The sequence below is a fragment of the Sphingomonas sp. UNC305MFCol5.2 genome (assembly GCF_000712135.1).
GTDB lineage: Bacteria > Pseudomonadota > Alphaproteobacteria > Sphingomonadales > Sphingomonadaceae > Sphingomonas.
On the sequence record NZ_JOOE01000004.1, the window covers coordinates 282169 to 506635 of the forward strand.

212 protein-coding genes, 3 tRNA genes, 2 pseudogenes and 1 riboswitch (2 of these 218 running past the window's edge) are annotated in these 224467 nt (G+C 66.6%); of the genes and pseudogenes, 127 read left to right on the forward strand and 90 right to left on the reverse strand.

Features of this window, described 5'->3' with window-relative positions; all coding sequences use genetic code 11:
* Positions 1-904 carry the 5' portion of a cystathionine beta-lyase gene (gene metC, locus BR78_RS0117445; RefSeq protein ID WP_029937225.1) on the reverse strand. Its footprint begins 281 nt before the window's first position, so only the first 904 of its 1185 coding nucleotides appear in the window; the start codon lies at positions 902-904; its stop codon lies off the left edge, out of view.
* Positions 901-1734 (reverse strand): sulfurtransferase, encoded by an 834-nt coding sequence (locus tag BR78_RS0117450; RefSeq protein WP_025587194.1) that lies wholly within the window; start codon positions 1732-1734, stop codon positions 901-903. The genes metC and BR78_RS0117450 overlap by 4 nt, the downstream gene beginning before the upstream one ends.
* A 44-nt stretch (positions 1735-1778) precedes the next feature.
* Between BR78_RS0117450 and queF the strand changes: the two genes are divergently transcribed.
* The 3 genes from queF to BR78_RS0117465 all read left to right on the forward strand — a co-directional run bounded on the left by queF (position 1779) and on the right by BR78_RS0117465 (position 5969).
* Entirely contained in the window at positions 1779-2234 is a 456-nt protein-coding gene (queF, locus tag BR78_RS0117455; protein WP_029937226.1) for a preQ(1) synthase, read from the forward strand.
* Between the two features lie 138 nt (positions 2235-2372).
* Positions 2373-4646, forward strand: coding sequence for a glycosyltransferase family 4 protein (locus BR78_RS0117460; RefSeq protein WP_029937227.1), 2274 nt, complete (start codon positions 2373-2375; stop codon positions 4644-4646).
* A gap of 36 nt (positions 4647-4682) precedes the next feature.
* On the forward strand, positions 4683-5969 hold the full coding sequence (locus tag BR78_RS0117465; RefSeq protein WP_029937228.1) for a glycoside hydrolase family 130 protein: 1287 nt from the start codon (positions 4683-4685) through the stop codon (positions 5967-5969).
* A 41-nt stretch (positions 5970-6010) separates the two neighbouring features.
* Here the strand turns inward: BR78_RS0117465 and BR78_RS0117470 are convergent, their stop codons facing one another.
* The 5 genes from BR78_RS0117470 to hflK form a co-directional block, all read right to left on the reverse strand.
* Positions 6011-8038 carry an OPT family oligopeptide transporter gene (locus BR78_RS0117470; RefSeq protein ID WP_051683399.1) on the reverse strand — a complete coding sequence of 676 codons (2028 nt, stop codon included), beginning with the start codon at positions 8036-8038 and terminating at the stop codon, positions 6011-6013.
* A 44-nt stretch (positions 8039-8082) separates the two neighbouring features.
* On the reverse strand, positions 8083-9699 hold the full coding sequence (locus BR78_RS0117475; protein WP_029937230.1) for a helicase HerA-like domain-containing protein: 1617 nt from the start codon (positions 9697-9699) through the stop codon (positions 8083-8085).
* A 70-nt stretch (positions 9700-9769) separates the two neighbouring features.
* Positions 9770-11275 carry a Do family serine endopeptidase gene (locus BR78_RS0117480; RefSeq protein ID WP_029937231.1) on the reverse strand — a complete coding sequence of 502 codons (1506 nt, stop codon included), beginning with the start codon at positions 11273-11275 and terminating at the stop codon, positions 9770-9772.
* 94 nt (positions 11276-11369) lie between these two features.
* The gene (gene hflC, locus BR78_RS0117485; protein WP_029937232.1) at positions 11370-12227 is read right to left on the reverse strand and encodes a protease modulator HflC; all 858 of its coding nucleotides are present in this window, start codon (positions 12225-12227) and stop codon (positions 11370-11372) included.
* The gene (hflK, locus tag BR78_RS0117490) at positions 12224-13339 is read right to left on the reverse strand and encodes a protease modulator HflK (RefSeq protein ID WP_029937233.1); all 1116 of its coding nucleotides are present in this window, start codon (positions 13337-13339) and stop codon (positions 12224-12226) included. Before hflK ends, hflC begins: the two co-directional genes overlap by 4 nt.
* 71 nt (positions 13340-13410) lie before the next feature.
* Here hflK and BR78_RS0117495 point away from each other — a divergent pair, with 71 nt between their 5' ends.
* Together BR78_RS0117495 and BR78_RS0117500 are read left to right on the forward strand one after the other, a co-directional pair.
* Entirely contained in the window at positions 13411-14376 is a 966-nt protein-coding gene (locus BR78_RS0117495) for an Mrp/NBP35 family ATP-binding protein (protein ID WP_029937234.1), read from the forward strand.
* Between the two features lie 2 nt (positions 14377-14378).
* On the forward strand, positions 14379-14807 hold the full coding sequence (locus BR78_RS0117500) for a CoA-binding protein (RefSeq protein WP_029937235.1): 429 nt from the start codon (positions 14379-14381) through the stop codon (positions 14805-14807).
* Here the strand turns inward: BR78_RS0117500 and BR78_RS0117505 are convergent.
* From BR78_RS0117505 to BR78_RS0117520, 4 genes are all read right to left on the reverse strand, one after another.
* Positions 14794-15903, reverse strand: a complete 1110-nt coding sequence (locus tag BR78_RS0117505) for a class V aminotransferase (RefSeq protein WP_029937236.1) — start codon at positions 15901-15903, stop codon at positions 14794-14796. The genes BR78_RS0117500 and BR78_RS0117505 overlap by 14 nt on opposite strands.
* Positions 15900-16664 carry a tryptophan 2,3-dioxygenase gene (locus BR78_RS0117510; protein ID WP_029937237.1) on the reverse strand — a complete coding sequence of 255 codons (765 nt, stop codon included), beginning with the start codon at positions 16662-16664 and terminating at the stop codon, positions 15900-15902. Before BR78_RS0117510 ends, BR78_RS0117505 begins: the two co-directional genes overlap by 4 nt.
* Positions 16665-17277: 613 nt before the next feature.
* Entirely contained in the window at positions 17278-18105 is an 828-nt protein-coding gene (dapD, locus tag BR78_RS0117515; protein WP_029937238.1) for a 2,3,4,5-tetrahydropyridine-2,6-dicarboxylate N-succinyltransferase, read from the reverse strand.
* A 1-nt stretch (position 18106) separates the two neighbouring features.
* On the reverse strand, positions 18107-18769 hold the full coding sequence (locus tag BR78_RS0117520; protein ID WP_029937239.1) for a pyrimidine 5'-nucleotidase: 663 nt from the start codon (positions 18767-18769) through the stop codon (positions 18107-18109).
* A 124-nt stretch (positions 18770-18893) separates the two neighbouring features.
* Here BR78_RS0117520 and BR78_RS0117525 point away from each other — a divergent pair, with 124 nt between their 5' ends.
* Both BR78_RS0117525 and BR78_RS0117530 read left to right on the forward strand, forming a co-directional pair.
* Positions 18894-21260, forward strand: a complete 2367-nt coding sequence (locus BR78_RS0117525; RefSeq protein ID WP_231478304.1) for a S8 family peptidase — start codon at positions 18894-18896, stop codon at positions 21258-21260.
* A gap of 70 nt (positions 21261-21330) precedes the next feature.
* Positions 21331-22320: an LLM class flavin-dependent oxidoreductase gene (locus tag BR78_RS0117530; protein ID WP_029937241.1), complete on the forward strand. Its 990-nt coding sequence runs from the start codon at positions 21331-21333 to the stop codon at positions 22318-22320.
* Position 22321: 1 nt separating this feature from the next.
* On the opposite strand, the gene BR78_RS0117535 is transcribed toward BR78_RS0117530, so the two are convergent.
* The 3 genes from BR78_RS0117535 to BR78_RS0117545 all read right to left on the reverse strand — a co-directional run bounded on the left by BR78_RS0117535 (position 22322) and on the right by BR78_RS0117545 (position 24826).
* Positions 22322-23671 carry a sensor histidine kinase gene (locus tag BR78_RS0117535; RefSeq protein ID WP_029937242.1) on the reverse strand — a complete coding sequence of 450 codons (1350 nt, stop codon included), beginning with the start codon at positions 23669-23671 and terminating at the stop codon, positions 22322-22324.
* A 106-nt stretch (positions 23672-23777) separates the two neighbouring features.
* Entirely contained in the window at positions 23778-24446 is a 669-nt protein-coding gene (locus BR78_RS0117540) for a response regulator transcription factor (RefSeq protein WP_029937243.1), read from the reverse strand.
* A gap of 35 nt (positions 24447-24481) precedes the next feature.
* Entirely contained in the window at positions 24482-24826 is a 345-nt protein-coding gene (locus tag BR78_RS0117545) for a hypothetical protein (RefSeq protein ID WP_029937244.1), read from the reverse strand.
* Between the two features lie 74 nt (positions 24827-24900).
* Here BR78_RS0117545 and BR78_RS0117550 point away from each other — a divergent pair, with 74 nt between their 5' ends.
* A complete protein-coding gene (locus BR78_RS0117550; protein WP_029937245.1) occupies positions 24901-26679 on the forward strand; it encodes an ABC-F family ATP-binding cassette domain-containing protein in 1779 nt (592 codons plus the stop codon).
* A gap of 69 nt (positions 26680-26748) precedes the next feature.
* Here the strand turns inward: BR78_RS0117550 and BR78_RS0117555 are convergent, their stop codons facing one another.
* The 3 genes from BR78_RS0117555 to mutS form a co-directional block, all read right to left on the reverse strand.
* Entirely contained in the window at positions 26749-27759 is a 1011-nt protein-coding gene (locus BR78_RS0117555) for a sensor histidine kinase (RefSeq protein ID WP_051683400.1), read from the reverse strand.
* 80 nt (positions 27760-27839) lie between these two features.
* Positions 27840-28649 (reverse strand): DUF815 domain-containing protein, encoded by an 810-nt coding sequence (locus BR78_RS0117560; RefSeq protein WP_029937247.1) that lies wholly within the window; start codon positions 28647-28649, stop codon positions 27840-27842.
* A 60-nt stretch (positions 28650-28709) separates the two neighbouring features.
* Positions 28710-31292: a DNA mismatch repair protein MutS gene (gene mutS / locus BR78_RS0117565; RefSeq protein ID WP_029937248.1), complete on the reverse strand. Its 2583-nt coding sequence runs from the start codon at positions 31290-31292 to the stop codon at positions 28710-28712.
* 209 nt (positions 31293-31501) lie between these two features.
* Between mutS and BR78_RS0117570 the strand changes: the two genes are divergently transcribed.
* The gene (locus BR78_RS0117570; RefSeq protein WP_029937249.1) at positions 31502-33760 is read left to right on the forward strand and encodes an NADP-dependent malic enzyme; all 2259 of its coding nucleotides are present in this window, start codon (positions 31502-31504) and stop codon (positions 33758-33760) included.
* Positions 33761-33764: 4 nt separating this feature from the next.
* Here the strand turns inward: BR78_RS0117570 and BR78_RS0117575 are convergent, their stop codons facing one another.
* Together BR78_RS0117575 and BR78_RS0117580 are read right to left on the reverse strand one after the other, a co-directional pair.
* On the reverse strand, positions 33765-34553 hold the full coding sequence (locus BR78_RS0117575) for an SDR family oxidoreductase (RefSeq protein WP_029937250.1): 789 nt from the start codon (positions 34551-34553) through the stop codon (positions 33765-33767).
* Positions 34554-34690: 137 nt separating this feature from the next.
* Positions 34691-35836, reverse strand: a complete 1146-nt coding sequence (locus BR78_RS0117580) for an acyl-CoA dehydrogenase family protein (RefSeq protein ID WP_029937251.1) — start codon at positions 35834-35836, stop codon at positions 34691-34693.
* Positions 35837-35983: 147 nt separating this feature from the next.
* Here BR78_RS0117580 and BR78_RS0117585 point away from each other — a divergent pair, with 147 nt between their 5' ends.
* Positions 35984-37471 (forward strand): MFS transporter, encoded by a 1488-nt coding sequence (locus tag BR78_RS0117585; RefSeq protein WP_231478305.1) that lies wholly within the window; start codon positions 35984-35986, stop codon positions 37469-37471.
* A 104-nt stretch (positions 37472-37575) separates the two neighbouring features.
* On the opposite strand, the gene BR78_RS22025 is transcribed toward BR78_RS0117585, so the two are convergent.
* Positions 37576-37731 (reverse strand): hypothetical protein, encoded by a 156-nt coding sequence (locus tag BR78_RS22025; protein ID WP_197021398.1) that lies wholly within the window; start codon positions 37729-37731, stop codon positions 37576-37578.
* A gap of 14 nt (positions 37732-37745) precedes the next feature.
* Positions 37746-39029 carry an isocitrate lyase gene (aceA, locus tag BR78_RS0117595; RefSeq protein WP_029937253.1) on the reverse strand — a complete coding sequence of 428 codons (1284 nt, stop codon included), beginning with the start codon at positions 39027-39029 and terminating at the stop codon, positions 37746-37748.
* Between the two features lie 187 nt (positions 39030-39216).
* On the opposite strand from aceA, the gene BR78_RS0117600 reads away from it, so the two are divergent.
* The 6 genes from BR78_RS0117600 to BR78_RS0117625 all read left to right on the forward strand — a co-directional run bounded on the left by BR78_RS0117600 (position 39217) and on the right by BR78_RS0117625 (position 45819).
* Positions 39217-40593 carry a helix-turn-helix domain-containing protein gene (locus BR78_RS0117600; protein ID WP_029937254.1) on the forward strand — a complete coding sequence of 459 codons (1377 nt, stop codon included), beginning with the start codon at positions 39217-39219 and terminating at the stop codon, positions 40591-40593.
* A 164-nt stretch (positions 40594-40757) separates the two neighbouring features.
* Complete coding sequence (locus BR78_RS0117605; protein ID WP_029937255.1) at positions 40758-41165, forward strand: DUF2147 domain-containing protein; 408 nt, start codon at positions 40758-40760, stop codon at positions 41163-41165.
* Positions 41166-41202: 37 nt separating this feature from the next.
* Positions 41203-42513, forward strand: coding sequence for an OmpP1/FadL family transporter (locus BR78_RS0117610; protein ID WP_443027684.1), 1311 nt, complete (start codon positions 41203-41205; stop codon positions 42511-42513).
* 79 nt (positions 42514-42592) lie between these two features.
* Positions 42593-43054 carry a (2Fe-2S)-binding protein gene (locus BR78_RS0117615; protein ID WP_029937257.1) on the forward strand — a complete coding sequence of 154 codons (462 nt, stop codon included), beginning with the start codon at positions 42593-42595 and terminating at the stop codon, positions 43052-43054.
* A gap of 3 nt (positions 43055-43057) precedes the next feature.
* On the forward strand, positions 43058-45202 hold the full coding sequence (locus BR78_RS0117620; protein ID WP_029937258.1) for a xanthine dehydrogenase family protein molybdopterin-binding subunit: 2145 nt from the start codon (positions 43058-43060) through the stop codon (positions 45200-45202).
* Positions 45199-45819: a hypothetical protein gene (locus BR78_RS0117625; RefSeq protein ID WP_029937259.1), complete on the forward strand. Its 621-nt coding sequence runs from the start codon at positions 45199-45201 to the stop codon at positions 45817-45819. The genes BR78_RS0117620 and BR78_RS0117625 overlap by 4 nt, the downstream gene beginning before the upstream one ends.
* Positions 45820-45869: 50 nt before the next feature.
* Here the strand turns inward: BR78_RS0117625 and BR78_RS0117630 are convergent, their stop codons facing one another.
* Complete coding sequence (locus BR78_RS0117630; RefSeq protein ID WP_029937260.1) at positions 45870-46307, reverse strand: DMT family transporter; 438 nt, start codon at positions 46305-46307, stop codon at positions 45870-45872.
* Positions 46308-46503: 196 nt separating this feature from the next.
* The gene (locus tag BR78_RS21060; protein WP_197021399.1) at positions 46504-47007 is read right to left on the reverse strand and encodes a rhodanese-like domain-containing protein; all 504 of its coding nucleotides are present in this window, start codon (positions 47005-47007) and stop codon (positions 46504-46506) included.
* Between the two features lie 140 nt (positions 47008-47147).
* On the opposite strand from BR78_RS21060, the gene BR78_RS0117640 reads away from it, so the two are divergent.
* From BR78_RS0117640 to BR78_RS0117655, 4 genes are all read left to right on the forward strand, one after another.
* Positions 47148-48575 (forward strand): amino acid permease, encoded by a 1428-nt coding sequence (locus tag BR78_RS0117640; RefSeq protein WP_029937262.1) that lies wholly within the window; start codon positions 47148-47150, stop codon positions 48573-48575.
* Positions 48572-49438: an S-methyl-5'-thioadenosine phosphorylase gene (locus tag BR78_RS0117645; RefSeq protein ID WP_029937263.1), complete on the forward strand. Its 867-nt coding sequence runs from the start codon at positions 48572-48574 to the stop codon at positions 49436-49438. Before BR78_RS0117640 ends, BR78_RS0117645 begins: the two co-directional genes overlap by 4 nt.
* Before the next feature lie 160 nt (positions 49439-49598).
* A complete protein-coding gene (locus BR78_RS0117650) occupies positions 49599-49976 on the forward strand; it encodes a DUF6916 family protein (RefSeq protein WP_156022361.1) in 378 nt (125 codons plus the stop codon).
* Positions 49977-50031: 55 nt separating this feature from the next.
* Entirely contained in the window at positions 50032-50523 is a 492-nt protein-coding gene (locus BR78_RS0117655) for an FKBP-type peptidyl-prolyl cis-trans isomerase (RefSeq protein ID WP_331280255.1), read from the forward strand.
* Between the two features lie 236 nt (positions 50524-50759).
* Here BR78_RS0117655 and acnA read toward each other — a convergent pair whose 3' ends face one another.
* Both acnA and BR78_RS22220 read right to left on the reverse strand, forming a co-directional pair.
* The gene (acnA, locus tag BR78_RS0117660; protein WP_029937266.1) at positions 50760-53429 is read right to left on the reverse strand and encodes an aconitate hydratase AcnA; all 2670 of its coding nucleotides are present in this window, start codon (positions 53427-53429) and stop codon (positions 50760-50762) included.
* A 149-nt stretch (positions 53430-53578) separates the two neighbouring features.
* Positions 53579-53731, reverse strand: a complete 153-nt coding sequence (locus tag BR78_RS22220; RefSeq protein ID WP_231478306.1) for a hypothetical protein — start codon at positions 53729-53731, stop codon at positions 53579-53581.
* 209 nt (positions 53732-53940) lie between these two features.
* Between BR78_RS22220 and BR78_RS21065 the strand changes: the two genes are divergently transcribed.
* The gene (locus tag BR78_RS21065; RefSeq protein WP_051683402.1) at positions 53941-54789 is read left to right on the forward strand and encodes a hypothetical protein; all 849 of its coding nucleotides are present in this window, start codon (positions 53941-53943) and stop codon (positions 54787-54789) included.
* Positions 54790-54813: 24 nt separating this feature from the next.
* Here the strand turns inward: BR78_RS21065 and BR78_RS0117675 are convergent, their stop codons facing one another.
* Positions 54814-55650 (reverse strand): hypothetical protein, encoded by an 837-nt coding sequence (locus BR78_RS0117675; protein ID WP_029937268.1) that lies wholly within the window; start codon positions 55648-55650, stop codon positions 54814-54816.
* A gap of 244 nt (positions 55651-55894) precedes the next feature.
* Here BR78_RS0117675 and BR78_RS0117680 point away from each other — a divergent pair, with 244 nt between their 5' ends.
* From BR78_RS0117680 to BR78_RS0117695, 4 genes are all read left to right on the forward strand, one after another.
* Positions 55895-57043 (forward strand): lipase family protein, encoded by a 1149-nt coding sequence (locus BR78_RS0117680; protein ID WP_029937269.1) that lies wholly within the window; start codon positions 55895-55897, stop codon positions 57041-57043.
* A 42-nt stretch (positions 57044-57085) separates the two neighbouring features.
* A complete protein-coding gene (locus BR78_RS0117685) occupies positions 57086-58135 on the forward strand; it encodes a hypothetical protein (protein WP_029937270.1) in 1050 nt (349 codons plus the stop codon).
* Positions 58136-58198: 63 nt separating this feature from the next.
* Positions 58199-58741: a superoxide dismutase family protein gene (locus tag BR78_RS0117690; RefSeq protein ID WP_029937271.1), complete on the forward strand. Its 543-nt coding sequence runs from the start codon at positions 58199-58201 to the stop codon at positions 58739-58741.
* A 96-nt stretch (positions 58742-58837) separates the two neighbouring features.
* Positions 58838-60028 carry a serine hydrolase domain-containing protein gene (locus tag BR78_RS0117695; RefSeq protein WP_051683403.1) on the forward strand — a complete coding sequence of 397 codons (1191 nt, stop codon included), beginning with the start codon at positions 58838-58840 and terminating at the stop codon, positions 60026-60028.
* Between the two features lie 153 nt (positions 60029-60181).
* On the opposite strand, the gene BR78_RS0117700 is transcribed toward BR78_RS0117695, so the two are convergent.
* Entirely contained in the window at positions 60182-61696 is a 1515-nt protein-coding gene (locus BR78_RS0117700; RefSeq protein ID WP_049811734.1) for an alpha/beta hydrolase, read from the reverse strand.
* A gap of 71 nt (positions 61697-61767) precedes the next feature.
* Here BR78_RS0117700 and BR78_RS0117705 point away from each other — a divergent pair, with 71 nt between their 5' ends.
* Positions 61768-62298 carry a MarR family winged helix-turn-helix transcriptional regulator gene (locus tag BR78_RS0117705; RefSeq protein WP_197021400.1) on the forward strand — a complete coding sequence of 177 codons (531 nt, stop codon included), beginning with the start codon at positions 61768-61770 and terminating at the stop codon, positions 62296-62298.
* Positions 62299-62444: 146 nt separating this feature from the next.
* Here the strand turns inward: BR78_RS0117705 and BR78_RS0117710 are convergent, their stop codons facing one another.
* Complete coding sequence (locus BR78_RS0117710; RefSeq protein ID WP_051683404.1) at positions 62445-63992, reverse strand: N-acyl-D-amino-acid deacylase family protein; 1548 nt, start codon at positions 63990-63992, stop codon at positions 62445-62447.
* Positions 63993-64102: 110 nt separating this feature from the next.
* Here BR78_RS0117710 and BR78_RS0117715 point away from each other — a divergent pair, with 110 nt between their 5' ends.
* The gene (locus BR78_RS0117715; protein WP_037567022.1) at positions 64103-66154 is read left to right on the forward strand and encodes a glycoside hydrolase family 43 protein; all 2052 of its coding nucleotides are present in this window, start codon (positions 64103-64105) and stop codon (positions 66152-66154) included.
* Position 66155: 1 nt separating this feature from the next.
* Here BR78_RS0117715 and BR78_RS0117720 read toward each other — a convergent pair whose 3' ends face one another.
* A complete protein-coding gene (locus BR78_RS0117720; protein WP_025561114.1) occupies positions 66156-66518 on the reverse strand; it encodes a hypothetical protein in 363 nt (120 codons plus the stop codon).
* 70 nt (positions 66519-66588) lie between these two features.
* Complete coding sequence (locus BR78_RS0117725) at positions 66589-68148, reverse strand: spinster family MFS transporter (RefSeq protein ID WP_025561113.1); 1560 nt, start codon at positions 68146-68148, stop codon at positions 66589-66591.
* A gap of 72 nt (positions 68149-68220) precedes the next feature.
* Between BR78_RS0117725 and BR78_RS0117730 the strand changes: the two genes are divergently transcribed.
* The 4 genes from BR78_RS0117730 (at position 68221) to BR78_RS0117745 (ending at position 74569) form a co-directional block, all read left to right on the forward strand.
* The gene (locus BR78_RS0117730; RefSeq protein ID WP_025561112.1) at positions 68221-68685 is read left to right on the forward strand and encodes a low molecular weight protein-tyrosine-phosphatase; all 465 of its coding nucleotides are present in this window, start codon (positions 68221-68223) and stop codon (positions 68683-68685) included.
* Between the two features lie 212 nt (positions 68686-68897).
* Positions 68898-71399, forward strand: a complete 2502-nt coding sequence (locus BR78_RS0117735) for a TonB-dependent receptor domain-containing protein (RefSeq protein ID WP_029728536.1) — start codon at positions 68898-68900, stop codon at positions 71397-71399.
* A gap of 201 nt (positions 71400-71600) precedes the next feature.
* Complete coding sequence (locus tag BR78_RS0117740; RefSeq protein ID WP_443027685.1) at positions 71601-73433, forward strand: methyl-accepting chemotaxis protein; 1833 nt, start codon at positions 71601-71603, stop codon at positions 73431-73433.
* Positions 73434-73534: 101 nt separating this feature from the next.
* Positions 73535-74569, forward strand: coding sequence for a DUF2332 domain-containing protein (locus BR78_RS0117745; protein ID WP_029728538.1), 1035 nt, complete (start codon positions 73535-73537; stop codon positions 74567-74569).
* 25 nt (positions 74570-74594) lie between these two features.
* On the opposite strand, the gene thpR is transcribed toward BR78_RS0117745, so the two are convergent.
* The gene (gene thpR, locus BR78_RS0117750) at positions 74595-75131 is read right to left on the reverse strand and encodes an RNA 2',3'-cyclic phosphodiesterase (protein WP_029937274.1); all 537 of its coding nucleotides are present in this window, start codon (positions 75129-75131) and stop codon (positions 74595-74597) included.
* 113 nt (positions 75132-75244) lie between these two features.
* Here thpR and BR78_RS0117755 point away from each other — a divergent pair, with 113 nt between their 5' ends.
* From BR78_RS0117755 to BR78_RS0117765, 3 genes are all read left to right on the forward strand, one after another.
* Positions 75245-76009, forward strand: a complete 765-nt coding sequence (locus tag BR78_RS0117755; protein ID WP_029724361.1) for a Bax inhibitor-1/YccA family protein — start codon at positions 75245-75247, stop codon at positions 76007-76009.
* A 137-nt stretch (positions 76010-76146) separates the two neighbouring features.
* Entirely contained in the window at positions 76147-76500 is a 354-nt protein-coding gene (locus BR78_RS0117760; RefSeq protein WP_037567025.1) for a hypothetical protein, read from the forward strand.
* Positions 76501-76508: 8 nt separating this feature from the next.
* Positions 76509-77459, forward strand: coding sequence for a cation diffusion facilitator family transporter (locus BR78_RS0117765; RefSeq protein WP_029724359.1), 951 nt, complete (start codon positions 76509-76511; stop codon positions 77457-77459).
* 4 nt (positions 77460-77463) lie between these two features.
* Here BR78_RS0117765 and BR78_RS20635 read toward each other — a convergent pair whose 3' ends face one another.
* From BR78_RS20635 to BR78_RS0117795, 6 genes are all read right to left on the reverse strand, one after another.
* The gene (locus BR78_RS20635) at positions 77464-77703 is read right to left on the reverse strand and encodes a hypothetical protein (protein WP_037567027.1); all 240 of its coding nucleotides are present in this window, start codon (positions 77701-77703) and stop codon (positions 77464-77466) included.
* Between the two features lie 41 nt (positions 77704-77744).
* On the reverse strand, positions 77745-79055 hold the full coding sequence (locus tag BR78_RS0117775) for an amidohydrolase (RefSeq protein WP_025560414.1): 1311 nt from the start codon (positions 79053-79055) through the stop codon (positions 77745-77747).
* A gap of 111 nt (positions 79056-79166) precedes the next feature.
* Complete coding sequence (locus BR78_RS0117780) at positions 79167-79580, reverse strand: endonuclease domain-containing protein (RefSeq protein WP_025560413.1); 414 nt, start codon at positions 79578-79580, stop codon at positions 79167-79169.
* 70 nt (positions 79581-79650) lie between these two features.
* Positions 79651-80277 carry a DUF4893 domain-containing protein gene (locus BR78_RS0117785; protein WP_025560412.1) on the reverse strand — a complete coding sequence of 209 codons (627 nt, stop codon included), beginning with the start codon at positions 80275-80277 and terminating at the stop codon, positions 79651-79653.
* 30 nt (positions 80278-80307) lie between these two features.
* A complete protein-coding gene (locus BR78_RS0117790) occupies positions 80308-81093 on the reverse strand; it encodes a 3-hydroxybutyrate dehydrogenase (RefSeq protein ID WP_025560411.1) in 786 nt (261 codons plus the stop codon).
* Between the two features lie 14 nt (positions 81094-81107).
* Entirely contained in the window at positions 81108-82247 is a 1140-nt protein-coding gene (locus BR78_RS0117795) for a patatin-like phospholipase family protein (protein ID WP_025560410.1), read from the reverse strand.
* A 194-nt stretch (positions 82248-82441) separates the two neighbouring features.
* Between BR78_RS0117795 and ypfJ the strand changes: the two genes are divergently transcribed.
* From ypfJ to BR78_RS0117835, 8 genes are all read left to right on the forward strand, one after another.
* Positions 82442-83326, forward strand: a complete 885-nt coding sequence (gene ypfJ, locus BR78_RS0117800) for a KPN_02809 family neutral zinc metallopeptidase (RefSeq protein WP_025560409.1) — start codon at positions 82442-82444, stop codon at positions 83324-83326.
* Between the two features lie 31 nt (positions 83327-83357).
* Positions 83358-84104 (forward strand): alpha/beta hydrolase, encoded by a 747-nt coding sequence (locus tag BR78_RS0117805; RefSeq protein ID WP_025560408.1) that lies wholly within the window; start codon positions 83358-83360, stop codon positions 84102-84104.
* Positions 84086-84835, forward strand: coding sequence for a tetratricopeptide repeat protein (locus BR78_RS0117810; RefSeq protein ID WP_025560407.1), 750 nt, complete (start codon positions 84086-84088; stop codon positions 84833-84835). Before BR78_RS0117805 ends, BR78_RS0117810 begins: the two co-directional genes overlap by 19 nt.
* 209 nt (positions 84836-85044) lie before the next feature.
* A complete protein-coding gene (locus tag BR78_RS0117815; protein ID WP_025560406.1) occupies positions 85045-85497 on the forward strand; it encodes a VOC family protein in 453 nt (150 codons plus the stop codon).
* A complete protein-coding gene (locus BR78_RS0117820; protein ID WP_025560405.1) occupies positions 85494-86540 on the forward strand; it encodes an NAD(P)H-dependent flavin oxidoreductase in 1047 nt (348 codons plus the stop codon). The genes BR78_RS0117815 and BR78_RS0117820 overlap by 4 nt, the downstream gene beginning before the upstream one ends.
* 44 nt (positions 86541-86584) lie before the next feature.
* Positions 86585-87313 (forward strand): hydroxyacylglutathione hydrolase, encoded by a 729-nt coding sequence (gloB, locus tag BR78_RS0117825; RefSeq protein ID WP_025560404.1) that lies wholly within the window; start codon positions 86585-86587, stop codon positions 87311-87313.
* Between the two features lie 38 nt (positions 87314-87351).
* A complete protein-coding gene (locus tag BR78_RS0117830; RefSeq protein WP_025560403.1) occupies positions 87352-87756 on the forward strand; it encodes a hypothetical protein in 405 nt (134 codons plus the stop codon).
* Positions 87756-88154: a DUF6491 family protein gene (locus tag BR78_RS0117835; RefSeq protein ID WP_025560402.1), complete on the forward strand. Its 399-nt coding sequence runs from the start codon at positions 87756-87758 to the stop codon at positions 88152-88154. Before BR78_RS0117830 ends, BR78_RS0117835 begins: the two co-directional genes overlap by 1 nt.
* A gap of 11 nt (positions 88155-88165) precedes the next feature.
* On the opposite strand, the gene hslU is transcribed toward BR78_RS0117835, so the two are convergent.
* A complete protein-coding gene (gene hslU, locus BR78_RS0117840) occupies positions 88166-89461 on the reverse strand; it encodes an ATP-dependent protease ATPase subunit HslU (protein ID WP_025560401.1) in 1296 nt (431 codons plus the stop codon).
* A gap of 222 nt (positions 89462-89683) precedes the next feature.
* Positions 89684-89765, forward strand: a riboswitch (ZMP/ZTP riboswitch).
* A 19-nt stretch (positions 89766-89784) separates the two neighbouring features.
* Between hslU and BR78_RS0117845 the strand changes: the two genes are divergently transcribed.
* Complete coding sequence (locus BR78_RS0117845) at positions 89785-90417, forward strand: LysE family translocator (protein ID WP_025560400.1); 633 nt, start codon at positions 89785-89787, stop codon at positions 90415-90417.
* On the opposite strand, the gene hslV is transcribed toward BR78_RS0117845, so the two are convergent.
* A complete protein-coding gene (gene hslV, locus BR78_RS0117850) occupies positions 90414-90968 on the reverse strand; it encodes an ATP-dependent protease subunit HslV (protein WP_025560398.1) in 555 nt (184 codons plus the stop codon). The two genes, BR78_RS0117845 and hslV, sit on opposite strands and share 4 nt — an antisense overlap.
* Positions 90969-91069: 101 nt before the next feature.
* Between hslV and BR78_RS0117855 the strand changes: the two genes are divergently transcribed.
* Positions 91070-91909, forward strand: coding sequence for an endonuclease/exonuclease/phosphatase family protein (locus BR78_RS0117855; RefSeq protein ID WP_025560397.1), 840 nt, complete (start codon positions 91070-91072; stop codon positions 91907-91909).
* Between the two features lie 74 nt (positions 91910-91983).
* A complete protein-coding gene (locus tag BR78_RS0117860; RefSeq protein ID WP_025560395.1) occupies positions 91984-93210 on the forward strand; it encodes a threonine synthase in 1227 nt (408 codons plus the stop codon).
* A gap of 139 nt (positions 93211-93349) precedes the next feature.
* Here BR78_RS0117860 and BR78_RS0117865 read toward each other — a convergent pair whose 3' ends face one another.
* The 5 genes from BR78_RS0117865 to yajC are packed head-to-tail and all read right to left on the reverse strand — an operon-like array spanning position 93350 to position 97299.
* Positions 93350-94000, reverse strand: a complete 651-nt coding sequence (locus BR78_RS0117865; protein WP_025560394.1) for an alpha/beta hydrolase — start codon at positions 93998-94000, stop codon at positions 93350-93352.
* A gap of 7 nt (positions 94001-94007) precedes the next feature.
* The gene (locus BR78_RS0117870) at positions 94008-94379 is read right to left on the reverse strand and encodes an Mth938-like domain-containing protein (RefSeq protein ID WP_025560392.1); all 372 of its coding nucleotides are present in this window, start codon (positions 94377-94379) and stop codon (positions 94008-94010) included.
* Positions 94380-95348: a protein translocase subunit SecF gene (gene secF / locus BR78_RS0117875; RefSeq protein ID WP_025560391.1), complete on the reverse strand. Its 969-nt coding sequence runs from the start codon at positions 95346-95348 to the stop codon at positions 94380-94382.
* A gap of 14 nt (positions 95349-95362) precedes the next feature.
* Positions 95363-96958, reverse strand: a complete 1596-nt coding sequence (secD, locus tag BR78_RS0117880) for a protein translocase subunit SecD (RefSeq protein WP_025560389.1) — start codon at positions 96956-96958, stop codon at positions 95363-95365.
* Positions 96958-97299 carry a preprotein translocase subunit YajC gene (yajC, locus tag BR78_RS0117885; RefSeq protein ID WP_025560388.1) on the reverse strand — a complete coding sequence of 114 codons (342 nt, stop codon included), beginning with the start codon at positions 97297-97299 and terminating at the stop codon, positions 96958-96960. The genes secD and yajC overlap by 1 nt, the downstream gene beginning before the upstream one ends.
* 142 nt (positions 97300-97441) lie before the next feature.
* Here yajC and BR78_RS0117890 point away from each other — a divergent pair.
* Positions 97442-97518 (forward strand) — tRNA-Pro (locus tag BR78_RS0117890).
* A gap of 116 nt (positions 97519-97634) precedes the next feature.
* Here the strand turns inward: BR78_RS0117890 and BR78_RS21070 are convergent.
* From BR78_RS21070 to BR78_RS0117915, 5 genes are all read right to left on the reverse strand, one after another.
* On the reverse strand, positions 97635-98270 hold the full coding sequence (locus BR78_RS21070) for a TMEM175 family protein (protein ID WP_025560387.1): 636 nt from the start codon (positions 98268-98270) through the stop codon (positions 97635-97637).
* Positions 98271-98313: 43 nt separating this feature from the next.
* Positions 98314-98874: a hypothetical protein gene (locus BR78_RS0117900; RefSeq protein ID WP_025560386.1), complete on the reverse strand. Its 561-nt coding sequence runs from the start codon at positions 98872-98874 to the stop codon at positions 98314-98316.
* Between the two features lie 88 nt (positions 98875-98962).
* The gene (locus BR78_RS0117905) at positions 98963-99154 is read right to left on the reverse strand and encodes a hypothetical protein (protein WP_025560385.1); all 192 of its coding nucleotides are present in this window, start codon (positions 99152-99154) and stop codon (positions 98963-98965) included.
* Between the two features lie 69 nt (positions 99155-99223).
* A complete protein-coding gene (locus BR78_RS0117910; RefSeq protein WP_025560384.1) occupies positions 99224-100414 on the reverse strand; it encodes a glycosyltransferase in 1191 nt (396 codons plus the stop codon).
* 53 nt (positions 100415-100467) lie between these two features.
* Positions 100468-100821 carry a glycine zipper 2TM domain-containing protein gene (locus BR78_RS0117915; RefSeq protein WP_025560383.1) on the reverse strand — a complete coding sequence of 118 codons (354 nt, stop codon included), beginning with the start codon at positions 100819-100821 and terminating at the stop codon, positions 100468-100470.
* A 116-nt stretch (positions 100822-100937) separates the two neighbouring features.
* Between BR78_RS0117915 and BR78_RS0117920 the strand changes: the two genes are divergently transcribed.
* The 4 genes from BR78_RS0117920 to BR78_RS0117930 all read left to right on the forward strand — a co-directional run bounded on the left by BR78_RS0117920 (position 100938) and on the right by BR78_RS0117930 (position 103540).
* Positions 100938-101360 carry a cupin domain-containing protein gene (locus BR78_RS0117920; protein ID WP_025560382.1) on the forward strand — a complete coding sequence of 141 codons (423 nt, stop codon included), beginning with the start codon at positions 100938-100940 and terminating at the stop codon, positions 101358-101360.
* A 236-nt stretch (positions 101361-101596) separates the two neighbouring features.
* Complete coding sequence (locus BR78_RS22225) at positions 101597-101938, forward strand: hypothetical protein (RefSeq protein ID WP_231478307.1); 342 nt, start codon at positions 101597-101599, stop codon at positions 101936-101938.
* Positions 101939-102169: 231 nt separating this feature from the next.
* Complete coding sequence (locus tag BR78_RS0117925) at positions 102170-102586, forward strand: low affinity iron permease family protein (protein ID WP_025560381.1); 417 nt, start codon at positions 102170-102172, stop codon at positions 102584-102586.
* Between the two features lie 87 nt (positions 102587-102673).
* Positions 102674-103540, forward strand: a complete 867-nt coding sequence (locus tag BR78_RS0117930) for a phytanoyl-CoA dioxygenase family protein (protein WP_197021401.1) — start codon at positions 102674-102676, stop codon at positions 103538-103540.
* A 591-nt stretch (positions 103541-104131) separates the two neighbouring features.
* On the opposite strand, the gene BR78_RS0117935 is transcribed toward BR78_RS0117930, so the two are convergent.
* From BR78_RS0117935 to BR78_RS0117950, 3 genes are all read right to left on the reverse strand, one after another.
* Positions 104132-104857 (reverse strand): hypothetical protein, encoded by a 726-nt coding sequence (locus BR78_RS0117935; protein WP_049811520.1) that lies wholly within the window; start codon positions 104855-104857, stop codon positions 104132-104134.
* Between the two features lie 635 nt (positions 104858-105492).
* Entirely contained in the window at positions 105493-106281 is a 789-nt protein-coding gene (locus tag BR78_RS0117945; protein ID WP_025560376.1) for a S8 family peptidase, read from the reverse strand.
* Between the two features lie 111 nt (positions 106282-106392).
* Entirely contained in the window at positions 106393-107550 is a 1158-nt protein-coding gene (locus tag BR78_RS0117950) for a serine hydrolase domain-containing protein (protein ID WP_025560362.1), read from the reverse strand.
* A gap of 56 nt (positions 107551-107606) precedes the next feature.
* Between BR78_RS0117950 and BR78_RS0117955 the strand changes: the two genes are divergently transcribed.
* From BR78_RS0117955 to BR78_RS22030, 7 genes are all read left to right on the forward strand, one after another.
* Entirely contained in the window at positions 107607-108491 is an 885-nt protein-coding gene (locus BR78_RS0117955; RefSeq protein ID WP_025560364.1) for a LysR family transcriptional regulator, read from the forward strand.
* Between the two features lie 322 nt (positions 108492-108813).
* Positions 108814-109848, forward strand: a complete 1035-nt coding sequence (dgcN, locus tag BR78_RS0117960) for an N-acetyltransferase DgcN (RefSeq protein ID WP_025560365.1) — start codon at positions 108814-108816, stop codon at positions 109846-109848.
* Positions 109806-110795, forward strand: coding sequence for an N-acetyl-D-Glu racemase DgcA (gene dgcA, locus BR78_RS0117965; protein WP_025560366.1), 990 nt, complete (start codon positions 109806-109808; stop codon positions 110793-110795). The genes dgcN and dgcA overlap by 43 nt, the downstream gene beginning before the upstream one ends.
* Positions 110792-112348 (forward strand): N-acyl-D-amino-acid deacylase family protein, encoded by a 1557-nt coding sequence (locus BR78_RS0117970; protein WP_025560367.1) that lies wholly within the window; start codon positions 110792-110794, stop codon positions 112346-112348. Before dgcA ends, BR78_RS0117970 begins: the two co-directional genes overlap by 4 nt.
* A 157-nt stretch (positions 112349-112505) precedes the next feature.
* Positions 112506-113750, forward strand: a complete 1245-nt coding sequence (locus BR78_RS0117975; RefSeq protein ID WP_331280256.1) for a dicarboxylate/amino acid:cation symporter — start codon at positions 112506-112508, stop codon at positions 113748-113750.
* Positions 113751-113855: 105 nt separating this feature from the next.
* A complete protein-coding gene (gene dacB / locus BR78_RS0117980; RefSeq protein ID WP_025560369.1) occupies positions 113856-115289 on the forward strand; it encodes a D-alanyl-D-alanine carboxypeptidase/D-alanyl-D-alanine endopeptidase in 1434 nt (477 codons plus the stop codon).
* A 9-nt stretch (positions 115290-115298) separates the two neighbouring features.
* Positions 115299-115625, forward strand: a complete 327-nt coding sequence (locus BR78_RS22030; RefSeq protein ID WP_029725216.1) for a ribosomal protein L7/L12 — start codon at positions 115299-115301, stop codon at positions 115623-115625.
* A 154-nt stretch (positions 115626-115779) separates the two neighbouring features.
* Here BR78_RS22030 and BR78_RS0117990 read toward each other — a convergent pair whose 3' ends face one another.
* Positions 115780-116790 carry a serine hydrolase domain-containing protein gene (locus tag BR78_RS0117990; RefSeq protein ID WP_025560370.1) on the reverse strand — a complete coding sequence of 337 codons (1011 nt, stop codon included), beginning with the start codon at positions 116788-116790 and terminating at the stop codon, positions 115780-115782.
* The gene (locus tag BR78_RS0117995; RefSeq protein WP_025560371.1) at positions 116787-118349 is read right to left on the reverse strand and encodes a hypothetical protein; all 1563 of its coding nucleotides are present in this window, start codon (positions 118347-118349) and stop codon (positions 116787-116789) included. Before BR78_RS0117995 ends, BR78_RS0117990 begins: the two co-directional genes overlap by 4 nt.
* A gap of 248 nt (positions 118350-118597) precedes the next feature.
* On the opposite strand from BR78_RS0117995, the gene BR78_RS0118000 reads away from it, so the two are divergent.
* The 6 genes from BR78_RS0118000 to BR78_RS0118025 all read left to right on the forward strand — a co-directional run bounded on the left by BR78_RS0118000 (position 118598) and on the right by BR78_RS0118025 (position 131023).
* Positions 118598-121666, forward strand: coding sequence for a TonB-dependent receptor domain-containing protein (locus tag BR78_RS0118000; protein WP_025560372.1), 3069 nt, complete (start codon positions 118598-118600; stop codon positions 121664-121666).
* Positions 121667-121979: 313 nt separating this feature from the next.
* Positions 121980-123605, forward strand: a complete 1626-nt coding sequence (locus BR78_RS0118005; RefSeq protein WP_025560373.1) for a hypothetical protein — start codon at positions 121980-121982, stop codon at positions 123603-123605.
* Complete coding sequence (locus BR78_RS0118010; RefSeq protein ID WP_156022371.1) at positions 123587-125197, forward strand: Dyp-type peroxidase; 1611 nt, start codon at positions 123587-123589, stop codon at positions 125195-125197. The genes BR78_RS0118005 and BR78_RS0118010 overlap by 19 nt, the downstream gene beginning before the upstream one ends.
* Complete coding sequence (locus tag BR78_RS0118015) at positions 125194-126432, forward strand: cytochrome P450 (RefSeq protein WP_051683406.1); 1239 nt, start codon at positions 125194-125196, stop codon at positions 126430-126432. Before BR78_RS0118010 ends, BR78_RS0118015 begins: the two co-directional genes overlap by 4 nt.
* A 449-nt stretch (positions 126433-126881) precedes the next feature.
* Positions 126882-130034: a TonB-dependent receptor gene (locus tag BR78_RS0118020; RefSeq protein WP_037567030.1), complete on the forward strand. Its 3153-nt coding sequence runs from the start codon at positions 126882-126884 to the stop codon at positions 130032-130034.
* Between the two features lie 95 nt (positions 130035-130129).
* Positions 130130-131023, forward strand: coding sequence for an ROK family protein (locus BR78_RS0118025; protein WP_029724047.1), 894 nt, complete (start codon positions 130130-130132; stop codon positions 131021-131023).
* A gap of 165 nt (positions 131024-131188) precedes the next feature.
* Here BR78_RS0118025 and BR78_RS0118030 read toward each other — a convergent pair whose 3' ends face one another.
* Positions 131189-131812, reverse strand: a complete 624-nt coding sequence (locus BR78_RS0118030) for a DNA-3-methyladenine glycosylase family protein (protein ID WP_029937277.1) — start codon at positions 131810-131812, stop codon at positions 131189-131191.
* 63 nt (positions 131813-131875) lie between these two features.
* Between BR78_RS0118030 and BR78_RS0118035 the strand changes: the two genes are divergently transcribed.
* On the forward strand, positions 131876-132193 hold the full coding sequence (locus BR78_RS0118035; RefSeq protein ID WP_025561212.1) for a 2Fe-2S iron-sulfur cluster-binding protein: 318 nt from the start codon (positions 131876-131878) through the stop codon (positions 132191-132193).
* 10 nt (positions 132194-132203) lie between these two features.
* Here the strand turns inward: BR78_RS0118035 and BR78_RS0118040 are convergent, their stop codons facing one another.
* Genes BR78_RS0118040 through BR78_RS0118050 form a run of 3 tightly spaced genes read right to left on the reverse strand, consistent with a single transcriptional unit; the run spans position 132204 to position 135276 of the window.
* Positions 132204-132902 (reverse strand): hypothetical protein, encoded by a 699-nt coding sequence (locus BR78_RS0118040; RefSeq protein ID WP_025561214.1) that lies wholly within the window; start codon positions 132900-132902, stop codon positions 132204-132206.
* 14 nt (positions 132903-132916) lie between these two features.
* Positions 132917-133663 (reverse strand): 23S rRNA (guanosine(2251)-2'-O)-methyltransferase RlmB, encoded by a 747-nt coding sequence (rlmB, locus tag BR78_RS0118045; RefSeq protein ID WP_025561215.1) that lies wholly within the window; start codon positions 133661-133663, stop codon positions 132917-132919.
* Complete coding sequence (locus BR78_RS0118050; RefSeq protein ID WP_025561216.1) at positions 133663-135276, reverse strand: M20/M25/M40 family metallo-hydrolase; 1614 nt, start codon at positions 135274-135276, stop codon at positions 133663-133665. The genes rlmB and BR78_RS0118050 overlap by 1 nt, the downstream gene beginning before the upstream one ends.
* Positions 135277-135398: 122 nt before the next feature.
* Here BR78_RS0118050 and BR78_RS0118055 point away from each other — a divergent pair.
* The 4 genes from BR78_RS0118055 (at position 135399) to BR78_RS0118070 (ending at position 140664) form a co-directional block, all read left to right on the forward strand.
* Positions 135399-135485: transfer RNA gene (locus tag BR78_RS0118055), tRNA-Tyr, on the forward strand.
* A gap of 399 nt (positions 135486-135884) precedes the next feature.
* On the forward strand, positions 135885-137063 hold the full coding sequence (locus tag BR78_RS0118060) for an alpha/beta hydrolase-fold protein (protein WP_025560744.1): 1179 nt from the start codon (positions 135885-135887) through the stop codon (positions 137061-137063).
* Positions 137064-137421: 358 nt separating this feature from the next.
* Entirely contained in the window at positions 137422-137940 is a 519-nt protein-coding gene (locus tag BR78_RS0118065) for a DUF6250 domain-containing protein (RefSeq protein WP_197021402.1), read from the forward strand.
* Between the two features lie 9 nt (positions 137941-137949).
* Entirely contained in the window at positions 137950-140664 is a 2715-nt protein-coding gene (locus tag BR78_RS0118070) for an exo-rhamnogalacturonan lyase family protein (RefSeq protein WP_025560747.1), read from the forward strand.
* 203 nt (positions 140665-140867) lie between these two features.
* On the opposite strand, the gene rdgB is transcribed toward BR78_RS0118070, so the two are convergent.
* Positions 140868-141497, reverse strand: a complete 630-nt coding sequence (gene rdgB / locus BR78_RS0118075; protein ID WP_025560749.1) for an RdgB/HAM1 family non-canonical purine NTP pyrophosphatase — start codon at positions 141495-141497, stop codon at positions 140868-140870.
* The gene (rph, locus tag BR78_RS0118080; protein ID WP_025560750.1) at positions 141494-142207 is read right to left on the reverse strand and encodes a ribonuclease PH; all 714 of its coding nucleotides are present in this window, start codon (positions 142205-142207) and stop codon (positions 141494-141496) included. Before rph ends, rdgB begins: the two co-directional genes overlap by 4 nt.
* An 89-nt stretch (positions 142208-142296) precedes the next feature.
* Here rph and BR78_RS0118085 point away from each other — a divergent pair, with 89 nt between their 5' ends.
* The 9 genes from BR78_RS0118085 (at position 142297) to BR78_RS21430 (ending at position 150360) form a co-directional block, all read left to right on the forward strand.
* Positions 142297-142800 (forward strand): DUF6438 domain-containing protein, encoded by a 504-nt coding sequence (locus tag BR78_RS0118085; RefSeq protein ID WP_025560751.1) that lies wholly within the window; start codon positions 142297-142299, stop codon positions 142798-142800.
* 177 nt (positions 142801-142977) lie between these two features.
* Positions 142978-144021: a heat-inducible transcriptional repressor HrcA gene (hrcA, locus tag BR78_RS0118090; RefSeq protein WP_025560752.1), complete on the forward strand. Its 1044-nt coding sequence runs from the start codon at positions 142978-142980 to the stop codon at positions 144019-144021.
* A 13-nt stretch (positions 144022-144034) separates the two neighbouring features.
* Positions 144035-144601 (forward strand): nucleotide exchange factor GrpE, encoded by a 567-nt coding sequence (gene grpE, locus BR78_RS0118095; RefSeq protein ID WP_269320217.1) that lies wholly within the window; start codon positions 144035-144037, stop codon positions 144599-144601.
* Positions 144602-144830: 229 nt separating this feature from the next.
* On the forward strand, positions 144831-145277 hold the full coding sequence (locus BR78_RS0118100) for a DUF1003 domain-containing protein (protein WP_025560754.1): 447 nt from the start codon (positions 144831-144833) through the stop codon (positions 145275-145277).
* Positions 145278-145358: 81 nt separating this feature from the next.
* A complete protein-coding gene (locus BR78_RS0118105; RefSeq protein ID WP_025560755.1) occupies positions 145359-145757 on the forward strand; it encodes a hypothetical protein in 399 nt (132 codons plus the stop codon).
* Between the two features lie 40 nt (positions 145758-145797).
* On the forward strand, positions 145798-146607 hold the full coding sequence (locus BR78_RS0118110) for a ferredoxin--NADP reductase (protein ID WP_443027688.1): 810 nt from the start codon (positions 145798-145800) through the stop codon (positions 146605-146607).
* A 198-nt stretch (positions 146608-146805) separates the two neighbouring features.
* A complete protein-coding gene (locus tag BR78_RS0118115) occupies positions 146806-149553 on the forward strand; it encodes a [protein-PII] uridylyltransferase (RefSeq protein ID WP_025560757.1) in 2748 nt (915 codons plus the stop codon).
* Positions 149554-149568: 15 nt separating this feature from the next.
* Positions 149569-149952 carry a VOC family protein gene (locus tag BR78_RS0118120; protein ID WP_025560758.1) on the forward strand — a complete coding sequence of 128 codons (384 nt, stop codon included), beginning with the start codon at positions 149569-149571 and terminating at the stop codon, positions 149950-149952.
* 93 nt (positions 149953-150045) lie between these two features.
* Entirely contained in the window at positions 150046-150360 is a 315-nt protein-coding gene (locus tag BR78_RS21430) for a YdeI/OmpD-associated family protein (protein WP_081855861.1), read from the forward strand.
* Between the two features lie 397 nt (positions 150361-150757).
* Here the strand turns inward: BR78_RS21430 and BR78_RS0118125 are convergent, their stop codons facing one another.
* Both BR78_RS0118125 and BR78_RS22035 read right to left on the reverse strand, forming a co-directional pair.
* Entirely contained in the window at positions 150758-152083 is a 1326-nt protein-coding gene (locus tag BR78_RS0118125) for a Gfo/Idh/MocA family protein (protein ID WP_025560759.1), read from the reverse strand.
* A 155-nt stretch (positions 152084-152238) separates the two neighbouring features.
* Entirely contained in the window at positions 152239-152904 is a 666-nt protein-coding gene (locus BR78_RS22035) for a hypothetical protein (protein WP_025560760.1), read from the reverse strand.
* Positions 152905-153055: 151 nt separating this feature from the next.
* Between BR78_RS22035 and BR78_RS0118135 the strand changes: the two genes are divergently transcribed.
* Positions 153056-153919, forward strand: coding sequence for a helix-turn-helix transcriptional regulator (locus tag BR78_RS0118135; RefSeq protein ID WP_029937278.1), 864 nt, complete (start codon positions 153056-153058; stop codon positions 153917-153919).
* A 19-nt stretch (positions 153920-153938) separates the two neighbouring features.
* Here the strand turns inward: BR78_RS0118135 and BR78_RS0118140 are convergent, their stop codons facing one another.
* The 3 genes from BR78_RS0118140 to BR78_RS0118150 all read right to left on the reverse strand — a co-directional run bounded on the left by BR78_RS0118140 (position 153939) and on the right by BR78_RS0118150 (position 155855).
* A complete protein-coding gene (locus BR78_RS0118140) occupies positions 153939-154802 on the reverse strand; it encodes a glycoside hydrolase family 16 protein (RefSeq protein WP_025560764.1) in 864 nt (287 codons plus the stop codon).
* Positions 154799-155302 carry a translation initiation factor IF-3 gene (infC, locus tag BR78_RS0118145; protein WP_029724033.1) on the reverse strand — a complete coding sequence of 168 codons (504 nt, stop codon included), beginning with the start codon at positions 155300-155302 and terminating at the stop codon, positions 154799-154801. Before infC ends, BR78_RS0118140 begins: the two co-directional genes overlap by 4 nt.
* An 85-nt stretch (positions 155303-155387) precedes the next feature.
* The gene (locus BR78_RS0118150; RefSeq protein WP_231478309.1) at positions 155388-155855 is read right to left on the reverse strand and encodes an acetyltransferase; all 468 of its coding nucleotides are present in this window, start codon (positions 155853-155855) and stop codon (positions 155388-155390) included.
* 158 nt (positions 155856-156013) lie between these two features.
* Here BR78_RS0118150 and BR78_RS0118155 point away from each other — a divergent pair, with 158 nt between their 5' ends.
* Positions 156014-156832 carry a TorF family putative porin gene (locus tag BR78_RS0118155; RefSeq protein ID WP_025560767.1) on the forward strand — a complete coding sequence of 273 codons (819 nt, stop codon included), beginning with the start codon at positions 156014-156016 and terminating at the stop codon, positions 156830-156832.
* A 154-nt stretch (positions 156833-156986) separates the two neighbouring features.
* Here the strand turns inward: BR78_RS0118155 and thrS are convergent, their stop codons facing one another.
* Complete coding sequence (gene thrS / locus BR78_RS0118160; protein ID WP_029725410.1) at positions 156987-158978, reverse strand: threonine--tRNA ligase; 1992 nt, start codon at positions 158976-158978, stop codon at positions 156987-156989.
* Positions 158979-159139: 161 nt separating this feature from the next.
* Here thrS and BR78_RS0118165 point away from each other — a divergent pair.
* Positions 159140-160165, forward strand: a pseudogene (locus BR78_RS0118165) (glycoside hydrolase family 43 protein); the annotation flags it as partial.
* 221 nt (positions 160166-160386) lie between these two features.
* Here BR78_RS0118165 and BR78_RS0118170 read toward each other — a convergent pair.
* A complete protein-coding gene (locus BR78_RS0118170; protein WP_029724030.1) occupies positions 160387-161208 on the reverse strand; it encodes an LD-carboxypeptidase in 822 nt (273 codons plus the stop codon).
* Here BR78_RS0118170 and BR78_RS22040 point away from each other — a divergent pair.
* Entirely contained in the window at positions 161138-161302 is a 165-nt protein-coding gene (locus tag BR78_RS22040; protein WP_197021413.1) for a hypothetical protein, read from the forward strand. The two genes, BR78_RS0118170 and BR78_RS22040, sit on opposite strands and share 71 nt — an antisense overlap.
* A gap of 79 nt (positions 161303-161381) precedes the next feature.
* Positions 161382-162788: a UDP-N-acetylmuramate--L-alanine ligase gene (locus BR78_RS0118175; protein ID WP_029937279.1), complete on the forward strand. Its 1407-nt coding sequence runs from the start codon at positions 161382-161384 to the stop codon at positions 162786-162788.
* Here BR78_RS0118175 and BR78_RS0118180 read toward each other — a convergent pair.
* Positions 162774-163115: a hypothetical protein gene (locus BR78_RS0118180; protein ID WP_049811616.1), complete on the reverse strand. Its 342-nt coding sequence runs from the start codon at positions 163113-163115 to the stop codon at positions 162774-162776. The two genes, BR78_RS0118175 and BR78_RS0118180, sit on opposite strands and share 15 nt — an antisense overlap.
* 166 nt (positions 163116-163281) lie before the next feature.
* On the opposite strand from BR78_RS0118180, the gene BR78_RS0118185 reads away from it, so the two are divergent.
* The 3 genes from BR78_RS0118185 to BR78_RS0118195 are packed head-to-tail and all read left to right on the forward strand — an operon-like array spanning position 163282 to position 164809.
* A complete protein-coding gene (locus BR78_RS0118185) occupies positions 163282-163704 on the forward strand; it encodes a hypothetical protein (protein ID WP_029937281.1) in 423 nt (140 codons plus the stop codon).
* On the forward strand, positions 163701-163907 hold the full coding sequence (locus BR78_RS0118190; protein ID WP_029724026.1) for a helix-turn-helix transcriptional regulator: 207 nt from the start codon (positions 163701-163703) through the stop codon (positions 163905-163907). The genes BR78_RS0118185 and BR78_RS0118190 overlap by 4 nt, the downstream gene beginning before the upstream one ends.
* Complete coding sequence (locus BR78_RS0118195; protein WP_029937282.1) at positions 163904-164809, forward strand: alpha/beta fold hydrolase; 906 nt, start codon at positions 163904-163906, stop codon at positions 164807-164809. The genes BR78_RS0118190 and BR78_RS0118195 overlap by 4 nt, the downstream gene beginning before the upstream one ends.
* A gap of 69 nt (positions 164810-164878) precedes the next feature.
* Here BR78_RS0118195 and BR78_RS0118200 read toward each other — a convergent pair whose 3' ends face one another.
* Positions 164879-165796: a DUF2171 domain-containing protein gene (locus BR78_RS0118200; protein ID WP_037567031.1), complete on the reverse strand. Its 918-nt coding sequence runs from the start codon at positions 165794-165796 to the stop codon at positions 164879-164881.
* 230 nt (positions 165797-166026) lie between these two features.
* Here BR78_RS0118200 and BR78_RS0118205 point away from each other — a divergent pair.
* A tRNA-Ala gene (locus BR78_RS0118205) sits at positions 166027-166102 on the forward strand.
* Positions 166103-166125: 23 nt separating this feature from the next.
* On the opposite strand, the gene hutU is transcribed toward BR78_RS0118205, so the two are convergent.
* From hutU to hutI, 4 genes are read right to left on the reverse strand one after another with little or no spacing between them, the layout of a single operon-like run.
* Positions 166126-167796: a urocanate hydratase gene (gene hutU, locus BR78_RS0118210; RefSeq protein ID WP_029937283.1), complete on the reverse strand. Its 1671-nt coding sequence runs from the start codon at positions 167794-167796 to the stop codon at positions 166126-166128.
* Positions 167793-168614, reverse strand: coding sequence for an N-formylglutamate deformylase (hutG, locus tag BR78_RS0118215; RefSeq protein ID WP_029937284.1), 822 nt, complete (start codon positions 168612-168614; stop codon positions 167793-167795). The genes hutU and hutG overlap by 4 nt, the downstream gene beginning before the upstream one ends.
* The gene (gene hutH / locus BR78_RS0118220; protein WP_029937285.1) at positions 168607-170145 is read right to left on the reverse strand and encodes a histidine ammonia-lyase; all 1539 of its coding nucleotides are present in this window, start codon (positions 170143-170145) and stop codon (positions 168607-168609) included. Before hutH ends, hutG begins: the two co-directional genes overlap by 8 nt.
* The gene (gene hutI, locus BR78_RS0118225) at positions 170142-171350 is read right to left on the reverse strand and encodes an imidazolonepropionase (RefSeq protein ID WP_029724020.1); all 1209 of its coding nucleotides are present in this window, start codon (positions 171348-171350) and stop codon (positions 170142-170144) included. The genes hutH and hutI overlap by 4 nt, the downstream gene beginning before the upstream one ends.
* A 52-nt stretch (positions 171351-171402) precedes the next feature.
* Between hutI and BR78_RS0118230 the strand changes: the two genes are divergently transcribed.
* From BR78_RS0118230 to BR78_RS0118255, 6 genes are all read left to right on the forward strand, one after another.
* On the forward strand, positions 171403-172809 hold the full coding sequence (locus BR78_RS0118230) for a formimidoylglutamate deiminase (protein WP_231478310.1): 1407 nt from the start codon (positions 171403-171405) through the stop codon (positions 172807-172809).
* On the forward strand, positions 172806-173537 hold the full coding sequence (hutC, locus tag BR78_RS0118235; protein WP_029724018.1) for a histidine utilization repressor: 732 nt from the start codon (positions 172806-172808) through the stop codon (positions 173535-173537). The genes BR78_RS0118230 and hutC overlap by 4 nt, the downstream gene beginning before the upstream one ends.
* A gap of 271 nt (positions 173538-173808) precedes the next feature.
* Positions 173809-177501 carry a TonB-dependent receptor gene (locus tag BR78_RS0118240; protein ID WP_029937287.1) on the forward strand — a complete coding sequence of 1231 codons (3693 nt, stop codon included), beginning with the start codon at positions 173809-173811 and terminating at the stop codon, positions 177499-177501.
* A 58-nt stretch (positions 177502-177559) separates the two neighbouring features.
* Positions 177560-178339 carry a hypothetical protein gene (locus tag BR78_RS0118245; protein ID WP_029937288.1) on the forward strand — a complete coding sequence of 260 codons (780 nt, stop codon included), beginning with the start codon at positions 177560-177562 and terminating at the stop codon, positions 178337-178339.
* Positions 178339-179274: an aldo/keto reductase gene (locus BR78_RS0118250; protein WP_029937289.1), complete on the forward strand. Its 936-nt coding sequence runs from the start codon at positions 178339-178341 to the stop codon at positions 179272-179274. The genes BR78_RS0118245 and BR78_RS0118250 overlap by 1 nt, the downstream gene beginning before the upstream one ends.
* A 13-nt stretch (positions 179275-179287) precedes the next feature.
* Positions 179288-180838, forward strand: coding sequence for a cation:proton antiporter (locus tag BR78_RS0118255; protein WP_231478313.1), 1551 nt, complete (start codon positions 179288-179290; stop codon positions 180836-180838).
* A gap of 65 nt (positions 180839-180903) precedes the next feature.
* Here BR78_RS0118255 and BR78_RS0118260 read toward each other — a convergent pair whose 3' ends face one another.
* From BR78_RS0118260 to BR78_RS0118270, 3 genes are read right to left on the reverse strand one after another with little or no spacing between them, the layout of a single operon-like run.
* On the reverse strand, positions 180904-181359 hold the full coding sequence (locus BR78_RS0118260; RefSeq protein ID WP_029937291.1) for a GNAT family N-acetyltransferase: 456 nt from the start codon (positions 181357-181359) through the stop codon (positions 180904-180906).
* Entirely contained in the window at positions 181359-182477 is a 1119-nt protein-coding gene (locus BR78_RS0118265; RefSeq protein WP_029937292.1) for a M14 family metallopeptidase, read from the reverse strand. Before BR78_RS0118265 ends, BR78_RS0118260 begins: the two co-directional genes overlap by 1 nt.
* A complete protein-coding gene (locus BR78_RS0118270) occupies positions 182474-183091 on the reverse strand; it encodes a DUF4136 domain-containing protein (protein WP_029724011.1) in 618 nt (205 codons plus the stop codon). Before BR78_RS0118270 ends, BR78_RS0118265 begins: the two co-directional genes overlap by 4 nt.
* 155 nt (positions 183092-183246) lie before the next feature.
* On the opposite strand from BR78_RS0118270, the gene ykgO reads away from it, so the two are divergent.
* Both ykgO and BR78_RS0118280 read left to right on the forward strand, forming a co-directional pair.
* Entirely contained in the window at positions 183247-183372 is a 126-nt protein-coding gene (gene ykgO / locus BR78_RS0118275; protein WP_029724010.1) for a type B 50S ribosomal protein L36, read from the forward strand.
* 5 nt (positions 183373-183377) lie between these two features.
* Positions 183378-183995 (forward strand): HAD family hydrolase, encoded by a 618-nt coding sequence (locus BR78_RS0118280; RefSeq protein ID WP_029937293.1) that lies wholly within the window; start codon positions 183378-183380, stop codon positions 183993-183995.
* A 132-nt stretch (positions 183996-184127) separates the two neighbouring features.
* Here BR78_RS0118280 and pyk read toward each other — a convergent pair whose 3' ends face one another.
* Positions 184128-185597 (reverse strand): pyruvate kinase, encoded by a 1470-nt coding sequence (gene pyk, locus BR78_RS0118285; protein ID WP_029937294.1) that lies wholly within the window; start codon positions 185595-185597, stop codon positions 184128-184130.
* 66 nt (positions 185598-185663) lie between these two features.
* On the opposite strand from pyk, the gene BR78_RS0118290 reads away from it, so the two are divergent.
* The 20 genes from BR78_RS0118290 to BR78_RS22230 all read left to right on the forward strand — a co-directional run bounded on the left by BR78_RS0118290 (position 185664) and on the right by BR78_RS22230 (position 197881).
* Positions 185664-186032: a DUF1244 domain-containing protein gene (locus tag BR78_RS0118290; protein WP_029724007.1), complete on the forward strand. Its 369-nt coding sequence runs from the start codon at positions 185664-185666 to the stop codon at positions 186030-186032.
* A 124-nt stretch (positions 186033-186156) separates the two neighbouring features.
* Positions 186157-186396 (forward strand): DUF2312 domain-containing protein, encoded by a 240-nt coding sequence (locus BR78_RS0118295; protein WP_029724006.1) that lies wholly within the window; start codon positions 186157-186159, stop codon positions 186394-186396.
* A gap of 47 nt (positions 186397-186443) precedes the next feature.
* Entirely contained in the window at positions 186444-186764 is a 321-nt protein-coding gene (locus tag BR78_RS0118300; protein WP_029724005.1) for a heavy metal-binding domain-containing protein, read from the forward strand.
* Between the two features lie 58 nt (positions 186765-186822).
* Entirely contained in the window at positions 186823-187566 is a 744-nt protein-coding gene (locus BR78_RS0118305) for a YebC/PmpR family DNA-binding transcriptional regulator (protein ID WP_029937295.1), read from the forward strand.
* A gap of 256 nt (positions 187567-187822) precedes the next feature.
* Complete coding sequence (ruvC, locus tag BR78_RS0118310; RefSeq protein ID WP_029724659.1) at positions 187823-188308, forward strand: crossover junction endodeoxyribonuclease RuvC; 486 nt, start codon at positions 187823-187825, stop codon at positions 188306-188308.
* A gap of 163 nt (positions 188309-188471) precedes the next feature.
* Entirely contained in the window at positions 188472-189065 is a 594-nt protein-coding gene (gene ruvA, locus BR78_RS0118315) for a Holliday junction branch migration protein RuvA (protein ID WP_029724660.1), read from the forward strand.
* The gene (locus tag BR78_RS0118320) at positions 189062-189460 is read left to right on the forward strand and encodes a GFA family protein (protein WP_029937296.1); all 399 of its coding nucleotides are present in this window, start codon (positions 189062-189064) and stop codon (positions 189458-189460) included. The genes ruvA and BR78_RS0118320 overlap by 4 nt, the downstream gene beginning before the upstream one ends.
* A gap of 61 nt (positions 189461-189521) precedes the next feature.
* On the forward strand, positions 189522-190079 hold the full coding sequence (locus BR78_RS0118325) for a DUF4337 domain-containing protein (RefSeq protein WP_029937297.1): 558 nt from the start codon (positions 189522-189524) through the stop codon (positions 190077-190079).
* Positions 190076-191098, forward strand: a complete 1023-nt coding sequence (ruvB, locus tag BR78_RS0118330) for a Holliday junction branch migration DNA helicase RuvB (protein WP_029937298.1) — start codon at positions 190076-190078, stop codon at positions 191096-191098. The genes BR78_RS0118325 and ruvB overlap by 4 nt, the downstream gene beginning before the upstream one ends.
* A gap of 45 nt (positions 191099-191143) precedes the next feature.
* Positions 191144-191590, forward strand: a complete 447-nt coding sequence (locus tag BR78_RS0118335) for a YbgC/FadM family acyl-CoA thioesterase (protein WP_029937299.1) — start codon at positions 191144-191146, stop codon at positions 191588-191590.
* 7 nt (positions 191591-191597) lie between these two features.
* Positions 191598-192287, forward strand: a complete 690-nt coding sequence (tolQ, locus tag BR78_RS0118340) for a protein TolQ (protein ID WP_029937300.1) — start codon at positions 191598-191600, stop codon at positions 192285-192287.
* Positions 192288-192290: 3 nt separating this feature from the next.
* Entirely contained in the window at positions 192291-192728 is a 438-nt protein-coding gene (gene tolR, locus BR78_RS0118345) for a protein TolR (RefSeq protein WP_029937301.1), read from the forward strand.
* A gap of 4 nt (positions 192729-192732) precedes the next feature.
* Positions 192733-193533, forward strand: coding sequence for a hypothetical protein (locus tag BR78_RS0118350; RefSeq protein ID WP_051683407.1), 801 nt, complete (start codon positions 192733-192735; stop codon positions 193531-193533).
* A 2-nt stretch (positions 193534-193535) separates the two neighbouring features.
* The gene (gene tolB, locus BR78_RS0118355) at positions 193536-194906 is read left to right on the forward strand and encodes a Tol-Pal system beta propeller repeat protein TolB (RefSeq protein WP_029937303.1); all 1371 of its coding nucleotides are present in this window, start codon (positions 193536-193538) and stop codon (positions 194904-194906) included.
* A 66-nt stretch (positions 194907-194972) separates the two neighbouring features.
* Complete coding sequence (gene pal / locus BR78_RS0118360; RefSeq protein WP_029724669.1) at positions 194973-195482, forward strand: peptidoglycan-associated lipoprotein Pal; 510 nt, start codon at positions 194973-194975, stop codon at positions 195480-195482.
* 130 nt (positions 195483-195612) lie between these two features.
* Complete coding sequence (locus BR78_RS0118365; RefSeq protein WP_029937304.1) at positions 195613-196518, forward strand: SPFH domain-containing protein; 906 nt, start codon at positions 195613-195615, stop codon at positions 196516-196518.
* A 10-nt stretch (positions 196519-196528) separates the two neighbouring features.
* Entirely contained in the window at positions 196529-196735 is a 207-nt protein-coding gene (locus BR78_RS0118370) for a hypothetical protein (RefSeq protein WP_029937305.1), read from the forward strand.
* A 1-nt stretch (position 196736) separates the two neighbouring features.
* The gene (locus BR78_RS0118375; RefSeq protein WP_029937306.1) at positions 196737-197003 is read left to right on the forward strand and encodes a hypothetical protein; all 267 of its coding nucleotides are present in this window, start codon (positions 196737-196739) and stop codon (positions 197001-197003) included.
* 88 nt (positions 197004-197091) lie between these two features.
* A complete protein-coding gene (locus BR78_RS20645) occupies positions 197092-197364 on the forward strand; it encodes a hypothetical protein (protein ID WP_037567036.1) in 273 nt (90 codons plus the stop codon).
* A gap of 139 nt (positions 197365-197503) precedes the next feature.
* Positions 197504-197881, forward strand: a complete 378-nt coding sequence (locus tag BR78_RS22230; RefSeq protein ID WP_029937308.1) for a hypothetical protein — start codon at positions 197504-197506, stop codon at positions 197879-197881.
* 252 nt (positions 197882-198133) lie between these two features.
* Here the strand turns inward: BR78_RS22230 and BR78_RS0118395 are convergent, their stop codons facing one another.
* Genes BR78_RS0118395 through BR78_RS0118405 form a run of 3 tightly spaced genes read right to left on the reverse strand, consistent with a single transcriptional unit; the run spans position 198134 to position 201153 of the window.
* Positions 198134-198979, reverse strand: coding sequence for a S1/P1 nuclease (locus BR78_RS0118395; protein WP_029937309.1), 846 nt, complete (start codon positions 198977-198979; stop codon positions 198134-198136).
* Complete coding sequence (locus BR78_RS0118400; protein ID WP_051683425.1) at positions 198976-199935, reverse strand: isoaspartyl peptidase/L-asparaginase family protein; 960 nt, start codon at positions 199933-199935, stop codon at positions 198976-198978. The genes BR78_RS0118395 and BR78_RS0118400 overlap by 4 nt, the downstream gene beginning before the upstream one ends.
* 36 nt (positions 199936-199971) lie before the next feature.
* Positions 199972-201153 (reverse strand): acyltransferase family protein, encoded by a 1182-nt coding sequence (locus BR78_RS0118405; RefSeq protein ID WP_029937311.1) that lies wholly within the window; start codon positions 201151-201153, stop codon positions 199972-199974.
* An 88-nt stretch (positions 201154-201241) separates the two neighbouring features.
* Between BR78_RS0118405 and BR78_RS22235 the strand changes: the two genes are divergently transcribed.
* A complete protein-coding gene (locus tag BR78_RS22235; RefSeq protein WP_029937312.1) occupies positions 201242-202075 on the forward strand; it encodes a LytTR family DNA-binding domain-containing protein in 834 nt (277 codons plus the stop codon).
* 60 nt (positions 202076-202135) lie between these two features.
* Here the strand turns inward: BR78_RS22235 and BR78_RS0118415 are convergent.
* A pseudogene (locus BR78_RS0118415) lies at positions 202136-203176 on the reverse strand (acyltransferase family protein); the annotation flags it as partial.
* A gap of 143 nt (positions 203177-203319) precedes the next feature.
* Between BR78_RS0118415 and ispG the strand changes: the two are divergent.
* From ispG to BR78_RS0118440, 5 genes are all read left to right on the forward strand, one after another.
* A complete protein-coding gene (gene ispG, locus BR78_RS0118420; RefSeq protein WP_029937314.1) occupies positions 203320-204444 on the forward strand; it encodes a flavodoxin-dependent (E)-4-hydroxy-3-methylbut-2-enyl-diphosphate synthase in 1125 nt (374 codons plus the stop codon).
* A gap of 45 nt (positions 204445-204489) precedes the next feature.
* Entirely contained in the window at positions 204490-204969 is a 480-nt protein-coding gene (locus BR78_RS0118425; protein ID WP_051683409.1) for a retropepsin-like aspartic protease family protein, read from the forward strand.
* A gap of 42 nt (positions 204970-205011) precedes the next feature.
* Positions 205012-205911: a DMT family transporter gene (locus tag BR78_RS0118430; RefSeq protein ID WP_029937316.1), complete on the forward strand. Its 900-nt coding sequence runs from the start codon at positions 205012-205014 to the stop codon at positions 205909-205911.
* On the forward strand, positions 205908-206384 hold the full coding sequence (locus BR78_RS0118435) for a GNAT family N-acetyltransferase (RefSeq protein WP_029937317.1): 477 nt from the start codon (positions 205908-205910) through the stop codon (positions 206382-206384). The genes BR78_RS0118430 and BR78_RS0118435 overlap by 4 nt, the downstream gene beginning before the upstream one ends.
* Before the next feature lie 71 nt (positions 206385-206455).
* Complete coding sequence (locus BR78_RS0118440; protein WP_029937318.1) at positions 206456-206812, forward strand: TfoX/Sxy family protein; 357 nt, start codon at positions 206456-206458, stop codon at positions 206810-206812.
* 458 nt (positions 206813-207270) lie between these two features.
* Here the strand turns inward: BR78_RS0118440 and BR78_RS20650 are convergent, their stop codons facing one another.
* The 3 genes from BR78_RS20650 to BR78_RS0118455 form a co-directional block, all read right to left on the reverse strand.
* Positions 207271-207789 (reverse strand): DUF1345 domain-containing protein, encoded by a 519-nt coding sequence (locus BR78_RS20650; protein WP_037567167.1) that lies wholly within the window; start codon positions 207787-207789, stop codon positions 207271-207273.
* A gap of 187 nt (positions 207790-207976) precedes the next feature.
* Entirely contained in the window at positions 207977-208561 is a 585-nt protein-coding gene (gene ppa / locus BR78_RS0118450; RefSeq protein ID WP_051683410.1) for an inorganic diphosphatase, read from the reverse strand.
* Positions 208562-208595: 34 nt separating this feature from the next.
* A complete protein-coding gene (locus tag BR78_RS0118455; RefSeq protein ID WP_029937321.1) occupies positions 208596-210485 on the reverse strand; it encodes a M61 family metallopeptidase in 1890 nt (629 codons plus the stop codon).
* A gap of 124 nt (positions 210486-210609) precedes the next feature.
* Between BR78_RS0118455 and BR78_RS0118460 the strand changes: the two genes are divergently transcribed.
* Positions 210610-211899, forward strand: coding sequence for a methyltransferase family protein (locus BR78_RS0118460; protein ID WP_029937322.1), 1290 nt, complete (start codon positions 210610-210612; stop codon positions 211897-211899).
* 103 nt (positions 211900-212002) lie between these two features.
* Complete coding sequence (locus BR78_RS0118465; protein WP_029937323.1) at positions 212003-212953, forward strand: CsgG/HfaB family protein; 951 nt, start codon at positions 212003-212005, stop codon at positions 212951-212953.
* 52 nt (positions 212954-213005) lie between these two features.
* Here the strand turns inward: BR78_RS0118465 and BR78_RS0118470 are convergent, their stop codons facing one another.
* Both BR78_RS0118470 and BR78_RS0118475 read right to left on the reverse strand, forming a co-directional pair.
* Positions 213006-214379 (reverse strand): glutamate--cysteine ligase, encoded by a 1374-nt coding sequence (locus BR78_RS0118470; RefSeq protein WP_029937324.1) that lies wholly within the window; start codon positions 214377-214379, stop codon positions 213006-213008.
* Between the two features lie 58 nt (positions 214380-214437).
* Positions 214438-215178: a 16S rRNA (uracil(1498)-N(3))-methyltransferase gene (locus BR78_RS0118475; RefSeq protein ID WP_029937325.1), complete on the reverse strand. Its 741-nt coding sequence runs from the start codon at positions 215176-215178 to the stop codon at positions 214438-214440.
* Positions 215179-215564: 386 nt separating this feature from the next.
* Between BR78_RS0118475 and ubiA the strand changes: the two genes are divergently transcribed.
* The 3 genes from ubiA to BR78_RS0118490 are packed head-to-tail and all read left to right on the forward strand — an operon-like array spanning position 215565 to position 218648.
* Positions 215565-216479, forward strand: a complete 915-nt coding sequence (gene ubiA, locus BR78_RS0118480; RefSeq protein ID WP_029724170.1) for a 4-hydroxybenzoate octaprenyltransferase — start codon at positions 215565-215567, stop codon at positions 216477-216479.
* A gap of 44 nt (positions 216480-216523) precedes the next feature.
* Entirely contained in the window at positions 216524-217870 is a 1347-nt protein-coding gene (locus BR78_RS0118485; protein WP_029937326.1) for a TldD/PmbA family protein, read from the forward strand.
* Positions 217863-218648: a 3'(2'),5'-bisphosphate nucleotidase CysQ gene (locus BR78_RS0118490; RefSeq protein WP_029937327.1), complete on the forward strand. Its 786-nt coding sequence runs from the start codon at positions 217863-217865 to the stop codon at positions 218646-218648. Before BR78_RS0118485 ends, BR78_RS0118490 begins: the two co-directional genes overlap by 8 nt.
* Positions 218649-218654: 6 nt before the next feature.
* Here BR78_RS0118490 and BR78_RS0118495 read toward each other — a convergent pair whose 3' ends face one another.
* Entirely contained in the window at positions 218655-219428 is a 774-nt protein-coding gene (locus tag BR78_RS0118495) for a class I SAM-dependent methyltransferase (RefSeq protein ID WP_231478315.1), read from the reverse strand.
* A gap of 96 nt (positions 219429-219524) precedes the next feature.
* On the opposite strand from BR78_RS0118495, the gene BR78_RS0118500 reads away from it, so the two are divergent.
* Positions 219525-219956 carry an Rrf2 family transcriptional regulator gene (locus tag BR78_RS0118500; protein ID WP_029937329.1) on the forward strand — a complete coding sequence of 144 codons (432 nt, stop codon included), beginning with the start codon at positions 219525-219527 and terminating at the stop codon, positions 219954-219956.
* A 153-nt stretch (positions 219957-220109) separates the two neighbouring features.
* On the opposite strand, the gene BR78_RS0118505 is transcribed toward BR78_RS0118500, so the two are convergent.
* The 3 genes from BR78_RS0118505 to BR78_RS0118515 all read right to left on the reverse strand — a co-directional run bounded on the left by BR78_RS0118505 (position 220110) and on the right by BR78_RS0118515 (position 222731).
* Positions 220110-220829: a hypothetical protein gene (locus BR78_RS0118505; RefSeq protein ID WP_029937330.1), complete on the reverse strand. Its 720-nt coding sequence runs from the start codon at positions 220827-220829 to the stop codon at positions 220110-220112.
* Positions 220830-220833: 4 nt separating this feature from the next.
* Positions 220834-222039: a toxic anion resistance protein gene (locus tag BR78_RS0118510; RefSeq protein WP_029937331.1), complete on the reverse strand. Its 1206-nt coding sequence runs from the start codon at positions 222037-222039 to the stop codon at positions 220834-220836.
* Between the two features lie 122 nt (positions 222040-222161).
* On the reverse strand, positions 222162-222731 hold the full coding sequence (locus BR78_RS0118515) for an NADPH-dependent FMN reductase (protein WP_029937332.1): 570 nt from the start codon (positions 222729-222731) through the stop codon (positions 222162-222164).
* A gap of 96 nt (positions 222732-222827) precedes the next feature.
* Between BR78_RS0118515 and typA the strand changes: the two genes are divergently transcribed.
* Positions 222828-224467, forward strand: partial view of a translational GTPase TypA gene (typA, locus tag BR78_RS0118520; RefSeq protein WP_029724162.1) — the 5' portion only. The gene runs 184 nt beyond the window's last position; 1640 of the gene's 1824 nt are visible here — the first part of the coding sequence; its start codon is at positions 222828-222830; its stop codon lies beyond the right edge, outside the window.

Sequence of the window (224467 nt, forward strand, 5' to 3'; positions counted from 1 at the left end):
CGCGGACGAACGCTTCGTGCCCCGGGCATCCGGGCAGCGCCGGGTGGAGAACGCGTGCGACTTCGGGCCGGGTCTCGAGCCACTTGGCGATCTTCAGTGCCGAGCGGCCGTGCTGGTCGAGCCGCACCGCCATCGTCCTGAGACCGCGCGCGCCGAGCCAGGCGTCGTCGGGGCTCGCGGTCTGGCCGAGCTGGTAGGTCACGGCGCGGAGCCGCTCATATTGGCCCTCGGCGGCGGTCACCGATCCGAGCATCACGTCCGAATGGCCGACGACGTACTTGGTGCAGGCGAGGATCGAATAATCCACGCCCAGCGGGATTGCGGGCAGCAGCAGCGGCGTCGCCCAGGTATTGTCGAGCAGGGTGGCGATACCGCGTTCCTTCGCGACGCCCACGATCGCGGGAATGTCCTGCACCTCGAAGGTCAGGCTGCCAGGGCTCTCCATGAAGATCGCCTTGGTGCGATCGGTGCAGAGATCGGCGATGCCCGCGCCGATCAGCGGATCGTAGAAGGTGGTGGTGATGCCGAAACGCTCGAGCAGTCCGTTCGCGAGATTGCGCGTCGGATCATAGGCGCTGTCCACCAGCAGCAATTCGTCGCCGGGCGAGAGCACTGCGAGCAAGGCCGCGGCCACTGCCGCCACGCCGGAAGGGTAGAGTAAAGTCGCCTCGGCGCCGGGCTCGAGTTCGGTCAGCGCCTCGGCGAGCGACCATTGGGTCGGCGTCCCGCGCCGGCCGTAAAAGAGTTTGTGGTGGGTGTCGGCGGCGCCACGCGCGCGGAGATCGGCGACCGAATCGTAGAGGATCGTCGAGGCGCGCCACAACGGCGGATTGACGATGCCCTGCGTCCATTCGGGCCGCCGGCCGGCCTGGACCACTTTGGTCGCATCCTTCTCGCCGCTCATGCCGGCCCCAGCGCTTTTGCGGTCGTGGGCGATGCGCCCCATTCGGACCAGCTGCCGTCATAGACCGGTACATCGCGGCCCAGCAGGTGCGCGGCGAAGGCGATCACCGACGCGGTGATCCCCGATCCGCACGTCGCCACCAGCGGCTTGCCAATATCGAGGCCCGCCTCCTCGAAGAGGTCGCGGAGCTTCGCGGGCGATTTCCAGGTGCCGTCCGCCTCGAAAAAGCGGCCCTGTGGGATGTTCTTCGACCCGGGGATATGGCCGGGGGCGCATTCCTTGCGCGGATCGGGCTCGTCGCCGGTGAAGCGTGCCGCCGAGCGCGCATCGACGATCTGCTCGTCGGTCGCCTGCATTTCGACGAGGCTGCGCACCTGCGTCCGCGGCGCGCCGGCCTCGAACCGGCTGCGAATGGGGCTCGGGGCATCTTGTTCGAGCGGCCGGCCTTCCGCCTTCCACTTCGCGATGCCGCCGTCGAGCAACGAGGCCTCGACTCCGAACCGGCCGAGTACCCACCAGGCGCGGCACGAAGTATGGTGCGGGCTGTTGTCGTAGAGCACCACCCGGCTCTCCGCGGTGATGCCCAGTGCCGCCATCCGCGCCTCGAACAGATCGCGCGGCGGCAGCATCGACGGCAATGGGTCGTCCACGTCCACCAACGTGTCGAGGTCGAGCAGCAGCGCGCCGGGAATGTGCGCGGCGGCATATTCGGCTTCGGGGTCCTGCTTCGCCGATCCCGGCAGCGTCGAGGTGTAGGTGGCGTCGAGGATCACGAGGCCTTCAGAGCCCAGTGCGCCTGCCAGCCACTCTGTCGTTACGAGTGCGTCCATCGCTGTGGTCCTAGAAGGATGCAAAGCGCTCCGCAAACGCCTACATGCCCGCGATGGACGCTAAACATCTCGGCAAGACCTCCGCGCTCCCCGCCTCGCCCGAAGCGGCCGAGCTCGATTATGTCCCCAATCCGCGCCCCGGCAGCCGGTATATGATCCGCTTCGCCGCGCCCGAATTCACGTCGCTCTGCCCGATCACCGGCCAGCCCGATTTCGCGCACCTCGTGATCGACTATGTGCCCGGCGCGACGATCGTCGAATCCAAGTCGCTCAAGCTGTTCCTGGGATCCTTCCGCAATCACGGCGCCTTCCACGAGGATTGCACCGTCGGCATCGGCGAACGGCTGTTCGCCGAGATGAAGCCCGAATGGCTGCGGATCGGCGGCTATTGGTATCCGCGCGGCGGCATCCCGATCGACGTCTTCTGGCAGTCGGGAGAGGCTCCCGCCGGTGTCTGGATTCCGCCGCAGGACGTACCCGGATATCGCGGCCGAGGCTGAACCTCAGATTTACGACACGATTCGTCGGATTCATTGATGTTGCAATGCAACAAGAATGAAACCATATTGCTTTGCAAGAGTTGGGAGGCGGGAACGGGCTTTGGACAGCCCGATTGTTGCAGTAGCGAAGGAAAGGGAATGGCGCCGTTCATGCTCGCACCGGGTATCGACCATCTAGCGCTCATCGGTAATTTCCTGCCGCGCAAATGCGGCATCGCGACCTATACGACGGACACTTTCAACGCGCTCAAGCAGCGCTATCCCGATCTTCAGGTCGACGTCTATGCGATGGACGATCATCCCGGCCGTTACGATTATCCCGATGCGGTTACGCGCGCGATCCCGCAGCATGATCGCGCCGCCTATCTCGATGCCGCCCGCGCGATCGAGGCGAGCGGCGCGCAGGCGCTGTGGATCCAGCACGAATACGGCATCTATGGCGGCCCGGCGGGCGACTTCCTGATCGCGCTGACCGACCGGCTCTCGATCCCCGTCATCACCACGCTCCACACCGTGCTCGAACGGCCCAGCGCCGACGAGCGCCGGGTGATGGAGGCCCTGCTCCGCCGCTCGTCGCGGATCATCGTCATGGCGGAGAAGGGGCGCGATATTCTCAAGCGCGTCCACGGTGCCGACGACAAGAGCATCGTGATGATCCCGCACGGCGTGCCCGATCGCGCCTTTGCCGATCCGGACAGCATGAAGGCCCGGTTCGGCTGGGAAGGCCGCGAGGTGGTGCTGACCTTCGGCCTGCTCGCGCCCAACAAGGGTATCGAAACGATGATCGCGGCGCTGCCGCAGGTCGTCTCCAATCACCCGCGCGCGCTGTACGTGGTGCTCGGCGCGACGCATCCCAATCTCGTCGCGCACGAAGGCGAGGCATATCGCGATCGGCTCAAGGCGCTAGCCGAGGAAAAAGGCGTCGCCGCGCATGTCCAGTTCATCGATGCTTTCGTCGAACATGACGAGCTGATCGACTATCTCCAGGCAGCCGATCTCTACGTCACGCCGTACAACAATCCGGCGCAGATCACTTCGGGTACGCTTTCCTACGCCATCGGCGTAGGCAAGCCGGTGATCTCGACGCCGTATGTTCACGCCACCGAGATCCTTGCCGACAATCATGGCGTGCTCGTCAATTTCGGCGACAGCGCCGGCTTCGCGCGCGAGATCGACCGGTTGCTGACCGACGAGGGAGAACGGCTGGCGCTGGCGCAGCGCGCTTATGCCCGGGGCCGCACGATGATCTGGCCGCGTCTCGCCGAGAATGCGATGATCGAGTTGGCTGCGATCGTCGCCGCCCAGCCGCACCGCTTCGCCAAGTCGACCGCCGAGCTCGCCACGCTCCAGCCCAATCTCGCCGCGGTCGAGCGGATGAGTGATTCGACCGGCATACTGCAGCATTCGATCTATTCGGTGCCCGATCGCCGCCACGGCTATTGCATCGACGACAATGCCCGCGCGCTGATCCTGATGTCGAAGATCGACGGGATCGACGAGGCCGTGCGTGACAATTGGACGAGCGTTTATGCGTCGTTCGTCCAATATGCCTGGAACCCCGATCAGCGCCGCTTCCGCAACTTCATGAATTTCGATCGCACCTGGTGCGAGGACGTGGGGTCGGAGGATTCGAACGGTCGCGCGATCTGGGCGCTCGGCGTCACCGCGCGGGACGCGCGGGCGCAGAAGCATCGCGACTGGGCCTCGGTGCTGTTCGACACCACCGCATCGATCGCGCTCGAGCTCGAAGCGCCACGCAGCCATGCCTTCGCGATGCTGGGCGCCGCCGCGATGATCGAGGCGCATCCGGGCCACGCGCTCTCGCGGACGATCCTCACGCGGTACGGCGAGGAGCTGATCACGCTGCTGGACGAGGCGCGGCGCCCCGAATGGCAGTGGTTCGAGATCGTTCTCGCTTACGACAATGCCCGGCTTCCCGAGGCGCTGCTGCGCGCGGGCGAAGTGCTGCACCGTCCGGACTTCATCGCGGTCGGGCTCGAAACGCTCGCATGGATCGTAGGACGCCAGACCTCGCCGGAGGGACGTTTCCGTGCGGTGGGGACCGAAAGCTTCGGGCGCTCCTATTCGGACCCCTTGCCTTTCGATCAGCAGCCGCTGGAGGCGCAGGCCACTATCGATGCCTGCGTCGCGGCGCATCAGGTGACCGGCGACAGAAGCTGGCACGAGGAGGCGATGCGGGCCTATCGCTGGTATCTCGGCGCGAACGACCTTGAATTGCCGCTTGCGACTGCCGCGGACGGCGGTTGCTTCGACGGGCTGATGCCAACCGGTTTGAACCGGAATCAGGGCGCCGAGTCGATTCTGGCGCTCCAATTGGCGAATTGCGCCATTTCCGCCCTTTCAAAGCCCTCCGAAAACGTGGCAAGCACCCCGCGCACCGCTGTCGCGTAACCCTGCGCGCCGGCTTTCGGACGGTACGGGGGGTTGATGCAGGAATTGTTCAATCACACGCTGCGGCTGCGGGCAGATCCGTCGCGCGTTGTGGTTCGCCCCTTTCACATCGCCTGGGCACAAAACGGCTCGGGCCCGAGCCGCTCCGAGCGCATCGTCCAGAAAGTGCTGGCGATGTCGCCGGGTGAGGCCAGCGCGCAGCTCGAGATCGTGCTCAAGGATTTCGAGGCACGCCACTGGCAAACGCGCCGCGTGTTCATGACCCGCTATGACGAGATCGAGGAGATGCTCAAGCTCGACGGCGGCGACATCGGCGACGAGAAGCGCCAGCTGCTCGGCGCCTATTTCTGCCACGAATACAGCTATGCCGCCGCCGCGCTGATGAACCCCAGCGCGGTGCCGCATTACGATCAGTCGGGCATGCCCAAGGGTTCGCTCCGCATCCTCATGTCGCTGCGCGCGGTGGGCGAGGGGCACATTTCGTCGGTATCGTTCCGCGAAGGCATCATCACCGACAAGAACGAACTGACTCTCGCCCCCGAACCCCCCTTCGCCACCGCCGCCGATGCGCGCGAAGAGGAAGAGGCAAAAATACCCGAGGGGCCGGTGACGGTGTATCGCCACCGCGATTCGACTCTGTCGGGCACCGTCATCTTCCCGATCACCAAGGCGCAGTCCAACGGACTCGAGGATCTGCGCATCTGCCACTTCACGCATGACGACGGCAGCGAGGAATGGATCGGCACCTACACCGCCTATAACGGCTCGGTGATCCAGTCGGAGCTGATGCGCACGCGCGACTGGCGCGCGATCGATCTCGTGCCGATGAGCGGCGGCGCCTCGCGCAACAAGGGCATGGCGCTGTTCCCGCGCAAGATCGATGGCAAGTACATGATGCTCGGCCGGCAGGACGGCGAGAACATCTTCCTCCACACCTCGGACGACATCACCCATTGGGAAGGCGGCGAGCTGCTGATCAAGCCGCAATATCCGTGGGAGCTCGTCCAGATGGGCAATTGCGGCCCGCCGATCGAAGTGGACGAGGGCTGGCTGGTGCTCACCCACGGCGTCGGCGCGATGCGCAAATATTCGATCGGCGCGGCGTTGCTCGACAAGAACGATCCGTCGAAAGTGCTTGCGCGCTCGAAGGAGCCGCTGCTGGCGGCGGCGGATCAGGACCGCGAGGGCTATGTCCCCAACGTCGTCTACACCTGCGGCGCGATCCGGCACGGCAGCAAGCTGTTCATCCCTTATGGGGTGGCCGACAGCTCGGTGGCGTTCGCGTTCGTGCCGATCAAGTCGCTGCTGGAGCAGATGGACTGACTTTCTGAATCCTCCCCCGCCGAAGCGAGGGAGGATTCAAGTCACCGGTAGGTCGCGATGTCGGCTTCGCCCTCGGGCATGTTGCTCGGCGGCACGCTGGCCACCATTCGCCGCGTGATCGCATAGGCGATTGCGATCAGCCCGAAGAACAAGAGCGGCGCCAGCCACAATGCCACCCTCTCGAAGCTCTCGCCCATCAGCGCGAGAGGCGCGTCGTTGGGCGGGATCGGCGAAGTGCGATTCGCCCAGGCCAGGATGCCCGCGAACGCGACGCCGAACAGGCTCTCGCCGACGATCAGCCCCGTCGCCGCCAGCACGCCCATCCGCTCTGCGAAGTCCGGATTGGCACTGCGCTTGGCCCAGCGGTCGTAGAAATTGCCGATCAGCGCGCCGACCGGGATCAGCAAGGTGAGCGCCATCGGCAGATAGATGCCCATACCCACGGCGAGCGGCGGCAGGCGCATCTTGCCGGCGCGGCCGAGCGTCTCGTCTATGAGGATCACGCCAACGCCGATCGCCGCGCCGATCCCGATCAGTCCCCAGTCGATATCGCCGCCCAGCACGCCCTTGGCGATCGACGAAATCAATGCGGCTTGCGGCGCGGAGAGCGCGTTGGGGCCGGCACCGGGCATGCCGACGAAGCCGAGGGTGCTTTTGAGCAGATCGAGCACCAGCGGAATCGCGAGGCTGCCGAACACCACGCCCATCACCAGCGCGACCTGCTGCTTCCACGGCGTCGCGCCGACCAGCTGGCCGGTCTTGAGATCCTGGAGATTGTCGTTCGAGATCGTCGCGATCGAAAAGACGATCGCCGTGGTGAACAGCGCATAGGCGATCAGTGCGTTGGTCCGCGTCGGATCGGCTTCGTGCCCGAAGATCAGCACGAGCAGCAGCGACGCGCCGAGCACCGCGAGGATGCCGACGCCGGAGACCGGCGAGTTCGACGCACCGATCAGGCCCGCCATATAGCCGCAGATCGCTGCGATCAGCACGCCGACGATCAGCACATAGACCAGCGAGCCGCCGATCACCGCGACCGGATAATCGTGCACCGGTCCGCCGGTGGAAAAGTCCCAGAGCAGCCAGGCGATCGGCGCGAGGATCAGCAGCGAGACCAGCGCAACTACGCCGATCGGCAAGTCGCGCTCGGTCAAATCGAGCGTCTCGCCCGCAGTGCGCGCGCGTGATGCCGCCAGCGCCGAACGGAGCCCCGCGATGATCGGACCGATGATCTTGAGCAGCGACCAGATCGCCGCCACGCCGATCGTGCCGGCGCCGATGAAGCGCACCTGGCCGCGGAACGTGCCGCCGACCAGCGCGTCGATGCCGGCGGAGAAGTCACCGCCCGATGCGAAATACGGCACGAGCACGGTCCACGAGATCAACATCCCGAAGAACATCGCCGCGCCCACCGAAATGCCGACGAGATGCCCCACGCCGATCAGCAGCATCGACCAGCTCGTCGAGAAACCGGAAGCGGTGCCGCCGATCGCGAAATTCTTGCCGGCTTCCTCGGCGACCAGCTTCATCTTGGCGAGCAATGCGAAGCCACCCGAAAAGAGCGAGCCGAGCATCAGCACGCGCAGTCCCCTGGCGTTCTCGACATCGCCGGCGCGGCTGTTCGACCCGACCTTGAGCACTTCGGCTGCGGCGACGCCCTCGGGATAGGGAAGGTCCGATCCCGTCACCAGCGCGCGCCTGAGCGGCACCGAGAACATCACGCCGAGCACCCCGCCGGTGATGCACACCGCCACCGTGGTCCAATAGGGGAAGCCCGACCACCAGCCGACCATGATCAACCCCGGCAGCACGAAGACGATGGCGGCAAGGGTGCCCGCCGCGCTCGCGATGGTCTGGACGATGTTGTTCTCGAGGATCGTGGCGCCGCGGAAGAAGCGCAGGATCGCCATCGAGACCACCGCGGCGGGGATCGAGGTCGCGAAGGTCAGCCCGACCTTGAGGCCCGCATAGACGTTCGCCGCAGTGAACAGCAGCGTGATCGCGCCCCCCAGCAAAACGCCGCGAAGCGTGAGTTCTAGCGGCGCACGGGCCGCGGCGTCGGTCGCCAAGTCCTTATCTCCCCAAGGTATCGGGAGATACTATGCCGCGCTTGTCAGCCTCTGAACAGCCCGCCCAGAACCCCGCGGATCAGTTGCGCGCCGAGCCCGCCGCCGGACGAGCGCCGCTTGCTGCCGCCGAAGATCTCGCGGCCGATCTCGTTCGCGACCTGGCGGCCGAGCGAGGACGAAGCCGAGCGTGCGGCGGAAGTCGCCATCTTGGCCCAGGGCGATGTCGCGGTCGCCTGCGCGCGTTCGGTGGCGAGGCGAGTGCGCTCAGCCTCCTTGGCCAGCCGCGCGTCCTCCTTCGCCTGCGCGGCGGCGGCCTTGTCGGCCTCACTCTCGGCCTGCGCCTCGGCGGCGGCGGCGACGGCCTCATTGGCCTTTGCCGCAAGGATCTCCTCGGCGGATTCGCGATCGATCAGCGTGTCGTATTTATCGCCCACCGCGTCGGTGGTGATCAGCACCGCGCGCTCGGCCGGCACCAGCGGCCCTACGCGAGTCCCCGGCGCGCGGATCAAGGTGCGCTGCACCGGGGAGGGCGAACCATCCTCCTGCAGCACCGAGACCAGCGCCTCGCCGACCTTAAGCTCGGTGATCACCGTCGCGACATCGACATCGGGATTGGCGCGGAAGGTTTCCGCAGCGGATTTCACTGCCTTGGCGTCCTTGGGCGTGAACGCCCGCAATGCATGCTGCACCCGGTTGCCGAGCTGTCCCGCCACGTCCTCGGGAATGTCGATCGGGTTCTGCGTGACGAAATAGACGCCGACGCCCTTCGATCGGATCAGCCGCACGACCTGCTCGATCTTGTCGAGCAGCGCCTTGGGCGCATCGTCGAACAGCAGATGCGCCTCGTCGAAGAAGAAGACGAGCTTGGGCTTGTCGGGATCGCCGACTTCGGGAAGTGTTTCGAACAGCTCGGACAGCATCCACAGCAGGAAGCTGCCATAGAGCCGCGGGCTCGCCATCAATTTGTCCGCGGCGAGGATGTTGACCACGCCCCTTCCACGATCGTCGGTGCGGATGAACTCGCCGATGTCGAGCGCCGGCTCGCCGAAGAAATGTTCGGCGCCCTGCGTCCGCAGCTGGAGCAACTGGCGCTGGATCGTGCCGACGCTCGCCTTGGTGATGTTGCCGAACTTGGTCGAGAGCTCGCCCGCCCGCTCGGCGCAATGCGCGAGCATCGATTGCAGATCGTCAAGGTCGAGCAGCAGCAGCCCTTCCTCGTCGGCGACGTGGAAGGCGACGTTGAGCACGCCTTCCTGCGTCTCGTTGAGATCGAGCAGCCGCGCGAGCAGCAGCGGCCCCATCTCGGAGATCGTCGCGCGGATCGGATGGCCCTGCTCGCCGAACAGGTCCCAGAGCTGCACCGGCAGTTCGCCATAGCGCCATTCGGCGTCGCCGATCTCCTGCGCGCGCTTGGCGAAGATCTCGTGCATCTTGGAGGTCGGCGATCCGGCCATGCCCAGCCCGGAAAGATCGCCCTTCACGTCGGAGACGAACACCGGGACGCCGGCATTCGAGAAACCCTCGGCCAGACCCTGCAGCGTCACGGTCTTGCCGGTGCCGGTCGCGCCGGCGATCAGCCCGTGGCGATTGGCGCGGCGGAGTATCAGCTCCTGGCGGGCCTCGCCGGCCGCGCCTATGAAAATGCCCGTCTCTCCCGCCATGCCGAACTCCTTTTCAGAAGACCGGTTCTAGGGGAGAAACGGGCAATAGTCAGCCATTGAAGGCGTTCGATCAGCCGGGAATCTGCACCGACACATAGCGGCCGAGCCCGCGGCGCTGGACGAACAGCAGAACCTGCTTGGCGCCGCCGCTCTTGGCCTGGCCGACGATGCGCGCGACGTCCGCCGCGGTGGTGACCGGCGTGCGGTTGACCGTGGTGATCAGGTCGCCGCGGGCAAGGCCCTTGCCGGCGGCGTCGCTGCTCGCATCGACACCGAGCACCACCACGCCCCGCGCATTGGCATCGGCACCGATCGAGCGCGCGATCTGCGGAGTCAGCGGCGTGAGCGCGATGCCGAGCGACGCGGCGCCCATCGTCTCGCCGTCCTGCGGCCCGCTGTTATTGTCCTCGGGATCGAACTGCTGCTGCGCAAGCTCCTCCTCGGGCGGACGGGTCCCGACGGTGACGGTCACCGTCTGGCGCTTGCCGTCGCGGATCAAGTCGACCGGAATACGCGAACCGGGGGCGACATTGGCGACGATGAAGCTCAGCGTCTGGTCGGGCGTGACGTCCTGGTTGTTGACGCGGACGATCACGTCGCCCTGGCGGATGCCTGCCTTCTCGGCGGCCTGGCCGGGCTCGACTCGCGCGACGATGGTACCGCCATTCTTGGGCACGCCGAACGATTCGGCGAGATCGGCGGTCAGTTCCTGCATCTGCACGCCCAGATAGCCGCGCTTGATCGCGCCGCCACCCATCAGCGTGTCGACGATCGGCTTGGCCTGTTCGGCGGGGATCGCGAAGCCGATGCCGACATTGCCGCCGGTCGGCGAGAGGATCTGCGAGTTGATGCCGATCACGTTGCCCTGCAGATCGAACATCGGGCCGCCTGAATTGCCCCGGTTGATCGAGGCGTCGGTCTGGAGGAAGCGGTCATAGGCGCCGCCCTGGCCGGTGACGCGGTGCGTCGCCGAGATGATGCCCGCGGTCACCGATCCGCCGAGGCCGAACGGATTGCCGATCGCCACCACCCAGTCGCCGACGCGCGCCTGGCGCGAATCGCCGAAGCGGACGAAGGGCAGGTTGGTGCCTTCGATCTTGAGCACCGCGAGGTCCGACTGGACGTCGCGGCCGATCAATTTGGCCTTGAACTCGCGGCGATCGGGGAAGGTGACCGTGATCGATTCGACCACGGCGCCGCGCTGGCCGGCGGAGATGACGTGGTTGTTGGTGACGACATAGCCGTCGGCCGAGATGACGAAGCCCGAACCGAGCGATTCGGCCTGGCGCGTCACCGGCTGGCCGCCCTGGCCGGGGACCAGCCCTTCGAAGGGCGTGCCGGCGAACGGATTGGTGTTCACCTGCACGCGCTGCGTGGTCGAGATGTTGACCACCGCGGGCTGGAGCTTGGCGACCATGTCGGCGAAGCTCATCGGCGCGCCGGCGCGCGGCACGCTCGCCTGGATCGCGCCCGGCTCGTTCTGCGCGGTCTGCGCGCCGGCGGTGGTGTTCAGCGTCATGACGGCGGCGGCGCCGCTCAGGGCAAGGGCAGTGGTGAGAGCGTAGGCGTAACGCACGGATACGAATCCCTTCAAAGGATGAGCATGTATTCGGGCGCGTTTGTCGCGCCCGAATGCTGAACGCTGATTGAATATGAACGAAGCTGCAGGATCATCGTTGCCCCATGAACTCGCGCAGATAGCTGTTCTGCGGAGACAGCACGATCGACGTATCCCCCTTGCCTTCGCCCTGCGCGAGGAAGGTCGTCCGATAGGACTGCATCGCGCGGTAGAAGTCGTAGAAGGCCGGGTCCTTGTTGAACGCCTGGGCATAGACCTGCGCGGCCTGCGCCTGGGCGGTGGCGCGGATGATCTGCGCTTCCTTCAGGCCCTGCGCCTTGATCGTCGCCGCTTCCTGCCGCCGGGCCGTCGCCATCCGGTTGAGCGCGCTGTCGAGCGGCGATCCGCTCGGCAGCTCGGTCTGCTTGATCCGGACGTCGACGATCTCGACGCCGTACTGGCTGGCCAGCCGTTGCAGCGCGTTCTGGATATTGTCCATCACTTCGCCCCGCTCGGGGCTGAGCAAGGTGGACGAGGGCCGCTTGCCGAGCTCGTTGCGCAGCGAAGAGCCGAACAGCGGCTGCAGCTGATCGCGCACGCGTTCCTCGGAGCCCACGGTCACGACCATCCTGAGCGGATCGACCACGCGGAACCGGGCATAGGCATCGACCTCGAGCCGCAACTGGTCGGTGGAGAGCACCGGCTGGTTGGGCAAGTCGATGTCGAGCACGCGCTTGTCGACCCACACGACGCGGTCGATGAACGGGATGCGGAAGATCGGCCCCGCCTGGGTGCGGCCGAACTGCTCGCCCGGCCGATAGGCGTTGACCGTGCGGAGCGGCTGTTCGAGCCGCAGGATCACGACCTGCTTGCTTTCGGGGACGATCGCGATCGTGCTCATCAGCACCACGAGCACGAGGATCACGGCGATGGCGATGCCGATCGGACTGCGGAACCAGCTGGCGGTCATCGGGCGGCTCCCGCCTGGGCCTGGGGCCGGACGGTAGCGTCGGCAGCGGGCGTGCCGCCTCCGCCGCGCACGGCCGGCAGCGGCAAATAAGGCGTCACGCCGGGCGCCTCGACGATCGTCTTGTTGGTGCGCGAAAGCACCTGTTCCATCGTCTCGTAATACATGCGGCGTCGGGTCACCTCGGGTGCGAGCTTGTATTGCTCATAGATCTTGTCGAACTCCGCCGCTTCGCCCTGCGCGGCGGCGAGCACCTGCTGGGCATAGGCGTTGGCGTTGTTCTTGTTGGCCTGCGCTTCCTGCTGCGCGGCGGTGACTTGCTTGAAGTCCTCGTCGACGGCCTGCGGTGCGGCCGCCTTCTGGATCGCGACGCCCTGGATGCGGATGCCCGAACGATATTGATCGAGGATCTGCTGCATCGCCGCCTGGACCTGCCCCTCGATCCGCGCACGGCCCTGGCCGATGGCTTCGTTGAGCGTCGTCGTGGCGACGATCTGGCGCATCGCGCTCTCGGCAGTCGCGCGCACGGTATCCTCGGGCTTGGCGATCTGGAACTTGTAGTCGACTGCGCTGCTGATGTCCCAGCGCACCGAATAAGCGAGATCGACGATGTTCTGGTCGCCGGTCAGCATCAGATTCTCGCCGCTGGCGGGGAAATTCTCGGTGCGGATGTTCGCGACGTCGACGACGTCGACGAGCTGGAGCGGCGCGGGCAGCGTCAGCCGGACACCGGGGGTCAGCGTGGTCGAATAGGAACCGAGCGTCGTCACGACGCCGCGTTCGCGCGGACCGATCGGATGAATGCTCGTGTAGAGTATCCAGATCAGCAGCAGGCCGCCGATCACCAGCATCCACAGCCGGCTGCCGGTCGGAAGCCCGGGAACGCCGCCGCCGCCGCCACGGGCGCGCTTGAGCAGCTCGTCGAGGCTTGATGCACCGGGGCGCGGGCGCTTGCCGTCCGGCGGGAACGACCAGGGGTTGCGGGGTCCACCGCCGCCGCCGCCATTTCCATTGCCGGAGCCGCCGCCGCTTCCGCCGCCACTGCCCCACGGACTCTTGGGGGCTTCGTTCTTGAAGATGCCGGCCAGTCCGCGCCAGCCCGATAGGTTCATCATGCCTGTCTTTATAAGGTCACGAGCGCGGATTTACAGTGGCAGCCGCCGATTGTGCGCCTATCTGGCCCGTTATGACCGATACAGAGAGCTTGAAGGCGGCGCTCGCGCCGATCGCGGCGGGCCGCGCGACGGTGCGCGTCGAGGGGGGCAAAGCGAGCATCGTGCTCGACGTGACGGGGCTCGGGCCCGAGGCGCGAGACGAGATGGAGGCCGATGTGCGGCGGACTGCAGAGGCTGCGCCGGGCGTCGCGGAAGTTCGCGTGCTGCTCACCAGCGAGCGGCGCACGCGCCGGTTGATCGCGGTGGCGAGCGGCAAGGGCGGGGTGGGCAAGTCCACAATCGCCGCGAACCTCGCGATCGCGCTGGCGAGGCGCGGACGGCGGGTCGGACTGGTCGATGCCGATATCTATGGACCGTCGCAGACTCGGCTGCTCGCCGTCGAGGGCATCCGCCCGCAGGCGCGCGAAAAGACCCTGATCCCGGTCCAGACCAAATTCGGCGTGCCGTTGCTGTCGATGGGCGGGCTGGTGCCGGAGGGGCAGGCGATCGCATGGCGCGGATCGATGGCGGGCGGCGCGCTCGGCCAGATGGTCGATGCCGATTGGGGCGACGCCGAAGTGCTGATCATGGACCTCCCGCCCGGCACCGGCGATCTCCAGCTGACGATGGTCCAGAAGCACAAGCCGGCGGGGGCGATCATCGTCTCGACGCCGCAGGATCTCGCATTGATCGACGCGACCCGCGCGATCGACCTGTTCAACAAGGTCAACGTGCCGATCGTCGGCGTGATCGAGAACATGTCCGGTTATGCCTGCCCGCATTGCGGCGAGGTCTCGGACCCGTTCGGCAGCGGCGGGGCGGAGGCCGCGGCGGGCAGGATGGGACTGCCCTTCCTCGGTCGCGTGCCGCTCGAATTGGCGATCCGCACCGCCTCGGACGCCGGCGATCCGCCGGCTGCGGGGAACGGCCCGCAGGCGGAGACGTTCGCCGCATTGGCGGCAAGGCTGGACGACTGGCTCACCGCAAACGGAGGCTGACCATGCCGCTCACGCGCGACGAAGATATCCGGGAACTGCTCGAGGAGACGCGGACGATCGCGATGATCGGCGCGTCGGACCGGCCCGACCGGCCGAGCTACGGCGTGATGGCCTATCTCCAGAGCCGGGGCTACCGGGTGATCCCGGTCAACCCGCAGATCACCGGCGAGCACATCCACGGCGAGTTCGTGTTCCGCGATCTCACGCAGATCGGCGAGCCCATCGACATGGTCGACATCTTCCGCCGGTCCATCGCGGCGGGCGAGGCAGTCGACGACGCGATCTCCTTCGGCGCGAAATCGGTCTGGCTCCAGATCGGCGTGATCAACGAGGAAGCGGCCGCCCGGGCGGAGGCGGCAGGCCTCAAGGTGGTGATGGACCGTTGTCCCAAGATCGAGATCCCGCGGCTGGGCGTGCCTAGAGTCGGCTGAGCGCCCCGATCAGCTCCTCCAGATCGCGCGCATCCTGGTACATTCCGAACCCGATCCGCAGCACGTCGCCGCGCACGTCGACGATGACGTCCTCCGCTTCCAGCGCCGCCTTCCACTGCGCCGCTTCGGGCGAGCGCAGCGCCAGAAACCGCGCCGGAGACCCCGGATTGAGCAGCTCCGCCTTCAGCGGCAGTTCCGCCAACAGACGCTCTTTCAGCGCCTCCGCATGCGCCGCGATGACGCTGGTGCCCAGCCCCTCCTGCCGCAGCATGTCGCGCACCGCGACGAACCGGTAGATACCCGAGGGATCGAAGGTGGCACCCAGAAAGCGCCGCGCATCAGGTGCATAGCCGATGCACCCCGGCGGCAGCGACAGATCGTCGAACTCGGCATACCAGCCGGTGATCTCGGGACGCGGGCCATAGCCCGGGGGCGCGTGGAGAAAGGCGCAGCCCTCGCCCGCCATCGCATATTTGTAGCCGCCGGCGAGGTAGAACACCCGATCCGCCACCGCCGAGAGATCGGTCTCCAGCGCCATGAAACCGTGATAGCCGTCGATCACCACCCATGGCCCTTCCGGTCGCGCGAGCGCCGCCAGTTCGGCGATCCCGTCGAAGACATGCCCGGTGCCGAATTGGACGTGGCTGACGAAGATCAGATCGTGCCCGCCGCCACGCGCGGTTTCGACGATGCGCTCCAGCGGCAAGCGCTCGACCACTGCGCTGCCTGCCTCTTCCCACCGGGCGCTCTGCCGCCGGAAGCTGTGGAATTCGCCGCCGCTGGTCAGGATGCGGAGCGGCCGCCGCGGCAGCGCCGAGACGATGCGGAGCAGCAACTCGTGCGTATTGGGCGCGAAGACGACGGTCGAAGGATCCGGCAGCCCCAGCTCCGCCGCGACATGGCCCTGAGCGGCGGGCCAGATCTCGCCCATCACCCGCTCCCATTTGCGGTCGGCGAGGCGCACGCCGTCCTCCCATGCGGCGAGCTGGCCGACATAGGAGGCGTCGGGCCACAGGTGATGCGAGTGCGCAGCGAAGTGCAGCCGTTCGGGCGCCGCGGCGATCGCCCGCTGGAACAGGCGTTTGTACGATTTCACAGGTCGGTGCGGAGCGACCACAGCTCCGGAAAGGCGCGCTTGGCCAAGGTCGATTCGAGATAGGGCACGCCCGCAGTGCCGCCGGTGCCCCGCTTCATCCCGATGACGCGGCTGACGGTGAGGACATGCTTGTGCCGCCATGTGGCGAGCGCATCGTCGATATCGACCAGTTTCTCGGCGAGCTGGTAGAGATCCCAATGCGTCGTCGGATCGCGATAGACGATGGTCCAGGCCTCGCGGACCGCATCGTTGGGCTCGTATTTGTCGGGCCAGTTGCGTGTCAGGGCTTCGGCGGGAACGTCGAAGCCTGCCCGTGAGAGCGCTGCATTGGCATCGTCCCACAGGCTCGGCGCGGCCGCATATTCGGTGGTCAGCGGCCCCGGCACGCCTCCGCCGCGTACCCCGAGCAAGGTCTCGACCGCGCGGAACTGGTCCGACTGGAAGCCCGAGCTCGGGCCGAGCACTTCACGGAAATGCGTGTAATCGGACGGCGTCATCGTCGCTAGCACGTCCCAGCTGAGCGTCATCACCGCCTGGATCCGGCTCACCCGGGCAAGCCCCTTATACGCCTCGATCAGCCGCCCCGCGCGCACCAGTGCCTTGGCCGGCAACAACTCGGCAATCATCTGCTTGAGCCACAACTCCTTGGTCTGGTGGATGATGATGAACAGCAGTTCGTCATGCCGGTCCGACAGCGGATGCTGGGCGGTGAGGAGCTGATCGAGCGCGAGATAGCGCCCATAGGTCATGCTTTCGGTCATGCCGACGCTCTACGCCATCTCGCCGCCCGGATGAAAGCCGTAACGCCTGAGACTATCTATGCCGCCCCGTCATCCCGGCGAAAGCCGGGATCTCAGGCGATGGCGCGGGACTGGAGCCGCACGAGATCCCGGTTTCCGCCGGCATGACGATCTACGGTCGGTCTTGGGTTCGGTCATCCACTACTCCGTCACCCCGGCCGAAGTGCCGGGGTCCACTGTGCCACGTCGGCTGGCCTCGAGCCGCTTGCGCTTCCCTTGCCTCCCGGTGGACCCCGGCACTTCGGCCGGGGTGACGGTATTGGGTCTAGGACGGATCGACATTCAAATCCTCCCCCGCCAGGGGGAGGTGTCGCCGAAGGCGACGGAGGGGGAGGTAAGCAGCGCACTCTCCCATTGAGCGCAGTGCTTCCGCCCCCTCCCCCCCCCCCCCCCCCCCCCCCCCCCCCCCCCCCCGGGGGGGGGGGGGGGGGGGGGGGGGGGGGGGGGGGGGAGGTAAGCAGCGCACTCTCCCATTGAGCGCAGTGCTTCCGCCCCCTCCGTCACGCTGCGCGTGCCACCTCCCCCTTCCGGGGGAGGATCTCGAAGGCCTCGCTCGCCTGAATGTCGATCCGTCCTAGTCCCTCAACAGCTCATTGATGCCCGTCTTCGAGCGCGTCTGGGCATCCACGGTCTTGACGATCACCGCGCAATAGAGCCCCGGCTTGCCGTCGCCGCCGCCAGTGCTGCCCGGCACTACCACCGAATAAGGCGGCACGTGCCCGCGATGCACTTCGCCGGTCGCGCGATCGATGATCTTGGTCGAGGCGCCGAGATAGACGCCCATCGACAGCACCGCGCCTTCGCCGACGCGGACGCCCTCGGCCACTTCGGCGCGCGCGCCGATGAATGCGCCGTCGCCGATGATCACCGGATCGGCCTGGAGCGGCTCGAGCACTCCGCCGATGCCGACGCCGCCCGACAGGTGGACGTTCTTGCCGATCTGCGCGCAGCTGCCCACCGTCGCCCAGCCATCGACCATCGTGCCCTCGCCGACATAGGCGCCGATATTGACGAAGCTGGGCATCAGCACCGCGCCCTTGCCGATGAAGGCGCCGTAGCGGACGATGCTGCCCGGTACCGCGCGGAAGCCCGCTTCGCGGAAGCTGTGGTCGCCCCATTCGGCGAACTTGGACGGCACCTTGTCGAACCAGCTGGCATTGCCCGGGCCCGGCATCACGACATTGTCGTTCAGCCGGAAGGAGAGCAGCACCGCCTTTTTGAGCCACTGGTTGACTTGCCAGCCGTCGCCCACCGGCTCCGCCACCCGCGCTTCGCCGCGGTCGAGCAGGCGCAACGCCTCGGCGACTGCGGTGCGCACCCGGCCCTGGCTGTGGGGGCTGAAGCTCGCGCGCTCTTCCCAGGCGGCATCGATGGTGGCGGCGAGATTGGTCCGGTCGGTCACGTCAATCCTCCAATATTTCGTGCAGCCATTGGCCGAGGTCGGCCACGGTATAGTCGATGAAGCTGCGGTCTTCGCCGGGTCCCTGCTCGGATCCGTTGTCGACCCAGACCGTGGTCATGCCGATCGCCCTGGCGGGCTTCAGGTTGCGCGCCATGTCGTCGACGAACAGCGACTCCGCGGGGTCGAGCCCATAGGCGTCGCACAGTCCCTGATAGGCGGTGGGATCGGGCTTCGGGCGATATTGGGTGGCATGAACGTCGTGGATCGCTTCGAAGGTCTCGCTTAGCCCCAGCCGGTCGAGCACCTTGCCTGCATAAGGCGCGTCGCCGTTGGTAAAGACCAGCTTACGCCCCGGCAACCGCGCCAGCGCCTCGATCAGCGCCTCGTTCCGCTCCAGCACGTCCATGTCGACGTCGTGCACATCGGCCAGATAATGGTGCGGATCGACGCCGTGCTCCGCCATCAGCCCCGAAAGCGTGGTGCCGTGCGCGTGGAAATAGCCCTTTTGGATGCGGTGCGCCTCTTCGGGCGTGCAATTGAGCAGCGTCCGCACATATTCGCCGATCCGCGCGTCTATCATGGTGAAGAGGTTCGCACTCACCGGGTAGAGCGTGTTGTCCAGATCGAAGATCCAGTTGCGGATATGGGAGAGCGCGGAAAGCATCGGAACGGGGCTCTACGGAGTGGACGCGAGCACCGCAAGGCAGCAGGGTAGATTGGCATTAAGCTACGGTAAAGGCTGCAAAACATATCTGCGCTACCGTGCATATCCAACAGGGATCACCAGGATGCGGGCAGTATTTCATGCGCGATTGATGCGAAGCGCGGCGATGAGCGGCTTCCTCGCGCTTGCCGCCTGCGGCGGCGGCGGCGGCGGAGTCAACCCGATGCCGGCACCGGTGCCCGCGCCGACACCCGCACCGGTGCCGACACCCACGCCCGTACCCACTCCGACGCCGACGCCGACGCCGAGCGTGAACTACGACACGGCCGAATATCGCGCGACGATCGGTGCGGTCTCGATGAATGCGCTCACTGCCTACAGCCATGGCGGCACCGGCGCGGGCATCCGCGTCGGCGTGATCGACAGCGGCATCGACTTGCAGAGCGCCGAGTTCGGTGATTGCTCGGGCGGGATCGGCACGGGTTCATGCCGTATCGCGGGGGCGTCGATCGCCACCGCCGGCAACAGCACGATCGACGACGAAGGCGGGCATGGCACTGCGGTGGCCTTCACCATCGCCGGGCGCCGCAACGATGCCGGCACCCACGGCGTCGCGTTCGACGCGCAGCTCATCGTCGCGCGCGCCGACACCCCGGGCAGTTGCGCGACCGAGAACGCCACCGATCCCGACAGCGGCTGCAGCTTCGGCGACAATGCGATCGCGGCGGGACTCGATGCCGCGCGCACCGGCGGCGCGCGCGTGGTCAACATCTCGCTCGGGGGCGATTCTCCCAACGCGCGGCTGCTCCAGGCGATCAACGACGCCACGGCGGCGGGGATCGTCATCGTGATCTCGGCGGGCAATGACGGCGACAAGCCCGAAGGGGTGAACCCCGATCCGTTCGCCGGTGGCGCCGCGGCCAGCGCAGGGGCGCGCGGCCTCGTGATCATCGCCGGCTCGGTCAACACCACCGACCAGATCTCGACCTTCAGCAACCGCGCGGGCAGCGGCGCCAACGCCTTTCTTGCCGCGGTCGGCGAGCGCGTACGCGCGCCGGACCAGACCAACACGGCGATGCTCTGGTCGGGTACCTCCTTCTCGGCACCGCAGATCGCGGGCGCGGTCGCCTTGCTTGCGCAGGCATTTCCGAACCTCACCGGCGCCCAGATCGTCCAGCTCCTGTACGCGACCGCGCGCGACGTCGGCGCGGCGGGTGTCGACCCGGTCTATGGCCGCGGCGTGCTCGATCTCACGCGCGCCTTCCAGCCGGTCGGCACCATGTCGCTCGCCGGTTCGAGCGGGGTGGTATCCTCCGGCGTCAACGGCGCGCTCTCCGCGCCGATGGGCGATGCGCCGCAGGGCGCGCTCGGCGCGGTGGTGCTCGATTCGTTCGACCGCGCCTTCGCGACCGAGCTCGCGCGCTCGATCGTCCGCCAGGGTCCGGCGCGTCGGCTTCCCGCGCTGATGGCGACGCGTCAGCGCAGCTTCTCGGCGGGGGTGCGCGATCTCAGCGTCGCGGTGTCGCTGGTGCCGACGCGCGACACGGTCCGGATCGAACCACTCGGCATCGGCACCCGCGATGCCGGCGTGGCGCGGATGCTCGCCGCCACGGTCAGCGGCAAGCTGGGCAGCAGGGCGCAGTTCGCGATCGGCGCGTCGGAGAGTGGAAACACGCTCACCGCGCGGCTCGCCGGACGTGACGAACCCGCTTTCCTCGTCGCGCGCGATCCGCTGCACAGCGCCGGCTTCGACGTCGACGTGCGCGGTTCGGTCGCGGTGCGTCAGTCGCTTGGACGGTGGGGCGTCAGCCTCGCGCAGGAGCAGGGTCAGGTGCTCAGCCGGCGCGACACCCAGTTCGCGGCGCTGCGCTGGGATCCGCAGCGCTCGGGTTATTGGCGGACGACCCTGGGACTCGATCGCAGCTTCGGCAATCTGCGCGCGGGGCTGTCGCTGACCCGGCTCAGCGAGCGTGACACGGTGCTCGGCGCACGGTTCAGCGGCGGGCTCGGCGCGGCGCGTGCCGACAGCAATTTCGTCGATCTCGGGCTGCGTTACGACATGGGCGCGGGCTGGTCGCTCGGCGGCTCGATGCGGCAGGGCTGGACCAGCGCGAAGCTGCGCGATGGCGTCGAGGGGAGCGGCCTGATTCGCACCAATGCCTTCGCTGCGGACATCGGCAAGACCGGACTCTTCACCCGCGCCGACAGCCTGGGCTTCCGCATCGCTCAGCCGCTCCGGGTCGCGCGCGGGGGGATCGGTATCGCGCTCCCTGCCGACTGGGATTATTCGACCATGGCGGTGCGTGCCTGGGATCGGGGCTTCATCAATCTCGCACCGCAGGGCCGCGAGGTGGATTACGAGCTGCGCTACAGCTGGCCGCTGCTCGGCGGCGATCTCAGCAGCAACCTGTTCCTGCGGCGCAACCCGGGCAATTATGCCTCGTTCGCCAGCGACAAGGGCGGCGCGGTGCGGCTGACCTTGGGGTTCTGAGGACCTTCTTCACCGGCTGATAGCAAAGCTTCGGGTGGCGCGAACGGCGGGCGCCACCCATCTCCCGGCGATGACCGCATATTCGCTGCTCGATCTCGTTCCCATCGTCCAGGGCGGGAGCGCCGCCCAGGCGCTGGCCAATGCCGCCGATCTCGCGCGCCATGCCGAAAGCCTCGGCTTCACGCGCTATTGGGTCGCCGAGCACCACGGCATGGAGGGTATCGCCAGTGCCGCCACTGCGGTGGTCATCGCCCATGTCGGTGCGGCGACCGCGACGATCCGGGTGGGGGCAGGCGGGATCATGCTCCCCAACCATTCGCCGCTGCAGGTCGCGGAGGCGTTCGGCACGCTGGACGCGCTGTTCCCCGGCCGCGTCGACCTCGGGCTCGGCCGTGCGCCGGGGTCGGACCAGCGCGTCGCGGCGGCGATCCGGCGCGGGCTGGGTGGCGACGGCAACGAATTTCCGCAGGACGTGCTCGAGTTGCAGAGCTATTTCGCCGATGACGGCCGGACCGGGGTGCGCGCCACGCCCGGCGCCGGAGCGGACGTCAGGCTGTGGATCCTCGGCTCGAGCCTGTTCGGCGCGCAGCTCGCGGCGGCGCTGGGGCTGCCTTACGCCTTCGCCTCGCATTTCGCGCCGGGCCTGCTCGACGAGGCGATCGAGCTGTATCGCCGCAATTTCCAGCCTTCGGCGGTGCTCGACGCGCCGCATCTGATGCTCGGCTTCAACGTCTTCGCTGCGGAAGAGGACGAAGAAGCTGAATATCTAGCCACCTCCCAACAACAAGCCTTCGTCGCGATCCGTACCATCGGGCGCGGTATCCAGCTTCCCCCGCCGGTCCATGGTTATCGGGAGAGCCTCGGGCCGCACGGCAATGCGATGCTCGATCAGGTACTCTCGGCCAGCGCAATCGGCGGGCCTGCCAAGGTTCGCGACCAGCTCGCCGCCTTCATTGCCCGCACCGGCGCCGACGAGCTGATGTTCACCAGTGCGATGTTCGATCACATTGCGCGCAAGAAAAGCCTGACGATCGCCGCCGAGGCGATGCGCGCGCTCTAGATCAGCTCGCCGCCGGCAGTCGCAGGCGCACCAGCAGCCCGCCAAGATCGTCGCTCTCCTCAAGGCTGACGGTGCCGTCGTAGATCTCGGCGACGTCGCGAACGATGGCGAGGCCGAGCCCGGTGCCGGGCTTGCCGCTGTCGAGCCGGACGCCGCGGTTGAAGATGCGGATGCGGTCGGCCTCGGGAATACCATGGCCATCGTCCTCGACGATGATCTCGACGAAACCCGCCTGCACGCCCGCGGTGATGAACACGCTGCCGCCGCCATATTTGGCGGCGTTCTCCACCAAATTGCCGAGGATCTCGTCGAGGTCCTGTCGTTCGATATGCGCGATCAGGCCCTTCTGGCCGTCCACGTCGATGCGGACATTGGGATAGAGCCGGGCCACCGCCCGCTCGACCGCCTCGATCGATGGCCAGACTTGCGCGCGGCTGTGTGCGCTGCCGCGGCGGCCGACGGCGCGGGCGCGGGCGAGATGGTGATCGATCTGGCGGCGCATTGTCCGCGCCTCGCGAATTACGGTGGGGGCCAGGTCTTCCTGTCCCGCTGCGGCGGCGTTCATGATCACGCTGAGGGGGGTTTTGAGGGCGTGGGCGAGATTGCCGGCATGTCGCCGGGCCTCCTCCGCCTGACGGTCGTTGTGCTCGACCAAAGCATTCAATTCCTCGACCATCGGCGCGATTTCGGCGGGCATGCGATCCTCGATCCGCTTCGACTTGCCCGCGCGCAATCGTGCGATCTCCTTGCGCACCTTCCGCAGCGGCAGCAGGCCGTACCAGGTCTGCAGCCCGACCATCACGATCAGCCCGAGCCCTAGCAACACGAAGCTGCGCACCAAGGTCCGCCGCAAGGTCGCGATCTGCGCGTCGAGCCCGTCGCGGCTCTGCGCCACCTGGAACTTCCAGCGGACCGGCGATCCGGGGAGTTTCAGGTCGCGTTCGGCGATCCGCAGCAGCTGGTTGCTGGGATCGTTGGGATCGCGATCGGCGCGCGGGGTTTTGTCGACGAACTCGTCGCTGTCGTAGATATGAAGTTCGCGGTCGTCGTGGTGCTGATCGACACGCAGCCTGCGGTCCCACAGCGAGCGCGAGGGGAAAGGTTCGAATCCCTTGCCACTGATCTGCCAATAAGCGCCCGAACCGGGTTCTAGGAAGCGCTGGTCCGCCAATTCGCGATTCAGGATGACTTGCCCAAGCGAGTCGAGCTCGGCTGAGACGATCATGGAGGTCAGCAGATAATCAAGCTGCTCGTCGAAATTGCGAGTGAGCGCAGTGGTCAGCACGCCATTGAGGGCGTAGCCGCCGCCGACCAGCAGCACGAAGATCCACGCGCTGGCGATCAGGATCATCCGCCGGCTCACCGAGCCGCGGGCGCGCGCATATTGGCGTGGCTGGGGTTCGGGCGCCGCCTCGACGCTCACAGGGGACGGGGCATTGTCCCCTTCGAGTTCCATCTCAGGCGTCCGCGGGTTCCTCGAGGCTGTAGCCCAGCCCCCGGATGGTGGTGATCACGTCGGCGCCCAATTTCTTGCGGATCCGCGTCACGAACACTTCGATCGTGTTCGAATCGCGATCGAAATCCTGATCGTAGATATGCTCGATCAGCTCGGTGCGGCTGACCACCTTGCCCTTGTGATGAAGCAAATAGCTGAGCAGCTTGTATTCCTGCGCGGTGAGCTTGACCGGCTCGCCCGCCTTGGTGACCTTGCCCGAGCGCGTGTCGAGGCGGATGTCACCGGCGATCAGTTCGGCGGAGGCATTGCCCGAGGCACGGCGGATCAGCGCGCGGAGGCGGGCGATCAGTTCCTCCGTCTGGAAGGGCTTGGCGACATAATCGTCGGCGCCGGCATCGAGCCCGGCCACCTTGTCCGACCAGCTGTCGCGCGCGGTGAGCACCAGTACCGGCGTGGTCTTGCCTTCCTTGCGCCAGCGGTCGAGCACGGTCAGCCCGTCGATCTCGGGCAGGCCGAGGTCGAGGATGACGGCGTCATATTGTTCGGTCGAGCCGAGGAAATGCCCCTCCTCGCCATCGGTGGCGAGATCGACCGCATAGCCTGCGCCCTCCAGCGCATTGCGGAGCTGCTGTCCGAGATTGGGTTCGTCCTCGACGATCAAAAGTCGCATGCTCTAATCCCTGTGCTCGCGCCCGTAGCCGGCGCTCAATTGCCCGTGCGTCGAATGATGTTGCCCGTCCGCCCGTCGGCATCCACCCAGATCACCGATCCATTGCGCAGGAACTTGAGCGTGTAAATGTCCGTCGAGGGATCGTAATCGAATCCGAGATATTGCGCCCCGGGCATGCGGGGGATCACTCGCCGTTCGATCTCGCGGACCGGGAGGTTCTGGCCCCGCTGGCGGCGCTGGTTGGCGGCTTCCTGATTGCTGTCTTGTCCGACCAGGAGGACGCGCGCGTCGGCGCTCCCGACGAGCGAGAGGCCTGCCAGGCATGCGCATAAAACCGGTTTCGCCAGCATCTTCATCCGCATGACATAGGGTTCGGCCATTGAATAGCCCCTGAACGTCGGTGTCAGCCGGCTGTAACTTGCAGCGGACGTTCGGGCCCCCTAGGTGGCGCGCCATGGCTGCACCTGTACTTGCATATGAGGGCCTCGGACTGGTCCAGGGTTCCGGCTGGTTGTTCCGCGGGCTCGACCTCTATATCGGCGAGCGCGACCGGCTAGCGCTGATCGGGCGCAACGGCGCGGGCAAATCGACTCTGCTTCGCCTGATCGCCGGCCGGATCGATTCCGACGAGGGCCGCCGCACGATCGTGCCGGGTACGCATGTCGTCCTGCTGGAACAGGATCCGCAGGTGACCAGCTTCGACACTTTGCTCGATTTCGTCCTCGCCGGCGACGATGCGCCGGAGCGCTACGAGGCGGAGGCGATTGCGGACCAGCTCGGCATCGATCTCGGCCGCGACGCCACGACTGCCTCGGGCGGCGAGCGCCGCCGCGCCGCGATCGCGCGTGCATTGGCGCAGAACCCCGACGTGCTGCTGATGGACGAGCCGACCAACCATCTCGACATCGCGGCGATCGACTGGCTCGAATCATGGTTAAGCCGCTACAACGGCGCATTCATCGCGATCAGCCACGATCGCACCTTTCTCACCCGACTGACCAAGCAGACCCTGTGGCTTGACCGCGGGGCGATCCGCCGCGCCGAGATCGGTTTCGGCGGCTTCGAGGCATGGACCGAACAGGTCTATGCCGAGGAGGAGCGCAACGCGCAGAAGCTCGATGCGAAGCTCAAGATCGAGGAGCATTGGCTGCTGCGCGGCGTCACCGGGCGCCGGCGGCGCAACCAGGGCCGGCTGACCAAGCTAAAGGAAATGCGTGCCGAGCGTGCCGCCATGATGGGGCCGCAGGGCGCCGCGAAGCTCGCGATCGGATCGGACGATGCACAGACCAAGGTGGTGATCGACGCCAAGCACATCACCAAGCGCTTCGGCGACCGTACGATCATCAAGGACCTGACGCTGCGCGTAACCAAGGGCGACCGGATCGGCGTGGTCGGGCGGAACGGCGCCGGCAAGACGACTTTGCTCAAGCTGCTCACCGGCGAACTCGCGCCCGACGAAGGCAGCGTGCGGCTCGCCAAGACGCTCGACGAGGTCATCATCGATCAGCAGCGCAGCCTGATGGATCCCGCCAAGACGGTGCGCGACGTGCTCACCCAGGGCGGCGAATGGATCGACGTGCTGGGGGTCAAGAAGCACATCCACGGCTATTTGAAGGAGTTCCTGTTCGAGCCCAACCTCGCCGACGCGAAGATCGGCACGCTTTCGGGCGGCGAACGCTCGCGATTGCTGCTCGCACGCGAATTCGCGCGGCCGTCGAACCTGCTGGTGCTCGACGAGCCGACCAACGATCTCGATCTCGAGACGCTCGACCTGCTTCAGGAAGTCATCGCCGACTATGAAGGCACCGTGCTGATCGTCAGCCACGATCGCGACTTCCTCGATCGCACGGTGACAGTGACGCTCGGGCTCGACGGCAGCGGCAAGGTCGACGTCGTGGCCGGCGGCTATGCCGATTGGGAGGCGCGCCGGACGGTGCGGGCCGAGCCCAGAAAGATCGCGCCGAAACCGGTCGCGACAGAAGCGCCCCGGCCGAAGGCGACCAAGCTCAGCTACAAGGACCAGCGCGACTATGATCTGCTGCCCAGGCGGATCGAGGAAATCGAGGCGCAGATCGCGAAGGACGAGGCGGCGCTGGCCGATCCCGATCTCTACGCTCGCGATCCGGGCAAGTTCGCCAGCCTGAGCGACGGGATCGGCAAGTTGCGCGACGAGAAGGACGCGGCGGAAATGCGCTGGCTCGAACTGGCCGAACAGGTCGAGGCTTTGGGGTAATATCCACCCGCCGTTCGCCCTACCCCGGCACAAGGCCGGGGTGACGTGGCATTCCAGACGCTCGCTCGATTACCCCTCCAGATCCACCGCAACTACGGTCCCCTCCGTGCCGCTCTCGGTTCGGATCGTTCCTCGCGCCTGCCGGGCAAAGCCTTCGATCAGCCGCTGCCCGAGACCGACCGGACGCTGGTTCGGTGCCCCGGCAGGCATGCCGGTGCCGTTGTCGGCTACGATCAGGCGCCAGCCTCCGGGCCGTCTCTCGAACCGTACATGGATCGCGCCGCGCTCGCGATCTCCGAATGCGTGCTTGGCGGCGTTGGTGACGAGTTCATTGACGATCAGGCCGATCGACACGGCCCGATCGCGGGACAGCGCCGCGTGATCCGCCGCGCACGCCAGCGTGATCGCACCGCGCCGGAACAGTGCCTCTTCCAGCGCGGCGCAGAGTTCGTGGATATAGGTCGCCATGTCGACCTCGCCCGGAGCCGCGGCGCCGCGATATAGATGGCGATGCGCACGCGCGATGCTTTCGACGCGCGCCAGCGCGCTGGCCAGCGCTTCCGCGGTCTCGCCGTTGCCGGCGCGGCGGCGCTGCATTTCGAGCAACGATGCGACGAGCGTGAAGTTGTTCTTCACCCGGTGGTCGAATTCCTCGAGGAACAGATCGCGCTCGGCAATCTGGCGGTCGCGCTCGGCCGTGGCGCGGCGTACCGCCAGGCGGAAAGTTTCGGCGACGGCGAGCATGATCACATAAGCGATCACGATGACGAGCAGCCGCGGTCCGTCCGCCGGACCCTTGGGGTAGAAGGAATACAGCGGCGGCAGCAGGAAGTACCAGGTGTGGAGCAATGTCAGGAGGGCGGCGAGCGCGCCCGACTGCCAACGCGCGAAGAGCGCCGCGACCAATACCGCGGGGTAGCCCAGCGCGAATGGACCGGCGCCGGGTGCGAAGATGTCGACGAGTGCGCGTGCGGCTATTCCGGCCGCCGCGCAGAGAAACGCGAACAGCGTTTGCGTCACCCAGGCCGGCGCATACGGCGCCAGCCTTTCGGGCAGGTCGAGTTCTCCTATTCGCCCCATCTCCGGGAAGGGAACAGGCGCGTTCGTCCTGCTGCTGTCAAGCCTCGTCTTGGTTATAGTTGATGTGGATCAACTTTATTTTACAAAGACTTGGCCGAGCGCCCGGCGAGATCGACGACATACTGCCATGCGACTCGTCCCGAGCGGCTGCCGCGTCGGGTCGCCCAGTTGATCGCCTCGGCGGGATCGAAGCTCAGGCCATGCGCCTCGGCATAACCGCGCACGATGTCGACATAGGTATCCTGGTCGATCGCGTGGAAGCCGAGGCTCAGCCCGAAGCGGTCGGCGAGCGCGAGACTGTCGTCTACCGAATCGCGCGGATTGATCGCGCTGGCCTGCTCGGCGATGTCGCGCGGGATCAGATGGCGGCGGTTCGACGTGACGATCAGCCGCGTATTGGCCGGCCGTGCCTCGGCGCCGCCTTCGAGCAGCGAGCGCAGCGCGCGCGCGTCGCCTGCGGCATCGAAGCCGAGATCGTCGAGAAAGATGACGAATGGCCGGGCCGAGGCGGCGAGCAATGCGAACAGTTCGGGCAAGGCATCGAGATGCTGGGTGACCGCCTCGACCAGCGCGAGGTTTCCGCCCTTCGCCTGCACCGCCGCGACCGCGCTCTTGACCAGCGCCGACTTGCCGGTGCCGCGTGCGCCCCAGAGCAGGACGTCCTGCGCGGCGCTGCCTGCCGCCAGCCGCGCGAGATTGGCGAGCAGCGCATCGCGCTGCGGCTCCATTCCGCGGAGCATTTCGAGTGGCAATGGCGCGAAAGCCCGCGCCGCCGCGAGGCTATGCCCACGCCATACATAAGCGGGATGGGCGAGCGGGTCGGCAGGCGGGGCGAGTGGCGGTGCAAGGCGTTCGAGCGCCTCGGCGATGCGGGTCATCGGGTCGGTCATCGCGGGCGGCTATAGAGCAAATTCGAGTCAAGGTGAGCCGCTAACGCGCACCACGGAGGCCTACGCGCCGTCCCCAGCGAGCCCCTTCAACCGATACAGCGTCTCCAATGCCTCGCGCGGACTAAGCGCGTCGATGTCGATCGCCTCCAGCTCCGCCCGCAGTGCGTCGACTTTCTCCTCCTCGGCCTCCGCCGCCGCGGCGAACAATGGCAGATCGTCGAGCCCCGCGGCGATCCCGCCGGTCTTCGCGCGTCCTGCCTCGAGCTTGTCGAGCACAGCTTTGGCGCGCCGGATCGTCAGTGGCGGCAATCCCGCGAGCCGGGCCACCGCAAGGCCGTAGCTCCGGTCCGCCGGCCCTTCCGCGACTTCGTGGAGCAGGACGAGCTCGCCCTTCCATTCGCGCGCGCGGACATTGTGGAGCGTCAGCGCGTCGCAGCGCTCCGCCAGCCGGGTCAGCTCGTGATAGTGCGTCGCGAACAGGCAGCGGCAGCGGTTATCCTCGTGGATAGCCTCGACCACCGCCCAGGCGATGGCGAGCCCGTCATAGGTCGAAGTGCCGCGCCCGACCTCGTCGAGGATGACGAAGCTGCGCGGCGTCGCCTGCGCGAGGATCGCCGCGGTCTCGACCATCTCGACCATGAAGGTCGATCGGCCGCGCGCGAGATTGTCCGATGCGCCGACGCGGCTGAACAGTCGGTCGACGAGGCCGAGCGTGGCGCGGGTGGCGGGGACATAGCTGCCCGCCTGCGCAAGCACCGCGATCAGCGCGTTCTGGCGCAGGAAGGTCGATTTACCGCCCATGTTTGGCCCGGTGACCAGCCACAGCCGCGAATCTTCCGAAAGCGTGCAGTCATTGGCGACGAAACGCCCCCCGGCGCGCGCGACCGCTTCCTCGACCACCGGATGGCGCCCGCCCTCGATCTCGAAACAGGCGTGATCGACCAAAGCCGGCCGCGTCCAGCCGGCTTCGGCGGCGCGCTCGGCGAGCGCCGCGGCGACGTCGATCCGGGCGAGCGCGTCGGCGGTCGCGGCAACCGCCTCGCTGCGTTCGAGCGCACGGCCGGTCAGTTCTTCGAGATGCGCCGCTTCGGCGGTCAATGCATGCGCGCCCGCCTGCGTCACCTTGATCGCGACGTCGTGCAGATCGGGCGCATTGAAGCGCACCACTCCGGCCAGCGTCTGGCGATGGGTGAAGCCGCTGTCGGGCCTCATCAGGGGGTCGGCGGCGCGCGCGGGTACTTCGATATGATAGCCGAGCACGCCATTGTGACGCACTTTGAGCGCCGTGATGCCCGTGCGCGCGCGATACTCCGCCTCCAGCGCGGCGATCGCGCGCCGCCCGCCCGCGCCGGCATCGCGCAGATCGTCGAGCGCGGCGTCGTACCCCTCGGCGATATACCCGCCGTTCGACGCGTCGATCGGCGGTTCGGGGACGAGCGCACGGGCGAGCAGGTCGATCAGCGCGCCGTGCCCGCGCAGCTGCGGCGCCAGCTCGGCGAGCAGAGGAGGCGGCGTGCCGATCGCGTCGAGCCGCTCACCCAGCCGCCACGCGCCGTCGAGGCCGTCGCGAAGCTGGCCCAGATCGCGCGGCGATCCGCGTCCCGCCGCCAGCCGGCCGAGCGCGCGCCCGATATCGGGCAACGCGCGCAGGCTCGCGCGCACCATGTCGCGGAGCCCGCTGTCGTCGTGGAAGCGCTGCACGAGATCGAGCCGCGCATCGACGGCCCCGCGATCCATCAGCGGTGCGGCGATGTCCTGCCCGAGGAGGCGCGCGCCCGCGCCGGTGACGGTGCGGTCGACTGCGTCGAGCAAGCTGCCTTTGCGCGTGCCCGACTGGCTGATGCACAGTTCGAGGCTTTCGCGGGTTGCGGCATCGATCGCCATGGCCGCGTCGGTGCGGCTGAGGCGCGGCGGCCGCAGGAACGGCAGCGATCCCTTCGCGGTATGCTCCAGATAGGCGACCAGCCCTCCCGCCGCTGCGAGCCCTGCGCGGGAGAAATTGCCGAAGCCATCCAGCGTGGCGACACCGAAGAGCCGCTTCAGCCGCGCTTCTCCGTTCGCGCTGTCGAAATCGGCCCTGGGTCGCGTGGCGGTGCCGAGCTCGGCGAAGTGCGTGCCATCGCACACGATCGTCTCGGCCGGGCTCAGGCGCGCGATCTCAGCCGCGATGCGATCCATATCGGTCTCGACCACTTCGAGGCGCCCGGTCGAGATGTCGGCGCAAGCGATCGCCACTCCCGTCGCGGCCTCGCCGATCGCCACGCACCAATTGGCAGTGCGGCTGTCGAGCAATGCCTCCTCGGTCAGCGTCCCCGCAGTGACCACGCGAACGATCGCGCGGTTGACCAGTGCCTTCGACCCCATGCGCTTGCGCGCCTGCTCGGGCGTCTCGGTCTGCTCGGCGATGGCGACGCGGTGCCCCGCCTTGATCAGCCGGGCGAGATAGCCGTCCATCGCATGCGCCGGCACCCCGCACATCGGGATGCGCTCGCCATCATGCTCGCCGCGCGCGGTGAGCGCGATGTCGAGGCAGGCGCTGGCGATTTTCGCGTCGTCGAAGAAGAGTTCGAAGAAGTCGCCCATGCGATAGAAGAGCAGGCAATCCTCGGCCTCGGCCTTGAGGGCGAGATACTGCGCCATCATCGGAGTGGGAGCGGCGGAGGACATGCGGCTTCCGGGTTAGCCGAACCCGCCCGCCGATCAACACCGTGGACCGGATTTTCTGGGGACGAATCGCGGACGCCATCGGGCATGGCTGGTGGTAGCGCTATCATTTTTCCGTGCGCATCGTGTTTCGGACGTGTTGCGGCTCCGGAACGTCGCTCCTAAAGGGTCGATGTCAGGAGAGATGCATGGCTGAGGAATCGAACGTCCAGTTTTCGGAGCGCGAGGCGCTGTTGTACCACTCCGAAGGCCGGCCGGGTAAAATCGAGATCATCGCCTCGAAGCCGATGGCCACCCAGCGTGATCTGGCGCTTGCTTATTCGCCCGGCGTCGCGGTGCCCGTCCGCGCGATCGCCGAGGATCCCTCGCTCGCCTATGACTATACCGCCAAGGGCAATCTGGTCGCGGTGATCTCCAACGGCACGGCGATCCTCGGTCTCGGCAATCTCGGTGCGCTCGCCTCGAAGCCGGTGATGGAAGGCAAGGCGGTGCTGTTCAAGCGCTTCGCCGACGTCGATTCGATCGACCTCGAGCTCAAGACCGAAGACGTGGATCGCTTCATCGACGCGGTGGAGCTGATGGAGCCGAGCTTCGGCGGGATCAACCTGGAGGACATCAAGTCCCCCGAATGCTTCGTGATCGAGCAGACCCTGCGCGAACGCATGAACATCCCGGTCTTCCATGACGACCAGCACGGCACTGCGATCATCGCCGCGGCGGGGCTGATCAACGCGCTTCACCTGACCGGGCGCGACATCAAGACCGCGCGGGTGGTGATGCTCGGCGCCGGCGCCGCGGCGATCGCCTGTGCGGAGCTGATCAAGGCGATGGGGCTGCCGCACGACAATCTGCTGATGCTCGACCTGACCGGAGTGATCTATCAGGGCCGGCAGGAGCATATGAACCAGTGGAAGTCGGCGCATGCCGTCGCCACGGAGAAGCGCACCCTCGCCGACGCGCTCGACGGCGCCGATGTGTTCGTGGGCCTCGCCTCGGCCAATTCGCTGTCGCCCGAATTGCTCAAGACGATGGCGCCCAATCCCATCGTCTTCGCGATGGCAAATCCCGATCCCGAGATCAGCCCGCCAGTCGCCAAGGCGGCGCGCCCCGATGCGATCATCGCCACCGGCCGTTCGGACTATCCGAACCAGGTCAACAACGTGCTCGGCTTCCCGTTCATCTTTCGCGGTGCGCTCGACGTCCGTGCGACGACGATCAACGACGCGATGAAGATCGCCGCGGCGCGCGCGCTCGCCGAGCTCGCCCGCCAGCAGGTGCCCGAGGAAGTCGCCGCCGCCTATGGCACGCAGCACAGCTTCGGTCCCGATTATATCATCCCGGCGCCGTTCGATCCCCGGCTGATGGAGATCGTCCCCGCGGCGGTCGCGCAGGCGGCGATGGATTCGGGGGTGGCGACCAAACCGATCGTCGACATGGCGGCCTATCGCCAGTCGCTGCGCGCCCGCCTCAATCCGACGACTTCGGTGCTCAGCCTCGCTTATGAAGGCGCGCGCGGCAATCCGAAGCGCGTGATCTTCGCCGAGGGCGAGGAGGAAGTGGTGCTGCGCGCGGCGATCGCCTTCAAGGAAGGCGGATACGGCACACCGGTGCTGGTCGGGCGCGAATCGGTCCATGAGCGGCTGCAGAAACTCGGTGCGAATCCCGAGGATTTCGAGCTGCACAACAGCGTCAACTCGCCGCTGGTGCCGCGGATGGTCGAGTTCCTCTATAACCGGCTCCAGCGCCGCGGCTATCTGCGCCGCGACATCGAACGCATCGTCAACCGCGATCGCAACATCTTCGGCGCGCTGCTGCTCCAGCTGGGCGAGGCCGATGCGATGATCACCGGCGTTACCCGCACCTATGCCGAGACGATGCGCCAGGTGAAGCGGGTGATCGATTATGAGGAAGGCCGCACTGCCTTCGGCATCCATGTGCTGGTCGGCCAATCGCACACGGTGTTCATCGCCGACACCACGGTCAACGAGCGGCCGACCGCCGAGGAACTCGCGGCGATCGCCGAGGGCACCGCACAGGTCGCGCGGCGCATGGGCCACGAGCCGCGTGTCGCGTTCCTCAGCTATTCCAACTTCGGCAATCCCGAAGGCCGCTGGCTCGACAATGTCCGCGGCGCGATCAAGCTGCTCGACCAGCGCTCGGTCGAATTCGAATATGAAGGCGAGATGTCGCCCGATGTCGCGCTCAACCCGCGCCAGATGGCGAAATACCCGTTCGCGCGGCTCTCAGGCCCCGCAAACGTGCTGATCATGCCTGGGCTTCAATCGGCCAACATCTCGGCCAAATTGCTCCGTGAGCTAGGCGGCGATTCGACGATCGGCCCGATGCTGATCGGCATGGAGAAGCCGGTCCAGATCGCACCGATGACCGCGACGGCAAGCGAGCTGGTGACGTTGGCGGTGCTCGCTGCGGGGGGGATCGCCCGCTGAGACGTTAGCCGTCGATGCTGCCGCCAAGCGAGGCGTTGACCAGCCCGCCATCGACGGTGATCGTGTCGCCGATCACATAATCGCCCGCGCGGCTGGCGAGGTAGATCGCGGTGCCGGCCATGTCCTCGTCGCTGCCGATACGCTTCGCGGGAATCGCCTTCGAGACCGCGTCGCCGTGATCGCGGGCAGCCTTGTTCATGTCGCTGGCGAAGGCGCCGGGAGCGATCGACGTGACGTTGATGTGATCGCGCACCAGCCGCGCGGCCATGCGTTTGGTCAGGTAGATCAACGCCGATTTCGAGGCGTGGTAGCTGTACGTCTCCCACGGATTGAGCCGCTGACCGTCGATCGACGTGATGTTGATCACCTTGGCGGGACGCTCGGCCGAGCCGCCGGCCTTGAGCAGGGCGTGCAGCGCCTGGGTCAGGAAGAAGGGAGATTTGACGTTGAGGTCCATGACCTTGTCCCAGCCCTTTTCGGGGAAGGTCTCGAACGGCTCGCCCCAGGCCGCGCCGGCATTGTTGACGAGGATGTCGAGGCGGGCTTCGCGTGCGGCGAGGTCCTCGGCAAGCGCGCGGCAGCCTTCGACGGTGGAGATGTCGTGCGGCAGGGCGATGCAGTTTTCGCCGAGCGCCGCCGCGGTTTCCTCGCACGCTTCTGCCTTGCGCGACGAGACATAGACCTTGGCGCCCTGGGCGACGAAGCCGCTGACGATCATCCGACCGATGCCGCGCGATCCGCCGGTGACGAGCGCGATGCGGCCGTCGAGGCGGAAAAGGCTGTTGGTGTCCATCTTCTCTCTCCTGTTTCTCCCTCTCCCGCTTGCGGGAGAGGGCCGGGATGATGGTTAAGCGGGGTGCCCTCGAAATGGCATTGCATCGAACCCTCCCCTAACCCCTCCCGCAAGCGGGAGGGGGATTGTTCTGCCTCTCATCCGCCGCGTTTCAATGTCTCTCTCGCGATGATCAGCTGCTGGATCTGGCTGGTGCCTTCGTAGATCCGGAACAGCCGCACGTCGCGGTAGAGCCGTTCGATGCCGTAATCAGCGATATAGCCCGCGCCGCCGAAAATCTGCACCGCGCGATCGGCGACGCGGCCGACCATCTCCGATGCGAAATACTTGGTCGCGGCGGCTTCCATCGTAGTGTTCTCGCCGGCGTCTTTACGCGCCGCGGTCTCGAGCATCAGCGCGCGCGCGGCCATCGCCTCGGTCTTCGAATCGGCGATCAGCGCCTGGATGAGCTGGTGCTCAGCGATAGGCTTGCCGAACTGCTTGCGCTCGCTGGCATAAGCGACGCAATCGGCGATCAGCCGTTCGGCCACGCCGACGCATACCGCCGAGATGTGCAGCCGGCCGCGATCGAGCACTTGCATCGCAAGCCTAAAGCCCTGGCCTTCTTCGCCGAGTCGGTTGGCGGCGGGAACAGGCGTGTCGTCGAGCACCACGTCGGCGACGCGCGCACCCTTCTGGCCCATCTTCTTCTCGGGCTCGCCGATCGACACGCCGGGCAAATCGCGGGGGACGAGGAAGGCCGAGACGCCGCGGCCCCCAGGCTCGTCGCTGGTGCGCGCCATCACGGTGAAAAGCTGCGCCTTGTCGGCATTGGTGATGAAGCGCTTGGTGCCGGAGAGGCGATAGATGTCGCCGTCCCGGACCGCGCGGGTCTTCACGGCACCCGAATCCGATCCGACATCGGGCTCGGTCAGCGCGAAGCTAGTGATCACTTCGCCGCTGGCGATCCGCGGCAACCACTCGGCCTTCTGTTGCGGCGTGCCCGCCATCACCAGCCCCTGGCTGCCGATCCCGACATTGGTGCCGAAGGTCGAGCGGAACGCCGGCGTGGTGCGGCCGAGCTCGATTGCGACCTTGCATTCCTCGAGCATCGTCAGCCCGAGCCCGCCATATTCCTCGGCGATCGACAGGCCGAACAGGCCCAGCCCCTTCATTTCCCCGATCACTGCGTCCGGAATGGCGTCGGCGGCCTCGACCTCGCCTTCGAGCGGGCGCAGCCTCTCGCTCACGAAGCGGCGGATCGTATCGATCAGGGCATCGAAGATCTCGGGATCGAGCGCCATCGGGGAAACCGTTCCTGTTGTTCTAAGCGGGATGCTATAGCCTACCTTCACAGTCCGACAAGCCATACCCGATATTCCAATACCCGTGATTGACGCGGCCCTCGCACCACTTATGCTGCAGCGGAATCGTGCGTGAGAGGATCGGCCATGGCCGCCAACGAAGCGAACCAAGCCTCTCCCGCCATTCCGCCGGTCCGCCGGGTGCGTCAGGGCACCATGCTGGCTTATGGCTTCGGCGCAGTGGCCTATGGGGTGAAGGATTTCTGTTTCTCCACCTTCCTCTTGCTCTTCTACAATCAGGTGCTCGGACTGCCTTCGGCGCAGGTCGGCTTCGCGATCATGTGCGCATTGCTGCTCGACGCGTTCATCGATCCGGCAATCGGGTTCCTCTCGGATCGCACACGCGGACGCTGGGGGCGGCGGCATCCGTGGATGTATGCTTCGGCCGCGCCGATCGCGCTCGGCTGGCTGCTGCTGTGGAACCCGCCGGCCTGGTCGCATCAGGCGATGCTGGTCTGGGTGTTCGCCAGCGCCGTGCTCGTGCGTACCGCGGTCTCGGCTTACGAGGTGCCGTCGCAGGCGCTGAGCCCCGAGCTTTCCGCCGATTATGACGAGCGGACGCGGATCATGGCGTATCGCTATCTGTTCGGCTGGGCGGGCGGCATGGCGATGCTGGTGGCATCCTACAGCTATTTCCTCGCGCCCGAGCCGGGACAGGAGACCGGTTTGCTCAACCGGCAGGGCTATGTCGGCTTCGCGCTCGCCGGGGCAGTGGCGATGTTCGTCGCGATCCTCGTTTCGGCGTTGGGCACGCACCGCGAGATCAAGAGGCTGCCGCGCCCCGAGATCGAGCGCCAGTCGCTCGGCGCCAATTTCCGCGAGCTGCGCGAGAGCGTGCGCAACCGTGCCTTCCTGATCCTGATGGCCGCGGGGATCTGCTATTATTCGGCGCAGGGGATCAGCTATGCGCTGTCCAACTATCTCTACGCGCACGTCTGGGGCTTTCGCGGCGCCGACTTCCAATGGCTGGGGCTGATCCTGCTGATCGGCGTGGTGGGCGCGTTCCTGATCGCGCCGCGTGTCGCGAAGCGCACCGGCAAGCCGGTGGCGGGGATGGGATTCATGATCGCGGCGGCGGTGCTTCTCACTTTGCCGTATTGGCTGCGGCTGGCGGGATTGTTTCCCGAGCCGGGCAACCCCGTGCTGGTGCCGCTGCTGCTTGCGATCTTCACGATCAACGCGACCTGCTCGGTCTCGTCGACCATCCTCGGCGCATCGATGATGGCCGACGTCGTCGAGCATTCGGAGGTCGAGACCGGGCGGCGCTCCGAAGGGGTGTTCTTTGCCGGCGCGTTCTTCGTCCAGAAATGCACGAGCGGATTGGGCATCTTCGTCGCGGGCTCGATCCTTGCCATCGCCGGCTTTCCCGAGGCGGCGAAGCCGGGGAGCGTACCGGTGGAGACGGTGGACCGGCTGACGATCCTGTTCGCCGCGCTCTATCTGTCGCTCGGCTTCGCGGCGGCGTTCTTCTACCGGCGTTTCCCGTTCGGCAAGGACGAGCATCTCGAGCGGGTCGAGCGGCTGGCCGCCAGCGGTGTTCCGGCGAAGGCCGGAGCGTTGGAGAGAGAAGGCTGACGGCTGCCAACGCTCCAGCCTTCGCCGGAACACCGGATACGGGAAATGCCCGCCGGAGGGGAATCCTCCGGCGGACATCCTTTCCTCCCCAGGAAAGTCTCGCCTCAGGCGACGCGGCCGAGGCGGTGATAGAGATTGGCGTATTTGGTCGATTCGGGCTGGTCCTTGATCTTGCGCAGATGCGTGCCGACCGCCTCGCGGAGCAGGCGGAAATCCTCGGTCGAGAAGACGGCGCGGCTGCGCTGGGGTTCGTTGGTCATGGTAGTGGCTCCTTTCAGGCAGCTTGCTTGTTGAACTGGGCGGCTTCGGTGCTTTCGGCGAGTGCGGTGGTCGAGCTCTCGCCGCCGGCCACCGCCTGGGCGACCGCGTCGAAATAGCCGGTGCCGACTTCGCGCTGGTGGCGCGTCGCGGTGTAGCCGTTGGCTTCTGCGGCGAATTCGGCCTGCTGGAGCTCCGAATAGGCGGCCATGCCGCGATCCCGGTAACCGCGGGCCAGCTCGAACATGCCGTAATTGAGCTGGTGAAAGCCTGCGAGCGTGACGAACTGGAACTTGTAGCCCATCGCGCCCAATTCGCGCTGGAAGCGGGCGATGTCGTCCTTGTCGAGATTCTTCTCCCAGTTGAAGCTCGGCGAGCAATTATAGGCCAGCATCTTGTTCGGGTGCTCGCGCCCGATCGCCTCGGCGAAGCGACGGGCGTCGTCGAGATTGGGCTTCGATGTCTCCCACCACAAAAGGTCGGCGTGGCTGGCGAAGGCGAGGCCCCGCTTGATGCAGTGATCCACGCCGGTGCCCTCCTTCAACCGGAAGAACCCTTCGGCGGTGCGCTCGCCGGTGAGGAATTCGTGGTCGCGCTCGTCGACGTCCGACGTGATCAGCTTTGCGCTCTCGGCATCGGTACGGGCGCAGATCACCGTCGGGACCCCGCAGACGTCGGCGGCGAGGCGCGCGCTGTCCAGATTGCGGATATGTGCCTGGGTGGGGATCAGCACCTTGCCGCCGAGGTGCCCGCATTTCTTTTCCGATGCGAGCTGATCTTCATAATGCACCCCGGCGGCGCCTGCGGCGATGTACGCCTTCATGATCTCGAAGCAGTTGAGCGGGCCGCCGAAGCCGGCTTCGGCATCGGCGACGATCGGCGCGAACCAGTCGCGCGTGGCGCCGCCTTCCATGTGCTCGATCTGGTCGGCGCGCTGGAGCGTGGCGTTGATCTTCCGCGCCAGCTCGGGCCCGGCATTGGCCGGGTAGAGCGACTGATCGGGATACATCTGGCCGGCGGTGTTGGCGTCGGCCGCGACCTGCCAGCCCGACAGATAGATCGCCTTCAATCCGGCGCGGACCATCTGCATCGCCTGGTTGCCCGAGAGGGCGCCGAGGGCGTGGATATACTCCTCCGACTTGAGCAGCTCCCACAGCTTGAGCGCGCCGCGGCGGGCGATGGTGTGCTCGACCGGCAGTGAGCCGCGCAGCCGCGCCACGTCCTCGGCCGAATACGGACGGACGATGCCGTCGAAGCGGCCATTGGGCGCGGGGACCAGATCGTCGAAGCTCGTCGGCATTGTCGATTCCTTGACAGTTTGTGCCCGGAATATCGGCGCCGTTGATGAAGTTGACTATTCCCTTATAAAGGAAATTGGCGTCTGATTGTGGCCCACCGCTTGTTTGTTGATTGTCGTCATGTAAATTATTTACAAATTCTCGCCGAGTCGGCGAAGGAGAACATAGCAGGAACAAAGGCATTTGGGAATGGCGGATCGCAAGCTCTTCGCGGGACATTCGATCCGCCGGCTGCGGCGCCAGCTGGGGCTGACCCAGGCGGCGATGGCCGAGGCGCTCGATGTCTCGCCGAGCTATCTCAACCTCGTCGAGCGCAACCAGCGTCCGGTTTCCGCGACGGTGTTAATGCGGCTGGCGCAGACCTATGATTTCGATCCGCGCACGCTCGCCGCGAGCGAACCTGGTGGCGGCGCCGAGGCGATCCGGCGGCGGCTCGCCGATCCCTTGTTCGCCGATCTCGAGATCGACCGGCACCAGCTGGAGGAATGGCTGGCGGGCGCGCCCGGCGGCGCCGAGGCGTTCGCGCGCGCTTATGACCGGATCGGCGGCGGCGCGGCGGGCACTCCCGAGCCCGACGATGCCGGCCGGCAGGTCCGCCGCGAGATCGAGCGCTGGCGCAACCATTTCGCCGATCTGGATGCCAGGGCCGAGGTGCTGGCGGACGAGCTGCGTATCGCCGCGGGCGACCTGTACGGCGCGATGGCCGAGCGGCTGCGGTTCAAGCATCAGCTCGCGGTGCGGATCCTGCCCGCCGACGTGATGCCCGATCGGATGAAGCGGCTCGACATGCACGCACGGCAGATCCAGCTCTCCGAAATGCTCGACGCTCCCGCACGCAGCTTCGCGCTCGCCGAACGGCTGGCGACCGAGGCGCGGCCCGAGATCGATGCGCTGGTCAAGGGCGCGGCGCTCGATCGCGCCGCCGAGCGGCTCTACCGGCGTCACCTCGGCGGCTATTTCGCCGCGGCGGTGATGATGCCGTACGCCCGGTTCCTGCGCGCATGCGAATCGAGCGGCTATGATCCGGAACTGCTCCAGCGGCGCTTCGGGGCGAGCTTCAGCCAGGTCGCGCACCGGCTGACCACGCTCCAGCGCGTCGGCGCGCGTGGGCTCCCGTTCTTCCTGCTGCGAGTCGATCGCGCGGGGCAGGTTTCGAAACGCTATGCCGGGGCGAGCGGGTCACCGCTGGTCGAGGGGCCCGGAATCTGTCCTTTGTGGAATATTTTTGACGCCTTCGCGCGCGACGAGATCCTGAGCCAATTGGTCGAGCTCGAGGACGGCAGCCGCTGGTTCACGCTGGCGCGCGCCGTCCAGCCGCAGGGTGCGCGCGTGGCGAGCGTGCCCGCTCGCTTCGCGATCGGCATCGGATTGGCGGCTTCGGACGCGCGGACGCTTGCCGTAGCGTCCGGGCGCGACCTCGCCGGGCGCGCTGTGCCGATCGGGCTCGGCTGCCGGGCATGCACGCGCCCCGATTGTCCGCAGCGATCGGCGCCTCCTGCCGGCCGCGCGATGCTGGCGAACGAGCGCGAGAGCGGGGTGACGCCGTTCGGTTTCGCGAGCGATTGAAACCGGGCCGTGCAACTTTCCGGACATAAAAGGACATAATTGGGTCGGTTTGCTTTGGAACTAGCGCCCGCGGGCATGGTTTGCGTGCCCGGGTACGGGCTTGTCCCGATGCCGTCCCGACCTCCGCCGAATATCCGGTATGGGGGCGTGTCGAGAGGATGCGTATGTTGCTTACCCTGATCGGACTGTCCCTCGCGGCCAGTCCACAATCCGCCGATGCGGCGATGGGCCGCTGGAAGACCGAGACGCGCGGCGGAATCGTCGAGATCCAGCGCTGCGGCGCTTCGATCTGCGGGCGGATTCTCACGTCCGATCTGCTGCGGACCAATCCGAACCTGAAGGACGCCAAGAATGCCGACGCCGCGCTACGCAATCGGCCGCTGCGCGGGCTGCAGATCCTGAGCGGTTTCACCCAGAGCGGCGGCAGCTGGACCGGCGGCAAGATCTACAATGCCGAGGACGGCAAGACCTATGGCTCGGACGTGACGCCGTCCGGCGCCGACCAGCTCAAGGTCCGCGGCTGTGTGTTCAAGCCGTTCTGCAAGACCCAGACCTGGACCCGCGTGCGCTGAGGCGCCGCCCTTCTGCTTTTTCTGTCCGCGTACAAGGATGCGTATCATGTCGACTCTCAAGCTTTCGCTCGCCGCCGCAACCGCGCTGGCAGGCTCGGTGGGTTTCGCCGCTTCGGCCAATGCCCAGGCCTTTTACCTCCAGGAACAGGCGGCACGCGCCGCGGGCCGCGCCTTTTCGGGCGAGGCGGCCGACACCGGCGCGGCTTCCTTGTGGTGGAACCCGGCGTCGATCGCGGGGATGACCGAAGGCGAGGCGACGATCAGCGGCTCGCTGATCCTGCCGCGCGGCGAGGTCGCCGATACCGGCACGCTGATCCGCCGCCCGGGCGGCACCTTCGCGCCGGTCGGGGGAGACGGAGTGACACGCAATCCGATCAGCAACGGCGTGCTGCCGTCGGGCGCGATCGCGATCCCGCTCGGCGATCGCGTCGCGGTGGGTCTCGCAGTCACCTCGCCCTACAGCTTCACCACCGATTATCCCGAGACGAGCTGGGCGCGGTACAGCGCGCTCAAGACCGAGCTGCGCACGGTCGACATCCAGCCCTCGGTCGCAGTGGCGGTGACCGACTGGCTGCGCGTCGGCGCGGCGCTCAACGTCGAATATACCGATGCGAGCCTCGGCAACGCGCTTCCCAATATCCTCGCGGCCTTGCCCGACGGGCGGCAGGAACTGAAGGGCAATGGCTGGGACCTGGGCTGGAGCGCCGGCTTCCAGATGCATAATGATTTCGCCACGATCGGCGTCAGCTACAAGTCGGCGATCGAGCACAAGCTCAAGGGCGATCTCGAGATCAGCGGGCTGGTCGGCCCGCTCGCGGCTTCGAACATGTCGCTCTCGGACGTCGAGGCGCGCTTCTATACTCCGGCACAGGTCATCGTCGGGGCGCGCTTCCGGCTGAGCGATCGCTTCACGCTCAACGGCCAGGTGGTCCATTATGGCTGGGGCAAGTTCGATGCGATCCGCCTCGGTTCGCCGCTCAACACCGCGATCCCCGAAAATTACCGCGACAGCTGGAGCCTCGCGACCGGCTTCGATTATGCAGCCTCGCAAAAGCTGACGCTTCGGGCCGGGGTCCAGCACGCCCAGACCCCGACTCGCGACGGCGAGCGCGACGCGCGCGTGCCCGATTCGGATCGCTGGAACTATGCGGTCGGCGGATCCTATCAGCTGACCCCGAGCTTCGCGCTCGACGCCGGCGCCAATTATGTCGACTTCAAGGATGCGACGATCGACCGGGTGACCGCGGCCTATCCGGGAACCGCGGCGCAGACGCCGATCCTGACCTCCGGCGAGCTGCGGAACGCACATGCCTTCGTGCTGTCGCTGGGCGGCCGGCTGAAGTTCTGAGCGGGCGGTAATTTTCCGCTTCGCGAGCAGCGGAACGTGTGTCTATGATCCACTCCGGGGCGGCGCCGACGGAGGGATCATGGCCACCGATTTCACGCTCAACGGCAAGCCGGCAAGCTTCGACGGCGATCCGGAGACGCCCTTGCTCTACGTCCTGCGCGACCATCTCGGGCTGACCGGCACCAAATATGGCTGCGGGATCGCCCAGTGCGGCGCGTGCACCGTGCATCTCGACGGCAAGAACCGGCGTTCGTGCGTGACGCCGGTTTCGATGGTCGCGAACCGGCAGGTCACCACGATCGAAGGGGTGGCGGGCAAGGAGGCCAAGGCGGTGCAGAGCGCCTGGGTCGCCATCGACGTGCCGCAATGCGGCTTCTGCCAGTCCGGACAGGTGATGTCGGCGATCGGCCTGCTCAAACTCAAGAAGAAACCGAGCGACGCCGATATCGACGCGGCGATGGCGGGCAATATCTGCCGCTGCGCCACTTATGTCCGGATCCGGCAGGCAATCCATGACGCCGCCAGAGCGATGGAGGCCTGAGCGATGAACGCCGTCACCCCCACTCGCCGCGGCTTCCTCCGGTCGACCGGGCTCGTGCTCGGCATGGCATTGCCGATCGGCAAGGCGGCCAAGGCCGCGCCCGGCCAGTCGGGGCTGCCTTTCGCGCCCAATGCCTTCGTACGCGTGGGAACCGACAATCTCGTCACCGTGATCATCAAGCATGTCGAGTTCGGGCAGGGGCCCGCGACCGGGCTCGCCACGTTGGTGGCCGACGAGATGGATGCCGATTGGAGCCAGGTCCGCGTCGAGATGTCCGCGGCCAACGACCCGCTCTACAAGAATCTGATGTTCGGGACGATGGGCACCGGGGGTTCGACTGCGATTGCCAATAGCTGGATGCAGATGCGCAATGCCGGAGCCTCGGCGCGGGCGATGCTGGTCGCGGCGGCGGCGAAGCGCTGGGGCGTGCCGGCCGCGTCGGTGAAGGTATCGAAGGGCGTGGTGTCGAGCGGCGCGCGCAAGGCGAGCTTCGGCGAGCTGGCGGCGGACGCGGCTTCACTCAAACCGCCCGAAAAGCCCGTGCTCAAGACGCCCGACCAGTTCACGCTGATCGGCAAGGACACGCCCAAGGTCGACAGCGTCGCCAAGACCAACGGCACTGCGATGTTCACGATGGACATCCAGCGGCCGGGGATGGTGCACAGCGCGATCGCGCATCCGCCCGCGTTCGGCGGTACGGTCAAGGCCGTGATTGACACTGCGGCGCTGGCGGTCCCCGGGGTGCTCGCCGTCAAGACCATCCCGCAAGGCGTCGTGGTCTATGCCAGGGACAGCTACGCCGCGCGCAAGGGCGCCGCGGCGCTCGACGTGACCTGGGATCTCTCCAAAGCCGAGAAGCGCACGAGCGACGAGCTCTATGCGCAATATGCCGAGGCGAGCGAGAGCCCTGGCAAGCAGGTCGAGAAGACCGGCGACACCGCCGCGGCGCTCAAGGGCGCGGCGAAGAAGCTCGAGGCGGTCTATCAATTCCCCTATCTCGCCCATGCGCCGATGGAACCATTGGACGCAGTGATCGAGATGAACGGTGACAGACTCGACGTGTGGATGGGCAGCCAGTTCCAGGTCGGCGAACTCACTGCGATCGCCGCGACGCTGGGCGTGCCGTTCGAAAAAGCGTCGCTCCACCAGCAGTTCGCCGGCGGCAGTTTCGGGCGGCGAGTCACCCCGGCGATGGAGTTCGCGGTCGAGGCGGCGCTGGCGTTCAAGGCGTGGGGCAAGGGCCCGATCAAGCATGTCTGGACCCGCGAGAACGACATACGCGGCGGGCGCTATCGCCCGCTCGCGGTGCACACGATCCGCGGCGGGCTCGATCCTTCGGGCAACGTCGTCGCCTGGGATCAGGTCGTCGCCGCGCAGAGCTTCATGAAGGGCACGCCGATGGAAAGCCCGGAGCTCAAGTCCACGGGCGTGGACGATGCGCTGACCGAAGGGATCGCCGAGAGCTACAAATTCGCCAACCATTATGTCGGCCAGCACATCATGGAGGCTGGTGTGCCGACGCTTTGGTGGCGATCGGTGGGGAACACGCACACCGCCTATGCAGTCGAGACCTTCATCGACGAACTGCTCGTGATGGGCGGCAAGGATCCGGTCGCGGGGCGGCTCGCATTGATGCAGGACCCACGGACCAGGGCGGTGCTCGCCAGAGCAGCGGAGATCGCCGGCTGGGGCAAGAGGCCGCCTGCGGGTCGGGCGCGGGGCGTGGCGGCATGGAAGAGCTTCGGCACCTATGTCGCGCAAGTCGCGGAAGTATCGAAGGGCCCGGACGGGCTTCCCAAAGTCCACAAGGTCTGGTGCGGGGTGGATTGCGGGATCGCAGTCAATCCGAACGTGATCCGCGCGCAGATGGAGAGCGGCATCGGCTACGGCCTTGGCCACGCGCTCTATTCGGAAGTCGAGCTGGGCGAGGGCGGAATCGTCCGGCAAAGCAATTTCGACAGCTATCGCTCGTTGCGGATCGCCGAGATGCCTGAGGTCGAGGTCGCGATCCTCGCCTCGGACAAGGACCCGACCGGAGTCGGCGAGCCGGGGCTGCCGCCGATCGCGCCCGCGGTCGCCAATGCGTGGCGCAGGCTCACCGGGAAATCCGTGCGCCGGCTCCCGTTCGTGGTGGGAGGCAGGGCATGAAGCTGGGTGCATATGCACTGGGCGCCGCGGCGCTGACCCTGGCCCTCGCCATCGCCGGCCAGGCGCGCGAGCAGAAGGTGGAGGGGTTGAAACCGGTCAGCGCCTTCGCCGGCATCACCGATCCGAATGCGCGCTCGCTCGCGATCTTCGCCGAGATGGGCAAGGTCATCCAGCATCCGCGCTGCGTGAACTGCCATCCGCGCACCGATCGTCCGCTGCAGGGCGACGCGCAGCAGCCGCACAACCCGCCGGTATCGCGCGGGCCGGCCGATCGCGGCATGGCGGGGCTCGAATGCAGCACCTGCCACGGGCCGCGCAACGTCGCCTTCGCCAACGGCACCGGCAGCATCCCCGGGCATCCCGAATGGCATGTCGCGCCGATCGAGATGGCGTGGGAGGGCAAGACGCTCGGCCAGATCTGTCAGCAGATCAAGGATCGCAAGCGCAACGGCGGTAAGAGCCTCGAGCAGCTGATCGAGCACAATGCGCACGATACCCTGGTCGGCTGGGGCTGGAATCCGGGACCCGGCCGCACGCCGGTGCCGGGCACGCAGGCGCAGTTCGGGGAATTGACCCGGGCGTGGGTGGCGAGCGGGGCGAGGTGTCCGGCGGGTTAAGTGGGCAGGACCTGCTGGCGGCTTCGACCCGATTGAGCAGGACCGTTTGGTCAGCGGCGAACCAGCAGCACGCCGATCAGGATACAGACCACACCTGCCAGGCGCGCGAGCGTTATCGGCGAGCGATCCAGGCCGAGCAGCCCGAAATGGTCGAGGATCACTGCGGCGATCAGCTGTGCGCCGATCGTCAGGGTCAGCGTGAGCGCCAGCCCAAGCCTGGGTGCGGCAAAAGCGACTGCGGCGACGAAGAAGGCGCCATAGAGTCCGCCGACCCAAGCCCAGGGCGGGGCCTGACGCACCGAGGCGAGCGGCGTGCGATCGATCAGCAGCCAGGTAGCGACGACCGCCGCAGTGCCGCCGAGGAACGAAGTGGAGGCTGCCAGCCAGAGCGAGCCGGTGCTGCGTGCGAGCATCGCATTGCTCGGGGTCTGCACGGCGACGCACAGTCCGGCAATGAGGGCGAGAATGATCGGGAAGATGTTCTGCATCGGATCCACGAAGGTTGCGCTCGGAGGGGAGCGGGGTGGCGTTGTCGGGCGCCCTATACGGCCCGTCGCCGTGCGCCGAAAGCGGATCGGGACCGATGCCTCGCAAATGGTCGATCGCGTAACAGCGCAGGGCGCCCTGTGGACTTGCTGCGAGCGGAGCGATGATGCTCGCGGTCGCAAGCCGCCCTGGCAGCGATCAGATTTCCAGGTTCGCGGGCGCGCCGGTCGTCCATCCAACCCGGGGATCGTTGAAGTCGACCACGTCGCGCAGCTCCCAGACGTTCGGATAGCCATAGCCGATAAGGTTGATGAAGGTCTGGATATTGAGCGCGAGTGCGGCGTTCTTGAGCATCACCGGCGCGCGGTGGTTTGAGAAATTGTTGTTGCAGTAGATCAGGATCGGCCGGTCGCGGTCGGGGCCGATCGCTTCGGCCAGCGCCTCGGCAGTGAAGTCGGTGAGCGGAAGGTTGATCGCGCCGGCGATGTGCCCCGCGGCGAACTTGTCCGCCGAACGGGCGTCGAGGATCAACGCGTCCTTCGTGGCCGCCTTTGCCTTGAACGCCGCGAAGCCGAGCAGTCGCTTCGCACGCGAAGCGCGGACATCCCGGGTGAGCGTGGCGAAGCCGGCATAGTCGATCTGCGGATTGGGCGCGGGATCGTCGGGAACGGCGAAGAGCAGGGCGAGGGCGGGGAGCAACATCGAAGCCTCCATCGATCGATGGTGTAACGATCTCCGAGCGCGGCTGCATGAACCCTGAACCGGAATCGTCACCGGGGTGACGGGTGGTTGTGTGGCTTGGACGAAGCGCTATCACCGGCGGCAACAAAGGGGATGACGACATGGCCAGCCTGTTCCGACTGAAACAGATCGTCGCGGAGGAGGATCGCCCGCAGGCGCACCGCCTCCAGCGCACGCTCTCCTGGCCGCATCTCGTCGCATTGGGCGTCGGTGCGATCGTCGGCACGGGCATCCTCACGCTGATCGGCGTGGGGGCCGACCGCGCGGGGCCGGCGGTGATCCTGTCCTTCGTCGTGGCGGGGGCGATCTGCGCCTGCGCGGCGCTGGCCTATGCCGAGATGGCGACGATGATCCCCGCCTCGGGCAGCGCCTACACCTATAGCTATGCCGTGCTCGGCGAAGTCGTCGCCTGGGTGGTCGGGTGGAGCCTGCTCGCCGAATATACTTTGGTGGTGGCGACCGTGGCGGTGGGCTGGTCGGGCTATTCGGTCGGATTTCTCGATGGGCTCGGCATACACTTGCCTGCGGCGCTGACGCATGGCCCGGTGATGTCGGGCTGGCAGATCGTCGAATGGGGCGTCAACGTGCCGGCATTGTTCATCGTCGCGGTGGTGGCCGGGCTGCTGATCGTCGGCACGCGCGAGAGCGCGACGCTCAACGCGATCCTGGTGGTGGTCAAGCTGATCGCGCTGGCCGTGTTCGTCGCGGTGGCGCTGCCTTATTTCAACGGCGCCAATCTCGAGCCTTTCGCGCCGTTCGGCTTCGCCAAGCACATGAGCCCGGACGGCGTCGAGCGCGGGGTGATGGCGGCGGCGGCGATCATCTTCTTTGCGTTCTACGGCTTCGACGCGATCTCGACCGCGGCGGAAGAGGCCAAGAACCCCAGCCGCGATCTCGCGATCGGCATCGTGGGATCGATGGTGGCGTGCGTCGCGATCTACATGATCGTCGCGATCACCGCAGTGGGTGCACTCAGCTATACCCGCTTCGCCGACAGCCCCGAGCCGCTGGCGCTCATCCTGCGCGAGATCGGCCAGCCGAAAACCGCGACCTTCCTCGCCGCCAGCGCCGTGATCGCGTTGCCGACAGTGATCCTCGCCTTCCTTTACGGCCAGAGCCGGATCTTCTTCGTGATGGCGCGCGACCGCATGCTGCCCGAGAGCCTCGCGACCGTGTCGCGGCGCGGAACGCCGGTGCGGATCACGATCTTCACGGCGTGCGTGGTGACTTTCTTCGCGGCGTTCTTCCCGATCGACCAGATCGCGGCGCTCGCCAATGCCGGCACGCTGACTGCATTCGCGGCGGTGGGCATCTGCATGCTGGTGATGCGCCGCCGCGCGCCGGGCGCGGTGCGGCCGTTCCGCACCCCGGCGGCGTGGCTCGTCGGGCTCGGCGCGGCGTTCGGCTGTCTCTATCTTTTCATCAGCCTGCCGCATCAGACGCAAATATTGTTCGGGGTGTGGAATCTGATCGGGCTGCTGCTCTATTTCGCCTGGGCGCGCCGCAACGTGGACAAGGGAGCGGTATGAGCGGCTGGACGATCGGGATCATCGGCGGGTCCGGGCTTTACGACGTCGAGGGGATCGAAGGCGGCGAATGGGTCGAGACGGCGAGTCCGTGGGGCCAGCCTTCGGACGCGTGCTTCGTCGGCCGGGTCGGTCACGTGCGCGTGGTGTTCCTGCCGCGGCACGGGCGGGGGCACCGGATCAGCCCGTCCGAGCTCAACGCGCGCGCGAATATCGACGTGCTCAAGCGGCTGGGCGTGACCGACATACTCGCAGTCTCCTCGGTCGGCGGCCTCGTCGAGGACCGGCCGCCGGGCAGCTTCACCATTGCCGACCAGTTCATCGATCGCACCAAAGGCAGACCGTCGAGCTTCTTCGGAACCGGGCTGGTGGCGCATGTCTCGATGGCCGACCCGGTGTGTCCGCGGCTGTCGGCGCTGGCAGCCGATGCGGCGCGGGCGGCTGGCGCGGAGACGCATATCGGCGGCACCTATCTGGCGATGGAGGGCCCGCAATTCTCGACCCGCGCCGAGAGCCACCTCTATCGCAATTGGGGCTGCCATATCATCGGCATGACCGGGATGCCCGAGGCGAAACTCGCCCGCGAGGCCGAGCTGCCTTACGCGCTGGTGGGGATGGTCACCGATTATGATTGCTGGCGCGAGGACGAGGAGGCAGTCGATGTCGCGCAGGTGATCGCGCAGCTCGCGGCCAATGCCGCCAAGGCGCGCAGGCTGGTCATGCACCTGCTCCGCAACCTGCCCGAGAAGCGGCCGGCATCGCCGATCGATACGTGTCTGGACGCGGCGCTGATCACTGCGCCATCGGCGCGTGATCCCGCATTGCTGGCGAAGCTCGATGCCGTGGCGGGCCGGGTGCTGCGCTAAACACTGTCCGGGATCGGGAACCTCCATATCGGATATGTTTCTGGCGCGTTGCAGTTCCCTGGAGTACGCTTCGCGTAACCGGGGGGTGAAAATCATGGAAACCACGAGTCGTAGTTCTCGGCGCGCGTTCGTTTTGGGCGGCACCGCCGCTGCAGCATGCATGGGGCCATTGGCCGCCGCGCAGCTTACGCGCACGTCGCTGGCGACATCCGGGGGCACGACGGCGCCGACGGTGACCCGCAGCGAAGTCGCCGAATGGGAAAGCCTGGTGGGCGCGAGCTTCCTGATCGGCGGCGAGGCGGGCAAGGCCGTGGCGAAGCTCGCTGCGATCGCGCGGCCGGCGTTCGATCCCGCGCGGCCGGCGGAGCTTGCGCGCCTGCAACCGTTCACTGCCTGGTTCGAAATGGATGTGCGCCTCGCGCCCACGGGACAGCGGACCTATGCCGTCACGCATCCGACGAAGGGCGTGATCAACCTGTTCCTGGGCCGCGGCGCCGACAGGCGCGGCAAGGGAATCCTGCTCGCGCTGTTCAACTAGCCCTTCGCCACGCTATGGCGCTGTCTCGTAACGTCTCGGGACAGGAGAGATTGGCTTGAAGAACGCGAAACTCGTCGGCGTGGGGCTGGCGGTGGTGCTGCTCGGCACCGCGGCGGTGGCGATGCAGGCCGGCGGCGAAGATCATTCGCAGGACGCCGCCTGGCATAACAAGCAGATGCTGGCGCTCGCGCAATTGAAGGCGAGCGACGGGTGGCAGTCGCTTCAGGGCGGACTGCGCTGGCGGCGGATCAAGGGCAACGGATCGGGCAAGCACCCGACCGTGCGCGACACGGTCAGGATCCATTATGCCGGCACGCTGGTCGACGGGACCGAGTTCGACAGCTCCTACACGCGCGGCGAGCCGGCGACCTTCCCGCTCGGTGCGCTGATCCCGGCGTGGCAGCTGGCGGTGCCGATGATGGGTGTGGGCGACACGATCGAGATCGTCTCGCCCTCGGACCTGGCATATGGGCCGGTGAGCAAGGGCCCGATCCCGGGCGGCGCGACCTTGCTGTTCAAGATCGAGTTGCTGGGCATCCAGGAATAAGCCGCCTCTTCTTTCTTCCTTTACCGTTCCGCCCCGCAGGTTCGCTGCGAGGAAGAAAATTTCCGCGCGGCGTGTCACCGCTGTTCAAACCGGAAACGATGTTTCTGGTTTGTTCCACGCGAAATCCTACATTGCAAGCCTGAAATTTTCCGCGCTTAGCGCTCGATGCGTGGACACAGCGAAAAGGCCGCGGTGGGATGCCACCGCGGCCTTATTTGTTTTCCCGAAAGTGGGTCTCAGGCGGCGAGGTTGCGCAGCACGTATTGGAGGATGCCGCCGTTGAGGAAATATTCCAGCTCGTTGACCGTATCGATGCGGCAGCGGGTCTGGAAGGTCTCGGTCGTGCCGTCCTTGCGAGTGAGCGTGACTTCGACGTCCTGACGCGGACGCAGGCTGGCGACGCCGGTGATGGTGAAGGTCTCCGAACCGTCGAGCTTGAGCGTCTCGCGCGTCACGCCCTCGGCGAACTGGAGCGGGACCACGCCCATGCCGACGAGGTTCGAGCGGTGGATGCGCTCGAAGCTCTCGGTGATCACCGCGCGGACGCCGAGAAGATTCGTGCCCTTCGCCGCCCAGTCGCGCGACGAGCCGGTGCCGTATTCCTTGCCGGCGACGATCACCAGAGGCGTGCCGTCGGCTTTGTGGCGCATCGCTGCGTCGTAGATCGGCATGACCTGGTCGTGATACTTGGTCATGCCGCCTTCGATGCCGGGGACCATCTCGTTCTTGATGCGGATGTTGGCGAAGGTGCCGCGGACCATGACTTCGTCGTTGCCGCGGCGGGCGCCGTAGCTGTTGAAGTCCTTCCGGCTGACCTGATGTTCCTGCAGGAAGGTGCCCGCGGGGCTGTCCGCCTTGATCGATCCGGCCGGCGAAATGTGATCGGTGGTGATCGAATCGCCGAGGATTGCCAAGGGCTTGGCATCAATGATGTCCTGCACCGGGGCCGGGGTCATCGACATGCCTTCGAAGTATGGCGGGTTGTGGATGTAGGTGCTGGCGGCGGGCCAGCGATAGGTGTCCGAACCCTCGATGACGATGCCCTGCCAGTGCTTGTCGCCGAGATAGACGTTCGAATATCGGGTACGGAACATGTCGTCGTCGATGTTGGCGGCGATCAGGCCGGCGACTTCCTCGTTCGAGGGCCAGATGTCCTTGAGGAACACCGGACCGTCGGTCCCCTCGCCGATCGGGGTCTCGTACATGTCCTCCGTCACGGTGCCCTTGAGCGCATAAGCGACGACGAGCGGCGGCGAGGCGAGGAAGTTGGCGCGGACGTCGGGCGACACGCGGCCCTCGAAATTGCGATTGCCCGACAGGACCGAGGCGGCGACGATGTCGTTGCCGTTGATCGCGGCGCTGATCGGCTCTGCGAGCGGGCCCGAATTGCCGATGCAGGTGGTGCAGCCATAGCCGACGAGATTGAACCCGATCGCGTCGAGGTCCTCGCTGAGGCCGGCCTTGTTGAGATAGTCCGTCACGACCTGCGAGCCCGGGGCAAGCGAGGTCTTGACCCACGGCTTGCGCGTCAGGCCGAGCGCACGCGCCTTGCGCGCGACGAGGCCGGCGGCGATCAGCACCGAGGGGTTCGAGGTGTTGGTGCACGAGGTGATGGCGGCAATCACCACGTCACCGTCGCCGATGTCGTGCTCGGCGCCCTCGACCGCGGTGCGCTCGGGACGATCCTTGTGATAGACCTTCTGGAGGTCGGCGTTGAACACTTCGTCGACGGCGTCGAGGCTGACCCGGTCCTGCGGGCGCTTGGGGCCGGCGAGCGACGGGCGGACGCTGTCCATGTCGAGCTCGAGCGTGTCGGTGAACACCGGCTCGGGGCTGTCGACGTCGTGCCACATGCCCTGCGCCTTGGCGTACGCCTCGACCAAAGCGATCGTCTCGTCCGGACGGCCGGTGAGGCGCATATAATCCATGGTCTTCTCGTCGATCGGGAAGAAGCCGCAGGTCGCGCCATATTCGGGCGCCATGTTGGCGATCGTCGCGCGGTCGGCGAGCGTCATCGAGTGGAGGCCCGGGCCGTAGAATTCGACGAAGCGGCCGACCACGCCTTTCGCACGAAGCATCTGCGTGACGGTGAGCACCAGATCGGTGGCGGTGATGCCTTCCTGCAGCGCGCCGGTCAGCTTGAAGCCGACGACTTCGGGGATGAGCATCGATACCGGCTGGCCGAGCATCGCCGCCTCCGCCTCGATCCCGCCGACGCCCCAGCCGAGCACGCCGAGGCCGTTGACCATCGTGGTGTGGCTGTCGGTGCCGACGAGCGTGTCGGGATAGGCGATCGTCGAGCCGTCGGGCGCCTGCGACGACCAGACCGAGCGGGCGATATATTCGAGATTGACCTGGTGGCAGATGCCGGTGCCCGGGGGGACGACCGAGAAATTGTCGAGCGCCTTAGAGCCCCATTTCAGGAATTCGTAGCGCTCGAGGTTGCGTTCATATTCGAGCTCGACATTCTGGCCGAACGACTGCGGCGTGCCGAACTCGTCGACCATCACCGAGTGATCGATGACGAGGTGGACGGGGACCTGCGGATTGATCTTGGCCGCGTCGCCGCCGAGCTTGGTGATCGCGTCGCGCATCGCCGCCAGATCGACGACGCAGGGCACGCCGGTGAAATCCTGCATCAGCACGCGGGCGGGGCGATACTGGATCTCGCGGTTCGAGCGGGCATCCTTCTGCCAGTCGACGATCGCCTGGGCATCGTCCTTCGTGACGGTCTTGCCGTCCTCGAAGCGCAGCATGTTCTCGAGCAGCACCTTCATGCTGAACGGCAGGCGGCTGATGTCGCCGAGCTTCTTCGCGGCCTTGGGCAGCGAATAGAAGCTGTAGGTGGCGGTGCCGACGGTGAGCGTGTCGCGAGTGCCGAGCGTATCGTTGCCGATGGCGGTCATGGGGCGCGGGATCCTTTCTACTGTCCGGCCCGGGCGCTCGGGGGACGCGATCCCGAGGGGACCACGCGGGCGCGCCGGAGGGTGCTGCGAATGCGAGATTCGGGGCGGGCCTTAGCAAGGGGGGGAGGGGAGGGGAAGGGGCGGGGGTGCTAAGCGACTTGCTCGTTGGCAGTATCTTCTACGGGAGGCGCCGGGGGTACACTTTCCGCGATCCCGATGACATCGAACTGGCCGAGCTGATGATAGCCGTGATGGATCACCAGATTTCCGAAGAGGAGTATCTGGCGGTGATCGATGCGCATGTGATTGCGCGATAGCGCTCTCCGCTTTCGGAGCGCGCGGTCCGGCATGTTCGCCGCCCCACTCTCCCAGCCTCGCAGTTAAAACGGGAATACAGCTTGGCCCGCCTTTCCCCGCGCGAAGGCGGAAGAATCGATAGTACCTATTTGGTTCTTTCAATGTAGGATTTCATATGATAACGGGTTCGTCGTCACAATTCCGGAGCCTGTCGATGGACGCTTCACCGTCGCCTTCGTGGGTGCGCCAGCCTGCCGCCCGGCCGTTTGCGCGGTGGAGCGCCGATACCGAGCAGGCGTTCCTGCTCGCGCTGCGTCTCACCGGGCGGGTGCGCGAGGCGGCGGGGGCGATCGGGCGGTCCTTGTCCACCGCGTATCGGCGGCGGCGGCGCGATGCCGGGTTCGCGGCGCGCTGGGACGCCGTGATCGCCGAACAGCAGGCGGCGTGGATCGCCGAGCAGGGCAAGGCCGTGCGGGCGCTGGCCGAGGCGCCGCTGGGCGACTTGCGACAGCGGCGAGGCGGCTGGAACGAGGCGCGGCGGAAGCTGTTCCTGCGGGCGCTCTCCGAGACCGGATCGGTGGCCGACGCGTGCGCGCGGGCGCGGATCTCGTCGACCTCGGCCTATCGGCTGCGCGAGAATTGCGCGCGGTTCGCGAGCGATTGGAAGGCGGCGCTCGATACCCAGGCAGTGACGATCGAGCAGGTGGCGTATGAGCGCGCGGTGATCGGCTGGGAGGAGCCTATCGTGCAGGGCGGGCAAGTGATCGGGCAGCGCTGGCGCTATTCGGAATCGCTGCTGCGGACCCTGGTGCTGCGCGAGCAGCGCGCGGCCGGGGCGGCTGCGCCGACCGTGGCGGCAGGCGTGGCTGCGGAACGCCCGGCCGGGCGGGGGCGAGGGACAACGTACCAAAAGCCGGTGGCGACGCGCGAGGAGACCAACGCCGCGCTCGCCAAGGCGATCGCCGGGGCGGAGCGGCGGATGGCGCGCGAGGCTGCGGCGGCGCAGGAGGCGGAGTGGGAGCGCTGGCGGGCCAGCTGGGGCAAGTCGCCGCGCGGCGGCTGATCCGGAGTCCCGAGCGCGCGCCCCTCAGCGGCAGGTCTTCACGATCATCTCCACGTCGCGCCGGCCCTCCGCCGAGGGGGTTTCGACATAGCCGGTATAGTCCTTGACCTCGAGATAGCGGCCCTCGCCGCCCGGATAGCGATTGACCTTGATGCCGGTGAAGCCGTCGCCGGTGACTTTCAGCCGGGCATAAGGCGCGCCGGGCAGGAAGGAGGCCGCCTCGGCCGGGCCGTAGATGTTGATCCGGTCGCCGCGGGCCGCGCTGCCGCTGCCGGTGCGGACCCGGTACCAGTGCACCGGATTGTCGCGGCTCATCAGTGCCTGCGCATCGTCGGCGACATAGCCGAGGCGCTTCGCGGCATCGATGGCGCATCGCGTGGCGGCGCCATATTTGGCGGCGAGCGTCTTCAGCATCGCATCGCCCTCATGGTTGAACGCCTTGCCGGCGCCCCTGGCGAGCGCCTCGACCAGGAGGGCATAGTCCGTATCGGACAGCGACGCCTCGGCTTCGAGTGCTTTGGCGAGGTCTTTCTGTGCCTCCGCGACGCCGAGCGTGGCGGATTCGACGAACCAGTGCCGCGCCCGGGCCGAGGCGCCGGGCACGTCCTTCGCGCCCTCGTAGAAATGGCCGAGCTTGTGCATCGCATCGGGGTTCTTGGTCAGCGTGACGATCGCGTCGAACTTGGCGAGCATCGTGGCCTGATCGCCTTTCGCCTGCGCGGCCATGGCCTCTTCGCCGAGCGCCTTCACTTTGGCCTCGAGCGCCGGATCGGGCTGGCCGGCGGCCTGCGGGGTGCCGGGCGGCGGCGCGAGCAAAGTGGCGGCGAGGGCGAGCAGCGGAAGCGCGAATTGTGGCATCATGTGCGTGGCTTAGTCATGGTTCCTGGCATCGGCAATCCGGGGTTTCCCGGCAGGCGGCGGCGGTTTGGTCCGGGATGAGACACGCTCCATTGGCAGAGGTTGCTGGACGTCTTCATGTAATTAAATAATAATATACCTTAAATAATTGATGATATTGCAGTTAGGCAAGATATCATCTGGACTCATTGCAGATATTCAATAGAATTCCGTGCATCTCTTCGTTCCCAACCGAAGGAGTATGGCGATGTCTGTTTGCACGACCATTCAGCAGCAAGTATATTGTCTGGCCATCGAAATTTGCGCGGCGGCGACCCAGACGGGTGATGCGGCGACGCTGACCACCTATCTGCAGACTCAGTTGCAGGCACTGCTCGACAATTCCGATTTCAACAATGGCGACGACTGGCAGATCGTGTGGGGGCCGGCGGTGTGGCAGGCGCCGTTCAGCGACTTTTCCGATCAGGCCGCGGCGGTCTGCTACAATAGCAGCCAGAATGTCTATGTCGTGCCGATCTCGGCGACCAATCCGCACTCGCCGTACAATGTGTTCTTCGAGGATCTTGCCGCGGTGCCGGTCTACAAGGTGCCGGTGGCGGGGACCGATGCGGGGAACGTCACCGTCGGCAATTTTGCCGGGCTGCAGGCGCTGCTGAGCCTCGAGGCGGGCGGCACATCGCTGCAGGATTTCCTGAGCAGCACGGCGAACGGGTCCGACGACCTGGTGTTCTGCGGGCACAGCCTGGGCGGCGGGCTGACGCCTTTGCTCGCCTATACGCTGTATCCGAACGGCACGTCGGGCAGCGGCTGGGGGAACGTCTATACCTTCCCGACCGCGGGGCCGACCACGGCCGACGCGACGTTCGCGAATGTGTTCAATATCGCCTATCCGGTCACCGTCACCGGCACCGGCTACCAGATGTGGAACGCCAACCAGTATAATACGCGCGACCTGGTGCCCAATGCCTGGGCGGGCGCGAGCACCGGGCCGGGGCTGGCGCAGATCACCACGGGCATCTTCTCGTGGACGTCGGCGATGTATTATACCGGCGTCGAGATGAGCGGGGAGGTAGCCGCGCTGCGCACGATGGCGGAGACCTTCGCGGGCGGATCGGGCAACCCCTATGTCGCCACCAACAACAACGCGCTGTTCACCGGTGCGCGCGAATATGGCCAGATCACCGACAGCGCGACGCTGGCGAAGGAGATCCTGTTCCAGCACACCGTGGCCTATAACGAGGAATTCGGCGTGACCGCATTGTTCGACCCCGCCGAAGTGCAGACCTGGATCCAGCCGCCTCTGCTACCGCTGGTGCAGGGCGTGAGCGGAGTCGGCGCGGCGGTGGCGGCGGCCACGGCGGCCGCGGAGACGGTGCCCGAGACTGGCGTGGCGTGACGTGACGGCATAGCATCCCCCTGCGACGGCAGGGGGATGGGAATGGGTTTGCAGATCATCGCGGCCGCACTCGCGGCGCTGTTCGCGGAACCGGCACCCGGCCAGCTCGCGCCGGTGCAGGCCGCGCCCCTTTCCGCGCCTGCGCCGCCGGTATGCCGGCGGGTAAACGAAGAAGCGTTCCTGCGGATCGAGCCGGAGGCGGCGGCGCGGCTGGCGGAGATCGGACTGGACCGGGCGGCGATCTTCGCGCGGATGGCCGAGACGTCGATCCCCGAGACGATGGGCTGCTGGGCGATGCCGGTGGGCAATTTCGACAGCCAGTTGGTCTCGGTGGGGATGAGCCAGTGGAATTACGGCACGGGCAGCCTGCAGCCGGTGCTCAAGGCGTGGAAGAAGCGGCTGGGCGGCAAGTTCGGGCGGACGCGCAAGATGCTCGCGCCGGTCTATGGCAAATTGCTGTTCTCGCGAGGGTGCCTCAAGGTGCCGGTGAAGGACAAATGCCGGCAGGGGATCCTCGCGGCGCACGGGGCGGACGGGAAGCTCAATCCGGTGATCCTCGCAGAACTGACGGCGATCTTCGAGAGCGACGCGATGCTGCAGGTGCAGACCGACGCCTATGTCGCGCTGCTGATGGACGTGCGGGCGGACCTGCTGCGGGTGTTCGCGGGGCGGCCGATCACGATGCGGAAAATACGCTGGGCGATCGACACCAAGGTGCAGCAGGGGTTCTTTCCGGCGGACGAGGATCTGGCGCGGCTGCGGGCGAAGCTGGCGTCGATGCCCGAGGCCGAGCGCTGGGACCGGCTGCGCGCGATCTTCGCCTGGTACGAGGCGCTCAGCCGCACGATCGACCAGGACGGCGTGGCGCGCGACTATGCGTGGAACGTCGCGCAGTGGCGCTGCATGATCGACAAGGGAATGATCGACCCCGAGCAGTACGAGATGCTCCATCTGACTTTCCTGAGGAGCCGCACCGCAGTGGGGAACAGCGGGCGCTGGCAGGCACTGACCTTTTCGCGGCGGGGCAAGATCGTGCTCGGCATCGGCAGCGTGAGCGGTAAGCGCGACGGAGATTGCCTGGGCATCGGATGAGGGGATTGGAACCTGCGCGATGCGGGTCCATTAGGTCGGGACAATGACCGGCAGGAGTGAGTCATGAAGCGCGGTGCGATGGTGGCGGTTGCGGCAATGGTGGCGCTGGGCGGGTGTGCGACGCCAGCGGAGAATGCGCGCTACATGGCAGGACATTACCGCGCGCAGGCCGACATCAAGAATGCCGCGGGCGAGTCGATCGGCACGGCGATCGCCGAGGAAGTCGATGGTTCGATCCGAGTGATGGTCGAGGCGGGCAAGCTGCCGCCGGGGCCGCATGGCACCCACATCCACACCGTCGGCAAATGCGAGGGTCCCAGCTTCGCGAGCGCGGGCGGGCACTGGAATCCCACCGCACACCAGCACGGCAAGGAGAACCCCGCGGGTCCCCATTCGGGCGACATGCCCAACCTCGAAATCGGCGAGAGCGGCGGCGAAAGCGGCCGCGACCGGACGATTTTCACGCTGCCCGGCGGCACCTATCAGCAACTGCTCGACGAGGACGGCGCGGCGATCGTGATCCACGCCGACCCCGACGACTACAAGACCGACCCCTCGGGCAATTCGGGCGGGCGGATCGCCTGCGGGGTGTTCCAGGCGATGTGAGGCGATGGGCGGCCGTCGCCCCCGGTATTCCGGTTGCGCAGCCGCCAGCCAGCCCGCACAATCGGCGACTGCTTCACCAGATGAGGACGGTCGCCCATGTTCCGACGGCTTGCTGCCTGTCTGTTGCTCGCCGCATCGCTGGCCGCCGGCCCGGCAAGAGCGGACGACCGCGCGTTCGACAAGGCAGTGGCCGAATTCCGGGCACTGCACCGGGCCGAAATGCGCAAGGCGGGGATCGTCGGGAGCAGCTTCTACGTGGTGCGGGGCGGGCGCACGATCCTTGCCGACCATCTCGGCGAGCAGGACGCCGACGCGCATGTACCGGTCGACGCGCAGACGATCTATCACTGGGCGTCGATCACCAAGACGATGACGGGGATCGCGATCTTGCAGCTGCGCGACCGCGGACTGCTGACGCTCGACGATCCGATCCTGCGCTACGCGCCCGAGCTGGCGGCGGTGCATAATCCGTTTGGCGATACCGGGGCGATCACGCTGCGCCAGCTGATGAGCCACAGCGCGGGCTTCGGCGGCGGCACCTGGCGCTGGCGCGACCGCGACTGGCAACCGTTCGAGCCGCCGGGCTGGGCGCAACTGGCGGCGATGATGCCCTATACCGAAGTCAAGTTCGCGCCCGGCAGCCGGTTCAGCTATTCCAATCCGGGGATCGTCTATCTCGGGCAAGTGATCGAGCGGCTCTCGGGCGAGGATTTCGAAGTCTATATCGACAAGAACATCCTGCGCCCGCTCGGCATGCATGCGAGTTACTTCGACCGCACGCCGCCCTTCCTGCTGCCGCACCGGTCGCACAGCTATTATGTCCGCGACGGCAAGCGGACCGCCGCGCCGTTCGATGTCGATACCGGCGTGACGGTGTCGAATGGCGGGCTCAATGCGCCGATGCCGGACATGGCGAAATATGTCGCGTTCCTGTTGGGGGATCCGAAGCGGGCGGACTATGATCTGGTGCTCAGGCGCGCATCGCTCGAGGAGATGTGGCGGCCGCAGATCGCGGCAGGGGAGGACTTCACCCAGGGGCGGATGGCGCCGACGACATGGAGCGGATTGTCGTTCTTCGTCGACCAGAGCGAGGGCGTGCGCCTCATCGGCCATAATGGCGACCAGAACGGCTTCCGCGCCTATCTGAGCCTGTGCCCCGATCAGGGGATCGGCAGCCTGCTCGCGTTCAACACCGAGACGCGCGGCGTGGAGAACGACGCTTCGAACCGGACGACGGCGGAGTCGCGGATCGCGCTGGCGACCGATGGGCTGTGCAAGGCGGGGTGAGCGAGGGGCATGCCGCGATAGTCGAAGCGCCTGGTTGCGACTCGTTGTGGACACGGGGGCTCGACCCAGCCGATGGCCTGATGTGCCCGGGCTTGTCGGCTTCAATGCAAGGGACGCTTTGAGCGTCTCCCTTCTTCGAACAAAGATGCTGGATCAGCGCGTCAGCTGAACCGGCGGGGCGAAACCAGGCACGTCGAACTTGGGCGCTGCCAGCGAGACCTCGGTGGGCAGCCCGCGCGTCTCCCCCGTTCTCAGGAAATCATAGATCGCCTGCTTGGCGGCCGGATCCTGGCGCAGCTGGTAGAAGGTGCCGCCATGCCCCGTGCGGTGCACGAGGATCGCGTGGCCATTGGGAAAATAAGGCAGCAGGCCGAGCGTGTTCTCGATCGGCGTCGAGGTGTCCCAGTCGCCATGGACGAAGACGACCGGGATCGGGGTGACGCGCGGCAGCCGCACCTCGTCGCCTATATCGGGAGTGGGCCAATCGGCTGCCGAGGCAAGGTTCGATGCGAAATTCCAGCTGCCCAGCAGGTCCACCGCCGGATCGGTACGCATCAGATGCTCGCGCTCGGTGGTGACGCCCAGGCTGGTATCGATGAGCAGTCCGAGCAGCGTGGCCGGACCGCCGGCGCGGTCGGCGATCGTCTGGCGCGCCCAGTCGTCATAATGACCATAATAGAGGGAGAGGATGAAGGCCGGCCAATGCTCCGCCTCGTCGGTATGGGCGAGAAGTGCAAGCTGAAGGTCCTCCGCTCCCAGCACGACGGTCCGCGTCTTGCCGGTGTCGTCCGCGACAGTGACGCTGACCGGCCCGGCGGCGAACCGCTGGTGGAGCGCGTGCACGGCCGCCATCATCCCGCCTTTGGGTAGCCAGGGTGCCAGGCCGGGATCGCGGTCGGCATCGAAAGCGATGCGCTGAAGCGCGGCGAAGATATGCGACGGCATGTCGTACGCGTTGTTCAGCGGCTCGACCGAGGAGAGCACGGCCCGCGCGACGATCTCGGGATGGAAGCGCATCACGGCGAGCGACCATTGCGAGCCGAAGCTGCCGGCGAACAAACTGATCTTGTCATAGCCGAGCGCGCGGCGAACATCGTCGACATCGGCCGCGTATGCGTCGATCGTATAGCCGGACAGGTCCTTGTCGGGATTACGCGCCACCGCCCGCCGTGCCAGCGCCCGCATCGCGAGCGTGTCGGCGCGCACCGAGCCCGGCTTGTCGAGCGGCAACGCATCCGCCGTCTCGACGAGCATCTCGCCGCGCCGCGTATAACCGCGCTGCTCGACCACGACGAGATCGCCGACCGCGCCGAAGCCCAGCCAGTGGCTCAGACGGCGCTGGGCGGTGTCGTCCTTGTCGGTGAAAGCGCCGAGCACGCTGAGGGCGGGGCCGCCCGGCAGCCAGAAGACCGGCGGCGCGCCGGTGGGGCGAGGCGCCTTGATCCGCGCGAAGCCGATGCCGATCCGGCGGCTGTCCGGCCTGGCGCGGTTCTCGGGCACGTAGAGCGTGCCGATCTCATAGGGGACGGTCTCGCCGGTCGGGAGCTTGATGCTGCCCTGCTCGATCACGACCCGGTCGGACGCCCTTTGTTGGGCAGATGCCGGGAGGGGCAGCGTCTGAACGGCCAACGCCAGAAACGCGCAGGCCAGCGTCCGAATCGATCGCATGAGAACTCCCCGGGAGAATGGGTTGCGGCCAATTGCTCCCTGATATATAAGTTCATGTCAAGATACTTTATATGAAGATTCCTGTCATGCCCGAACAGCAGCTGCCGGCTCATCCCGAGGACATCGTCGACCAGCTTCTCCATGATTGGGCACGTGAGCGGCCGGACCTGGACGTGTCCGCGATGGCGGTGGTCGGGCGCCTCCTGCATATCGGCGGCCTGCTGCAGGCGCGCGCCGGCGAGCGGCTCCAGGCGCACGGGATCGGCTATACCGAGCTCGACGTGCTCGCCACCTTGCGCCGATCGGGTGTGCCCTATCGACTGACCCCGACCGTGCTTCGCAAATCCGTGCTGCTCACCTCCGGCGCGATGACGGCGTGTCTCAACCGGCTGGAGCAGCGCGGATTGATCTCACGCAGCCCGGACGCCAGCGACCGGCGATCGCTGACGGCGACGCTGACTCCCGAGGGACTGGCGTTGATCGACGCGGCAATCGCCTCCCATTTCGCCCAAGCCCAACAAGCTGTTACCGGCCTCGATCACGCCGAACGCGCCGAACTGGCGCGCCTGCTGCGAAAGTTTCGGCTTCAGCTCGAAGCCTGATCCGCCCGAATCGCTTCCGACAGCAGCTTTCGGGCGGGAGCCGCTTGTCAGCCATAGTCCGCGAGCGGGTCGATGCCTGAACGAGCGGCAGAATTCGGGATCGCAGCGATTAGCGCCGGATCTCGGCAAATGGGCGGATCCTTAGCCTAACGCGCCCGCAACAGGCGCCCCGATGTGGCGATGCGCCGGCCGCCTTCGAACGCGGGCTGGCCGTTGACCATCACCAGATCGAATCCCTCGGCCATCGCGAAGGGGTTCACATAGGTCGAGCGCGCCTTCACCTTTGCGGGGTCGAACAATATGCAATCGGCCATGGCGCCCTCGCGGAGCACGCCGCGATCGGCGAGGCGGAGGATGGTGGCGGGGAAGCCGGTGGTCTTGCGGACGGCTTCCTCGATCGGGAGCCTTTTGTCGCGGACGACATATTGCTCGATCCATTTGGCATAGGTGCCGGTGGCGCGGGGATGGCGCATGCCGGGGCCGCCATCGGTCGAGATCGCGACATGGGGATCGACGATCAGCGTGTCCTGCAGCGCTTCGTCCATCGTGAAATGCGCGCCCGAGCCGGCCGTAGGGCCGAGCTTGATCAGGAAATCGGGGAAGGAAAGGCCGGCCTCGGCGGCGGCTCGTGCGAGGGTCTTGCCGGCATAAGGCGCGGTACCGAGCAGCAATGCCTCGGGGCCGCCGCGGCGGATCATGCGCTTCTCGAGATAGTCGCGCAGCTCCTGCCGGCGTGCCGCGACGATTCCGGCATAATCGGTGGGCGGGAGCGCCCATTCGGGGAAGAGGATCGCGATGCCGGTATATCCGGCGGTATAGGGATATTCGTCGGCGGTGAGCCGGATGCCCTGCGCGCGCTTGGCGGCGAGGAAATCGAGCAGGGCGCGGGCGCGGGCTTCGCCTTTGCCGAACACCACTTTGAGGTGCGAGATGTGCGGGCGGGCGGGGAGCGACGAGGCGATCAGCTCGTCGATCGAGGCCTCGATCGCCTCGTCATTCTCCGAGCGCATATGGCTCATCACCACGCCGTCGTGGCGCGCGACGACGCGACCGAGATTGGCCAGCTCGGGCGTCTGCGAATAGATGCCGGGGACATATTCGAGGCCGTAGGAGAGGCCGAACGCGCCGGCGCGGAGCTCGGCCTCGAGCTGGGCCGCCATGCGCGCGAGCGCGGCCTGGTCGGGGCGGCGGACCGCGTCGGGTATCCTCACTGCGCGGCGGAGCGTGCCGTGGCTGGCGAGCGCGGCGACGTTGACGTCGATGCGGGCGCGATCGACTGCCGTCATCCAGTTGCGCAGGTCGAGATCCTTGCCGATGCGCGGGCCGCTGCCGTCCTGGCCGAGGACGATCGTGGTGACGCCCATCGCGAGGAAGCTCTCGAACGACTCTTCGAGCGGGTCGCCATGGCTGTGCGTGTCGATGAAGCCGGGCGCGAGGACGCGGCCCTCGCCGGCGACGATGCGGGTGGCAGTGACGCGCGCGGCGGTGGCGGGCGCAGTGATCCGCGCGATCCGATCGCCGGTGACGAGCACGTCGGCGAGGCGCGGGGCGGCGCCGGTGCCGTCGACGAGCAAGACTTCGCGGAACAAAGTCGAGGCCGGCGCGCGGGCTGCGGCACGGCCGGGCAGGGTCGCGAGGCCGCCGGCCGCCGCGGCTCCGCCGATCAGCTGCCGGCGCGTAAGGCGCTGGGACATCAGGCTCTCCCCCTCGATTTCGGCGGGCCGGGCCCGCCAATAGTCTGATAATTCGATTGACAGTTTCGCGGCACCCTCAATAGCGCTGTCGACCCATGCAGGAGGGGAATATGGCTCGGGTTTCGCGACTCTGGATGGCAATGGCGTTGTGCGTTGCGGGCTTGCCCGCGGCGGCGCAGACGCCCGGCAGGACCTGGACCGCCGACAATGGCGACGGGACTTTCACCAATCCCCTGTTCTACGACGAATTCTCCGACCCCGACATGATCCGGGTGGGCGACGACTATTATCTGACCGGCACGACGATGCACACGATGCCGGGGCTGCCGATCCTCCATTCGCGCGATCTCGTGAACTGGAAGCTGCTCGGCTACGCGTTCGACCGGATGGATCTGGGGCCGGACATGCGGCTCGAGGGCGGCAAGGAAATGTACGGGCAGGGGATCTGGGCGCCGAGCTTCCGCTATCACGACGGCACTTTCTATATCTTCTCGAACGTCAACGGCCACACCACGCAGGTCTTCCGCGCGACCAATCCGGCGGGGCCGTGGACGCGCACGCCGATGAAGCGATCGCTCCACGATCTGGGCGTTTTGTTCGACGACGACGGCAAGGTCTATGTCGTCTGGGGCTATCGCGAAGTGCGGATGGCGCAGCTCAACGCAGCGCTCGACGACCTGGTGCCGGGCAGTGAGCGCGTGATCATCAACGCCGATCAGGGGATGGGCGAGGGCGCGCATCTCTACAAGATCCAGGGGCGCTATTTCATCACCAGCGCATGGTATTCGGGGCGGATGCGGATGCCGATGGCGCGCGCCGACAAGCCCTATGGGCCCTATGAAGTGAACCATGCGGTGAGCCTCGACGAAGGCTGGGGGAGCGAGGTTGGCTATCGCCACCGTGGTGCGCCCAAGCCCCCGTTCGACATCTCGCCGCCGACCACGACAGTGGGGCGCAACGTGCTGCACCAGGGCGGGCTGGTCCAGACGGCGCAAGGCGCGTGGTGGGGCTTCTCGATGACCGATTTCAATTCGCTCGGGCGGCTGACCGGACTGTCGCCGGTGACCTGGCAGGACGGCTGGCCCTATTTCGGCCTGCCGGGCAATCTCGGGCGCACGCCGCGGACATGGATGAAGCCGGCGACGGGCGTGACGCAGAAGCCGTTCGCGCCTTATGTGCGCGACGATGCGTTTTCGGGACCGGCGCTCGGGCGGGTGTGGCAATGGAACCATGTGCCCGACGATGCGCGCTGGTCGCTCGGCGAGCGGCGCGGCTATCTGCGGCTGCATACGCTGCCCGCCGTGGATTTCATGGCGGCGCGCAATTCGCTGACCCAGCGGGCGATCGGGCCGCGCTCGGTGCCGACGGCGGTGCTCGAAACCGGCGGATTGCGCGACGGCGATGTCGCGGGGCTGGCGCTGCTCGGGCTGCCGTACCGGACGCTCGGCGTGAAGCGTGAAAGCGGCGGGCTGGCGATCGAGTTCCATGACCAACTGGGCGACAAGAGGGTGCGCGTGCCGTTTACCGGCAAGCGGATCTGGCTGCGCGCGGATGCCGATTATCTGACCGAGCGGGCGCGGTTCGCATACAGCCTCGACGGACGGAAGTTCACGCCGATCGGCGAGCCGTTCGCGATGGCGTTCCAGCTCAAGACCTTCCAGGGCATTCGCTATGCGCTGTTCGCGTTCAACGCGGCGGGACGCGCGGGGGGCTATGCCGATTTCGACAGCTTCACGGTCGCCGAGGCCGATGCGAAGGGGCTGATGCATCCGATACCGCTGGGCAGGACCGTGACGCTGACGCTGCAGGGCACGAAGCTGGCGGTGGCGGAGCATGAGACTTCGATTGTGGCGCAGGACGGCGGCGCGGCGGCGCGGTTCCGGGTTGTCGACAGGGGAGCAGGGCGCGTGGCACTGGCGCTCGGCGGCGGGCACCTTTCGATCAACGCGACCGGTGACGCCTGGGTCAAGCCCGGCGAAGCGGGCGTCGGCGAGACCTTCCAGTGGATGGAGACGATCTATGGCGAGCCGATGCTGATGTCGCTGGCGACCAACCGCTATCTGACGGTGGATCCGGCGAGCGGGCAAGTTTCGGCGACCAGCCCGGGCGCGCGCTCCGACCGGACGGACCATGCGCGGTTCGTGGTGGCGGAGGCCCGCTAGATCAGCAGGGGCCGTGCCAGAACACGCCCGGATAGGGCTCGGAATAGCATCCATCGAGCATGCTGAGCGCGTCCCTGCGTTCGACGATTTCATACCCCCATCCGCCGTCGAAGAACGGCAGGATGATGATGAGGACCTTATTCCGGCGGAGCATTACGATTTTGGGCTCGAGGCTTGCGATGGCAGGCGGCAAGGCGCTTTTTGGGACCTCTACCCAGCCGTCGGCCGAATAGATCGGATAGGTCGCGATCAAGTGCCGGGATTCGGCCTTGATCGCGCGCAGCGTGGTGACCTGGTAGGTCGGGCCGAGGCAGCTGTTGACCAGCAGGAATAGGGTGAGGACGGCGAATGTGCCGAAGCGCATCCTTCTTGCGCGACGTGCGGACGGGGCGCGCGTGGCGGGCACATCCGCTCCCGAGGCGCTGGCGGTCATATCAAAGCGGCTCGCCTGCGGCCCTTGCCCTCGTCTCGCGCGATGCCTCCGCCGCGGGTACCAGCCGCAGCGCGGCGATCGCGGCGCCGACCGCCAGCGGCAAGGTGGCGAGCAGGGAGAGGATGCCGGTCGACAGGCTGCCGGTGAGATCGGCGACGCGGCCGGCTAGATAGGGCCCCATCGCGAGGCCGATCAGCGTGGTGCCGATGAAGAAGGCGGCAGTGGCGGTGCCGCGCATGCGGGGCAGGACGAGGTCCTGCGTCGCGGCGGCGGCGGCGCCCAATGCGCAGCTCGCGAAGATCTGGGTGAGCGGCAGCATCGCGTAGAACAGGGCCTTGTCCGGCGTCGTGAAGGCGATGATCAGGCTCGGCACCGGGGCGAGGCTGCCGAACAGGATCACCATGATCCGTCCCGACGCCCAGCGCCGGCGCAGGCGATCGGCGGCGATCCCGCCCAGAGTGACGCCGAGAAAGCCGCCGAGGATCGCGGGGCCGCCGATCCATAGACCCGCCTCGCGGCTGGTGATGCCGAAGACCTGCACGGCATAGCTGGGGGCAAGCCCGGCGACGGCGTAGGCGAGGAAGGCATTGAGGCCGTAAGCGAGCACAACCGCGAGGAAGGCGGGGGTGCCGATGATCAGCCTGAACGTCGGCAGATCGCGGTGGCGGAGCGCGGCGGACCAGCTGTAGACGGCGTAGACGCCGATCCCGACCGCGAGCCATTGCGGCATCGGCTCGCCGAGCCGGACCAGCGCGTAGATCGCGGCGGCGACAAGCGCGAGCATGACGAGATTGCGCAACAATGCACGGGCACCGTTGCGCGCGGCGCCGAGCAAGGTGAGCGGCGGGATGATCGTCAGCAGGTCTTCGAGGAAGCTCTTGAACGGCGTGGGATGCGGCGGGGCCATCAGTCCCTCGGACTGGCCACGCATCGGTTCGCGGAGCGTCAGCACCCAGAGCGCGAGGACGAGCCCGGGCAGGCCGACCGCCATGAACGCCGCCTGCCAGCCGACCAGCCCGAAGGGCGGGTCGACGGGGTATGCCGCGTTCCACCAGTCGACGATCGCGCCGCCGAGGAACAGCGAGAAGCCGCCGCCGAAATAGATGCCGGCCGAATAGATTGCGAGCGCAGTGGCGCGCTGGCGTTTCGGGAACCAGTCCGAGATCAGCGAATAGGCCGAGGGGCTGGCGGTCGCCTCGCCGACGCCGACGCCGATGCGCGCCGCCGCCAGTTGGAGCCCGTTGCGCGAGAGGCCCGAGAGCGCAGTCATCGTCGACCATAAGGCCAGGCCGATCGTCATCAGCCGGACGCGGTGCCAGCTGTCGGCGAGGCGGCCCAGCGGGATGCCGAACAGCGCGTAGAACACCCCGAACGCAGTGCCGTAGAGAAATCCGATATCGGCATGGCTGAGCCCGAGATCGCGGCGGATGTGCGGGGCGAGGATCGTCAGGATCTGACGATCGATGAAGTTGAGCGCATAGACGAGAAACAGGACGACCAGGACATACCAGGCATAGGGCCCCGCCTTGCGATCGGCCGCGGGCGCGCTCGAACTGGCCATCCCTTCTCTCCCCTTCTATATCTTTCGCGCAGGCTAGCGAGCATACCGCGTTTACGAAAGAGGGGAATTCCGTTGCGTCCGCCGTCTCTGCTGTTCGTGTGCCTGGGCAATATCTGCCGCTCGCCGCTGGCCGAGGCGGCGTTTCGCGAGGCGGCGGCGCGCGAAGGGCTGGACGCGGTGGCGGATTCGGCGGGGACCGGCGAATGGCATGTCGGCCGTCCGCCCGATCCGCGCAGCCAGGCGGTGGCGCTGCGCAACGGAGTCGACATATCGGGCCAGCGCGCGCGGCGGGTGCGGGGCGCGGACTTTACCGGCTTCGATCACATTCTCGCGCTCGACCCGCAGAATCTGCGCGACCTGCATGCGATGGCACCGGCGTGGAGCACCGCGCGGATCGCGCTGCTGATGGATCATGTCCCCGGCTGCGCGGGGCAGGCGGTGCGCGATCCCTATCATGGCGACGCGGCGGATTTCGACGCAGTGTGGGAGCAAGTGACACGCGCGGCGGACGCGCTGGTGGCGACGCTGCGGAGATAAGGGCGCGGCGTTCCTTTACCCCGCCGCGCGCGGCCGGACGTGGTTAACACAGACTTCCGCGCGCCTCCGATAAACTGCGGACAAGAGCACCGCTTTCCAAGGGAAATCCCGGGGATTTTCGTCGGTTTAGTCGGTGAATTTTTGCATGTCCGCGCCGGCTACCCCTGGGCTCATCCTATAACGGATCAGCATAATCCTTTGGGGAGCATAGAATGAAACGGGGTATTCTCTTCCTGGCTGCCGTTGCGCCGCTCGCGCTTGCAACGCCGGTCTTCGCCAGGCCGGCCGCGCCTTCGGATACACCGAGGACCGAAGCCGATGCGCCTGCGCAGGAGACCAAGAAGGAAGCCGAGAAGGAAGTCTTCTCGACCGGCGTCGCCAAGGGGCGCGACCGCCTCGACAGCGCCACTTCGACCAGCGCGCTGCGCGCCAGCGAGATCGACAAGATCGGCGCGCGCTCGATCTCCGAGATCCTGCGCGACATCCCCGGCATCCGTTCCGAGGCCGCCAGCGGCGAAGGCAATGCCAACATCACGATCCGCGGCCTGCCCATCGCATCGACCGGCGCCAAGTTCCTGCAGCTGCAGGAAGACGGCCTGCCGATCCTCGAGTTCGGCGACATCGCCTTCACGACCGCCGACGCCTTCCTGCGCGCCGACCTGAACCTCGCCGCGGTCGAAGCGATCCGCGGCGGTTCGGCCTCGACCTTCGCGTCGAACTCGCCGGGCGGCATCGTCAACTTCATCTCGAAGACCGGCGACACCGACGGCGGCGCCGTGCAGCTTTCGACCGGGCTCGATTACGGCATGCGCCGCATCGACTTCGATTATGGCGCGCACATCAGCCCGACGCTGCGCTTCCATGTCGGCGGCTTCTACCGCGACGGCGAAGGCCCGCGCGAGACCGGCTTCAACTCGACTCGCGGCGGCCAGATCAAGCTGAACATCACCAAGGAGTTCGAGGGCGGCTATATCCGCTTCTACGGCAAGTATATGGACGACATTACGCCGGCCTATGACATCACTGCGCTCGGCGTGAGCGGCACCAACGAGAACCCGGTCTACAAGAACATCGCCAATTACGATGCGCGTCACGACTCGCTGTTCTCGCGCAACTATCAGAGCCAGCTGACGCTCGACGGCAACAACCAGATCGTCAACGACGACGTGACGGCGGGCCAGCACCCGATCGTCAAGTCGGTCGGCGTCGAGAGCAAGTTCGAAGTCGCCGGCTTCGACATCACCGAGCGTTTCCGCTACGCCGACATGTCCAACCATACCATGGGCATCTATTACGCGCAGTTCATGCCCGCGGCGGTGATGACGGCGGCGTTCGGTGCGCCGGGCGGCACGCTGCGTTATGCCAGCGGTCCGAATGCCGGCGCGACGATCACCAATCCGACCACGCTCAACGGCAACGGCCTGGCCGCGCTGATGATGCTCGCGGATACCGATCTCAACAGCCTCAACAACGTCACCAACGACATCCGCGCCAGCCGCGTGTGGAACGTCGGCGGCAACGACCTGACGACCACCGTCGGCCTGTACAGCTCGCACCAGACGATCGATTCCGACTGGAACTGGGCGACCGTGCTCAGCGGCGTCGCGGGCAATGGCGACGCGCAGCTGCTCGACGTCGCCACCGCGACGGGCGTCAAGATCACGCAGGACGGCACGCTGCGTTATGGCGGGCCGACCGTCGGCACCTTCCGCCGCGGCTACCGGCTCGGCTACACCACCAACGCGCCCTTCGCCTCGGTCAATCTGCGCCTCGGCGGAGTCTCGATCGGCGGCAGCCTGCGCTATGACTTCGGCAAGGCGAGCGGCACGGTGATCGGCTCCGAGCTCGGCGGCGGTCGCGTCGGTGTCGCTGCCAGGGACATGAACGGCGACGGCGTGATCTCGGTCCCCGAGATGCAGGTCGCGATCTCGCCGCTCGCCCGTCCGGCCCCGGTCGATTACACCTATGGCTATCTGAGCTACTCGGTCAGCGCGCTCTGGCGCATCGCCGAGCCGGTCGCAGTGTTCGCGCGCTACAGCCGTGGCGGCCGCGCCAGCGCCGACCGCATCCAGTTCAGCCCGTTCGTCAGCGCGACCGACGGCAGCCTGCTCGACAAGGATGCGGGCGTCGACGTGGTGCATCAGGCCGAAGCGGGCCTCAAGTACCGCAACGAGAACCTGACGCTCAACGTGACCGGCTTCTGGGCCAAGGCCGAGGACACCAACCTCGACTCGACCACCGGCCTGCCGCTGCTGCGCGACTATAAGGCGATCGGCGCCGAGTTCGAAGGCGGCTACAAGATGGGCATCTTCAGCCTGACCGCCGGTGCGACCTACACCGACGCGGAGATCAGCAAGGACGCGATCAACCCCGCGTTCGCGGGCAATGTGCCGCAGCACCAGGCCAAGCTGATCTACCAGGTCACGCCGCAGATCACGACCGACCGGTTCAGCGTCGGCGCGGTGATTGTCGGCACCACCGGCAGCTGGGCCACCGCGGCGAACACGCTCAAGGTGCCGGGCCACACCACGACCAACGCGTTCGTGCAGTTCCGCCCGATCGACCGCGTGACGCTGGCAGTCAACGCCGCCAACCTGTTCGACGTGCTCGCGATCACTGCGATCGACGATCCGGTGATCCCGGCAGTCGGCGTGGCACGTGCGCACGTCCTCAACGGCCGCACCATCTCGGCTTCGGTCCGCTTCGACTTCTGATCGAGGCAAATCGTCCGGGCCGCCGCCGCGCGGCCCGGACGGGATCGCCCGGGGCCACGTGGCGAACGGGCCGGCCATCTCGAGTTCGCTGCGCTTCTCATTCTGAGACGCACGAAAACGGGCGCATTCGGTCCGCTCCGCCGGGAGCGGCCTATAATGCAGATGAAACGAAAGAGCAGAGTAGCGAACATGCTGAAGTCGATGAAAATCCCGAGGAAGCTGGGTCTGTCGTTCCTGACGGTCTGCGCGACTGCGGCGATCGTGATGCTGGTGTTCTACACCAACATCTCGTCGATCCGCAGCACGACCGACGCGAACAATCTCAGCCAGTCGATCCACGCCAAGGCGCAGGCGCTGGAAACCGCCTTGCTGCGGCAGAACAGCCAGATGCGCGGCTTCCTCGTCACCGGGGACGAGAGCTACCTCAAATCCTATAACGAGGGGCGCGACGATTACGACAAGGCCTCGGCCGAGCTCGAGGAGATACTGACCGACGATAAGCAGCAGGCGGCGCTGCTCAAGTCGCGCGAGGAAACGCTCGCGTGGCGCAAGGATTGGGGCGACCGGCTGATCGCCAAGGTCAAGTCGGGCCAGCGCGACGCGGCCGAGGCCGAAGTGCGCGCCGCCGGCAAGGCCGTGCTGACCAGCAACGCCGTGTTGCCGTTGCGCGAGATCAAGGACGCGCAGACCAAGCTGATCGAGGAGAATGGCGCGAGCCAGGAGACCGCGATCAAGAGCGCGCTGTTCGTGCTGGTGATCGGTGCGCTCGCACTGATGGGTATCGCCATCACGCTCGCGGTGATGCTGACCCGGCTGATCGCGCGTCCGGTGAGCGGACTCACCCGGACGATGGCCGATCTTGCCGCCGGCAAGAACGATATCGCCGTGCCCGACACCGATCGCGGCGACGAGCTGGGCGACATGGCCCGCGCGGTTTTGGTGTTCCGTGACGCCGCGGTGGCCAAGCAGGCCGCCGAAGCCGCCAATGCCCGCGCCGAGGCCGAGCAGAAAATGGTGGTCGAGACCGTGTCGGCGCAACTCTCCGAGCTCGCCAACGGCAATCTGACGGCCGAGATCAGCCGCGACTTCCCGGGCGACTATGCGACGGTGAAGACCAACTTCAACGCCGCGGTGGGCGAGCTGCGCGGGCTGATCGGCACGGTGATGCAGAGCGCGGCGACGATCCGCGACGGCTCGAACGAGATCGCCCAGGCGTCCGAGGATCTGGCGCGCCGCACTGAAGCCAATGCCGCGAGCCTCGAGGAAACCTCTGCGGCAGTGACTCAGATGGACGGCCGCCTGAAGCAGACCGCCCAGGCCGCCGGCCGCACGGTCGAGCGCGCCGACGGGACGATCGTGACGGTCTCCAACGGCCGCGCGACCGCCGACGAAGCGATGCAGGCGATGAGCCGCGTCGCGGATTCGGCCAAGGGCATCGACTCGGTCATCGAGGGTCTCGACAAGATCGCCTTCCAGACGCGGGTTCTCGCGATGAACGCGGCGGTCGAAGCCGGCCGTGCGGGCGAAGCGGGCCGCGGCTTCGCGGTCGTCGCCGATCTCGTCTCGGCGCTCGCGATGCGGGCCGAGGAAGAGGCCGGGCGTGCCCGCGACCAGCTGACCGCCACCCAGACCGACATCGTCGCGGCGGTGGAGATGGTCCAGAAGGTCGATACGGCGCTCGCCGACATCTCGGGCGACGTGGGCGAGGTCCACAAATTGCTCGGCGAGATGGCGACCGACAACCAGGCCCAGTCGACTGCGATCAGCGAGATCTCGATCGCGATCGGGACGATGGACCAGTCGACCCAGCAGAACGCCGCGATGGTCGAGCAGACCTCGGCGGCGGCGCGCAACCTGTCGGGCGAAGTCGCCGCGCTCAGCGAGCAGGCGTCGCGGTTCAACGTCGGGTCGCAGAAGAGCGGGGCACGCAAGGCAGCGTCGATCCATTTCGACGGCCCGGTCAAGCCGCTGCCCGCTGCCGCCGTCTCCGCGCTGACCCGCGCGAACGGCCATGACGACTGGCAATCGTTCTGAGGAATCCGGCGGTCGTGCTTCCCGTGCGAGCTGCGACCGCCAACCCTCCGTCAAGATCTGAACATCCGTCGGGCCGGTGGCCCGGCGCGCCCCGGAGGAATATGACCGACCATCTTGCGACCCGGGGAGAATTCTCGCGTCAGGCGGACATTGCGCGCACTCTCGGTTCCCCCTTCGTCGCGGCGGTGCTCGAAGCCGGCGAGCGTCATCTCGGCCAGGCGCCGCGCACCGCGGCACTGATCCGGTCCTGGCCCGGCGATCCTTCCGCGGCGGCGCTGGCAATGCGCTTCAACGCCGCGATCCACGCACTGGCCCGCCGGGGCCGTCCGCAACGGCTCGAATCGCTCTACCGGCGCCAGCATGACGATTTCGACGGCGCGATCGCCGCGGCGATGGCGTCCGAAGACGCCTTCATTGCGCAGTGGATGCAGCAGCCGCCCCAGACCAACGAAGTCAATCGCGCCGCCGCGATCCTCTCGGCGCTGATGGTGGCGGGCGAGCGCTTCGGCCTGCCCTTCGAATTGCTCGAACTGGGATCGAGCGCGGGACTCAATCTCAATCTCGCGCGCTATGCTTATGATCTGGGCGGACTGGCGGCGGGTGCGCCGGACTCGCCGGTGCGGATCGCGCCGACCTGGCGCGGGAGCCGGCCGCCCAAGACGGTGCCCGAGGTGATCGTGGCGCAGGGAGTGGATCTCCATCCGCTCGATGCCGCCGACGAAGCGACGCGCGACCGGCTGCTTTCCTTCGTCTTCGCCGATCAGCCGCTGCGCGCCGAACGATTGCGTCACGCGCTCGATCTTGCGCAGCACCACAAGCCACGGGTCACCCGCGCCGATGCGGTGTCGTGGCTCGCCGAGCAGCTCGCCGAACCGCAGGTGGCGGGGCGCTGCCGCGCGGTGTTCCATTCGATGGTACTGCAATATCTCGACGCCGCCGACCGCAAGGTGGCGATCGACCTGATCGCCGCTGCCGGCTCGCGCGCCACGCCGGAGCGCCCGCTGGCGTGGATCAGCTTCGAATGGACGCCGAACCGCAGCGAGGTCCAGCTATGGCTGACCTGCTGGCCGAGCGGCGAGGCGCGGCTGCTGGCGACCTGCCATCCTTATGGGGCGTGGATCGACTGGCGAGGGTGAGCGGCTGCGCCGCTGGCGAATTGATCTACCCCCGCAGCTGGTAACGTTCCACCGCTTCGTAGATCGCGCCTTCGCGGCCGAGCGTGCTTTCGAACAGCAGGAAGTGATCGAGCGTGAACGGCGCACTGGCGAGGCCGGCATGGCTTTCGAGGAAGCGATCGGTCTGTCCGGCGCTGGCGTTCATCCGCGCCAGCGTGACATGGGGCAGATAGGCGCGGCCCTCGGGGGCGAGGCCGCAGCGGACCAGCGCCTGGTCGACCTTCTTGTGGAGCCCGGCGAGCGCATCGTGCGGGCGGACGCCGGCCCAGAGCGCATTGGGCCGGCCGCGGCTGTCGAACTGGCCGACTCCGGCGAGCGCGACCTCGAGCGGGGGATAGTGGATGCTCGAGAGCGCGATCGCGATATCCTCGGCGAGCGGGCGCTCGATTTCGCCGATGAAGCGCAGCGTCAGATGGAGCTGGGAATCGTCCTGCCAGCGCGCGCCGGTGACGCCTCCCATCAAGGCGAGCAGCTGCTCGCGGATCGCGCGGGGCGGACGGAGGCCGACGAACAGGCGGTGCATGGCCGGCTTTAACCACGGATCGGGGCTGAGCCCCAGCCGGTTTCGCTTGAAAAGGATCGGCCGAGGAACGATATTCGGCGGACGCCGGCAAATGCCGGCAAGAGGAGTTTACAATGGCAAACTGGTCGGATCCCCGCACGAGCGCAGCGGCCTACGCACCCGGTGCAGCGCGCGCAGACTATGATGCGGGCCTCAGATCCTACATGCTGTCGGTCTACAATTACATGCTTTCGGGCGTGCTGCTGACCGGCATCGTCGCGCTGGCGTTCGGCAAGATCGAATCGCTGCAGCGGCTGCTGTTCGTCGTGCAGGAAACTTCGCGCGGGTTCTCCATCGGGCCGTCGCTGCTCGGCTGGCTCGTGATGCTCTCGCCGCTGGCGATCGTCTTCGCGATGAGCTTCGGGCAACAGCGCATGTCGGAAGGCACGCTCAAGGCGCTGTTCTTCGCTTATGCCGGCCTGCTCGGCGCGTCGCTCTCGACGATCTTCATCACCTATACCGACGCCTCGATCGCGCAGGTGTTCTTCGGCACGGCCGCCGGCTTCGCCGGACTGAGCCTCTACGGCTACACGACGAAGAAGGACCTGTCGGGTCTCGGCACCTTCCTGATCATGGGCCTGATCGGGCTGATCGTGGCATCGATCGTCAATATCTTCATCGGCTCGAGCACGATGAATTTGGTGATCAGCGTGATCGGCGTGCTGATCTTCGCGGGCCTGACCGCCTATGACACGCAGAAGATCAAGAGCATCTACGCGCATGTCGCCGGCACGGACATGATGGGCAAGGTCGTGATCATGGGGGCGCTGAACCTCTATCTCGACTTCATCAACATGTTCCTGTTCCTGCTCCGCCTGTTCGGCAGCTCGCGCAACTGAGCTCCCGATAGCGTCAAGCCAAAGCGCGGCCCGGCGGTACTCCCGCCGGGCCGTTTTTATGTGCGGCTTGTTTTCCGCACGGGAACGCGACTCGGGCGACGGTTGTTACAGCCGGGCAACGCTCAGGAGAGTGAATCATGGACGCGAACCCGATCGACCCGGCGATGGACAAGATGTCGGTGGCGCCGGGACCCGATAGCGAGGATCCCGCAGAGCGCCCCGCTCCCGTGGCGTCGGCCGATGCCGGCACCGACGAATCGATTGCCCAGCGGCTGGAGCGCAACCCCGAAAGCAAAGAGGCGCGGCTCGACCGGGCGCTCGACGAATCGATGGACGCGTCGGACCCGCCCGCATCGACTCAGCCGGTGCACAGCCATTCGCTGCCCGAAAGTTCGGGCTATGACGAAAAGGCCGAGGAGAAGCTCGCCGCGGGCCCCGCGGGAACGAAGGGCATCATCGGCAAGGTGCTGCACAAGCTCGGCCTCGACTGAGGTCTGATATGGGAGCGTCCCCGGCGTCGGGCTGGCGCGCCAATATCGTTCTCTATGCCGCACTGGCGGCCAATCTGGGGATCGCCGTCGCCAAGTTCGTGGCGGCGACGATCACCGGTTCGTCGTCGATGCTCACCGAGGGCGTCCACAGCGTAGTCGACAGCGGCAATCAGGGGCTTTTGCTCTACGGACAGCGCCGCGCGAGGCGGCCGCCCGATGCCGAGCACCCGTTCGGCTATGGTCGCGAGCTCTATTTCTGGGCGTTCGTCGTCGCGATCCTGATCTTTGGCCTCGGCGCCGGCGTTTCGGTCTATGAGGGCTGGAAGCACATCCAGCACCCCGAGCATCTGCGCGATCCTCTGGTCAATTATATCGTATTGGGCGTGGCGATGCTGCTCGAGGGGACGAGCTGGGGAATCGCGCTCAAGGAATTCGCCGCCAGCAAAGGCGAGATGGGTTGGTGGGAGGCGGTGCGCGAATCCAAGGATCCGGCGGGATTCATCGTATTGTTCGAGGATTCGGCGGCGCTCGCCGGGTTGCTGGTGGCGGGGGTCGGCATCTGGGCGAGCCATGCGTGGGGCGACCCGCGGATCGACGGCGCGGCATCGATCGCGATCGGCTGCATCCTCGCGGCCGTGGCGATTTTGCTCGCGCGCGAGGCCAAGGGGCTGCTGATCGGCGAGCGCGCCAATCCCGAGGTGATCGAATGCGTCCGCGCAATCCTGAGCAGCAAGCCCGAGATCGTGCGAGTCAATCACGTCCGCACGATCCACACCGCCCCCGATCGCATCTTCGTCGCGGTCAGCGCCGATTTCGAGGACCATATCACGATGGGCGCGGGCGAGACGCTGATCGAGGCGATCGAGCATGAATTGAAGGCGGCGCTGCCGATGCTGTCTTCGATCTACATCCGGCCCGAAAAAGCGGAGGATGCACCCGAGGCGGTAGCGGTGGGATGAGCGATCAGCCCTGGCGCAGCGTGGGCCGGTGGAGGGAGTGTTCCTCGATGCTCGCGCGCAGGGCTTCGGCAGCGTCCGCCTCGTCGATGGCGCGCAGCAGATCTTCGAACTTGCCGTCATCCGAAACCGGGAAGCAACGCTTGAAGCCGCTTCCCAGCCGTTCGAGGTCGCGATCCGTAAGCAGCCCGACCGCGACGATATGCTCCTGCGCCAATACCCACACTCCGGCGAACTCGTGCGGCATTAACGAGGATTAAGCCGGTTTGTGCCAACGGCCTGTCGATTTTAGCGCTTCAATATGTCGAGCGCGGCCGCGGTCATCGCTTCGGTGGCGGTGCCGATCACGGCTTCGGCCTCGGGCGCCCAGAAAGGGCTGTGGAGCGAGGGGAGCGCGTCCCTGCCGGCCTGCGCCGCATCCCACTTCGCTTTCGGAACCCCGCCGACCCAGAAGATCATGCTCTGGATCGACTTGTCGGCGAGGTAGAAGCGGCCGAAATCCTCGCCGCCCATCACTGCGGGCGTCTCGACCACGCGGTCCTTCCCGAAGCGGCCGGTCCACAGCGTCTGGAGGCGGCCGGTGAGCGGCTCGGTGTTGAAGGTGGAAGGGGTACCTTCGTTGCGGACGGTGACCACCGGCATGCGGTCCTCGGGGATGCCGGCGGCGACCGCCTCGCCCTTGGCGATGCGGGCGATGCCGTCGAGCAGTCTCTTGCGCACCTCGGGCGTGTAGCTGCGCACGGTGAGCAGCATCGTCACTTCCTTGCCGATGATGTTGTGCGTCGAGCCGCCGTGGATAGCGCCGACAGTGACGACGGCACTATCCTGCGGATCGATCTCGCGGCTGACGAGCGTCTGGAGCGTAGTGACGATACGCGCGGCGAGGACGATCGGATCGCGCGTGGTCTGGGGATAAGCGCCGTGGCCGCCGACCCCCGAAACCTTGATGTCGACCGAATCTACATTGGCGAGCGCATAGCCCGAGCGCACGCCGATCGTGCCGGCGGGAAGCGAGGCGGCATCGTGGAAGGCGAGCGCGAATTGCGGCTTGGGGAAGCGCGTGAACAGCCCGTCCTCGAGCATCATCCGCGCGCCCATGCCGCGCTCCTCGGCGGGCTGGGCGATCATCACGAGTGTGCCCTTCCACTGCGATTTCATCGCGGCGAGATTGCGCAGCGTGCCGATCCACGAGGCCATATGGGTGTCGTGACCGCAGGCGTGCATCACGCCGGTCTCGATGCCCTCGTCATTGGTGGTGCGGACCTTCGAGGCGAAGGGGAGGCCGGTGTCCTCGGTGACGGGGAGGCCGTCCATGTCGGCGCGGATGAGGAGGATCGGGCCGGGGCCGTTCTTGAGGATCGCGACGACACCGGTGCCGCCGACCTTCTCGGTGACTTCATAGCCGGCCTTGCGCGCCTCGGCCGCGAGCTTGGCGGCGGTCTGGACCTCGTGGAGGCTGAGCTCGGGATTGGCGTGGAAATCGCGGTAGAATTCCATCAGCTGGGGAAGCGCGCGCTGGGTGGCGTCGCGGACGGGATCTGCAGCGAGGGCGGGTGTGGCGAGGGACATGGCGAGGGCTGCCGTGAGGAAGATGCGCATGTGGGGAGGCTAGCAGGGGCGGGGGCGTTGTCGAGGGGGTGGTATTTGCGGCAATGTTGCCTGCTCGCTGGACCTCGCCGCTCACCCTGGCCCCCTTTCAGGGAGAGGAGTTTAGAAGCGTGAGCGCGGCCGCCTGGCGCGCCCCTCCCTGAAAGGGAGGGGTTGGGGGTGGGTGCCGCCGAGGCACTCGGCGGCGGCTTGGAGGAGAAGTTGGGCCGCAGCGTCAGGGTCGGTCAGCACTTCGCTATTCCACAGACGCATAACCACCCAACCGCGTTCGCTGAGGAAGGTGGAGCGGCGATCATCAGCGACTTCAGTGTCGAGGTGTTGACTACCGTCGAATTCGACCGCCAGCTTTGCCTTGCGACACGCGAGGTCGATGATGAAGGGCGGTTCGATCAGTTGGCGGGTAAAGGCGGGGCGATACTGCGAGACGCGATGCCAGACTGCTCGTTCGGCCGGCGTGGGATTGTTGCGCAGCTCGCGTGCTCGAGCGGTCAAATAGGCTGGCACGCGATTTCGCATGCGGCTAGCCTAGCTCGGCTCGCTGGCGCTCGCCACCCACCCCCGGCCCCTCCCTTTCAGGGAGGGGAGTCTACGTCGCCGGGACCAGTTCCATCACGTCGACGATCGATTCGAAGCGTGGGCGCGGGAACACCACGCGCCAGCGTTTGGCGCCGATGCGCTCGACATAGCCGATCATGTCGCGATTGGCGTCCAGGCCGTAGCGCAAAGGTGCGGTCTCGTCGCCGAGGACAAGCGTGCCGAGGAAGATCTGGCGCGTAGGGTCGTCCGGGAAGATCAGCCCGGTGGGACGCTGCGAGCCGGTGAGCTTGTGGAGGCTGCGGACTTCGCCTTCGTCGGCGATGCGGCAATCGAAGGCGGGGTAGGTGGTGAAGTCGCGCACCGCGGTGCCCTTGGCGCCGAGCTTGAAAGTCCGGCAGCGATAGGCGCCCTGCGGGATCGCCGGATCGGGAAGCGCACGATCGGGATCGAACAGTAGGGGATCGGCGGCGATGGCCTTGGGATCGGCCTTGCGCGCGAGCGGCAGCGCTTCGTCCCACGCCTTGCGCCAGTCGCGCATGCGATCGCGATCGTCGCTGGTCGCGACGCTCTGCCAGCGCACATTGGTGGCCAGCGACGAGGATGTGGCCTCGCGATAGACGCTGCAGCCCGCAAGGCCCGGCACCAGGGCAATCGCGACGGGCAGCTTCCACTTCATCCTACGTCCCCTTTGCGACTCTGCGACCGCTTACGCCGCGGTCCAGCCGCCATCCATCGAATAGTTGGCGCCGGTGATTTGCGCGGCTTCGTCGCGGCAGAGAAAGAGCGCGAGCGCGGCAACTTGTTCCGGCTGGACGAACTGCTTGGTCGGCTGGGCGTCGAGCAGGACGTCGTTGATCACCTGCTCGCGGGTGAGGTTGCGCGTCCTCATCGTATCGGGGATCTGGTTCTCGACCAAGGGCGTCCAGACATAGCCGGGCGAGATGCAATTGACGGTGATGCCATGGGTGGCGACTTCGAGCGCGGCGGTCTTGGTGAGGCCGGCGATGCCGTGCTTGGCAGTGACATAGGCCGATTTGTTGGGGCTGGCGACGAGGCTGTGCGCCGAGGCGGTGGTGATGATCCGGCCCCATTTGCGCGCCTTCATGGCCGGTATAGCGGCGCGCATCAGGTGGAAGGTCGAGCTGAGATTGATCGCGATGATCGCGTCCCATTTCTCGATCGGGAATTCGTCGATCGGGGCGACGTGCTGGATGCCGGCATTGGAGATCAGGATGTCGACGCTGCCGAGCTCCTTCTCGGCGTGGGCGACCATCGCGGCGATCTGGTCGGGCTTGGTCATGTCCGCGGGATCGTAGAGTGCCTTCGCGCCGGCGGTGGCTTCGAGCGCGGCGCGTTCGGTCTCGATCGCGGCGGCATCGCCGAAGCCGTTGATCACCACCGATGCTCCCTCGGCGGCGAGTGCCTTGGCATAAGCGAGGCCGATCCCCGACGTGGAGCCGGTGACGATCGCGGACTTGCCCTTGAGGAACATGGAATACTCCTGAACTAGCGGTGCGTGAGGTCGAAGGCGGCGGTCTTGCCGTCGAGGATGTTCTCGGCGACTAGCCGGGCGCTGGCCATGGTCTCGGCGACTGCGGCGCGGCCGGCCTGCCAATGCTCGTGCATCGAGCGGGCGGAGAATTCGAAGTCGCGCGATCCGCCCTCCCAGGCATTGGCGCGGTAGATCAGCTGGACGAGGCTCAGCGGCTTCTCGTCGGCGAGGTGGCGGAGCGCGGCGACATCGGGGTCGTCGGCGAGATCGGGCGGGAGCTTGGCGAGGACGCGGCGGATCGCCTCGCGATCCTTCCGCAGGCGCAGGCGCTCGTCGGAAACCTGCCGGGTGCGGCTGGAGAAGCGGATCTCCTTTTCGCGGGCGAGCACGTCGGTGATCGTACGCGGGAGATCGGCGGCGGCGGGAAAGAGATCGACCTGGAAGACGAGGGTGTCCTCGCACTGGCGATCGAGGATGTGCGTGAGCGGGGTATTCGAGACGAGGCCGCCGTCCCAATAGTACCGCCCGTCGATCTCGACCGGGGGCAGGCCGGGCGGGAGCGCGCCCGACGCCATGATGTGGCGCGCGTCGAGGCGCTCGTCGGCAGTGTCGAAATAGCGGAAATTGCCGCTGGCGATGTCGACCGCGCCGACCGAGAGGCGGACGGGCCCCTTGTTGAGCAGGTCCCAATCGATATGCGCGTCGAGCGTCTCGCGCAGCGGCGTGCTGTCGTAGAAACTGAGTGCGCCGGGCGTGCCGGGCGTGGCGAAGGCCGGCGGGACGGCGCGCGGCCGGAAGAAGCCGGGGACGCCGCCCATCAGCACCGTCGCCGCCGCCCATTCGTGGGAGAATTCGCGTGCGGTGTCGCTCAGCGGAATCGAGAAATCGGGGAGTGCGGCGGTGACGCCTTCCCAGAACGCCTTGATCGCGGCGAGGCGCAGTTCGGGGGGATTGCCGGCGAAGAGTGCGGCATTGACTGCGCCGATCGAGATGCCCGCGACCCAATCGACTTCGATGCGCGCTTCCTCCAGCGCCTCGATCACGCCGGCCTGGAAGCTGCCGAGCGCACCGCCGCCCTGGAGCACCAAAGCGACGCACTCCGGAAGCGGCAGTCCTGCGACGCGGCGGCGCGGGCGGGGATCGGCGTCGGCCATGTGCGGCATGTGGCGTATCTATGGGAGGTCCGCAATCCTCCCCTCGATCGTCATCCCGGCGAAAGCCGGGATCTCAGGAGGCAAGCGCGAAGCCCGCGGCATGCGATCCCGGCTTTCGCCGGGATGACGGAAACGGGTGCAACGCTTGACGGGTTGAGGCATTGTTGCGGGGAGCGAACGACGAAAGGGTTTCCATGCGGCTCGACGATCTCGACCCGACCGACAATGCGCGCGATTTCGGATCGGGCGGCGGCGGGGGTGGCGGCGGCTTCGGATTGCTGGGGCTGCTTCCCTTGCTGCTCGGGCGCGGCATGGGCTGCGGCGGAATCGCGCTGATCGGCATCGTCGCGTTGATCTTCTTCGGCATGGGCGGCGGCGGTCTGCTGAGCGGCGGCGGTGGCGGCACTCGGACGCAGCAAGGCCAGACGCAGGGCGCGCCCAAGGCATGCGATACCGCGGATGAATTGTTCGCGTGCCGAGTGATGACCAGCACCGAACAGGTCTGGGGCCAGGTCTTTGCCGAGCATGGCCAGCGCTACCAGCCGGCGACGATCAACTTCTTCCAGAATTCCGTGCAATCGGCATGCGGGCAGGCATCCTCGGCGGTCGGGCCATTCTATTGCCCCGGCGATCAGGGCGTGTTCCTCGACACCGGCTTCTTCGACGAGCTCGACAAACGCTTCGGCGCCAAGGGCGATTTCGCCCGCGCTTATGTCGTCGGGCACGAAGTGGGGCACCATATCCAGAATCTCGAAGGCACCTCGGCCAAGGTCAGCCAGGCGCAGGGCCGTGTCTCGCGGACCGAGGGCAACAAATTGTCGGTGCTGCTCGAGCTGCAGGCGGATTGCTATGCGGGCGTCTGGGCCAAGCGGAGCGGCCGGCTGGAGCCGGGCGACATCGAGGAAGGCATGACCGCGGCGAGCGCGATCGGCGACGACACGCTGCAGCGCCAGGGGCAGGGCGAAGTAGTGCCGGACAGCTTCACCCACGGCACCTCGGCGCAGCGCATGGAATGGCTGAAGCGGGGACTGGATAGCGGCGATCCCGCGCGGTGCGATACCTTCGCGGCGGCAGGGTGACGGCAGCCGACGGGGCCGCTAGGTCACCCTGATGACCAACGTTCCTGACGTTCCTGAACGCTCCAGACTCGCCTGGCGGCACACTCCCGGGCGCGGCCCCACATTGGTGTTCCTGTGCGGCTATGCCTCGGACATGAACGGGACCAAGGTGCTGGCGCTGGAGGAATGGGCCCGGCGCAGCGGCCGCGCATTCCTACGCTTCGATTATGCCGGATGCGGCGAGAGCGAAGGCGCGTTCGAGGATCAGACGCTGGCCTCATGGCGCGATGACGCGCTGCGGGTTATCGACGCGGTGGTCGAGGGACCCGTGGTGCTGGCCGGATCGTCGATGGGCGGCTGGGTGATGCTGCTGGTCGCGAAGGCGCGGCCCGAAATGGTCAAGGCCATGGTCGGGATTGCGGCGGCGCCCGACTTCACCGATTGGGGCTATAGCGAGGCGGAGAAGGCCGCGATCCTGCGCGATGGGCGGATCGAGCAGCCCAACGACTATGGCGACACGCCGACAGTGACGACGCGCGGCTTCTGGGCTTCGGGCGAGGCCAATAAGGTGATGACCGGGCCGATCGGCTTCGACGGGCCGGTGCGGCTGCTGCAGGGGCAGCGCGACAAGGAAGTGCCGTGGGAGCGCGCGCTGACGCTCGCCGAACTGTTCCGTTCAGACGCGGTGCAGACTGTGCTGGTCAAGGACGGCGACCACCGGCTCTCGCGCGAACAGGATCTCGCGCTGATCATCCGGGCTGTCGAGGACGTGCTGCTTTTATGTTCTTCTTCCTCCTGAGCCTGCAGGCCGCGACCGCCGCGGCACCGCCTCCCGGGCAGGAGCCGCCGCGTTATGCCGAGTGCATGGATCTCGCGACCGGCGATCCCTCGCAGGGCGCGACGGCGGCGGCGAAGTGGAAGGTCGAAGGCGGCGGGATGCTGGCGCGGCAATGCCTCGGCGTGGCTTATGCCAACCAGAAACGCTGGCCCTCGGCAGCGGCGGCATTCGAGGAAGCCGCGCGCGAGGCCGAAAGCGCGCACGACGTGCGTTCGGCCAATTACTGGGCGCAGTCGGGCAACGCATGGCTGGCGGCAGGCGAGCCGGTCAAGGCGCGTGCGGCGCTCGATGCGGCGCTGGCGAGCGGGAACCTGACCGGGCTGGCACTGGGCGAGGCGCGGCTCGACCGGGCGCGGGTGCTGGTCGCGGCGGGCGATATGGAAGGCGCGCGCAGCGATCTCGATCGGGCGCTGGCCGACGCGAAGGCCGATCCGCTGGCGTGGCTGCTCTCGGCGACGCTGGCGCGGCGGCAGGGCGATCTGGCGCGCGCGAAGACCGACATCGCCGAGGCGCTGCGGCGCGCGGCGGATGATCCGCAGGTCCAGCTCGAGGCGGGCAACATCGCCGCGACCGACGGCGACGAGGCAGGCGCGCGGGCGGCGTGGGGGCAGGTGCTCACGCTCGCGCCGGGCAGCGCCATCGCCGAAGCGGCGCGCAAGGCGCTGGCGCAGTTCGGGGCCACCGAGAAGTAATCTCAAAATCCTCCCTCGCGAAGCGGGGGAGGTGGCACGCGCAGCGTGACGGAGGGGGCCTAGCCCCAGATGCGTCGCTCGCGGAGATGCCCCCTCCGTCGCCTCCGTCGCCTTCGGCGCCACCTCCCCCGCTTCGCGAGGGAGGATTTGGGTTGGCGATGCCGCAGCGGCTGCCTATCTCGCCGGAAACGCCATTCGGGAGCCCCCCAATGCACTATCTCCACACCATGATCCGCATCACCGATCCGGAGGCGACATTGCGGTTCTTCGAACTGCTGGGGCTCGAGGAAGTGCGGCGGATCGAGAGCGAGAAGGGGCGCTTCACGTTGATCTTCCTCGCCGCGCCCGGGGATTCGAACGGCCCGGGCAAGCGGGCCAATGCCGAAGTGGAACTGACGTACAACTGGCCCGACGAAGGCGGCGCGGCCGAGGAATATGGCGGCGGGCGCAATTTCGGGCACCTCGCCTATCGCGTCGACAATATCTACGAGACGTGCCGGCGGCTGATGGACGGCGGCGTGACGATCAACCGCCCGCCACGCGACGGACACATGGCGTTCGTGCGCACGCCGGACAATATCTCGATCGAACTGCTCCAGGCGGACGAGCCTCTCGCGCCGGCCGAGCCCTGGGCGTCGATGCCGAATATCGGTAGCTGGTGACGCCCGTTTCCGCCCGTTTCCTCGAACTGACCGGCGCCGCGATCCCGATCGTGCAGGCGCCGATGGCGGGAGCGGGCGGCGTCGCGCTGGCGGCGGCGGCGATGCGGGGCGGGGCGTTGGGATCGCTGCCCTGTGCGATGCTCTCGGCCGAACAGGTGCACGCGCAGGTCGCCGAAGTGCGCGCGGCGGCGAAGGGGCCGCTCAACCTCAATTTCTTCTGCCACGAACTCGACGATGCGCTCGACGACGGTGCATGGCGGAGCGCGCTCGCCCCCTTTTATGCGCATGAGGGCGTAGCGCCGCCCGATGGCGCGGGAGCGTTGCGGCGACCGTTCGACGCGGTGCTCTGCGAAATGGTCGAGGCGGTGCGGCCCGAGATCGTCAGCTTTCATTTCGGGCTTCCGGCACCGACGCTGCTCGCGCGGGTAAAGGCGGTCGCGAAGGTGTTCGGCAATGCCACGACGGTCGACGAAGCGCGTTTTCTCGAGCGACAGGGTTGCGACGCCGTGATCGCCCAGGGAGGCGAAGCAGGAGGGCATGCCGGATGGTTCCTCGAAGGGCATCGGCCGATCGGCACGCTGGCGCTGGTGCGGCGAATCGTCCGTGCGGTCGACGTGCCGGTGATCGCCGCGGGCGGGATCGTCGACGGGGCCGGGATCGCCGCGGTGCTGGCGCTGGGTGCGAGTGCCGCGCAGCTGGGCACTGCCTATCTCGCCACGCCGGAGAGTCTCATCTCTCCGATGCACCGGGCCTTGCTGGGGGTCGAGGCAGAGACTGTGTTCACCAATCTGTTCACCGGCCGCGAGGCGCGGGGTTTCCGCAACCGGCTGATCGACGCGCTCGGGCCGGTCTCGCCGCTGGCGCCGGCCTTTCCGTATGCGGCGGCGGCGCTCGCACCGCTGCGCGCGGCGGCGGAAGCCGAGGGACGGGCGGACTATTCGCCGTTATGGGCGGGGCAGAGCGCCGCGCTTGCCCGGGCAATGCCGGCGGAGGATCTGACCCGGCTGCTCGCCGAAGAGGCGCTTGCAGCGCTCGACCGATAGTCAAAGGCTGGCGCGGAGACCGGCGCGCGCTTACCTTGCGCGGCATGCTCGACATCGTCCGGATTCCCGCGCTCAGCGACAATTACATCTGGCTCGTCCATGATCCCGCCAGCGGCGAGACGATGGTGGTCGATCCGGCGCAGGCCGAGCCCGTGCTCGCCGAGGCGGAGGCGCGCGGGTGGAAGATCGACGCGATCTGGAACACGCACTGGCATCCGGACCACACCGGCGGCAATGCCGCGATCAAGGCGGCGACCGGCTGCACCGTGATCGCGCCGGCGGCCGAGGCGGCGAGGATCCCCACTGCGGACCGACTGGTGAGCGAAGGCGACGAGGTGCGGCTGGGCGATCATGTCGCGCGGGTGATGGAAGTGCCGGCGCATACTGCGGGGCACATCGCCTATCATTTCGCGGATGATGACGTGGTGTTCGTGGGCGACACCTTGTTCGCGATGGGGTGCGGCCGGCTGTTCGAGGGGACGGCGGCGCAGATGTTCGCCAACATGCAGCGTCTGGGCGCATTGCCGGGCGAGACCCGGGTCTATTGCGCGCACGAATATACCCAGTCGAACGGCCGGTACGCGCTGATCGCCGAGCCGGACAATGCGGCGATCCGGGACCGGATGGACGCAGTCGATCGCGCCCGGGCGGCGGGCGAGGCGACGGTGCCGACAACGATCGCGCTCGAGGCGGCGACCAACCCGTTCCTTCGCGCGGGCAGCGTCGAAGTTCTCGCCGAGCGGCGCGCGGCCAAGGATGCTTTTCGCGGCTGAAGGGTTTATGCTGCCGGGCGGGCGTTGAGGAGTGTTCGATGATCCGCGTTGCCGTTCCCGCTCTCCTGCTTCTCGCCGGCTGCACCACCACCGCCGGGACCGAACAGTCGGACGCGCGCGATCGGGCGCGATTGGACAAGGCGTTGGCGGGCCTGATTCCGGGCGAACAGGTACGGTGCCTGCGCCGCGATCAGTATAACGAGATCCGTACTTTCGAGGGTACGATCCTCTATGTCGCGGGGCGCAACCGCATCTGGCGCAACGACGTGGTCGGCAGCTGCCCGGGGTTGCGCCGCGGCGACATCGTCATCTCGCGGAGCTTCGGCAGCCAAGTTTGCGACGGCGACATCATCCAGACACGCGCACCGACCGGCGGGTTCCTGTCGGGAAGCTGTTCGCTGGGCAAGTTCACGCCCTTTACGCGCCAGACGGGAGAAAAGTGATGCGGTTGGCAATCATGCTGGGAGCGCTGGCGCTGGCGGGATGCACTGCCAATGCCGAGATGCAGGCGTCGCAACAGGCCGAGGCGCAGCGCGACCTCGCCGAGGCGCTGAAGGGGCGCGTGGCGGGGAAGCCCCAGGACTGCATCTCCTCGCCGCAACAGACCAATGGGCCGCAGATCATCGATGCGCGGACGATCCTCTATCGCGACGGCAAGCGGGTGTGGCGCAACGACCTCGCCTCGGACTGCCCGTCGCTCGACCAGGATTCGATCATGGTCGTCGAGCTGCATGGCTCGCAGATCTGCAGGAACGACCTGTTCCGGCCGGTGGACCGCGGGAGCCGGATCCCGGGCCCCTATTGCCGGTTCGGGCAGTTCACGCCGTATGTGAAGCAATAGGGTAATCCCCCCTACAGTACGTAGCGGCTGAGATCGGTGTTGCGCGCCACCGCCGCCAACTGCTTGTCGACATAGGCCGCGTCGATCGCGAGCGTGCTGCCGGCGCGGTCCTCGGCGTCGAAGCTGATTTCCTCAAGCAGTTTCTCCATCACCGTCTGCAGCCGGCGCGCGCCGATATTCTCGATCTCGCCGTTAACCTCTGCAGCGATTTTCGCGACCGCGCGGATGCCGTCTTCGGTGAAATCGATCTGGACGCCCTCGGTGCCGAGCAGTGCCGCATATTGCTGGACGAGGCTCGCCTTGGTGTCCGACAGGATCGCGACGAAATCCTCCTCGGTCAGTGCCTTCAGCTCGACGCGGATCGGCAGGCGGCCCTGGAGTTCGGGAAGCAGGTCGCTCGGCTTGGCGACGTGGAACGCGCCCGATGCGATGAAGAGGATGTGATCGGTCTTCATCGGGCCGTACTTCGTCGCAACCGTGGTGCCCTCGATCAGCGGCAGGAGGTCGCGCTGCACGCCTTCGCGGCTGACCGACCCGCCGCGCACGTCCGACACGGCGATCTTGTCGATCTCGTCGAGGAAGACGATGCCGTTGGCCTCGGCATCGGCGAGCGCCTGGCGGCTGACTTCGTCCTGGTCGAGACGTTTGTCGGCCTCTTCCTCGACGAGCTTGTCCCATGCCGCGCGGACATTGAGCTTGCGCCGCTTGAGCGGGGAGCCGCCCGACAGGCCCTTCATCATCTCGCCGAGATTGATCATCTGCGCGCCGGCGCCGGGGATGTCGAACGGCATGGCGGCGGCCTGCTCGACTTCGATCTCGATCTCGGTGTTGTCGAGAATGCCGTCGTGGAAGCGCTGCTTGAACGCCTCGCGTGTGGCGGTCGACGAATCCCTGCCGGTGAGCGCGTCGAGCAGGCGGCCCATCGCCGCCTCCTCGGCCTTGTCCTTGACCGCGGCGCGGCGGCGCTCCTTCTCGAGGCGGATTGCTTCCTCGACGAGATCGCGGGCGATCTGCTCGACGTCGCGGCCGACATAGCCGACTTCGGTGAATTTGGTCGCCTCGACCTTCACGAACGGCGCGTCGGCGAGCTTGGCGAGGCGCCGGCTGATCTCGGTCTTGCCGCAGCCGGTGGGCCCGATCATCAGGATGTTCTTGGGCGTGACTTCGTCGCGGAGATCGGCGCTGAGCTGCTGGCGGCGCCAGCGGTTGCGGAGCGCGACGGCGACGGCCTTCTTGGCATCCTGCTGGCCGATGATGTGCGCGTCGAGGGCGGCGACGATCGCCTTGGGCGTGAGATTATCGTTCATGTGGGGATTTGGTTTTCCGTGGTTCGTTGCGCCTTAGATGTGGGGGCGGGGCCGCGGCTTCAAGCGGTGCAGCGGAACCCGGCGAAGAACGCGGCGTGGCTGGCGAGGATGCGATCGATATCGGCCGGTTGCGGCTCGGGGAGGGGCTTATAGTCAGCCGACCTTGGTTGCGCGTTGCACTGCAGCGTCTTTACGCGGCCTGCGGATCGTCCTAGCCAGCTTCCGGGCGCGCGTGACTGACGCTGAAGATGGAGATCCATCGGGGAGCCGCGCCGTCGCAGCGCCGCGCGTCTGGGCATCTCACCGAAACAGGGAGAATGCCGATGCCCGATCCGCAAAGTCTGCTCGCCTTCGCATTCGTGGCGCTGGGAATGGTCCTGACCCCGGGGCCTAACATGGTCTATCTGATCTCGCGTTCGATCTGCCAGGGGCGCACCGCCGGGCTGATCTCATTGGGCGGCGTTGCGCTGGGCTTCGTCTTCTACATGCTGTGCGCGGCATTCGGGATCACCGCGCTCGTGCTGGCGGTGCCCTATGCCTATGATGCGATCCGCATCGTCGGCGCGGCCTATCTGCTGTGGCTGGCGTGGCAGGCGTTGCGGCCCGGCGGGCGATCGGCCTTCGAGGTCCGCGCATTGCCCGCGGACCCTCCGGGCCGGCTCTTCGCGATGGGGTTCGTCACCAATCTGCTCAATCCGAAGATCGCGGTGATGTATCTGTCGCTGTTGCCGCAGTTCATCGACCCGGCGCGCGGCAGCGTGCTGGGGCAATCGCTCGTGCTGGGCGCGACCCAGATCCTGATCAGCCTGTGCGTCAACGCCGCGATCGCGGTGTCGGCGGCGTCGATCGCGCGTTTCCTCACCCGACGGCCCGGTTGGGCGACCGTCCAGCGCTGGCTGATGGGAACGGTGCTCGCCGGGCTCGCAGTGCGGATGGCGACAGAGGCGCGGCGCTAGGTCGCGCTGTCGAGCGTCTCCACGGTCAGCCGGTCGTTGGTGTAGACGCAGAGCTCGCCCGCGATCTTCATTGCAGCCCGTGCGATCTTCTCGGGGTCGGTTTCGTAGTCGACCAGCGCACGCGCCGCGGCGAGGGCGAAGTTGCCGCCCGATCCGATCGCGGCAACACCGCCCTCCGGCTCGAGCACGTCGCCATTGCCGGTGACCACGAGAGTCACGTCCTTGTCGGCGACGATCAGCATCGCTTCGAGGTTGCGGAGATATTTGTCGGTGCGCCAATCCTTGGCGAGCTCGACCGCGGCGCGGAGAAGCTGGCCCTGGTGGCGTTCGAGCTTGCTCTCCAGCCGTTCGAACAAAGTGAAGGCGTCGGCAGTGGCGCCGGCGAAGCCTGCGATGACCTTGCCGTCGCCCAGCGGGCGGACCTTTTTCGCGTTGGGCTTCATCACCGTGTTGCCGGCCGAGACCTGCCCGTCGCCCGCGATGACCACCTTGCCCGATTTGCGCACGGAGAGGATTGTGGTGCCGTGCCACGCATTGCTGTTTTCGCTCATAGGCGCGGGATATGGGGAGATCGCGTGCTCCCGCAAAGGGGCAACGTTCCCGAAACAAAGCTGTGGCCTAAGCGGCGTCCAGCGAAATGGGAGTTTCAGGCATGCGGATGTTGTGGCGAGTGATGCTGGCGGTGCTGCTGGTCGCCGGCGGGCCGGCGATGGCGCAGGCGCCGCTCGAGGTGATGAGCTTCAACATCCGCTACGCCAACGAGAATGACGGCGCCAATGCGTGGAGCAAGCGCCGCGAAGTGACGGCGGCGATGCTGAAAAAGGCCGCGCCCGACCTGTTCGGGACGCAGGAACTGCTCAAGGTGCAGGGCGATTTCCTCGCCGCGCGGCTGAAGAATTATGCGTGGTTCGGAGTCGGCCGCCGCGGCGGCGAGGAAGACGAGCATATGGGGATCTTCTATCGGACCGATCGGCTCAGGCTGATCAAATCGGGCGATTTCTGGCTGTCCGAGACCCCCGAAGTGCCGGGCAGCTCGGCATGGGGGGCGGACCTGCCGCGGCTGGCGACCTGGGGGCTGTTCGAGACGATTGACGGAAAGCGCCGCTTCTATGCCTTCAACACGCATCTCCCGCATCGCGATCAGGACGAAGGCGCGCGCACCAACGGCGCGGCTCTGGTTCTCAAGCGGATCGAGGCGATGGCGGGCGATCTTCCCGTGGTGCTGACCGGCGACTTCAACACCACGCCGGGGAGCGAAGCGCACAAGCTGCTCGCGACGCGGCTGACCGATGCCCGCGACAGCGCGCCGCGGAAAATAGGGCCGGAGGAGACCTTCCACAATTTCACCGGCAAGGCCGACAAGAGGATCGACTGGATCTTCACGCGCGGCTTCACGGCGAAGCGGGTGACGACGATCACCGACCATCAGGGGGTGGTGCAGACGTCGGACCATTTCCCGGTGATGGCCGAGCTGGGGTGGCCGCGGCGCTAGGTTTTCGGGTTGGGGGGTGTTGTTTCCCGGCATTTGGTTTCTACGCGGCCGAATGACGCTTTAAGGAACGGCCTATGCACCACGACGACAATCTCACTGCCGACCGGTCGACCTTCGTCAGCCATCTCGAATGTTCGATGACCGGCGAGCGCTATGCGGCGGATCAGCTGCACGGGCTTTCGCGGGCGGGGCGGCCGTTGCTGGTGCGCTATGATCTGGAGCGCGTGAAGGATGCGCTGACTCCGGAGATTCTGGCGGATCGGCCGGCGGACCTGTGGAAATATCGCGAGCTGCTGCCCGTGCGGCATAGCGCGAACATCGTCAGCCTGGGCGAGTCCGCGACGCCGATCATGCCCCTACTCAGGGAGCCGGGCAACGTCTGGGTCAAGGACGAGGGCCGGCTGCCGACCGGATCGTTCAAGGCGCGCGGCCTCGTGATGGCGATCGCGATGGCGAAGGAATTGGGCGTCACGACGATCGCGATGCCGACCAACGGCAATGCCGGCGCGGCGGCGGCGGCTTATGCCGCGCGGGCGGGGATCGAGGCGGTCATCTTCTGTCCCGACGACACGCCCGAGATCAACGTCCGCGAGATCGCGGCGCAGGGCGCACGGGTATACCGGGTCAACGGACTGATCGACGATTGCGGCAAACTGGTCGGGGCGGGGAAGGAAAAGCGCGGCTGGTTCGACTTGTCGACGCTCAAGGAGCCGTATCGGATCGAAGGCAAGAAGACGATGGGGCTCGAGCTCGCCGAGCAGTTCGGCTGGGCGCTTCCCGACGCGATCTTCTACCCAACCGGCGGCGGCACCGGGCTGATCGGGATGTGGAAGGCATTCGACGAGATGGAGGCTTTGGGCTGGATCGGCAGCAAGCGGCCGCGAATGTACGCGGTGCAGGCCGAGGGGTGCGCGCCGATCGTCCGCGCATTCGAGGCGGGCGAGCGGCATGCGGTGCGCTGGGAGGACGCGCATACCGTGGCGGCGGGGATCCGGGTGCCGCAGGCGGTGGGCGATTTCCTGATCCTCGACGCGGTGCGGGCGAGCGGGGGCAAGGCGCTGGCGGTGAGTGATGCGGCACTGGTCCAGGCTGTCGAGGATGCGGGGAAGAAGGACGGGTTGCTGCTCTGCCCCGAGGGCGGGGCGACGCTGGCCGCGTATCGCGATGCGCTGGCGGCCGGGCTGGTCGATGCCGAGGAGAAGGTCGTGCTGTTCAATTGCGCGACGGGGCTGAAATATCCGCTGGCGGACCGGTCGGCGTTTCTGGACCGGCATGCGCCGGTGGATTGGGACGCGCTTTAAATAATCCTCCCCCGCCAGGGGGAGGTGGCACGCGCAGCATGACGGAGGGGGAGGAAGCACGAAGGCAGGTAAGTGCGTCGCTTACCTCCCCCTCCGTCGCTTTCAGTGACACCTCCCCCTGGCGGGGGAGGATTGCCCGTCAGGCCAGAACCCGCTTCACGAACTTGCCGCCGAGCGCGATGCCGTCGGGATCCACCCCGTGGCCCAGCCCAGGCGAGACATGGCTTTCGAGGGGGAAGCCGAGGCGCTCCAGCTCGGCGTGGGCGTGGTGGTAGGCACTGAGCGGGACGATGGTGTCGGCGTCGCCGTGGATCAGCAGGATCGGCGGCTTGCTGCGCACCTCGGCGGGGTCGAGCGAAGGGCCGGCGATCATTCCCGAATAGCCGATTATGCCGGCGAGCTGGCGCTCGCGGCGGACGCCGACATGGAGCGCCATCATCGTGCCCTGGCTGAAGCCGACAAGGACCAGCTTGCTTTCATCCAGGCCGTGTTCGGCGAGCAGGGCGTCGAGATATGCGTCGAGCACCGGCGCGGCATGGCGGGCGCCGGCAGCAAGCGCGGAACGGCCGAGATCGTGCAATGCCCACCATTGATAGCCGCCGGGCGCGCCGGGGCAGCGCTCGGGAGCATTGGGGGCGACGAACAGGGCGTCGGGGAGCAGCTGGCGCCAGATCGGCGCGAGCGAGATCAGATCGGCGCCGTTCGAGCCGTAACCGTGGAGGAGCACGACGAGCTGCTTCGGCGCGCCGCCGGACAAAGGCGCGAGGCTGGGGCCGTGGAGTTGCTGCATGTCTTCTTCAGCCGAGCGGATAGAGCGCGCCGGCGACCCAGCGCAATTCGGCGCGGAGCACGCCCCAGGCGCGTGCGGCGGCGCGGCTGTCCATCGCTTCGACGCCGATGCCGCGCGCGCCGAGCGCCTTGACGAGCGCGAGCGGCGGACGAACGAGCGTGTCGCCGGTGCCGAGCAGCAGGAATTCGGGCTGCGGATCGAGGGACAGCAGGGGTGCGAGATCGGCCTCGCCCAGTTCGGCGATCGGCGGCGGCGACCAGCCGTCGGCGCGCTGGGGCGTGATCAGCAGCCCCTCGTACACGCCTTCGTCGACCTTGAAGCCGCGCCCCGAAAAGCCGGAGATCACCGGCCCCTCGGCGCTGCGGCGTTCCATCTTCATTTACGGCAGGTCGCGCGGCGCGACGCGCTCGCCGTCGGGGGCGCTGCTTTTTCGCTCTTCGCGGAAGCCGGGCTTGAGGCCGAGCGTGATCAGCAGCGACGACGAGACGTAGATCGACGAATAGGTGCCGACGACGATGCCGAGCATCATCGCCGCGGTGAAGCCGCGCAGCACATGCCCGCCGAAGAGGAGCAAGGCGGCGAGCGCGAGCATGATCGTGACCGAAGTCATCACGGTGCGGGGAAGCGTCTCGTTGACCGACAAGTCGATCAGGTCGCGCATCTCCATCTTGCGGAACTTGCGCATGTTCTCGCGGATGCGATCGTCGATCACCATCTTGTCGTTGATCGAATAGCCGATGATCGTGAGCACCGCGGCGACGATGTTGAGATCGAAGACGAGCTGGGTGAGCGCGAAGAAGCCCAAGGTCATCAGCACGTCGTGGATGATCGCGACCGCGGTCGACACGCCGAACTGCCATTCGTAGCGGAACCACGAGAAGATCGCGATGCCGATGATGGCGAGGATCACCGCGAGCACGCCGTTCTGGATCAGCTCGCCCGAGACTTTGCCCGAGACGGTGGAATAGTTGCTGAAGGTCGCGCCGGGGAATTTCGCCGCGAGCGCCGCCTTGACCTTCTCGACCATCCGGTTGGTCGCGTCCGCGTCGTTCGTTTCGGGAACCGGCAGGCGGATCGTAATCGTATTGGCGCCGCCAAGCTGCTGGAGCGCGGCCTCGCCCAGGCCAAGCCTGTTGACCGTCGAGCGCACTTCGTCGAGCGGCGGGGCCGAGACGAATTTCTCCTCGATCGACACGCCGCCGGCAAAGTCGACGCCCATGTTGAGCCCGCGCGTGACCACCAAAGCGATCGCGGCGATGGTGAGCAGGGCCGTGATCGCGAAGGCGATGTGGCGGATGCGGACGAACCCGATATTGGTGTTGTCCGGAACGATCTTGAGGAGCCGCATGGTTCGGGCGTCCCTTAAATGTGGATTTCGGTCGGCCGGTTACGGCGCAACCAGATCGTGACGAGCATGCGGGTGAACACCACTGCAGTGAACACCGAGGTGGCGATGCCGATCAGCAGCACTACCGCGAAGCCGCGCACCGGGCCCGAGCCGAGGATCAGCATGATGAAGCCCGCGATCGCGTGCGTCACATTGGCCTCGAAGATCGTCCGGCTCGCTTCCTTATAGCCGAGCTCGACCGACTGGATGATGCTGCGGCCGCGGCGATGCTCCTCGCGGATGCGTTCGTTGATCAGCACGTTGGCGTCGACCGCGGTGCCGATGGTCAGCACGAAGCCGGCGATGCCCGGCAGCGTCAGCGTCGCGTTGAGCATGCCCATCACCGCGAGGATGACCAGCACGTTGATGATCACAGCGATCGTCGAATAGATGCCGAAGCGACCATAGGTCAGGATCATGAAGGCGATGACCGCCACGACCGCGATGATCGACGCGGTGATGCCCGCCTTGATCGAGTCGGCGCCGAGCTCGGGGCTGACGGTCGATTCCTGTACGACCGTGAGCGGCACCTTGAGCTTGCCCGAACGCAATGCGATCGCGAGCTGGTTGGCGCTGTCGACGGTGAAGCCGCCGTTGATCACTGCGCTGCCGCCGAGGATGGGTTCGTTGATGCGCGGCGCCGAGATCACCGTGCCGTCGACGATGATCGCGAAGGGCTTGCCCGAATTCTCCTTCGTCACGTTGGCGAAGCGCCGCGAGCCCGCGCCGTCGAGCTGGAGCGTCACGCCCGGCGCGCCGGTCTGCGGATCGTAGCTCTGGGAGGCGTTGACCAGCATGTCGCCGGTGATCATCACTTGGCGCTGGACCGCGATTCCCCCGCCGCCTTCGGCATAGGGCATGATCACCGAGCCCGCGGGCGCGATGCCCTTGGCGAGATCGGCAGGATTGGCATTGGTGTCGACGAGGCGGAATTCGAGCTTGGCGGTCTTGCCGAGCAGATTCTTGAGCGCGGTCGGATCGTTGAGGCCGGGGACCTGGACGACGATGCGGTTGCCGCCTTCGCGCACCACGGTCGGCTCGACGGTGCCGAGCGCGTTGATCCGGCGCTCGACCACTTCGCGCGCGTCGTTCATCGCCTCCTCGACGGCCTGGTTCAGCCCCGCCTGGGTGGGAGTGAGCACGAACCGCGTCGAATCAACGACGGCGATGTCCCAGTCGCGCTGGCCGGTAGTGCCGACTCCGCTGCCGGTGATCGCCAGCAGCCGCTCGCGCGCCGCATCGACCTTGGCCGGATCACGGACCATGAAGCTCAATTTGCCGCCCTGGACCGAGATGTCGCCGATCTCGACGCGCGGATCGCGCCGCATCTCGCTGCGGACCTGCTCCTGCTTCTGCTCGATTCGCGCCTGCGCGACATCGTCGGTCTTGCCTTCGAGCAGCAGATAGGAACCGCCGGCGAGATCGAGGCCGAGATTGATCGAGGGCTGCGGGATCCACGAGGGCCACGTCTCGCGCACGCTCTTGGGGATGAAGCTCGGAACCGCGAGCGCCACCAGCAGCGCGAGGCCGATGGAGATCGTCAGGACCTTCCAGCGCGGAAAATCGAGCATCAGTCGTTCGCGGGCTTGCCGCCGCCCAGCGGGCGGACTTCGGCGAGCGTCGACTTGATCGCGCGGACCTTGACGTTGGTGCCGAGCTCGATCTCGACTTCGGTCTCGTCGACCTTGGTGACCTTGCCGATCAAGCCGCCGGCTGTGACGACGGTGTCGCCCTTCTTCACGCCCTGAACAGCGTTCTGAAGATCCTTCATCCGCTTTTGCTGGGGACGGATCATCAGGAAGTAGAAGACCACGAAGATGAGGACGAGCGGCAGCAGCGAAACGATCGCGCCTGCGGTGCTTCCGCTTTGTGCGGCGCCTGCGGCCTGTGCATATGCTGGGGTGGCGAACATGGGTTTCCGGTTGCCTGGATTTGCGGGGCGCGGAACGGCCCCGTTCAAGCGGCGCGCGCTATCATGCGTTACGGGGACGCGCAACTATTGTCGGCGCCGCTTGCATCCTGCGACGGACCGGAATAGAGGGCGCACCCTTGGTCGGGGCGTAGCGCAGCCTGGTAGCGCATCACACTGGGGGTGTGGGGGTCGCAGGTTCGAATCCTGTCGCCCCGACCAGAATTTCCGAGCCTGTCGTGATCGGGAAATGTTCGGTTCCGATCTCCGGCCCGGTGTCCGGGGCATGATTCGGCTCCTGCCGTTGGGCAGAAAACGGTCGGAGCGCCGCACCGGTTTCAGAGATGCGGTTTCCAGCGCTGCAGCAGCAGGCGCCACAGGAAGATCGTGGCGAGCGCGGGCTGGCCGAACCACGGCACGATCAGGCTGACGATAAGGCTGGTGGCGGCGCCGAGCAGGACCGAATAGCCGCGCTGGCGCAGCGCGAGGCATTGTTCGGGAGGCACATGCTCGCCGACCACGGGAGGCGAGGTGACGATGCGCTGGAGCCGGATATTGGCGAGCGCGGCCAGCATCATCCAGCCGCAATAGAAGGCCACCGGCACGCGGTGCCCGTAATATTGGGACGACAACGCCGTGAAGAACGGCATCGCCGCGATCGTGCACAGCATCACGAGATTGGGGAAGATGATCCGCGAATCCCAGTGACGCGCGCAATCGAAGGCGCGGTGATGCCCCGCCCAGAACGATCCGATCACGAAGAAGGTGATCAGGAAACTGACGAAATGCGGACTGAGCTGGGCCAGCGCGACGAGGAAGTCGCGATCGGTGCCGCGCCCGTGCACTTCGGGCACATGGATCTCGATGATCAGCAGCGTGATCGCGATGGCGAACACCGCATCCGAAAAGAAGATCAACCGTTCGAGCGCATGGCCGGGGCCCTGCAGCTCCGGCTCCTTGCTGGTCCTGCGCATGACTCCCCCTTCGAACCTGGTCCCGGCGCCTTCTGCCTGCCGATTATTCGCCGGTCTTGGGGGGCGTGGGCTTCTTCGGCGCAGGACGGCGCGCCGCGCGCGGCTTGGCGGCACTGCTCTCGCTGGCCTTGCGGCGCGCGGGTGGCTTGGGCGTCGCCGCCGGCGCTGGCGCGGGTGCGGCGGCCTTGCGGGCGCGCGGGGCCGGAGCGGCCGACGCGGCGGGCTTGCGCGCACGACGCGTGACCGGCTTGGCAGCGGTTTTGGCTGCGGCCGGCTGGGCGGCCGGTGCCTTGCGAGTGCGCTTGGCGACGGGTTTGGCGACCGCGGCCGCGACATCGGACGCGGCCTGCGCCACTTCGGCGGCCGTGTCCTTCGCCGTGTCGGCTGCCTTCGCGGCACCTTTCTGCACTGCAGGCTCGTTCTTGAGCTTGGCGGCGATCGCCACCAACCCGGCGGCGAGGATATCGGCGACGATCGGATGCTTGGCGAGCTCGGTGAGCTTGCCGCGCACCGCCTTGGGGAGCTTCACCCCCGCGATGCTCTTGGGGAGGAACGAGCCCTTGCCGGCCGCACCCTTGTCGTCCTTTTTCTTCTTGTCCGCCATCGCTGTCCTCCGCGTTTCGTGACGACAGTGTCACGGATCACCGCCGGGTGAGTCAACGCAGGATCGCGATCGAGTGTCCGTGGCCCGATCAGTGCGTGGTGGCTTCAGGCTCTTCGTACTCGAAAACGATGTCGAAACCTTCACCTTCGTCGGACTCGGTCGTATCGCCGGTGCGTTCGGTCATGGTCTGGCCGCGCCGATCGGCCACGCGCCTGCCGGTTGCGGCGTCGGCATCTCGGCCGATGATCGAGGTCTCGGGATTGCGGTCGCGGTCAGCCATCTTGTTTCTCCAGCCCAACCCGTTCGGGTCAACGGTGCGCGAACCGAGTCGTTCCGCCTCCGCCACGGATCAGGCCACGAGGGCGGTGGACCGATGCTTCGCGACGACGCGCTGGAGAAAGGCATGGAGCCGCGCGCTGTTGGCGGCCCAGGTGAAGGGCTCGACCGTTGCGCGGACTTCCGCCGGATCGGGCGGGTTGGCGATCAGCGCGGCCAAAGCGGCGGCAAAAGCCTCGGGCGTGCGCGTGACGATCCGACCGCCAGTGTCGCTGCCCACGACCTGGCGCGCGCCGCCGACATCGGGAATCACTACCGGCGTGCCGCTCGCCAGCGCTTCGAGCCAGGCATTGGCGAGGCCCTCGCGTTCCGAAGCGAGCGCCATGGCATCGGCGGCGGTGAGCAGGGTCGGAAGATCGGCATGCGGGACCGAGCCGAGCAGGCGGACGCGATCACCGAGCCCGAGCCGGGCGATCTGCGCGGCGAGCTGGCTCTTGTGGGGGCCCTCGCCCGCGATCCAGAGCTGGACGCCGGGCATGGTCGCGATCGCGTCGATTACGATCTGGTGGCCCTTGAGCGGGATCAGTGCACCGACCGAGAGGACCAGCGGGCCGGTGACGCCGAGCGCGGCCTTGGCCTCGGCGCGACTGCCGAGCGCGAAGCGGCCGAAATCGACGCCGGTGACGATGCATTCGGTGCGATCGCCAGGCAAGCCGAGCGCGGTCATGTCGTCGCGCATCGCCTCGGAAACCGAGAGCAATCCGTCGGCGGCATGCGCGGCGGCGCGGATCTGGGGGCCGATCACCGGCGAGCGGCCCCAGCCATGGATGTCCGACCCGCGGGCCTTGATCGTCACCGGCACGCCGAAGCGGCGGCCGAGTTCGACCGCGGCGACGCCGTCGGGGAAGAAGAATTCGGCGTCGATCACATCGAAGGCGAAGTCGCGGCGGATCTCGCGGAGCAAAGGGGTCACGGCGTCGGCGAGCGCGTGCGCGTGGAAACGGCCGCCCGTGCCGGGAATGTTGCGGAACCGGGGACGACGAACCGCGAGGCCCTTCCAATCTTCGCGTGCGGGAAGCGTGGCGAGGTTACGGTAGCGGGGCAACCGGTCCAGCGGTGCGGGGGGAAGGCCGAGCGGAGCGACGACGCGCAGCTCGACATCGGGGCGTTCGGCGAGTGCGAGCGTCTGGCGCTCGACGAAGATGCCGAAATTGGGACGCGTCGCGTCGGGGAACAGAGTGGAGAGGACGAGCACGCGGAGCATATCGGCGCCTATACAGCGCCAAGGTTAATGCTCCGCGTGCGATCCTTCAGGATTTAGCGGCAGCGACGGCTGCTGCTGCTCCGCTCGATCTCGCGGCCGGCGAGCGCGCCGGCGGCGGCGCCGAGGATGGTGCCGGTGGAGCGATCACCGCGGCTATCGATCGAACGGCCGACCAGTGCACCGGCAACACCGCCGACGACGAGGCCCGTGGTGCCGTTGGGCTTGCGGCAATAACGGCGGCCGTCGCGGCCACGCCATTCGCGATAGGCATAGCGACGGCGCTGGGTATCGGCGCTGTAGCCGGCCTTATAGTCGTAAACCTTGGCCTCGGCCTTGGGGGCCGGCAGGGCCATGGCGGTGGGGATCGCCACCGCAACCGCGCTGAGCGCGACAATGAACTTTCGCATGATTCACTCCCATTATGATTCTAGTTGCAGAAACCGTTAGCGAAACGTCCCGCAGTAGCCTGCGGTTTCATGAACCTAAAACTACGTCCCGCTCATCTGACGTTGGGATTTCAAACATGAACGCACCACGAACGATCATCGAGACGCTCGGCCTTTCGCCGCATCCGGAAGGCGGCTGGTACCGCGAGACGTGGCGTGCCGAGGCGGCGGAAGGCGGGCGATCGGGCGCCACTGCGATCCATTTCCTGCTCGAGCACGGCCAGCGATCGCACTGGCACCGAGTCGATGCCGCCGAGCTCTGGCTGTGGCACGCCGGGTCGCCGCTCGAACTGCTGGTCGAGCAGGAAGACGGCGCAGTCGCGACGATCGCGCTTGGCGGCGACGTGACCCGGGGCTATGCGCCCCAATGGCTGGTGCCGGCGAATCGCTGGCAATCGACCGAAGCGCGCTCCGGCTGGGCGCTGGTGAGCTGCGTGGTCGTCCCCGGCTTCGAATTCCATGGCTTCGAGCTCGCCGCACCCGGATGGGCGCCGGATTAGCGCCCGGATCCTTCTGTCCCCGTTATTCACGTTATCCACAGGCATGGGGCACCATTTCATGCTTTGCGCGACTCGGGATCGATGACAGCATCAGTCTTGTAAGGAAGGCGGTTCGGCAGAGGGAAACCAAAGCGGAACCAACGACTTACACGGACCGAACGAGTGCAGGTGCCTTCGGGAAACCACCTCGAACGGGACGGGGAGACGAGAGCGACGGTAGTTGCGAGAACAAGGCGATGCGCAAGCGTCGCGGCGGTTTCGAGAGACGCCGGAGCAGGCTGGACCGGATGCGGAAGCAAGCGCGCAAGCGCTGGCCGAGGCGAAGGATCAGCTGGTGGACGAGGCCGAAGCCGATAGGCCCGCGCAAGCGGCAGATCGACGGAAGGATCGACCCGAAGAGCGAAGCCCAAGGCATTGGCCACCGCGCAAGCGAGAAGCCGAAGCCGATGGATCACTCGGGAAATCGTATCCAGCAAGGCTCCATGGTTTCGCCTTCGGGTGAAATCATGAAGCGGGCCACCGAAGGCCGGAAAGGAAGCTCGTTTCCTCGGAAACAGGCAATCAGCCGGCCCCGGTGACCGACGCGAAGCTCGCATGCCCTTGCCGGCGCGAGTGGAGCATGCCGCCGAAACCAGGCAATTCGTCCTTCGGGATGGAAGGCTGAAGTCCGGTGACATGGGGACTGGCAGCAATGCCGGTCCCCTTTTGCGTTTCCGGGCACGTGCCGCCCCGTTTCGTGCATCGCCTCGCGCGCTGATGACCCACCGCCTTTCTCCCGCTAAGATACGCGAAAATCGAGAGGAACCTGGATGGGTGGCGTTTTCGAGCGGTTCGCGCAGGCAGTCGCGGGATGGGCGGGGCGGCCGAGCGCGTTCACATTGGCCTTCCTGATCGTCGTCGGCTGGGGATTGAGCGGGCCCGTGTTCGCCTGGTCCGACACGTGGCAGCTGGTGATCAACACCGGCACGACGATCGTCACCTTCCTGATGGTGTTCCTGATCCAGAACGCGCAGAATCGCGACGGCGCGGCGATCCAGGCCAAGCTCGACGAGCTGATCCGCGCGCTCGATACCGGCCGCAACGAATTCATCGGGATCGAGCATCTCGGCGAGAAGGAGCTGATCGCGATCCGCGACAAGCTCGAGCGCGAATGCGGGCGCGAGATGCCCGAGCGGCACGAAGGCGTCGCCCGTCTGCTCCGGCGTCGTGGCAGGCGCATGCCATAGCCGCAGGGCATTAGCGAGTGCGTGCACGCTTATTGCCGAGATGCGCGGGAACGGGCCAGATTGCAGGGTCCGGACGTGGAGGAAAATGTGGGTTTCGAACAGCCTGGGCTGCGTAGCGGCGTCGAGGACGACGACTATGTGACGAAGTTCCGGCGCGACGGCTATGCCGTGCTGCGCGGCTTCTTCGACCGCCAGGAAATCGCCGAGATCGGCGCCGCGATCGACCAGATCCACGCCGAGGGCGTCGCGCACGGACGCAGCTTCCGTCACGGCAACCTCTTCTACAACGTCACGCCGGGCGGGGATGGCGCGCCGCTGGTGCGGATGGTGCAATGGCCGTCTTATCACCAGCCGGTGCTCGATCGTGTCCGGCGCGACCCGCGCTTCGCGGCGATGCTCGCGCCGCTGATCGGCGGCGACGTCAAGCAGATCATCAACCAGCTCCACTGGAAGGCGCCGGGCGGGATGGGCGATTTCGCGTGGCATCAGGATTCGCGCTTCCGCAAGCCTGACGAATGCTATCGCAATCTCGGCACTTCCTATGTCCAGACCGGTCTCGCGATCGATCCGCACAATCCGCAATCGGGCGGGATGCGCTTCATCCCGCGCAGCCATCTCAAGGGCGATCTCGACCTCGATACCTCGACCGAAGTGCTCGGCAACGCGATGGCCGACGACGTGCTGGAGGGCGTGGGCCTCTCGTCCGCCGACGTGATCGACCTCGACCTCGCGCCAGGCGATCTCGCTTTGTGGAACCCCTATCTGGTGCACGGATCGGGCACCAACCGCTCGGATCATCAGCGCCGGCTCTACATCAACGGCTATGTCCGGGCCGCGGATTGCGACCGCGGCGAATGGGCGTTCCGCGGCGGAGAGCCGGTGCCGTTCGGCCCCGCACCGGCGTTGGTCCATTACGAGGAACTGCGCGAGCGCGGCGATCCGCATTACGTTTGAGCGCGGGCGCTGATCCGCCGGCGCAAGGGCGATTACCAACCGGAAGGTTGGCCCCCGTGATGCCCAACCTTCCGGTTGGCACCGCAAAGTGCGGATTGCGCGGATTTCGGGTATTGCTGACGATATGCCGGTTGACGAAGTTGACTAGTCCTCCGCGCGCGCGCGGCAAGCGATGAACCGGAGGGCGGAGGTATCGCGCGGGAATCCTGCTGGTCGCTCATGTGCGAACGGGAGCAGAACAAATCCTACATTGCCAGCGCATAAAGGCAGCGGTGGAGTGACTAGGGATGCGGAGGCGCAAGCCCAGAGGTGGCGGCAGCTTCCAAGGCACGGACAAACTCCATGCCGTGTCTGACTTCGGGTGGGAAGCGGACCGTCCGGTCCGCGGCGGCGCCCGTTGTTTTCGGACGCTCAATCAGTCGGAGCCATTCTCGTGGCGCAGTGCCGGCGAATGATCTGCGGTGGGCGATATTGACGGCCCAATTCAGTTGACGCTCAGGAAAGGAACCGCGCCGCGCCACGATGCGGTACGCCCGGCTGTAGCATCGCCCATGCGGCGAAGCCATGACGGCTGCCTGCCGGACGACGTCCTCAGCGCGTCAGCAGAAAGCCGACCAGCAGCATGAACGCAGCGCCCTCCAGCAATCCCAACGCAACCTGCACGAAGGCCCGGAGAAGGCCGAAGACCCGGCGCATGGCGAACCATCGCGTTTCCACCGCGAAGAAATAGATGATGCTCGCCACGATCAGCGCCCGACCGGCGAGGTGCACCGGCGCGACGGCAACCAACGCGAGACTGGTTCCAAGGCCGAGCCCGAGCGCGAATACCGCCGCGGGATAGCATTGCTCGTAGAAGGGCTGCCGCAGCGAGACCCGGTCCAGCTTCATGCCGCAACCCCGCACCAGACGGGCGGCGAGGAACAAGGGAAAGGCAGCGAACACGACGACCCGGAGCACCAGTGCACTGAAATTGTCGCTGACCAACGAGGCCAATCCGTGTTGGTTCGCGACGATGGCGTCGGTCTGGCCCAGCGCCGTCGACACGGCGTGCGCCAGCAAGAGCGCCAATGCGAGGAAAAGCGGCGGACTGAGCAATGCAGCATATTGCTGATCGTCGGGGAGCAACGTCTGCGCCTCGATTTCTTCCATAGTGCGGAAGGGATGGATGGCAGAACGCCAAAGGGTGATCGGAAAGAACAGGAGCCAGCTCATCACTTCGTAAAGAAGCTCGTCGAGCGAATTGAGCCACTTCATGAAGTCCATGCCGGCATCATGGATCGCCCCGCCGGGCGCCGCAACGCGCAATTCGGCAGCCATTGTGCGCTAGCTGTCGCCCCAAGACGATTGGCGACCGCCAGCTATCGAGGGTCTCGCGCCAAGAAAACAGATCGGCGACTAGCCGCCCAACTTCGGTCGTGAATCAGAGCAGCGGTGATGGCCGCTTCTAGGGAGGGGCAAATCTATCTCCAATGACCCGCATCGGGGCGTTAGCGGACCGGCGGCTTTCGGTGTCCTCTTTTTCGGCGGGTAACGTCCGGACCGAGTGGAAAGCGAACAGGCGAAACGGTAGCTTAATGTGTGGACTTCTCGGCTATCCTGATTCTGCCTTTCAGCGCGATTGTCGCCTTCGCAATCCTGTTGGGGGCTGCAATGCTCGATCGGCCAGCGCCCCGCCTGATATGGCCATGCGTATTCTCCACGGTCGTTGCGGCTCTTTTATTCCTTCGTTTTCCCGACGTTTCGGCGCTGGGCATCTGGCTATTCGCCTTGTTTGGACTGGCATTCTCTGCGGCCATCGGAACCGTCATAGGGGGACTAACGGCACGAACCATCGTCAGGGTCATCGCCGCGCCAAGACGGTGATAGACAGGTTGAACGCCGGGTAATCAGGTAGCCATGAATGGCCGCAATTCGGGGCGTTGTGGCCGACCGACAGTCGTCAGCCGCATGCGTTACTTCCCCGCCATCGTCCGCGATGCGAGGAAGTGCGCGGTTTCGAGCGGCACTGCGAACGACGTGCCCGTGCCGGTGACCGCGCGGCCGTCGATGGCGGCGGTGGGGACCTTCACGCCGAGCTGCCAGGCATAGTTATAGCCCTGGGGCGTCGTGTCGGGGCGGTTGGTGCCGCTCCATGGCTTGCCGTCGGAATCGATCGCGCCGACCAGGACGGCGTTGGGATAGGCGGCGCGCGCCGGGCCGAGATTGCCGGGATGGTCGTAGCCGTTATTGCCGGCGGCGAGGACGACGCGGATGCCCTTGGCGGCGGCATCGGCGATCGCGGCGGTGATCGACGGATCCTTGTCGAGCGCGAGCGAGATGTTGATCGCGTCGACGCCGAGTTCGGTGGCGCGGCGGATCGCCCGGGCGACGGGCGCCGCCGAGGGCTGACACGGCGGATTGGCGCCCGCCGGGCAGCCGGCGGGATCGTCGATGCGCAGCGAGATGATGTCGACCTGGCCGTGCGCGGCGCGCGCGAGGATCGTCGCGACCATCGTGCCGTGATCGTAGCGCGGCTGGAATTCGGGGCGGCCGGGATTCGAGGCCATGTCATATTCGGCAGAGACGAGCCCGACGAGTTCGGACGTTTTCGCGACGCCGCTGTCGATGATCGCCACGCGCGGGCGCGGGATCAATGTGGCAACCGGCGGCGCGGCGACCGGCGCCACGGTGACGGGTGCCGGCGCGACGACGGGCGCAACTGTTTCGAGCAATGCGACGAACGACAGGAAAAGTGTGTTCACGTACCCCGACCCCCCGGTCAAAGCGATTCACTTCGTTCTCGCTATCCTACCGAGCTTTGCGGCGGGATTGCGGTGATGTGCGGGGTTTGCGGTTAATAATTCGTATACCAATCAGCGGGGTGGGGCGGCGAGGGACTCCTCGATCGGCGTGAAGGCCGAGCGGATGCCGGTTGTGTCGGGCACGTCGGTGGCGAAGAAGGCGATGCCGGTGCCCGCGGCGCGGTCGAGCCAGAGGCCAGAACGCAAGCCATAGGCCTCGCCGCCATGGCCGAGGCGTGGGCGGCTGTCGCCGAACAGATTGTCGCTGCAGCCGGATCGGGTGGTTGGGAGGAACGTCATTGCGAGGCCGTAGCTGCAATAAAAACCGTTGCTCGTGTCGCCGTTGCTGCCGGCGAAGGTCCATAAAGGCGTTTCGAGCAAAGCCACCGATCGGGGCGTGAGCAGGCGGACGCCGTCGACCTTGCCGTTGCCGAGCAGAAGGCGGCCGATCCTGGCCAGTCCGCGCGCGGAGATGCGCAGGCCGCCCTGGGGCGAGAAGATCGCGCCATTGGCTCCGGCGCGCCATCTGGCGAGATCGCAGCTGCCGTCGGTCGCGGGAGTCACCGCACAGGCGGGCGCGGCGCCCTTATGGTCGTCCTTGGTGGGTTGCCTCGACCGGTAGATCGTCACCGCGCGGGCGGCGGTCGCGGGCGCGCAGCTTGCCCAATTGTAACAGGCGTCGAGTTTGAGGGGGCCGAGCACCAGCCGGTCCATCAGCTTGTCGAAGCGCTCGCCGGTGGCGCGCTCCATCACCGCGGCGATCACCGGGAAATTGAAGTTGGTGTAGCGGAAGAAAGTGCCCGGCGCGTGTTCGGAATCCCATGCCTTGGGGTCGGCGAGTATTCCGGCCATGTCGGCGTCGAGCGGGAGGACGTAATCGACATTGTCGGTGAGGCTCGATCGATGCGAGAGCAAAAGGCGGAGCGTGATCGGCGTGTCGGGGAAGGCGGGGTTGCGCAGCTTCCAGCCGAGCGTCTTCGAGACATCGGCGTCGAGGTTCAGCCTGCCTTGCTCGACCAGCCGCAGCACGCCGATCGCGACGACCAGCTTCGAGACCGAGGCGACGCGGACGGGATCGTCGGGGGTGATCGGCCGCTTTGCCGCGAGATCGGCAAAGCCCGACACCGACACCGCAGTCTCGCGCTTGCGATCGAAGGCGATGCGGACGCTGGCAACGGGTTCGGGAGCGGTCTGCGGCAGTGCCGCGAGGAGCAGGGCCGGGAGCAACATGCGGCCACGATGACGGGCGCTTTCCCTTTTCGCAAATCGCGATACTCTTCGGACCCATGAACTTACGGCATATCGAGATCTTCCACGCCGTCTATGTGAACGGCTCGGTCAGCGGCGCGGCGCGCGCGCTCAACGTGTCGCAACCCTCGGTGTCGAAGATGCTGCGGCATGCGGAATCCTTGCTCGGCTTCCAGCTCTTCCAGCGGACCAACGGCCGGCTGGTGCCGACCGAGGATGCGCATACCCTTTTCACTGAAGTCTCGGAGATCCAGGACCGCGTTTATGCGCTGCGCGAGGCGGGCAAGAATCTGCGGCGCGGGGCGGGGGGCATGCTTCGGGTTTCGGCACTGCCGAGCCTGGCGCTGCAGGCGCTGCCCACGGCGGTGGCACTGTTCCTGAAGACGCACGAGAACGTCAAGTTCGACCTGCAGACTGTGCACCACGACGATCTGCTGCGGAAATTGTTCGAACGCGAGACCGACATCGCCATCGCCTATGAAGTGCCTCCCGCGGCGCCGATCGACCACAAGCCGCTGGGCGAAGGCGAATTGGTGGTGTTCTATCGCGAGCAGGACATGCCCGATGCGCCGCCGCGCTGCGACATGACCTGCCTCAAAGGGCATCGCTTCATCAGCCTCGCGACCAGCGGCCCGATGGGACAGCTCTTCACGCAGGAGGTCCAGCGGCAGGGCATCGTCCTCGACGAGGTGATCCTAGCGCGGACCTTCTATATCGCCGCGGCACTCGTGCAGCAGGGCGTGGGGATGACCGTGGTCGACAGTTTCACGGCGCAGGCCTCGCTCGCGCCGGGGCTGGCGATGCGGCCGCTGAAACCGCCGATCACCTTCGGCGTTCATGCGATGTACCTGCACAATCGGCCGCTCACTGCGCTCGCGACCGATTTCCTCAAGACGCTGCGGAGCGTGATCGACGTCGCGTAAGGTACGATGATCGCATGTCCGTTCGTCCTGAGTAGCCGTCGAGTAGGAGCGAAGCTCCGGATCGAGACTGCGCATCGAAGGACAGGTTGTGCAGGTCCAACTATGCCTCGATAATGCGCGGGTGAACCGTGCCCCGCACGGTTCAGGATCGCGCGGGGCGCGATCCGACCCGCACATCTCGATACGCCCCTGCGCGGCTACTCGGCCTCTACTCGGCACGAACGGGTGAGAGGCGACATAAAGGGCCATAACGACGGGCTATGCCGGGCGCCGCAGACGTTATGCGCAGACTTTTGGGCACGCGCGATACGGAAGGGCCGTGATGATCCCTGCTCCCTATTTGCTCTATCTCGGCCACAGCACCGATGCCGTCGGCATCAAGACCTCGCGCGGGCTGGCGGCCTTCCGCCCACAGGATTGCGTTGGGGAGTTTCGGTATGATGATTGCCCGCTGACTCTCCATATCCCTCGCATGACGATCGCCGAGGGTGCGGCGGCGGGCGCGAAGACGCTGGTTCTGGGCATCGCAAACTCCGGCGGGACGCTGGGGCGCGACCTTGTCGACGATGCCGCGGCGGCGCTCGAGGCGGGGATGAACGTCGCCTCGGGGCTTCACCAGCGGCTGCGCGACGAGCCGCGGCTGGCGGCGCTGGCGAAGGCGAAGGGGCTCCAGCTGTTCGACGTGCGCGATCCGCCCGCGAACCTCAAGGTCGGCAACGGATATGCGCGCGCCGGGCGCCGGCTGCTGACGGTGGGCACCGATTGCTCGGTCGGCAAGATGTACACCACGCTGGCGCTGACCCAGGGCATGCAGGCGCGCGGGCTCAAGGCCGATTTCCGCGCGACCGGCCAGACCGGAATCCTGATCGCCGGCGGCGGCGTGCCGATCGATGCCGTGGTCGCCGACTTCATCTCAGGCGGGATCGAGCAGCTCGCTCCGGCGCGCGACGATGACGGCTGGGACCTGATCGAAGGCCAGGGTTCGCTGTTCCACCCGAGCTTCGCCGGAGTCTCGACCGGCCTGCTCCACGGCGCGCAGGCCGAAGCGCTGGTGATGTGCCACGATCCCAATCGGCTCCACATGCGGGGCATTCCCGGCCGCGCGCTGCCCGAGCTGGGCGAGTGCATCGAGATGAACCTGACGGTCGCACGGCTGACCAGCCCCGACGTCCGGATGGTGGGCATCTGCCTCAACACTTCGGCGATGGACGTGGCGGAAGCCCGGGCGCTATGTGCGCGGCTCGAAGACAAATACGGCCTGCCCTGCACCGATCCGATCGCGTTCGGTGTCGATGCGATCCTGGATCAACTGCTATGTCCCGTACCCTCCGCGCGCAGCACGACAGCTTCCCGCTGAGCCACCCGTTCCGGATCTCCCGCGGCGTCAAGACGCAGGCGGAGGTGATTACGGTGGAGCTGGAGCAGGGAGGCGTGGTCGGGCGCGGCGAAGGCGTGCCTTATGCGCGCTACGGCGAGAGCATCGAGAGCGCGCTCGCCGCGATCGACGATGTGCGCGGCGCCATCGAAGGCGGCGCCGACCGAGTGCAATTGCTGGACCTGCTTGGCCCCGGCGCGGCGCGCAACGCCGTGGATTGCGCCTTGTGGGACCTCGAGGCGCGGCTGGGCGGACGCAGCGTCGCCGCAAAGATCGGCGCGCCTGAACCGGGCAGGCTGGTCAGCGCACTGACGATCGGCATCGACACGCCGATGGCGATGGCGGTCGCGGCGAGCAAGATCGCCGATGCGCCGCTGATCAAGGTCAAGGTCGACGCGACGATCCCCGACGCGCAGATCCGCGCGGTGCGCAACGCCGCGCCGAACGCCAAGCTGATCGTCGATCCAAACGAGAGCTGGGACCAGCAACTGGTGCGGGCGATGCAGATCCTATTGGTGGTGCTGAAGGTCGATTTGCTCGAGCAGCCGGTACCCGCGGGTGCAGACGAATGGCTGGAGGCGTTCACTCCGGACGTGCCGATCTGCGCCGATGAATCGGTCCATGTCGCCGCCGATCTCGACGTGGTCGCGCGGCGCTATCAGGTGGTCAACGTCAAGCTCGACAAAACGGGCGGGCTGACCGAGGCGCTGGCGCTGGCCGAGGCGGCGCGGGCGCGCGGGCTGGGGCTGATGACCGGCTGCATGATCAGCTCGTCGCTGTCGATCGCACCGGCGCTGCACGTGGCGCGGATGTCGGATTTCGTCGACCTTGACGGTCCGATCTGGCTCATGGAGGATCGTGCCGGCGGCGTGCGCGACGAGGCCGGCTGGCTCTGGCCGCCGCAGCGAGGATTTTGGGGAACAGCATGAAGGTCGCGCTGCTGATCGGAATCGCGGCTCTGTCCCTGGGGGCGGCATCGCCGGCTCCGCGCAAGGTCGACCTGCTGATCCGCGGCGGCACGATCTATACGGGTTCGGCCGAACCTTTCGTCGGCGACGTGGCGATCACGGGCGACAGGATCGTGTCGGTGAGCCGCCACGCCGACGTCGTCGCCGCGCGCACGATCGACGCCAAGGGCATGATCGTCGCGCCGGGCTTCATCGATCCGCATACGCATATGGGCGGGGATCTGACGTCGGACGACGCGGCGAAGCGGCTGGTGCCCGCCTTCCTGCTGCAGGGCGTGACCACGGCATTCATCGGTAATGACGGCGGTGGCAGCCCGGATGTCGGCAAAGTGCTGGGCAGCGCCGCGGGCAAGCCGGTGGGGATCAACTACGCTGCCTATGTCGGCTTCGGCGCGGTGCGCGAACAGGTCGTGGGCGAAGCCGATCGGGCGCCGACCGACGCCGAGCTGGCGCAGATGAAAAAGCTGGTGGCGAACGCGATGTGCGAGGGTGCGCTGGGGTTTTCGACCGGGCTGTTCTATGCGCCGCAGAGCTTCGCCAAGACCGAAGAAGTGGTGGCGCTCGCGCGCGAGGCGGGGAAGCGCGGCGGCGTCTATGACAGCCATATCCGCGACGAATCCTCCTACACCGTCGGGCTCGTCGCGGCGATCGACGAGGCGATCGCGATCGGCAAGCAGGGCGGGCTTCCTTCGCATATCGCGCATATCAAGGCGCTCGGCGTCGACGTGCAGGGCCAGGCACCGGCGATCATCGCCAGGATCGAGGCGGCGCGTCGCGCGGGGCAGAAAGTGACCGCGGACCAATATCCCTGGTCGGCGAGCGGCACGAGCCTGGTCGCGTCGCTGATGCCGCTCTGGGCGCAGGACGGTGGACGTCCGGCCTTGCTCAAGCGCTTCGACGATCCCGCGCTGGCGGAGAAACTGCGCAGCGGGACCGTCGAGAATCTGCGGAAGCGCGGCGGGGCGGACAAATTGCTGATCGTCGAGGGCAAATACGCCAATCGCACGCTGGCCGATGTCGCGAAGGAGCTGGGGCAGGACCCGGTACGCGCGGCGATCACGGTGATCCGCATCGGCGATCCGGGTGTGGTCTCGTTCAACCAGAGCGAGGCCGACATCACCAGGTTCATGCAGCAGCCCTGGGTGATGACCAGCTCGGACGCATCGGGCGGGCATCCGCGGGTCTATGGCAGCTTCGCGCGGAAATATGCGAAATACACGAAGGCGGAGCACGCGATCACGCTGCGCCAGTTCGTCGAGCGGAGTTCGGCGCTGACTGCCGATACCTTCGGACTGGCGGGACGCGGACATCTGCGCGCCGGGGCGTTCGCCGATCTGGTGGTGTTCGATCCCGAGACCTATGCCGCGCGGGCCACGTACGAGCAGCCCAAGCTGACCGCGCAGGGCGTGCGGACGGTGGTGGTGAACGGCGTGGTCGCGGTCGACAACGGCGCGCTGACGGGCAAGGCCGCGGGACGCGCGCTGGCGCATCGGCCGACGGGGACGTGCAGGTGATGGACCCGGCGTGCCGATCTCTTCAGCCGTCACCCCCGCGAAAGCGGGGGCCCATCTCCTGCCGGCGCGGCAGGCACCACAGCCGTCGTACTGCCTGGAGGGAACACGAGATGGGCCCCCGCTTTCGCGGGGGTGACGGTAAAGAGCGTGGATTTCCATGCTGAGGCGCTGGTTCGGCATCGCGCTGTGGAAGCGCGTGCTCGGGGCGCTGGCGCTCGGGCTCGTCTTCGCGTTGGTCTGGCCGCAGGGCACGCCGTACGTCCAGTTCATGGGCGATCTGTTCGTCCGTGCGATCCGGATGCTCGTGGCGCCGATCGTGCTGGTGACGATCGCGGCGGGAATCACTGCGCTGGCCGATCCCAAGCGGCTCGGCGGGCTTGGCGGACGGACGGTCGGCTTGTTCGCGCTGACCACGGCGATCGCCGTCTCGGTGGGGATGCTGGTCGCCACTCTGGTGCAGCCGGGGGTTGGCGCGGCGCTGGGCAATGCGGCGCCGCACGCGCTGGGCGAGCCGGTGACGCCGTACCAGCAGCTCATCGGGATCGTGCCGCTCAACATCTTCGAGGCGCTCGCCAAGGGCGACATGCTTGCGTTGATCTTCGTCGCGATCCTGGTGGGCGTGGGCACCGTGGTGGCGGGCGAGCCGGGCAAGCCCTTCGCTTCGCTTCTGCAATCGACGTCGGCGGTGCTGCTCAAGGTCGTCGGGATCGTCATGGAGGCGACTCCCTTCGGCGTGTTCGCGCTGATCGCGAACGCAGTGGCGGCGAACGGCGCGGCGGTGTTCGTCAATGTCGGCTGGCTGGCGCTGGCGGTGGTGCTGGGCAGCCTGATCCAGATAGTCGTGGTGCACAGCCTGATCCTCAGGCTGCTCGCCAGGCTGCCGCTGCTGCCCTTCTTCCGCGGGATCATCGATGCGCTCGTCGTCGCCTTCTCGACCGCGTCGAGCTCGGCCACCTTGCCGGTGGCGATGCGGGTGGCGGAGAAGAATCTGGGCGTGGCGCGGCCGGTCTTCTCGACGGTGCTGCCGCTGGGCGCGAGCATCGGCAAGGACGGCACGGCGATGTATGTCGGACTGCTCTCGATGTTCGCATTGCAGGCCTTCGGCACCCCGCTGACGCCGCAGGTCTATGGCATGGTGCTGCTGACCGGCGCGCTTGCCGCGTTCGGGACGGCGCCGGTGCCGTCGGCGTCGCTGTTCATGCTCGCGGCGGTGCTTTCGGCGGTGGGCGTACCGCCCGAACAGACCGCCCTGGTGGTCGGTTTCGTGCTGCCGTTCGACCGGCTGCTCGACATGACCCGCACGGTGCCGAGCGCGAGCGCGAACCTCGTGGTGGCGACGACCGTGGCGCGCTGGGAAGGCGAACTGGACGAGGAAGTCTATCGGGCGAGGGACGACGCCTGAATCCCCCTCTCGCTCAGTGTGGGAGGTGGATGCGATGCCCGGCGGTTATGCCCTGCTTCGCGCTGGACGGTTGCCCGGGCGCGGTTTCGTATTAGGCTTTCGCACATGAAACGATCGCTGCTGCTTCCGCTCCTCCTCGTCGCCACGCCCGCGCTCGCGCAGCAGAGCCTGCAGCAGCGCGTCGAGGCGAAGCTCGGCGAGGCGCCGACCGGCACGCGCTTCGGGCTGGTGGTGACGGACGCGGACGGCAAGGAGATCGTCGCGGTCAATCCCGACGGGCGGTTCATGCCGGCGTCGAACACCAAGATGTTCACCACCGCCGCGGCCTATGCCTCGCTGGTCGGGCTCGACCGGCCCGACACGGCGGGCGGCGCGGCGGTGCGCATCGAGGGACAGGACGTCATCCTCGAAGGGCATGGCGATGCGCGGCTCTCCAGCGCGGCGGACTGCAAGGTGGATTGCCTCGCGACGCTGGCCGACGCGGTAGCGGCGAAGACCAGGCAGGTGCGCAACGTCGTCGGCGACGACACGGCGTTCCCCGACCAGCGCTGGAGTCCGGGGATGAGCTGGAACAACATTCCCAGCCGCTACGGCACGGGCATTTCGGCGCTTACGCTCGACGACAACGAACTGGTGATCGAGGTGACGCCGGGTGCGATCGGTGCGCCGCCCAGGGTGACGGCGCCGATCGATTATTATGCCATTGAGAATCGCGCAGTGACGGTGGCCGGGTCGGAGAACCGGCTCGGTTACGATCGCGCGCCCAACGGCACGCCGCTGCGGATCACCGGTACGATCGGCGCGGACGCCACGCCCGAGACGCAGCGCGTCGGGATCGACGATCCGGCGCATTACGCCGCGTGGCGCTTCGAAACCCTGCTCAAGGCGCGCGACGTCGAAGTAACCGGGAGCAATGCGGCGCGACATCGTCCGCTGATGCCGAGCGACGATCCAGCGGTGCGCGGCAATGCTCCGCCAGCGCGTCCGCCGGCACAGGCGCCGCTGGCGAAGCTGGTTCCGCCGCCGCTGGCCGAGGATATCGTGTTCATCAACAAGGTCAGCCAGAACCTCCACGCCGAACTGCTGCTGCGGCGGGTGGGCCTGAAGCGCGGCGGCGGATCGATCGCCGACGGGATGGTCGAGGTTCGCGCGATGCTCGATACGGCGGGGGTGCCGCGCACCGCCTGGGACCTGTCCGACGGTTCGGGCATGTCGACCTACAACCGCGCAGCGCCGCGCGGGACGGTGCAGATGCTCCGCTGGATTTCAGCCCAGCCCTGGGGCGCGGCGTGGCGCGCGACGCTGCCGATCGGCGGCGTCGACGGGACGCTGTCGCGGCGGTTCAAGGGGACGCTGCTGGAGGGCAAGGTCTTCGCCAAGACGGGGACGATCAACGCGACCAATGCGCTGTCGGGCTATCTGATCGCGAAGAGCGGGAAGATGCTGACCTTCGCGTCCTTCGCCAACGACGTGCCCGCCGACGCGAGCGCGACGAAGTTCATCGACGCGGCGCTGGTACTAGTGGCGGAGGCAAACTAGGCTGGGCCGATGTTCGTCCCGCTTCCCATCCTGATCGCCCTCGGCCTCCTGATCCTTGCGCTGATCGCCATGGCCGCGCGCGGGGGGCGAAGGCGCGATCCGCTGATGGGGGGTGTGCCGCCCGTCCATCGCGGCACGAGGCCGGTGCCGACCGCAGCGCTTCCGTCGGCGGGACTTCCGGCCGGCACATTGTCGCCCGAAGTCGAGCAGCAGGTTCGCGCAGAGTTGGCCGCCGGCCGCAAGATCCAGGCGATCAAGATCGCGCGCGACGCGACGCTTCTCGGGCTGAAGGAAACGAAGGATCTTGTCGAGGCGATGGAGCGGCGGGCCCCTTAAAGATTGATCTGGCTGCGTTGAAGCATTTGTGTTCCCCGACGAAGGCGGGGGCCCAGTTTCGACAAATTGGAGAAGGCATCCCGCCCTCGACGGTGACTCGCGACTGGGCCCCGGCCTTCGCCGGGGAACAGATTCAAACGCGCCGAAGCCGTCTCTAGCCTTCTTGCCCGTCCCATGCCGCGATGACGGCGTCGCCCGTCTCGGGCCGCAGCTGGAAAATGCCGCTGTCGAAATGCCGGGTGGGGTGGACGCGGTTGGTGAGCAGGGTCCAGGCGAGACCGCGATCGAAATCGACCCACAGGCCGGTGCCGGTGAAGCCGGTATGGCCGATCGTCTCGTCCGAGCATGCCTGGCCTCCCGACCAGCCGGCGAACTTGCGTTCCCAACCGCAGGTGCGGTGCCCATATTGGGGCGTGCGGATCGCTTCGAGCATAGCGGGGCTCGCGCCGCTTCCGTCCAGAAGCCCGCGGGCGAAGTCGAGCACGCCGGCGACCGTGCCGAACAGCCCGGCATGGCCGGTCTGGCCGCCCATCGCGAAGCAGTTTTCGTCATGGACTTCGCCTGCCAGCACGCGGCCGCGCCAGGCGCAATGCTCGGTGGCGACGGCGGGACCGGGGGGCGGGCCGAAGCTAACGCCCTGGCCCAGCTCCCACGCGCCGAGCGGCCGGCCGGTGATCCGCTCGATCGCGATGCCGAGCAGGATGAAGTTTATGTCCGAATAGACCGGCGGGCCGTGGCGCCACTCGCGCTGCAGGACGAAGGCGCGGAGGCGCGCGGGATCGTCGCCATAGGTGTAGATCGGCTCGACCGCGGGAAAGAAGCTGCGGTGGGCGAGGCAGTCGCGGAAGGTGAGTCTGCGTTCGGGGGCGTTGGCGACGTCGTATTGGCGGAGATCGGGGATCGCGGTGGTCAGGGGGGCGTCGAGATCGAGCCGTCCTTCGTCGGCGAGGCGCAGGATCATCGTCGTGGTGGCGATCACCTTCGAGACCGAGGCGAGGTCGAACCAGTGATCCTCGGTCAGGTCCTCGGGCTCGGGCACCAGCGCGGCCTTGCCCGCATGGCGGACCCAGCGACGGCCATCGGCCGCGACCACACCCAGCGTTGCACCGGGGATGCGCCTGTCGGCGATCGCGGCGGCGGCGGGAGCGAAGGCGGTGTCGATCATGTCGTGACGGGCTCGCGATCGTCGGGGCGCGGCCTGGCATTGGCGAGCAGCGGCAGGAACAGCAAGGCGGCCAGGCTGATCACGCCAGAGGCGAGGAAGAACATGTCGAAGCCGTTGAAGCCGGCCTTGTCGAGCCACGTCACCGCAGTGCCGCCGGCGCCCGACAGCAGTCGCGCGAGCAGGAAGGCGAAGCCTGACAGGAAGGCATATTGCGCGCCCGGAAAACGCGGGTTCACCAGCATCGAGAGATAGACGACGAACACCGCGCCCGCCATGCCGTTGCCGAACTGGTCGGCGGCGGTGGCGATATAGAGGGTGTTCTGGTCCAGCGGCTGGTGCGCGAGCCAGACGAAGCCGAAATTACCGAGCGCCGCGAAGACCGCGCCGATGCTGAGCGTCACGCCCCAGCGCCAGCGGGTGACCATCCAGCCGCCCAGCCCGACGCCGACGATGCTCGATCCGAGCGCGACCAGCCCGTCGGCCCAGCCGATCTGGGTCTTGGAGTAGCCGAGGTCGAGGATCATCGGCTTGGACAGGTTGAGCGCGAGCACGTCACCCATCCGATAGACCGAGACGAAGGCGAGGATGGCGATCGCCATATAGCCATAGCGCCAGAAGAAATCGGCATAGGGCCCGACCGCGGTGGAGGCGCGGATCGGGGAATCGGGTGCGGCATCGCGAATCCAGGGGAGCGCGACGGCGAGGAGCACGAAGGGCAGCATTGCGATGCCGAGCACCCAGGGGAGCACGTTGGTGTCGGCGCTGATGCCGATGCCGGAAGCCGCGCCGAGGATCACCCAGCCGACCGCCGCGGTGGCGACCGCGAGGGCAAGCAGGATCGCGGCCGATGCGGCCAGCCCGGTGGCGAGCGAGACCGCGCGTCCGCCGCCGCATCCGGGTGCGCGCGGCAGCAAGGCGAGGATCGGCAGCGGCACGGCGGCGCCCGCCGCGATCAGCAGATAGGAAGCGGTCCAGCCCGGCTCGATCCCGAAGCTGCGCAGCGAGGCCGAGATGCTGCCCGCGGCATCGGCGAAGAGCAGGGCGCCGCTTCCCGCCGCGACCATCGCGGTGCGATAACCCCAAAGATTCGAGGCCGCTACCGGACCCTGCTCCTCGGGAGTCGGCGCCAGTTCGATGCGCCAGGCGTCGGCAGCGACTTCGAGCGTGGTCGTCCAGAAAGCGAGCAGCACCGCGAACAATGCGGTGCGCGGCAGGCTGGCATCGTCCGAGAACACCGCCATCGCCACCATCGAGGTGAAGACGCCGAGTTGCGACAACATGATCCAGCCGCGCCTCTTGCCGAAGAAGCGCGCGAAGCCGGGGACGTCGTATCTGTCGAGCAGCGGTGCCCAGAGGAATTTGAAGGTGGGGAGAAGCTGCACCCAGGCGAAGAAGCCGATGACCGCGAGCACCACGCCGTGATCGGCGAGCCGCACGCTGAGCACGGTCGAGAACATGTAGAAGGGCAACCCGGCCGAGAAGCCGAGCAGCACGTAGAGCGCCATGCGCGGGAAGCCGCGGGGAATGCCGTGCGCGTCGGCCGCGACCGCCTCAGCCAAGCGGCGCGACCGATCGATGTTGCAGCTGATGTTGCGTCATCTTGCGTCCCCGGAAACAGCTCGAGACCAAGCTCGCCCGCAGCTCTGCGGCAGTCAATGGCGATGGTGTTGCGTGCGCACCACGATCCCGGCGCAACATGCCTTGCGGCTATGGTTGTGCGAACAGAAACTATGGCGCGGCGCAACATTCTTGTTACTTAATGTCTCGGTTCCGCCGTGGGCAGGCGGAACAATGGGGGCAAAATCAAATGGCTGGCATCACGTCGTTCAAGATTTTTCTTGTTTCGGGAACGGCGTTCGCCGCGCTTGCGGGGGCGGTACCGGCCTTCGCGCAGACGACCACCAAGCAGTCGACTCCCGAGGCGGCGACGCCCACCGGCGCGGCGCTGCCGGTTTCGGATGCCGACCAGACCGCCGAGCAGGAACCGGGCGGCCGCAACAACGAGATCCTCGTCACCGGTTCGCGTATCCGGCAGGATCCGAACAATTCGGCGCTGCCGCTGCAGATCATCACGACGCAGGAAATCCAGCGCAACGGCATCAGCAGCCCCGAGCAGCTGATCATGTTCCTGAGCACCAACGGCACCGGCGCGGACAACCTCGCCTCGAATGCCGACGTGACCAGCGGCGCCCAGCGCGGCACCAACGGGCTTTCGGCGGCGAATTTGCGCGGGCAGGGCAGCGCCGCGACGCTGGTATTGCTCAACGGACGCCGCGTCGCCGCGCACGGCCTCACCGGCGGCGCGGTCGACGTCAACCAGATCCCGTTCGCGGCGATCGAGCGCGTCGAAGTGCTCAAGGACGGCGCCTCGGCGATCTACGGCACCGACGCGGTGGGCGGCGTGATCAACTTCATCACCCGCAAGGATTATCAGGGGCTCGGCTTCAACGCCTTCACCGATGTGACCGAAGCGGGCGGCGGCAACATCTATCGGCTCTCGGGCATCGCCGGCTATGGCGATCTCGACGAAGACGGCTTCAACGTGATGGGCGCGGTGGCCTATAGCTGGAACCGGGCGCTGCGCGGCGAGGACCGCCCCTTCGTCAACGGCTACCAGCCCGAGCGCGGGCTCTCGATCGACACGCGCGGCACGCCGATTGCGACGGCGTTCAACATCGGCGCCAACACCCGGCCGAACAGCATCACCGCCGGCGGCACACTGCTCACCGGGCTGAACCTGGTCGCGCCCAACGGCGCGAACGCGGCCGCGGGCGGCATCAACATCCTCGACCTTCCCGGCGGGGCCGGTTGCGGGTCGATGGACGGCGGTCTGCCCTATGACGAGGCGCTGTGGAACGCACCCACGGCTTATTATGCCTGCGCCTGGGACACCGGCCGCGCCGCGGTGCTCCAGCAGCCGATCAACACGCTGACCTATTATGGTCGCGGCGTGGTGAATTTGGGCGAAGGGCATCAGATGTCGTTCGAGATCACGGGCTCGGACGCGACTTCGGCCAAGCGCTTCTCGAATGCGCAGCTCACGGCGAACACGACCAATCTCGCGATCGCCTATCCGCTCAACAGCCTGACCGCGGCGACCTATAACAGCGTGTTCAACGCGATCCGCGCGGCCTTCCCGGCGCAGGCGGCGGCACTCGACGGCCGCTACGGCCGGCCGATCGCGTATCGCTGGCGGTGCATCGCCTGCGGCACGCGCGAATATGTGACCAACACCAAGACCATCCGCGCCGCGTTCGGCGTCGAGGGGCCGATGTTCGGGGTCGGCGACTGGGATTATCGCGCGGGCGCGTCCTACGCGAAGAGCGAGTCCTCGTCGGTGCTCGGCACCGGCTATTATTATCGCGGCACCTTCAGCAATGGCGATTTCGATCCCAATGCCCCGGCCGTAGCCGGCGCCGCGCCGATCAACGGCCAGGTCGCCCGCGGCCTGGTGGGCTTGATGAACAGCGGCCTGATCAATCCGTTCAGTACGGCCCAGACTCCCGAGGGCCTGGCCGCGCTGGAATCGGTCTCGGCTTATGGCGCGACCTTGTATGGCGGCCAGTATGAAGTGAAGCAGTTCGACGTTTCGGTGTCGGGCTCGCTGTTCCCGATCTGGGGCGGCGACATCCAGATGGCGGCGGGCCTCGACGTGCGCAAAGAGACCTATTCGTTCAACGGTTCGGAAGCCGCTGCGGCGACGGCGCCGGTGATCTTCCTCGCGGCGTTCGACAACATCAATGCGCTGACCCCGAAGAACCGCACCGTGAAGGCGGCCTATGCCGAAGTGCTGGTGCCGTTGTTCCCCGGCTTCGAAGTCACCGGCGCGGTGCGCATCGACGAATATACCGGGTTCGGATCGACGACCAATCCGAAGGTCTCGGTCAAGTTCCGCCCGATCGACCAGATCATGTTCCGCGGCTCGTACAATACCGGCTTCCGCGTGCCGTCGTTCAACCAGATCTTCAACGGCATCACCGAGGCGACCTATGCGGGCAGCGACCTCGCCGATCCGGTCCTGTGCCCGGGTGGCGTGCCCACCAGCACGGTCGGCAGCGGCCAGCCTTGCGCCCAGATCCGCCCGGAAATCTATACCGGCGGCAATCGCGAACTGGGGCCCGAGACAGCGAAGCAGCTCAGTGCCGGTGTGGTCATCCAGCCGGCACCGCTGTTCAGCGCCTCGCTCGACTGGTGGATGATCAACGTCGACAACACGATCCAGACGCTCACGCTGCGCCAGTTGATCGACAATGCTTCGCTGTTTCCGGAGCGCTTTCTTCGTGATCCCACGACCAATGTGGTCCTCGGCATCGACCAGCGCTGGATCAACGCCGGTTCGCGGCGCACGCAGGGCCTGGAAGTGTCGCTGCGCGCGGGGCATGAGTTCGGCGGGGGCAGCCGCGTCTCGGCGGGGCTGGACGGCACGCTGCTGCTCAAGAAGCGCGAGAAGCTGACGCCGACCGCGCAATATGGCCCGAGCCTGATCGGGGTGTTCAGCTTCGCCGGCGATCTGGGCGTGCGCTGGAAGCACAATGCGTTCGTCAGCTATTCGAACGACGATGTCAGCCTCTCGCTGAGCCAGATCTTCCGCAAGGGCTACAAGAACGGCGCGCTGCCGGGCATCGCGGCGGGGACGGTCACGCGGCCCGGATACAATGCGTTCGTGAAGGACTATATCGTCTACAATCTGTCGATGAGCTACACAGGGCTTTCGCCGAACTTCAAGCTGACGGCGGGCGTGCGAAATCTGTTCGACACCGATCCGCCTTTCGCGATCACCTATGACGGCAACACCGGCGCCGGCGGCTCGTGGGAACCGCGCGTCGCCGATCCGCGCGGGCGCAGCTTCACGATGGGCGTCGAAGTCAAGTTCTGAACCGGCTTGGGGGGAGGCGAGGGGTCGCGGCGAGATTTCCGCCGCGGCCCCTTTCCACGCGCGGGCGGCGAGGATGTTTCTTGATACGACCTTCGGATGGACGCGCGTGGTGGTTACTGGCCCGCTAGCCTCGATTGTTTTGAGTCTTAAAGGCTAAGTATTTGATTTCATGAAGATCGTGTCTTGGGCGATCTTTGCGTGTAGATGGCCGCAAGTCGGTTCTGTCCTATCTTTGTGTGTTTCGCTGTGGGACATTCCTGCGCGACTCGCGGATTTGCCAGGGGCGGTAGCCGCGCGTTTTGGGGGGACGTGCATGCGGCAAACCACTTTGTCCGTGGCGCTCGAGGTAAAGCCCGAGAGCTATGATCATCTGTCGTCGCTGCTCGACAAATTGCGTGCGAAACGCAGTACGAACCCGTCCGGGGGCGAGGGTCCGTTCGCCGATTTCCTGACGCGGGTGCCCGCGCTGCACTTCATGTCGCTCAGCGTGTTTCCCGGCTTCGATTACGATCCACTGTTCGTGATCGAGGCCAATTTCGACGGACCGGCAGGATCGTTCTGGGCGCAGCTCGAATCGGCGATCGGCCCGGACCTGCGCGCGATGCTGCGCTGCTGCAAATGCCCGCTCGACAATGACGGGCCGCTGTTCACGTCGATCACCGCGCCTGACTCGCGCGCGCCGATCGCGCCTTATCTCGAGCGCCGCTCGCTGACGCCGACCGTATTCCATCACGGCAATCGCGGGATGACGCGCGATCGCATCCTCGCCGAGCACAAATTGTTCGAGGCGACGCGCGTCGAGCTGCGCTCCGCCAATGTCGACGGGCCCAACCCCTATCGCGTGCTCCGGCCGGCGCAGATCCATGCGAAGCTGCGCAGCACGTTGCTCCCCGATTTCGGCTGGCTCGACCAACCCGCGCCGGCGCGCATCCCGCTCGCCGAGAATATCGGTGATTGGGTGCGGCTGATCGTCTTCATCGTCGCGGCAGTGTTCGTGCTGTCGGTGCCCGGACTGTTCATCAGCCTGGCGATGCCATGGGATCGCTATCTGATCCTGCTGGCGGTGGTGTTCGTCGGCATCGCGCTGATGCTCAGGCGGATCGGCGTCGCGCTGCCCGGCACCGAGGTCGCGAGCCGGTTCAGCTTCCTCAAATTCTTCTTCAGCCAGCTGATCCCGCTCGCCTTGTTCGTGCTGGGCTATCTGGTGGTCGCGGTGGCGATCGGCACGCCGGTGTCGATGCTGCTCACCGCACGAAACTTCGATGCGGCTTGGCATGGGATGATCACCTGGTTGCTCTGGGGACTGGCGAGCGCGCCGGTGACGGTGGCGATCATCGTGCTGTGGCTGCGCGTGCTCGAGCGGCGCGACGCTTCGCAGGACGCGCCGCCGGTCGATCCCAAGATGCTGCGCGAAATGGCGCGGCGCGAGGACTGGATTCCGCAGAACCACATGGGATCGCTGGTGCTGATCAAGCCCGGCGCCCTGCGCATGATCCTGATCCGCGCGGGGCATCGCGGGCTGGGGCTCGTGCTGCGGATCCAGGCGCGGAGCGGCTATCTCGGCTCGATGCGCACGATCCATTTCGCGCATTGGGCGATGGTCAACAACAAGTCGCGCCTCATGTTCTTCTCGAACTTCGACCAGACCTGGGAGAGCTATCTCGATGATTTCATCGAGAAGGCGCATGCCGGGCTCACGCTGGCATGGTGCTGCGGCGTGGGCTTCCCGCCGACCCGGTTCCTCGTGAAGGACGGCGCGAGCCATGGCCGCCAGTTCAAGGAATGGGCGCGCCATTCGATGACGGTCAGCCGCTTCTGGTACTCGGCCTATAAGGATCTCACCGCCGAGCAGATCGAGCGGAATTTCCGCATCGCGATGGGCTTACGCAAGACAGCACTCTCGGACAAGGACGCCGCTTTGTGGATCAACGACCTGTGAGCGCCGCGCCGCAAAAGGGCCCGCCGAGCTGGCGGCTCGCGCCGCCGCACGACAAATTGGCCCAGGGCATGGTGGTGAGCGGTTTCGCGTCGCTGCCCACCGGCCGCGCATTGTTCCTGAAATTCGACTGGAAGGGCGTTGCGAAGAAGAAGGCGGGCGGCGCCTGGCTGCAGGCGCTGCACGCGGTGGCGCCGATCAGCGATGCCGATGGGCGCGAGGAGCGCTCGGCCGGGCTGGGCCTCACCTGGGAAGGGATGCGCAAGATGGGGCTGTCCCCCAATGCGCTCGCCTCGTTCGACCGGCCGTTCAAGGAAGGCATGTTCCAGGAAGACCGGCTGCGCCGTCTCGGCGACAGGCGCGAGGACAAGTGGCTCGAGACGGTGATCCCCGGCGGGCCGAAATGGAGCGGCAACACCCCGCTCGACGACGCCGCGGTCGATGACGAGGCGCGCGCGTTCGACGACGAGGAAAAGGTGACCGAAGCGCGCATCGCCACGCCGATCACGGTGCATGCGCTGCTGCTGCTTTACGACCAGGACGAGGAAAACGCGGAGGCCTGGTGCAAGACGGTGGGCGATGCGCTGGAGCCGTTCGGCGTGAAGATCGTCCACGGCCTGCCGCTCGACCTTCGCCCCGACGAACGCGGGATCGCGCGCGAGCATTTCGGCTTTGCCGACGGCGTGTCGCAGCCCGCACCGTTCGAGCCGGGGACGGTGATCGTGAAGGGTGGGGCTGACTATCCCAAGGACCCGTGGAACGGCGTGCCGCTCGGCGAAGTGCTGATGGGGCATGAGAACGGGCATCATGAGATCGCGCTCGGGCCGGTCGTGGTCGATTCGGAGGAGGGCCGCGCCGCCGGGCTGCCGCCGCATCCGCGCGGCGAGGGCTTCCTCGATCTCGGGCTCGACGGCAGCTATATGGTGGTGCGCGAGCTCAAGCAGGACGTAACCAAATTCTGGGAGTCGATGCACGCCGGGGCGGAACGGATCAACCGGCGCGATCCCGAGCATTCGGCGCATATCGACGCCGAATGGATCGCCAGCCGCGTGATCGGCCGCGATCTCAACGGCAATCTGCTGTGCCCGGCCGGCGTGCTTCCGGTCGACAAGTACAACCAGCCGGACAATGATTTCCTGTTCTACGATCGCGATCGGCTCGGCCATGGCTGCCCGCTGGGGAGCCATGTCCGCCGCGGCAATCCGCGCGACGGGCTCGCGCCCAAGCCGAGCGACAAGCAGACCCTGCTCGACGCGTCGAACAACCACCGCATCCTGCGGCGTGGACGCAAATACGGGCCCGATATCGCCGATCCGCTCAAGGACGACGGCGCCAATCGGGGCCTGCTGTTCATCTGCCTCAACACCGACATCACCCGCCAGTTCGAATTCGTCCAGCAGACCTGGATGCTCAACCAGAACTTCGCCTTCCTCTACGACGAGGTCGATCCCCTGCTCGGGCCCAAGGGGATGCTGACCATTCCCGAGGAGCCGCTGCGGCGGATCATCGAGGTCGACACGTTCGTGAAGATGGCGGGCGGCGAATATTTCTTCCTGCCGAGCATTCCGGCGCTTCGCTACCTGGCTTCGCTATGAGCGCGCTCACTTCCCGCGACGTGCTCCGCCCTGCCCCGAAGGGGCTCAAGGGATGGATGCAGAGCAAGGCATTGGCGCTGGCGCCGATCTTTTTCGGGCTGCTCCGGCGGTTCAAGCCGGTGATCAAGCTGGGCAAGAACAATTATCTCACTTCGCGCTACGACGATGTCCGCGAAGTGTTCGCCACCGATCCGGCGTTCGGCGTGATCTACAAGCCGCATCTCGACGTGATCATGGGCGACCAGCCCTTCTTCCTCGGCATGGCGGATACCGTCCAATATCGCCACGACACCGATGCGATGCGCAAAGTGGTGCGGCCCGACGATCTGCCGAAGCTGGCGGCGCAGACCGAGGCGCTGGCCGCGCAGATCGTCGCGAAGGCGAGCGGCAAGATCGATGTGGTCGATACGCTGGTGCGGCGCGTGACCTTCACGATGCTGGGCGATTATCTGGGCGTGCCCGATCCGTCGGGCGGCGACCTGCGTGTCTGGGGGACGCGCCTGTTCGAGTTCCAGTTCGTCGATCAGGGCAACGATCCGGCCCTCCGCAAGGAAGTCGACGAGATCGCCCCGGCGCTGCGCATGCACATCCAGAACGAGATCGCACGCCGCCGCATCGATCCAGGCAAGGACGACGTGCTGTCGCGCTGCCTCGCGCTGCAGGCCAAGGGCGACGCCGCCTATACCGACGATTTCATCCGCACTTCGCTGATGGGGTTCATCGTCGGGGGGCCACCGCAGCCGCCGATGGTGGTGCCGCAGGCGATGGAACAATTGCTCCGCCGGCCCAAAGTCCTCGCCGAGGCGCAGGCCGCGGCGAGGGCCGACGATGACGATCGCCTCGCGCGCTATGTGCTCGAGGCGATGCGGTTCGATCCGCTTGCGCCGGGCCTGCCGCGCGTGGCGCTGACGGACTGGACGCTCGGCAAGGGCACGTCGCACGCGACGACGATCCCGGCTGGCGCACAGGTGCTCGCCGCCTTCGCCTCGGCGATGATGGATTCGCGCCGGGTCGCCAATCCCAAGCTGTTCAATCCCGATCGGCCGGCGAGCGACTATATGCATTTCGGTTTCGGGCTGCACGAATGCTTCGGGCGGCACATCAACCGCGCGACACTGCACCTGATGCTCAAGCCGCTGCTCAAGCAGCCCAATCTGCGACGCGCGCCGGGACGCGAGGGCAAATTGAGCAAGAACGGCCCGTTCGCCGCGCGTCTGGTCGTCACCTACGGGTAGGTTGAGGACTCATATCAATCTTCGTCACCCCGGCCCCTTCGACTGCCTGCAAGGCAGGCGCTCAGGACAGGCTTGAGCCGGGGTCCCGCTGCATTCAGGTACGGGCGGAATGGGCAGAAGAAGCGGGATCCCGGCTCAAGGCCGGGATGACTGAAATTTATCAATAGCTTGTTTAGGTTCTCACTAGCGCCGGCGCGAGTCTCGCGCCGCCGTGTTCGGACATGATTCGGAAATGTTAGCGGCGCGCGCGTCCGATGGACGGCGCGCGGCTGCCATTGCGCGCCTCGCGGTTGCCGCGGAAGCGGTAAATCATTGTCGGATAACCAAAAACATCCGCGCGCAAATGTATGAGTTGACAGTCCTCAAGACGAGGCATAGCCCTATGTGACCGCTAACATCGGCTTCATCGATGTGGCGAACGCGGCCCGGCAGAGGCCTTTGGAGGGGATATGGACGCTCGAATTGCACGTGGTTCCTCTGTGCGCGGTACCGCCGCGCTCGCCGCGATCCTGCTTGCCGGAACCGCCTGGCCCGCGCTGGCGCAGACCGCGCCCGCCGATCCGCAGACCCCGCCCGCGACCGTTGAAGAGGGGCCGGCGAACCCCGAGGACGAGATCGTCGTCAGCGGCTATCGCGCCAGCCTCGAGAGCTCGACCCGGGCGAAGAAGGAATCGACCGGCTTCACCGACACGATCTTCGCCGAGGACATCGGCAAATTCCCCGACACCAACATCGCCGAGAGCTTCAACCGCATCCCCGGCGTGACGATCAGCCGCGAAGTGACCGGTGAGGGCCTGAGCATCGCGATCCGCGGGCTCGGCACCAACTTCACCAAAGTGCTCCTCAACGGTGCGCCGGTGGCGGTGGCGTCGACCGGGCGGACCGATTCGCAGAACACCAATCGCGAAGTCGATCTCGATCTGTTTCCGACGGAATTGTTCACGTCGCTGACGGTCGACAAGAGCGGCAAGGCGAGCATGATCGAGGGCGGCGCCGCGGGCACCGTCAACATGCGCAGCGCCCGTCCGTTCGACAATCCGGGCACCCACGTCACTTATGGCGGGCAGCTCACCAAGAACACCAACAGCGACAAATGGGGCTATCGCGGATCGCTGCTCGCCAGCACGACGATGGGCGATTTCGGCATATTGCTCGGCGTCGCGGGGGTGCACAATGAAGTGCGCACCACCGGCTTCGAGACGATCGGCTGGACCAATCCCAATCTCTCCGCGGCGCAGTGCGGCGCGGCCACCGGCTGCAACCCCACCGGCGGCGGCAACTGGACGATCCCCGCGACGGTGCCCGCCAATGCCGGCAACGGGCTGACGACCGGGACGACGATCGACCAGGCATTCCTGCTCGCGCGCAATCCCGGCGCGACGATCTCGCAGATCGACAACGGCATCATTCCGCGGCTCGGCCGGCCGATGTTCGAGGAAGGCACCAAGGAGCGGATCAACGCGATCGCCAGCCTCGAATATAAGGGCGAGAATTTCCACGCTTATGTCGACGGCATGTACGGCTGGAAGGACAACCAGCTCGAGCGTGTCGACATGAACTGGGTCGGGCGCAACGGAGCGATGATCCCCCTCAACACCACTTATGACCGCACCGATTGCACGGCGGGCTGCGTGGTGACCGGCGGAACTTATGCCAATGCGCAGTTCTTCCTCGAGTATCGCCCGTTCCTGGAGACGGTGAAGTTCTGGGGCGTGAATCCCGGCTTCGACTTCGCCATCACCGACAGGCTGAAGCTCGACGTGCAGGGCAATTACACCAAGAGCGAATTCCACCGCGAATCGCCGAGCGTCGTTGCGATCACCCCCGCGAGTTCGGGCGTGACGGTGACCTACGACAACAGCGGCGGCGACATACCCACGATCAGCACCAATATCGACTTGAACAATCCGGCCAGTTTCGGCTGGCCCGGCGGCCGCGTGAACATCCAGGACGAGCGACGCAAGACCGAGACCAAGGGCATCCGCGGCAATCTCACCTGGGGCGATGCGCGGCTGAACCTCAAGGTCGGCGCAGCCTATGACGACGTCTCGCGTTCGATCCGCGGCTTCGACAACAGCCAGGCCTGGCAGAACGCGGTCTGCGGCAATCGCCCGAGCGTGTTTCTGCCCAGCCCCAACACCCAGCCGCCGTGCAACGGACTGGTTCAGCCGGGCGCGGCGCCCACTGGCTACCCGACCTATCCGGCCTTCGGCACCGGCTTCACGGCTGGGCAGACGGGCCCGGTGACCTATGCCGGCTCGCTGATATCGAACGCCCAGCTGCCCGGCTTCCTGCGGCCCACGTCGAGCGGCTTCGTGACGGTCGACTGGGATCGCTTCAAGGCCGCGTCCAACTATGACGCCTTCCACGACAGCGCGCCCGAATCCGGCGGCTCGAACACCGGCGCCAGCGGCGGCTATGTCCGCGAGAAGACGCTCGGTTTCTATGCCGAGATCAACGGCGACAGTCCGCTGGCCGGAGGCAACATCCAATATAATGCCGGCCTGCGCTATGTGCGGACCAAGCAGCAGATCGGCGGGCGCGTGACGGTGCCCGATCCGCGCAACGGCACCGATCCCGACGGCGCCGGTCCGCTGCCGAACACCTGCCCGGGAACCGGCAATCCGCGCGACGGCTCATGCTATCCGAACGTGGTCAACTTCATCTACACCGACTCGGATTACGACAATTGGCTGCCCTCGGCGAGCGCGGCCTTCCACATTACCGAGAATGCCGTGGTGCGTGCGGCCGCGTCGCGGACGATGACTCGGCCGAACCCCAATACGATGCTGCCCGGCCTCAATTTCTCGTCGCCCTCGGCCGACGCCGCGACGATCGGCAATCCGTCGCTCGATCCCTATCTCTCGACCAATCTGGACCTAGGCTTCGAATATTATACCGGCAAGGAAGGCTATGTCGGCTTCACGGCGTTCCGCAAGGCGCTGACCGGCTTCACCGTCAACAGTACGACCACCGTGCCGTTCGCGTCGCTGGCGCCGTTCGGGATCACCTATGACACGCTGTCGCCGACGCAGCAGGCGGCGATCAATTCCCGCGGCGGCCCGGGCAGCGCGACGATCAGCCAGCAGCAGCAAGTTAACGCGTCGGGCACGCTCAAGGTCAACGGGCTCGAAGTCACCTGGGTGCAGCCGCTCGATTTCCTGCTCGGGCGCTATCTCGGGCTCAACGGCTTCGGCTTCAACGCGAACCTGACGCTGATCGACCAGACCGGTTCGGGCGCGGCGCCCGCAGTGGCGGTCGGCGTGGCGCCGGTGACGTACAACATCACCGGCTATTATGAACGAGGCGGGTTGAGCGTGCGGCTGTCGACCACCTTCCAGCGCGGCTCGGTCTCGTCGGACGTGAACCAGAACGGCATCGGGCTCGCGCGGCTCTATTCGGACGATTACCAGCAGTTCGATATGACCGCGAGCGTCGACTTCGCCGAGCTGTTCGACCTGAAATGGGCGCCGCAGCTCACGCTCGACGTGATCAACCTCACCAAGGAGAAGCAGCGCAGCTACTTCCAGTTCGAGAACTCGGCCTTCACGCTCTACGAGCCCGGCCGCCAGGTGATGATCGGGCTCCGCGGCCGGTTCTAGGGGCGCGGTCGCTTCTGTCCGCAAACTGGCCGCCTTCGGGCGGCCTTTTTGCTGCTCGCTTTCCCCCGGGTTTCGACTGAGCTACCGGAAGGACCATGACTTCAACCGCACCGCTAATCGCCGGAATAGAACTCGGCGGCACCAAATGCATCGCGTTGCTCGGCACCGGCCCGGGCGACGTGCGGACGCAGAAACTGATCCCGACGACCGACCCGGCAACGACGCTGGCGGCGATCGAGGCCGTGCTCGACGGCTGGGAATTCGACGCGATCGGAATCGCCAGCTTCGGGCCGCTGCAACTTGACACCGGTGCCGTCGACTATGGCGCAGTCACCGCAACCACTAAGCCCGGCTGGACCGGGACCGATCTCGTCCGGCGGCTCGAGCGGCGCTATGCAAGGCCGATCGGCTTCCAGACCGACGTCAACGGCGCCGCGCTGGCCGAAGGGCGTTGGGGCGCGGCGCAGGGGCTGGCGACGCATGCCTATCTCACCATCGGCACCGGCGTCGGCGTCGGGCTGGTCGCCGGCGGCCGACCGGTGCAGGGCGTGGCGCATGGCGAGGCCGGGCACATGCGCGTGCCGCGCGCGGCCGGCGACACCTATCCCGGCTGGTGCCGCTTTCACGGCGATTGCGTCGAGGGATTGATCTCGGGCCCCGCGCTCGCCGAGCGCTTCGGTTGCCCGGGCAAGGAATTGCCGCATGACGGGCCCGAATGGGATTTGTTCGTCCACGATCTGGGCGGACTGCTCCACAACCTCGTCACCGTAGCCGCGCCCGAGCGGATCGCGATCGGCGGGGGCGTGATCGTGGCGCGCGAGCACCTGTTCCCGCGGCTGCGTGCGCGGCTGGCGGAGAGCCTTGGCGGCTATGGCTCGCTAGCGGGTTATGCCGGGGAACTGGATGCGCGGCTCGGCCCGCCGGGGCTTGGCGCGATGGCGGGGCCGCTGGGGGCGCTGGCGGTGGGGCTGGGCGCGATCGGCGTTTGAAGCGGCTCGGCTTGTCCGTTTACAATCCTCCCTCCGCCAGGGGGAGGTGTCAGGCGCAGCCTGACGGGGGAGGAAGCACAGCGGCCAGTTGATCGCTTACCTCCCCCTCCGTCGCCTTCGGCGCCACGTCCCCCTGGCGGAGGATTAGAAAGTGGCTGCTTCACATCAGATCACATCCATGTCGATCTTGTAATGGTGCCACGCGAAGATCGCCGCCGCGCCGCGGTGCGGGCTCCACGGCGCCGACCATTCGCGCAACAACTTCTCCGACGGGCGCTCGGGATGGCCGAGGATGCGGCCGATCTCGATCTGCACCGCAAGGTCGCCCGCGGGCCAGATGTCGGGACGGCCTTCGGCGAAGAGCAGATAGATTTCGGCGGACCAGCGGCCGATGCCCTTGATCCGGGTGAGCGCGGCGATCGCTTCCTCGTCGTCGGCGGGCAGATTGGCGAGGTCGAGCCGGCCGCTCGTCACTTCTTCGGCGAGGCTGCGGGCATAGCTCACTTTCTGGCGCGAAAGCCCGGCGGCGCGCAGAATCTCGTCCGAAGCGCGCGCCACCGTATTCGGATCGGTGAGGTCGCCGAGCCCCGCCGCGAGCTTGTTCCAGATCGATTGCGCCGCGGCGACGCTGACCTGCTGGCCGACGATCGTGCGGAGCAGCGTCTCGTAGCCGCGATCGCGCAGGCGCGGGGCCGGATAGCCGGCACGCGCCAGTGCCGTGGCGAAGGCGGGCTCGACCTTGGCCAGCGCATCGATCGAGTTTCGGATCTGGGTTTCGCTCAGGCCCATGGCCGGCATCCTTGAAACGAGGGGACGAAGGCGGCATGGGAACGGCCGGCCAAGGAGAATTGCATGCCCAAGCTTATCGTCGTGACCAGGGATGGGGAAGAACGCGAAGTCATGGGCGAAGCGGGTCTCAGCGTGATGGAAGTGATCCGCGACAATGGCTTCGACGAATTGCTGGCGATCTGTGGCGGCTGCTGCAGTTGCGCGACTTGCCATGTCCATGTCGATCCGGAATTTGCGGCCAAACTGCCGGTGATGAGCGAGGACGAGAATGATCTGCTCGACAGCTCCTCGGACCGCGACGAACGCTCGCGGTTGTCGTGCCAGCTCCAATTCACCCCCGCGCTGGACGGTCTCCGGGTGACGATCGCCGCCGAGGACTGAGCGCCCTGCGCTAGAGGCCGGCCACTTTCAGCATCGCCATCGGTGCGTCGCTACTCGTCGGTGTGACTTTCCATGTCACGCTCTTGCTCGCGCCGCTGGCCTTTGCGCCGTCCTCATTGTTCTGGCTGACGATCTCGGCATCGGTGACCAGCGTGAAGACGCCGTCGAGCCTGGCATTGGTGTCCTCGCCCATGCCGCTCATGCCGCCGTCTTTGTTCTCCGGCTTGGCGAAGCCGGCCGCCTTGACGCGGACCATGTCCTTGCCGCGCAGCTCGATCGCGACGAAGGGGAAGATCATCCCGGCATCCTGATTATAGGGGAAGACGAAATTGTGCGTCAGCTTCCCCGTAATCTCGTAATCGACATAGAACACGCCGTCGCCGCGATATTCGACGGTGCGATAGCCCGCTTCCTTGGCGACCTTCACGGCGATGTCGCGATATTCGGCTTCCTTCTTCGCTTTCTCGGCCGCTTTCTTGGCGGGATCGGGTGCGGGGGGCCCATCGGTGGTATTGTCGGCCAGGCCCGAGGTCGCCTCGCTCATCGCGCCGGTGATGTCGAGCGCGACGACTTCGCCCTTATAGGCATAGGTGAAGCTGCGATCGGCATGGATCGTCAGCGTCGACTGGAACTTGCCCGGCAGAAACAGGCACGCCGCGAGCGCGAGCGGCACGAGCAATGCGGCGGCGAGCGCCTTCCAGTGCTTCATCCTTATTCCCCCGTTCAGCCGCGTGCGGCGATGGCGTAGAGCGCTACCGCGGCGGCATTCGACACGTTCAGGCTTTCCACCTTAGGCGAGATCGGCAGCCGGGCAAGCTGATCGCAATGCGCCTCGGTATTCTGGCGCATGCCCTCGCCCTCGGCGCCGAGCACGAGGGCGATGCGCGCGTCGCCCATCACTTCGGCGAGCGTGCCCTTGGCATGGCCGGTGAGCCCGATCCGCCAGAAGCCCGCTTCGGCGATCTCTTCGAGCGCACGCGCGAGATTGACGACGCGGACCCAGGGCACGGTTTCGAGCGTGCCCGAAGCCGAGCGTGCCAGTGAACCCGATTCGGGCGGCGCGTGCCGGTCCTGCGTGACGATGCCGAGAGCGTCGAACGCCGCCGCCGAGCGCAGCACCGCGCCGACATTATGCGGGTCGGTGACCTGATCGAGCACCACCAGCGGCCGCCGATCGTCGGCGCCCTGCTGGAGCAGATCGCCGAGCCAGATCTCCTCGAGCGGATCGACTTCGGCGACGAGCCCCTGGTGCGGCGCGTCGCCCGGCACCAGCCGCGCGAGATCGGCGACATCGGCATAGGTGATCGGGATCACCGGCGGCAGATCGAGCGCCGCCAGCGCCTCGCGCGTGCCCCAGATCTTCCGGACGTTGCGCTCGGGATTGGCGAGCGCCGCCAGCACCGCATGCCGCCCATAGAAGCGCGGACGCGATGCCGGTGCCTGGCTCGGGCGATGACCTCTGCGGGCCATCAGTCGAGATCGTTCGGATTGGGCCAGGCGAACGGATCGGTCACGCTGGGCTCGGTGGGGAAGGGCATGCGCGGCAACGGTTTGTCGGCATTGGCGGCGTTGAGCAGGAAGCTCGCGAGGATCACTGCGCCCTGGCGCATATCGGCGGCCTTGATATGATCGAAGGTGTCGATGCTGGTATGGTGCAGCCGGCTGCCATAATCGAGCGGATCCTGGATGAACTGGAACGCCGGGATGCCGACCGCCGAGAAGAAGACATGGTCGGTGCCGCCGGTCTTGCGGATCGCGACGGTATTGGCGCCCATCGAACTGAACGGCGCGAACCAGTCGCGGAAAATCGGCACCACCGCGGCGTTGTTCTCGGCATAGATGCCGCGCAGCTTGCCTGAGCCGTTGTCGATGTTGAAATAGGCGGCAAGCTTGCCGTAATCGGCCTGGCGCGTGATCGGCCAGCGATTGGCCCAGCCATAGAAGCGCGCGAGCCCGGTCTCGGGCGTGCCAGGCTTGCGGGCGCGCGTCGCGATATGCTTCTCGACATAGTCCATCGAGCCGAGCAGGCCCTGCTCCTCGCCTGCCCAGAGCACGAAGCGGATCGTCCGCTTCGGCTTGACGCCCATCGCCTGGAGGATGCGCGCGGCTTCCATCACCATCGCGACGCCCGCGCCGTTATCGACGGCGCCGTCGCCCGCGGCCCAGCTGTCGAGATGCCCGCCGGCCATCACATAGGCGCCCGAGGGATCGCTGCCGGGGATGTCGGCGATGATGTTGTACGCCTTCGTGTCGGTGTCGACGAAATGGACGACATTCTCGAGCTCGACCACTGGGGCCGGGCCCTGCTTCGCAAGGCGGGCGAGGCGGCGATAATCCTCGGCGGCGATTTCGACGCCGGGAACCTGCTGGGTCTCGCCGGTCCCGAACAGATAGCCGGCGCCGTGCACCAATTTGCCGTCGCGCGGCGACATCGTCGCATAGGCGACCGCGCCCTCGGCCTTGAGGAACGCATCGAGCTTGGCCGAATATTCGAGCCGCTTCATCCGGCGGTCGCTTGCTTCCGGATCGTATTTGGGCTGCTCATAGACGTCGAGCTTCGCCAGATCGTCGCCGGTCAGCCGCCTGAACGCGGGATCGGTCGGCTCGGAGCCGTCATCGGGCAGCGTCACGAGCACGATCTTGCCCGCCAGCTTGCCGCGGTAGCGCTCGAAATGGCGCTCCTCGCTCATCGGCGCGACGATCACCGGGGCGCTGATCCGGCCCGCCGTAGCGGGGGTCCAGGCGATCGGGATCGCGGTCAGCGTGATCGGGCGCGGGCTGACCATGCGCGCGCTCGAACGTTCGATCCACCAGCCGCGGCCGAAATCGAAGCCTTCCTTGTGGACGTTCTTCAGGCCCCAGTCGCGGAACTTCGACGCGGTCCAGTCCTCGGCGGCGCGCATGCCCGGTGAATTGGTGAGGCGCGGGCCGATATGATCGGTCAGATGCTGCACGGTGAGCATCACTTCGGAGCGGTTGAAGCCTTCATCGAGGATGCGGCCGACCTCGGACCGGTCGACCGACTGCGCGGCGAGCGGGGAGGCGACGAGGGCGATGGCGGCGAGAGCGGCGGCTGTGCGCATGGGACTCCTGCGGGAATGGAGGGATGCGCGCGACGCTATGCGCCGCCGGGCATGTGCGCAAGGCGTTGACAGGTCGGGGTCGCTTCGGCATTGGACCGCCCTCGCTTCGCTGGCGGCACCATGGACAGGTGGCCGAGTGGTTAAAGGCAGCAGACTGTAAATCTGCCCGGGTTTCCCGTACGCTGGTTCGAATCCAGCCCTGTCCACCATCCCATGAAATGACGATTTCCGCCGATCCCCAACCATCCGGTTGAGCCAGGGACGGTTTCGGCGGGATCCAACCATTTGGTTGGATCCGGGAATGGCGGATTTGCGTGGTTTTCGGGCATTTCCGGCGGTTTGCCGGTTGACGAAGTTTACTGATGCATACGCGCGCGCGGGGGAGGGTACGCCGGGCCGGGCCGGGCCCGGCGGGGCGGGCTTTCTGCGGGGCGCTCATGCGCGAACGTACGCAGAACAAATCCTACATTGCCAGTGGCGTCGGGTGGGCGCGGTTCGAGTTCCCAAACGCATATCCCGGGCGACCTTCGTAGATCAGCCGGGCCGTAGCCGGCCCTTGCCTCCGACGCGTTCATCCCTAGGCTCCGCGACCCGAGAGGGAGGCAAGTGTGAAATCATTCCATTTTCTCTGGGCGGCCCTGTTTTCGCTCTTCGGCGGCACCGGCGCCCTGGCACAGGACGGCCAGCCAGCATCCTATGTCGTGGCCGACATATTCGTGATCCATTCGAAGATCCTCGGCGAGGACCGCAAGCTCGCCATCTACAACCCGGACAATGTCGGCGGAAACGTGCTTCCCGCCTATCCCGTCCTCTATCTGCTCGAAGAGAACGACATGCCGATGGTCGCGGGCATGGTGAAATACCTCTCCTCGTACAACGAACAGCTTCCGGCGATGTTGGTGGTAGGAATCGACGGCGCCGGCGAGCGCATCCGCGACCTGACGCCGACGCATTCGCTGTACGACAATCTGGGCAAGCTCGATTCGGATCCGCAATCCTGGCTGCGGCCGAGCGGGGGCGGGGACAAGTTCCTCCGCTTCGTCCGCGAGGAGGTCATGCCCTTCGTCGAGCGGAAATACCGGACCGCGCCGTTCAGGATCCTTGCAGGGCATTCGGTCGGCGGGCTGACGGCGATCCACGCGCTCGCGACGCAGCCGGACCTGTTCGACGCCTATCTGGCGGTCAGCCCATCTCTATGGTGGGACAAGGGAGCCTATCTCGACCAGGCGATCAAAAGGCTGCCGGCGTCGCCCTCTGCCAGGGAATTCCTGTTCGTCGCGGACTCGCCCGAAGCGGGGCCGTTTCCGATCTACATGAAGCGCTTCCTCGACGTGCTGGAGGTGCGCAAGGCCCGCGGATTTCCCTGGACGCACGCTTATTATCCGAACGAGACGCATGGCAGCATCGCCGCGAAAGCTTATTATGACGGGCTGCGGTTCCTCTATCCCCAATGGAATGTCGAGGACCCGAACCGGACCGCGCAATCGATCCGGAGCCATTATCGCAGGATGTCGGAGCGGCTGGGCTATGATGTGCAGCCGCCGTTCGGCATGGTCAGCGGCTGGGGTGAGGACCTGCTGCGCAGGGAGAAATTCGACGACGCGATCGAAGTCTATCGCATCAACGCCGGCAATTTCCCGACCAGCGCGGCCGCGCACGGCCAACTCGGCGACGCCTATCTCCGCAAGGGCGACCGGGCGAGCGCCGTGGCGAGCTATGGAAGAGCAGTCGCGCTGGCTCCCGAGGACAAGGAGCTGAAAGCCAAACTCGACTCGGCGAGGAAGTGAGTCGCGCCGTGGGGCACCTCGACACTGGTACCTTTTGCATCGGCACTAACTCCCATTATGTGGGTCAAAATGCCACATGTCGTAATTTACTTCCAATCTTCCCGGACGCAGCTATCCTGTAGCCGGGCAAGCCGAAGAAAGGCGCTCGCGGCGGAATCGCCAATGGGAGGAGGAAGGGCAAATGCCGCAGCCTTGGCGGAGAGCCATCCGGGCCCGCGGCGTCGTGGCTGCCGGGTGCCTGCTCCTTTCCGGTTGCGCGACGGGCGCCCTGGATTCCCGGCCGCCTGGTCCAATTGCGTCCGACTGGCGAGTCGAGGCCGAGCGGCCGGCGCGCGTCCGCTTCGGCGAGGTTATCGACGTGGATACGCCAGCGGGTTTGTCGCTCTGGCTCAAGCGGGAACTCGTCGGCCCGGTGGCGATCGAATTCGATGCCCTGGCGGTGTCCGAGGGCGGGGCGAATGACGCGGTCAGCGACCTCAATGCCTTCTGGATGGCGACGGATCCCGCCGTGCGGGATGGTTCGGTGTTCGCGAAGAAGCGGTCCGGCGCGTTCGCGGGCTATGACGACCTCGAGACCTATTATGTGGGGATCGGCGGCAACCGGAACACGACGACGCGTTTTCGCCGCTATGTCGCGCAGCCGGGCAATCGGCCTCTGCTGCCGGGGCACGATCTGAAAGGCGCGGAGAATCTCCTCGTTCCCAATCGCTGGACGCATGTGCGGCTGATCGCCGACGGCCGCGCGATCGCCGTCGAGCGCGACGGGCGGCGGATCTTCGAACTCGACGACGCCGAGCCTTATCGGCGCGGCTGGTTCGCGCTGCGCACCACCAAAAGCCATTTGCGCATCCGCAATCTGCGCATCGGAAAACCATAGGAGAGAGACATGCGCCTGACGCGGCGGACGATGATGCAGGGCACGATATTGTCCGCGGCAGTCGCGGGCGCGGCTCCGGCGATGGCGCAGGCGCGGCGGGGTAAGGCGGTCGAGGCGCCGATCCGCTGGATCGACGGCGCCGCGCCCGAACGCCATGCTGGCCAGACTTTCGGCGTCGCCTGGGCGCGCGGGGCACTGGCCAAGGGGCAGGCGCTCACGGTGCGCGGCGCGGACGGCGACGTGCCGTCGCAGAGCTGGCCGACCGCCTATTGGCCCGACGGCTCGATCAAATGGACCGCGCATGCCGTGCCCGCCGGGACGGCCCCCGACAAGCTGGTCGTCGCCGGCGGCCGCCCGGCGCTGCCCGCTGCGCCGGTTTCGGTGCGCGAGACCGCGGATGCCGTCTTCATCCGCTCGGGCGCGCTCGAATGGGAGATCGGCCGCACCGGTCCGGCGGCGATCCGCTCGGTGAAGAATGGCGAGCGCACGCTGCTCGCCAATGCCCGTCTGCTCGGCGAGATCCGCGCCGGTTCGCCCGAAGGCGAGCGCATCGCCCTTACCGGCACCATCGAACGCGCTGTGGTCGAGCAGAAGGGGCCGGTGCGCGCAGTCGTGCGGCTCGAGGGGCGTCATGTCGGGGGCGGGCGTTCGGTGCTGCCGTTCGTGGTGCGGCTCTATGCCTATGCCGGGTCGGACGCGCTGCGCGTGGTGCACAGCTTCATTCTCGATATCGACGCGACCGATCATATCTCGGCGCTCGGCATTGCCACCGACGTGCCGATGCGCGGGCCGCTGCACGATCGCCACATCCGCCTCGCCACTGCCGATGACGCGATGTTCGTCGAGGCCGTTCGGCCGCTCACCGGCCTCCGCCGCGATCCGGGCAAGGCGGTCCGTGAGGCGCAGGTCGCCGGCCGCGCGGTGCCGGCTGAGATGCGCGATCCGGTTGGCAAGCTGCTTGAGCGCATTCCGGCCTGGAATGATTTCAGCCTCTCCCAGCTATCGGCCAATGGCTTCACGCTGACCAAGCGCACCGCGGACGGCCATGCCTGGATCGATTCGGACGAAGGCCGCCGCGCGCCCGGCTTCGGCTATGTCGGCACGCCGCAGGGCGGGGCGGGGATCGCCGCGCGCTATTTCTGGCAGCGCCACCCGACCCAGATCGACGTCCGCAATGCTGCTTCGGACACCGCCAGCCTCACCGCCTGGCTCTGGTCGCCCGACGCGAAGCCGATGGACCTGCGCGCTTATCACGGCACGATGGGGATGGAAGGGTTCGACGCGCAGAACCAGGGCCTCGACATCACCTATGAGGATTACGAGCCCGGCTGGGACGACCCCAAGGGCATCGCGCGCACCAGCGAGCTGATGCTCTGGGCATTCGACGCGACCCCCGAGACCTCGCGCCTCCAGGCGCTCGCCCGCGCCGCCGCGACTCCGCCGCAATTGATGGCCGATCCCGCGCATCTCCATGCCGCCGGCGTGTTCGGCGACTGGAACCTGCCCGATCGCTCGACGCCGCAGCGCGCCTTGATCGAGGACCAGCTCGCCAATCTGATCGATTTCTATGCGGGCGAAGTCGACCGGCGCAGCTGGTACGGCTTCTGGGATCATGGCGACGTGATGCACAGCTACGACAGCGACCGGCATCAGTGGAAATACGACATTGGCGGCTTCGCCTGGGACAATAGCGAGCTCTCGACCGATCTGTGGCTATGGTACGCCGCGCTCCGCTCGGGCGACGCGAAGATTTGGCGGCTCGCCGAGGCGATGACTAGGCACACCGGCGAAGTCGACGTCTATCACATGGGCCGCTTCGCCGGGCTCGGCACGCGCCACGGCGTCCAGCACTGGAGCGACAGCTCGAAACAGCCGCGCGTCAGCAACGCCGCCTATCGCCGCATCTTCTATTATCTCACTGCCGACGAACGCGTCGGCGATCTGATGCGCGCGCTGGGCACTTCGGAGCAGACGCTCGCGCATGTCGAGATCGGGCGCAAGACCGCCGCGCCGAAGGAGGATCTGCCCGAGGGGGTGATCCAGATGTCGTTCGGCACCACCTGGGCAGTGTGCGCGGGCGCCTGGCTCACCGAATGGGAGCGCACCGGCGACACGAAATGGCGCGATCGCATCGCCGCGGGGATGGACAGCATCGGCCGCATGCCCAACGGCTGGCTGACCGGCGGGGCGCCCTATGACCTCAAGAGCGGGCGCTTCCTCAGCCGCGATACGATCGGCATCTCGCATCTCAATTCGGTGTTCGGCGCGGTCGAGATTCAGGCCGAACTGATCCAGCTCATCGAAATGCCGCGCTTCCGCGACGCGTGGTTCGATTATTGCCGCTGGTACAATGCCCCGCGCGACGAATGGGCGGCGAAGTTCGACAAGCCCTATGGCGGGCGCAACCTGAAGCAGGGGCATTCGCGGCTCACTGCCTATGTGGCGAAGCAGACCAGCGATGCGGCGCTGGCGCGGCGCGCGGCAGCGGAATTCTATTCGGGCGAGGCGGGGATGCGCGTCCTGAAGGGCGATCCGCGCGTGAAGCTGCCCGGCGGCGTGGTCGAATGGCCCGGGGTCTCGACCAACGGCTCGGCGCAATGGGGTCTGGCCGCGATCCAGACGCTGGCGCTGGTGCCCGAGGCGCTGGACACGGTGCCGATCCCGATGCGGGCGCCACGGGCGGACCAGGCGAATCCGGAGCAGCCGCCGGGCTACCGGCCTTAACTTGACTCGGTTGGCGGAAACGCGATCGATCTCGCAACATTCTTACGCGAGCGTTGCGTACGCTTCTCCTTGTTCGACAGATAGAAAGAGCGGCGGCAACAGCCGACCGTGCGAGCAAAGCAGGCGAAATCCTACATTGCAAGCCGTCGGCCAACCCGCTCTGTGCTCCGGCCAACGCTCCGGCCTTCGCCGGAGCACGGGGGTCAGAATACCGCGCTCACCAGTTGACGGAACGCGTCGGCGCGGTGGCTCATCGCATGTTTGGCTTCGGGGTCCATCTCGCCATAAGTGACGTCGTGGCCGTTGGGCACGAAGACGGGATCATAGCCGAAGCCGTTCTCGCCGCGCGGCGGCCAGACCAACACGCCGTCGGCCCGGCCCTCGAACCATTCGACATGGCCGTCGGGCCAGGCGAGCGCGAGCGCGCAGACGAAATGCGCGTCGCGGCCGGTCTCGGGCGGCAGCGCCGCGAGCTTGTCCTCGACGCGCTGCATCGCGATCGAGAAGTCCTTGGTCTCGCCCGCCCAGCGCGCCGAGAAGATGCCCGGATCGCCGTTCAGCGCCTCGACGCACAGTCCGCTATCGTCGGCCAGCGCGGGAAGCCCCGAAAGATCCGCCGCCTGCAGCGCCTTCAATTCGGCATTGGCGACGAACGTCGTGCCCGTTTCCTCGGGCTCGGGCAGATCGAGATCGGCGGCCGACACCGGCTCGATGCCGTGAGGGCCGAGCAGTGCCCGGATCTCGCGCACCTTGCCGGGGTTGTGGCTGGCGATGACCAGCTTGCCGGGCTGAAGCTTGCGGATCATCTGGGGGGTATCGCCTTCGCCGCTCATGCCACTGCCTTCAACTGCGCAGCGAAGATCTGGTTGCAGCCTATCCGCGCGAGACGAAGCAGACGAAGCAGGCCTTCCTCGTCATAACACGCCCGTTCGGCGGTGGCCTGCGCCTCGGCGATCTTGCCGTCGGCGAGCAGCACGAAATTGGCATCGGCATCGGCAGCCGAGTCCTCGTCATAATCGAGGTCGAGCACCGGATTGCCCTGATAGATGCCGCAGCTCACCGCGGCGACCTGCGTGAGGATCGGGTCCTTTTCGAGCAGTCCGGCGGCGAGCAGCTTGTTGGTGGCGATGCGCAGGGCCACCCAGGCACCGCTGATCGCCGCGGTCCGGGTGCCGCCATCGGCCTGAATCACGTCGCAATCGAGCGTGATCTGGCGCTCGCCGAGCAGCTTCAAGTCGGTGACTGCGCGCAGCGAACGGCCGATCAGCCGCTGGATCTCCTGGGTGCGGCCGGATTGCTTGCCCTTGGCCGCCTCGCGCTGGCTGCGGGTGTGGGTGGCGCGCGGCAGCATGCCGTACTCGGCGGTGACCCAGCCCTCGCCCTTGCCGCGCAGCCAGGGCGGGATCCGCTCCTCGATGCTCGCGGTCACCAGCACGCGCGTGTCGCCGAAGCCGATCAGCACCGATCCTTCCGCGTGGCGCGTGAAGTTGGGTTCGATGGTGATGCTGCGCATCTCGTCGGGGGCGCGGCCGGATGGGCGCATCGGTTCATTCTCCTGAAAAGTCGATCCGGGCACGTAGACGGTGGAGCGCGAACGCGCCAGTGTCGGCGCATGATCCGTTGGAGGGTGCGATGAAGCAGTGGCTGGCAATGGGTGTCGCGACGATCGCGCTGGCCGGATGCATCCCCGCGAGCCGGGCGCCGCAGGGGCCGGTGCCGATCGAGGGCGATTCGATCACCTATGCGACCGGGCCCTGCTTCGGCCGTTGCCCGGTCTATTCGATCACGGTGCATCCCGACGGCACGGGCGTGTTCGAGGGCAAGCGCTTCACTGCGGTGACCGGCACGCGCAGCTTCACGCTGAGCCGTGCCGAATATGACGCCTTCGCCGCGCGGCTGGCGCCCTATCGGCCCACGAGTGGGCAGGTGCGCTACGCGGCCGACAATCCGCTTTGCACCGGGTTCGCCACGGACATGCCCAGTGTCGATGTGACGTGGACCCGCGCGATCGGCGACAGTCAGAACCTCCATTATAATTTCGGCTGCAGGCTGGCGAAGGACACCCGCATCGCCGATGCGCTGGGCGGTGCGACCGATGGTTTGCCGATCCAGGACCTGATCGGCGAGCGGCCGTGATCCCCCTCTACCGCTTGCGGGAGAGGGAGGGAGCCGGCGCAGCCGGCGGAAGGGTGAGGGTGTGTGGGGGCCGCAGGGACTATCCTCCCCGTCTCACCCTCACCCAACCCTCTCCCGCAAGCGGGAGAGGGCTTTTGAGTCGTTGAGACCGGCACCACCTTCGCTACATAGGACTTCATGACCACCCCGCCGATCCATGAACTCACCGATCGCGCGCGCGACGTGTTCCGGATCGTCGTCGAATCCTATCTCGACAGCGGCGCGCCGGTGGGATCGCGCACGATCTCGAAGATCTCCGCGCTCAATCTGTCGCCCGCCTCGATCCGCAACGTCATGCAGGATCTTGAGGAAGCGGGCCTGCTCGCCGCGCCGCATACCAGCGCCGGGCGCATGCCCACCCAATCGGGCCTTCGCCTGTTCGTCGACGGGATGATGCAGGCAAGTGCGCCTTCCGCCGAGGAGCGCGCCGCGATCGAATCGCGCGCGGGGCAGACCGGACCGATCGAGGAAGCGCTGGCGAGTACCACCGCGGCGCTCTCGGGCCTGTCGGCTTGTGCAGGGCTGGTGCTGGTCCCGAAGGCCGAGCCGGTACTGCGCCAGTTCGGTTTCGTGCCGCTGAGCCACGATCGCGCGCTTGCCGTGCTGGTCGGCGAAGACGGTTCGGTCGAGAATCGGGTGGTCGAGATCCCCGGCGGGATCGATCCCGCCTCGCTCCAGCAGGCGGCGAACTACATGAACGCGATGCTCGGCGGGCTGACGCTCGGCGAGGCGCGCGCACGGATCGAGCGCGACCTCGGTCTGCAGCGCGCGGCGCTCGACAGCGCGGCCGCGGCCCTGGTCGAGCGGGGCCTCGCGGTTTGGACCGAGGACGGCGATCGCCGCCCGGTGCTGATCGTGCGGGGGCAGGCGCGGCTCATCGACACCGCCGCGGCCGAGGATCTCGATCGCGTCCGCCAGTTGCTCGACGAGCTCGAGGGCAAGGAGGAGATCGCGCGGCTGCTCGACAGCGCGCGCGAAGGCGAGGCGACGCGCATTTTCATTGGATCGGAAAACAAGCTTTTCGCGTTGTCGGGCTCGTCGGTGATCGCCAAGCCGGTGCGCGCGCTCGACGGGCGCGTGGTCGGCGTGGTCGGCGTGATCGGTCCCACGCGGTTGAACTATGCGCGTGTCGTGCCCATGGTGGATTTCACGGCGGCCACATTGGCCCGGTTATTAGCCTGACGAACAGGGAATCATGTCGAACGAGAATGAGAAGATGAGCGCGGACGTGCAGGACGCGGAGACCAACCTTCGTGAGGAGACCGCAGAGGCGGCTCCGGAAGTGGCCGAGCACGATCGCGCCGCAGAGCTGGAGGCGCAGCTCGCCGAGGCGCGCGCCGCGGTGCTCTATGCGCAGGCCGAGACGCAGAATGTCCGCCGCCGCGCCGAGAAGGAGGCGCAGGACGCCCGTGCGTATGCCGCGACTGCCTTTGCACGCGATATCCTGTCGGTGTCCGACAATCTGACGCGTGCCCTTGCGGCGATCCCTGCCGATCTGCGCGAGGACGAGAAGCTCAAGGGGCTGGTCACCGGCCTCGAGGCTACGGGCCGCGAGATCGATTCGGTGTTCGCGCGCCACGGCATCTCGAAGATCATCGCGGTCGGCGAGGCGCTCGATCCCAATCGCCACCAGGCGATGATGGAAGTCCCCTCCGCCGATGCCGAGCCCGGCACCGTCGTGCAGGAGATCCAGACCGGCTATATGATCAAGGACCGACTGCTGCGTCCGGCGCTGGTCGGGGTGGCGAAGAAGCCGGACTGATCCGGCCTCCCGGCGGCTTTCATGAAGCTTTTTTAATTTGACCTTGCCGGGCGCGATCGCCACTTCGCGCCTGGGCACGCAGCCGCGCGCCTTTTCCGCAACGGTCCTCGAGAAGGGTCATGTCCAGCAACGATCATAGTCGATCGACCGAGCCGTCCGAGGCCGTCGCGCTGAGCTGATCCGTCACCTCGCGCCGGCCCCGGGCGGCCGGTCGGCAGTGAGGTGTTTCATGAACGCAGCTATCCGTTTCCTAGCAGACCTGCGCCGTATCGGCGCCGGCAGCGATCCCCATGCCCTGTTCGACGAGCGGCTGACCTTTGGTCAGAAGCTGGCCGACCGCGTCGCCGCCGTTGGCGGCTCGTGGGGCTTCATCATCGGCTTCGGCGTCTTCCTCGGCGCCTGGGCGATCCTCAACACCGTGATTCTGGCGGCGCACGCCTTCGATCCGTTTCCCTTCATCTTCCTCAATCTGATGCTGTCGATGCTCGCGGCATTGCAGGCGCCGGTGATCATGATGAGCCAGAACCGCCAGGCGGCGAAGGACCGGTTCGAGGCGCGGCTCGATTACGAGACCAACCAGCGCGCCGAGACCCAGATCGAGGCGCTGCACGACAAGATCGATACGCTGCGCGAGGAACTGGCCCGGCTCGCGGCGCAGCCGATGGGGCGAGGATAGAAATTCGCTATTGCGGATCATTCGCATTAAACGCTAGAGGCTGGGTCGGCTCCCTGTCGGGCCGGCCTCAGCGGAGGTGATATGTACCAGTATCTCGATCGGACAATGCCCGAACTGGCGGCCGGCGACGCCTTGCTCGTCTGGGCGATGCGGCAATGGGTCGGGGCGATACGCGGCGGGCGCTGCCCGTGCGCGGCACTCGGCCCCACCTTTGCCGAACGCCGGCTCGGCGCGATGCTGGCCGACTTCAACATCGCGATGATGCTGCTCGATCGCGAGGGCCATGCGCAGCTCCAGTTCCGCCCGGTCGGCTGCGGCCGGGTGAGCGACGACGAGGCGCTGCTGCTTTCGCTTCATGCTGCGGCTGCGCGGGGTGAAGAAATCCTTGTCGGCAGAATCGCCGAAGCGCTGGTAAAGCCCGCCGCGCAACGCTCGCTCCAGTTCGCCGCCGGCCGCATCGCGCTTTTCATGGCGGGCTGAGCGCCGCCTTCACCATTTCGACCAGGACCTACGAATGAACATGCATGCCCGTCCGCCGCAGCTGCTCCCCGAGCATGCCGCCTTCCAGACCTGCCAGGTGCGGTGGGTGCGGCATTGGAACGAGCATCTGTTCAGCTTCGCGCTCGAGCGCCCGGCGAGCTTCCGCTTCCGTTCGGGCGAGTTCGTGATGCTCGGCCTCGAAGGCGAGGGCAAGCCGCTGATGCGTGCCTATTCGATCGCCAGCCCGACCTGGTCCGACGAGCTCGAATTCCTGTCGATCAAGGTGCCCGAGGGTCCGCTCACTTCGCGGCTCCAGACGATCCGCGAGGGCGACCAGCTCTATCTCGGCAAGAAGCCCACCGGCACGCTCGTCTCCGACGCGCTGCTGCCCGGCCGCCGGCTGTTCATGCTCTCGACCGGGACCGGCCTCGCACCGTTCCTCAGTATCGCGCGCGATCCCGATATCTATGACGCGTTCGGCCAGATCGTGATCGTCCACAGCACGCGCCGGGTGAGCGACCTCGCTTATCATGACGAGCTCACCGCGCAGCTGGCCGGCGATCCGCTGGTCGCGGACCAGGCGCTGCTCCAGTTCCATTATATCCCGACGGTCACGCGCGAACCGTTCCGCACCACCGGGCGGATCGGCCAGCTGATCGAGGACGGCTGGCTGTTCCAGCCGCCGGTCGCGGGCGACCGCGCGCTCAACCCGGAGACGGATCGCGTGATGCTGTGCGGCAGCAGCGAGATGATCAAGGATTTCTCGGCGATGCTCGAGCGCCACGGTTTCCACGAAGGTTCGAACGCCAATCCCGGCACCTTCGTGGTCGAACGCGCCTTTGTGGGCTGATGCCTCGGTACTCCCCCTCCCTCCTAGGGAGGGGGTTGGGGGTGGGTAGAAAGGGTCGGGCCCGATGCCCGGCCTTTTCTTCGTTCCACCCATCTCGTAGGGCTCGCTGTGCTCGCACCCACCCCCAGCCCCTCCCTTGCAGGGAAGGGAGCTTCAAGGGCAGGTGACGCCGACGGCACAAGCCCCTATCTCCGCCCCATGTCTTCGCGCTTCGATTCCGTCCCGCACCGCCGCGCATTGATCGATCGGCGGGCCGTTGCCGAACGGCTCGCCGCGATCGAGGCGTCCGATCCCACTGCGCTGCGCCGCGCCGCGACCGTCGAACTGAAGGCGGCGCTGGATGCGGGTCAGGGGGAGATTGCCCGGCGGTTGCGCGAACACCCTTCGCGCGGGCACGAAATGGCGGCGGCGGGGGCGTTCCTGATCGATCAGTTGCTCCGCCTGCTGTGGGATTTCACGATTGAGCGGCTGCACCCCAACCACAATCCCAGCGCCGGCGAGCGGCTGACGCTGATCGCGGTCGGCGGCTATGGCCGCGGCGAGATGGCGCCGCATTCGGACATCGACATCGGTTTCCTGACGCCGTGGAAGGTCACCGGCTGGTGCGAGCAGGTCATCGAATCGATGCTCTATTCGCTGTGGGACATGCAGCTGAAGGTCGGGCATTCGTCGCGCTCGCTCGACGACATGATCCGCCAGGCCAAGGCCGATGTGACGGTGCGCACCGCCTTGCTCGAGGCGCGCTATGTGTGGGGCGATACCGCGCTGTACGACGAGGCGGCGCAGCGCTTCAAGGTCGAGATCCAGGCCGATACGGCGCGCGATTTCATCGCCCAGAAGCTCGCCGAGCGCGATGCGCGGCACAAGCGCATGGGCGACAGCCGCTACGTGGTCGAGCCCAACGTCAAGGAAGGCAAAGGCGGCCTGCGCGATCTCCACGCGCTCTTCTGGATCGGCAAATACGCGTACAATGTCCGCGAGCCCGCCGAACTGGTCGAGGCGGGGCTGCTCACGCCCCACGAATATCGCCAGTTCCGCCGCGCCGAGAATTTCCTCTGGGCGGTGCGCTGCCAGCTCCACACGCTCACCGGCCGCGCCGAGGACCGGCTGACCTTCGACGTCCAGCCCGAGATCGCCGAGCGGATGCGCTATGCCGACCGCCCCGGCAAATCCAAGGTCGAGCGCTTCATGCATTTCTACTTCCTTCAGGCGAAGGTGGTGGGCGATCTGACCGGGGTGTTCCTTGCGCATCTCGACGAGAAATTCGCGGCGCGAGGCTCGCGCTTCGGCTTTCCGCGGCTGTTCAAGAGCCCCCGAAAACTCCACGGCTTCACGCTCGAGCGCAGCCGGCTGGCGATCCCGCGCGACAATTTCTTCCAGGAAGATCCGGTCCGGCTGATCGAGATCTTCCAGCTCGCCGATCTCCACGGCCTCGAGATCCATCCCACCGCGATGCGCGCCGCCACGCGCGACGCGCGGCTGGTCGACGATGTCCGGGACGATCCGCGCGCCAACGCACTGTTCCTCGACGTGCTGACATCGCCGCGCACGCCCGAGCTGGTGCTCCGCTGGATGAACGAGGCGGCGGTGTTCGGCCGTTTCGTGCCCGATTTCGGCCGCGTCGTCGCGCAGATGCAGTTCGACATGTACCATCACTATACGGTCGACGAGCATTCGATCCGCGCGATCGGGCTGCTCAACCAGATCGAGAAAGGCGAGCTCAAGGAAGACCATCCGCTCGCCACCGGCATCTTCGAGCAGATCATTTCGCGCCGCGCCTTGTTCGTCGCTGTGCTGCTCCACGACATCGCCAAGGGCCGGGGCGGCGATCACTCGGTGCTGGGCGCCGAAGTCGCCGAACGGCTGTGCCCGCGCCTCGGACTGAGCCCCGCCGAGACCGAGACGGTGGCGTGGCTGGTGCGCTGGCATCTGCTGATGTCGGCGACTGCGTTCAAGCGTGACCTCAGCGACTTCAAGACGATCCTCGATTTCGCCGAGAATGTGCAGAGCCCCGAACGGTTGCGCATGCTGTTGATCCTGACGATCGTCGATATCCGTGCGGTCGGCCCCGGCGTCTGGAACAGCTGGAAGCGCCAGCTTCTCACCAATCTGTTCGACTCCGCCGAGGAGGTGCTTCGCCTCGGCCACAAGCAGAAGGGCCGCAGCGAGCGCATCGCCGCCAAGCAGGAGGACCTCGCGGCGATCCTCGGCTGGACCGGCGAGCGCATGGCCGCGCTCAAGAAGAGGCTGACCGAGCCATACTGGATCGCCGAGCCCCTCGACGTGCTCGAACGCAATGCCCGCCAGATCGACGCGGCGGGCGATCAGCAGCTTTCGATCGAGGCGCAGGTCTATCCCGATCGCGGCGCGACTTTGGTGACGGTCTATGCCTCGGACCATCCCGGGCTGTTCTATCGCATCGCCGGCGCGATCCATGTCGCGGGCGGCAACATCATCGACGCGCGCATCCACACCACGCGCGACGGCATGGCGCTCGACAATTTCCTCGTCCAGGATCCGCTCGGCCGCCCGTTCGACGAGGAGGCGCGGCTCAACCGGATCAAGGCGAGCATCGCCGATTCGCTCGCCAATCGTTCGAAGCTGCAGGAACGCCTCAAGACCCGCCCGCTGTCGCGCCCGCGTGCCGATGCATTCCCGATCGAGCCCAATGTGCTGATCGACAACAAGGCGTCGAACCGCTTCACCGTGATCGAAGTCAACGCCCGCGATCGCCCGGCCCTGCTGTGCCACCTTGCCTTCGCATTGTTCCAGTCGAAGGTGACGATCCATTCGTCGCATGTCGCGACCTATGGCGAGCGCGCGGTCGACACCTTCTACCTGACCGATCTGATCGGTGATAAGATCGAGAGCGCGGCACGATTGAAGACGATCGAGCGCCGCCTGCTCGAAGCCGCGGCGGGGCAGGACATCGCCCAGGCCGCCTGACGAAAGGGGACATGCATGCCGGTGATCGGATTGGGCGGTTTCTTCTTCCGCGCGCAGGATCCTGAAGCGCTGACGATTTGGTACCGCGAGACGCTGGGCGTGGGCGGCGGCTGCGGCAAGGACGAGCAGGGGCAGTCGAGCGACTGGTTCTGGTATCCCGAGCCCGGCCCGGTGGTGTTCGCGCCGTTCAAGGCGACCACCGATTATTTCGCCCCGGACAAGAGCTGCATGCTCAACCTGCGCGTCCGCGACCTCGACGGGCTGCTCGAACAGCTCAACGCGCTGGGGATCGAGATCACCACCAAGGACGAATGGGACACGCCGGAGACGGGCCGCTTCGCGCGGATCCACGATCCGGAGGGCAATCCGATCGAGCTTTGGGAACCGCCGGCGGCGTGAGGGCACAGGCGCGCGGCGGGGATATTTCCCTGGCGGTTGACTCAGGCGAAGCTGATGCACTTTGTTGTCGGGTCAGCGAAACCCCGAGGTCCCGTGGCAAACGATTTCCCCCATGGCACTGTCCACCAGGCAGGTGACGACCTGCAGGCAGCAGTTCGAGCGGATCCCAAGGTCCTTGCCCTGTGGGAAAGCCTGACGCCGCTTGGCCGGAATGAATTCATCTGCTGGGTCGACGATGCGAAACAGCCAGCAACCCGCCAACGTCGCATCGAGCGAACCCGTGAAGAATTGATGGAGGGGAAGAAGCGGCCCTGCTGCTGGGCGGGTTGCATCCACCGCACCGACAAGGCGCCAAGCCGATGGCAACAGGCGGTCCTGATCGATCAGAAGGGACAGAATCGCCCCTAGGTTGAGGACTCCGTCACCCAGGCCCTGAGCCGGGGTCCCGCTGCCTTCAGGCCGAGCAGAAGAAGCAGTAAGAGCGTCAACGCTCTTACTGCTTCCGCCAGATTCGCAGGTTATCGACTTCCATCTTCGGCGGGAAGGCGGCGTCGTCGTTTCCGTCCTGGCTGCCCTGGCCGTCGACCGCGAGTTTGAGGATCAGATATTGCGGGCTGGCGGAGGGCTAGGGCGTATCGACATTCGAACGACTCCCCTCCTCTCCCTGTGGGAGAGGTGACGAAGCTTGGCACCCCGGCTTTCGCCGGGGCTAGCGTAGTTGGGTGAGGGTGTCCTGTCATTGAGAGATGAGCAGGTTCAGACTGCCCCGCGATAAGCCCTAGGTCGCGGGGGCGCCTGACGCCGCTTACGCCGGCAGGCGGTAAGGTGCGCGGTAGCGGGGCGTGATCAGGGCGTTGGCCTCGGCATCGTCCTTGAACTGGCCCGCCGCGGCGTTCCAATGGACCTTGCGGCCGGTACGCCAGGCGACATTGCCCATCTGACAGACGATGGCCGTGTTGGCCGCCGATTCGATGGGGCAAGCGGGCGTGCGTGCGCGATCCTTCACACAGGCGATGAAGTTCGCCGTGTGCCGATCGAGCCCGTTGTCCGAAGCCTTGGTGACGGGAATTTCCGGGGTCAGTGCCTTGCCGTTGCTCGTCTCCGGCGAGACCCACCATTTGCCGCGGTCCACCACCAGCGTGCCGGTCTCGCCCACGAAGGCCACGCCATGGTCACCGCCGCCGAAGGGGCCGTTGCTGATGCCGACCGCATGCTCCCATTCCACCGAATAATTGCCGAAGTCGAAGATGGCGGTCTGGGTGTCCGGAGTCTCCATGGCCGAGTCCGGATAGCCATAGGCACCGCCCAGCGAGCTGACGGAGTTCGGCGCCTGGGCCTTCATGCCCAGCAAGGCGATGTCCATCAGGTGGACGCCCCAATCGGTCATCAGGCCGCCGGCATAGTCCCAATACCAGCGCCAGCTGAAGTGGAAGCGGTTGGGATTGAAGGGACGCAGGCGCGCCGGGCCGAGCCAGCGGTCATAGTCGACGCCCGGAGGCGCCGCCTGGTCGGGCTGCGGAGCGACGTTCTTCATCCAGCCCATATAGGCCCAGGCCTTGACCTTCCGTACCCGGCCGATGCCGCCGGAATGGACATGGGCGATGGCGTCGGCCCAATGCTGGTTGCTGCGTTGCCATTGGCCGACCTGGACCACGCGGTTGTGGCGCTGCTTGGCGGCTACCATCGCGCGGCACTCGGCGATCGAGTTGCCGAGCGGCTTTTCGCAATAGGCGTCCTTGCCCGCCGACATGGCATCGGTGAGCTGGAGCGCGTGCCAGTGATCGGGCGTGGCGATGATCACCGCGTCCACCGACTTGTCGTCGAGCATGCGGCGATAGTCGTCGTAAAGCCGCGGCGTGCGGCCGGAGGCCTTTTGCAGCTCGGTACCGCGGCCGGTAAGGACCGTGGCGTCCACGTCGCAGAGGGCGACAGGGGTGACGTCGGCCCCTTTCATCATCGCCGTGAGGTTCGCCCAGCCCATGCCCTTGCAGCCGATCAGGCCTACCTGGACCTTGTCGTTGGCGGAGACGCGGCGGCGCCGGGCGAAGGCCTCGCCGAGCGGCGTCACGGTAGCGGCCGAGGCAGCAAGACCGCCAACGAGGAGGGTGCGGCGATCGAAGCTGGCGGTCATATTGGTTCCCCTCCTGATTATTGTGCCGGCCTTGGTAGCGCTAAAATGCCCAGTCGCAAGGGTGCAAAACGTCTATTACCGGACGAACTGAATGATAGCATTCCAGTCCACCGTCCGCTCATGTTGAGGCCTCGACCGGCGGCCGCCTGGCGGCATCAGCTGCAATCGCGCAGGTTGCGGAAGGCGCCGCTGGAATTGTTCCCCACCCAGAGTGCGGCGCGGCCGCCGGTTTCCTGAGTCAGCAGGGGCAGATCGAGCTGCGGCGTCGCGGCGCCATTGACGAACGCCTGCATCCGCCCGCTGCGAAAGCGAACCATCAGGTGCACCCAATGGTCCGGATCGGGCGCCGAACCGATCGCGCTTTCATAGACGCCGGGCGAGCGCTCGCGCAGCACCGGCCAGGGATGGTCCGGCATCGACATATATTGCAGGCTATGGGCGGCTAAGGCGGGATCTTCCGAGCGGAACCTGAATGGCCGCACATAGACGACGTCGTACCTGTCCTTATCCACGCCGCGAAAGGCGATGCCCACGAAGCTGCGACCGACCTCGTTCGATCCGCGCACTTCCAGCGAAAGGCAGCCCTCGGTGCGCGCGACGCCTGCGATCCACGCCAGTCCCGCATCGGTCGCGACGTTCAGCCGGACCTCGCCATTGGCGGCGGTGGCGGTGCGGTTGAACAGCTCGAGGCGGTCGAGGGCGAGCGTGATCGGTGCGCCGGCTCGTTGCCCCGCCGGAGCGGCTTGTGTCGCCGCCGATGTCGCGATGAGGAGGATAGCCAGGCCGCATATCGCCTGGGCGCCGTTCGTGAATTTCCGCATGAGAGCATCTCCTTTGCTCTCGATTGTTACGGCGGCGGCGCGATGGCGCGCTATCCGCCGCTTTCCGATTGGCTTCCACTATTTTCCGGTCAATCTTGCCGTCGTGAAAACGGCAGCCACGGCACGACGCCAGCAGGGCAGTGGAACACGCGTGGACCCGTTCCGCGCGCGCATCCCCTTTCATGATCCGCATTTTCCGCTGCGCACGAGCCATGTCGCGCCGCTATCGGCGGCGTTCGGCTACCTGCATTGCCATCCGGAATATGAGATTGCCTATATTCCCGAGGATCACGGCTCGTACATGATCCAGGATGCCGAGATTCCGATCGCGCCGGGCGACGTCTTCATCGTCAATGCCAACGAGATCCACCAGCCGATCATTCCGCGCGCCGACAACGGGGGCGCCCTGGTGACCTATTTCGGCGCGTCGCTGTTCGGCGATCCGGAGGAGTGCTCGTTATGGATACAGCCGTTTCTCCATGCCGCCGAGTTCGGATGCAACAAACTCCCTGCCGATCCGCTGCTCCGGTCGCTCATTCGACAATTGCATGCGACCGCCGATCCACGGCTGCCCAATTGGCAGATCGCCAGCCGCGGGCTGATCACGCACATATTGTCGATCGTGGCGCGGCTCTTCGCGGAGCAATGCGATGCGCTGGGCGTGTCGGGCCGGATCGCGAAGACGCACCGCTTCGCTTCGGTCGTGGCCCATATCAACCAGCGGCTGGGCGACCGCATCGAAGCGGAGGAGCTCTATCGCCTCGCGGGCTTGTCGCATTCGCGCTTTTCCGAAGCGTTCCGGGATGCCTTCGGCGTCGGCGCGACGCGCTATATCCAGGTCCAGCGCCTGAAACGCGCGAAGCGGCTGCTGCGCTCGACAGAATTGAGCGTGACCGAGATCGCGTTCATGTGCGGATTCGGCACCATCAGCTTGTTCAATACCGCCTTCAAGAAGGAGGTCGGCGCTTCTCCGACGCTCTATCGCCGACATGGGGTTCCGGGTTTCGATGCCTGAGCAGGTGCCGCGTCGCCGCCTATCTTTTCTGCCAGACCCGCACGTAATCGACTTCCATCTTCGAGGGGAATGCCGCGTCATCGATGCCCTTCTGCCCGCCCCAGCCGCCGACCGCGACGTTGAGGATCAGATATTGCGGGCTGGCGAAGGGCCAGGTGGCGGGATCCCCCTTATGGTCGTTGTCGAAGCGCATGTGCGCATGGCCATCGACTCCGATCAGGATGCGGTCCTCATTCCAGTCGAGCTGGTAATTGTGGAACGCCGTGCACGCGTCGGGCACCATCGCGTCCGCGCCCTTCTGCGTCTTGGCGACGTGGTTGTACGCCTTGGTGTGGATGGTGCCGTGGACGCGGCCGGGATCCCAGCCGACATGCTCCATGATGTCGATCTCGCCCATCGCCGGCCAGCCGGCCTTGCCGTCCGATGCGAGCATCCAGATCGCCGGCCAGAGTCCGCGTCCGCAGGCGAGCTTCGCGCGAATCTCGATATAGCCGTATTTCCAGTCGCCGAGGCCCTTGGTGACGAGCTTGCCCGAGGCATAATTCTGCCCGCCGAAATCGGCTTTGTCGGTCAATCGTTCCTTGCGTGCCTCGAGGATCAGATGCCCGTTCTCGACCCGGACATTCTCCGGGCGATCGGCGGCGTAATATTGGAGCTCTTCATTGTACCAGCCTTCCTTGTTGCGGCTGGTGTCATATGCCCATTTCTTCGGGTCGGGCGCGCCGGGAGAATCGAACTCGTCGGCCCAGACCTGGACATAGCCGGCCGGTACGCCAAGCGGCGCATCGGTTTTGGAATCGGTGGAAGAAGCTGCGGTCTGCGCGAAAGCGGCGACCGGCAGAAGGGCGGCGAGGGCCGCGAACAGCCCCCGCCCGAACCTCATTTGGGCGAGATGACCATCAGCATCTGACGGCCTTCCATGCGCGGATAGCTCTCGATCTTGGCGACTTCCGCCGTATCGTCCTGCACGCGCTTGAGCAGGATCATGCCGAGCTGGCCGTGCGAAAGCTCGCGGCCGCGGAAGCGCAGGGTGATCTTCACCTTGTCGCCTTCGCCGAGGAATTTGTGGATCGCCTTCATCTTCGTATCATAATCATGATCGTCGATGTTCGGACGCATCTTGATCTCCTTGATCTCCTGCGTCTTCTGGGTCTTCCGCGCCTGATTGGCCTTTTTCTGGGCCTCGTACTTGAACTTGCCGACGTCGAGGAACTTGGCGACGGGCGGATCGGCGTTGGGCGACACTTCGACAAGGTCGAGCCCGACCGACTGGGCCTGCTCCATCGCCTCGCGCGTGAACATCACGCCGAGATTCTCGCCTTCATGATCGATCACCCGCACCTTGGGCGATTGAATGAACTCATTGAAGCGCGGGCCGTTCATCGGCGGCGGTGCCAGGGGGCGCCGGGATTGGGGAGGACGGATAGGTATTTCTCCTGGGAATCGTTGGTTCAGCGTGGCGATATAGTCATTGGCCCGAAGATTTGGAAGCGGCGCTTGTGCCACTGTGGCGCAAATGCACCAGCGGATAGGGGCGGCCCTGCGGATCGGTCTCCGAACGGCCCGTGCGGACGAAGCCGCGCGCCTCGTAAAAGGGCAGGGCGTTGCTCGCCTGCTCGCTGACATCGACGATCGCGCCGGGCGCCAGCGCGAGGGCATGATCGAGCAGCAAGGTGCCGATGCCGCGGCCATGATGCGCAGGATCGACGAACAGCGCGTCGATCATCGCGCCGTCCATGACGAGGAAGCCGAGCGGCCGATCGCCGGCGTCGACGGCGAGCCACAGTTCGACGTTCGGCAGGAAATCCTCGGCCACCATCACGTCGATCTCGGCGCGATCCTGCGGCGTGAGGAAGCCGTGCGTGGCGTCCACCGCGGTCCGCCAGATCTCCAGTGCGCGCGGCACGTCGTCCGGCCGGCCTTCTCGGATTTGCATCATCCTCTCCTTCTTGCTGCGTCGCAGCAACACTTCCTTACACACGCGACCGATTTCTTCCGATACCTCGTATCGCGCTGGATGCGGAGCCTGCCCGATGCGAGGCGAGCCCGATCCGGACCGCAGGGGACCACCACCTAAAACAAGGGGGAGTCCCGATGAAAAAATGTCTCGCATTCGCCATCCTGCTCGGCGCGGCCACGCCTGCCTTCGCGCAGGAAGAGGAGCCGCCCAAGGCCATAACTGTCTCGGGCAGCGTCGCGCTCGTTTCCGACTATCGCTTCCGCGGGGTCTCGCAGACCGACAAGGAGATGGCGGTCCAGGGCGGCCTGACGGTCAGCCACGAGAGCGGCCTCTATGCCGGTACCTGGGCGTCGAACCTTGCCGGCTGGGGCACGTTCGGCGGCGCCAATATGGAGCTCGACCTCTACGCGGGATACAAGCTCCCGCTCGGCGACGGCGCTGCGCTCGATGTCGGCCTCACCTGGTACATGTATCCGGGCGGGTTCCAGAACACCGATTTCGCCGAGCCCTATGTGAAGCTGAGCGGATCGCTCGGCCCGGTGGCGGCGCTGGCCGGCATGGCCTATGCGCCCAAGCAGGAAGCGCTCGGCAATTTCTCGGCCACGCCCCAGAGCAACGGCCAGTCCGAGGACAATCTCTATGTCTGGGGCGATCTCTCGGGAGGCGTGAAGGGCACCCCGGTGACGCTCAAGGCACATATCGGCTATTCGAACGGCAATCCTGGGCTCGGGCCGAACGGCACCAGCCTGTCGCCGACCGGCGAATATCTGGATTGGATGTTGGGGGCGGATCTCGCCATCCCCGGCACGCCGCTGACGCTGGGCGTGGCCTATACCGATACTGACATCAGCGAGAGCGAGTCGGCCTATCTGCTGCCGAACTTCTCGTCGACCAAGGACGGGTCGAGCATCGCAGGCAGCCAGGTGGTGTTCTCGGTGAGCGCGGCGTTTTGAACTGAACTCCCCTCCCTGGAAGGGAGGGGTCGGGGGATGGGCGCGAGCGAAGCGAGCCCATCGAGCTGCAGTGAATAAAGAAAAGGCCGGGCATCGAGCCCGACCTTTTCTACCCACCCCTGGCCCCTCCCTAAAAGGGAGGGGAATCTCAGCCTCACCGCAGATCCGGCGCCGTCGCCTCTTCAACGAGCTTCGCCACGACCTCGTCCAGCGTCAGCATCTGCTGGCCCTGCGATCCCAGCACGCGCAGCGCGACGGTGCCTTCGTCGGCCTCGCGCTTGCCGACCACCAGCAGGTTGGGGACCTTCGCCACCGAATGCTCGCGCACCTTGTAGTTGATCTTCTCGTTGCGCAGGTCGGTCTCGACGCGGATACCGGCCGCGCGCAGTTTGTCGGCGACTTGCAGCGCATAGTCGTCGGCATCCGAGACGATCGTCGCGACCACCGCCTGGGTCGGCGCCAGCCACACCGGGAGCCTGCCGGCGAAATGCTCGATCAGGATGCCGATGAAGCGTTCGTACGAGCCGAAGATCGCGCGGTGGAGCATCACCGGACGGTGGCGCTCGCCATCCTCGCCGACGTACGACGCGTCGAGACGCTCGGGCAGCACGCGGTCCGACTGGATCGTGCCGACCTGCCAAGTGCGGCCGATCGCATCGGTGAGATGCCACTCCAGCTTGGGCGCATAGAAAGCGCCTTCGCCGGGCAGCTCTTCCCAGCCATATTCCTCGGTCGCCATGCCGGCGCGGACCACGGCGTCGCGCAACTCGGCCTCGGCCTGGTCCCACATCTCTTCGGTGCCGAAGCGATTGTCGGGGCGCAGTGCCAGCTTGATCGCATATTTGAACCCGAAGTCCTTGTAGATGCGGTCGGCGAGGCGGCAGAATGCCTGCACTTCGTCGACGATCTGGTCCTCGCGGCAGAAGATGTGCGCATCGTCCTGGGTGAACTGGCGCACGCGCATCAGCCCGTGCAACGCGCCGTGCGGTTCGTTGCGGTGGCAGCAGCCATTCTCGTACAGGCGCAGCGGCAAATCGCGATACGATTTGATCCCCTGCTTGAAGATCAGGATGTGCGCCGGGCAGTTCATCGGCTTGAGCGCCATCCACTCGGCATCGTCCGAGACGATCGGGCCTTCGTCCTCGACGTTCGGCACTTCGTCGGGGATGACGAACATGTTCTCGCGATACTTGCCCCAATGGCCGGACTGCTCCCATTGGCGCGCGTCCATCACCTGCGGCGTCTTCACTTCCTGATAGCCCGCGGCATCGATCGCGCGGCGCATATAGGCTTCGAGCTGGCGCCAGATGGTGAAGCCGTGCGGATGCCAGAACACCGAGCCATGAGCCTCGGCCTGGAGGTGGAACAGGTCCATCTCCTGGCCGAGCTTGCGGTGATCGCGCTTGGCCGCCTCTTCGAGCCGCATCAGATGCTCGTCGAGCTGCTTCTTGTTGAGCCAGCCGGTACCGTAGATGCGCGAGAGCATCGCGTTCTTCTGGTCGCCGCGCCAATAGGCGCCCGACACGCGCGTCAGCTTGAACGCGTTCGGATCGACCTTGCCGGTCGAGGCCAAGTGCGGCCCGCGGCACATGTCGAGCCACGAATCCTCGCTTTTGCCCGCGCGATAGACCGTCAGTTCCTCGCCTTCGGGAAGTTCCTGCGCCCATTCGGCCTTGAAGGTCTCGCCTTGCTTCTGCCAGCGCTCGATCAGCTGCTGGCGCGACCAGACTTCGCGGATCAGCGGCGCGTCCGCCGCGATGATCTTGCGCATCTCGGCCTCGATCGCCGGCAGATCCTCCTCGGTGAAGGGCCGGTCCTTCGGCGCGAAATCGTAATAGAAGCCGTCGTCGGTCGAGGGGCCGAAAGTGATCTGCGTGCCGGGGAACAGCTTCTGCACCGCCTCGGCGAGGATGTGCGCATAATCGTGGCGCGCGAGTTCGAGCGCGTCTTTCTCGTCTTTCGACGTGACCAAGGCGAGCTGCGAATGGCCCTCGAACGGGCGGCCGATGTCGCGCAATTCCCCGTCGACGCGCGCGGCGAGCGCGGCCTTGGCGAGCCCCGGACCGATCGCCGCGGCGATGTCCGCCGGGGTAGTCCCCGGGGCTACCTCACGGACGGAACCGTCGGGCAGCGTGATACGGAACATCTCGGACACGGGATCTCTTTCAGCAAAGGTTGGAGGCGGGGCTTATGCCCACGCACGCGCGATATAGGCAAGGCATGCCGGAAGGGCCACCACGTGGCCGTCTTCTCCCAATTGTCCGATTAATACTTGCACATCGAGACGCTTTGCAGTTCAGTCGGCGCATGGAGAGCATAGAACAGGTCAGCCGGCGCAGCATCCTGGCCGCAGGAGTCGCGCTTCCGATCGCAGCGGCGATCCCGGGTGCGGCGCTCGCAAAGGGCGCCGTGCCGAGCAACCCGCTGGTGCGCCAGCGCGCCGATGCCCAGATCTCGCGCGTCGGGGGCTGGTTCTACCTGACCGGCTCGGTGCCCGAATATGACCGGCTGGTGCTGCGGCGGGCGAAGACCATCGCGGGATTGACCGACGCCGCCGAAGTGGTGCTGTGGCGGCGCCCGGCGAGCGGCAGGATGGCCGGCTATATCTGGGCCCCCGAAATCCATCTGATCGACGGCAGCTGGTACGTCTATTTCGCCGCCGGCGACAGCGACGACAAGTTCCGCATCCGCACCTATGTGCTCAAGGGCGCCGGCGCCAATCCGATGGCGACGACCTGGTCGGTGCTCGGCAAGCTCGAGACGCCATGGGACACCTTCACGCTCGACAGCACCAGCTTCGTCCACAAGGGCGTGCGCTATCTCTGCTGGGCGCAGAAGGAGCCGGGGATCGACACCAACAGCAATCTCTATCTCGCACCGCTCAAGACCCCGACCACATTGGCGGCGCCGCCCGCACGGCTGACCGTCCCGACGCTCGACTGGGAAATCCAGGGGTTCAAGGTCGCCGAGGGACCCGCGCTGCTCGCGCGCAACGGCAGGCTCTTCCTCACCTATTCGGCGAGCGCGACCGATGCGCGCTACTGCCTGGGCATGCTCACCGCCGATGCCGATTCGGATATCATGAACCCCGCCTCGTGGAGCAAGTCGCCCGTGCCGGTGTTCGCGACCTCCGAGGCGAACAAGGTCTATGGCCCCGGTCACAACAGCTTCGTCGTCGACGAGAATGGCCGCGACCTGCTCGTCTATCACGGCCGGGACTATAAGGAGATCAAGGGCGATCCCCTGTTCGATCCGAACCGGCACACGCGCGTACAGCCGATCCATTACCGCGCCGACGGCACCCCCGATTTCGGCGTGCCGGTGGCGAATGGGGTGGTGGCGGGCCTCTAGGACGTATCGCCACTCAGACGAGCAAGGACTTTCAATCCTCCCCCGCCAGGGGGAGGTGGCGCGCGCAGCGTGACGGAGGGGGCGGAATCACTGCGCCCAATTGGAGAGTGCGCTGCCTACCTCCCCCTCCGACGCCTTCGGCGCCACCTCCCCCTGGCGGGGAGGATTTGAATGTCGATACAGCCTGACCCATCGTAGTGGAGCTAAGCGGTGATCCCGAACGGCACCACGCGGTTCAATTCGACATGGCCGATCTCGGCGCGGCCGAGGTACGGCACCTTCATGTCGCGGCACCAGCGGGCGATGATCTGCTCGATCGTCTCGCCGAACGGCTTGTCGTTGTCGACGACCGAAGTCACCGCACCGAGCCGCACTCCCGCGACGCCCTTGAGCTGGGTGGCGTGCGCCATCTGGAACAGCATCCGATCGATCCGGTAGAGCGGCTCGTCGACTTCCTCGATCATCAGCACGTGATCGGTGAGATCGGGCAGCCATTTGGTGCCGATCATCGAGGTCAGGATGGCGAGGTTGAACGCCGCGGCGGGGCGCCCGTCGGCGAGGCTGGGTTCGAGCGCGCGGCGGTCCTTGTCGATCAGCCAGCCCAATGCCCAGCCTGCAGCCTCACCGGTATCGTTCTTGCCGATGCTGCTCGCCATCGAGGCATGCACCGGGTGGCCGATCCGCCTGGCATAGAGCGCGCCGAGCAGGAACCCCATGTCGGAGAAGCCCATATAGGTCTTGCGCCCCGCCGCGACGCCCAGCTGCGGCATCACCGTGTCGAGGATGCGGTTCGAGCCATAGCCGCCGCGCGCGAACCAGATCGCGTCGAACGCCGGATCGTTGGCGAATTCGAGGAATGCTGCCGCGCGCACCGCGTCGGAGCCGGCGAAATGCCCTTCCTCGATAAAGCATTGCGGGTGAAAAACGATGTCGTGATCGGGGTAGGTGAGCGCCATGAACGCCGACATCCGCAGCGAGGATTCCCTGCTGATGGTTCGTGCCGGTGCCACCACTCCGATGCGCATGCAATTCCACCCCAGAACCAGTCGTCATGCCGAACTTGTTTCAGTATCCACCGCGCTGCAAGCGACGTCGCCGCTGTGGCACGGTGGACCCTGAAACAAGTTCAGGGTGACGGAAAGGGAAGAAGCGCGTCGCGCCTTGCTCCCCCCGACGAAACCGCCGATAGCGCGACGCCATGCATCACGGCAAACCTTACTTCTTCGTCGGCATCGGCGGCAGCGGAATGATGCCCCTCGCGATGATCCTGGCGGGGCAGGGCGCCACCGTCGCGGGGTCGGACCGCAGCCTCGACGCCGGCCGCCTCCCCGCCAAGTTCGAGGATCTGAAGCGCCGCGGCGTCGCGCTGTTCCCGCAGGACGGAAGCGGGATCACGTCGGCCGATCAAATCGTGGTCGCCTCCGCGGCGATCGAGGCGAGCGTCCCCGACATGGTCCGCGCCGCCGAACTCGGCAACGAACGCATGACGCGCGCCGAATTGAACGCGAAGCTGTTCAATGCATCGCCCGCCTCGATCGGCGTCGCGGGGACGAGCGGCAAATCGACCGTCACCGGCATGATCGGCTGGATCCTCCACGCCTGCGGGCGCGATCCGACGGTGATGAACGGCGCGGTGATGAAGAACTTCGTGTCGCCCGACGCGCCCTTCGCCAGTGCATTGGTCGGCGCGGGCGAGTCTTACGTCAGCGAAGTCGACGAGAGCGACGGCTCGATCGCGCTTTATCGGCCCAAGGTCGCCGTGCTCAACAATGTCAGCCTCGATCACATGCCGATGGAACAGCTGATCGAACTCTTCGGCGCGTTCATCGCGAAGGCGGGCAAGGCGGTGGTCAATCTCGACAATGGCGAAGGCGCGGCGCTCGCGATGACCCTGCCCGCCGATCGGCTGACGACCTTCGCGATCGAGAGCCAGGCCGATCTGGTCGCGCGCAACATCGAGCAGCAGCGCTTCGGCGCGGCGTTCGATCTGCACGCGCGCGGCGCGGCGCCGGTGCGCGTGACGCTGCAGGTGCCGGGTCGGCACAATGTCTCCAACGCGCTCGCCGCGCTCGGCGCGGTACAGGCGGCGGGCGTGCCGCTCGCCGAAGCCATCGAAGCGATCGGCGGGTTCGTCGGACTCAAGCGCCGCTTCGAACTCGTCGGCGAGGCGGGCGGCGTCGCGGTGATCGACGATTTCGGGCACAATCCCGACAAGATCGCCGCCACGCTCGATACGCTCCACGCCTTTCCCGGCCGGCTGCTGCTGATGTTCCAACCGCACGGCTATGGCCCGCTCAAGGTGATGCGCGGCGAGCTGGTGGCGATGTTCGCCGGGAAGCTGGCGGCGGACGACCTGCTCGTCTTGCCCGATCCGGTCTATCAGGGCGGCACGGTGAAGCGCGAAGTGACCAGCGCGGATATCGTCGCCGATGTCGCGGCAGGCGGGAGGCAGGCGCTCCACATTCCGGAACGCGAGGCCGCCGCGACGCACCTCGCGGCGCTGGCGCGGCCGGGCGATCGGATCGTGGTGATGGGTGCGCGCGACGACACGTTGAGCCTGCTTGCCCAATCGATGCTGGACGCGCTCCAACTAGCTCGCGGCTGATTGGGAATCTGCCTTTGGATTTTCCAGCCGCGCGCGCCTGATCCGCAATCCGATGAACAGCACGGTCGGCCAGAACACCGTATTGAGTACGTCGCTCGTCGTGTCGGGCATCCATTGGCCGTGGTTCACGCGGTCCATCACCTCATTGGCGAACTCGGCGAGATAGACCGCGAGCAACGGCCAAGGGGTCGCCAGCGATCGGCCGGTAACCACTCTCACGAACAGCAGGACCGCCATTCCGGCATGAATGTGAAGGACGGTATCCGGAGCGCCGGTGCCGTCGCCGACCCATTGGATCAGGCGACCATATAGCTCGATCGGGTTCATGAAGCGCGCCCTAGCGCACAATCTCGGCGTAGCGATAGCGATTCGAGCTGAGGCCCATCGTGCCTGCGTCGATGTCGCGGTTGCTTGGCTATATGTAAAGTAGGGTTGACATGAGGCGCGCATGAACGTAAAGCTCACTTTACTGATTCGAAAGGGAGCTTGACACATGAAGATAGCTACGCCCGCTGGCCGCCGATATCTGCGGCGCTTTTTCCCGACGATGTTCGCTTATGTGCTCGTGCTGTTCGCCTGCGTTTGGGCAATCAAGAATTGGGAGCCCAAGGGAATCGAGTTGATCGTGCTCTCGGTGCTGCCGGCGGTGCCGATCATCGCCGCGATCGTCGTCATGGCCCTTTATCTGGTGGAGGAGACCGACGAGTTCCTCCGCCAGCGCATCGCGAGCTGCATGTTGTTCGGCACCGGCGTGCTGCTCGCCGCGGCGACGGTCTATGGCTTCCTGGTCAATGGCGGCGCGATCGAGCCCAGTTCAGAGCTGCCGCTCTGGGCCTTTCCGCTCTGGTGCGCCGCCTGGGGACTGGCGCAATGCGTCATCGGCCTGCGCGATCACATGGCGGGGGGCGGCGAATGAAGAACCGCCTCCGCGTGCTCCGCGCCGAGCGCGAATGGAGCCAGCAGGATCTTGCCGAACGGCTTGAGGTCTCGCGCCAGAGCGTGAACGCCATCGAGACCGGCCGCTACGATCCCTCGCTCCCGCTGGCCTTCAGGATCGCCGATCTGTTCGGCCTCGCCATCGAAGAAATCTTCCACAATCCCGCAAAGGACATCCAATGATCGCTCGTATCCTCTTCGCACTCGCCGCCACCGCCAGCATCCCCGCCATTCTCGGCCCGCAGCCGGCGTATGCCGCCATCGCCCCGGCGAATCTGATCCAGATGGATCACATCTCGGTCCAAGTGATCGGCAAGGGCAGTCCGGTGATCCTCATTCCCGGACTTTCCAGCCCGCGCGCAGTATGGGACGGCGTCGCGCCCGAACTCGCCAAGTCGCACACGGTGTATCTGGTGCAGGTCAACGGCTTCGGCGGCGACGCGCCGGGGGCGAACCTGCAGCCGGGGATCCTCGACGGTATGGTCGCTGATCTCCACAATTTGATCGCCGACCAGAAGCTCGAGGACGCGGCGGTGGTCGGCCATTCGATGGGCGGGTTGGTCGGGCTGATGCTCGCCAAGGCGCATGCCGGCGATGTCGGCAAGCTGATGATCGTCGATTCGCTGCCCTTTGTCGGCGAGATCTTCGTGCCCGGCGCGACGATGGCGGCGCTCGAGCCGCAGGCGAAGATGTTCCGCGATCAGATGGCGGCCATGTACGGCAAGCCGGTGCCCGACGCAGTGCTGCAGGGCATCGCCGCGAACAACGCGCTCAAGCCCGAATCGCAGGCCAAGGTGATCGGATGGTCGCGCGCCGCCGACATGCGCGTGGCCGGACAGGCGATGTACGAGGACATGACCACCGATCTGCGCGCCGACATGGGCGCTATCACCACGCCGATGACGATCGTCTATCCGTGGTCGGAAGCGCGGATGCCGCAGGCGCGCGCCGATGCCTTCTACCGGGCGCAATATGCCAAGGCGCCGCACGTGACCTATGCGGCGGTGGGCGACAGCGGGCATTTCATCATGCTCGATCAGCCTTTGGCCTTTGCCGCGGCGCTGAACGCCTTCCTCGCCGGCTGAGGAAAAGAATGGGCCCGGGGGATCGCCCCGGGCCCGGTCCTGCTCAACTTCCGTTGTTAGCGGCCCCGCTCAATAGGTGCCGGAAAAGCTGCGATTGAGGTTGTGCTCGGTCGACCAATCCTCGCGGTCGTCGCGGCCTTCGCCGAACAGCGCACCCGATCGCTCCTCGTCGCGCCAATGCGCCTTTGCCTCGTCGGCGGTCTTGCGCAATGTCACCTTGTCGTCGACCGACTGGATCCAGCGCGACGGGATCGAATGATGATGCCCGCCGGCGTCGCTGTCGCTCTTGGTGAGCAGGATGCGATCGCCGCGCACCTTGTCGACGGTGCCGATATGGCTGCCGTCGGATCCGAGGACCTCCATATGCTCGGTCACGCGCCGCAGCGAATCGCGCTGGCCGGAACGTTCGGCTCGCCAGCTGCCGAACTCGTTCTCGAAACGCCGCGAATTCTCGCGCTGATATTCGTCATAGTCGCGGTCGAGCTCGGCGATGCGCTGGCGGCGCCACGACTGGTAGTGGCCGTCGCCGGTGCCGCCAAAAGCGCGCTCGTAACGACCCACGCGCTCGTCATAGCGCTGGTCCATCTCCCGGCGGCGCTCGGCCTCCTCGTCGCCGAACCATGAGCGGACCTCATCTCCCGCGCGTTCGATGAAGCCGCGGTCCTCGCCATAGCCGGCCCGGCTGCCGGAATAGCCGCGGTCGCGATCATGATCGCGCGCGCCATAGCCGAAGCGCCGGCCGGTGGCGCCGCCGCGATAATAGTCCGAGCGTTCGCGATCGCCGCGGCCGCGATCGTTCCAGTCACTGTCCTCACGCCACGCCCGCCCGCGCGGGCGTCCGCCATAGCCGAGTTCGCCGGCGGCGGCGTAGTCGCGGGCGCTGGAATAGGTATAGTCGCGGCCGGAGCCGTAATCCTCGGTATAGTCTTGCGGGCTGCCGCGGCCATATGCGTCACGCGGGCCATAGCGGCTGTTGCGGTCGTCCATTTCGCCTCTCCAGATCGTTGGTCGGAACAGGCGCAAGCAGCGGGCAAGCGCCGCCGCGCCCGACACCCGATTCAGCGAGCGAGCAGGGGCCAAGGTTCCGGCATTCCATCGAATTTTCGGCCGCTTCGGCGCGCGCGGGGAGCGGCCCGCCGCCGCTGTTCCGGCGCAGTTGCATCGCGGATCGGGGAACGCTAATGGGAGCGCCTTCCGGGCAACCGGAGACAGGCGGCGGGGCTGTAGCTCAGATGGGAGAGCGCTGCAATCGCACTGCAGAGGTCAGGGGTTCGATTCCCCTCAGCTCCACCAGCCGCCCCTGAGGTTTCCCAAAATCAGCCGAGGATGCCGGGCAGGTCCAGACCTTGCTCGCGCGCGCAGTCGATCGCGATCTCGTAGCCTGCATCCGCATGGCGCATGACGCCCGTGGCGGGATCGTTCCACAGCACGCGCTCGATCCGGCGGGCGGCGTCCGCAGTGCCGTCGCAGACGATCACCATGCCCGAATGCTGCGAAAAGCCCATGCCGACACCGCCGCCATGATGGAGCGACACCCAGGTCGCGCCGCTGGCGGTGTTGAGCAGGGCATTGAGCAGCGGCCAGTCCGAGACGGCATCGGACCCGTCGCGCATCTTCTCGGTCTCGCGATTTGGCGAGGCGACCGAGCCGCTGTCGAGATGGTCGCGGCCGATGACGATCGGGGCCTTCAGCTCGCCCGAGGCGACCATTTCGTTGAAGGCGAGGCCGAGCCGGTGGCGGTCGCCGAGGCCCACCCAGCAGATCCGCGCGGGCAAGCCCTGGAAGTGGATCCGCTCGCGCGCCATGTCGAGCCAGTTGTGGAGGTGCGCGTTGTCGGGGAGCAGTTCCTTGACCTTGGCGTCGGTCTTCCAGATGTCCTCGGGATCGCCCGACAGCGCCACCCAGCGGAACGGACCGACGCCGCGGCAGAAGAGCGGGCGGATGTACGCTGGGACGAAGCCGGGGAAGGCGAACGCGTTGGCGACGCCTTCCCCGAGCGCCATTTGGCGGATGTTGTTGCCGTAATCGACGGTGGGCACGCCCATTTCGTGGAAATCGAGCATCGCCTGGACGTGAACCGCGATCGAGGCACGGGCGGCCTTGTCTAGCGCCTCGGGATCGTCGCTGCGCGCGCGCTCCCATTGGTCGAGGGTCCAGCCGAGCGGCAGATAGCCGTTGCGCGGATCGTGCGCCGAGGTCTGATCGGTCACTGCGTCGGGGCGGATACCGCGGCGGACCATCTCGGGATACGCCTCCGCGGCGTTGCCGAGCAGCCCGACCGAGATGGCGCGGTCCTCGGCATGTGCCTGTTCGACGATCGCCAGCGCTTCTTCGATACTGTTCGCCTGCGCATCGAGATAGCCGGTGCGCAACCGCATCTCGATCCGCGAGGGCTGGCATTCGACTGCGATGCACGAAGCACCCGCCATCGTCGCGGCGAGCGGCTGCGCGCCGCCCATCCCGCCGAGGCCGGCGGTGAGGATCCAGCGGCCCGCGAGGCGGCCGCCGAAATGCTGGCGCCCCATCTCGGCAAAGGTCTCGTAAGTGCCCTGAACGATGCCCTGGCTGCCGATATAGATCCAGCTGCCCGCGGTCATTTGGCCGTACATCATCAGGCCCTTGCCATCGAGCTCGTTGAAATGCTCCCAATTGGCCCAGTGCGGCACGAGGTTGGAGTTGGCGAGCAGCACGCGCGGGGCGTCTTCATGCGTGCGGAAAATGCCGGCGGGCTTGCCCGACTGGATCAGCAGGGTCTGGTCGTCCTCCAGCCGGCGCAGGCTCGCGACGATGGCGTCGTAGCTCTCCCAGTCGCGCGCGGCACGGCCGATCCCGCCATAGACGATCAGTTCCTCGGGCTTCTCGGCCACGTCGGGGTCGAGATTGTTCATCAGCATCCGCAAGGGAGCCTCGGTGAGCCAGCTCTTCGCACTGAGCTCGGTGCCGCGTGGGGCCCGGATAGTGCGGCTGTTGTCGCGGCGCGTGGTCATGCGGTGGCCTTCCAGTCGAGACAGGCGGTGAGGATGGCGCGGAGTTCGCCGGCGAGCGACGCGGCTCGGGCCGGGTCGAAGGGCGTCGGCCAATTGGTCTCGTCGGGCGTCGCGGGCTCGTCGAGATAGCCGCGGCAGGCGAGTTCCATCTGGATCGCGTGCACGCCTGTTTCGGGGCGGCCATGGTGGCGCGTGGTGTAGCCCCCGCGGAACCTGCCGTTGACGACCAGCGAGCGGCCGGTGGCGGCGCAGGCGCGTTCGACCGCCGCTTCGAGCGCGGAATCGCAGGTCACGCCATTGTTGGTGCCGATGTTGAACTGGGGGAGCTCGCCAAGGAACAGACGCGGCATATGGCTGCGGATCGAGTGGCAATCGTAGAGGACGACATGGCCGTGCACGTGGCGGAGCCGTTCCAGCTCGGCCGCGAGCACGGTGTGATAGGGCGCCAGCCAGCGGTCGCGGCGCATGGCGATCTCGGCTTCGTCGGGTTCTTCGCCGGGCAAATAGAGCGGTTCGCCGTCGAAGGTGGTGGTGGGGCAGAGTTCGGTGGTGGTCTGGCCCGGGTAGAGTGAGGCGCCGGAGGGATCGCGGTTCACGTCGACGACGCTGCGCGAAAGCGTGGTGCGGACGACCGTGGCATCGAGATCGGCGGCGAAGGCGTAGAGCCGGTCGATCCACCAGTCGGTGTCCTTCCGCGCGCGCCACGGCGAGACGAAGCGGGGGAGCAGGTCGTCGGGAATATGCGTGCCGGTATGCGGCATGCCGAGCACCAGCGGCGCAGTGCCGCGGCGGACGATCAGCCAGTCGGAATCAGCCATGGATCACCGACGGGACGGGGATGGCGTGCGCTTCCGCGATCTCGCGAAGGCGACCGGCGCGGACGATCTGCGCGGCGGCGGCGATGTCGGGGTGGAAGTAGCGGTCGTCCTCCAGATGGAGGACGGCGGCGCGCACTTCGCGGTGGACCGCCGCGATCGCCTCGCTGCTGCGGACCGGCGCGTGGAAATCATAGCCCTGCGCGGCGGCGAGCAGCTCGATCGCGATCACATGGCCGGTGTTTTCGGCCATCGCCATCAGCCGGCGGCTGCCATGCGCTGCCATCGAGACATGGTCTTCCTGATTGGCCGAGGTCGGGATCGAATCGACGCTGGCCGGGTAGGCGCGCTGCTTGTTCTCGGAAACCAGGGCGGCGGCGGTGACCTGCGGGATCATGAATCCCGAATTAAGCCCCGGTCGCGGGGTGAGGAAGGCGGGGAGGCCGGACAGCGCCGGATCGACCAGCATCGCCAGCCGCCGCTCGGAAAGCGAACCGATCTCGCACAGCGCCATCGCGATCATGTCCGCAGCAAAGGCGACCGGCTCGGCGTGGAAATTGCCGCCCGAGAGGACCTCGTCGGTATCGGCGAAGACCAGCGGATTGTCCGAGACGCTGTTCGCCTCGATGCCGAGCGTCGCGGCGGCCTGGCGAAGCAGGTCGAGCGCGGCGCCCATCACCTGCGGCTGGCAGCGCAGGCAATAGGGATCCTGCACGCGCTTGTCGTCTTCGCGGTGCGATGCGCGGAGTGGCGATTCATGCATCATCGCGCACAGCATCGCAGCGACTTCTTTCTGCCCGCGATGCCCGCGCAGATCGTGGATGCGCGGGTCGAAGGGGGTGTCCGAGCCCTTGGCCGCCTCGGTCGAGAGCGCCCCCGAGACGAGCGCGGCGGCGTGGAGCGCCTCGGCCTCGAAAAGGCCGGCGAGCGCATAGGCAGTCGAGAATTGCGTGCCGTTGAGCAGCGCCAACCCTTCCTTGGGGCCGAGCGTGAGCGGCACCAGGCCGGCGTCGCGCAATGCCCGCTCGGCAGGAAGGCGGCCGGCGGGCGTGTCGATCTCGCCCATGCCGATCATCGCCGCGGTCATGTGCGCGAGCGGGGCAAGATCGCCCGAGGCGCCGACCGAGCCCTGCGCCGGCACGACCGGCAGCAGGTCGCGCGCCAGCATGGCTTCGAGCAGGTCGAGCGTATCGAGCCGTACCCCCGATGCGCCGCGCCCGAGGCTCGCCAGCTTGAGCGCCATCATCAGGCGGAGCGCGGGACGCGGCATCGGGTCGCCGACCCCGGCAGCATGCGAGAGGACGAGATTGCGCTGGAGCGTGTCGAGATCGGCGGGTTCGATGCGGATGCTCGCAAGCAGACCGAAGCCGGTGTTGACGCCATATACCGCCTGATCGCGCGCGGCGATCCGCGCGATCGTGTCGGCGCCGCGCTGCACCGCCGTCCGGCAAGCCGGATCCAGCCGCGCCTCGCCGCCGCGATACACAGCGCGCCATTGCTCGAGCGGCACTGCGCCGGGTTCGAGCGTGATCATGCCTGCCCTCCAAAGATGCGGGCATGGAGCGGATTATACCCCATGCGATAGACGAGCTCGGCCGGCTCCGCGATGTCCCAGATGGCGAGGTCGCAACGTTTTCCGCGCTCGAGCGAGCCGACCGAATCGAGACGGCCCAGCGCGCGTGCCGCCTCGCGCGTCATGCCGGCGATGCATTCCTCGACGGTCAGCCGGAACAGGGTCGCCGCCATGTTCATCGCCAGCAGCGGCGAGGTGAGCGGCGAGGTGCCGGGATTGCAGTCGGTGGCCACCGCGATCGGCACGCCGGCGCGGCGGAGCGCCTCGATTGGCGGCTTCCGCTCTTCGCGCGTGAAGTAGAACGCACCCGGCAGCAGCACCGCGACCGTGCCCGCGCGCGCCATCGCGGCGACTCCGGCTTGGTCGAGATGCTCGAGATGATCGGCCGAAAGCGCGCCGAACTCGGCCGCGAGCGCCGCGCCGTGCAGGTTGGAGAGCTGCTCGGCGTGCAGCTTGACCGGCAGGCCGTGGGCGCGGGCGGCCTCGAACACGCGGCGGACCTGATCGGGGCTGAAGCCGATCCCTTCGCAAAAGGCGTCGACCGCGTCCGCCAGACCGGCGGCGGCAATCGCGGGGAGCATCCGTGCGCAGACCTGGTCGACATAGCCCTCGGCATCGCCCGCGAACTCGCCGGGCACGGCATGCGCGCCGAGAAAGGTCGTGGCGACGCTGACCGTGCGTGCCTCGCCCAGCCCGCGCGCGGCGCGCAGCATCTTGATCTCGTCCGCTTCCGACAGGCCGTAGCCCGACTTGATCTCGATCGTGGTAAGGCCCTCGGCCAGCATCGCGTCGAGCCGGGGCAGCGCGGAGGCGATCAGTTCCCCCTCGCTCGCGGCGCGCGTGGCGGCCATGGTCGAGACGATCCCGCCCCCGGCCCGCGCGATCTCCTCATAGCTCGCGCCTTCCAGCCGCAACTCGAACTCGCGCGCACGGTTGCCGGCGTAGACGAGGTGCGTGTGGCAGTCGATCAGCCCGGGCGTGATCCAGCGCCCCTCGCAATTATGCGCGATCCCCGCCTCGAACGCGGGCGCTTCCTTCCGCGGCCCGGTATAGACGATGCGTTCGCCGACGGTCGCGACCACGCCGTCTTCCACCACGCCGAGCCCGGGCAGATCGGCGCGCAGCGTCGCCAGCCTGGCATTGCTCCATAGCTGCTCGACGCGCACGCGCTCATCCTCCTCAAGGCGACTCCAACGAGTCTCTAGGATGTCGGATTAAATGTCTATACATTTGTCGGCGAACGGCGCGGAGAAGGCGATGCAAGGCTGGTGGTTCGAGGCGGCGCTGCTGGCGGAAGGCTGGGCTGAGCGCGTGCGGATGACCGCCGAGCAAGGGCGGATCGTCGGCATTACCGCCGATGCCGAGCCCGAGGCCGGCGACGAGCGCCACGGTGTCGCATTGCCCGGCATTGCCAACCTCCACAGCCACGCCTTCCAGCGCGGCATGGCCGGCATGGCCGAACGACGGGGGCCGGCCGCGGACAGCTTCTGGACGTGGCGCGACTTGATGTATCGCTTCGCCAATGCGATCGGGCCCGAGGAGCTCGAGGCGATCGCCGCGCTGGCCTTTGTCGAGATGCTCGAGGCGGGCTTCGTCGCGGTGGGCGAGTTCCATTACGTTCATCACGACCGCGACGGCACGCCCTTCGCCGATCCGGCCGAGATGGGCGCGCGCCTCGCCGCTGCCGCCGCGGAGACCGGGATCGGGCTCACACTGCTGCCGGTGCTCTACATGGCGTCGGGCTTCGGCGGCGCGGCGCCCCGGCCCGAGCAACGGCGTTTCGTGCAGGACATTGACGGCTATGCCCGTCTGGTCGAGGCGTCGCGGGGCGCGGTGGCGGGAAGCCCGGATGCGCGGGTCGGCGTCGCCCCCCACAGCCTGCGCGCGGTCACGCCCGAGGGGCTTGCCGCCGCGGTCGAGATCGGAGGCGAAGGCCCAGTGCATATCCACATCGCCGAGCAGACCGGCGAGGTCGAGGAATACCTGCGCCACTGCGGCCGGCGCCCGGTCGAGTGGCTGCTCGACAATGCGCCGGTCGATGCGCGCTGGTGCCTCGTCCATGCGACGCATGTCACATCGGCGGAGATCGAGGGGGTCGCGCGGAGCGGCGCCGTCGTGGGGCTTTGCCCGATCACCGAAGCCAATCTGGGCGACGGCGTCTTTCCTGCGACGGATTTCCTCGCGGCCGGCGGGCGTTTCGGAGTCGGCTCCGATTCGAACGTGCTGATCGACATGCCGCAGGAGCTGCGGAGTCTCGAATATTCGCAGCGGCTGGTGCGGCGGGAACGCAATTTGCTGTCGAGCATGGCGTGCCCCTCCAACGGGCGGGCGCTGTTCGACGCTGCCGGCAAGGGAGGCGCGCAGGCGCTGGGGATGGGCGGCCATGGCCTCACACCCGGGGCGCGCGCCGATTTCGTGACGCTCGATCGCGGGCATCCGACGCTGGCTGGGCGCGCGGGCGACGGGTTGCTCGACGCGTTCGTCTTCGCCGACAAACGGGGGATGATCGACGGCGTTTGGCGTGGCGGGCGGCAATGGGTCCGTGGAGGGCGGCATGTCGCGCGCGATCGGGTGGTGGCGCGTTATGTGCGGGCGCTTGCCGGGGTGGGGATCACGGGGCAGTGACCGACACGCCTCCGCTCTACCAGGCGATCCGCAACGCGATCGAAAGCCGGATCATGTCGGGCGCGCTGCGGCCCGGCGACCGTATTCCGTTCGAGCACGAGCTGATGGCGGAATATGGCTGCTCGCGCATGACGGTGAACAAGGCGCTGTCGGGGCTGGCCAGTGCCGGGCTGATCTCGCGCCAGCGCCGGCGAGGCTCGTTCGTGATGCGCCCGCGTATCCATATGGCGGCGTTGCAGATCCCCGACATTCGCGAGGAGATCGAACAGCGCGGCCAAGCCTACGCGCTGCGATTGATCGGCCGGACTAGTCTCGACGCGGACGCCGCAAGCGATGCTCGGTTGCGCCTGTCGTCCGGCGGCAAATTGCTGTCGCTCCAGTGCCTGCACCTCGCCGACGGGCGGCCCTATGCAGTCGAGGATCGGTTGATCAATCTCGCCGCCGTGCCAGCGGCACGTGACGCCGACTTCTCCGTGGACCCGCCGGGGAGCTGGCTGCTCGCGCATGTTCCCTGGACCGAGGCGGAGCATCGTATCACCGCCGCAGCAGCGGGGGAGGCGGCTGCCTTGCTCGAAGTGCCTGCGGACAAGCCGTGCCTCGTGCTCGAGCGCTGGACGTGGCGCGAGAGGGAATCGATCACCTATGTCCGAACGGTCTTCCACGGCGACAATTTCGACCTGACCGCGCGGTTCGCGTCGCGGGCGGCGAGGAGCCCGGCCGCCGATTGATCGCGTCCGGACGCGCTTCCGGCAACGTCTCACGGCGGGACAGAACCCCGATTTCCTCCTGCGGACCGGCTTTAATCCGATTGGTCTGACGATTGGCTTGCGCCGAGTGGAAAAATGGGTAATTCTAAAAGCTGAAGTCACGTTCCATATTGTGGGAGAACAGGAGGAGCAACCTCCGGCACCCCGCAAAAGGCGTCCGGTCGCGGGGACAGCAACAACCCTGAGACTCGCTCCGGATGACCGCGTGAGCACGGTGGGAGAGGGGAAAATCATGTCTAATCGATCGAATCTGCGCGCTCGCATCGGCGCGACTGCGTCCTGGACGGTGCTGGGGCTGGCGCTGGTCTGTGGCGGCCAGGCAATGGCGCAGACGGCGCCCGCAGCCGGCGAACAGGTGGCGCCGTCAGCCGAGGACGTCGTCCCTTCCGAGAACGAAGATGCGATCATCGTCGTCGGTTCGCGTGCCAGCCAGCAATCGGCCAACAATCGCAAGAAGAACGCCAAGACGGCGACCGACTCGATCGTTGCCGACGACGTCGGTTCCTTCCCCGACCGCAACGTCAACGAAGCGATCTCGCGCATCCCGGGCGTCGCGCTCGGCCGCAATGAGTTCGGCGAAGGCGACAGCGTCACCGTGCGCGGCAATGGCCCCGATCTCACCCGGGTCGAACTCGACGGGATCGGTGTGCAGAGCACCACGGCGCTCGCACTAGGGACGAGCCGCAGCGCGGATCTGCGCGAGCTCCCAGCCGAGTTGATCAAGAGCGTCGACGTGGTCAAGGGTTCGACCGCCGACATGACCGAGGGTTCGCTGGGCGGAACCGTTCAGATCAGGACCCGCACCGGCCTCGATTTCAAAAAGCCTTATTTCTCGCTCCGCGCCGGCGCCGGACAGAATTCGCTCGGCAGGGATTGGACCCCCGACTTCAACGCCGTCGCCGCGCACAAATTCTTCAACGATCGACTTGGCGTGATCGTCAGCGGTACTTATTCCAAGATCCAGAACGACGGCCACGGCTATGAGCAGACGACGTCCAACAACCGTGGTTTTGCGCGCCTTTTCGATTTCGACAATTCGCCTGAAAAGACGTTCAGCTTCAATCCGGCGACGGTCGGGACCGACGCGGCGGACGTTGCTTTCGCCAACAGCACCGCGCCTGACGGCACCACGCTCACCCCGCGCGAATTGGTGACGCTCGCCGCCGGCGCGACCAGCAAGGCCCAGTGCCTCTCGATCTTCCCATATCTCCCTCTGCAAACGGCGGGCAACGCCACGACCGCGGCACGCGTCCAGCAGCGAACGCTGGAGCAGCAAACCTGCCTCAACCAGTGGAACGACGCCACGCCGTCACTGGTCCGCAACTTCATGAACACGCAGACCGACGAGCGCTATTCGGTCGATGCGCGGCTCGATTTCCGCGTGAACGACCAGTTGACCGTCTATGCCAAGGCGACGCGCGCGGATCGCCAGGTCCATGACCAGAACCGCAGCCGCAACCCGGTAAGCCTGTTCAACCAGAATATTGCCGGTACCTTCAGCGATTCGACCACAGGCAATCCGCGCACGCGTACCGTCAATGCCAACGCGCCTGCCGGATATAGTCTGTTCGACCCTGTCTACGGCCTCAATGTCGTCAGTACCGGCAGCGGCAACTCCCTGATCAGCGTTCCCGTCGCGGGGCAAGTCTTGAACGTCGTGCCCGGCAGCGTGGTGGTGGATGCCAATCACAACGTCACCCAGATGACGCTGACCAACAATTCGGTGAGCATCGACCAGATCGAGAACCACATCGACACCAAGACAAAGTATTATCAGGGCGGTGCCGAATATCGCGGCGAGCGGCTCGAGATCGATGCGATGGCAGGCATGACCAAGGCGACATCAGGTCGCGGCGACATGCGCACTTCGCGCTCCTACGCTTATGGCGCTGCGACGCTGACGCTTCAGCCCAACGGACTCTACGACGTCGCTCTCCCGGCCAATTACGACGACACCAATCCTGCGAACTTCGTCCAGTTGCGCCCGCCCGCATGCATCGGCACTGGGACGGCGCCGACCTGCGTCGGCCAGAGCGCCGTCACGGCCGGGCCCAACGCGCCGGCAAGTCCCGCTTATACAGTCGGGCAGTTGCCCCTGACCACGCCGAGCTTCGGCGTTTCCTATTCGCCGGCGCTAGGCGAATCGTCTGAACGGATCGCCAAGCTCGACCTGCGCTACGACACGCGGGACTGGCTGCCGTTCATCACCAAATTCTCGGTCGGCGGCATGTATCGCAAGAACAAGTCCGAGCGCTGGGGCGGTGGCGGGTACGTAGTATCCTCGGCTGTGGGCACCTTCGGAACAGCCGGTTATGTCCCCGCGGTCGTCGTACCCACGGCCAACGTGCGCGGCACGCTGCGTGCTTGCCAGCCCACCGCGACATCGACGGTATCGTGCAATTACGGCTTCGTGCCGTCGACGAACCCTTCCAACATTCGCTCGGGCGTGGATACGCTGACCCCGGCCGATCTCATCGCGCTGTTCACCAAGACGCTCGAGCCCAGCGGCTCGCAATATTTCGGCGACCTGCCCAATCGCGGCACGCTGCCGGACGCGTGGCAGGGCATCCGTACCGACGAGTTGTTCGACGCGCTCGGCGCGAAGGACTTCATGAATTACGATTGCCTCAAGACTTGCATGGGCAGCGACGGCAAGATGTACGACCAGCCGGCGACGCGGGTGCAGGAGACGATCAAGAACGTCTATGCGATGTTCGATTTCGAGCAGAAGCTGCCCCTGGGGCTGGTTTTCAACGGCAATGTCGGTGTGCGCGGCGTGTTTGCCAATGTGACCGGCACGTCGCTGCTCACGCTGAACAGCATCCGCAAGGGGCCCGCCTTCAATCCTCTCGATCCCAACAATGCCGGCGGTATCATCACCCAGACGTTCATCGCCAACACTTCGGTCAATGCCAGCACCCGGGATTGGCTGCCCAGCGTCAACCTCAATCTCTGGGGCTTCAACGAGTCGGTCGTGTTGCGCCTCTATGGCGGCAAGACCGTCGCGCGACCGTCGATGGGCAATCTCATCGCGGGCGGCACGTGCACGATCGACCAGCGCGCGATCGATGCCGACGGCGACGATATCTTCGGCTGCACCGGCCGCATCGGCAATCCGGGCCTGAAGCCGTTTACCGCGTGGAGCTACAACGCCAGCCTCGAATGGTATCCAAACGCGGACACGATGTTCTCGGCGACGTACGGCAAGCTCGACGTCAAGATCGGCAACCCGCTTCAGGTGACCAAGACCGCGCGGCCCTTCGCAGGGAGCAACGGAACAGATCCCGGCACGGGCGAAGCGCTTTCGGATATCGAGTTCGCCTATCCCACTTATGAAAACGGACCGGGTTACAAGCGTTCGATCTGGGAATTCTCCGCCAAAACCGCGTTCACCTTCCTGCCCTGGTTCCTGAAATACACCGGCGCCGATGCCAACTTCTCGATTCTGTCGTCGGCAGTGACGTCGGGGCAGCAGGATCCGCTGACCGGCGATGTCATGCTCCCGCCCGATGAATCGAAATATTATACCAACGCTTCGCTGTGGTACGATGACGGCAAGCTCAACATCCGGGTTGCGTATCAGAAACGCAGTGCACGGTTTAACTGCATCACGCCTTGCGGCGGCAACAATATCGACATCAACTATCCGGGCGAACAATGGACCAACGTGCGCCTCGTCGGTCCGGGCTGGAATCCAGGCGTTCCGCGCTTCACGGACGGCAGCACGTTCATCGATGCCAAGATCTCGTACAACGTCACGCGAAACTTCCAGGTCTATGCCGAAGGCCGCAACATGCGGCGCGAGGCGCAAACGATCTCGACCGGCAGTTACGTGCCCTTCGAAGACGGTACTCCCAAGATCATGCGCCTGTCTTATGGCGGTCGGCGGATCATGACCGGCGTACGCCTCCAGTTCGGGAATTGATGTCCGGTGGCCGTCCCTTCGGGGACGGCCGCTGCCCGCGCTTGATCTGGCCGCGGCCTTGGCCGACAAGGTTGCGATGAGCGGACTTCCCGGCAGCGCATTGGCCGACGGCGCCGAGCTGTTGCTCCATCGCCTCGGTCGGTCGCCGCTCGGCGCCGTCGAGATCGCCCGTCCGTCGCTTGACGATCTGCCCTATCGCGACCTGGTCCGCGCATTGCTCCGCGCGCCAGGGTTCAGGCTCGACTTCAACCGGCTCGAGCCCGATGCGGCGATGGCGATGGTGTCGAGCCAGCTATTCGGGCCCGGCGCATTCGCGCGCGAGAACGAACTGCTTGCCCGGGAGATCGCTGCCTTGGCCGGTTTGGTCGGCGGACTGGTCGAGGCGCGCCCCGCGATTGCGATCCGCACCTATTTCGCCCCCGGCGATCTCGTCTGGCACGTCGATCGCGTCAACGAACGTCGGGCATTCCGTCTCGTCTGGCCGCTCGGCCGCCCCGCCGGCATGTGGCTCACCCCGGCCGACAATATCCAGGCCGATATCTACCGCGCCTATATGCACCGCGAATTCCCGCTGCTGGGCCAGATGGACACCAGGGTGATGCGCACCGGCGCCCCCGTGGAGGCACTATGGGCGCACCGCCCGGTGCAGCTGGCGGCGATGGTCTCGGGCCGGTTTCCGTTCCTGATCGATCCGGACAAGGAAGTTGAAGTCACTCCCGGTGCCGCGAGCATTCACCGCGTCCAGACTCCGGCGCAGGCTGGCGCGTGGCATCGTTCGTCCTGGGCGAACCGCGATGCGCCGGGGCTGCAGATCGTGATCACGGCGGCGGCGGACTGATGCGGTTTCGCCGCCTCGGCCGAATCGGACTCGACATATCCGAGCTTAGCCTCGGCACTTCGGCGCTGGCGGCTGCGGCACGGAGCGACATCGCGGAGGCGAGCGCAATGGTCGCGCTGGCGCTCGATCATGGAGTCAACGCCATCGAGATCGGCGCCGGAAACGACGCGTCGGTGAGGCTGCTCGGCGATGTGCTGAGGCGCGAGAATGCCGGGAACCGCGTCCATGTCTTTGCGCGTGCCACGTCGCTGGTCCCCTTCGACCTTCCCTCGCCGCATGTCCCCGTCGACGACGCCTATCCTGGACGGCACCTCCGCGCCGAGACCGAGGCATTGCTCTCGACCTTGGGCGTCGAGCGGCTGGCACTCCAGCAGCTCCATGCCTGGTGCCCCGAATGGCAGCACGAAGGCGATTGGCTGGAGACGCTCGACCGGCTTCGCGCGGAAGGCAAGATCGCGGGGCTCGGCGTGTCGCTGTTCGATCACGACGTGACGGCCGGGTTCGAGATCGTCGCCAGCGGGCTGATCGACGCCGTGCAGGCAATGTACAATATTTTCGACCCGGCTCCGGCCAAGACGCTGTTCCCGCTCTGCCAGAAGCACGATGTCGGCGTCATCGCCCGCTCGGCGCTTTATTATGGTGCGCTGGGTGGCACGCTGGACTTCGCCCCTGACGACTGGCGACGCGTCTATTTCTTCGACGCGCACCGGCACGAGACCGGGGAGCGCGTGGAGCGGCTGAGGGCCGAAGTGACGCCCGATCGTTCGGTTGCCGACACGGCGCTGCGCTTTTCCCTGTCGCACCCTGCGGTCTCGACTGTGGCGGTGGGGATGCGCAACCGCGCGCAGCTCGAGGCGAACCTGCAGGCAGTGCTGGCCGGCCCGCTCGACGCCGACCGCCGCGCCGCGCTCGCAGGGCATGCATGGCTATGCTGAGCGGATTGCGCTTATGGTGCGCGCCGCAATGACTTTCTTCGAGAGCCTCGTCGCACTCTTGCTGATGGCGGTCGTGCTGCTGCAAGTCGCACGACGGACGCCGATTCCCTATCCGACGATGCTCGCGACAGCCGGGGTGATCGTCGCTCTGGTGCCGGGCAGCCCGGCGATCGCACTCGAAGGCCATACCGCGCTGGCGCTGTTCATCGCGCCCGTCCTGCTCGACGCCGCGTTCGATTTCCCTCTGGCCGCGATCCGCCGGCTCTGGCGCCCATTGGTCGCGCTCGCAGTGGTGGCCGTGCTGCTGACCACGGCGGTGGTGGCGTGGATCGGCTGGATGTTTGCCGGACTGCCGATCGCCGCCGCGATCACGCTCGGTGCGATCGTCGCCCCGCCCGATGCCGCCGCCGCGACGACCGTGCTTCGATCGGCCTCGCTCCCCCGCCGAGCGGTGCAGGAGCTCACCGGCGAGAGCCTGCTCAACGACGCCACCGCGCTGCTGCTGTTCGGCGCCGCGGTGGCGATCCAGAGCCATGGCGGGATCGACGGCGGCGTCGCGCTCCGGCTCGGCTTCGCCGTGCCCGGCGGGATCGCGCTCGGGCTCGCCTGCGCCTGGCTGTTCCAGTTCATCATCCCGTACACGCGCAGCTCGTTCGGAGGGAATCTGCTCGAGTTCGTCAACACCTTCCTCGCCTGGCTGCTCGCCGAGCGGCTCGGACTGTCGGCGGTGCTGTGCGTGGTGACGATGGCGATGTTCATCGCCAACAGCCCGCGCATGCAGATCGACGCGCGCAACCGCATCCAGTCCTTTGCGGTGTGGGGCGTCGCGGTGTTCGTGCTCAATGTCGTCGCCTTCCTGCTGATGGGGATGCAGGCGCGCGCGATCATCGGGGGGATGAGTCCCGGGCGGCTTCGCGAGGCGGCGGGGGTCGCGGCGATGGTGGTTGCCGGCGTGGTGGTGACGCGGCTCGTCTGGGTGCTGGTCTATAACCGGCTGTCGGCGCGGTACAGATGGCTGCGCGACGCCGAGCCGGCGAGCCTTGCGCAAGGCGTGGTGATCGGCTGGTGCGGGATGCGCGGGCTGGTCACGCTGGCGACTGCATTCGCATTGCCTTCCGATTTTCCGCAGCGCGATCTCATCACCTTGTCGGCCTTCGCGGTGGTGCTGGCGACTCTGGTGGTGCAGGGGCTCACGCTCACGCCGCTGATCCGGCTGCTCGGGCTGGGCAGCGGCGATGATCGAGAGGAGCACCGGGCCGCCGAGCGCGCGCTCGGCGATGCCGCGCTGGCGGCGGTTGCCGGCGCCGAGGGCCGCATCGCCGACGAGGTCCGGCGCCAGTTCGAGATCGACCGCGCGGCGATCGAGGGCGGCGAGGCCTGTGGCGATTTCAACCAACGCCGGCAGCTCAAGCTCAAGGCGATAACCGCACAGCGCGAACGGCTCCGCAAGTTGCGCGACGAGGACGCGATCGGCGCGGAAGCGTTCGAGCGGCTGCAGGAGGAGCTGGACTGGCGCGAGCTGGCGGTCGGCCCCGCCGGGCGGCGGACGATCGAGGAAGGCTAGGGCGTATCGACTTCAGCCGCGAAACTCCCCTCCCTTGCAGGGAGGGGAAGCTGATGTCGACATGCTTACACCACCCGCGACATGAACCGGCTGAACGGGTCTTCCCTATAGTCGGCGAAGGGGCCGCAATCGGTGAAGCCGAACTGGCGATAAAGCGCGTAGGCCGGCTCGAACGCCTCGCCCGATCCGGTCTCTAGGCTGAGGCGCTTATAGCCCCGCGCGCGGGCGACGCCGAGGATGTGCGAGACCAGCGAGGCGCCGGTGCCGCGCCGCAGATGCTGCTCGGACGTCCGCATCGACTTGATCTCGCCATGCTCCGCATCGAGCTGCCTGAGTGCGCCGCAGCCGAGCAGGTCCGCGCCGTCCCAGGCCGACCAGAAGGTCACGTCGGGCGCGCGCAATCCCGACAAGTCGAGGAAATGACAGCTGTCCTTCGGCGAATTCGCGAGCATCCCCGCGAAATGCACGTTGAGCAAAGCGACGACCTGCGGGTCGTCCAGTCCCCCCTCGCGTATCTCCATCAGATTTCGTCGATCATGCCGGCGAGCGTGTCGAGACAGGCGTGCGCGAGGACCTTGCAGCGCGCGGGCGACCAGCCGAATTCGGAGTCCGCATTGGCGTCGTGGTCCTTGAACGGCATCTCCAGCGTCATCGAAACGGCGCCGTACCGCTCGGCGAGCTGGTTCGTCGACATCGACAGATTGGCCTTGCCCGGCGGCGACTTCTCATAGCCGAGATCGAGCTGGAATTCGGGCGTGGTCTCCGCCAGGCGACGCGCGAAATTGTAGAATTTCTCGCCCAAAGCATCGGTCCAGCTCGGGATTCCTTCGAAACCCGCGAGGAAATTGGCGGGGATCGCCTCGTCGCCATGGACATCCATTGCGAAATCGACACCGGTCTCGTCCATGCGATTGCGCACGACGAGGACTTCGGGGCTCTTCTCGGGCGTGGGCGAATGCCATTCGCGGTTGAGGTTGATGCCCGCGGCGTTGGTCCGCAGATGCCCGCGGCGCGATCCGTCGGGGTTCATGTTCGGCACGATGTGGAAGGTCGCCTTCTCGCGCAGCGCATAAGTGGTGCGATCGTCCAGATCGATCAGCTTCTCGAGCGCGCCTTCCATCCACCATTCGGCCATCGTCTCGCCGGGATGCTGGCGGGCATAGAGCCAGACCTGCTTCGGGCCCTTGCCAAGGCTCAGGCAGTCGATCGGCTGGCCGTCGAGAGTCACGCCCAATTCGCGGTGCGACACGCCCGGCTGCGCGGCCATGCGCGTCACCAGATCGTGGTGCCGCTCCATCGAATAGGGCGCGAAATAGGCGAACCAGACGATGTCCGAATCGATCGCCCGCGTGAAGCTGAGCACGCCGTCGGCATAATCGGTGTCGGTGGTCCGCCAGTGGGCGCGATCAATGCTCCATCGCGCCCGATAGCCCGGCCAGCCGAACGGATAGGCCGCGCCGCCGGCATTGAGGATGCGGAAGGTGAGCGTGCGCCCCTTCGCTCCTGCCAGCCGGAAATGGAACCACTGGTAGAAATCGGACAGATGATCGGTGACGATCTCGAGGTCGACCCGGTCGCCCTCCACTGCCACCACGCGGATATTGCCGCCGTCGAATGCGGCGTTGATCTGGATGCTCATTTGACCGTGGTAGTGATGCCTGACTCGCCTGGGAAGTCCCTGAACAGCGCGTTAGCCAACCTCACGGCCTGATCGCGCGGGTCGCTGCCGGGCTTGCCGCTCACCGATTCGGTGACTGCGCGGCCCTCCCACACGGTGGAGTTGTCGCTGCGGCGGCGGAGCTGAACCGAAAGCTCGGAGCCATAGACTTCGCGGGTCTTGCCGCCGATCCCGAACGACACGCCGCCGCCCAGCCCGACGCCGCCGCCGCGCCGGCCGCCGCTGATGCCGCCTCCGCCGAGGCCGATCGAAACGGGAGGCTGCTCGCGATACGCGCCGCGCGAGACACGCGTGAACGAGACCGCGGCGATATAGCCCGATGCCATGTCGCTGCGCGACTGGACGAAGCCGAGCCGCTCGAGCTCGGTTCCGACCGCGTCGGCGTACATCTGGAACTCGGGGCTGATCTGCGCCGCGCCGGTCATCGGCTCGATCGCGACGGTGGTGCGCTCGGTCAGCGTGCCGATATGATAGCGCGTGACCTCCACCGGTGCGTTGCGGCCGGTGGTGGTGCATCCGCCTGCGAGCAGGGCCGCGCCCGCGACTGCGATGCTGAGGAGCTTGTTCACGGGCATTGCCTCCTGTCTCTCGGGGAGAACGCCCCGCCGCACCTCAACCCTGCCCCCGCGCAGTCGGTTCCGCAAGGCCGTCAGCACCTTGACTTGGCGGCGCTCCCCCTCTAGGCGGGCGCCTCTTTTCCAGCATCAGATATTTGAGAAGCGAATCGGTCATGAAGATCGTGAATTCATTGAAGTCGCTCAAGGGGCGGCACCGTGACAACCGCGTGATCCGTCGCCGCGGCCGGACCTATGTGATCAACAAGACGAATCGCCGGTTCAAAGCCCGCCAGGGCTAATTCCGGTGGGGACGCCGTCGGCCGTCATTTTCGATGTCGGCAAGGTCCTCTTCGAATGGGATCCGCGTTACCTCTACGAGCGCCTGATCGAGGATGATCAGGCGCTCGAAGCGTTTCTGGCGAACGTCGTCACCAGGGAATGGCATTTCCAGCACGATGCCGGGCGCCCCTTCGCGGAGACCTCGGCCGAGCTGAGCGCGCAATTCCCCGAGCATGCCGAGCTGATCCACGCCTGGGGGCCGCGCTTCAACGACACGGTGCCGCATGCGATTCCGGGCATGCTGGAGATCGTCCGCGAGCTCGACGCCGCGGGCGTGCCCTTGTTCGCGATCACCAATTTCTCGGGCGAGTTCTGGCCTGACTGGGTGAAGCAGCATGCCGAGCTGTTCGATCGCTTCCGCGACGTGGTCGTCTCGGGCGACGAGAAGCTCGTGAAGCCCGATCCGGCGATCTACGCATTGGCGCTGAAGCGATTCGGGCTCGAAGGCCCCGACGCGGTGTTCGTCGACGACAGTCCCGCCAATGTCGCGGGCGCGCGGGACGCCGGCATTCACGCAGTGCTGTTCACCACCGCGGAGGACTTCCGCGCCGAGCTGGTGCGGTTGGGGCTGCTTTCAAATTAGAACGTCACCCCGGCCTTGGGCCGGGGTCCACAGCGCCTCACCGGCTGAACTTACTTCCCTCAACCATCGCCTGCCTCGCGGTGGACCCCGGCCCAAGGCCGGGGTGACGAAGAGAGTATTGGCGCGGAGAGTTCAGCCCCCTTCAGGCCCCTGATAATTCTTGAGCTCGTCGCCGAGGATGGTGACCACATGGAGCACATTGGTCGAGCCCGGCGTCCCGAAGGGCACGCCGGCGCAGACCACGATCCGGTCGCCCGCGACGGCCAGTTCCTGCCGCATCGCCATGCGTTTGGCCTTGCCGACCATCTCCTCGAACGATTCGACGTCGCGCGTGTGGACGGCGTGGCTGCCCCATAGCAGCCCGCTGCGACGCGCAGTCTCGATCTTGGGCGTCAGCACCATGATCGGCACGGTCGGCCGTTCGCGGGCGATCCGGCGCGCAGTCGAGCCCGAGCTGGTGAAGCACACGATCGCAGTCGCCGAGACGGTCCGCGCGATGCTCTTCGCCGCCTCGGCGAGCGCATCGGCGGTGGTCGGATCGGGGCGCGTGACGGTGAAATGGACGCGGTCGCCATGCGCGGGGTCGCGCTCCACGGCCTCGGCGATCGAATTCATCATCGCCACTGATTCGACCGGCCATTTGCCCGCCGCGCTCTCGGCCGAGAGCATGATCGCGTCGGCGCCGTCATAGACCGCGGTCGCGACGTCGGAGACTTCGGCGCGCGTCGGCGACGGGCTCTCGATCATCGATTCGAGCATCTGCGTCGCGACGATCACCGGGCGGCCCATCCGGCGCGCGGTCTCGACGATGCGCTTCTGCAACGGCGGCACGCTCTGCGGCGGAAGCTCGACGCCGAGATCGCCGCGGGCGACCATCACGCCGTCGCATTGCTCGACGATCTCGTCGAGCCGCGCGATCGCGGACGGCTTCTCGATCTTGGCGAGCAGGGCCGCCTTGCCACCGATCAGCCGGCGCGCCTCCATCAGATCCTCGGGACGCTGGACGAACGACAAAGCGATCCAGTCGACGCGCTGCTCGACCGCGAATTCCAGGTCGCTGCGGTCCTTTTCGGTGAGCGCCGCCAGCGGCAGCACCATGTCGGGGACATTGAGGCCCTTGGAATTGGAGAGGGTGCCGCCGACCTCGACGCGCGTGACGAGCTTGTCCGCGCTCGCCGAAATGACGCGCAGCACCATCTTGCCGTCGTCGAGCAGCAGCCGGGCATCTTCGTGCGCCGCCTCGAAGATCTCGCGGTGCGGCAGCTCGACGCGAGTCGCGTCGCCCGGGGCGGGATCGCGGTCGAGCGTGAACTGCTGGCCGGTCTCGAGCACTACCTTGCCCTCGGCGAACTTGCCGACGCGCAGCTTCGGCCCTTGTAGATCGGCGAGGATCGTCGTCGGCCGGCCATATTTCTTCTCGAGGCTGCGGATCGCCGCGATCACCGGCACCTTCGATGCCTGATCGCCGTGGCTCATGTTGACGCGGAAGGCATCCGCCCCCGCCTCAAACAGCTTCGCGATCATCTCGACGGTGTTGCTCGCGGGGCCCAGCGTCGCGAGGACGCGGACTTTACGGCTGCGGGGGCGTATGGCCTTGGTCATGCTGTCATCCTATTGCGGGCCTGCCTCTAGCCTTTAATCTGCGTCGATCAACCACGGAGGTTCAAAGTGCCGACACTCGATACCCTGGACGACGCCGTGGCGGCCAAGGCGTTCCGGCGGCTCGTCCGGCATTTGCGGCATCGCAGCGACGCGCAGAATGTCGATCTGATGGGTCTCGCGGGCTTCTGCCGCAATTGCCTGGGCGATTGGGTCGCCGAGGCCGGCGGGCTGAGCAAGGAAGAGGGGCGCGAGATCGTCTACGGCATGCCCTATGCCGAGTGGAAGGCGCGCCATCAGGTCGAGGCCACGCCCGAGCAGCTCGAGCGAATGGAAGAGAGCATGAAGCGCAATCATGTCGAGGCGCTGCTCGACGACGCGCTGGATGACAGCTTTCCGGCAAGCGATCCGCCTTCGATGACCGATCCGGGGCGCTAATCGGGACGGAGGGCTTGAGCGTCGCGCCGGGCTTCTCTAAGCGGCGCGCTCCAGTTTCATCGCGAGCCGTATGCGACTCCGGCCTCTGCCGGGGTGACGGCCAGCCAGCGTCAGGAGATTTGCCTTGTCCGATTCCGTTTCCGCCGAGCAGCTGCGCCTCTTCATCGAGCGGATCGAGCGCCTCGAAGAGGAAAAGAAGGGCATCGCCGACGACATCAAGGACGTCTATGCCGAAGCCAAGTCGACCGGCTTCGACGTCAAGACGATGCGCCACATCGTCCGCCTGCGGAAAATGGAAAAGCATCACCGCGACGAGGCCGATGCACTGCTCGAAACCTATCGCAACGCACTCGGCCTGCATTAAAGGTCGACGCTGGCGGTGCCGGTGCCGCGATCGAGGGGAGCGATTCGATGATCCTGACCACTACCCACGGCATCGAAGGCCATCAGGTCACGCGCTATCACGGGATCGTCAGCGCCGAGGTGATCCTCGGCGCGAACGTGTTTCGCGACATCTTCGCCGGTATCCGCGATTTCGTCGGCGGGCGCTCGGGCGCCTATGAGAAACCGCTTCGCCAGGCGCGCGAGATGGCGATGGAGGAGCTCGAGGCCGAGGCCCGCGACAAGGGCGCCAACGCCGTGATCGGGATCGACATCGATTATGAAGTGATCGGCGATTCGGGATCGATGCTGATGGTGTCGATCTCGGGCACCGCCGTCACGATAAGCTAGGATTGCGCGGCCCGCATCGGCTGGAATAGAGACGCGCAACCGTTTTCAAGAGAGCGCAATGGCAGGCCATTCCAAATTCAAGAACATCATGCACCGCAAGGGCGCGCAGGATAAGAAGCGCTCGGGCATGTTCTCCAAGCTCAGCCGCGAAATCACCGTCGCGGCCAAGATGGGCTTGCCCGATCCGGACATGAACCCTCGGCTGCGCGCGGCGGTCAACGCCGCCAAGGCGCAGTCGATGCCCAAGGACAATATCCAGCGCTCGATCGACAAGGCGAGCAAGGGCGACGCCGAGAATTACGAAGAGATCCGCTACGAGGCGTTCGGCCCCGGCGGCGTGAGCCTCATCGTCGAGACCCTGACCGACAATCGCAACCGCACCGTCACCAACGTGCGTACAGCGATCAGCAAGAACGGCGGCAATCTCGGTGCGCCGGGTTCGGTCAGCCATGCCTTCGACCGGATGGGGTTGATCAACTACCCCGCCAGCGCGGGCGATGCCGACAAGGTGTTCGAGGCCGCGCTCGAGGCCGGCGCCGAGGACGTCACGTCGAGCGAAGAAGGGCACGAGATCTGGACCGCGCAGGGCGATCTCCACGAAGTCGCCAAGGCGCTGGAGCCGGTGCTCGGCGAGGCCGAGGGTGCCAAGCTCGCTTGGCGCCCGCAGACGATGGTCGCAGTCGAGGAAGGCGATGCCGCGACCTTGTTCAAGCTGATCGACGCACTCGACGACGACGACGATGTCCAGACCGTGTGGGGCAATTACGAAGTCTCGGACGAAGTGATGGAGAAATTGGGCTGATCTTTGATCACGCCAAGGCGCGAAGGCGCGAAGGAGATTTGGGGCCGCTGCGCGGCCGAGGCGCGGAGGCGCAGAGACTTGTTCTCTGCCGCGCAAGCGGCCCTCATCTTCGATCCGTCGCCAAGCCTCTGGTGTTTGGTAAAGCGGCTAACGCCGCAGGAGAATGCGACCTCTCTGCGTCTCCGCGCCTCGGCCGCGCAGCGGCCTTCAAAATCTTTCTTCTCTTGGCGCCCTCGCGCCTTGGTGTGAATCGAATATGATCATTCTCGGCCTCGATCCCGGGCTCGGGACCACCGGCTGGGGGCTGATCCGTGCCGAGGGCAATCGGCTCAGCCATGTCGCCAACGGCAAGCTCAAGACCGATCCGCAGGCGCCGCTGCCGCGCCGGCTCGCGCATCTCGATGCCATGCTCGCCGCGCTGATCGTCGATCACGCCCCGGGCGCCACCGCGTGCGAAGAGGTTTTCGTCAATTCGAACGCGCAATCGACGCTCAAGCTCGGTCAGGCGCGCGGGGTCGTGCTGTGCGCGGCGGCGCGCGCGGGGCTCGATGTCGGGGAATATTCGCCCAGCATCGTCAAGAAAGCGGTGGTCGGCACCGGCAATGCCGAAAAGGCGCAGGTCCATGCGATGGTCGCGCGGCTGCTGCCGGGGGTGAAGATCGACGGTCCCGATGCCGGCGACGCGCTCGCGGTGGCGATCTGCCACGCGCACCATCTCGCGAGCGCCCGCCGTTTGGCCTGATTTCACTTTCCTACAAGCCTCCGTTCTGCTTATGTACCAGAATGGTCACGTCTGCACCTTCGCCCTTCATGGCCGCTCGTCCCTCGCCCTCGCGCGCGATACATGTGTCAACTTCGTCAATTTGGCCCTTTGATCGGCAGCGTGAAGATGGGGCTGCGGCGCGATGATCGCGCATCTGAAGGGCAGGCTGGCGGCGACCGGGGCGGATCACGCGGTGATCGACGTGGGCGGCGTCGGCTATCTGGTGGGCGCATCGTCCAAGACGCTTGCCGCTCTGGGAATCGTGGGCGATCCAGTGACGATTCATACCGAGATGCTGGTGGCGGAGGATTTCATCCGGCTGATGGGCTTCGCTTCGGCCGACGAGCGCGACTGGTTCAAGCTGCTCACCCATGTCCAGGGCGTCGGCTCGAAGGTCGCGCTGGCGATCCTCTCGATCCTCACCCCCGACGAGTTGCGCACCGCCGTTGCCCGCGCCGATTCGGCGATGATCGCCCGCGCCAACGGCGTGGGGCCCAAGCTCGCCCAGCGCATCGTCAACGAACTCAAGGACAAGGCCGGCGGCATCGCGCTGGGCGGCGCCTCGACGACCGCGCCGGCGGGCAGCGCCGCGGCGGATGCGGTTTCGGCATTGCTCAACCTCGGTTTCAAGCCCGCCGAGGCATCGACCGCGGTCAGTGCGGCGAACGATGAACTTGGCGCCGGGGCAACGCTCGACGCTCTGGTGCGGCTGGCGCTGCGCAAGGCGGCGAAATGACCGCGCCCCGCGTCGCGACCTGCTGGTGCGGGCAGCTCCGGGCCGAATGCCATGGCGAGCCCGTGCGGATCTCCGTCTGCCATTGCCTGAATTGTCAGCGGCGCAGCGGCTCCGCCTTCTCCGCGCAGGCGCGTTTTCCGGTCGAGCAGGTGCGGCTAGACGGGGCGTCAACCGAATGGGTGCACGTCGGGGACGGTGGCCGGGCAGCCAGCTTTCATTTCTGCCCGACCTGCGGCGGGACCGGCTGGTATCGCAACGCTTCGATGCCCGAGACGATCGCGATTCCGATCGGCAACTTCGCCGACCCCGATTTCCCGGCGCCGCATTTCTCGGTGTGGGAAAACCGCAGGCACGCCTGGGTGCAGATCACCGGCGACGGAATCGAGCATGACTGACGCAGGCGCGGCACCGCTTGTCGGGCTGGCGTTGCGCATAGCAGCGAAATAGGCAGACGGCATGGAAATCGAAGTCAGCGCAGAAGCCAAGGACAAGGCGCTCAACCGCCGCGTGGCGATCACCGTGGTGATCCTCTCGGTGTTCATGGGGCTGTGCGGGATCAAGGACGGCAATATCGTCCAGGCGATGCAGCAGGCCCAGTCGGCATCGGTCGACGGCTGGAACGAATATCAGGCGACCCGACTCAAGCAGCATCTTGCCGAGAACAGCCGCGCGCAGATCGCTGTGCTGGCGCCCGACAGCGCCAGGTCGGCGCCGGTGCTCGCCCAGCTCGATAGGGAGATCGCCAAGTACAAGATCGAGGCACCGCGGCTGGCGACGCAGGCCAAGGGACAAGCGGCGCAATATGATGCGCTCAATGTGCACGACGATCAGTTCGACGCGAGCGACGCTGCGATCTCGACTGCGATTTCGATCGCCGCCGTCTCGGCACTCGCCGAGACCGGGTGGCTGCTCGGCGCGGCCTGGGCATTCGGGGCGTTCGGGCTGTTCCTGGGGCTATGCGGTTTCCTGGGCTGGGGATTCCACCCGCAGTTGCTGAGCGGACTGCTCGGATGACCGACGCCGACCGCATCCTCGCGCCGATCCGCAAGCCCGAGGATATCGACGCGGCCTTGCGCCCCAAGCATCTCGACGAGTTCGTCGGGCAGAAGGGCGCGCGGGAGAATCTCCGCATCTTTATCCAGGCCGCGAAGCAACGCGGCGAGGCACTGGACCACGTGCTGTTCTTCGGCCCGCCAGGGCTCGGCAAGACCACGCTCGCGCAGATCGTCGCGCGGGAGATGGGGGTGGGGTTCCGCGCAACGTCGGGGCCGGTGATCGCCAAGTCGGGCGATCTCGCCGCCTTGCTCACCAATCTCGAGGACGGCGATGTCCTGTTCATCGACGAGATCCATCGGCTCAATCCCGCGGTCGAGGAAGTGCTCTATCCCGCGATGGAGGATCGCGCGCTGGACCTCATGATCGGCGAGGGGCCGTCGGCAAGAAGCGTGCGGATCGACTTGCCGCGCTTCACCCTGGTCGGCGCGACCACGCGGCAGGGGCTGCTCACCACGCCGCTGCGCGATCGCTTCGGCATACCGGTGCGGTTGCAATTCTATACGGTCGACGAACTCGAGCGCGTCGTCACGCGTGCCGCGACCTTGCTCGACCTGCATGTCGCCGCCGACGGTGCGCACGAAATCGCGAAGCGTTCGCGCGGGACGCCGCGGATTGCCGGGCGGTTGCTGCGCCGGGTGCGCGACTTCGCCAATGTCGCGGGCGAGGAGACGGTGCATGCCAGGGTCGCCGATGCGGCGCTGACCCGGCTCGAAGTCGACGGGCTCGGGCTCGACAGCATGGATCGGCGCTATCTGATGATGATCGCCGACATCTACAAAGGCGGCCCGGTCGGCGTCGAGACGCTCGCCGCCGGCCTCAGCGAGCCGCGCGACACGATCGAGGAAGTGATCGAGCCCTATTTGATCCAGATCGGCATGATCGCCCGGACGGCGCGGGGGCGCTGCCTCAATGCCGCGGGTTGGAAGCATCTCGGGCTCAATCCACCGCCCACCGCGCAGGAAGGGCTGTTCGACTGAGGGCGGGGGTTCCCCCGTGCTTTAGGCTTGGTTAAGGCCCGTTCCATGCATGCGCTCTCCGCCATCGGCCGTTTCGAAGGCCTCGAGCATCATTTCGCGCTGCGGGTCTATTTCGAGGACACCGACCTCACCGGCGTCGTCTATCACGCCAATTACCTGCGCTACATGGAGCGCGCCCGCTCGGACATGCTGCTCGCCGCGGGTGTCGACCAGCGCACCACCTTTGAAAGCGGCGAGGGCGCCTATGCGCTGCGCAGCATTCGGCTCGACTATCGTGCGCCTGCGCGGCTTGGCGAGGAACTGATCGTGGTCAGCCGGCTTATGGCGATGCGTGCCGCTGCCGTGGTCATTCAGCAACGAGTCATGCGGGACGAAACAATCGTGGCCCAAGGAGAAGTCGAGGCGGCGTTCGTCTCCCCGACCGGTCGGCCGCGGCGTCAGCCGGCAGCGTGGATTGCCGCGTTCGAACCGTTGTTGTGGAAGGGAAACTAAGCTCGACATGTTGTTCCTGAATACCGCCGCCGCGACCATGTCGCCCGTCGCCCTGTTCCTCCAGGCGGACTGGGTGGTTCGCGGCGTGATGATCGGCCTGTTGCTCGCGAGCCTTTGGACCTGGGCGATCATCCTCAGTTTCGGCTTCCGGATCGGCAGCGTGAAGAAGGGCATCGCCAGCTTCGAGACCGAATATCGCGAGGCCGATGACATCGACGAATTCCACCGCCGCGTCGCTACCCGCGATCAGCCGATCGGCCGGGTCTTCTCGGCCGGCGTCACCGAATGGCGGCGCTCGACCACCGGCAAGTCGATCGATCGCGGCGGCACGCGCGATCGCCTCGCGACGGCGATGGGTGCCGCGGTAGCGCAGGAGATCGATCGCTTGGCCGACCGGCTGAACTTCCTCGCCACCGTCGGTGCAGTCGCCCCGTTCGTCGGGCTGTTCGGCACGGTCTGGGGCATCATGCGCAGCTTTACGAGCATCGCGGCCGAGCAGAATTCGTCGCTCGCGGTAGTGGCGCCGGGCATCGCCGAGGCTTTGTTCGCGACCGCGATCGGCCTGTTCGCCGCGATCCCCGCGGTGATCGCGTACAATCGCTACAGCCACGGCATCAATCGCGTCGAGCAACGGCTCAACCGCTTCGCCGACGGCTTCCACGCGACGCTCAGCCGTCGCCTGGAGATGGAGGCCTAGGCCATGGCCATGCACCTCCCTTCCAATCGGGGCCGCGGGCGGCGGGCGCCGATGGCCGATATCAACGTGACGCCTTTGGTGGACGTGATGCTGGTGCTGCTGATCATCTTCATGGTGACTGCGCCGTTGCTCACCGCCGGCGTGCCGGTGGACCTGCCCGAGAGTCGCGCCAAGGCGCTCGACCAGGAGCAGAAGCCGGTCCAGATCGCGATCGACGACAAGGGCCAGGTGTTCGTCGACAACGAGCCCGTCAACGACGAGGCGCTGGCGGGCATGCTCGAGCAGGTCGCATCGCGAAAGGGCGCCGACGGCAAGCCGCCGCAAATCTATCTGCGCGCCGATCAGGGGCTGGGTTACGGTAAGGTCATGCGCGTGATGGGCGAGCTCAACCGCGCCGGGCTCAACCGCGTCGCGCTGCTGACCAACGCCGCGAGCAAGTGACGCGATGGCGCTGACTCGTTCTGAAGCGGTGGGACTCGGGGTCGCGGCGGTCGGCCACGCGGCGCTGTTCGTGCTGCTCGCGGGCTATTTCCTCCCCGCGCCCAATCCGGACAAGCTGGTCAGCACGCCGATCGCAGTGTCGTTCGCCGAGGATGTCGGGCTGGAGAGCCAGGCGCCGGTAGTGAGCCACGAGGAAGTCGCGGCCAAGCTCTCGCCGGTCGAGGCGCCGCCTGAACCCGAGACCGCGCCACCCGAGCCCCAACCCGATCCGCAGCCGGTCGCCAAGCCGCAGCCGACTCCGCCCAAGCCGGTGCCGGCACCCGACGCGAAGCCCGCGCCGAAGCAGCCGCCGGCCAAGCCCGCGCCCGCCGCCGCGCCGGCTAAGCAGCCTCCCAAGCGCGACGTGCGCGCGAGCGGTGCGCTCGACGGCATTGTGGCCGGGCTCGCCTCCCAGCCGACCAAGGGCAAGGCGACGACGCCACCTGCCGCGACCGCCGGGCCCGCGGTGCGTTCGGCGCTCGTGGCCGAGATTCAGCGGCAAGTGAAACCGCACTGGGCTCCGCCCACCGGCGCCGACACCGACAAGCTCCGTACGACTGTGACCGTCGCCCTCAATCGGGACGGTTCGCTCGCCAGCGAGCCACGCGTCACCCAGACCGGCGTCACGGACTCCAATCGCACCCAGGCTGCACTGGCGCGCGAGCGCGCGGTGCGCGCCGTCCGGCTCGCGGCGCCGTTCAAGCTGCCCGCGCAGTTTTATGATGCGTGGAAGACCATCGCACCCGTTCTGTACGAGGATCTTTGACCATGAAGGCCAGCCATTTCGCATTGGGGTTCGTTCTCGCGCTGGGCCCGGCGGGCGCCGCGCACGCGCAGGAAGTCGTGCCTCCCCCGGTGCAGCAGGAGCCGCAGGATACGCCGCTCAGCGTCGACGTGACCAACGCCGCCGCCAAGGACATGGTACTGATGATCCCCGCCATGCCGGCCGCGGGCGTCGCATCCACCGCCGCGGGCTCGACCGACGAGCTCGGCCGCAAGCTGGCGCAGGTGATCGACGACGATCTGCGCAACACCGGCCTGTTCAAGACGCAAGGCCCCGGTCAGGCGGGGACGATCGCTTATAGCGAAGTCACCGCGCCCAACTACGGATTGTGGGCCGGGCGCTCGGCGCAGGCTTTGGTGCAGGGCTATGTTCGCGCCGGCGGCAACGGCCAACTCACTGTCGGCTGCTATCTCTACGATGTCGCGCTGCAGAGCGAGCTGGTGCGCAAGGGCTTCGTCGTTTCGCCCGGTGACTGGCGCCGCGCGGCGCACAAATGCGCCGATGCGATCTACACCCGGCTCAGCGGCGAAGGTCCCTATTTCGACAGCCAGGTCGTCTATGTCGCCGAGCAGGGGCCCAAGGGCAAGCGCCGCAAACAGCTGGCGATCATGGATCAGGACGGCGCCAATCACCGCTTCCTGACCAACGGCCAGAACATCGTGCTCACGCCGCGCATGTCGCCGCGGCAGAACGCGATCGTATATATGAGCTACGAGAACCGCCGCCCGTCGATCTGGATCTACGATCTGGTGGCGCGCTCGAACCGGCGGCTGGTGGAAAATGTCAGCCAGAATTTCGCGCCGCATTTCTCGCCCGACGGCCGCTCGATCCTGTTCTCGATGTCGGTGGCCGGGAATAGCGACATTTATCGGATCAGCACGAGCGGCGGCCAGCCGCAGCGGCTGACCAACGCGCCGGGCATCGACACCGGCGGCAGCTATTCGCCCGATGGGTCGAAGATCGTCTTCGAGAGCGATCGCGGCGGCACCCAGCAGCTTTATGTGATGAATGCCGACGGATCGAACCAGAAGCGGATCAGCTTCGGCGGCGGGCGCTATGCCACGCCGGTATGGAGCCCGCGCGGCGATCTGATCGCCTTCACTCGCACCGGTGGCGGCGCCTTCCGGATCGGGGTGATGAACCCGAGCGGTGGCGGCGAGAAATTGCTCACCAACAGCTGGGGTGACGAAGCGCCGAGCTGGTCGCCCAACGGCCGCGTGCTGATGTTCTTCCGCGCGACGCAAGGCTCGGGGCGGCCCGACCTGTGGTCGGTCGATCTCACCGGCGCCAATGCCCGCAAGATTCCGACCCCGCTCGACGGATCGGATCCGAGCTGGGGACCCATTCGCCCCTGAAACGTTACGCTCGCGTAGTGTGCGTATCGGGTTGCAATCAGAATCACGAGTAGAGGAGGAAATTAGATGGCCAAGATGACGACCGGCCTGGTTCTGGGCCTGGCGCTTGTCGCCACCGCGGGCTGCGCCAAGAAGCGCCCGCCCGAACTGCCGCCGGCCCCGACCGAGACGCCGGCGGCCACCGATGGCGGCGAGAGCAGCGATACGGTGGCGGGCCGGCTGAACGAGCAGTTCAAGCGCGAAGTTACCAGCGACACCGTGCATTTCGCGCTCGACCAGTACGACATCGATTCGGAGGCGCGCGCGATCCTCGACAGCCAGGCGCAGTGGCTCGTCGCGCATCCCGAGGCGCGGATCACGATCGAGGGTCATTGCGACGAGCGCGGCACGCGCGAGTATAATCTCGGCCTCGGCGATCGCCGCGCAAATGCCGCGAAGAACTATCTCGCGGCGCGCGGCGTCTCGGCGACGCGGATCACGACGATCAGCTACGGCAAGGAGCGGCCGCTGGCCTTGGGCTCGGACGAAGCCAGCTGGGCGCAGAACCGCCGCGCGGTGACCATCGTCATCAACTGAACCGGCCCGTCACGGCCTTTTCCGACGCCGTCGATCCTCGCGGATCGGCGGCGTTCGCATGTCCGCCGATTGCGCTTGCGACTTTCCGAAGTTCGATATAAATACGATATCACAATTAACGGAGGGAAGAATGACGGACATTCGTGGCGCGACGCCCGCATTGCGGCAGAGCACCGAGCGTGTGGCGCATACCACGAGCGGCTATGGCATGCTGCTCGTGTTGCTATTGGCGATCGCTGCGGCGGGGGGCGCGATCAGCCAGATCGACCGCATGGCGGACGCGATCGTGGTTTCATTGCTGTTTGCCTCGTGCGTGCTCTTTTTGTTCGTCCTGATCGGCTTCTATCTGCTCCAGCCCAACCAGGCTTCGGTGATCACCTTGTTCGGCGATTATCGCGGCACCGATCGCACTGCCGGCCTGCGCTGGACCTGGCCGTGGATGGGCAAGAAGAAGATGTCGGTGCGCGCCCACAACATCATCTCCGAGCGGATCAAGGTGAACGACCTGCGCGGCAATCCGATCGAGATGGCGGTGCAGGTGGTGTGGCGCGTGACCGATACCGCGCAGGCCTTGTTCGACGTCGACGATTACCGGGCGTTCGTGAACGTCCAGATCGAGGCGGCGGTGCGCACGATCGGATCGCGCTACCCCTATGACGATTTCGAGCATCAGGAAGTGACTCTCCGGGGCAATCACGATCAGGTCGGCAGCGAACTGCGCGCCGAACTGATCGCCCGGCTCGCGGTCGCGGGCATCACCGTCGACGAGTGCGGCTTCACCCACCTTGCTTATGCGCAGGAGATCGCCGGCGCGATGCTGCGGCGCCAGCAGGCGCAGGCAGTGGTCGCGGCGCGGCAGACGCTCGTCGAGGGCGCGGTGGGCATGGTCGAGATGGCGCTCGACCAGCTCTCGGCAAAGAACGTCGTCGAGCTCGACGACGAGCGCCGCGCGGCGATGGTGTCGAACCTGATGGTGGTGCTGTGCGGCGAACGCGACACCCAGCCCATCGTCAATGCGGGCTCGCTGTACCAGTAAGGAAATACGCGTGTCGGCCCCACCCAAAAAGGCCTTTCCCTTGCGCCTCGATCCCGCGCTCTACGCGGCGATCGAGCGCTCGGCGGCGAACGATCTGAGGAGCATCAACGCGCAGGTCGAATGCCTGTTGCGCGAGGCGCTGGGCAGGCGGGGCGTGAAGCTGGCGGACCCGGTGCGTGCGAAGCGCGGCAGACCGCCCAAGGCGAAGGAGGAGTGAGATGCCGGAGGGATCCGAGGACGCGTGGTTCGTGCGGCGGGGGTCGGGGCTGTTCACGAACATCAGCCCCACCGGCCCGATGGGTTGGCTCATCTCGGCAATCTACGCGCTGGGTATCGTCGGTCTCGCACTGCTCGTCGAGTGGTATCCGCGGTTCTGGCTGATATGGGCCGCGCTGATCGTCTCGGCGACGCTGTTGTACACGATCACGGTGTGGCGCCTGTCGGTACCGGTGGCCAGCGACGATTCGAAAGGAAAGATCCGGTGATGTTCATGACCGCCCATTCCAGCCACAGGCGGATTCCTCTGCTTGTCGCCGCTTTCGCCCTGGCGCTCGCCATCGGCATGGTGCTGCTATGAAGCTTGCGCGCTTCCGCGACTGGTATCGCGTCCGCCCGGGCTATTGGTTCGCGCAGAAGCGCTATGGCTGGGGCGTGGTCCCCGCGACCTGGCAGGGCTGGCTGCTGACCTTGGGAATGCTGCTGGTCGCCGGCGGAATCGCCAGGCTCGCCGAGCATCGCAGCGCGCTCTACCATTTGCTGTTCATTCCGCTGTTCGGCGGCTTTCTGTGGGCGTGCTGGCTCAAGACCGACGGCGGCTGGCGTTGGCGCTGGGGTGAGAAGGACTAGCACAAAGATAGTTCGCTCGAGTACTTTGGGCACGCCTCGGTAACTGCCAAAGCGGGCATAGACGGGATAGTCATCCGTGTTGCCAAGTCATAAGAATCGTGAGACACCGAAGAACTCGGTTCAATTTGCGGGGAAATCTATGCGTAACCTTTGCAAGACTCTCCTCACTCTGGTTGCATGTTTTGGTCTGTCAGGCGCAGCCAGTGCCGACACCTACGAGTGCACCGAATTGCAAAGACTCTGGGGCATCGCCCAGGCAGCGCAGAGCGCTGAGAATGATTATAATTACTATACGAAGTTGGGAGATGCGTACGAAGCTTGGCTGCAATGCCAGCGTATTATGGCGCCTGGAGGGGGGGAGTACGCTATGCGTGAATGCACCTATCAGTACGAAGACACTAAAAACACAATCGAGAACGAATATCAGCTTTTGCACAATGAAGCACTGATATCCAACGCGGCTTACTATGACTATCTAAATTATGTGTTCTCTCAGGGAATACAATGTCAGCTTTGAGCAGGCAGCGATCACCTCTTGTTTAGCCAGTGGAGACATTTGCAGTTTATAGAGACGTGACCTGAGCGCATCCGAATTATTCCGAAATGGCGGATTCCCGAGATCCTAAGATGCATGCACCTTTCGACCTCTGCATCCGGCTCGATCGCACAGCTGCGCTCGTCCGTGACCTTAGGCCGCAACCTCACCTGCATGTTTGCAGCGCTTATTGTTCACGGCCTAACTTGAGCCCCCTAGGGGAAGCTTTTCAGGTTAGCCCAAGGCCTCGTCGAGCAGCCGGGCGAGCCTCAGCCCGCCTTTGACCAATTGCCGGCGCGCGGGTTCGATCAGCTTCTCGATGGTCGCTTCGTCGAGCTTCGCGCGTTCGGGGACCGGGCCGCACGGGTCGCCATAGGCACTGGCATAAGCGACGTCGCGGGCGATCTGCCAGCTGTCGCGGCTCCAGTCCTCGACCGTTCCCCCGTTCACAGCCGCGCGCTCGTCGGGCGAATAGACCCGGATCAACGAGGGCGGGGTGGAGATGGCGCGTTCGGCGAGCAGCCCGTCCCAGATGCTGTGGAGATTGAGCCGGTCGGTCGAATAGATGCCATAGGTCGATTTAGCGCGATTGCCGCCGAGATCGCCGCGGTCGCCGGCATGGAGCGGCTGGTGGAGATCGCCGACGAAATGGACGAGGAACGCCAGCGCCATCACGCGTTCGCGCACCGGCACCTTGCGGTCCTTGAGCAGCTTCACTGCGCGCTCGATCTGCGCGGAGACGCAATTGCCGTCGGGGCAATTGCCTTTGAGCGTGAAATCCTTGCAGATGTTCACGTTCTGATAGTGCCAGTTATACGCGTAGCTGAAGCGTGGCCCGAGCTCCTTGATGCAATCGGCCCAGATGCTGGCTTCCTCGATCGTCCGCGCGGGGCAAGTGGGCGTCTCGAGCAGCGCCTGATGCCTGAGCAATTCGCGGATTTCGATGCGCACCGCCGGGGTCACGTTGCGATATGCGATCGCGGCGACGGTCTCGTGGCCATATTCCCAATACGCGGCGGCGGGCGAAGCCGCCGCGCCGAAACCGAGCAGCGCGGCGAGCAGGATCAAGAGTCGCTTCACTTGTCGTCACCATAGAATGCGACCAGCCGGTCGCCGCTGGAGGAAGCGCGGCCGCGATACATGCCGGGCGTGTTGAAGGTCCACGCCATTTCGCCGTTCGGGCCCGTGAGGATCACGCCGCCGCTGCCGCCCAGCGCCTTGACCTCGGCCATCACCGTCTCGGCCGCCTGTTGCAGCGTCTCGCCCTTGAAGCGCACGCGGGCGCAGATCTCGTGGGTGACGCCTTCGCGGATGAAGAATTCGCCGGCACCCGTTGCCGAGACGGCGCAGGCACGGTCGTCGGCATAAGTGCCCGCGCCGATGATCGGGGCGTCGCCGATGCGGCCCCAGCGCTTGCCGGTGAGCCCTCCGGTCGAGGTTGCGGCGGCGACATGGCCCTCCGCATCCATCGCGACCGCGCCGACGGTGCCGTATTTCAAGTCGACGTCGAACCAGCCGAGCTTGTCGTTGGTCTTCATCTTGTCGAGCTGCTTGCGGCGCTCGGGCGTACCGAACCAGCTATTGTCTACCTGCTCGAGCCCCTGTTCGCGCGCGAACTGATCGGCACCGGCGCCCGAGAGCATGACGTGCGGGCTCTTTTCCATGACTGCGCGCGCGGCCGCGACCGGATGGCGGGTAGTGGTGACGCCCGCGACCGAGCCCGCGGCGCGGTCGCGGCCATCCATGATCGCGGAGTCGAGTTCGTTGCGCCCGTCCCAGGTGAAGACCGCGCCGCGGCCGGCATTGAAGTGCGGATCGTCCTCGAGCACCTGCACTGCCGCCTGCACCGCGTCGAGCGAGCTGCCTCCGCCCGCGAGTACCTTCGATCCCGCATCAAGCGCGGCATTGAGGCCGGCGGCAATGCCGGCCTCCTGCTCGGGAGTTACCCGGCCCTTCTCGATAATCCCGGCGCCGCCATGGATGACGAGCGTCCATTTGGGCTTTTGCGGGGTTTGGCCTTGGGCAGCCAGCGGCATGAGAAGGGCTCCGAGCAAGAGAGGCAAGAGGCGCATTCACGGCACTCCCGAAAGCGATGCCGCTTCCGTAGCAGATCGCGGACGCCGCGCCAGCGGGCGGAGGCCGATGAGCGGGCGCAGCCAGCCGATCTCGCGGCCGCCGAGATAGAACAGCCAGCAGCCCGCAACGGTTGCGGCGAGCAAAGCGACGAACTCGGCTCCTGCCGGAAGCGCGAAGCGCAGCAGGTACCAGCCCGTTACCACGATGACGGTCTGGTGGATGATGTAGAAGGGGAATACCGCTTCGGTGAGCGTCCGCCGCCAGGGATGGTCGCGGTTCCAGAAGCGGTCGGCGAGGCCGATCAGCGCGACGATCGCGCACCAGCCCATCGTCAGCCTTCCCGCCGCGAAGGGCAGCCGGAGTTCGGTGTCGGGCACCATGCCCGCCATCCACACCAGCAGGATGCTCGCGACCACGCCATAACCCAGGATCGCGAGCAGGCCGGCGACCCGCCACGAGCGCCGGATCGCCGCCCAGGTGCGCGGCGCATCGGCGAGGAAGAAGCCGAAGGCGAAGGCCGGGAAATACATGCGATGCGCCGTCCAGTCGCCGACCAGCGCGTGGGTCGGCTCCGCGTTCGGCCCGCCGATCGTCATGTGCACCGCCAGCCAGGCGAGCGGGACGACCAGCAATCCGGGGCCGCTCAGCAGATCGTCGGCGAAGCGCGCGAAGCTCGCCCGCGCCGCGCCCGGCGTGAGCGTCAGGATCGCGACGAGCGCGAGCGTATAGGCCCAGAGGTACACGACGAACCACAGATGCTGCCACGTCGGCAGCACGATCCCGTCGAGCGTGCCGAAGCGGAAATAATCATACGCCCAGAAATGCGCGAGGCTCGCGGCGTAACCGTGCTGCGTCACCAGCTCGATCCAGGGCTGGGGCGGGATGATCAGCAGCGCCGCGAAGATCGTGGGCACGATGAGCCGCGCGGTACGGTCGCGCAGGAAGCTTCCCGATCCCGTCGACTTGCCCAGCACCGCGGCGGTTGCGAAACCCGAGACCGTGAACAGAAGCGGCAGCCGCCACGCGTTGGTCGCGAGCATCGGCAGCTGCACCCAGCGAAGGGGCTCCGCGGTCTTCACGTGCCAGTCCCATGGCACGAAGAACATGCCGATATGATAGAGGATCAGCAGCGCGAACGCGCCGATCCGCAGCCAGTCCATCCCGTAATGCCGTTCCATTCCATGCCTCCCGATGTCGGTGCGCAATCGGCTAGCGGCGCGCGATGCGGCCCGGTATCGAGAAGGGAGAAGCGGCGGACGGGCTGGGATGGGCGAAATCGGGGCAGGGACGAACGGCGGCGAAGGCGTGACGAGCGGCGAAGGCCTTCGCCGCCGCCGGCTGCTGTGGCTTGCTTTGGGGCTGATCGGCTTCCTCGTCGTCCAGTCGATCGCCAATGTCGAATCGACGGTCGAGGACATGGCCAAGCTCGGCGTGGCCGAGAGCCGGGCGCATGTCTGGACGTGGCAGCTGACCAGTGTCGTCGTGTGGCTGGCGCTGATGCCGGTGCTCGGCTGGCTGGTGGCGCGTGTGCGCCCGCCGCGCTTTTCGTGGCCGGTCGCGGTGTTGCTCCATGCGCTCGCGACGGTGCCGGTGTCGCTCGTGCATGTTCTGGCGATGGTCGCCTTGCGCATGTTCGTCTACGCCGCCGGTGGCGAGCGCTACGACTTCGGGTCGTGGCCGATGACTCTGCTCTACGAATATCGCAAGGACGCCGCCACCTATCTGCTGGCGGCGTTGTTCCTTGCTTTTGCGCAGTGGTTGCTCGCACGGCCCACGCTGGTTACCTCCCCTGAGAGCGACGTGCTGCTGGTGGCGGATGGCAGCGTCACGCACCGCGTTCCGGCCGAGGCGATCGAATCGGCGTCGGCAGCGGGCAATTATGTCGAGATCGTGTGGGGAGGGCGAACATTGCTCCACCGCTCGACATTGGCGGCGCTGGCCGAACGGCTAGGCCCGGGCTTCGTACGGATCCATCGCGGCCGCATCGTCCGCCGCGCCGCGGTACGCAGCATCGAGACCGACAAGAGCGGCGATTTCACCCTCACGCTGGAGAGCGGCGCGACGCTGCGCGGCAGCCGGCGCTATCGCGGCGGGCTTTGACCTGAGGCCGATCAGCGGCCGCAGCCAGCCGATGCGGCGGCCGATCGCATAGGTGGCGAAGCAGACGGCCGCCGTGCCCGCGAGCAGCAGTGCGAATTCGGCGAACGGGTTGAGGTCCAGCGGCAGGCTGTACCAGGCGAACAGCACGATCGCCGGATGGTGGACGATGTAGAAGGGGAACACCGCCTCTGCGAGCGGCTTGCGCCAGGCGTGATCGTGGTTCCACCACGTCTCGGCGACGTGGAACAGCGCGAGGATCATGCTCCACGCCATCGCCACGCGCGCGGCGCGATCGAGCGCCATCAGCGCGTGTGGCGGGATGGCGGTGCCGGGATAGGCGACTTCGATCGCGACCACCGCCGCGCCGGCGATCGCGGCCAGGGCCGTCGCGGCTTTCCAGATACGGGAGACCGCGTGCCACAATTGCGGTGCGCCGGCCAGCGCGAAGCCGAACAGGAACAGCGGCAGATACTGGCTGTGGCCGCCCCAGTCGGACACCAGCCCCTGTCGCTCGGGCACGACGAACAACAGGCCGATCCGCAAGGTGACCAATGCGGCGACCGGAACCCAGAACAGCCGCCATCCCTGGGTGAGCCACTCCGCAGCGCCCGCGAGCGCGGTCAGCACCCACGATCCGCGCCATGTCAGCGCGCCCGCGAGCAACAGGCTGTATGCGGCGAGATAGGCGACGAACCAGAGATGCTCCCAGCTCGGAAATTCGCGGCCGTAAAAGCTGCCGGCGCGCCAATAATCCACGGCCCAGAAGCGCAGATAGCCGTGCGGATAGCCCGTTTCCAGCACCCGCACCCACATCTCGACCGGGACGACTGCCGCCATGCCGAACGCCAACGGCACCAGCAGCCGCACCACGCGCGCGCGGGCGAAGCCCGGCGCGTCGCCCGAACGATCGAACAACTTGCGCGAGGCATAGCCCGATACCGCGAACAGCAAGGGCAGCCGCCACGGCGTCAGCAGCGCCATCGGCGCGATCAGCTGCGGATAGCTGTGGCTGGTCTTGATCACCCATGCCCAGGGCGCGAACACCATCGCGACGTGATAGACGATCAGCAGGCCGAACGCGGCGATGCGCAGCCAGTCCATGCCGTAATGGCGCTGGCTCCGTGGTATCTCGGTGGTCGCGCTCGGCGCTGTCAAAGCCTTGTCCTTGGGCACTCGCGCCTTTCGCGGCGGGGCATGGAGGGCTATATGCGACCCGAGTAAGCAAAGCGTTAGCAAGGAAGTCCATGTCCGTCCGCCCCTGGCGCGATATCGTCCGCCGTCCCAGCCGCCAGATCATGGTGGGCAACGTCCCCGTGGGCGGCGACGCGCCGGTGACGGTGCAGACGATGACCAACACCCCGACGAGCGATCCGAAGGCGACGATCGATCAGATCCGCCGCTGCGAGGATGCCGGAGTCGACATCATCCGCGTCTCGTGTCCCGATGTGGAGAGCACCGCGGCGCTCAAGCAGATCGTTCGCGCCGCGCGCGTGCCGATCGTCGCCGACATCCATTTCCACTACAAACGCGCGCTCGAGGCCGCTGATGCCGGCGCCGCCTGCCTGCGGATCAATCCCGGCAACATCGGCTCGGCCGATCGCGTCAACGAAGTGGTCAACGCCGCCAGGGCCAATGGCTGCGCGATCCGGATCGGAGTCAATGCGGGCAGCCTCGAAAAGGACCTGCTCGAAAAATATGGCGAGCCGTGCCCGGAGGCGTTGGTCGAGTCCGCGCTCGATCACATCAAATTGCTCCAGGACCGCGATTTCCACGAGTTCAAGGTGGCGGTGAAGGCGAGCGACCTGTTCCTCGCGGTCGCTGCCTATCAGCAGCTCGCCGATCAGGTCGATTGCCCGCTGCATCTCGGCATCACCGAGGCGGGCGGGTTCGTCGGCGGGACGGTCAAGTCGTCGATCGGGATCGGCTCCCTGCTCTGGTACGGGATCGGCGACACGATCCGCGTGTCCTTGTCGGCGGAACCGGAGGAGGAAGTCCGCGTCGGCTTCGAGATCCTCAAGGCGCTGGGCATCCGCAATCGCGGCGTGCGCGTGGTGAGCTGCCCGAGTTGCGCGCGGCAGGGCTTCGACGTGATCCGCACCGTCCAGGCATTGGAGGAGCGGCTCCAACACATCCGCACGCCGATGTCGCTCTCGGTGCTCGGCTGCGTCGTCAACGGCCCCGGCGAGGCCCGCGAGACCGATATCGGCATCACCGGCGGCGGCAACGGCAAGCACATGGTCTATCTGTCGGGCGTCACCGATCACCATGTCCAGGACGCCGACATGATCGCGCACATCGTGCAGCTGGTCGAAGCCAAGGCGGCCGAGATCGAAGCCGCGGAGAGCGCCGCCGCGCAGGCTGCGGAATAGGCGTTAGCCGTCCGGTAAGGCGCGTCGATTAGTCTGCGCGCCGACATGCGCTGGGCATTCATCTCGGTCATCGCGATTGGGGGCGTCATCGGCGTGATGGCGCCGATGAAGCGCGCCCCGGCACCTGCCGTCGCGGCGGTTGCGGCCGAGCCCGCCGACGTGCCGGTGGAGACCGTGATCCACTCCGACAATAACGGGCATTTCTTCGCCTTCGCCGAAGTGGACGGCGAGATGGTCAAATTCGTCGTCGACACCGGTGCAGACATGGTCGCGCTCACGCTCGATGACGCGCGGCGCGCCAAGGTCAGGTTCGATCCCGAGCAGTTCGTAGTGGTGGCGCGGGGCGCCTCGGGCGATGCCTATGGCCAGCACGTCATGATCGACGACATCGTCCTCGACGGCAAGCGCGTGCGCGACGTGCACGCGGCAGTGATCGAGGATCTCGACGTTTCGCTGCTCGGCCAGTCCTATTTGCGGAAGCTGCGATCGGTCCATCTGACCGGCGACGAGATGCGGCTCCGCTAGACAGGCCGTGACGCGGCCGCGTGCGCCCGCTATGCGCGCAGCATGCGGGTTCCTGCCACTGTTGCTCTGGGTGCGGCGTCGGCCGGAATAGCGTTCTATTCGATCATGGACGCGGTGATGAAGGCCGTGTCGATCGAGATCGGCGCGTACAATACTTTGGTCTGGCGGCTCGGCATCGCGGTGCTGCTGACCGGCATGGTCTATGCCTTCACGCGACCGAAATTGCCGAGCCGCGGGACGATGAAGGTGCACTTCGCGCGCAGCGTCCTCGTCGCGGCAATGGCGATCTCGTTCTTCTGGGGCATCGTCCGGGTGCCGCTTGCCGAAGCGATCGCCTTGTCGTTCATCGCGCCGCTGATCGCGCTCGGGCTCGCCGCGGTCTTCCTGCACGAGCGGATCGGCGCGCAATCGGTGTGGGGCTCGCTGCTCGGGCTCGCCGGCGTGGCGGTGGTCGTGGCCGGGCGGATCGGCGGCACGCATAGTCATGAGACACTTGTCGGCATGGGCGCGGTGCTTTTCTCAGCGGTGGTCTATGCGATGAACCTCGTCGTCGCGCGGCACCAGGCGCAGTTGGCCAAGCCGCTCGAGATCGCCTTCTTCCAGAATCTGTTCGTGCTCGGGCTGCTCGCGCTGGCGGCGCCGTGGTGGCTGGCGGTGCCGGCGGCACAGCATTGGCCGGGGATCGGCGTGGCCGCATTGCTCGCGATCATATCGCTGCTGCTGCTTTCCTGGGCCTATGCCCGTGCCGAGGCGCAGGTTTTGCTTCCGGTTGAATATACCGCGTTCATCTGGGCTTCGCTGATGGGCTGGTGGATGTTCGGCGAGAAGGTCACCATCGCCACCGTGGGTGGCACGATATTGATCGTCGCGGGCTGTCTGCTCGCGGCGCGCAGGCAACGCGGCCACGGCGCCGCTCCCGAAGCAGAGGCTGCTCTTTCATGACCCGAATCCGTCCCGCCACTCCCGAAGACGTATCGCTGATCCTGCGCCTCGTGCGCGAGCTCGCCGAATTCGAGCGCGAGCCCGAGGCGGTTCTGGCGACCGAGGACATGCTCGAGCGCGCCTTGTTCGGCGAGCGCCCCGCGGCCGAAGCAGTGATCGCCGAGCGCGAAGGGGCGCCCATGGGCTTTGCCTTGTTCTTCCAGAATTTCTCGACCTGGACCGGGCGGCCGGGCATCTATCTGGAGGACCTGTACGTCACGCCGGCCGCGCGCGGGGCGGGCGTGGGTACCGCGTTGCTGCGGCACCTCGCGGGGATCGCGCTCGATCGCGGTTGCGGGCGGTTCGAATGGGCCGTGCTCGACTGGAACGAGCCGGCGATCAATTTCTACCGTGCGATGGGCGCGGTCGGCATGGACGAATGGCGCGTCCAGCGCGTTGCGGGCGATGCGCTGGTGAAGCTCGCGGGGAGATAGAAGATGGCCTGGATCTGGCTGGTCCCTGGGGTGGTCGCGTGCCCCGCCGGTCTCAAGCTGGCGGTGCAGTGATGGCGGTTGACGAAGGTCTTGTCGCCTGGGTGACCGAGGCGCTCGAACCGGTCGGCACGGTGACGATGCGCCGGATGATGGGCGGTGCGACGCTCTATCTCGATGGCACCATTTTCGCGATCGTCCACGACGGCGAACTCTGGTTCAAGGCCGACGAGGAGAGCAATGCGATCTGGGACGAGGCGGGATATAGCGAACGCTTCAGCGTCACCTTCTCGACCGGCATGTCCGACACGATGAACTACCGCCGCGCGCCCAGCGACGCCTATGACGATGCCGATGCGCTTCGCGAATGGGCAGCGCTAGGGATCGCAGCCGGGCAGAGGGCGCCGAAGAAGAAACCGAAGAAAAGCTAGGTTGAGAACCCATACAAGCTGCTGATAAATTTCAGTCATCCCGGCTCCTTCGACTGCCTGCAAGGCAGGCGCCCAGGACAGGCTTGAGCCGGGATCCCGCTTCTCCTGCCCGGCCTGAAGGCGCCCCGGCTCAAGGCCGAGGTGACGACGATATGAGTCCTCAACCTAGGGCGGCGTCGGGCGTTAAGTTGACTCTTTTGGCGGAAACGATGCGCATCTCGCAATATTCTTTCGCGAAGCGGAGCGGGGTTGCGGACCTGTCAAAGAGCGGCGGAACTTCTTCCAGCGGCGCCAACGCAGCAGGTGAAATCCTACATTGCAAGGGTTGATGCGGAGACATCGAAAGGCGCGGGTGAAGCCTGCAGTCGCCGCGGATGCGGCCACCGTTGATCCTCCCCGTGCCGGGGAGGATCGGAAGATCCGCTAGCCCGCCTTAGCGAACCCCTCGCCCATCGCCCTCATCCCCCCAGCACGTTGATCGTGAACGCGACGATGCCGAGATTGAACACGAACGCGGCGAGGCAGTGCAGGGTCACCACCTTGCGGATGCCGCGGTCGGTGACGCTGACGTCGCTGGTCTGGAAGGTCATGCCCAGGCAGAAGGCGAAATAGACGAAGTCCCAATAATCGGGCTCGGGCGTTCCCGGAAATTCGAGGCCCGCGGCGTCGCCGCCGTGGCGGGGACGGGAATAGAGATGGGCATAATGCAGCGTGTAGACGGTGTTGCTGAACACCCAGCAAAGCACCAGCGTGCCGATGATCAGCGCGATCGCCCGCATGTCCGGCGTTTCCCCCTGCATCAATTCGCTGGCGACCGCGACGAGGACGACGAGGCTCACCGCGAGCGTGAGGAACAGCAATAGCAGCCGGTTGGCGTCGTTGCGGCTCGCCGAGCGGCGCATGTCGTCCGAGCGATGGCCGAGCAGCGGCAGCACGGACAGGAGGAAGATCGCGGCGCCGGCGTCGAACCCGACCATCACGCCGTCGCGCAGTCCCAGCGCGGGGATTGCGAAGAAGGACGCCACGGCAGTGGCGGCGAGGAACAGCAGGAAACGCGGCGGGGCGATCAGATTGCCGATCGCCTTGCCTTGCGCGGAATTCCTTCGTGCCATCGCCGCCCCTCCATGGCCTTTCGCCACTTCCCCCGACGGGGGAGAGGGCGCTTCAGCCCTGCGGCGTGTCGACGCCGGTCGCGTCGACCGATTCCGCCGCTGCCGTCTTGCTGGTGTTGTAGCGCTCGATCGCCTCGATGGTAATCCGGCGCGCATCCTCGGCGCCGCCCCAGGTGCCGACGCGCACCCATTTCTTCTTCTCGAGGTCCTTGTAGTGCGTGAAGAAGTGCTCGATCTGCTCCATCACGATGCTGGGCAGATCGTCCTTTTCCTCGATGTCCGAATAATAGGGGAAGGTCTTGTCGTCGGGCACGCAGACCAGTTTCTCGTCGCCGCCGGCCTCGTCCTCGAGGTTGAGCACTGCGATCGGGCGGGCGCGGACGACGCAGCCCGGCACGAACGGCGAGCGTGCGATCACCAGCGCGTCGAGCGGATCGCCGTCGGGCGAGAGGGTGTGCGGCACGAAGCCGTAATTCGCCGGATAACGCATCGGCGTGTGCAGGATCCGATCGACGAACAGCGCGCCGCTGGCCTTGTCGAACTCATATTTTACCGGCTCGCCGCCGGTCGGGACTTCGATGATGACGTTGAGGTTGTGCGGCGGGTTCTCGCCCACCGGAATCAAGTCGATACGCATTTCGGACCTTGCTTGGTTGGCGCCGCGCCCCGTCTCAGCGGGGCTGCAGCAGCTTGTCGAGGCCAGCCTCTCCCGTGGCCGTCTTCACGAGGTGCGGATAGCGAAGCCCGTCATGATAGTCGATGGCGACTTCACGGTAGCGATCGCCGCTCTTCAGGAGCAGCTTGATCGGGTCCTTCGTGCCCTTGGCATCCTTCACTGCCTGCTTGAGCCGGTCGCCGGTATAGGCGCGTCCGTTCACCGCGATGATCTCGTCGCCCAGATCGATGCCCGCATCGAAAGCGGGGCTGTCCCACGCGACGCTGCTGATGCCCTTGGCGCCGAGCGTCAGTCCGAGCGAGTAAGCGAGGTCGACGCTGGTCTTGGGCGGCGCCTTGTTGGGCTCCTCGGTATAGACGAGCTTGTAGCCGTTGCGCTCGAAGCCGGCGAGCGGCGCGCGCTCGGACACCTGGTTCACGCGCTGATCGAGCAACGTGCGCCAGTCATAGGGCTGGATCGCGCTCAGCGTGCGGACGACGTCGTCGAAAGTGTAGGTCACTTCGCCATAATCGCCGTCGCGGCCCTGGAAGAAGGCGCGGGCGAAGTCGTCGATCGACTTCGTGCCCTTCGATTGCTCGCGCAGGATCGAATCGACTTCCATCCAGATCAGCAGGCCCTCGTTGTAATAATCTTCGGAGCGCTGCCAGCTCACCCAGCCCTTGGGCGCGCGCGGCGTGATCACCGGATCGTTGGTGGTGTCGGCCATTGGGCGCCAGGTGCGGGCGGGACGATTGTCGAGGCTGGCCATGATCGACGCATAGGATTCGAGCGTGTTCTCCTTCGTCACCAGCCCCGAGCGCGCCTGGAAGACATAGCCCCAGAACTGGGTCTGGCCCTCATAGACCCACAGCAGCGAGCCCCGGGTCGGCGTGCGGTAATCGGGCGCCCAGAGATCGGCGCCGCGGCGATATTTGCCGTCCCAGCTATGCGTATATTCGTGCGGCAGCAGGTTGCGACCGGTGGGATTGTCGTCCCACTTGATGAAATAGCCCGGCTTCACGCCGTTCTCGGAACTGCGGTGATGCTCGAGGCCGATTCCGCCGAGCTCGTCGCTGATCGAGAGCAGGAAGTGATAATGGTCGTATTGCTGCGACCCCATCGTCTTGACCGCCTGATCGACGAGGCGCTTGTGCGCGTCGATCTGCTCGGGCTTGGCCTCGAGTTCCTCCGGGCTGTCGGCGAAGACGTCGAGCGTCACCCGCGGGCTGAGTTCGATCGGGCGGTAATAGCGGCCCGCGAGCACCGGCGAATCGACCAGCACTTCGTAATTGGTCTTCTCGTAGGCGTAGGTCGATCCGGTGGCCTTCGAAGGCAGGCCCGAGGCGGCGGACCAGCCATCGGGATATTTGACCCTGGCCTGCACCGGGATGCGGCGCACGAAATAGCCCGCCGGATAGAGGCTCATCGAATTGAACTGGAGGCTCATCATCGCGGGCGTCATGACGATGCGGCCCTGATCGCCCGACGTGGCCGAGGCGAACTGGAATTCGAGATCGAGCTTCTTCGCGCCGGCGGGCACGTCGATATGGAAGGCGAAGACGTCGACGGGATCGCGCTTCCAGGCGACCGGCTTGCCATTGGCGCGGATCTGCAGGCCGGTCAGCTTCTCGATCTCGCCGCGCGGGCCGTGCTTGCCCTGAAGCCATTTGGGATAGAGCAGCACCATATGGCCGCTCTTCGCCACGGGAATGGTCTGCTTGACACGGAAGATGCCGCGCTGGGTATCGGTCGCGTCGATGTCGAGCAGCATCGTGCCCGGATAGGCCATGTCGCGCGCTTCGGGGATCGTGTCGACGATCGGCACCGGCTGGGGTGCGGAATTCTGCGCGATGGCGGGGGCGGTGGTGGCGAGAAGAAGAGCGGCGAACGGCAGCGCACGATGCATTGTTGGCGACCTCATCGGAGGGGATGGTGGCACTTAGGACTGGAAATCACAGGCGGTAAAGGGGCGTACGGGCCCGCCGCATCCTTCACCGCTCCCTAACCATTGCGGCCTAGATGTTTCGGCCATGTATCACGATCCCGCACTCGCCGCGCGCGCCAAGGCCGATCCGCGTCCGCGCTCGGCAGTGAGCGGTGCCGTCGGCCTTGTCGGGCTGGCGGGAATGACGGCCTGGGTGGTCGTCGCGCATGTCTTCAGGCTCGACGGGCCGTTTTCGGCTCTGGTCAACGTGGCTGCCTGCGCGATGCCGATGGTGATCTGGTCCCTCGCGGTCGACAAGGTCCATCGCAATCCCTCCACCGGCATCGACTGGAGCCTCGAGCGTCCGTGGCGCGAGACCATCGACATTTCGGTGACCAAGCTTACCGGGCTGTGGCTGACCTGGGGCGCGATCGCCGCAATCTATGTGCTGAGCCGCGTGTGGGGGGAGACGCGCTATGCGAACTATCCCTTCGCAATGTCGTGCTTCGTCGCGGTGGCGCCGGCGTTGTTCGTGCTGTCGATACCCTATGTGCTGTGGCTCGACCGGAAGCTGACCGAGCCGCGCGACGGCGCCTGGTCGCTCGGCGCCTGGGCGATGGGCGTGGAGGGCTGGGACCGCGAGGCGATCTTCAACCATCTGCGCAGTTGGGCTGTGAAGGCGTTCTTCCTCGCCTTCATGGTCGCGATCGTCCCGCCGGGCTTCGCCGAATTCGTGTCGATCGATCCGATGGGCGTGCTGGGCGATCCGGTGGCGCTGGCAATGTACTGCGTCACCTTCATGTTCGTGATCGACGTGGCGTTCGCCACCGCGGGGTACATCCTCACTTTCCGCCCGCTCGACGCGCATATCCGCACGGCCAATCCCTATGCCGCCGGCTGGACCGCGGCGCTGATCTGCTATCCGCCCTTCCTGCTGATGGGCGAGGGAGGGCCGCTCGATTATCATCAGGGCACTGCCGACTGGTCGTACTGGCTGGGCAACTATCCGTGGCTGTTGCCGGTGCTCGGTGCGGTGCTGGTGGTCCTGACCGCGATCTATGCCTGGGCGACGATCGCCTTCGGGATCCGCTTCTCGAACCTCACGCATCGCGGCGTCCTCACCCACGGCCCCTATGCCTGGACGCGGCATCCGGCTTATCTCTCGAAGAACCTGTTCTGGTGGCTATCGACCATGCCGTTCCTCGCCACCACCAACTGGCACGACGCGGTCCGCAATGCCGCGGTGATGGCCTGCGTCAGCGGCGTCTATTACTGGCGCGCACGGACCGAGGAGCGCCACCTCGGCAGCGATCCCGCCTATCAGGAATATTCGGCGTGGATGGCGCGCAACGCGCCGGTGCCGCGCCTGTTCGACCGGATCATCGGCCGGCGTTGAACGCTGCGAATAGTCGTCAACTTGTCGCGCGGGACTAGCCTTCGTGTCATTTCGCACATATGCGAAGTCTTGGGCATTTGATCACGAGTATAGGGGGAATCCGATGAAAGCGTTGTTGTTCGCGGTTTCAGTGGCAACCGCGGCTCTGGCAGTGACGCCGGCCGCCGCGCAGGGCGCCCGCGCGTCCAAGGGACAGAAGATGCAGGAAGCGGCCGTGTCCGACGTGCCGCGTTGCACGCGTAAGCTGGGCACCGTCGCGATCATGGACGGCGACGATCCCAGCTATTGGACGCAGAATCAGCTGGCGCCGCCGCAGAAGCTGCTGCGCGTGCTCGTCCAGCGTTCGGGCTGCTTCAACATCGTCGATCGCGGCACCGGCCTCAATGCCGCGACGCGTGAGCGCAACATCGGCGCGGGCCTCGGCATGCAGCGCGGCTCCAATGTCGGCCAGGGCCAGATCAAGGCGGCCGATTATGTGCTCGTCGCCGAGATTCAGAGCGCGAACAGCAACGTCAGCGGCAGCGGCGCTGCCGCCGGCATCGGCGGGCTGGTCGGCGGGCGCGTCGGCGGCCTGCTCGGCGGCATCAAGAGCAAGAAGATGGAAGCCAACACCCAGCTTTCGCTGACCAACGTTCGCACGACCGAGACGGTCGCCGTCGAAGAGGGCTATGCCGCCAAGAACAATCTGTCGTTCGGCGGCGGCGGCTTCCTCGCGATCGGCGGTGCCGTCGGCGGCGGCTATGACAACACCGATATCGGCCGCATCGTCACGCTCTCGTTCATCCAAGCGTATAGCCGGATGGTCACGGGTCTCGGCCTCGTGCGCGACGGCGACGAAGGCACGGCCGGCGCGACGCCGACCAAGACCTTTACCGCGCAGGCACCCGTCGCGCTGCGCGCATCCGCCTCGGCTTCCGCCCGGGTCCTCCGGACGCTGCCTGCCGGCGCCATTGTCTATCCTACCGGCAACAAGAACGGCCTGTGGTGGGAAGTCGCCGACGAGAACGACAATGTCGGCTGGGTGCTCAACACCAAGCTGGCGCCGTCCAACTGACACGTGGAATTCCTCCCTCGCGCAGGCGGGGGAGGAATTCGAGCGGGACGCTCTAGAATTTCGCCTCTTCGTAGACCCGGGCGATATCGCCGCCCCAATCGCCGTTGAACCGATCGAGCAGCACCTGCGCGGGCACCTTGCCGGTGCGAACGATCTCGCGGAGCGGATCGAGGAAGCCGCTCTCGTTGTCGCCCGAGGCGTTGATCCGGGCGCGGGCATTGAGCCCCGCCGCGGCGATGTCGAGCACTTCGCCGGCGATGTCGCGCAGCATACCGCCGCCGGGGATCGGCGCGTCGAGCGCGAGCTTCGGCACCGCGTTACGGAGCGCCTCGCGCTCCTCCATCGACCAGCCCTTGACCAGCTCCCACGCCGCATCGAGCGCGGCATCGTCGTAGAGCAATCCGACCCAGAACGCCGGCAGCGCGCAGATCCGCCCCCAGCGCCCGCCATCGGCGCCGCGCATCTCGAGGAACTGCTTCATCCGCACTTCGGGGAAGGCAGTCGAAAGGTGATCCGCCCAGTCGTCGATCGTCGGCTTGTGGCCGGGATAAGCGGGCAATTCGCCCTTCAGGAAATCGCGGAAGCTCTGCCCGGCGGCGTCGATATATTCGCCGTCGCGATAGACGAAGTACATCGGCACATCGAGCGCGTAGTCGGTGTAGCGCTCGTATCCGAAGCCTTCCTCGAACACGAAGGGCAGCATGCCGGTGCGCGCCGGATCGGTGTCCGACCAGATATGGCTGCGGAAGCTGAGGAAGCCGTTGGGCTTGCCTTCGGTGAAGGGCGAGTTGGCGAAGAGCGCCGTCGCGAGCGGCTGGAGCGCGAGCCCGACGCGGAACTTCTTCGCCATGTCGGCTTCGGAGGCATAGTCCAGATTGACCTGGATCGTGCAAGTGCGCAGCATCATGTCGAGCCCGAGGCTGCCGACGCGCGGCATGTGGCTGAGCATGATCTTGTAGCGGCCCTTGGGCATGATCGGCAGCTCGGCGCGCGTCTTGTCGTGCCACATGCCGAGGCCGAGGAAACCGATGCCGAGCCGATCGCCTACGGCCTTGACCTGCTTGAGGTGCCGGCCTGCCTCGGCACAGGTCTCGTGGAGATTGTCGAGCGGCGCACCCGACAGCTCGAACTGACCCGCAGGCTCGAGGCTGACGGTGCCGTCCGGGCCGGCTAGCGCGATCACCTTGCCGCGCTCTTCGACTGGTTTCCAGCCGAACTCGGTCAGCGCCATCAGCAGGTCGCGGATGCCGCCGGGCTCGTCATAGCTCGGGGCGTGATGGTCCCTGGTCGAGTAGACGAATTTCTCGTGCTCGGTGCCGATCCGCCAGCGATCCTTGGGTTTCTCGCCACGGGCGAAATATTCCACCAGCTGAGCACGGTCCTCGACGACCGCTGCGTTGCTGTTCGAAACGGTCTTCGTGCTCATCCGCGGGCCTTTACTCGGGTGCGATGACCCGCGCCAGTGGCAATTTCATACCGTTCGGTCACCAATCCCCGGCCGCGCCCATCCAAAGACTTATGGCTGCAGCCGCGGCGGTTTCGGCGCGCAGGATGCGTGGGCCGAGCGCGATTCCAACGGCCTGGGGGTGCGCGCGGATCGTGTCGCGTTCCTCGGCATCGAAGCCGCCTTCGGGACCGATCAGGATCGCGCCGGGGCCGGGATTGGCGCGCATCGCCTCCAGCGCAGGCGCGCCGCCGGTCTCATCGGCGAAGAACAATGTGCGATCCGTCGGCCAGTCGCGCAGCATCGCGGGCAGCTTGACCGGCTCGACCAGCTCGGGGAGCGCGGTGCGGCCGCATTGCTCGGCGGCCTCGATCATGTGGCTGCGCAGCCGATCCAGATTGAGCTTGTCGACCACCGCGCGGCGCGTGAGCACCGGCGCCACGCGTGCGACCCCCAACTCGCAGGCCTTTTCGACGACCCAGTCGATCCGTCCTTTCTTGATCGGCGCGGCGCACAGCCAGAGATCGGGCACCCCCTCGCGCTCGCGCAGCTTGCCGCTCACGTCGAGCAGGAGGTCGCGCTTGCCCACTGCCTGCGCGACGCCGAGCCATTCGCCGGTGCGATCGTCGAACAATTTGACCGGATCGCCGGTCTTCATCCGCATCACCTGGATCAGATAATGCGCGGGCGGTCCCTCGATGCGGAGCGGCCCCAGCGCGAGCTCGGTCTCGACGAACAGGCGCGGCGTGGATTGCGGCGGCCAGGCGGGCGTTGCGGGCATGGATGCTCCCTAACCCGGGCCGCTTCCTCCGTCACCCCAGCGGCGCCCTTGGAAGTTCCCCTCCCTGCAGGGAGGGGCGAGGGGTGGGTAAGAAAAGGGCGGGCTCGATGCCCGGCTTTTTCTTTTTTTTCCGCGCATCTCGATGGGCTCGCTTCGTTCGCACCCACCCCCAACCCCTCCCTTTTCAGGGAGGGGAGTTTCCCAGAGCGCCGCCGGTTAGTTCCTGTCGCCCACCGTCGCGGGGCGGTCGGCCGCCAAATGCATGTATGCACCGCCCTCTCGCGATTGAGCATGCGAGAGTCCTGCGCGCATTTTGTCGCTGCAATATGCAGGATTGTCGCAATCGCCCGCTTGATCTTTGTCCGGCCAGCGCGAAGGACTGCGCCATGGCCGCCGCACCCGAGATCGTCCCCGACACCGAGCATCGCGGGCTGGTCGGGATGCTTCCCGCCACCGTGCGCTCCTACGCCCTGCTCGCCCGGTTCGATCGGCCGATCGGCTGGTGGCTGCTGTTCTGGCCCGGCGCTTGGGCAGTCGCGCTGTCGGGAAATGCACTCGCCCGCTGGGATCTGATCCTGTGGTTCCTGCTCGGCAGCATCGCGATGCGCGGTGCGGGCTGCGTCTACAACGACATCGTCGACCGCGATCTCGACCGGCAGGTCGCGCGTACCGCCAGCCGTCCGCTCGCCAGCGGCGCGGTATCGCTCAAGGCGGCGTGGGCTTGGCTGGTGTCGCTTTGCCTGATCGGACTGGTAGTGCTGATCCAGCTGACTCCGCTCACCGCGGGAGTCGCGCTTGGCAGCCTCATTCTGGTCGCCGCCTATCCCTTCATGAAGCGAGTCACCTGGTGGCCGCAGGCATGGCTCGGGCTGGTATTCTCCTGGGCGGCTCTGGTCGGCTGGGCCGAGGCACCCGATTGGGGCTGGCTGCCGGGGCTCCTGCTCTACGCCGGCTGCATCTTCTGGGTGATCGGCTACGATACGATCTATGCATTGCAGGATGTCGAGGACGATGCGCTGGTCGGAGTGCGGTCCTCGGCACGGCGGCTCGGCAGCCACGTCCGGGGCGGTGTCGCGGGCTTCTATGCGCTGGCGCTGGCATTGTGGGGCGCCGCCTTCTGGCAGCTTCGCCCCGATCCGCTCGCGCTCGCGGCGCTGCTGCCGATGGCGCTGCATCTCGGCTGGCAGGTGGCGACTTTGGTCCCGGCCGACGGCGCCAATGCTCTTCATCGCTTCCGTTCGAACCGCAATGCCGGCCTGCTGATGTTCGCCGCCTGCTTCGTGGTCGGGCAGACTCTTTAGCGTGTCTCTTTGACGTCAGCGGGCCGGCTCCCTAAGTCGCTGCGATGCTGACCGAGTCCCAAGCCTGCGAGCGCGTCCATGACATCGTCGATCGGGCACGCGCCGGGGGTGCCGATGCTTCCGACGCAGTGTTCGCCGCGGATCGTTCGCTGTCGGTATCGGTGCGGATGGGCGCGCTCGAGGATGTCGAGCGTTCCGAAAGCGAGGAGCTGGGGCTGCGCGTGTTCGTCGGGCGCCGCTCGGCGAGCGTCTCGACTTCGGACCTGAGTTCCAGCTCGCTCGATGCCCTTGTCGAACGTGCGATCGCAATGGCGGGACAAGCGCCGGAAGACAAATGGGCCGGGCTCGCGCCGCAGGAGCGGCTGATGCACGGCAACCCGCCTCTGCTCGATCTCGACGATGGGGCCGACGAAGCTCCCGAAACGCTGAAGGCCCGCGCTCTGGCTGCCGAGGATGCCGCGCGTGCGGTTCCCGGCGTGACCAACAGCGAGGGCGGCGGCGCGAGCGCAAGCCGTTCGGTGATGGCGATCGCCACCAGCCACGGCTTCACCGGCGCCTATGCGCAGACCGGCCACGGCGTGTCGGCGAGTGTGCTCGCGGGCAGCGGTGGCGCGATGGAGCGCGATCATGCCCATCACAGCGCCCGCCACGCGTCGATGCTCGAAGCACCCGAAGCGATCGGGCGGCTGGCCGGCGAGCGCGCGGTGGCACGGCTCAACCCCGCCAAGGTCTCGAGCGGTGCGATGCCGGTGGTGTTCGATCGCCGCGTCTCGGCGGGGCTCATCGGACATCTGCTCGGCGCGATCAGCGGATCGGCGATCACCCGCAAGACCAGCTTCCTGCTCGATTGTCTCGGCAAGCAGGTTTTCGCCAAGGGCGTGACGATCTGCGACGATCCGCATCGCCCGCGCGGGCTGCGCTCGCGCCCCTTCGACGGCGAGGGGCTGCCGGTGCTCCCGATCAAGCTGGTCGACCAGGGCATGCTGGAGACCTGGCTGCTCGACAGCGCCTCGGCGCGCCAGCTCGGGCTCGAGCCCACCGGCCATGCCGCGCGCGGCGGCGCCGGCGCCCCCGGTGTGGCGTCGAGCAATCTCTACATGCAGCCGGGCAACATCCCGCCCGAAACCCTGGTCGGTGAGATCGATCGCGGCATCCTCGTCACCGAGCTGATCGGGCAGGGCGTCAACGGCGTCACCGGCGACTACAGCCGCGGCGCTGCCGGATTCCTGATCGAGAAGGGCGAGATCACCCGCGCCGTTTCCGAGATCACCATCGCGGGCAATCTCAAGGATATGTTCCTTGCGCTGACTCCCGCCAACGATCTCGAATTCCGCTACGGGATCAACGCGCCGACGTTGCGCATCGACGGGATGACGATTGCCGGTGAGTGAGTCCGATCTCGCCGCCGAAGTCGCGAACATCGCCGCCGATGCGGGACGGTTCGCGATTCGATTGTGGAACACCGATTTCCGCCGCTGGGAGAAATCGCCGGGCAATCCGGTGTGCGCCGTGGATCTCGAAGTCGACGGGATGCTGCGATACCGGTTGAGTGAATTGCTTCCCGACGCCGGCTGGCTTTCCGAAGAGACGATCGACAACGAAGCGCGGCTCGATGCCGAGCGCATCTGGGTGGTCGATCCGATCGACGGCACGCGCGACTATCTGCGCGGCCGCAACGGATGGGCGGTGTCGATCGCATTGGTCGAGCGCGGTCGGCCGGTGATCGGCGTGCTCGACGCGCCGGCGCGGGAGGAAGTGTGGATCGCCGAAGCCGGCAAGGGCGCCTTCCGCAACGGCGAGCGCCTGCGTGTCGCCGAGCGCGACCAGCTTGCGGGCGCGCGCGTGCCGGCAGATCAATTGTCGAAGGTCGACGGCGATCTCGTGATGGTCGCCAAGCCCAATTCGATCGCGCTCCGTATCGCGATGGTAGCGGCGGGCGAGGCCGATCTGCTCGCGACGATCCGCTGGGGCAATGAATGGGACATCGCCGCGGCCGTCTTGCTCGCCGAGGAAGCCGGAGCGGCGGTGAGCGACGCATTCGGCCGCCCGCTCGGCTTCAACACGCCCGACGCGCAGGCGTTCGGCGTGCTCGCTACGGCGCCCGGAATCCACGCCGCCGCCGTCGAACGGCTTGCCGAGCGGGCAGGAGAGGCGATCGGCAAGCGCTGAGGCGTTTCAGGGACGGACGGCCACGGCGATGAGCGCCGTCGACGGCACCGGCAGCACCTCCCTGCCGTCCGCGCGGCGATAGACTTCGTCGATCACCGACTGCTGTTCGTCGGGGCCGAGCGCGGCCCAATCCTCGCTCAGGCCGAACTGGGTTTCGGGATCGAGATTGGTCATCCGAAGCAGATAGTCGCTGGTCATCGTCTCGATCACTGGCGTGTCGAAGCCCGCGGCGATCATCTCCGTGGAAAGCGTCTCGGATTTGCCGAGCCAGGTCAGGCCCTCGGGCAGTCCGGTCCGCCATTCGCGATCGGGGAACAGTTCGCGGACGACTTGCGAGAGCAGCAGATGCGTCGCCGCGCCCTGGCTCTGCCACGTCGCGACCACGCCGCGCCCGCCCGGACGAGTGACGCGCGCCATCTCGGCCAGCCCCTTGCGCCAATCGGGGAACATCATCACGCCGAACACCGAGAATACTGCGTCGAACGCGGCATCGGGCAAGTCGAGCGCCTGGCCGTCCATCGTCCGGCCCTCCAGATTGGGCAGCCCGTGCGCGGTCACGCGCGCCACCATGCCGGGCGAGAAGTCCGTCGCGAGCACCTGCGCGCCCTGCCGCGCCGCCGCCAGCGCGAGCGCGCCGGTGCCGGTGGCGATGTCGAGCAGTCGGGTCTGCGGCGTCACGGCGATGCGGGCCAGCGCTGCCTCGGCGAACGGCGCAGTGAAGGGATGCGCGGTCTCCTCATAGTGCTTGGCCATTTCGTTCCAGCGATCGGGGTCGTTCATTCGGCGCATTTCCACACTCCGGCGAATCATGTAACATTAAATGTAACATGAAAGGCGTTGCTTGCCAAATTCCGTGCGGAGACCAAGGATCGGATAATGCGACGCGACAGCCGGCTTTCCCGAATGCTCCACGTGCTGCTCCACATGGCGCGGCACGACGGCCCGATGACGTCGGACGCGATCGCGACGATGCTGCGGACCAATGCAGTGGTGGTGCGCCGCACGATGGCGGGGCTGCGCGACGCGGGCTATGTCCGCTCGGAAAAGGGGCATGGCGGCGGCTGGGTGCTCGCCTGCGATCTCGATGCGATCTCGCTGCTCGACGTCCATCGCGCCGTCGGCGGCCCGCAGATCTTCGCGATCGGCAACGAGGCGGGGCCGACGCATTGCCTGGTCGAGAAGCTCGTCAACGAATCGCTGGCCGATGCACTGAGCGAGGCGGAGAAACTATTGACCGCACGGTTCGGCTCGGTGAGCCTCGGCCAACTCGCGCGCGACTTCGACGCGCGCTATGCGTGTGTGGATTAGGGCAGCGGCTTGCCCTTTCCTCCGTCACCCCGGACTTGTTCCGGGGTCCACCGGGAGGCGAGTCTTGGGGAAAGAGGCCAGAGGACAGCCGGCGAGGCTTAGTGGACCCCGGAACAAGTCCGGGGTGACGGCTGGTGCCAATGTCGATCCGGCCTAGGCGCTGCCCTCGTCGCCTTGATATTTGATCTGGAGATAGCGTCCGCGCGTCGCGAGCAAATCGAGGTCGCCCTGCGCGAGCTGGGCGGACATTTCGGCGATCTCGTCGTCGATCACTTGCAGGCCCTGAGCGAGCTGCTGGTCGGGTGTCAGTCCGTTGCGCTCGACCCGGCGCAGCGGCTCGGGGACCCGCGCATAGCCCTTGATCAGCTCGGGGAGCTGCTCGCCGACCAATTTGCGCACTTCGCCCGCCGCCGGGGATTGCTCGTCGAGCAGGGCCAGCTGCGGCGCGAGAAACTCCAGCTTCACGCCGATCGAATCGACCAGCCCGTGCACCGGCGCAGGCAGTGCCGGGCGCTGCGCGTCGAGCCAATGCTCGGTGGTGCGCGGCAACGCCTTGAGCGGCACTTGCGTCAGTTGCTCGATTTCGGGAGTGCCGCCCCCCGCGGGCAGGGCCGCGAAGACGATGGTCGCGACGATCAGCAGCAATGCGACGAGCATCGCTCCCATGATCCCCAAAGGCGCGACAGCGAGCGCGAACACGATCGCGCCGGCGAGGATCGCGCCGTCGGCGATCGCGATCCGGCCGACCCGCCGGACCACCTCGGCCTCTCGCCGGCGGCGCAGCCTCTGGTCGGCCGCGGTCGCAGGCGCGCGGGCCCGCGAGCGCTCGATCAGCTCGTCGGCACGCGCGCGGAGGCGATCGACGTCGGTCACGGGCTTACATCGCCTCCAGCTTGAAGGTCTCGCTCACCGCGCCGCCCTGGTTCTGCGCGGCGCCCTCGGCGCGGGCGATATAGCCCTTGGACTTCTCGACTTCGTTCGACAGCGTGTTGACCGTGGTCTTCATGCTGTCGAGCGCCTTGAGCTTGAAGGTGTCGATAGCGTCCATCGTGTCGTAGATGTTCTGGAAGGCGCGCTGGAGCGTCTCGACGGGGATCGTCGAATTGGCCGCCTGCTCGTGGATCGCGGCGGTGTTGCTCTTGAGCAATTGCCCGGTCGAATCGATCAGTCCCGCGGTGGTCGTGTTGATCGCGGTGATCTGGTCGAGCACGAGTTTCTGGTTGGTCAGCGCCTGCGCGACGGTGACCGCGGTGCGCAGCGCCGAAACCGTCGTGGTCGAGGCGCGGTCGACGCCCTTCACCAGCTCGACATTGTTCTTCTTGACCAGATCGAGCGCCAGATAGCCCTGCACCGTGACTGCCATCTGGGTGAGCAGGTCCTGCGTGCGCTGGCGGACATAGAAGAGCGCGGTCTCGCGGATCGCCTTGGCCTTGGCGGGATCAGTGTGGTCGAGCTCGTTGGCCTTGTCCTCGAGCTTGGTGTCCATCGCCTTCGAGAGATAGATCATCTGCTCGAGCCGGCCCATCGCGTTCCACAGGTTCGCGCGCTCGGTATCGATCGCGGCATTGTCCATCAGCAGCTCGTCCTTGCCGCTGGACAGGCTCTTGAGGATGCCCTGGATGTGGCTTTGCGACGACTGGTATTTGCGGAAATACTGCTTGAGCGGCGAGCCGCCGAACAGCTTCGACAGGAACCCGTCATTGCCGCCGATCAGCTTGCCGTTGCGGCCGGGATCGAGCTCTTCGACGGTTTTCCGGAGCTGGAGCAGATCGGCGCCGACGCCGGTATCGGTGCTCATCGCGCGCACCGGCCGGTCGAGGAAGCGGTTCGACTGGCCCGCCGCGTCGCGGATTTCCTTCTGCCCCATCGCCGCGATCGCATCGACGCGCTTGCCGAATTCGGGCGAGTTGACGTCCTGCGCGACCAGATCGTCGATAAAGCCCTCGACGCGCTTCTCGAGCTCGTTCTTCTTGGTGTCTTCCACCGGCACCAGTCCCGCGGCCTTTTCGGGCGCGACCACTTTCACCGGCTCGGGCGGGGTGAGCACCAGATCCTGTTCGGCCACTGCAGTCTCGGTCGCCATTCCAAACCCTCCAAAGCTGTTGCGACCACCCATACGGACTTCGCTGCAGCTATCCAAGTGTGTCAGTTAAATAGTACACCTGTGGCGGCATCTCAACCCACGGGAGGGGAGAGGCTACGATCTCAGGCCGCCCGCGCCGCTCGCAACGCATTTCCCCACCAGAGCAGCTCGTCGAACAAATGGCCCGTCCAGCGCAGGTCCTTGTCGTCGCCCGCGAACACGCCGTCCTTCACCTTGCCCCACACCCCCATGATGTGGACCGATGCCTCGAGCGGGACCATCTGCAGCTCGCGCGTCACGCAGGTCAGCAGCTCGATCGAGCGCGCGGCGCCGTTGCCGCCATAGCCGACAAAGGTCACCGGCTTGCGGTTCCACTCGGCATAGACGAAGTCGAGCGCGTTCTTGAGCACGGCCGGCGGCCCGTGATTATATTCGGGGCAGATCAGGATATAGCCGTCGGCCGAGGCGATCTTCTCCGCCCAGCGGATCTGGAGCGGATCGGTGTAATTGCCCTGCGCGGGCGGGTGCGCGAAGGGATAGAAGGGCAGGTTCCAGTCCTTGAGGTCGATCATCTCGCAGGCGAGACCTTCGCGTGAGGCCGCTTGTTCGATCACCCAATTGCCGACCGGCAGCGCCATGCGCCCTTCGCGGACGCTGCCCATGATGACGAGAATGCGGAGTGGTTCGGCCATGTGTTTCTCCGTAGCGGCGCGGAGACTTCCCGCAACGCACAAATTGCGCTAAGGGCGCCCGCGAAACCGCCTTTTGCGGCCAATCAGGATATACGCATGAACCTCCGCAACGTGGCGATCATCGCCCACGTCGATCACGGCAAGACCACGCTCGTCGACCAGCTTTTCCGTCAGTCCGGCACGTTCCGCGACAACCAGCGCATCGAAGAGCGCGCGATGGACTCGAACGACCTCGAAAAGGAGCGCGGGATCACGATTCTCGCCAAGGCTACCTCGGTCGAGTGGGAAGGCACGCGCATCAACATCGTCGATACGCCGGGCCACGCCGATTTCGGCGGCGAGGTGGAGCGCATCCTGTCGATGGTCGACGGGGTCATCCTGCTGGTCGATTCGTCCGAAGGCGCGATGCCGCAGACCAAGTTCGTCACCGGCAAGGCATTGAAGCTCGGCCTGCGTCCGATCGTCGTCGTCAACAAGATCGACCGTCCGGACGAGCGCATCCAGGAAGTGCTCGACGAAGTGTTCGACCTGTTCGTGTCGCTCGAAGCGACCGACGAGCAGCTCGACTTCCCCGTGCTCTACGCCTCGGGCCGCAACGGCTATGCCAATGAGAACCCGGATGCGCGCGAAGGCACGCTGGCGCCCCTGTTCAACAAGATCGTCGAGCACGTCCCGGCGCCGTCGGCCGACCCCAACGGCCCGTTCAAGTTCCTCGTGACCTTGCTCGATCGCGACAATTTCCTCGGCCGTATCCTGACCGGCCTGGTCTTCTCGGGCTCGGTCAAGACCAACCAGCAGATCCACGCGCTCGATAACGACGGCAAGATCGTCGAGACCGGCCGCGCGTCGAAGATCATGACCTTCCGTGGCCTCGAGCGCGTGCCGACCGAAGAGGCGCAGGCGGGCGACATCATCAGCCTCGCGGGCCTGACCACCGCTACGGTCTCGAACACGATCTGCGATCCCAGCGTCAGCGAGCCGCTCCACGCCCAGCCGATCGATCCGCCGACGCTGAGCATGCGCTTTGCCGTGAACGATTCGCCGATGGCGGGCCGCGAGGGCACCAAGGTAACCAGCCGCATGATCCGCGACCGTCTGCTCCGCGAAGCCGAATCCAACGTCGCGATCAAGGTGACCGAAGCCGACGATCGCGATTCGTTCGAAGTCGCCGGCCGCGGCGAGCTCCAGCTCGGCGTGCTCATCGAGACGATGCGCCGCGAGGGCTTCGAACTCGGCATCAGCCGCCCGCGCGTGCTGTTCGGCCAGGACGAAGACGGCAAGAAGACCGAGCCGTACGAAACCGTCATCATCGACGTGGACGAGGAATATTCGGGCACGGTCGTCGAGAAGATGAACCTCCGCAAGGCCGAGATGACCGACATGCGTCCCTCGGGCGGCGGCAAGACCCGCATCACCTTCTCGGCGCCTTCGCGCGGGATGATCGGCTATCACGGCGAGTTCCTGTCGGACACGCGCGGCACCGGCATCATGAACCGGCTGTTCGAGAAATACGGCCCGCACAAGGGCAACATCGAAGGCCGCAAGAACGGCGTGCTGATCTCGAACGGTTCGGGCGAGGCGCAGAGCTACGCGCTCGGCCCGCTCGAGGAGCGCGGCATCCTGTTCGTCGGGCACGGCGAGGCGCTCTATGAGGGCATGATCATCGGCGAGAACGCCAAGCCGGACGACCTCGAAGTCAATCCGATGAAGGCGAAGCAGCTCACCAACTTCCGCGC

Excerpts from the sequence above, each read along its gene's own strand:
- BR78_RS0117860 (WP_025560395.1), top strand. The coding sequence starts at position 91,984 with ATGCACCACGACGACAATCTCACTGCCGACCGGTCGACCTTCGTCAGC.
- BR78_RS0117570 (WP_029937249.1), top strand. The coding sequence starts at position 31,502 with ATGGCTGAGGAATCGAACGTCCAGTTTTCGGAGCGCGAGGCGCTGTTG.
- BR78_RS0117865 (WP_025560394.1), bottom strand. The coding sequence starts at position 94,000 with ATGCAGCAACTCCACGGCCCCAGCCTCGCGCCTTTGTCCGGCGGCGCG.
- BR78_RS0118185 (WP_029937281.1), top strand. The coding sequence starts at position 163,282 with ATGAAGATAGCTACGCCCGCTGGCCGCCGATATCTGCGGCGCTTTTTC.
- secF (WP_025560391.1), bottom strand. The coding sequence starts at position 95,348 with ATGCGGCTCCTCAAGATCGTTCCGGACAACACCAATATCGGGTTCGTC.
- BR78_RS0118400 (WP_051683425.1), bottom strand. The coding sequence starts at position 199,935 with ATGCCGCTGGCTGCCCAAGGCCAAACCCCGCAAAAGCCCAAATGGACG.
- hslU (WP_025560401.1), bottom strand. The coding sequence starts at position 89,461 with ATGAACGATAATCTCACGCCCAAGGCGATCGTCGCCGCCCTCGACGCG.
- hrcA (WP_025560752.1), top strand. The coding sequence starts at position 142,978 with ATGACCACCCCGCCGATCCATGAACTCACCGATCGCGCGCGCGACGTG.
- BR78_RS0117690 (WP_029937271.1), top strand. The coding sequence starts at position 58,199 with ATGAAGCGCGGTGCGATGGTGGCGGTTGCGGCAATGGTGGCGCTGGGC.
- BR78_RS0118005 (WP_025560373.1), top strand. The coding sequence starts at position 121,980 with ATGCGGCAAACCACTTTGTCCGTGGCGCTCGAGGTAAAGCCCGAGAGC.
- BR78_RS22025 (WP_197021398.1), bottom strand. The coding sequence starts at position 37,731 with ATGACCAACGAACCCCAGCGCAGCCGCGCCGTCTTCTCGACCGAGGAT.
- BR78_RS0118150 (WP_231478309.1), bottom strand. The coding sequence starts at position 155,855 with ATGCAAATCCGAGAAGGCCGGCCGGACGACGTGCCGCGCGCACTGGAG.
- BR78_RS0118000 (WP_025560372.1), top strand. The coding sequence starts at position 118,598 with ATGGCTGGCATCACGTCGTTCAAGATTTTTCTTGTTTCGGGAACGGCG.
- BR78_RS0118470 (WP_029937324.1), bottom strand. The coding sequence starts at position 214,379 with ATGAGCACGAAGACCGTTTCGAACAGCAACGCAGCGGTCGTCGAGGAC.
- BR78_RS0118110 (WP_443027688.1), top strand. The coding sequence starts at position 145,798 with ATGCATGCCCGTCCGCCGCAGCTGCTCCCCGAGCATGCCGCCTTCCAG.
- BR78_RS0118070 (WP_025560747.1), top strand. The coding sequence starts at position 137,950 with ATGCGCCTGACGCGGCGGACGATGATGCAGGGCACGATATTGTCCGCG.
- BR78_RS0117525 (WP_231478304.1), top strand. The coding sequence starts at position 18,894 with ATGCGGGCAGTATTTCATGCGCGATTGATGCGAAGCGCGGCGATGAGC.
- BR78_RS0117920 (WP_025560382.1), top strand. The coding sequence starts at position 100,938 with ATGAACGCACCACGAACGATCATCGAGACGCTCGGCCTTTCGCCGCAT.
- BR78_RS20645 (WP_037567036.1), top strand. The coding sequence starts at position 197,092 with ATGAAGCTTGCGCGCTTCCGCGACTGGTATCGCGTCCGCCCGGGCTAT.
- BR78_RS0117935 (WP_049811520.1), bottom strand. The coding sequence starts at position 104,857 with ATGGCTGCCGAATTGCGCGTTGCGGCGCCCGGCGGGGCGATCCATGAT.
- BR78_RS0118125 (WP_025560759.1), bottom strand. The coding sequence starts at position 152,083 with ATGACCGCCAGCTTCGATCGCCGCACCCTCCTCGTTGGCGGTCTTGCT.
- BR78_RS0117550 (WP_029937245.1), top strand. The coding sequence starts at position 24,901 with ATGGCTGCACCTGTACTTGCATATGAGGGCCTCGGACTGGTCCAGGGT.
- queF (WP_029937226.1), top strand. The coding sequence starts at position 1,779 with ATGCCCGCGATGGACGCTAAACATCTCGGCAAGACCTCCGCGCTCCCC.
- BR78_RS0117790 (WP_025560411.1), bottom strand. The coding sequence starts at position 81,093 with ATGTTCCTCAAGGGCAAGTCCGCGATCGTCACCGGCTCCACGTCGGGG.
- BR78_RS0117855 (WP_025560397.1), top strand. The coding sequence starts at position 91,070 with ATGCGGATGTTGTGGCGAGTGATGCTGGCGGTGCTGCTGGTCGCCGGC.
- BR78_RS0117810 (WP_025560407.1), top strand. The coding sequence starts at position 84,086 with ATGTTCTTCTTCCTCCTGAGCCTGCAGGCCGCGACCGCCGCGGCACCG.
- BR78_RS0118015 (WP_051683406.1), top strand. The coding sequence starts at position 125,194 with ATGAGCGCGCTCACTTCCCGCGACGTGCTCCGCCCTGCCCCGAAGGGG.
- BR78_RS0118175 (WP_029937279.1), top strand. The coding sequence starts at position 161,382 with ATGCATCACGGCAAACCTTACTTCTTCGTCGGCATCGGCGGCAGCGGA.
- BR78_RS0118485 (WP_029937326.1), top strand. The coding sequence starts at position 216,524 with ATGCTGACCGAGTCCCAAGCCTGCGAGCGCGTCCATGACATCGTCGAT.
- BR78_RS0117755 (WP_029724361.1), top strand. The coding sequence starts at position 75,245 with ATGGCAAACTGGTCGGATCCCCGCACGAGCGCAGCGGCCTACGCACCC.
- ykgO (WP_029724010.1), top strand. The coding sequence starts at position 183,247 with ATGAAGATCGTGAATTCATTGAAGTCGCTCAAGGGGCGGCACCGTGAC.
- BR78_RS0118320 (WP_029937296.1), top strand. The coding sequence starts at position 189,062 with ATGACCGCGCCCCGCGTCGCGACCTGCTGGTGCGGGCAGCTCCGGGCC.
- BR78_RS0117530 (WP_029937241.1), top strand. The coding sequence starts at position 21,331 with ATGACCGCATATTCGCTGCTCGATCTCGTTCCCATCGTCCAGGGCGGG.
- BR78_RS0117780 (WP_025560413.1), bottom strand. The coding sequence starts at position 79,580 with ATGCGAAATCGCGTGCCAGCCTATTTGACCGCTCGAGCACGCGAGCTG.
- tolR (WP_029937301.1), top strand. The coding sequence starts at position 192,291 with ATGGCCATGCACCTCCCTTCCAATCGGGGCCGCGGGCGGCGGGCGCCG.
- BR78_RS0118250 (WP_029937289.1), top strand. The coding sequence starts at position 178,339 with ATGCGGTTTCGCCGCCTCGGCCGAATCGGACTCGACATATCCGAGCTT.
- BR78_RS0118300 (WP_029724005.1), top strand. The coding sequence starts at position 186,444 with ATGATCCTGACCACTACCCACGGCATCGAAGGCCATCAGGTCACGCGC.
- BR78_RS0118495 (WP_231478315.1), bottom strand. The coding sequence starts at position 219,428 with ATGAACGACCCCGATCGCTGGAACGAAATGGCCAAGCACTATGAGGAG.
- BR78_RS0118455 (WP_029937321.1), bottom strand. The coding sequence starts at position 210,485 with ATGCATCGTGCGCTGCCGTTCGCCGCTCTTCTTCTCGCCACCACCGCC.
- dgcA (WP_025560366.1), top strand. The coding sequence starts at position 109,806 with ATGTCCCGTACCCTCCGCGCGCAGCACGACAGCTTCCCGCTGAGCCAC.
- BR78_RS0118230 (WP_231478310.1), top strand. The coding sequence starts at position 171,403 with ATGTCTATACATTTGTCGGCGAACGGCGCGGAGAAGGCGATGCAAGGC.
- BR78_RS0117905 (WP_025560385.1), bottom strand. The coding sequence starts at position 99,154 with ATGGCTGACCGCGACCGCAATCCCGAGACCTCGATCATCGGCCGAGAT.
- BR78_RS21070 (WP_025560387.1), bottom strand. The coding sequence starts at position 98,270 with ATGCGCAGGACCAGCAAGGAGCCGGAGCTGCAGGGCCCCGGCCATGCG.
- BR78_RS0117795 (WP_025560410.1), bottom strand. The coding sequence starts at position 82,247 with ATGGCCGACGCCGATCCCCGCCCGCGCCGCCGCGTCGCAGGACTGCCG.
- BR78_RS0118305 (WP_029937295.1), top strand. The coding sequence starts at position 186,823 with ATGGCAGGCCATTCCAAATTCAAGAACATCATGCACCGCAAGGGCGCG.
- BR78_RS0117620 (WP_029937258.1), top strand. The coding sequence starts at position 43,058 with ATGAACGCCGTCACCCCCACTCGCCGCGGCTTCCTCCGGTCGACCGGG.
- BR78_RS0117545 (WP_029937244.1), bottom strand. The coding sequence starts at position 24,826 with ATGGCCGAACCCTATGTCATGCGGATGAAGATGCTGGCGAAACCGGTT.
- BR78_RS0118030 (WP_029937277.1), bottom strand. The coding sequence starts at position 131,812 with ATGGGCCTGAGCGAAACCCAGATCCGAAACTCGATCGATGCGCTGGCC.
- BR78_RS0118365 (WP_029937304.1), top strand. The coding sequence starts at position 195,613 with ATGACGGACATTCGTGGCGCGACGCCCGCATTGCGGCAGAGCACCGAG.
- mutS (WP_029937248.1), bottom strand. The coding sequence starts at position 31,292 with ATGATGGCGCAGTATCTCGCCCTCAAGGCCGAGGCCGAGGATTGCCTG.
- BR78_RS0117705 (WP_197021400.1), top strand. The coding sequence starts at position 61,768 with ATGAAGATTCCTGTCATGCCCGAACAGCAGCTGCCGGCTCATCCCGAG.
- BR78_RS21060 (WP_197021399.1), bottom strand. The coding sequence starts at position 47,007 with ATGTTGCTCCCCGCCCTCGCCCTGCTCTTCGCCGTTCCCGACGATCCC.
- BR78_RS0117650 (WP_156022361.1), top strand. The coding sequence starts at position 49,599 with ATGGGGCCATTGGCCGCCGCGCAGCTTACGCGCACGTCGCTGGCGACA.
- BR78_RS0118435 (WP_029937317.1), top strand. The coding sequence starts at position 205,908 with ATGACCCGAATCCGTCCCGCCACTCCCGAAGACGTATCGCTGATCCTG.
- BR78_RS0118155 (WP_025560767.1), top strand. The coding sequence starts at position 156,014 with ATGAAAAAATGTCTCGCATTCGCCATCCTGCTCGGCGCGGCCACGCCT.
- BR78_RS21065 (WP_051683402.1), top strand. The coding sequence starts at position 53,941 with ATGGACGCTTCACCGTCGCCTTCGTGGGTGCGCCAGCCTGCCGCCCGG.
- BR78_RS0118240 (WP_029937287.1), top strand. The coding sequence starts at position 173,809 with ATGTCTAATCGATCGAATCTGCGCGCTCGCATCGGCGCGACTGCGTCC.
- BR78_RS0117765 (WP_029724359.1), top strand. The coding sequence starts at position 76,509 with ATGGGAGCGTCCCCGGCGTCGGGCTGGCGCGCCAATATCGTTCTCTAT.
- BR78_RS0118190 (WP_029724026.1), top strand. The coding sequence starts at position 163,701 with ATGAAGAACCGCCTCCGCGTGCTCCGCGCCGAGCGCGAATGGAGCCAG.
- BR78_RS0118430 (WP_029937316.1), top strand. The coding sequence starts at position 205,012 with ATGCGGGTTCCTGCCACTGTTGCTCTGGGTGCGGCGTCGGCCGGAATA.
- BR78_RS0118020 (WP_037567030.1), top strand. The coding sequence starts at position 126,882 with ATGGACGCTCGAATTGCACGTGGTTCCTCTGTGCGCGGTACCGCCGCG.
- BR78_RS0117610 (WP_443027684.1), top strand. The coding sequence starts at position 41,203 with ATGCGTATCATGTCGACTCTCAAGCTTTCGCTCGCCGCCGCAACCGCG.
- BR78_RS0118040 (WP_025561214.1), bottom strand. The coding sequence starts at position 132,902 with ATGAAGCACTGGAAGGCGCTCGCCGCCGCATTGCTCGTGCCGCTCGCG.
- BR78_RS0118465 (WP_029937323.1), top strand. The coding sequence starts at position 212,003 with ATGAAAGCGTTGTTGTTCGCGGTTTCAGTGGCAACCGCGGCTCTGGCA.
- BR78_RS0117970 (WP_025560367.1), top strand. The coding sequence starts at position 110,792 with ATGAAGGTCGCGCTGCTGATCGGAATCGCGGCTCTGTCCCTGGGGGCG.
- BR78_RS0117520 (WP_029937239.1), bottom strand. The coding sequence starts at position 18,769 with ATGCTTTCCGCGCTCTCCCATATCCGCAACTGGATCTTCGATCTGGAC.
- BR78_RS0117805 (WP_025560408.1), top strand. The coding sequence starts at position 83,358 with ATGACCAACGTTCCTGACGTTCCTGAACGCTCCAGACTCGCCTGGCGG.
- BR78_RS20635 (WP_037567027.1), bottom strand. The coding sequence starts at position 77,703 with ATGCCGCACGAGTTCGCCGGAGTGTGGGTATTGGCGCAGGAGCATATC.
- ypfJ (WP_025560409.1), top strand. The coding sequence starts at position 82,442 with ATGCGGCTCGACGATCTCGACCCGACCGACAATGCGCGCGATTTCGGA.
- BR78_RS0118085 (WP_025560751.1), top strand. The coding sequence starts at position 142,297 with ATGAAGCAGTGGCTGGCAATGGGTGTCGCGACGATCGCGCTGGCCGGA.
- ruvC (WP_029724659.1), top strand. The coding sequence starts at position 187,823 with ATGATCATTCTCGGCCTCGATCCCGGGCTCGGGACCACCGGCTGGGGG.
- BR78_RS0118260 (WP_029937291.1), bottom strand. The coding sequence starts at position 181,359 with ATGGAGATACGCGAGGGGGGACTGGACGACCCGCAGGTCGTCGCTTTG.
- BR78_RS0117645 (WP_029937263.1), top strand. The coding sequence starts at position 48,572 with ATGAGCGGCTGGACGATCGGGATCATCGGCGGGTCCGGGCTTTACGAC.
- BR78_RS0117540 (WP_029937243.1), bottom strand. The coding sequence starts at position 24,446 with ATGCGACTTTTGATCGTCGAGGACGAACCCAATCTCGGACAGCAGCTC.
- BR78_RS0117630 (WP_029937260.1), bottom strand. The coding sequence starts at position 46,307 with ATGCAGAACATCTTCCCGATCATTCTCGCCCTCATTGCCGGACTGTGC.
- BR78_RS0117950 (WP_025560362.1), bottom strand. The coding sequence starts at position 107,550 with ATGTTGCTCCCGGCCCTGCTCCTCGCGGCACTGCCGCAGACCGCTCCC.
- BR78_RS0118510 (WP_029937331.1), bottom strand. The coding sequence starts at position 222,039 with ATGGCGACCGAGACTGCAGTGGCCGAACAGGATCTGGTGCTCACCCCG.
- BR78_RS0117760 (WP_037567025.1), top strand. The coding sequence starts at position 76,147 with ATGGACGCGAACCCGATCGACCCGGCGATGGACAAGATGTCGGTGGCG.
- BR78_RS0117605 (WP_029937255.1), top strand. The coding sequence starts at position 40,758 with ATGTTGCTTACCCTGATCGGACTGTCCCTCGCGGCCAGTCCACAATCC.
- BR78_RS0118035 (WP_025561212.1), top strand. The coding sequence starts at position 131,876 with ATGCCCAAGCTTATCGTCGTGACCAGGGATGGGGAAGAACGCGAAGTC.
- gloB (WP_025560404.1), top strand. The coding sequence starts at position 86,585 with ATGCTCGACATCGTCCGGATTCCCGCGCTCAGCGACAATTACATCTGG.
- BR78_RS0117700 (WP_049811734.1), bottom strand. The coding sequence starts at position 61,696 with ATGCGATCGATTCGGACGCTGGCCTGCGCGTTTCTGGCGTTGGCCGTT.
- ruvA (WP_029724660.1), top strand. The coding sequence starts at position 188,472 with ATGATCGCGCATCTGAAGGGCAGGCTGGCGGCGACCGGGGCGGATCAC.
- BR78_RS0117815 (WP_025560406.1), top strand. The coding sequence starts at position 85,045 with ATGCACTATCTCCACACCATGATCCGCATCACCGATCCGGAGGCGACA.
- BR78_RS0118050 (WP_025561216.1), bottom strand. The coding sequence starts at position 135,276 with ATGCGCACAGCCGCCGCTCTCGCCGCCATCGCCCTCGTCGCCTCCCCG.
- BR78_RS22030 (WP_029725216.1), top strand. The coding sequence starts at position 115,299 with ATGTTCGTCCCGCTTCCCATCCTGATCGCCCTCGGCCTCCTGATCCTT.
- BR78_RS0117870 (WP_025560392.1), bottom strand. The coding sequence starts at position 94,379 with ATGAAGATGGAACGCCGCAGCGCCGAGGGGCCGGTGATCTCCGGCTTT.
- BR78_RS0117625 (WP_029937259.1), top strand. The coding sequence starts at position 45,199 with ATGAAGCTGGGTGCATATGCACTGGGCGCCGCGGCGCTGACCCTGGCC.
- ubiA (WP_029724170.1), top strand. The coding sequence starts at position 215,565 with ATGGCCGCCGCACCCGAGATCGTCCCCGACACCGAGCATCGCGGGCTG.
- BR78_RS0117675 (WP_029937268.1), bottom strand. The coding sequence starts at position 55,650 with ATGATGCCACAATTCGCGCTTCCGCTGCTCGCCCTCGCCGCCACTTTG.
- BR78_RS0117830 (WP_025560403.1), top strand. The coding sequence starts at position 87,352 with ATGATCCGCGTTGCCGTTCCCGCTCTCCTGCTTCTCGCCGGCTGCACC.
- BR78_RS0117835 (WP_025560402.1), top strand. The coding sequence starts at position 87,756 with ATGCGGTTGGCAATCATGCTGGGAGCGCTGGCGCTGGCGGGATGCACT.
- ispG (WP_029937314.1), top strand. The coding sequence starts at position 203,320 with ATGTCCGTCCGCCCCTGGCGCGATATCGTCCGCCGTCCCAGCCGCCAG.
- BR78_RS0117785 (WP_025560412.1), bottom strand. The coding sequence starts at position 80,277 with ATGAAGTGGAAGCTGCCCGTCGCGATTGCCCTGGTGCCGGGCCTTGCG.
- BR78_RS0117510 (WP_029937237.1), bottom strand. The coding sequence starts at position 16,664 with ATGACCGAAAGCATGACCTATGGGCGCTATCTCGCGCTCGATCAGCTC.
- BR78_RS0118115 (WP_025560757.1), top strand. The coding sequence starts at position 146,806 with ATGTCTTCGCGCTTCGATTCCGTCCCGCACCGCCGCGCATTGATCGAT.
- BR78_RS0118180 (WP_049811616.1), bottom strand. The coding sequence starts at position 163,115 with ATGAACCCGATCGAGCTATATGGTCGCCTGATCCAATGGGTCGGCGAC.
- infC (WP_029724033.1), bottom strand. The coding sequence starts at position 155,302 with ATGAACGGCCCGCGCTTCAATGAGTTCATTCAATCGCCCAAGGTGCGG.
- BR78_RS0117925 (WP_025560381.1), top strand. The coding sequence starts at position 102,170 with ATGGGTGGCGTTTTCGAGCGGTTCGCGCAGGCAGTCGCGGGATGGGCG.
- hflC (WP_029937232.1), bottom strand. The coding sequence starts at position 12,227 with ATGACCGCCAGCTGGTTCCGCAGTCCGATCGGCATCGCCATCGCCGTG.
- BR78_RS0117740 (WP_443027685.1), top strand. The coding sequence starts at position 71,601 with ATGAAAATCCCGAGGAAGCTGGGTCTGTCGTTCCTGACGGTCTGCGCG.
- BR78_RS0118335 (WP_029937299.1), top strand. The coding sequence starts at position 191,144 with ATGCATGCGCTCTCCGCCATCGGCCGTTTCGAAGGCCTCGAGCATCAT.
- thpR (WP_029937274.1), bottom strand. The coding sequence starts at position 75,131 with ATGCACCGCCTGTTCGTCGGCCTCCGTCCGCCCCGCGCGATCCGCGAG.
- BR78_RS0118500 (WP_029937329.1), top strand. The coding sequence starts at position 219,525 with ATGCGACGCGACAGCCGGCTTTCCCGAATGCTCCACGTGCTGCTCCAC.
- BR78_RS0117615 (WP_029937257.1), top strand. The coding sequence starts at position 42,593 with ATGGCCACCGATTTCACGCTCAACGGCAAGCCGGCAAGCTTCGACGGC.
- rlmB (WP_025561215.1), bottom strand. The coding sequence starts at position 133,663 with ATGGCCCGCAGAGGTCATCGCCCGAGCCAGGCACCGGCATCGCGTCCG.
- aceA (WP_029937253.1), bottom strand. The coding sequence starts at position 39,029 with ATGCCGACGAGCTTCGACGATCTGGTCCCCGCGCCCAATGGCCGCTTC.
- BR78_RS0118350 (WP_051683407.1), top strand. The coding sequence starts at position 192,733 with ATGGCGCTGACTCGTTCTGAAGCGGTGGGACTCGGGGTCGCGGCGGTC.
- BR78_RS0117680 (WP_029937269.1), top strand. The coding sequence starts at position 55,895 with ATGTCTGTTTGCACGACCATTCAGCAGCAAGTATATTGTCTGGCCATC.
- BR78_RS0117640 (WP_029937262.1), top strand. The coding sequence starts at position 47,148 with ATGGCCAGCCTGTTCCGACTGAAACAGATCGTCGCGGAGGAGGATCGC.
- rph (WP_025560750.1), bottom strand. The coding sequence starts at position 142,207 with ATGCGCCCATCCGGCCGCGCCCCCGACGAGATGCGCAGCATCACCATC.
- BR78_RS0118475 (WP_029937325.1), bottom strand. The coding sequence starts at position 215,178 with ATGCCCGCAACGCCCGCCTGGCCGCCGCAATCCACGCCGCGCCTGTTC.
- BR78_RS0117535 (WP_029937242.1), bottom strand. The coding sequence starts at position 23,671 with ATGATCCTGATCGCCAGCGCGTGGATCTTCGTGCTGCTGGTCGGCGGC.
- BR78_RS22035 (WP_025560760.1), bottom strand. The coding sequence starts at position 152,904 with ATGCGGAAATTCACGAACGGCGCCCAGGCGATATGCGGCCTGGCTATC.
- BR78_RS0117720 (WP_025561114.1), bottom strand. The coding sequence starts at position 66,518 with ATGCGCTTCGGCACATTCGCCGTCCTCACCCTATTCCTGCTGGTCAAC.
- BR78_RS0118100 (WP_025560754.1), top strand. The coding sequence starts at position 144,831 with ATGAACGCAGCTATCCGTTTCCTAGCAGACCTGCGCCGTATCGGCGCC.
- BR78_RS0118255 (WP_231478313.1), top strand. The coding sequence starts at position 179,288 with ATGGTGCGCGCCGCAATGACTTTCTTCGAGAGCCTCGTCGCACTCTTG.
- ruvB (WP_029937298.1), top strand. The coding sequence starts at position 190,076 with ATGACCGACGCCGACCGCATCCTCGCGCCGATCCGCAAGCCCGAGGAT.
- grpE (WP_269320217.1), top strand. The coding sequence starts at position 144,035 with ATGTCGAACGAGAATGAGAAGATGAGCGCGGACGTGCAGGACGCGGAG.
- hflK (WP_029937233.1), bottom strand. The coding sequence starts at position 13,339 with ATGATGAACCTATCGGGCTGGCGCGGACTGGCCGGCATCTTCAAGAAC.
- BR78_RS0117575 (WP_029937250.1), bottom strand. The coding sequence starts at position 34,553 with ATGGACACCAACAGCCTTTTCCGCCTCGACGGCCGCATCGCGCTCGTC.
- BR78_RS0117745 (WP_029728538.1), top strand. The coding sequence starts at position 73,535 with ATGACCGACCATCTTGCGACCCGGGGAGAATTCTCGCGTCAGGCGGAC.
- BR78_RS0118405 (WP_029937311.1), bottom strand. The coding sequence starts at position 201,153 with ATGGAACGGCATTACGGGATGGACTGGCTGCGGATCGGCGCGTTCGCG.
- BR78_RS0117465 (WP_029937228.1), top strand. The coding sequence starts at position 4,683 with ATGCAGGAATTGTTCAATCACACGCTGCGGCTGCGGGCAGATCCGTCG.
- hutU (WP_029937283.1), bottom strand. The coding sequence starts at position 167,796 with ATGACCACGCGCCGCGACAACAGCCGCACTATCCGGGCCCCACGCGGC.
- hslV (WP_025560398.1), bottom strand. The coding sequence starts at position 90,968 with ATGAGCGAAAACAGCAATGCGTGGCACGGCACCACAATCCTCTCCGTG.
- acnA (WP_029937266.1), bottom strand. The coding sequence starts at position 53,429 with ATGACCGCCATCGGCAACGATACGCTCGGCACTCGCGACACGCTCACC.
- BR78_RS0117475 (WP_029937230.1), bottom strand. The coding sequence starts at position 9,699 with ATGGCGGGAGAGACGGGCATTTTCATAGGCGCGGCCGGCGAGGCCCGC.
- tolQ (WP_029937300.1), top strand. The coding sequence starts at position 191,598 with ATGTTGTTCCTGAATACCGCCGCCGCGACCATGTCGCCCGTCGCCCTG.
- BR78_RS0117460 (WP_029937227.1), top strand. The coding sequence starts at position 2,373 with ATGGCGCCGTTCATGCTCGCACCGGGTATCGACCATCTAGCGCTCATC.
- BR78_RS0117500 (WP_029937235.1), top strand. The coding sequence starts at position 14,379 with ATGCCGCTCACGCGCGACGAAGATATCCGGGAACTGCTCGAGGAGACG.
- BR78_RS0117710 (WP_051683404.1), bottom strand. The coding sequence starts at position 63,992 with ATGTCCCAGCGCCTTACGCGCCGGCAGCTGATCGGCGGAGCCGCGGCG.
- BR78_RS0117900 (WP_025560386.1), bottom strand. The coding sequence starts at position 98,874 with ATGGCGGACAAGAAGAAAAAGGACGACAAGGGTGCGGCCGGCAAGGGC.
- pal (WP_029724669.1), top strand. The coding sequence starts at position 194,973 with ATGGCCAAGATGACGACCGGCCTGGTTCTGGGCCTGGCGCTTGTCGCC.
- BR78_RS0117735 (WP_029728536.1), top strand. The coding sequence starts at position 68,898 with ATGAAACGGGGTATTCTCTTCCTGGCTGCCGTTGCGCCGCTCGCGCTT.
- hutH (WP_029937285.1), bottom strand. The coding sequence starts at position 170,145 with ATGATCACGCTCGAACCCGGCGCAGTGCCGCTCGAGCAATGGCGCGCT.
- BR78_RS0117585 (WP_231478305.1), top strand. The coding sequence starts at position 35,984 with ATGGCCGCCAACGAAGCGAACCAAGCCTCTCCCGCCATTCCGCCGGTC.
- BR78_RS0117915 (WP_025560383.1), bottom strand. The coding sequence starts at position 100,821 with ATGCGAAAGTTCATTGTCGCGCTCAGCGCGGTTGCGGTGGCGATCCCC.
- BR78_RS0118425 (WP_051683409.1), top strand. The coding sequence starts at position 204,490 with ATGCGCTGGGCATTCATCTCGGTCATCGCGATTGGGGGCGTCATCGGC.
- ppa (WP_051683410.1), bottom strand. The coding sequence starts at position 208,561 with ATGCGTATCGACTTGATTCCGGTGGGCGAGAACCCGCCGCACAACCTC.
- rdgB (WP_025560749.1), bottom strand. The coding sequence starts at position 141,497 with ATGAGCGGCGAAGGCGATACCCCCCAGATGATCCGCAAGCTTCAGCCC.
- BR78_RS0118270 (WP_029724011.1), bottom strand. The coding sequence starts at position 183,091 with ATGCCCGTGAACAAGCTCCTCAGCATCGCAGTCGCGGGCGCGGCCCTG.
- BR78_RS0118375 (WP_029937306.1), top strand. The coding sequence starts at position 196,737 with ATGCCGGAGGGATCCGAGGACGCGTGGTTCGTGCGGCGGGGGTCGGGG.
- BR78_RS0117955 (WP_025560364.1), top strand. The coding sequence starts at position 107,607 with ATGAACTTACGGCATATCGAGATCTTCCACGCCGTCTATGTGAACGGC.
- BR78_RS0117715 (WP_037567022.1), top strand. The coding sequence starts at position 64,103 with ATGGCTCGGGTTTCGCGACTCTGGATGGCAATGGCGTTGTGCGTTGCG.
- BR78_RS22225 (WP_231478307.1), top strand. The coding sequence starts at position 101,597 with ATGCGCAAGCGTCGCGGCGGTTTCGAGAGACGCCGGAGCAGGCTGGAC.
- dacB (WP_025560369.1), top strand. The coding sequence starts at position 113,856 with ATGAAACGATCGCTGCTGCTTCCGCTCCTCCTCGTCGCCACGCCCGCG.
- BR78_RS0117600 (WP_029937254.1), top strand. The coding sequence starts at position 39,217 with ATGGCGGATCGCAAGCTCTTCGCGGGACATTCGATCCGCCGGCTGCGG.
- BR78_RS0117975 (WP_331280256.1), top strand. The coding sequence starts at position 112,506 with ATGCTGAGGCGCTGGTTCGGCATCGCGCTGTGGAAGCGCGTGCTCGGG.
- BR78_RS0117775 (WP_025560414.1), bottom strand. The coding sequence starts at position 79,055 with ATGCGCATCTTCCTCACGGCAGCCCTCGCCATGTCCCTCGCCACACCC.
- BR78_RS0117990 (WP_025560370.1), bottom strand. The coding sequence starts at position 116,790 with ATGATCGACACCGCCTTCGCTCCCGCCGCCGCCGCGATCGCCGACAGG.
- thrS (WP_029725410.1), bottom strand. The coding sequence starts at position 158,978 with ATGTTCCGTATCACGCTGCCCGACGGTTCCGTCCGTGAGGTAGCCCCG.
- BR78_RS0117910 (WP_025560384.1), bottom strand. The coding sequence starts at position 100,414 with ATGCTCCGCGTGCTCGTCCTCTCCACTCTGTTCCCCGACGCGACGCGT.
- BR78_RS0117685 (WP_029937270.1), top strand. The coding sequence starts at position 57,086 with ATGGGTTTGCAGATCATCGCGGCCGCACTCGCGGCGCTGTTCGCGGAA.
- BR78_RS0117555 (WP_051683400.1), bottom strand. The coding sequence starts at position 27,759 with ATGGGGCGAATAGGAGAACTCGACCTGCCCGAAAGGCTGGCGCCGTAT.
- pyk (WP_029937294.1), bottom strand. The coding sequence starts at position 185,597 with ATGACCAAGGCCATACGCCCCCGCAGCCGTAAAGTCCGCGTCCTCGCG.
- BR78_RS22235 (WP_029937312.1), top strand. The coding sequence starts at position 201,242 with ATGGGCGAAATCGGGGCAGGGACGAACGGCGGCGAAGGCGTGACGAGC.
- BR78_RS0118170 (WP_029724030.1), bottom strand. The coding sequence starts at position 161,208 with ATGCGCATCGGAGTGGTGGCACCGGCACGAACCATCAGCAGGGAATCC.
- BR78_RS0118195 (WP_029937282.1), top strand. The coding sequence starts at position 163,904 with ATGATCGCTCGTATCCTCTTCGCACTCGCCGCCACCGCCAGCATCCCC.
- BR78_RS20650 (WP_037567167.1), bottom strand. The coding sequence starts at position 207,789 with ATGGTCGGGTTCGACGCCGGCGCCGCGATCTTCCTCCTGTCCGTGCTG.
- BR78_RS0117560 (WP_029937247.1), bottom strand. The coding sequence starts at position 28,649 with ATGACCGACCCGATGACCCGCATCGCCGAGGCGCTCGAACGCCTTGCA.
- BR78_RS22220 (WP_231478306.1), bottom strand. The coding sequence starts at position 53,731 with ATGCGCATCGATCACCGCCAGATACTCCTCTTCGGAAATCTGGTGATC.
- BR78_RS0118325 (WP_029937297.1), top strand. The coding sequence starts at position 189,522 with ATGGAAATCGAAGTCAGCGCAGAAGCCAAGGACAAGGCGCTCAACCGC.
- BR78_RS0117450 (WP_025587194.1), bottom strand. The coding sequence starts at position 1,734 with ATGGACGCACTCGTAACGACAGAGTGGCTGGCAGGCGCACTGGGCTCT.
- BR78_RS0117580 (WP_029937251.1), bottom strand. The coding sequence starts at position 35,836 with ATGGCGCTCGATCCCGAGATCTTCGATGCCCTGATCGATACGATCCGC.
- BR78_RS22230 (WP_029937308.1), top strand. The coding sequence starts at position 197,504 with ATGCGTAACCTTTGCAAGACTCTCCTCACTCTGGTTGCATGTTTTGGT.
- BR78_RS22040 (WP_197021413.1), top strand. The coding sequence starts at position 161,138 with ATGAACGCCGACATCCGCAGCGAGGATTCCCTGCTGATGGTTCGTGCC.
- secD (WP_025560389.1), bottom strand. The coding sequence starts at position 96,958 with ATGCTCGATTTTCCGCGCTGGAAGGTCCTGACGATCTCCATCGGCCTC.
- BR78_RS0118105 (WP_025560755.1), top strand. The coding sequence starts at position 145,359 with ATGTACCAGTATCTCGATCGGACAATGCCCGAACTGGCGGCCGGCGAC.
- tolB (WP_029937303.1), top strand. The coding sequence starts at position 193,536 with ATGAAGGCCAGCCATTTCGCATTGGGGTTCGTTCTCGCGCTGGGCCCG.
- BR78_RS0117695 (WP_051683403.1), top strand. The coding sequence starts at position 58,838 with ATGTTCCGACGGCTTGCTGCCTGTCTGTTGCTCGCCGCATCGCTGGCC.
- BR78_RS0117725 (WP_025561113.1), bottom strand. The coding sequence starts at position 68,148 with ATGGCCAGTTCGAGCGCGCCCGCGGCCGATCGCAAGGCGGGGCCCTAT.
- yajC (WP_025560388.1), bottom strand. The coding sequence starts at position 97,299 with ATGTTCGCCACCCCAGCATATGCACAGGCCGCAGGCGCCGCACAAAGC.
- BR78_RS0118200 (WP_037567031.1), bottom strand. The coding sequence starts at position 165,796 with ATGGACGACCGCAACAGCCGCTATGGCCCGCGTGACGCATATGGCCGC.
- BR78_RS0118265 (WP_029937292.1), bottom strand. The coding sequence starts at position 182,477 with ATGAGCATCCAGATCAACGCCGCATTCGACGGCGGCAATATCCGCGTG.
- dgcN (WP_025560365.1), top strand. The coding sequence starts at position 108,814 with ATGATCCCTGCTCCCTATTTGCTCTATCTCGGCCACAGCACCGATGCC.
- BR78_RS0118460 (WP_029937322.1), top strand. The coding sequence starts at position 210,610 with ATGTATCACGATCCCGCACTCGCCGCGCGCGCCAAGGCCGATCCGCGT.
- hutG (WP_029937284.1), bottom strand. The coding sequence starts at position 168,614 with ATGGCTGATTCCGACTGGCTGATCGTCCGCCGCGGCACTGCGCCGCTG.
- BR78_RS0118120 (WP_025560758.1), top strand. The coding sequence starts at position 149,569 with ATGCCGGTGATCGGATTGGGCGGTTTCTTCTTCCGCGCGCAGGATCCT.
- BR78_RS0118515 (WP_029937332.1), bottom strand. The coding sequence starts at position 222,731 with ATGGCCGAACCACTCCGCATTCTCGTCATCATGGGCAGCGTCCGCGAA.
- BR78_RS0118440 (WP_029937318.1), top strand. The coding sequence starts at position 206,456 with ATGGCGGTTGACGAAGGTCTTGTCGCCTGGGTGACCGAGGCGCTCGAA.
- BR78_RS0118025 (WP_029724047.1), top strand. The coding sequence starts at position 130,130 with ATGACTTCAACCGCACCGCTAATCGCCGGAATAGAACTCGGCGGCACC.
- BR78_RS0118140 (WP_025560764.1), bottom strand. The coding sequence starts at position 154,802 with ATGAGGTTCGGGCGGGGGCTGTTCGCGGCCCTCGCCGCCCTTCTGCCG.
- BR78_RS0117495 (WP_029937234.1), top strand. The coding sequence starts at position 13,411 with ATGACCGATACAGAGAGCTTGAAGGCGGCGCTCGCGCCGATCGCGGCG.
- BR78_RS0117845 (WP_025560400.1), top strand. The coding sequence starts at position 89,785 with ATGCCCGATCCGCAAAGTCTGCTCGCCTTCGCATTCGTGGCGCTGGGA.